Annotated in this window: 167 protein-coding genes, 7 tRNA genes and 2 pseudogenes; 53 read left to right on the top strand and 123 right to left on the bottom strand. The window is 58.0% G+C overall.

All coding sequences use genetic code 11. From position 1 onward, the window contains the following. Positions 1-333 precede the first annotated feature (333 nt). The 32 genes from ACWKV9_RS03650 to ACWKV9_RS03495 form a co-directional block, all read right to left on the bottom strand. Positions 334-1,209 (bottom strand): DUF2242 domain-containing protein, encoded by an 876-nt coding sequence (locus tag ACWKV9_RS03650; RefSeq protein WP_483834702.1) that lies wholly within the window; start codon positions 1,207-1,209, stop codon positions 334-336. Between the two features lie 170 nt (positions 1,210-1,379). Continuing rightward, entirely contained in the window at positions 1,380-2,645 is a 1,266-nt protein-coding gene (locus ACWKV9_RS03645) for a 3-phosphoshikimate 1-carboxyvinyltransferase (RefSeq protein WP_483834701.1), read from the bottom strand. 211 nt (positions 2,646-2,856) lie between these two features. Further along, a tRNA-Asp gene (locus ACWKV9_RS03640) sits at positions 2,857-2,933 on the bottom strand. 123 nt (positions 2,934-3,056) lie between these two features. After that, positions 3,057-3,133 (bottom strand) — tRNA-Asp (locus ACWKV9_RS03635). A gap of 59 nt (positions 3,134-3,192) precedes the next feature. Beyond that, a tRNA-Val gene (locus ACWKV9_RS03630) sits at positions 3,193-3,268 on the bottom strand. Positions 3,269-3,460: 192 nt separating this feature from the next. Beyond that, on the bottom strand, positions 3,461-4,222 hold the full coding sequence (locus ACWKV9_RS03625) for an SDR family oxidoreductase (protein WP_483834700.1): 762 nt from the start codon (positions 4,220-4,222) through the stop codon (positions 3,461-3,463). Between the two features lie 37 nt (positions 4,223-4,259). After that, a complete protein-coding gene (locus tag ACWKV9_RS03620; protein ID WP_483834699.1) occupies positions 4,260-5,471 on the bottom strand; it encodes an O-succinylhomoserine sulfhydrylase in 1,212 nt (403 codons plus the stop codon). A 21-nt stretch (positions 5,472-5,492) separates the two neighbouring features. Next, a complete protein-coding gene (gene purF / locus ACWKV9_RS03615; RefSeq protein ID WP_483834698.1) occupies positions 5,493-7,001 on the bottom strand; it encodes an amidophosphoribosyltransferase in 1,509 nt (502 codons plus the stop codon). A 12-nt stretch (positions 7,002-7,013) separates the two neighbouring features. After that, positions 7,014-7,601: a CvpA family protein gene (locus ACWKV9_RS03610; protein WP_483834697.1), complete on the bottom strand. Its 588-nt coding sequence runs from the start codon at positions 7,599-7,601 to the stop codon at positions 7,014-7,016. Between the two features lie 225 nt (positions 7,602-7,826). Beyond that, a complete protein-coding gene (locus ACWKV9_RS03605; RefSeq protein WP_483834696.1) occupies positions 7,827-8,492 on the bottom strand; it encodes an SPOR domain-containing protein in 666 nt (221 codons plus the stop codon). Then, positions 8,476-9,783: a bifunctional tetrahydrofolate synthase/dihydrofolate synthase gene (folC, locus tag ACWKV9_RS03600; protein WP_483834695.1), complete on the bottom strand. Its 1,308-nt coding sequence runs from the start codon at positions 9,781-9,783 to the stop codon at positions 8,476-8,478. Before folC ends, ACWKV9_RS03605 begins: the two co-directional genes overlap by 17 nt. Further along, positions 9,780-10,700 carry an acetyl-CoA carboxylase, carboxyltransferase subunit beta gene (gene accD / locus ACWKV9_RS03595; RefSeq protein WP_483834694.1) on the bottom strand — a complete coding sequence of 307 codons (921 nt, stop codon included), beginning with the start codon at positions 10,698-10,700 and terminating at the stop codon, positions 9,780-9,782. The genes folC and accD overlap by 4 nt, the downstream gene beginning before the upstream one ends. 291 nt (positions 10,701-10,991) lie before the next feature. Next, positions 10,992-11,612: a phosphoribosylanthranilate isomerase gene (locus tag ACWKV9_RS03590; RefSeq protein WP_483834693.1), complete on the bottom strand. Its 621-nt coding sequence runs from the start codon at positions 11,610-11,612 to the stop codon at positions 10,992-10,994. Positions 11,613-11,672: 60 nt separating this feature from the next. After that, positions 11,673-12,497, bottom strand: a complete 825-nt coding sequence (gene truA / locus ACWKV9_RS03585) for a tRNA pseudouridine(38-40) synthase TruA (protein WP_483834735.1) — start codon at positions 12,495-12,497, stop codon at positions 11,673-11,675. Positions 12,498-12,665: 168 nt separating this feature from the next. Beyond that, positions 12,666-15,473, bottom strand: coding sequence for a motility hub landmark protein FimV (locus ACWKV9_RS03580; protein ID WP_483834692.1), 2,808 nt, complete (start codon positions 15,471-15,473; stop codon positions 12,666-12,668). Between the two features lie 116 nt (positions 15,474-15,589). After that, on the bottom strand, positions 15,590-16,600 hold the full coding sequence (locus tag ACWKV9_RS03575) for an aspartate-semialdehyde dehydrogenase (RefSeq protein WP_483834691.1): 1,011 nt from the start codon (positions 16,598-16,600) through the stop codon (positions 15,590-15,592). Positions 16,601-16,703: 103 nt separating this feature from the next. Then, positions 16,704-17,267 (bottom strand): DUF1285 domain-containing protein, encoded by a 564-nt coding sequence (locus ACWKV9_RS03570; RefSeq protein WP_483834690.1) that lies wholly within the window; start codon positions 17,265-17,267, stop codon positions 16,704-16,706. Positions 17,268-17,276: 9 nt separating this feature from the next. After that, the gene (locus tag ACWKV9_RS03565) at positions 17,277-17,882 is read right to left on the bottom strand and encodes a DUF4823 domain-containing protein (RefSeq protein WP_483834689.1); all 606 of its coding nucleotides are present in this window, start codon (positions 17,880-17,882) and stop codon (positions 17,277-17,279) included. Positions 17,883-17,952: 70 nt separating this feature from the next. Beyond that, positions 17,953-18,615 carry a TetR/AcrR family transcriptional regulator gene (locus ACWKV9_RS03560; RefSeq protein WP_483834688.1) on the bottom strand — a complete coding sequence of 221 codons (663 nt, stop codon included), beginning with the start codon at positions 18,613-18,615 and terminating at the stop codon, positions 17,953-17,955. Between the two features lie 484 nt (positions 18,616-19,099). Next, positions 19,100-19,885: a TatD family hydrolase gene (locus tag ACWKV9_RS03555; RefSeq protein ID WP_483834687.1), complete on the bottom strand. Its 786-nt coding sequence runs from the start codon at positions 19,883-19,885 to the stop codon at positions 19,100-19,102. A gap of 14 nt (positions 19,886-19,899) precedes the next feature. Next, on the bottom strand, positions 19,900-20,256 hold the full coding sequence (locus ACWKV9_RS03550; protein ID WP_268797228.1) for a PilZ domain-containing protein: 357 nt from the start codon (positions 20,254-20,256) through the stop codon (positions 19,900-19,902). A 50-nt stretch (positions 20,257-20,306) separates the two neighbouring features. Then, the gene (locus tag ACWKV9_RS03545) at positions 20,307-21,293 is read right to left on the bottom strand and encodes a DNA polymerase III subunit delta' (protein WP_483834686.1); all 987 of its coding nucleotides are present in this window, start codon (positions 21,291-21,293) and stop codon (positions 20,307-20,309) included. Continuing rightward, complete coding sequence (gene tmk / locus ACWKV9_RS03540; protein WP_483834685.1) at positions 21,286-21,930, bottom strand: dTMP kinase; 645 nt, start codon at positions 21,928-21,930, stop codon at positions 21,286-21,288. The genes ACWKV9_RS03545 and tmk overlap by 8 nt, the downstream gene beginning before the upstream one ends. 19 nt (positions 21,931-21,949) lie before the next feature. Then, on the bottom strand, positions 21,950-23,155 hold the full coding sequence (gene mltG, locus ACWKV9_RS03535; RefSeq protein WP_483834684.1) for an endolytic transglycosylase MltG: 1,206 nt from the start codon (positions 23,153-23,155) through the stop codon (positions 21,950-21,952). Positions 23,156-23,158: 3 nt separating this feature from the next. Continuing rightward, the gene (gene pabC, locus ACWKV9_RS03530) at positions 23,159-23,977 is read right to left on the bottom strand and encodes an aminodeoxychorismate lyase (RefSeq protein ID WP_483834683.1); all 819 of its coding nucleotides are present in this window, start codon (positions 23,975-23,977) and stop codon (positions 23,159-23,161) included. Then, on the bottom strand, positions 23,974-25,218 hold the full coding sequence (fabF, locus tag ACWKV9_RS03525) for a beta-ketoacyl-ACP synthase II (RefSeq protein WP_483834682.1): 1,245 nt from the start codon (positions 25,216-25,218) through the stop codon (positions 23,974-23,976). The genes pabC and fabF (ACWKV9_RS03525) overlap by 4 nt, the downstream gene beginning before the upstream one ends. Before the next feature lie 111 nt (positions 25,219-25,329). Next, the gene (gene acpP / locus ACWKV9_RS03520) at positions 25,330-25,566 is read right to left on the bottom strand and encodes an acyl carrier protein (RefSeq protein ID WP_314579172.1); all 237 of its coding nucleotides are present in this window, start codon (positions 25,564-25,566) and stop codon (positions 25,330-25,332) included. 185 nt (positions 25,567-25,751) lie between these two features. After that, entirely contained in the window at positions 25,752-26,492 is a 741-nt protein-coding gene (fabG, locus tag ACWKV9_RS03515; protein WP_483834681.1) for a 3-oxoacyl-ACP reductase FabG, read from the bottom strand. A gap of 15 nt (positions 26,493-26,507) precedes the next feature. Continuing rightward, positions 26,508-27,446, bottom strand: coding sequence for an ACP S-malonyltransferase (gene fabD, locus ACWKV9_RS03510; protein WP_483834680.1), 939 nt, complete (start codon positions 27,444-27,446; stop codon positions 26,508-26,510). A gap of 153 nt (positions 27,447-27,599) precedes the next feature. Continuing rightward, positions 27,600-28,607 (bottom strand): phosphate acyltransferase PlsX, encoded by a 1,008-nt coding sequence (gene plsX / locus ACWKV9_RS03505; RefSeq protein WP_483834679.1) that lies wholly within the window; start codon positions 28,605-28,607, stop codon positions 27,600-27,602. A gap of 4 nt (positions 28,608-28,611) precedes the next feature. Further along, the gene (gene rpmF / locus ACWKV9_RS03500; RefSeq protein ID WP_003179396.1) at positions 28,612-28,794 is read right to left on the bottom strand and encodes a 50S ribosomal protein L32; all 183 of its coding nucleotides are present in this window, start codon (positions 28,792-28,794) and stop codon (positions 28,612-28,614) included. A gap of 13 nt (positions 28,795-28,807) precedes the next feature. Next, positions 28,808-29,335 (bottom strand): YceD family protein, encoded by a 528-nt coding sequence (locus tag ACWKV9_RS03495; RefSeq protein WP_483834678.1) that lies wholly within the window; start codon positions 29,333-29,335, stop codon positions 28,808-28,810. Between the two features lie 106 nt (positions 29,336-29,441). Here ACWKV9_RS03495 and ACWKV9_RS03490 point away from each other — a divergent pair, with 106 nt between their 5' ends. Next, positions 29,442-30,020 (top strand): Maf family protein, encoded by a 579-nt coding sequence (locus ACWKV9_RS03490; protein WP_483834677.1) that lies wholly within the window; start codon positions 29,442-29,444, stop codon positions 30,018-30,020. Positions 30,021-30,074: 54 nt separating this feature from the next. On the opposite strand, the gene sppA is transcribed toward ACWKV9_RS03490, so the two are convergent. Genes sppA through rluC form a run of 3 tightly spaced genes read right to left on the bottom strand, consistent with a single transcriptional unit; the run spans position 30,075 to position 32,713 of the window. Beyond that, on the bottom strand, positions 30,075-31,079 hold the full coding sequence (gene sppA / locus ACWKV9_RS03485) for a signal peptide peptidase SppA (protein WP_483834676.1): 1,005 nt from the start codon (positions 31,077-31,079) through the stop codon (positions 30,075-30,077). Positions 31,080-31,086: 7 nt separating this feature from the next. After that, on the bottom strand, positions 31,087-31,767 hold the full coding sequence (locus tag ACWKV9_RS03480) for an HAD-IA family hydrolase (RefSeq protein WP_483834675.1): 681 nt from the start codon (positions 31,765-31,767) through the stop codon (positions 31,087-31,089). Beyond that, on the bottom strand, positions 31,757-32,713 hold the full coding sequence (gene rluC / locus ACWKV9_RS03475) for a 23S rRNA pseudouridine(955/2504/2580) synthase RluC (protein WP_483834674.1): 957 nt from the start codon (positions 32,711-32,713) through the stop codon (positions 31,757-31,759). The genes ACWKV9_RS03480 and rluC overlap by 11 nt, the downstream gene beginning before the upstream one ends. A 715-nt stretch (positions 32,714-33,428) precedes the next feature. Between rluC and rne the strand changes: the two genes are divergently transcribed. Next, on the top strand, positions 33,429-36,749 hold the full coding sequence (rne, locus tag ACWKV9_RS03470) for a ribonuclease E (RefSeq protein WP_483834673.1): 3,321 nt from the start codon (positions 33,429-33,431) through the stop codon (positions 36,747-36,749). Positions 36,750-36,816: 67 nt separating this feature from the next. Here rne and ACWKV9_RS03465 read toward each other — a convergent pair whose 3' ends face one another. The 8 genes from ACWKV9_RS03465 to ACWKV9_RS03430 form a co-directional block, all read right to left on the bottom strand. Beyond that, entirely contained in the window at positions 36,817-37,413 is a 597-nt protein-coding gene (locus tag ACWKV9_RS03465) for a nucleotidyltransferase family protein (RefSeq protein ID WP_483834672.1), read from the bottom strand. 89 nt (positions 37,414-37,502) lie between these two features. After that, positions 37,503-38,522 carry a UDP-N-acetylmuramate dehydrogenase gene (gene murB, locus ACWKV9_RS03460; protein WP_483834671.1) on the bottom strand — a complete coding sequence of 340 codons (1,020 nt, stop codon included), beginning with the start codon at positions 38,520-38,522 and terminating at the stop codon, positions 37,503-37,505. A gap of 46 nt (positions 38,523-38,568) precedes the next feature. Next, positions 38,569-39,333, bottom strand: a complete 765-nt coding sequence (gene kdsB / locus ACWKV9_RS03455; protein ID WP_483834670.1) for a 3-deoxy-manno-octulosonate cytidylyltransferase — start codon at positions 39,331-39,333, stop codon at positions 38,569-38,571. After that, positions 39,330-39,515, bottom strand: a complete 186-nt coding sequence (locus ACWKV9_RS03450) for a Trm112 family protein (RefSeq protein WP_007931663.1) — start codon at positions 39,513-39,515, stop codon at positions 39,330-39,332. The genes kdsB and ACWKV9_RS03450 overlap by 4 nt, the downstream gene beginning before the upstream one ends. Positions 39,516-39,532: 17 nt before the next feature. Next, positions 39,533-40,528, bottom strand: coding sequence for a tetraacyldisaccharide 4'-kinase (gene lpxK, locus ACWKV9_RS03445; RefSeq protein WP_483834669.1), 996 nt, complete (start codon positions 40,526-40,528; stop codon positions 39,533-39,535). Next, positions 40,528-40,959 carry an ExbD/TolR family protein gene (locus tag ACWKV9_RS03440; protein WP_483834668.1) on the bottom strand — a complete coding sequence of 144 codons (432 nt, stop codon included), beginning with the start codon at positions 40,957-40,959 and terminating at the stop codon, positions 40,528-40,530. The genes lpxK and ACWKV9_RS03440 overlap by 1 nt, the downstream gene beginning before the upstream one ends. Beyond that, positions 40,956-41,630 (bottom strand): MotA/TolQ/ExbB proton channel family protein, encoded by a 675-nt coding sequence (locus ACWKV9_RS03435; RefSeq protein ID WP_483834667.1) that lies wholly within the window; start codon positions 41,628-41,630, stop codon positions 40,956-40,958. The genes ACWKV9_RS03440 and ACWKV9_RS03435 overlap by 4 nt, the downstream gene beginning before the upstream one ends. A gap of 84 nt (positions 41,631-41,714) precedes the next feature. Continuing rightward, positions 41,715-43,931, bottom strand: coding sequence for a DNA internalization-related competence protein ComEC/Rec2 (locus ACWKV9_RS03430; protein ID WP_483834666.1), 2,217 nt, complete (start codon positions 43,929-43,931; stop codon positions 41,715-41,717). A 152-nt stretch (positions 43,932-44,083) separates the two neighbouring features. Between ACWKV9_RS03430 and ACWKV9_RS03425 the strand changes: the two genes are divergently transcribed. After that, positions 44,084-44,608 (top strand): DUF2062 domain-containing protein, encoded by a 525-nt coding sequence (locus tag ACWKV9_RS03425; RefSeq protein ID WP_483834665.1) that lies wholly within the window; start codon positions 44,084-44,086, stop codon positions 44,606-44,608. A 126-nt stretch (positions 44,609-44,734) separates the two neighbouring features. Here the strand turns inward: ACWKV9_RS03425 and ACWKV9_RS03420 are convergent, their stop codons facing one another. The 3 genes from ACWKV9_RS03420 to ACWKV9_RS03410 form a co-directional block, all read right to left on the bottom strand. Further along, positions 44,735-45,514: an ABC transporter permease gene (locus ACWKV9_RS03420; protein WP_483834664.1), complete on the bottom strand. Its 780-nt coding sequence runs from the start codon at positions 45,512-45,514 to the stop codon at positions 44,735-44,737. After that, entirely contained in the window at positions 45,511-46,443 is a 933-nt protein-coding gene (locus ACWKV9_RS03415) for an ABC transporter ATP-binding protein (protein ID WP_483834663.1), read from the bottom strand. The genes ACWKV9_RS03420 and ACWKV9_RS03415 overlap by 4 nt, the downstream gene beginning before the upstream one ends. A 193-nt stretch (positions 46,444-46,636) precedes the next feature. Next, entirely contained in the window at positions 46,637-47,260 is a 624-nt protein-coding gene (locus ACWKV9_RS03410) for a glutathione S-transferase family protein (RefSeq protein WP_483834662.1), read from the bottom strand. 256 nt (positions 47,261-47,516) lie between these two features. Between ACWKV9_RS03410 and ACWKV9_RS03405 the strand changes: the two genes are divergently transcribed. The 3 genes from ACWKV9_RS03405 to ACWKV9_RS03395 all read left to right on the top strand — a co-directional run bounded on the left by ACWKV9_RS03405 (position 47,517) and on the right by ACWKV9_RS03395 (position 52,053). Further along, the gene (locus ACWKV9_RS03405; protein WP_483834661.1) at positions 47,517-49,964 is read left to right on the top strand and encodes an acyl-CoA dehydrogenase; all 2,448 of its coding nucleotides are present in this window, start codon (positions 47,517-47,519) and stop codon (positions 49,962-49,964) included. Positions 49,965-50,169: 205 nt separating this feature from the next. Then, complete coding sequence (locus tag ACWKV9_RS03400) at positions 50,170-50,580, top strand: PA2817 family protein (protein WP_483834660.1); 411 nt, start codon at positions 50,170-50,172, stop codon at positions 50,578-50,580. 384 nt (positions 50,581-50,964) lie between these two features. Then, positions 50,965-52,053, top strand: coding sequence for an LLM class flavin-dependent oxidoreductase (locus ACWKV9_RS03395; protein ID WP_483834659.1), 1,089 nt, complete (start codon positions 50,965-50,967; stop codon positions 52,051-52,053). A gap of 161 nt (positions 52,054-52,214) precedes the next feature. On the opposite strand, the gene ACWKV9_RS03390 is transcribed toward ACWKV9_RS03395, so the two are convergent. After that, positions 52,215-53,120 (bottom strand): LysR family transcriptional regulator, encoded by a 906-nt coding sequence (locus ACWKV9_RS03390; protein WP_483834658.1) that lies wholly within the window; start codon positions 53,118-53,120, stop codon positions 52,215-52,217. 299 nt (positions 53,121-53,419) lie between these two features. On the opposite strand from ACWKV9_RS03390, the gene ACWKV9_RS03385 reads away from it, so the two are divergent. The 3 genes from ACWKV9_RS03385 to ACWKV9_RS03375 all read left to right on the top strand — a co-directional run bounded on the left by ACWKV9_RS03385 (position 53,420) and on the right by ACWKV9_RS03375 (position 56,725). Then, the gene (locus ACWKV9_RS03385; RefSeq protein ID WP_483834657.1) at positions 53,420-54,028 is read left to right on the top strand and encodes a cysteine dioxygenase family protein; all 609 of its coding nucleotides are present in this window, start codon (positions 53,420-53,422) and stop codon (positions 54,026-54,028) included. Then, positions 54,025-55,623 (top strand): rhodanese-related sulfurtransferase, encoded by a 1,599-nt coding sequence (locus ACWKV9_RS03380; RefSeq protein ID WP_483834656.1) that lies wholly within the window; start codon positions 54,025-54,027, stop codon positions 55,621-55,623. Before ACWKV9_RS03385 ends, ACWKV9_RS03380 begins: the two co-directional genes overlap by 4 nt. 148 nt (positions 55,624-55,771) lie before the next feature. Further along, on the top strand, positions 55,772-56,725 hold the full coding sequence (locus tag ACWKV9_RS03375) for an ABC transporter substrate-binding protein (protein ID WP_483834734.1): 954 nt from the start codon (positions 55,772-55,774) through the stop codon (positions 56,723-56,725). A 283-nt stretch (positions 56,726-57,008) separates the two neighbouring features. Here the strand turns inward: ACWKV9_RS03375 and tssE are convergent, their stop codons facing one another. From tssE to tssB, 10 genes and pseudogenes are all read right to left on the bottom strand, one after another. After that, positions 57,009-57,434: a type VI secretion system baseplate subunit TssE gene (gene tssE / locus ACWKV9_RS03370; RefSeq protein ID WP_483834655.1), complete on the bottom strand. Its 426-nt coding sequence runs from the start codon at positions 57,432-57,434 to the stop codon at positions 57,009-57,011. Positions 57,435-57,436: 2 nt separating this feature from the next. After that, the gene (tssJ, locus tag ACWKV9_RS03365; RefSeq protein WP_483834654.1) at positions 57,437-57,973 is read right to left on the bottom strand and encodes a type VI secretion system lipoprotein TssJ; all 537 of its coding nucleotides are present in this window, start codon (positions 57,971-57,973) and stop codon (positions 57,437-57,439) included. Beyond that, positions 57,954-59,051, bottom strand: coding sequence for a type VI secretion system baseplate subunit TssG (gene tssG, locus ACWKV9_RS03360; RefSeq protein ID WP_483834653.1), 1,098 nt, complete (start codon positions 59,049-59,051; stop codon positions 57,954-57,956). Before tssG ends, tssJ begins: the two co-directional genes overlap by 20 nt. Continuing rightward, positions 59,015-60,784: a type VI secretion system baseplate subunit TssF gene (gene tssF, locus ACWKV9_RS03355; RefSeq protein WP_483834652.1), complete on the bottom strand. Its 1,770-nt coding sequence runs from the start codon at positions 60,782-60,784 to the stop codon at positions 59,015-59,017. Before tssF ends, tssG begins: the two co-directional genes overlap by 37 nt. 18 nt (positions 60,785-60,802) lie before the next feature. Then, complete coding sequence (gene tssA / locus ACWKV9_RS03350; RefSeq protein ID WP_483834651.1) at positions 60,803-62,389, bottom strand: type VI secretion system protein TssA; 1,587 nt, start codon at positions 62,387-62,389, stop codon at positions 60,803-60,805. Continuing rightward, positions 62,386-63,075: pseudogene (locus tag ACWKV9_RS03345) on the bottom strand (type VI secretion IcmF C-terminal domain-containing protein); the annotation flags it as partial. The gene tssA and the pseudogene ACWKV9_RS03345, both read right to left, overlap by 4 nt. 544 nt (positions 63,076-63,619) lie before the next feature. Beyond that, on the bottom strand, positions 63,620-64,303 hold the full coding sequence (gene tssL / locus ACWKV9_RS03340; protein WP_483834650.1) for a type VI secretion system protein TssL, short form: 684 nt from the start codon (positions 64,301-64,303) through the stop codon (positions 63,620-63,622). After that, positions 64,300-65,655 (bottom strand): type VI secretion system baseplate subunit TssK, encoded by a 1,356-nt coding sequence (tssK, locus tag ACWKV9_RS03335; protein WP_483834649.1) that lies wholly within the window; start codon positions 65,653-65,655, stop codon positions 64,300-64,302. Before tssK ends, tssL begins: the two co-directional genes overlap by 4 nt. Positions 65,656-65,678: 23 nt before the next feature. Then, on the bottom strand, positions 65,679-67,217 hold the full coding sequence (gene tssC / locus ACWKV9_RS03330; RefSeq protein ID WP_483834648.1) for a type VI secretion system contractile sheath large subunit: 1,539 nt from the start codon (positions 67,215-67,217) through the stop codon (positions 65,679-65,681). A gap of 31 nt (positions 67,218-67,248) precedes the next feature. Then, positions 67,249-67,752 (bottom strand): type VI secretion system contractile sheath small subunit, encoded by a 504-nt coding sequence (tssB, locus tag ACWKV9_RS03325; protein WP_483834647.1) that lies wholly within the window; start codon positions 67,750-67,752, stop codon positions 67,249-67,251. Positions 67,753-68,289: 537 nt separating this feature from the next. On the opposite strand from tssB, the pseudogene ACWKV9_RS03320 reads away from it, so the two are divergent. Continuing rightward, a pseudogene (locus ACWKV9_RS03320) lies at positions 68,290-68,511 on the top strand (SNF2-related protein); the annotation flags it as partial. A 117-nt stretch (positions 68,512-68,628) separates the two neighbouring features. Here the strand turns inward: ACWKV9_RS03320 and ACWKV9_RS03315 are convergent. From ACWKV9_RS03315 to ACWKV9_RS03300, 4 genes are all read right to left on the bottom strand, one after another. Then, positions 68,629-68,704 (bottom strand) — tRNA-Gly (locus tag ACWKV9_RS03315). A 2-nt stretch (positions 68,705-68,706) separates the two neighbouring features. After that, a tRNA-Glu gene (locus tag ACWKV9_RS03310) sits at positions 68,707-68,782 on the bottom strand. Positions 68,783-68,883: 101 nt separating this feature from the next. Next, positions 68,884-68,959: transfer RNA gene (locus ACWKV9_RS03305), tRNA-Gly, on the bottom strand. Between the two features lie 2 nt (positions 68,960-68,961). Continuing rightward, a tRNA-Glu gene (locus tag ACWKV9_RS03300) sits at positions 68,962-69,037 on the bottom strand. Between the two features lie 267 nt (positions 69,038-69,304). On the opposite strand from ACWKV9_RS03300, the gene ACWKV9_RS03295 reads away from it, so the two are divergent. Then, positions 69,305-70,078 (top strand): hypothetical protein, encoded by a 774-nt coding sequence (locus tag ACWKV9_RS03295; protein ID WP_483834646.1) that lies wholly within the window; start codon positions 69,305-69,307, stop codon positions 70,076-70,078. A gap of 97 nt (positions 70,079-70,175) precedes the next feature. On the opposite strand, the gene ACWKV9_RS03290 is transcribed toward ACWKV9_RS03295, so the two are convergent. Both ACWKV9_RS03290 and ACWKV9_RS03285 read right to left on the bottom strand, forming a co-directional pair. After that, positions 70,176-70,658, bottom strand: coding sequence for a GAF domain-containing protein (locus ACWKV9_RS03290; protein WP_483834645.1), 483 nt, complete (start codon positions 70,656-70,658; stop codon positions 70,176-70,178). Beyond that, positions 70,655-71,548, bottom strand: coding sequence for an ATP-binding protein (locus ACWKV9_RS03285; protein ID WP_483834644.1), 894 nt, complete (start codon positions 71,546-71,548; stop codon positions 70,655-70,657). Before ACWKV9_RS03285 ends, ACWKV9_RS03290 begins: the two co-directional genes overlap by 4 nt. An 86-nt stretch (positions 71,549-71,634) precedes the next feature. On the opposite strand from ACWKV9_RS03285, the gene ACWKV9_RS03280 reads away from it, so the two are divergent. Then, positions 71,635-73,956, top strand: coding sequence for a hybrid sensor histidine kinase/response regulator (locus ACWKV9_RS03280; protein WP_483834643.1), 2,322 nt, complete (start codon positions 71,635-71,637; stop codon positions 73,954-73,956). 103 nt (positions 73,957-74,059) lie between these two features. Here ACWKV9_RS03280 and ACWKV9_RS03275 read toward each other — a convergent pair whose 3' ends face one another. Both ACWKV9_RS03275 and msrB read right to left on the bottom strand, forming a co-directional pair. Continuing rightward, positions 74,060-74,545: a glutathione peroxidase gene (locus tag ACWKV9_RS03275; protein WP_483834642.1), complete on the bottom strand. Its 486-nt coding sequence runs from the start codon at positions 74,543-74,545 to the stop codon at positions 74,060-74,062. Between the two features lie 112 nt (positions 74,546-74,657). Beyond that, on the bottom strand, positions 74,658-75,053 hold the full coding sequence (gene msrB / locus ACWKV9_RS03270; RefSeq protein ID WP_483834641.1) for a peptide-methionine (R)-S-oxide reductase MsrB: 396 nt from the start codon (positions 75,051-75,053) through the stop codon (positions 74,658-74,660). A 193-nt stretch (positions 75,054-75,246) separates the two neighbouring features. Between msrB and ACWKV9_RS03265 the strand changes: the two genes are divergently transcribed. Next, positions 75,247-76,458: a pyridoxal phosphate-dependent aminotransferase gene (locus ACWKV9_RS03265; protein ID WP_483834640.1), complete on the top strand. Its 1,212-nt coding sequence runs from the start codon at positions 75,247-75,249 to the stop codon at positions 76,456-76,458. 232 nt (positions 76,459-76,690) lie between these two features. Beyond that, entirely contained in the window at positions 76,691-77,578 is an 888-nt protein-coding gene (gene htpX / locus ACWKV9_RS03260; RefSeq protein WP_483834639.1) for a protease HtpX, read from the top strand. A gap of 66 nt (positions 77,579-77,644) precedes the next feature. Here htpX and ACWKV9_RS03255 read toward each other — a convergent pair whose 3' ends face one another. Then, positions 77,645-78,301 (bottom strand): thiopurine S-methyltransferase, encoded by a 657-nt coding sequence (locus tag ACWKV9_RS03255; RefSeq protein ID WP_483834638.1) that lies wholly within the window; start codon positions 78,299-78,301, stop codon positions 77,645-77,647. 103 nt (positions 78,302-78,404) lie between these two features. Here ACWKV9_RS03255 and ACWKV9_RS03250 point away from each other — a divergent pair, with 103 nt between their 5' ends. After that, positions 78,405-79,172 carry a DODA-type extradiol aromatic ring-opening family dioxygenase gene (locus tag ACWKV9_RS03250; protein ID WP_483834637.1) on the top strand — a complete coding sequence of 256 codons (768 nt, stop codon included), beginning with the start codon at positions 78,405-78,407 and terminating at the stop codon, positions 79,170-79,172. A gap of 172 nt (positions 79,173-79,344) precedes the next feature. Here ACWKV9_RS03250 and ACWKV9_RS03245 read toward each other — a convergent pair whose 3' ends face one another. Continuing rightward, positions 79,345-81,033 (bottom strand): DEAD/DEAH box helicase, encoded by a 1,689-nt coding sequence (locus tag ACWKV9_RS03245; protein WP_483834636.1) that lies wholly within the window; start codon positions 81,031-81,033, stop codon positions 79,345-79,347. A 416-nt stretch (positions 81,034-81,449) separates the two neighbouring features. Here ACWKV9_RS03245 and ACWKV9_RS03240 point away from each other — a divergent pair, with 416 nt between their 5' ends. Next, positions 81,450-82,241 (top strand): crotonase/enoyl-CoA hydratase family protein, encoded by a 792-nt coding sequence (locus tag ACWKV9_RS03240; RefSeq protein ID WP_483834635.1) that lies wholly within the window; start codon positions 81,450-81,452, stop codon positions 82,239-82,241. On the opposite strand, the gene ACWKV9_RS03235 is transcribed toward ACWKV9_RS03240, so the two are convergent. Then, positions 82,238-82,993 (bottom strand): spermidine synthase, encoded by a 756-nt coding sequence (locus ACWKV9_RS03235; protein WP_483834634.1) that lies wholly within the window; start codon positions 82,991-82,993, stop codon positions 82,238-82,240. The genes ACWKV9_RS03240 and ACWKV9_RS03235 overlap by 4 nt on opposite strands. 257 nt (positions 82,994-83,250) lie before the next feature. On the opposite strand from ACWKV9_RS03235, the gene ACWKV9_RS03230 reads away from it, so the two are divergent. Further along, positions 83,251-84,597 (top strand): class II 3-deoxy-7-phosphoheptulonate synthase, encoded by a 1,347-nt coding sequence (locus ACWKV9_RS03230; RefSeq protein WP_483834633.1) that lies wholly within the window; start codon positions 83,251-83,253, stop codon positions 84,595-84,597. Positions 84,598-84,687: 90 nt separating this feature from the next. On the opposite strand, the gene ACWKV9_RS03225 is transcribed toward ACWKV9_RS03230, so the two are convergent. Both ACWKV9_RS03225 and ACWKV9_RS03220 read right to left on the bottom strand, forming a co-directional pair. After that, the gene (locus ACWKV9_RS03225; RefSeq protein WP_483834632.1) at positions 84,688-85,932 is read right to left on the bottom strand and encodes a winged helix-turn-helix domain-containing protein; all 1,245 of its coding nucleotides are present in this window, start codon (positions 85,930-85,932) and stop codon (positions 84,688-84,690) included. A 50-nt stretch (positions 85,933-85,982) separates the two neighbouring features. After that, entirely contained in the window at positions 85,983-86,216 is a 234-nt protein-coding gene (locus tag ACWKV9_RS03220) for a DUF1127 domain-containing protein (protein ID WP_483834631.1), read from the bottom strand. A 97-nt stretch (positions 86,217-86,313) separates the two neighbouring features. On the opposite strand from ACWKV9_RS03220, the gene ACWKV9_RS03215 reads away from it, so the two are divergent. After that, positions 86,314-87,168, top strand: a complete 855-nt coding sequence (locus tag ACWKV9_RS03215) for a LysR substrate-binding domain-containing protein (RefSeq protein WP_483834630.1) — start codon at positions 86,314-86,316, stop codon at positions 87,166-87,168. 3 nt (positions 87,169-87,171) lie between these two features. Here the strand turns inward: ACWKV9_RS03215 and ACWKV9_RS03210 are convergent, their stop codons facing one another. After that, positions 87,172-87,918, bottom strand: coding sequence for a sulfite exporter TauE/SafE family protein (locus ACWKV9_RS03210; RefSeq protein ID WP_483834629.1), 747 nt, complete (start codon positions 87,916-87,918; stop codon positions 87,172-87,174). Positions 87,919-88,145: 227 nt separating this feature from the next. Between ACWKV9_RS03210 and ACWKV9_RS03205 the strand changes: the two genes are divergently transcribed. Next, on the top strand, positions 88,146-88,619 hold the full coding sequence (locus ACWKV9_RS03205) for a MarR family winged helix-turn-helix transcriptional regulator (RefSeq protein WP_483834628.1): 474 nt from the start codon (positions 88,146-88,148) through the stop codon (positions 88,617-88,619). A 259-nt stretch (positions 88,620-88,878) separates the two neighbouring features. Then, complete coding sequence (locus ACWKV9_RS03200) at positions 88,879-89,298, top strand: organic hydroperoxide resistance protein (protein ID WP_483834627.1); 420 nt, start codon at positions 88,879-88,881, stop codon at positions 89,296-89,298. Positions 89,299-89,487: 189 nt separating this feature from the next. Here ACWKV9_RS03200 and ACWKV9_RS03195 read toward each other — a convergent pair whose 3' ends face one another. Further along, complete coding sequence (locus ACWKV9_RS03195; protein WP_349798338.1) at positions 89,488-90,057, bottom strand: elongation factor P; 570 nt, start codon at positions 90,055-90,057, stop codon at positions 89,488-89,490. Positions 90,058-90,144: 87 nt separating this feature from the next. Next, positions 90,145-91,278: an elongation factor P maturation arginine rhamnosyltransferase EarP gene (earP, locus tag ACWKV9_RS03190; RefSeq protein WP_483834626.1), complete on the bottom strand. Its 1,134-nt coding sequence runs from the start codon at positions 91,276-91,278 to the stop codon at positions 90,145-90,147. Between the two features lie 127 nt (positions 91,279-91,405). Here earP and ACWKV9_RS03185 point away from each other — a divergent pair, with 127 nt between their 5' ends. The 3 genes from ACWKV9_RS03185 to ACWKV9_RS03175 all read left to right on the top strand — a co-directional run bounded on the left by ACWKV9_RS03185 (position 91,406) and on the right by ACWKV9_RS03175 (position 92,659). Next, positions 91,406-91,807: a hypothetical protein gene (locus tag ACWKV9_RS03185; protein ID WP_483834625.1), complete on the top strand. Its 402-nt coding sequence runs from the start codon at positions 91,406-91,408 to the stop codon at positions 91,805-91,807. A 39-nt stretch (positions 91,808-91,846) separates the two neighbouring features. Beyond that, positions 91,847-92,329: a GreA/GreB family elongation factor gene (locus ACWKV9_RS03180; protein ID WP_483834624.1), complete on the top strand. Its 483-nt coding sequence runs from the start codon at positions 91,847-91,849 to the stop codon at positions 92,327-92,329. A 123-nt stretch (positions 92,330-92,452) separates the two neighbouring features. Continuing rightward, positions 92,453-92,659, top strand: coding sequence for a hypothetical protein (locus tag ACWKV9_RS03175; protein WP_483834623.1), 207 nt, complete (start codon positions 92,453-92,455; stop codon positions 92,657-92,659). 141 nt (positions 92,660-92,800) lie between these two features. Here ACWKV9_RS03175 and ACWKV9_RS03170 read toward each other — a convergent pair whose 3' ends face one another. Next, complete coding sequence (locus ACWKV9_RS03170; RefSeq protein WP_483834622.1) at positions 92,801-94,330, bottom strand: cryptochrome/photolyase family protein; 1,530 nt, start codon at positions 94,328-94,330, stop codon at positions 92,801-92,803. Between the two features lie 191 nt (positions 94,331-94,521). On the opposite strand from ACWKV9_RS03170, the gene ACWKV9_RS03165 reads away from it, so the two are divergent. From ACWKV9_RS03165 to ACWKV9_RS03120, 10 genes are all read left to right on the top strand, one after another. Then, complete coding sequence (locus ACWKV9_RS03165) at positions 94,522-95,091, top strand: DUF1003 domain-containing protein (RefSeq protein WP_483834621.1); 570 nt, start codon at positions 94,522-94,524, stop codon at positions 95,089-95,091. 207 nt (positions 95,092-95,298) lie between these two features. Next, positions 95,299-95,838: a PaaI family thioesterase gene (locus ACWKV9_RS03160; protein WP_483834620.1), complete on the top strand. Its 540-nt coding sequence runs from the start codon at positions 95,299-95,301 to the stop codon at positions 95,836-95,838. A 226-nt stretch (positions 95,839-96,064) separates the two neighbouring features. Continuing rightward, positions 96,065-96,868 carry a 2,5-didehydrogluconate reductase DkgB gene (dkgB, locus tag ACWKV9_RS03155; RefSeq protein ID WP_483834619.1) on the top strand — a complete coding sequence of 268 codons (804 nt, stop codon included), beginning with the start codon at positions 96,065-96,067 and terminating at the stop codon, positions 96,866-96,868. A 610-nt stretch (positions 96,869-97,478) separates the two neighbouring features. Further along, complete coding sequence (locus tag ACWKV9_RS03150) at positions 97,479-98,216, top strand: FadR/GntR family transcriptional regulator (protein WP_483834618.1); 738 nt, start codon at positions 97,479-97,481, stop codon at positions 98,214-98,216. Beyond that, complete coding sequence (locus ACWKV9_RS03145) at positions 98,213-99,220, top strand: ABC transporter ATP-binding protein (RefSeq protein WP_483834617.1); 1,008 nt, start codon at positions 98,213-98,215, stop codon at positions 99,218-99,220. The genes ACWKV9_RS03150 and ACWKV9_RS03145 overlap by 4 nt, the downstream gene beginning before the upstream one ends. Then, entirely contained in the window at positions 99,217-100,338 is a 1,122-nt protein-coding gene (locus ACWKV9_RS03140; RefSeq protein ID WP_483834616.1) for an ABC transporter ATP-binding protein, read from the top strand. The genes ACWKV9_RS03145 and ACWKV9_RS03140 overlap by 4 nt, the downstream gene beginning before the upstream one ends. After that, positions 100,335-101,834 (top strand): ABC transporter substrate-binding protein, encoded by a 1,500-nt coding sequence (locus ACWKV9_RS03135; RefSeq protein WP_483834615.1) that lies wholly within the window; start codon positions 100,335-100,337, stop codon positions 101,832-101,834. Before ACWKV9_RS03140 ends, ACWKV9_RS03135 begins: the two co-directional genes overlap by 4 nt. Before the next feature lie 43 nt (positions 101,835-101,877). Further along, positions 101,878-102,822: an ABC transporter permease gene (locus ACWKV9_RS03130; protein WP_483834614.1), complete on the top strand. Its 945-nt coding sequence runs from the start codon at positions 101,878-101,880 to the stop codon at positions 102,820-102,822. Continuing rightward, the gene (locus tag ACWKV9_RS03125; RefSeq protein WP_483834613.1) at positions 102,822-103,706 is read left to right on the top strand and encodes an ABC transporter permease; all 885 of its coding nucleotides are present in this window, start codon (positions 102,822-102,824) and stop codon (positions 103,704-103,706) included. The genes ACWKV9_RS03130 and ACWKV9_RS03125 overlap by 1 nt, the downstream gene beginning before the upstream one ends. A gap of 172 nt (positions 103,707-103,878) precedes the next feature. Beyond that, positions 103,879-105,474, top strand: a complete 1,596-nt coding sequence (locus tag ACWKV9_RS03120) for a gamma-glutamyltransferase family protein (RefSeq protein WP_483834612.1) — start codon at positions 103,879-103,881, stop codon at positions 105,472-105,474. 102 nt (positions 105,475-105,576) lie between these two features. Here ACWKV9_RS03120 and ACWKV9_RS03115 read toward each other — a convergent pair whose 3' ends face one another. Further along, a complete protein-coding gene (locus ACWKV9_RS03115; RefSeq protein WP_483834611.1) occupies positions 105,577-106,782 on the bottom strand; it encodes an NAD(P)/FAD-dependent oxidoreductase in 1,206 nt (401 codons plus the stop codon). 347 nt (positions 106,783-107,129) lie between these two features. Here ACWKV9_RS03115 and ACWKV9_RS03110 point away from each other — a divergent pair, with 347 nt between their 5' ends. Both ACWKV9_RS03110 and ACWKV9_RS03105 read left to right on the top strand, forming a co-directional pair. After that, positions 107,130-107,672, top strand: coding sequence for an RrF2 family transcriptional regulator (locus ACWKV9_RS03110; RefSeq protein ID WP_483834610.1), 543 nt, complete (start codon positions 107,130-107,132; stop codon positions 107,670-107,672). A gap of 170 nt (positions 107,673-107,842) precedes the next feature. Beyond that, a complete protein-coding gene (locus ACWKV9_RS03105; RefSeq protein WP_483834609.1) occupies positions 107,843-108,664 on the top strand; it encodes an oxidoreductase in 822 nt (273 codons plus the stop codon). A gap of 113 nt (positions 108,665-108,777) precedes the next feature. Here ACWKV9_RS03105 and ACWKV9_RS03100 read toward each other — a convergent pair whose 3' ends face one another. The 3 genes from ACWKV9_RS03100 to ACWKV9_RS03090 form a co-directional block, all read right to left on the bottom strand. Continuing rightward, positions 108,778-109,125, bottom strand: coding sequence for a DUF202 domain-containing protein (locus ACWKV9_RS03100; RefSeq protein WP_483834608.1), 348 nt, complete (start codon positions 109,123-109,125; stop codon positions 108,778-108,780). Then, the gene (locus ACWKV9_RS03095; protein WP_483834607.1) at positions 109,122-109,526 is read right to left on the bottom strand and encodes a YidH family protein; all 405 of its coding nucleotides are present in this window, start codon (positions 109,524-109,526) and stop codon (positions 109,122-109,124) included. The genes ACWKV9_RS03100 and ACWKV9_RS03095 overlap by 4 nt, the downstream gene beginning before the upstream one ends. A 230-nt stretch (positions 109,527-109,756) precedes the next feature. Continuing rightward, complete coding sequence (locus ACWKV9_RS03090; RefSeq protein WP_483834606.1) at positions 109,757-111,073, bottom strand: L-fuconate dehydratase; 1,317 nt, start codon at positions 111,071-111,073, stop codon at positions 109,757-109,759. 220 nt (positions 111,074-111,293) lie between these two features. On the opposite strand from ACWKV9_RS03090, the gene ACWKV9_RS03085 reads away from it, so the two are divergent. From ACWKV9_RS03085 to ACWKV9_RS03065, 5 genes are all read left to right on the top strand, one after another. Beyond that, positions 111,294-112,247 carry a LysR substrate-binding domain-containing protein gene (locus ACWKV9_RS03085; RefSeq protein WP_483834605.1) on the top strand — a complete coding sequence of 318 codons (954 nt, stop codon included), beginning with the start codon at positions 111,294-111,296 and terminating at the stop codon, positions 112,245-112,247. A 211-nt stretch (positions 112,248-112,458) separates the two neighbouring features. Beyond that, positions 112,459-114,012: a UxaA family hydrolase gene (locus tag ACWKV9_RS03080; protein WP_483834604.1), complete on the top strand. Its 1,554-nt coding sequence runs from the start codon at positions 112,459-112,461 to the stop codon at positions 114,010-114,012. A 94-nt stretch (positions 114,013-114,106) separates the two neighbouring features. Beyond that, positions 114,107-115,432 carry an MFS transporter gene (locus ACWKV9_RS03075; protein ID WP_483834603.1) on the top strand — a complete coding sequence of 442 codons (1,326 nt, stop codon included), beginning with the start codon at positions 114,107-114,109 and terminating at the stop codon, positions 115,430-115,432. 296 nt (positions 115,433-115,728) lie between these two features. Further along, entirely contained in the window at positions 115,729-117,261 is a 1,533-nt protein-coding gene (locus ACWKV9_RS03070; RefSeq protein WP_483834602.1) for a sensor domain-containing diguanylate cyclase, read from the top strand. 80 nt (positions 117,262-117,341) lie between these two features. Continuing rightward, the gene (locus ACWKV9_RS03065; RefSeq protein WP_483834601.1) at positions 117,342-117,686 is read left to right on the top strand and encodes a hypothetical protein; all 345 of its coding nucleotides are present in this window, start codon (positions 117,342-117,344) and stop codon (positions 117,684-117,686) included. Positions 117,687-117,870: 184 nt separating this feature from the next. On the opposite strand, the gene ACWKV9_RS03060 is transcribed toward ACWKV9_RS03065, so the two are convergent. Beyond that, a complete protein-coding gene (locus ACWKV9_RS03060) occupies positions 117,871-118,797 on the bottom strand; it encodes a Gfo/Idh/MocA family protein (RefSeq protein ID WP_483834600.1) in 927 nt (308 codons plus the stop codon). A gap of 767 nt (positions 118,798-119,564) precedes the next feature. Here ACWKV9_RS03060 and ACWKV9_RS03055 point away from each other — a divergent pair. Next, positions 119,565-120,359 carry an SDR family NAD(P)-dependent oxidoreductase gene (locus ACWKV9_RS03055; RefSeq protein WP_483834599.1) on the top strand — a complete coding sequence of 265 codons (795 nt, stop codon included), beginning with the start codon at positions 119,565-119,567 and terminating at the stop codon, positions 120,357-120,359. 42 nt (positions 120,360-120,401) lie between these two features. Here ACWKV9_RS03055 and ACWKV9_RS03050 read toward each other — a convergent pair whose 3' ends face one another. From ACWKV9_RS03050 to ACWKV9_RS03035, 4 genes are all read right to left on the bottom strand, one after another. Then, entirely contained in the window at positions 120,402-121,337 is a 936-nt protein-coding gene (locus ACWKV9_RS03050) for a LysR family transcriptional regulator (RefSeq protein ID WP_483834598.1), read from the bottom strand. Between the two features lie 315 nt (positions 121,338-121,652). Next, positions 121,653-122,324, bottom strand: coding sequence for an ATPase (locus ACWKV9_RS03045; protein ID WP_483834597.1), 672 nt, complete (start codon positions 122,322-122,324; stop codon positions 121,653-121,655). A gap of 325 nt (positions 122,325-122,649) precedes the next feature. Further along, the gene (locus ACWKV9_RS03040) at positions 122,650-123,591 is read right to left on the bottom strand and encodes a diguanylate cyclase domain-containing protein (RefSeq protein ID WP_483834596.1); all 942 of its coding nucleotides are present in this window, start codon (positions 123,589-123,591) and stop codon (positions 122,650-122,652) included. A gap of 198 nt (positions 123,592-123,789) precedes the next feature. Next, entirely contained in the window at positions 123,790-125,067 is a 1,278-nt protein-coding gene (locus ACWKV9_RS03035) for a serine/threonine transporter (protein ID WP_483834595.1), read from the bottom strand. Positions 125,068-125,428: 361 nt separating this feature from the next. Here ACWKV9_RS03035 and ACWKV9_RS03030 point away from each other — a divergent pair, with 361 nt between their 5' ends. Together ACWKV9_RS03030 and ACWKV9_RS03025 are read left to right on the top strand one after the other, a co-directional pair. Beyond that, on the top strand, positions 125,429-126,577 hold the full coding sequence (locus ACWKV9_RS03030) for an efflux RND transporter periplasmic adaptor subunit (protein ID WP_483834594.1): 1,149 nt from the start codon (positions 125,429-125,431) through the stop codon (positions 126,575-126,577). Positions 126,578-126,585: 8 nt separating this feature from the next. Further along, entirely contained in the window at positions 126,586-129,714 is a 3,129-nt protein-coding gene (locus tag ACWKV9_RS03025) for a multidrug efflux RND transporter permease subunit (RefSeq protein WP_483834593.1), read from the top strand. A gap of 12 nt (positions 129,715-129,726) precedes the next feature. On the opposite strand, the gene ACWKV9_RS03020 is transcribed toward ACWKV9_RS03025, so the two are convergent. After that, on the bottom strand, positions 129,727-131,058 hold the full coding sequence (locus ACWKV9_RS03020) for an ATP-binding protein (protein WP_483834733.1): 1,332 nt from the start codon (positions 131,056-131,058) through the stop codon (positions 129,727-129,729). 2 nt (positions 131,059-131,060) lie between these two features. Then, on the bottom strand, positions 131,061-131,744 hold the full coding sequence (locus ACWKV9_RS03015) for a response regulator (RefSeq protein ID WP_483834592.1): 684 nt from the start codon (positions 131,742-131,744) through the stop codon (positions 131,061-131,063). Between the two features lie 211 nt (positions 131,745-131,955). On the opposite strand from ACWKV9_RS03015, the gene dsbG reads away from it, so the two are divergent. Both dsbG and ACWKV9_RS03005 read left to right on the top strand, forming a co-directional pair. Further along, complete coding sequence (gene dsbG, locus ACWKV9_RS03010; RefSeq protein ID WP_483834732.1) at positions 131,956-132,681, top strand: thiol:disulfide interchange protein DsbG; 726 nt, start codon at positions 131,956-131,958, stop codon at positions 132,679-132,681. A 149-nt stretch (positions 132,682-132,830) separates the two neighbouring features. Continuing rightward, a complete protein-coding gene (locus tag ACWKV9_RS03005; RefSeq protein WP_483834591.1) occupies positions 132,831-133,394 on the top strand; it encodes a TetR/AcrR family transcriptional regulator in 564 nt (187 codons plus the stop codon). A 43-nt stretch (positions 133,395-133,437) separates the two neighbouring features. Here ACWKV9_RS03005 and fabF (ACWKV9_RS03000) read toward each other — a convergent pair whose 3' ends face one another. The 29 genes from fabF (ACWKV9_RS03000) to mtnA form a co-directional block, all read right to left on the bottom strand. Next, the gene (gene fabF / locus ACWKV9_RS03000; protein WP_483834590.1) at positions 133,438-134,712 is read right to left on the bottom strand and encodes a beta-ketoacyl-ACP synthase II; all 1,275 of its coding nucleotides are present in this window, start codon (positions 134,710-134,712) and stop codon (positions 133,438-133,440) included. A gap of 39 nt (positions 134,713-134,751) precedes the next feature. Then, positions 134,752-135,549: an SDR family NAD(P)-dependent oxidoreductase gene (locus ACWKV9_RS02995; RefSeq protein ID WP_483834589.1), complete on the bottom strand. Its 798-nt coding sequence runs from the start codon at positions 135,547-135,549 to the stop codon at positions 134,752-134,754. Positions 135,550-135,734: 185 nt separating this feature from the next. Then, positions 135,735-136,070, bottom strand: coding sequence for a ComEA family DNA-binding protein (locus ACWKV9_RS02990; protein ID WP_483834588.1), 336 nt, complete (start codon positions 136,068-136,070; stop codon positions 135,735-135,737). Positions 136,071-136,258: 188 nt separating this feature from the next. Further along, complete coding sequence (locus ACWKV9_RS02985; RefSeq protein ID WP_483834587.1) at positions 136,259-138,253, bottom strand: polysaccharide biosynthesis protein; 1,995 nt, start codon at positions 138,251-138,253, stop codon at positions 136,259-136,261. A gap of 73 nt (positions 138,254-138,326) precedes the next feature. Next, complete coding sequence (locus tag ACWKV9_RS02980) at positions 138,327-139,346, bottom strand: MraY family glycosyltransferase (protein WP_483834586.1); 1,020 nt, start codon at positions 139,344-139,346, stop codon at positions 138,327-138,329. Further along, positions 139,343-140,311, bottom strand: coding sequence for a UDP-glucose 4-epimerase family protein (locus ACWKV9_RS02975; RefSeq protein WP_483834585.1), 969 nt, complete (start codon positions 140,309-140,311; stop codon positions 139,343-139,345). The genes ACWKV9_RS02980 and ACWKV9_RS02975 overlap by 4 nt, the downstream gene beginning before the upstream one ends. Next, positions 140,308-141,219, bottom strand: a complete 912-nt coding sequence (locus tag ACWKV9_RS02970) for a glycosyltransferase (RefSeq protein ID WP_483834584.1) — start codon at positions 141,217-141,219, stop codon at positions 140,308-140,310. Before ACWKV9_RS02970 ends, ACWKV9_RS02975 begins: the two co-directional genes overlap by 4 nt. A gap of 52 nt (positions 141,220-141,271) precedes the next feature. After that, positions 141,272-142,177 carry a glycosyltransferase family 2 protein gene (locus tag ACWKV9_RS02965; protein ID WP_483834583.1) on the bottom strand — a complete coding sequence of 302 codons (906 nt, stop codon included), beginning with the start codon at positions 142,175-142,177 and terminating at the stop codon, positions 141,272-141,274. 20 nt (positions 142,178-142,197) lie between these two features. Then, a complete protein-coding gene (locus ACWKV9_RS02960; RefSeq protein ID WP_483834582.1) occupies positions 142,198-143,229 on the bottom strand; it encodes an EpsG family protein in 1,032 nt (343 codons plus the stop codon). After that, positions 143,226-144,140: a glycosyltransferase family A protein gene (locus tag ACWKV9_RS02955; RefSeq protein ID WP_483834581.1), complete on the bottom strand. Its 915-nt coding sequence runs from the start codon at positions 144,138-144,140 to the stop codon at positions 143,226-143,228. Before ACWKV9_RS02955 ends, ACWKV9_RS02960 begins: the two co-directional genes overlap by 4 nt. Positions 144,141-144,149: 9 nt before the next feature. Then, positions 144,150-145,427, bottom strand: coding sequence for an O-antigen translocase (locus ACWKV9_RS02950; RefSeq protein WP_483834580.1), 1,278 nt, complete (start codon positions 145,425-145,427; stop codon positions 144,150-144,152). Beyond that, positions 145,424-146,551, bottom strand: coding sequence for a DegT/DnrJ/EryC1/StrS family aminotransferase (locus ACWKV9_RS02945; RefSeq protein ID WP_483834579.1), 1,128 nt, complete (start codon positions 146,549-146,551; stop codon positions 145,424-145,426). Before ACWKV9_RS02945 ends, ACWKV9_RS02950 begins: the two co-directional genes overlap by 4 nt. Beyond that, entirely contained in the window at positions 146,548-147,012 is a 465-nt protein-coding gene (locus ACWKV9_RS02940; protein WP_483834578.1) for an acyltransferase, read from the bottom strand. The genes ACWKV9_RS02945 and ACWKV9_RS02940 overlap by 4 nt, the downstream gene beginning before the upstream one ends. Further along, positions 147,005-147,409 carry a sugar 3,4-ketoisomerase gene (locus ACWKV9_RS02935; RefSeq protein ID WP_483834577.1) on the bottom strand — a complete coding sequence of 135 codons (405 nt, stop codon included), beginning with the start codon at positions 147,407-147,409 and terminating at the stop codon, positions 147,005-147,007. Before ACWKV9_RS02935 ends, ACWKV9_RS02940 begins: the two co-directional genes overlap by 8 nt. Continuing rightward, positions 147,406-147,972 carry a dTDP-4-dehydrorhamnose 3,5-epimerase gene (gene rfbC / locus ACWKV9_RS02930; protein WP_483834576.1) on the bottom strand — a complete coding sequence of 189 codons (567 nt, stop codon included), beginning with the start codon at positions 147,970-147,972 and terminating at the stop codon, positions 147,406-147,408. The genes ACWKV9_RS02935 and rfbC overlap by 4 nt, the downstream gene beginning before the upstream one ends. After that, entirely contained in the window at positions 147,969-148,862 is an 894-nt protein-coding gene (gene rfbA, locus ACWKV9_RS02925) for a glucose-1-phosphate thymidylyltransferase RfbA (protein ID WP_483834575.1), read from the bottom strand. The genes rfbC and rfbA overlap by 4 nt, the downstream gene beginning before the upstream one ends. Beyond that, positions 148,859-149,752, bottom strand: coding sequence for a dTDP-4-dehydrorhamnose reductase (gene rfbD, locus ACWKV9_RS02920; protein ID WP_483834574.1), 894 nt, complete (start codon positions 149,750-149,752; stop codon positions 148,859-148,861). Before rfbD ends, rfbA begins: the two co-directional genes overlap by 4 nt. Before the next feature lies 1 nt (position 149,753). Continuing rightward, positions 149,754-150,824: a dTDP-glucose 4,6-dehydratase gene (gene rfbB, locus ACWKV9_RS02915; RefSeq protein ID WP_483834573.1), complete on the bottom strand. Its 1,071-nt coding sequence runs from the start codon at positions 150,822-150,824 to the stop codon at positions 149,754-149,756. Between the two features lie 717 nt (positions 150,825-151,541). After that, entirely contained in the window at positions 151,542-152,603 is a 1,062-nt protein-coding gene (locus tag ACWKV9_RS02910; RefSeq protein WP_483834572.1) for an LPS O-antigen chain length determinant protein WzzB, read from the bottom strand. Positions 152,604-152,772: 169 nt separating this feature from the next. Further along, positions 152,773-153,003 carry a lipopolysaccharide assembly protein LapA domain-containing protein gene (locus tag ACWKV9_RS02905; protein WP_483834571.1) on the bottom strand — a complete coding sequence of 77 codons (231 nt, stop codon included), beginning with the start codon at positions 153,001-153,003 and terminating at the stop codon, positions 152,773-152,775. Positions 153,004-153,022: 19 nt separating this feature from the next. Beyond that, positions 153,023-153,322 carry an integration host factor subunit beta gene (gene ihfB, locus ACWKV9_RS02900; RefSeq protein ID WP_268797327.1) on the bottom strand — a complete coding sequence of 100 codons (300 nt, stop codon included), beginning with the start codon at positions 153,320-153,322 and terminating at the stop codon, positions 153,023-153,025. A gap of 194 nt (positions 153,323-153,516) precedes the next feature. Then, entirely contained in the window at positions 153,517-155,208 is a 1,692-nt protein-coding gene (gene rpsA / locus ACWKV9_RS02895; protein WP_483834570.1) for a 30S ribosomal protein S1, read from the bottom strand. A 121-nt stretch (positions 155,209-155,329) separates the two neighbouring features. Then, complete coding sequence (cmk, locus tag ACWKV9_RS02890) at positions 155,330-156,019, bottom strand: (d)CMP kinase (RefSeq protein ID WP_483834569.1); 690 nt, start codon at positions 156,017-156,019, stop codon at positions 155,330-155,332. Continuing rightward, complete coding sequence (locus ACWKV9_RS02885; protein ID WP_483834568.1) at positions 156,016-157,623, bottom strand: prephenate dehydrogenase/arogenate dehydrogenase family protein; 1,608 nt, start codon at positions 157,621-157,623, stop codon at positions 156,016-156,018. The genes cmk and ACWKV9_RS02885 overlap by 4 nt, the downstream gene beginning before the upstream one ends. After that, positions 157,616-158,728 (bottom strand): histidinol-phosphate transaminase, encoded by a 1,113-nt coding sequence (gene hisC / locus ACWKV9_RS02880; RefSeq protein WP_483834567.1) that lies wholly within the window; start codon positions 158,726-158,728, stop codon positions 157,616-157,618. Before hisC ends, ACWKV9_RS02885 begins: the two co-directional genes overlap by 8 nt. 15 nt (positions 158,729-158,743) lie before the next feature. Beyond that, positions 158,744-159,838 carry a prephenate dehydratase gene (gene pheA, locus ACWKV9_RS02875; RefSeq protein ID WP_483834566.1) on the bottom strand — a complete coding sequence of 365 codons (1,095 nt, stop codon included), beginning with the start codon at positions 159,836-159,838 and terminating at the stop codon, positions 158,744-158,746. Then, positions 159,838-160,923 (bottom strand): 3-phosphoserine/phosphohydroxythreonine transaminase, encoded by a 1,086-nt coding sequence (gene serC, locus ACWKV9_RS02870; RefSeq protein ID WP_483834565.1) that lies wholly within the window; start codon positions 160,921-160,923, stop codon positions 159,838-159,840. Before serC ends, pheA begins: the two co-directional genes overlap by 1 nt. Positions 160,924-161,069: 146 nt before the next feature. Next, positions 161,070-163,883, bottom strand: coding sequence for a DNA gyrase subunit A (gyrA, locus tag ACWKV9_RS02865; protein WP_483834564.1), 2,814 nt, complete (start codon positions 163,881-163,883; stop codon positions 161,070-161,072). 303 nt (positions 163,884-164,186) lie between these two features. Then, a complete protein-coding gene (mtnA, locus tag ACWKV9_RS02860; RefSeq protein WP_483834563.1) occupies positions 164,187-165,263 on the bottom strand; it encodes an S-methyl-5-thioribose-1-phosphate isomerase in 1,077 nt (358 codons plus the stop codon). Positions 165,264-165,448: 185 nt separating this feature from the next. Here mtnA and ACWKV9_RS02855 point away from each other — a divergent pair, with 185 nt between their 5' ends. From ACWKV9_RS02855 to ACWKV9_RS02835, 5 genes are all read left to right on the top strand, one after another. Next, positions 165,449-166,786 (top strand): TRZ/ATZ family hydrolase, encoded by a 1,338-nt coding sequence (locus ACWKV9_RS02855; protein ID WP_483834562.1) that lies wholly within the window; start codon positions 165,449-165,451, stop codon positions 166,784-166,786. Between the two features lie 63 nt (positions 166,787-166,849). After that, positions 166,850-167,548 carry a bifunctional 2-polyprenyl-6-hydroxyphenol methylase/3-demethylubiquinol 3-O-methyltransferase UbiG gene (gene ubiG / locus ACWKV9_RS02850; protein ID WP_483834561.1) on the top strand — a complete coding sequence of 233 codons (699 nt, stop codon included), beginning with the start codon at positions 166,850-166,852 and terminating at the stop codon, positions 167,546-167,548. Positions 167,549-167,551: 3 nt separating this feature from the next. Further along, positions 167,552-168,223 carry an N-acetylmuramic acid 6-phosphate phosphatase MupP gene (gene mupP / locus ACWKV9_RS02845; RefSeq protein ID WP_483834560.1) on the top strand — a complete coding sequence of 224 codons (672 nt, stop codon included), beginning with the start codon at positions 167,552-167,554 and terminating at the stop codon, positions 168,221-168,223. Between the two features lie 123 nt (positions 168,224-168,346). Further along, a complete protein-coding gene (locus tag ACWKV9_RS02840; RefSeq protein ID WP_483834559.1) occupies positions 168,347-169,090 on the top strand; it encodes a YciK family oxidoreductase in 744 nt (247 codons plus the stop codon). Between the two features lie 186 nt (positions 169,091-169,276). Beyond that, complete coding sequence (locus ACWKV9_RS02835; RefSeq protein WP_483834558.1) at positions 169,277-170,203, top strand: GGDEF domain-containing protein; 927 nt, start codon at positions 169,277-169,279, stop codon at positions 170,201-170,203. 3 nt (positions 170,204-170,206) lie between these two features. Here the strand turns inward: ACWKV9_RS02835 and ACWKV9_RS02830 are convergent, their stop codons facing one another. The 7 genes from ACWKV9_RS02830 to ACWKV9_RS02800 form a co-directional block, all read right to left on the bottom strand. Further along, positions 170,207-171,007, bottom strand: coding sequence for an iron-containing redox enzyme family protein (locus ACWKV9_RS02830; protein ID WP_483834557.1), 801 nt, complete (start codon positions 171,005-171,007; stop codon positions 170,207-170,209). A 38-nt stretch (positions 171,008-171,045) separates the two neighbouring features. After that, complete coding sequence (locus tag ACWKV9_RS02825) at positions 171,046-173,511, bottom strand: EAL domain-containing protein (RefSeq protein ID WP_483834556.1); 2,466 nt, start codon at positions 173,509-173,511, stop codon at positions 171,046-171,048. Between the two features lie 271 nt (positions 173,512-173,782). After that, positions 173,783-175,672 (bottom strand): ABC transporter ATP-binding protein, encoded by a 1,890-nt coding sequence (locus tag ACWKV9_RS02820; RefSeq protein WP_483834555.1) that lies wholly within the window; start codon positions 175,670-175,672, stop codon positions 173,783-173,785. Continuing rightward, positions 175,602-176,237, bottom strand: a complete 636-nt coding sequence (locus ACWKV9_RS02815) for a DsbA family protein (protein ID WP_483834554.1) — start codon at positions 176,235-176,237, stop codon at positions 175,602-175,604. Before ACWKV9_RS02815 ends, ACWKV9_RS02820 begins: the two co-directional genes overlap by 71 nt. A 3-nt stretch (positions 176,238-176,240) precedes the next feature. After that, complete coding sequence (gene trhO, locus ACWKV9_RS02810; protein ID WP_483834553.1) at positions 176,241-177,215, bottom strand: oxygen-dependent tRNA uridine(34) hydroxylase TrhO; 975 nt, start codon at positions 177,213-177,215, stop codon at positions 176,241-176,243. A 247-nt stretch (positions 177,216-177,462) separates the two neighbouring features. After that, complete coding sequence (locus ACWKV9_RS02805) at positions 177,463-177,759, bottom strand: BolA family protein (protein WP_483834552.1); 297 nt, start codon at positions 177,757-177,759, stop codon at positions 177,463-177,465. A 16-nt stretch (positions 177,760-177,775) separates the two neighbouring features. Next, entirely contained in the window at positions 177,776-178,309 is a 534-nt protein-coding gene (locus ACWKV9_RS02800; protein WP_268797344.1) for a DUF2059 domain-containing protein, read from the bottom strand. Positions 178,310-178,557: 248 nt separating this feature from the next. Between ACWKV9_RS02800 and ACWKV9_RS02795 the strand changes: the two genes are divergently transcribed. The 3 genes from ACWKV9_RS02795 to ACWKV9_RS02785 are packed head-to-tail and all read left to right on the top strand — an operon-like array spanning position 178,558 to position 180,814. Next, a complete protein-coding gene (locus ACWKV9_RS02795) occupies positions 178,558-179,952 on the top strand; it encodes a class II fumarate hydratase (RefSeq protein ID WP_483834551.1) in 1,395 nt (464 codons plus the stop codon). Beyond that, positions 179,945-180,559: an NAD(P)H-dependent oxidoreductase gene (locus ACWKV9_RS02790; RefSeq protein ID WP_483834550.1), complete on the top strand. Its 615-nt coding sequence runs from the start codon at positions 179,945-179,947 to the stop codon at positions 180,557-180,559. Before ACWKV9_RS02795 ends, ACWKV9_RS02790 begins: the two co-directional genes overlap by 8 nt. Positions 180,560-180,601: 42 nt before the next feature. Further along, entirely contained in the window at positions 180,602-180,814 is a 213-nt protein-coding gene (locus tag ACWKV9_RS02785) for a DUF6316 family protein (protein WP_483834549.1), read from the top strand. A 30-nt stretch (positions 180,815-180,844) separates the two neighbouring features. On the opposite strand, the gene ACWKV9_RS02780 is transcribed toward ACWKV9_RS02785, so the two are convergent. Both ACWKV9_RS02780 and ACWKV9_RS02775 read right to left on the bottom strand, forming a co-directional pair. Further along, complete coding sequence (locus tag ACWKV9_RS02780) at positions 180,845-181,435, bottom strand: tRNA-uridine aminocarboxypropyltransferase (protein ID WP_483834548.1); 591 nt, start codon at positions 181,433-181,435, stop codon at positions 180,845-180,847. Between the two features lie 23 nt (positions 181,436-181,458). After that, positions 181,459-182,352, bottom strand: coding sequence for a LysR family transcriptional regulator (locus ACWKV9_RS02775; RefSeq protein ID WP_483834547.1), 894 nt, complete (start codon positions 182,350-182,352; stop codon positions 181,459-181,461). Positions 182,353-182,442 lie beyond the last annotated feature (90 nt).

Below are 182,442 nucleotides of genomic sequence, written 5' to 3'. Positions count from 1 at the left end.
CGTACAAGCTCTTTCTCGGCTAGCACGAAACCTGTAGGAGCCAACTTGTTGGCGAGGCGACGGTGCGACGTATCAGGCGGGCCGTCTCGCGAACCAGTTCGCTCCTACAGGAAAATCAGTGTTCCGCGCTCCCCTGTGGGAGCCAACTTGTTGGCGAGGCGACGGTACGACGTATCAGGTGGGCCGTCTCGCGAACAAGTTCGCTCCTACAGGAGAATCGATGTTCCGCCCTCCCCTGTGGGAGCCAACTTGTTGGCGAGGCGACGGTGCGGCGTGTCAGGTGGGCCGTCTCGCGAACAAGTTCACTCCTACAGGAGAATCAGTGTTCCGCGATTACTGAACAGGCGCCGTTTCCGTTGACGGCGCTGTGCTTGGCGCCGGTTCGACCGCCGGCGAGGTTTCCGGCGTTGCGGCCTCAGGCGTAAACGCGTCTGGCTCGCTCGGTGCTGGCATCGGTTCGCTGCCCTGCCCCGCCGCGGGTGCGGGCTCGGTCGCCGGGGTTGCCAATGGCGCCGGGGTGACCGCAGGCGTAGCAGCGGCTGGAGTGGTGGCAGCAGGCGCGGTTGGGGCCGCAGGAGCTGGTGTTTGTTCAATCAATGCTGCTGGCTTGGGCGCCTGGGCTGGAACTTCCGGCATACCCAGATCGGTCTTGGGCTTCTCTTCGATGTGCGCGGTTTTCTTCACTTCCGCAGGAAGGAAATTTTCCACCAGCGCGAAGAAACGGTCGTAAAACTTAGGCGATGCAACCGTTTCACTTCCAACTTTGACCATTGAGTCGTCGGTAGAGCCGATCGGCATCGATACCGAACCCAGCACACCCACACCCAGACTCGCCGAATTGTTCACCTTCTTCAGGGCGTAACGATCTTGCAGGGCGTTGGCGAAGATTGTGGCGCTGTTCTCAGTACCATCTGCTGCACACACCACATTGAAGCTGATCTCCATGTGGGTTTCGCCGGTCTGCTGAAAGCTCTTGTGACCGCTGATGATTTTCGGGTCACTGCTGGTGATGATGTAGCCCTGGCTCAACAATGCGCGACGCGCCGCCTCGCACGTGGCCGAATCAGCTACTGGGTACTTGCGCGAGAATGTCCCGGCGTCGTCAAAATTTTCATGCTCGTAGACAGTCTGCTTCTTGGACGAGCAGCCTGCGACGGCCAGCAGGGCGATCGCCCAGCATGCGGTACGAAAGCTCAGTAATTTAGACATCGAACATCCTGGAGGAAAACGGCCGGCAGAACTGCCGAGCAGAGAAAGCGTCGGTAAGTCTGCAACATCGATGGCGCAGGATCAACGCACAGTTTGCAACCATCCGGATACAACAGGACAGGCGGGTCAGCATCAGCGCTGGCCCGCTCTGTCCACAGAAGCCATACAAATCAAACGCTACCGTGCTCCAGTCGCACGCCGAGAAACTCCAACGCGCGCCAGTAGCCTGGGTAGGTCTTGCCGACGCACTCCGGGTCCTGAATGCGCACGCCCGAGACTTTCAGCCCCGCCAGCGCAAAACACATGGCGATTCGATGGTCGGAGTGCGTGTCGATCAGCGCGTGGCTGTTAGTGCCGGCAAGGCCGGGATCGGACGCGACGAGAAGATCATCGCCTTCCACGCTCGCCAGGCCTGCACGTACCTGATTAAGCCCATCGTGCAGCGCCTGCACACGGTCACACTCTTTTACCCGCAGGTTTGCCAGATCGACGAAGCGCACCGGCGTTTCGTTGAAGGCAGCGAGTACCGCCAGTGTAGGAATCGCGTCCTGCATCTGTGAGCCGTTGATGACCGCAGGCATGTTCGGGAACTGCGCGATGACGTCCATCGCTTTGGCGTCAGGCTGGGTAAAGGCTTGGGCCGCGACGCCCAGATCGATCTTGCCGCTTGTCAGCGCTTCGGCGGCCCACAGGTAGGTGGCGGCGGACGCATCGGGTTCGATCTGGTAATCGCACGCGGTGTAACCGGTCGGCAACACGCGCCACAGCCCTTCGTTTACAGCCTCGACCTCTGCGCCGAAAGCACGCATACAAGCCAACGTCAGATCGATGTAGCCACGGGCGCCGATTTCATTTCCGGTCAGCGCGACGTCGATGGGCGCATCGCCACAAGCGGCCACCATCAACAGTGCAGAAACGTATTGGCTGGACAGGCCGCCATCGATTTCGAACCGTGTGGCCGTAACCGAGCCAGTGCCCTGAATGACCACAGGTGGGCAGCCGGTCGCGCTTTGAGCGTCAAGGCCGCCTTTGCGCAGCGCTTCGAGCAGCGGGCCAATCGGGCGTTTTTGCATGTAGTGATCGCCGTCCAGCGTCACGCTGCCGTCGACGGTGCATACAGCAGCCGTCAGAAAGCGCACGGCAGTCCCGGCATTGCCGAGAAACAGAGGACCGTTCGGAACTTGTAGCTGGCCGGTGCCAGTGACCACAAAGCTAGTGTCGTCCGGCTCATCAATGGTCACGCCCATCTGCCGCAACGCCTCGGACATGTGCCGGGTGTCGTCGCTTTTCAGCGCACCGCGCAGATGGCTGGTGCCTTTGGCCAAGGCCGCCAGCAGCAAGGCGCGGTTAGTGATCGACTTCGATCCCGGAGGCGATACATGGCCGGTCAACGGTACGCCTGGCGGAATCACAGTGATGGTTTGGTTCATGCCCATTGTCCAGCTCTCCAGAAAACGAAAATCAGGCAGCGTGCCGAGCCGCTAATAACAAGCCGGCAATAGTGTCACTTCTCGATGAAATCTGCAGCACTGCATCGCACTGACATCAGGCTTCGGTAAGACACACCGGAAAGACAGGCACAAAAAAAGCGACCCTAAGGTCGCTCTCTCTGTGGCTTCAAGGAGTGCAAGGCCTTGAAGCGATGTATGGCGCAGCGGACGGGACTCGAACCCGCGACCCCCGGCGTGACAGGCCGGTATTCTAACCGACTGAACTACCGCTGCGTATCGCTCGGACTTGCGTCCGTTTGAATCTTTGAAACCGGCTTCAAGTGCCTGTTTCGTGTAACCCTGATTGAGAGCCTTAAGCTTTCAATCGAAGACCGGGAAAACCCGATCTTGACAATATGGCGCAGCGGACGGGACTCGAACCCGCGACCCCCGGCGTGACAGGCCGGTATTCTAACCGACTGAACTACCGCTGCGCGTCGGTGGACTTTCGTCCTGCTGAAACTTGAAAGTTTCAACCTGTAGCTCTCAACGATGGTGGGTGATGACGGGATCGAACCGCCGACCCGCTGCTTGTAAGGCAGCTGCTCTCCCAGCTGAGCTAATCACCCTTTGCTTCGTTGAGGCCGCGAAATTTACGCAGGTGACGAAGCTAAGTCAATAGCCTGCTTGAAGTTTTTTTAACATCAGCAGAAATACAGCTTCAAGCTGCAAGCTGAAAGCTTCAAGCCGCAGAGCAAAAAAAAAGAGCCACGGGGGCTCGCTTTTACTTGCAGCTTGAAGCTGACAGCTTGTAGCTGCTTCTACGCATAGACCATCTTGCGACTCATGCCGCCGTCCACCACGAACTCCTGCCCTGTCACGAAACCGGCATTGCGTGACAGCAGCCAGGCTACCAACGAGGCGACATCTTCCACCGTCCCCACCCTGCCCGCCGGATGCTGGGCGTGATCGCTGTCCGACAACGGCTCGGCGCGGCGCGCCGAAGGATCACGTGCATCGATCCAGCCGGGGCTTACGGCGTTGACCCGCACTTCTGGCCCCAGACTGATGGCCAACGCGTGGGTCAAGGCAAGCACCCCGCCTTTGCTGGCGGCGTAGGCTTCGGTGTCTGCCTCGGACTGATGGGCGCGAGTGGAGCTCAGATTGACTATGCTGCCGCAATGAGCGCGCAGGTACGGCGCGCAATGCTTGGCGAGCAACATGGGGCCACTGAGGTTTACCGCCAGCACCCGATTCCAGTGGGCCAGATCCAGGCTTTCCAGAACGGTATTGTGCGGATCGGCCACCGCTGCGTTGCACACCAACGCGTCTAGACGGCCAAACATGCCGAGCACATGAGCAACGCCAGCGGCGATTTGCTCCTCGCTGGCGACGTCCATGACCACGAACGAGGCGTTCTCACCGAGCACGTCAGCCACCAGCGGACCGCGTTTGCGGTCAACGTCGGCCAGCACCACTTGCCAGCCTTCAGTGATCAGCCAGGCCGCAATGCCTAGACCGATGCCGCGCGCCGCCCCAGTGACCAGTGCAACCCGGCCATTGTGAACAGCGGCGGCCTCCATCGCGTACTCACTCACAATCAGTACCCACGATCAGCAATCAGAGCGCAGCCAGACCACGGGCCAGATCGGCTTTGAGGTCAGCGACATCTTCCAGCCCCACAGCAACCCGAATCAGGCTGTCGCGTATACCAGCGGCTTCACGTTCCTGCGGCGAAAGGCGGCCATGGGACGTGGTGCTCGGATGCGTGATCGTGGTCTTGGTGTCACCCAGGTTGGCGGTGATCGAGATAAGACGCGTGGCATCGATGAAGCGCCAGGCGCCATCTTTGCCGCCTTTGACTTCAAAGCTGACCACCGCACCGAACGCCTTTTGCTGACGCTTGGCCAGTTCGTGCTGTGGATGGCTTTCAAGACCTGCGTAATGCACTTTCTCGATGCCATCCTGCTGCTCAAGCCACTGCGCCAGCTCAAGCGCGCTCTGGCAATGGGCGCGCATGCGGATGTTCAGGGTTTCGAGACCCTTGAGGAACAACCAGGCGTTGAAGGGGCTCAGGCTCGGCCCTGCGGTGCGCAGGAAACCGACCACTTCTTTCATCAGCTCGGCACGCCCCACCACCACGCCCCCCATCGCCCGGCCCTGGCCATCGATGAACTTGGTCGCGGAATGTGTCACCACATCTGCGCCCATCAGCAAAGGACGCTGAAGCGCCGGGGTGCAGAAGCAGTTGTCCACCACCAGCAGCGCGCCTTTGGCGTGAGCGATTTCAGCCAGCGCAGCAATATCGACCAGTTCAGCCAACGGGTTGGACGGCGATTCGACGAACAGCATTTTAGTGTTCGGCTTGATCGCCGCGTCCCAGCCCGACAATTCGGCAAGCGGTACGTAGTCAACTTCCACGCCGAAGCGCTTGAAGTATTTCTCGAACAGGCTGATGGTCGATCCGAACACGCTTTTGGAGACCAGGACGTGATCGCCAGCACTGCACAACGCCATGACGGTGGCGAGAATGGCTGACATGCCAGTCGAAGTCCCGACGGCTTGCTCACCACCCTCCAGCGCGGCAATACGCTCTTCGAACGAATGCACGGTCGGATTGGTGTAGCGCGAATAGACGTTGCCCGGCTTGTCACCGGCAAAGGTGGCTGCCGCATCTGCCGCCGTGCGGAACACGTAGCTGGAGGTGAAGAACAACGGATCGCTGTGCTCGCCTTCCGGCGTACGGTGCTGACCAGCGCGAACAGCGAGGGTATCGAAACCCACGCCTTCAAGGTCGCTGTCCAGTCGACCGGCATCCCATTCCTGAGTCATGCGGTCTACTCCTTGTCTGAATTAGTTGTTGTACAGATCGATGATCGCGCTCACCGCCTGAGTCTTGACCTTGGAGGCGTCGTTACGCGCCTGCTCGATCTTGTTCAGGTAATGCTCGTCGATATCACCGGTCACGTACTTGCCGTCGAAGACCGAGCAATCGAAGTTGTCGATCTTGATCTTCTTGCTGCCGCTAACCGCTTCGATCAGGTCATTCAAGTCCTGATAGATCAACCAGTCGGCACCGATGAGGTCGGCCACGTCCTGGGTTGAACGGTTGTGAGCGATCAGCTCGTGAGCACTCGGCATGTCGATGCCGTAGACGTTAGGGAAACGCACGGCCGGGGCCGCTGAACAGAAATACACGTTCTTGGCGCCAGCTTCGCGAGCCATCTGAATGATCTGCTTGCAGGTGGTGCCGCGCACGATGGAATCGTCCACCAGCATCACGTTCTTGCCGCGGAACTCAAGCTCGATGGCGTTGAGCTTTTGGCGTACGGATTTTTTCCGTGCAGCCTGACCCGGCATGATGAACGTACGGCCGATGTAGCGGTTCTTCACAAAGCCTTCGCGGAACTTCACGCCCAGATGGTTAGCCAGCTCGAGAGCGGCAGTACGGCTGGTGTCGGGAATCGGGATGACCACGTCGATGTCGTGATCCGGGCGCTCGCGCAGGATCTTGTCGCCGAGTTTCTCGCCCATGCGCAGACGCGCCTTGTACACCGAGATGCCGTCGATGATCGAGTCCGGACGCGCCAGATAGACGTGTTCGAAAATGCACGGGGCGTATTTCGGATTGGTGGCGCACTGACGAGTGTGCAACTTGCCGTCTTCGGTGATGTACACCGCTTCGCCAGGCGCAAGGTCACGGATCAGGGTGAAGCCGAGCACGTCGAGGGCGACGCTTTCGGAGGCGATCATGTACTCGACGCCTTCGTCGGTGTGACGCTGACCGAAGACGATCGGGCGAATGGCATCCGGGTCGCGGAACCCGACAATGCCGTAGCCGGTGATCATCGCGACCACGGCGTAACCGCCACGGCAGCGGTTATGCACGTCGGTCACGGCGGCGAAGATGTCTTCTTCGGTCGGTTGCAGCTTGCCGCGAACGGCCAGCTCGTGAGCGAAGACGTTGAGCAACACCTCGGAATCTGAGTTGGTGTTGACGTGGCGCAGATCAGACTCGTAAATCTCCTTGGCCAGCTGCTCGACGTTGGTCAAGTTGCCGTTGTGGGCCAGGGTGATGCCATAAGGCGAGTTGACGTAGAACGGTTGAGCTTCGGCCGAAGTCGAGCTGCCCGCCGTTGGGTAACGCACGTGACCAATACCCATGTGCCCGACCAGACGCTGCATATGGCGCTGATGGAACACATCACGAACCAGACCGTTGTCCTTACGCAGGAACAAGCGGCCGTCGTGGCTGGTCACGATACCGGCAGCGTCCTGGCCGCGGTGCTGGAGGACGGTGAGCGCGTCATACAGCGCCTGATTGACGTTCGACTTGCCGACGATACCGACGATGCCACACATGCGACACAACCCCTACTTAGTGGAACTGGATTTACCGAGCACTTCCTGCGGCGTTATAGGCGGCAGGAGGTGATCCTTGAACGGAATATCAACAGGTACGCTGATTCCGCTGGCTAGCCACTTGCTGGACATCCCGAGAATCAGGTTTTTCGACCAGTCAGCGACCATGACAAATTGCGGTAACAGCTTCGATTGCTGCCACCATTGATCCTGTTGTACCGGCCCCAGGCTCAACAGCCCGACCGCCACTACAACCAGCAGGCCTCCGCGCGCCGCGCCGAAGACCATACCCAGAAAACGATCGGTCCCGGACAGCCCGGTGACGCGTATCAGTTCTCCAATCAGAAAGTTGACCATGGCGCCGACCAGCAGGGTGGCGACAAAAAGAATGGTGCAGCCCGCAATCACGCGTGCCGAAGGTGTTTCGATGTAATTGACCAGATACTGCGACAGTGACCCGCCGAACATCCAGGCAACCACTCCGGCGATGATCCAGGTCAGCAAGGACAGTGCTTCTTTTACGAAGCCACGCTTGAGACTGATCAAGGCAGAGATGGCGACAATCGCAAGGATCGCCCAGTCAACCGGAGTAAATGGCACGTTCACGCCTACAGACGGATAAGGCGGCGCATTTTAGCAGAGCGCTGCCCTGCCGGTAAGCGGGGATTTCAGTGGGGTTTGATTAACTTAATCAATGAATAGCCGTCTCCAGCAATTGCATGGGAGCGGACCTGTCCGCGAAAGGTGCATTCCCGTCACCGAATATCTGTCGGCTGGACCGGCCTCTTCGCGGACAGGTCCGCTCCCACGGGCGTAATGCCGGACCTACCGGCGCTCAGGCTGGAAGCGCACGACGATACCCTTGAGCTTCTGCTGTTTGTCGAGCTGATCACGCAGACGATCCGCCTCAGCGCGCTCGATCAGCGGACCGACAAACACCCGGTTCACCCCGTCCGAAGTGCGGATGTAGGCGTTGTAGCCTTGGGTGCGCAGGGTTTTCTGCAGGTTGTCGGCGTTGGCCCGATTGGACAGACTTGCCAACTGAACCGACCAGCTGACCGACAGGCCGTTGGCATCGACTTTACTGTCTGTGGCAGACGCAGCGGGTGCGGCTGGCACTGGGGCCGGTGCCGGAGCAGGTTTCACGGCGGCGGGCGCGGGCGTTGGCGCGGCCTTGGCTGTCGCCGCTGGCTGGGAAACCGCCTTGTTCGGCGCAGGTGCGATCGGCATGGAAGGCGGCTGATTACTCGGCGACAAATCTTCGTCCGTCGGCACCGGTTCCTGAGGCAGAGGCTGTTGTTCAGGCACGCTCACAGGATCGACTTTGACCTGAGACGCAACGGGCGCTTGCGGGGCGGCAGGCGCATCGACTTGCACATGACGTGCTTCGTCCTGACGCGAGAACAGCATGGGCAGGAAAATCACTGCCACCGCGACCAGCACCAGGGCGCCGACCATTCGCTGCTTGTAAGCCTTATCCAGCAAAGCCATTTGCCACTTCCTCCGTGACGTGCCGATTCAACCATTCCAGGCCATCGGCTACGCAATAAAAAGACCCGAACAGCACGATCTCATCGTCGGCCGTCGCGTGTGCGCATTGCGCTTCAAGTGCCAGCGCGATACTCGGGTAGGACGTCACTTGGGCGCCAAGGTTCTGCAAGGCATGGGCAATCTCCTCGGCAGACAGGCTTCGAGGGGTCGGCAGCGGCGCCACCGCCCAGCTTTGCATGCTGTCCGCCAACGCAGTCACCACGCCGACCAGATCCTTATCGCTCAGCAGACCAAACACCGCCAGACGTTTGCCGGCAACAGGCCGTTGCGAGAGGCGCTCGGCGAGAAAATACGCAGCGTGAGGGTTGTGGCCGACATCCAGCAGCAGATTGAGTGACTTGCCCTGCCACTGAAACGATCGACGATCCAGGCGGCCCGTGACGCGGGTGGAAAGCAGAGCGGTCCGGATGGCATCCTCTTGCCAGGGCATGTTCAGCAACAGATAGGCCTGAAGTGCCAGAGCGGCGTTCTGCATCGGCAGATCGAGCAGCGGCAGATTCGACAGCTCAACGCGCTGGCCCTGAATGTCGGTGCCGGACCAGTCCCAAGCGTCGCCGTGGAGCGTCAGATCGAAATCGCGGCCCCGCAATGAGAGCGGGCAGCTCAACGCCTGGGCGCGTTCAAGTAGTGGCGCAGGCGGATCGAGATCGCCGCACAAGGCAGGCTTGCCTTCCCGGAAGATTCCGGCCTTCTCGAAAGCCACGGATTCGCGTGTGTTGCCCAGCCACTCAGCGTGATCGACGCCAATGCTGGTGACCAACGCCAGGTCGGCATCGATCAGGTTCACCGCGTCCAGACGCCCCCCTAGCCCGACTTCCAGCACCACAGCGTCCAGCGCCGCCTGCTCGAACAGCCAGAACGCTGCGAGGGTGCCCATTTCGAAGTAGGTCAGGGAAATGTCGCCGCGCGCCTGTTCAATCACGGCGAACGCGTCGCACAGCTGCGCATCGGTCGCTTCGACGCCCTGCACTTGCACGCGCTCGTTATAGCGCAGCAGATGCGGCGAGCTGTAAACGCCGACTTTCAGCCCTTGAGCTTGAAGCAGCTGGGCGACGAAGGCGCAGGTGGAGCCTTTGCCGTTGGTGCCGGTGACTGTGATCACTCGTGGCGCGGGCCGGGTAAGCCCGAGCTTGAGCGCCACTTGTTGAGAACGGTCCAGCCCCATGTCAATGGCCGAAGGATGCAGTTGCTCGAGGTACGCGAGCCATTCGGCCAGAGAGCGTTGGGTCATATGTTGGCCGGAACAGGCGGAACGACGATAGGTTCGATTTTTGGTGCGATGAACTTCGGCGTCGGCAAGCCCATCATCTGAGCCAGGACATTGCCCAGGCGCTGACGCAGTTCCTGACGATGAATGATCATGTCGATCGCACCGTGCTCCAGCAGGAACTCGCTGCGCTGGAAGCCTTCTGGCAGTTTTTCACGGACCGTCTGCTCGATAACGCGCGGACCGGCGAAACCAATGAGCGCCTTTGGCTCGGCAACGATCACGTCGCCCAGCATCGCCAGACTGGCGGAAACACCGCCGTAAACCGGGTCAGTCAGTACCGAGATGAACGGCAGACCCTCTTCACGCAAGCGCGCGAGCACAGCGGAAGTCTTGGCCATCTGCATCAGGGAGATCAGGGCTTCCTGCATCCGCGCACCACCGGAAGCTGCGAAGCAGACCATCGGGCAGCGCTTTTCCAGAGCGTAATTGGCGGCCTGAACGAAGCGCTCACCGACGATGGCGCCCATGGAACCGCCCATGAAGGAGAACTCGAAGGCAACGGCGACGACCGGCATGCCCAGCAAGGTGCCGCTCATGGAAATCAACGCGTCTTTTTCGCCGGTCTGCTTCTGGGCGGCGGTCAGACGGTCCTTGTATTTTTTGCTGTCACGAAACTTCAGGCGGTCGACCGGCTCAAGATCGGCGCCGATTTCGTCGCGACCTTCGGTGTCCAGAAAGATATTCAGGCGCGAACGTGCATTGATGCGCATGTGGTGGTTGCACTTGGGGCACACGTCCAGGGTCTTTTCCAGCTCTGGTCGATACAGCACCGCCTCGCACGAAGGGCATTTGTGCCAAAGGCCTTCAGGTACCGAGCTCTTCTTGACCTCGGAACGCATGATCGAAGGGATCAGCTTATCTACCAACCAGTTGCTCATGCTTTCTTTCTCCAATACCGGTGGCTCGAACGCTGTGGCGGTAAATGCCACGCGCATGCCCTTGAGCTAAATTCATGTGCAGCGTTCATTGGTTCGTTGCAGCGATCGGCTCGAAGCCTGACCTGCCGCACTTGCACCTTTAACCGCCGCCCTCAACCTTGTTGCCACGAGACGCAGAACGTCTTCGCTCATTCAATCGGACCTGCCCGCAAACTGCGGCAGCAGGCTAGTGGACGGCAACTGCGTGCCGACCGTCACATCGCGATCCCAACCTGGGGCCCGGGCCTGGCTTCAGGCGCCGTGGACCGCACTCATGAACGCGCGAATCTTGTCGTGATCTTTGATGCCTTTGCTCTTTTCGACGCCGCCGCTGACATCGACTGCGTAGGGCTGCACCTGCGCGATAGCCTGGGAAACGTTAGCTGAGGTCAAACCTCCAGCCAGAATAATGGGTTTGCTCAGCCCTTTAGGGATCAGCGCCCAGTCGAAGGTTTCGCCGGTCCCGCCCGGCACGCCTTCGACGTAGGTGTCCAGCAGGATACCGCTGGCTTTGGAGTACAGCTTGCAGGCTGCGGCGATGTCGTCACCGGCCTTGACCCGCAGCGCTTTGATGAAGGGACGATGATAGCCCTCACATTGCTCTGGCGTTTCGTCGCCATGAAACTGAAGCAAGTCCAGCGGGACTGCATCCAGTGTCTCGTTCAGCTCGCAGGCGCTGGCGTTGACGAACAAGCCAACGGTAGAGATGAACGGCGGCAATGCCGCGATGATTGCCTTGGCCTGCTTTGCAGTGACTGCACGCGGACTCTTTGGATAAAACACGAAACCGATGGCATCGGCTCCGGCTTCAACGGCTGCCAACGCATCTTCTATGCAGGTAATCCCGCAGATCTTGCTGCGAACGGCTGACATGTCGTGAAACCTCAGGTCTTTTCGTAAAGTGCCGGATGTTAGCAAATGCTTTTCCGGGCGTCAGCCGTCAAGTTCAGCGAAGCCTGTCAGAAAGTGCGGCCCGACGTAGCGCTCAGGCAACGGAAATTCGTCGCGGTACTCGACCTGAACCAGATACAGGCCGAAAGGATGGGCCGTCACGCCACCGGTACGACGCACCCGACTTTCCAAAACCTCACTCGCCCATTCAACAGGCCGCTCCCCTGCCCCGATGGTCATCAACACACCGGCAATGTTACGCACCATGTGATGCAGAAACGCGTTGGCGCGGATGTCGATCACGATCATCTTGCCGTGACGGGTAACCCGCAGGTGATGCAATTGCTTGATAGGGGATTTGGCCTGGCACTGCCCTGCACGAAATGCGCTGAAATCGTGGGTGCCGACCAGATACTCGGCCGCCAGCGCCATACGCTCGACGTCCAGCGGGCGATGATTCCAGGTGATCTCCTGATTCAGGTGCGCCGGGCGGATCTGGTCGTTGTAGATCACGTAGCGGTAACGTCGGGCAATGGCTTTGAACCGCGCATGAAAATCTGCCGGCATCACCTTCGCCCAGGTGACGCTGATGTCATGGGGCAGATTGATGTTGGCACCCATGGTCCAGGCTTTCATCGTGCGCACGGCCTGGGTGTCAAAATGCACCACTTGGCCACAGGCATGAACACCAGCGTCGGTGCGACCAGCGCACATCAGGCTGACCGGGGAATCGGCTACTTTGGACAAAGCGTTTTCAAGGGTTTCCTGCACAGTCGTCACTCCGGACGCCTGTCGCTGCCAGCCGCTGTAGCGTGAACCTTTGTATTCAACGCCCAATGCGATTCGGAAAAAACCTTCAGCCGCCATTTCGGCGGCTGCCGTTTGTGGCTCGGTGTCTGTAGTTGCCAAGAACTTAAAGCCTGTCGGTGTGCGCGAAGGGCGGCCATTATACGGCGACAAAAAAAAGACGCCACGCGCTTGGTCTACAAATGCAAACGACCGCCGAAGCGGTCGTTTACGTCACACAGTTGAAGATCAGACCAGTCGCGACAACATTTCGCGCGCTTCGGTGATCTGCCCATCATCCCCTTCTGCCACGACCTCGTCGAGAATGTCGCGAGCGCCATCGGCATCACCCATTTCGATGTAGGCCCGAGCCAGATCAAGCTTGGTTGCCGCCTCATCGGTACCTGAAAGGAAATCGAATTCAGGCTCGTCTTCGTCCAACAGCGCATCGTCCTCAGTGAAGGTCGGAGCGTCGTCGAACGGCTTGGGGATCGGTGGCTGCTCCAGACTTTGCGAGAGGCGCTCAAGCTCGGCATTGACGTCATCGATCTCCGAAGCAAAAGCAGCCGACGCCTGCTCGGTTTCGATCTCGTCAGCCAGGGACAAGTCGAAGTCCGCTGGCAGTTCCAGGTCGTCATCAGCCAGCGAAGCGGGTTGCGCGCCGCCCAACTCCAAGCCTGCGTCGGACGCGGGCAACTCGCGCAGCTCATCTTCCATGCCCAGCAGGTAATCGTCCTCGGCCTTTAATGAAGGCTGATCCTCGGACAGATTGAGGTCGAAATCGGACAGGTCGTCGGGCTTGGTTTCGGCGGCCTCGGTTTGCTCACGCAGGATCGCGTCGAAATCCAGCTCCTGAGGCGTTGAAACGGCCAATGGCGCATCCAGCTCAAGATCATCGAGATGCAACTCAGTAGAGCGATCCTCGACATGGGTCGGCGACGCAGCTTCCAGTTCGTCCAGGCTCAGGTCGAATGCCGTGTCGAAATCGTCAGGCTCTTCGACCGGCGCTTGAGCTGCTGCTGGTGGCACGATCGACGCAGGCTCAGCTTCGGTCGGCTCGTCCTTCAGCAAGTCCTGCACATACTGCTCGTCACGCTGGGAAGCCAAGACAGCAGCGGCGGCGCCTGCTGCGGCGATAGCTGCTGCGGAGGCCATGGATGGATAACGGCTTTTGAGTTCTTCGACTTCGGCGTGATTCTGACCTGTGGCGATGAGCTTGCGTTCGTGGGCTACGAACTCGGCCTGATTATCCTGTTCGGCGTGCAACTCCATCAGCTTCAGACGCAGGTCGCTGCGCTGTGGCTCTTCGTGGATGGCTTCTTCGAGCAGCTCGACTGCCTGATTGATGCGGCCGTAAGCAAGGTGGATTTCAGCCTGAACGAGCGCGTCAGCCGGATGTTCGCGGACCGGCGCGGTGACTACGGTCGGCGCCGGCGAAGGCTTTGGGCCAGAGGGGGGTACCTCAAGGCCTTCGAAACTGTTTTCCTGCAAATCCAGATCGGACCCGAACTCATTCTCTTCAGCCAACGCCCGGGCCATTTGTCGATGCTTTTCGGCTTCGGCCATCGCATTGCGACGACGTGCCAACAGCAGCAGGAGCAACAACAGAATCAACAGCGCCCCGCCACCCACCAATCCCAGGAGCAATGGATTAGCCAGTAGCTGGTTGAACGGGTTGTTGGAATCGGCGGTTTCAACCGGGGCCACAGGCGTAACGGCCAATGGCTGATCAGGCGTGGCACCGGTGACGGTGGCGCCATCGACTGGCAGCGCATCCTCCGGGGCAATTTCGTTAGGTGGCTTGCCAGACGCATCGGGGGCGGGAGCTGCGGGAACAATCGCCGCCGGCATTGCCGAGTTGGCTGGCGCCGCAGGATTGGCAGCGTTATTGGGATTGGTGACACTGTTGGGGCTGACGGTGCTATTGGGGTCAATCGCAGGAGCTGGCACTGCTGCGCCGGCTGCCTGCATTTTTGCCAATTGATCGTTCTTCAGCTGGATCAGGCGCTGCAGCTTGTCGACCTGACTTTGCAGGTCGCCCATTCGGCTTTTCAGTTCATCGTTGTCGCGGCGCGTTGTGTCCAGGCTTTCCTGAGTCGTCGCCAGCTTGCTTGCAAGCTCTGCGTTGTCACCGGCTTTGCCCTTGGCGGCGGCCTTGTTATCGGCGGAAACCAGGCTGAGATTATCGGCGGCGTCGATCTGGGTCGGCGCTGCGCTTGGGCGGTCACGGCGGGTAGCATCGACCTGACGGCTGCCACTTGGCAGACGACGCCCCTGGCGCCAGGCCTGATTCTGTTCAGCAACTTCGGCAATCGCCCGGGGCTGCGGCATGGCCGTTGATTCGGCAGGACTTGGCAGGCGCAGCACCTGACCCTTCTTCAGGCGGTTGATGTTGCCGGCGATGAACGCATCCGGATTCAGCGCCTGGATCGCCAGCATGGTCTGTTGGACGGTGCCACCGTTACGCACGCGCTCGGCGATTTCCCACAGCGTGTCGTTGTTGAGCGTTGTGTATTGAACCAGCTTCGGCTCAGTCGGCGCGGCAGGCTCGGCCACAGGCGGCGCGGGAGTCGGAGTAGCAGGCTGAGTTTGCGCTGGCGCCGCTGCTGGCGCAGTCGATGGAAGCTGGGCAGCAGCCGCTGCGGCTTCCGGCGAGAATTTCGGCGGATCAAGCAACAGGCTGTACTCACGCAGCGCACGGCCATTGGGCCAGAGCACTTGCACGAGGAATTTTACGTAGGGGTCACGAACCGGTTTGGTCGAGGTGATGCGCAGTACGCTTTTGCCGCCAGCGTTGATCACCGGGGTGAACGTCAGGTCATCAAGGATAGCCGTGCGCCCTACACCGGCCTGAGCAAATTCCGCTGAGGTGGCCAGACTGGGCACTACCTGCGCAGCGTTCAGGTCCTGCACTTGTGTCAGCTCGATCTCGGCAAGCAGCGGTTGATTGAGCGTCGACTTGACGGTCAGACCACCGAGCCCGAGCGCGTTTGCCATGCCAGATGACAGCGCCGAAGCCGTAGCGATTGCTAATACCAGTTTACGAACCTGAACCATAGCCCATCCCTTGTTTAAAAATTCCCCGGCAACCGAGAAGATAAAGCCTGCTAGGGCGTAGGGCGTGTCATCACGCCGCAGCTAGAATGATTCTTCGAATTGTCGGCAAGTATCTTTTACACAACGTCTTTTATCAACAATTGCGCGACCTGCACAGCGTTCAGCGCCGCGCCCTTGCGCACATTATCAGACGTGATCCAGAAATTAAGTTCAGACGCATCGTCGATCCCCTGGCGTAAACGTCCTACATAGACGGCGTCCTGTCCTACGGCATCGCCAACCGCCGTCGGGTAATCACCGGCATCTACCAGTTCGATGCCATCTGCAGCGTCAAGCAACGCACTGACCGCTGCTACGTCTACCGGGCCTGCGGTCTGCAACGAAACGCTGAAACTGTCGCCGAAGAACACTGGCACCTGGATGCAGGTCGCCGAAACCTTGAGTAAAGGCAGCGCAAGCAACTCGCGCAACTCGGCGACCAAACGTTTTTCCAGCGCAACATGGCCGTCTGCGTCCGGTGTACCTACTTGAGCGAGCACATTGAACGCCATCTGCCGGTCAAAAACCTTCGGCTCCAGCGGACGGATATTCAGCAGCTCGGTGGTTTGTCGCGCCAGCTCGGTCACGCCTTCGCGGCCCTGGCTCGACACTGCCAGGCAAGCAGTCACGCTCACTCGCTGTATATCCAGAACCGCCCGCAACGGCGCAATGATCAGCGCAAGGGCCGCAGCGCTCGGGCTTGGGCAGGCCACCTGATACGGCTTGACCAAGCCAGCCAAGAGCGCGGCGTTGATTTCTGGAATGATATTGGGCGCTTGCTCGACCGAGAGGCCCGCAGACAGATCGATCACCGCACAGCCAGCGGCAGTGGCTCGGGGGGAATAGCTGCGCGTAATGGCGGGACCTGCGGCGAAAAACGCCAGCTGTACTTTGCCAAAATCGAACTCATCGACTTCACGCACGCGTACGTTCTTGCCGCGAAACGGCACCGAGTGACCCGCAGATTCGGCACTGGCGAGTAAATTCAGCGCCCCTACCGGAAACTCGAGTTCTTCTAGAATCTGGACGATGGTTTCGCCGACAGTACCGGTGGCGCCAACAACGGCGATATCAAAGGACTGACTCATGCAAAAACCTCAGGAAAATCGGGGAGCGGCACTTTAACCGCCGAGTACCCGCCAGGCAATTGAACTGGCGAAGCAATGCAGGCGCCCTGCGTAGGATGTTGAGTCAGGGCTCCAGCCCAATTTTGAAAAATTCGCCGCCACTCCAGACCCCAAGCCATCGTTGGCCGTCGATCTCGCGCGTGACCGCAAGATCCACCAGTTGGTAGAAAACGTTACGGTGGACCAGCGCTTCAAGATTAGTGCGAACATGAAGATAAGGCGCTGGCTCTTGGCTGTCCGAATCGATGCTGACCCGCAGCCCGTGCTCGGGGCCGGCTTCGACAACGTCATCGACGTTGGTGGTAAAGCGCAGCACTTGCGTTTCACCCTCCCCCTGTACGTCCAGCAGCACCGCCACAAAGGGCGCGTCATCGACCGTGATGCCTACCTTCTCAACCGGCGTAATTAAAAAGTACGTGTCGCCGTCGCGGCGAATGATGGTCGAGAACAACCGCACCATAGGTTTGCGGCCAATGGGCGTGCCCAGGTAATACCACGTTCCGTCACGGGCGATACGCATGTCGATATCGCCACAAAAATCCGGATTCCACAGATGCACAGGCGGTAAGCCTTTGCCAGAGCTGGGGATCTGCGCCAATAAATCATTGGCTTTGCCCGGGCCACTCATAGTTGCTCCTTAGCGACGCTCTACACCGATGAGGCTACGAGCGTAGTCTTCCATAGGCGGACCAAGCAAATCTTCGGGCTTGGTGTCGTACAGCGTGAGCAATCCGCCGCGACTGTGGATGCGCGCCGAGTCGATCAGATAACGAGTGTTGGTTTCGATCAGCATTAGCTGAATTACGCCGCTGTCGATGCCCAGGCGATCCAGGGCTTCCTGGTCGGACCATTCATCAAAGTTACCGATACGGTCGTCTGCGCGTGCAAATCGGGTGTACAGCAGATAGTGGGCGCCTGCGCTGCGTGCCTCATTCATCGCTTCATCGAGTCCTTCAGGGCCTCGCGCCTTGCGGACCATCGGGAAATATTCGACGAAGCCTTTGAAAGCTTCTTCAGCAACGACGTTAGGCCGGGGGTAAGCGCCGCCCGGCGGCACGAAGGCGCCTTGAGCGATATAAATGAAGGAGTCGGGCTGCAATCGCCAATTGCTAATGCGGCGAGTTGAACTGTGATCCAGCAGCCCCGCATCACTGAGTTCGTCGTGGGCGCCTTGCGCCAGATCACTGACGTGCATGCACCCACCCAAAGCCAACAGCGCTACTACTAACAGCAGGCTACGCATTAATCTCTCCAAGGGCCGGCGACGGAAAACCGGCGAATGGTCGTCTAATGCAGCTTTTGCGCCACTTCGGTCAGGTACTAGAGATTTCGGGCTTGGGGTCGTGGCCGGGGTCGATATCGCGTTTACGCTTGTTGCCCATGCGCACACCGATATCCATCAGGAACTGGAAAAACCCTTCCTGATCTTCGAGCACGTTGCTCCAGAACGGAGAGTGGTACAGCGCAACAGCGCCATGCACCAGCGCCCAGGCGGCGCAGTAGTGGAAATACGGCGGCACGTCCTCAAGCTTGCCCTCGGAAATCCGACCTTTGATCAGCAGCGTGAGGTGCTCGAAGTTGGAGGCGCGAATCTTGTGCAGCTCCTCGACCATCTCCGGCACTTGATTGCCTTTGACGACTTTCTCTTCCAGGCGATCGAACAACCGGTAGCGCTGCGGATCGCGCATCCGGAACTCAAAGTAAGCGCGAGAGAGTGCTTCTTTGTCTTTATCGACGTCGGCCGAATGCAGCAGCTCGTTCAGATCGCGCTCGTAGTCGAGCATCAAGCGCAGATAGATCTCGGCTTTGGATTTGAAATGCTTATAGATAGTCCCTTTGCCGATACCTACCGCGTCAGCGATCATTTCGACGGTGACACTGTCTTCGCCCTGTTCGAGGAACAGCTTGAGCGCGATGTCGAGAATTTCTTGCTCACGGCGCCGAAACTCACGGACTTTACGAGGTTCTTTCTGCATAGGAAGAGGCTGTGGGTTCAAAATCGAAGCCGCACATTATGCCTATCTTGCGCCAAATTGCACGGATCATCCGACCATCTTCACGTTACGTCCACAATGCTTGGTGCATGAAACGCGGTTATTCCGAAGGACGCTGCCCTGCCCTCCTCGAAAAATTGTCGGAACGTCCAGACATAGGCATTTTCGCCACTTTTATTGAGCTTTTCGAAGATGTTGAGCGCGCCTAGATGGAGGATCGCAGCCGACCCTGCGTATTGGGCTATGAATACCCGTCCAGGTATTCCAAAACTGTTTAAAAAATGTACAAGGGACACTGGACGCTGGCTGAATCTGACCAATACTTAAAGTCGCTGACGTGGCATCTCCCCCAAATGGCGCGTCAGTAAAGACACCAATGGATAGCGTGTCTTTGTTTTACTCCTAATGGTCTTAACCCGGATTCACCCCCCAGAACCCGGGTTTTTTTTGCCTGCGATTTGAGCAGTCAGGAAGCCACGTGTGCCAGCGGGAACAAGCGCCGGAAATTTTCGGTGGTCTGCTCGGCTAGGCGCTCGTAGGTCTCGCCGCGCAGCATGGCCAGAAACTCAGCCACTTCACGAACGTACTGTGGCAGGTTCGGCTTGCCGCGATAGGGGATCGGCGCGAGATACGGCGAATCGGTTTCGACCAACAATCGATCTGCCGGGACCTTGCTGGCCACATCACGCAGGGCCTCGGCGTTGCGGAAGGTGACAATGCCAGACAGCGAAATATAGAACCCCATATCCAGCGCGGCCTTGGCCATGTCCCAGTCTTCGGTGAAACAGTGCAACACGCCGCCCTGAGGTAATGCCGCTTCACGCAGCAGGGTCAAGGTGTCGGCGCGGGCGCCACGGGTATGAACGATCACCGGTTTGCCGGTGATGTTGGCAGCCTGCAGGTGCAAACGAAACGAGGCCTGCTGCAACTCGGCGGCCTCGGGCTCGTAGTGGTAATCCAGACCAGTTTCGCCGATGGCTACCACGCGCGGGTGATCCAGCTCTTCGAGCAACCACGCCAGCGCAGGCGCCTCGCCAGGCTTGAGGTCCAACGGATGAATGCCTACCGAACAATCCACATCCTCGTAGCGCTCGGCCAAGGCCTTAACAGCGCCAGCGTTTTCGGCACTGACGCCGATGCACAGGAAATGCCCGACACCCCTGCTCCGCGCCGCATCAAGGGCAGCATCGAGGGAACCAGCGTGTTGGGTGAGATCGAGACGATCAAGGTGGCAATGGGAATCTACAAGCATGGGGACACGGCAACTTACATCGTATGGGTAGGACGGTCGGACTTGAGGGCGCCCGCCAGGTAATTTTCAATCATGTTTCGCGCGGTATTATCGCCGTCGTTGAACTGCACGCCCACGCCAGCAGCGCGGTTGCCCTGAGCCCCTTTCGGCGTGATCCAGGTGACTTTGCCGGCGACCGGGATTTTTTCGGGCTCATCCATCAGGTTCAGCAACATGAACACCTCATCGCCCAGCTTGTAGCTTTTGCTGGTCGGGATGAACAAACCGCCATTCTTGATGAAGGGCATATAGGCGGCGTAGAGAACCGACTTGTCCTTGATGGTCAGGGACAGAATGCCGTTACGTGGACCTGGACTCAGTGGCAAACTCATCGTGACTCCCCGGGGGATAATCTGTGTTTTCTTGCGCAGCGCTGGCCAGTCTACCCTCGACCGGTCAGCTCTGCCCACTGCACCAATAGGGCTTCGAGCAACAAGACGCGGTTCAAGTTCGCCTTGGACATGACTTTCTGTCGCTGGGCGAGCACCCAGTCCTGCATCGACAGCACTTTGCCTTGTGCCGATTTCTGCGCCAGGTACTGGACCACCTTGCGCATGTCAGTCAGTCCCAGGCCCTCTTCATCCTGCGTCAATTGATAGCGCAGGATCAGGTGCGACCAATCGCAAAACCAGTCGAACAGCAATAACAAGGGAATCTCTTTCCAGCCTTCAGCCAACTGCGTCGGCGAGGCTTGCTGTTTGAGCAGCTTCTTCACGCCGTCGACGACCAGCGCACGCTGCTCGCGGATACCTTGCCCCTGCAGTCTCACAGCGGCTAAGGGTGAGCCAGCGGCCAGGCTCAGTAATTCGATACGCTCGTCTTCGCTTGAGCCAGGCAGCGCCTCGGCCAGCCAGGCCAGACTCATGGCCTCACTGGGCAACGGACAGGCTTGTTGCACGCAACGGCTTTTCACCGTTGGCAGCAAACGGCTGGGCTGATGCGTGACCAACAGCAGCACGGTATTGCCGGACGGCTCTTCGAGACTTTTGAGCAAGGCATTGGCGGCGTTGATGTTCATCGACTCGACCGGCTCGATCAGCACCACTTTACGGCCGCCCATCTGAGCGGTCTGGACCACGAAGCTGACCAGCTCGCGCACCTGATCGACCTTGATCGCCTTGTCGGCCTCTTCGGGCTCCAGCACATAATTGTCCGGATGACTTCCGGCGGCCAGCAACAGGCAGGATTTGCACTCACCGCAAGCGTCAAGCCCCACAGGGCGCTGACACAGCAAGCGGTACATCAGGCGCTCGGCCAGCGCGCGCTTACCGATGCCGATCGGGCCGTGCAATAGATAGGCGTGGGCATGCTGTTCGCGCCCGGCCATCTGCTGCCACAAACTGTCTTGCCAAGGATAGGCCTCAGGCATGTCGGGGTTCCGCGAGCAACTTCAGTAATTCGGGCAACAACGAATCCAGCGACGCTTGCACTTCAGCCAACGACAACGCAGCGTTAACCAGACGATAGCGCTCTGGAGCGGCAGCGGCGCGGTTCAGATAAGTACTGCGCACGGCATCGAAAAATGCCCGCCCCTCCTGCTCGAAGCGATCCAGCCGACCGCGTGCCGTGGCACGGGCCAGACCAATCTCCACAGGCAGGTCGAACACCAGCGTCAGGTCTGGACGCAAGGCGCCCTGAACAAAGTTCTCCAGGGTGGCGATCCGCTCGATGGACAAGCCCCGGCCGCCACCCTGATACGCATAAGTTGCATCGGTAAAACGGTCACACAGCACTACTGCGCCACGGGCCAAAGCCGGGCGAATCACTTGCGCCAGATGCTGCGCCCGGGCTGCAAACACCAGAAGCAACTCGGTGTCGGCGTTCATGGCTTCGTCGCTGGGGGCCAGCAATAATTCACGGATGCGCTCCGCAAGAGGCGTGCCGCCAGGCTCGCGGGTCAGCACAACGTCGATGCCGTGTCTACGCAGGCACTCGGCGAGGTAATCGCGATTGGTGCTTTTGCCCGCGCCTTCCGGACCTTCCAGGGTAATAAACAAGCCAGTCACAGGCGGTCCTTAATCAGATTCATTGCGGCGATTTTCCGCTTTCGTCGTGTTTGTCAGGGCTGTCACCCGGCGCCGCCGACTTCTCTGCCGGCTGATCGGACGCAGGAGAAGCCGGCTTGTCGGTGTCGGGCGTGGCGGTCTGCGCAGGGGTAACAGGCAGCGCCGGTTCAGCCTCGGGGACAGGAACGGTCATCGGCACCGGGCTGGATCGATAGTCGGAGCGACGCTTGAGCTGGAACTCCTTGACCGCCGCATTATGCGCATCCAGGTCGTTGGAGAACACATGACTGCCGTCGCCACGGGCAACAAAATAAAGACTGCTGCCTGCCACGGGGTTCATGGCCGCATGGATAGCCTCGCGGCCAACCATTGAAATCGGCGTCGGCGGCAAACCAGAAATCACGTAGGTGTTGTAGGGCGTGGCCTCCTTGAGAAAGGCGCGGGTCAGTTTGCCGGTGTAGCGTTCACCCAGGCCGTATATCACGGTCGGATCGGTCTGCAGCAGCATGCCCTTTTCCAGCCGTCGCACGAATACGCCAGCGATCTGCCCGCGCTCCTGTGGCACGCCGGTTTCTTTCTCGACCAGCGAGGCCATGATCAGCGCTTGGTAAGGATTGCTGTACGGCACTTCGGAAGCGCGCTTGTCCCACTCCTCTTTGAGCACCTCATCCAGCCGGTTGTAGGCTTGTCTGAGCAGTTCCACATCGGTCATTCCGCGCACATAGCGGTAGGTGTCGGGAAAGAAACGGCCTTCGGGAAATACGTCGGGATGACCCAGCTTTGCCATCAACTCGCTGTCGCTGAGATTAGCCAGGGTCTGCTCAAGCTTCGCCTGCTTGCCGAGTGCCGCACGCACCTGACGGAAATTCCAGCCTTCGACCAGCGTCAGGCTGTACTGCACAACATCGCCTTTTTGCCATAACGTCAGCAGGGATTTGGCGTCCATCCCCGGCGTCATGCGGTATTCGCCGCTGTGCAGCGATTGCTCGGAAAGGTTGAAGCGCCAGTAGAGACGCAGCCAGAAGGCGTCCTTTATCACGCCTTCGGTTTGCAGGCGATTGAGCACGCCGGTTGGCGAAGAGCCCGCCGGGACGTCCAGCAGTTGCTCCTGAGTCAGATTAAGCGGTTGATGCAACGCGGTGTTTTGCTGCCAATAAGCCAGCCCCAACAACAAACCCGCCAGAACAACACCCGTCTCCAGCAAGACCAATAATTTTCGGATCACGAATCAGATATCCAGAAGCCTGCGGGCAAGATTTTGCAGTTTACGGGTGAGCGAACCAACCGGCCAGTTCCGCTGCTCGAAAGCGCACACCGGCCAGACCCCATAGACACTGTTGCAGACGAACACCTCGTCCGCCTGGGCAAGATCGGTCATCTGCAGATCGGCGACTTCCACAGCGATGCCCGAAGCAAGCGCTTGATCCAGCAGCTCCGCGCGCATGACTCCAGCGACACCGCAACGGCTTAGGTCGGCAGTGCGCAAGACATTGTCCGCGACCAGAAACAGGTTGCTGTAGACCGCTTCGATAATGCGACCGGATGTGTCACGCATCAGACCTTCGGCATGTTCAGCATCCTGCCATTCGCCGCGGGCAATCACTTGTTCCAGGCGGTTGAGATGCTTGAGGCCTGCCAGCAAAGGTTGCTCGGCGAGTCGGGTTTGACAGGGAAAAAGACGAATGCCGTGCTCGGCGTTTTTCTCGGGATAGGCTGGCAGCAGGCTGCTTTGGAGAATCCGACGGGGTTGCGCGTCAGGTGCTGGAGCGTAGCCGCGCTGACCATCTGCACGCGTGACGATGAGTTTCATCACCCCTTCGCCCATTTGCGTGGCGAAGGCCAGACATTCGCGCTGGATCAACGGCAGATCCAGCGCCAGCGCCAATCGTGAGCCGCCAGACTGAAGACGCTCCAAGTGACGTGCGAACAGCACAGGCTGACCTGACTTGACCAGAATGGTCTCGAACAGGCCGTCACCATAGGCCAACCCGCGATCCTTGACGGACAGGGTGTCGGCCTGGGTGCCATCGATCCAGCACAAGGTCATTCGGCGAACCGGCGGAACACCAGAGAGCCGTTGGTACCACCGAAGCCGAACGAGTTGGATATCACCACGTCGATTGGCATGTTGCGCGCTTCATGGGGCACGAAGTCCAGATCGCAGCCTTCGTCCGGCTCATCGAGGTTGATGGTCGGCGGCGCGACCTGACCGTTGATTGCCAGGATGCTGAAGATCGCTTCCACTGCGCCCGCAGCGCCCAGCAAATGCCCGGTCATGGATTTGGTCGAGCTGACCGCCAGTTGCCTGGCATGCTCGCCGAACACCGACTTGATGGCGTTCGCTTCGGCCAAATCGCCCGCCGGGGTCGAGGTGCCGTGAGCGTTGATGTATTGCACCTGGTCAATGTTGACCTTCGCGTCACGTAACGCATTGGTGATGCAGCGAGCAGCACCTGCGCCATCATCAGGTGGCGAGGTCATGTGAAAGGCATCGCCGCTCATGCCGAAACCAATCAGCTCGGCGTAAATGGTCGCGCCCCGCGCCTTGGCGTGCTCAAGCTCTTCGAGCACCAGCGCACCCGCACCGTCGGCCAGCACGAAGCCATCGCGGCCTTTGTCCCACGGACGGCTGGCGCGCGCCGGGTCGTCATTGCGAGTCGAGAGCGCTCGGGAGGCACCAAAGCCACCCATGCCAAGACCACAGGCCGCCATTTCAGCGCCACCTGCGATCATCACGTCGGCTTCGTCGTAGGCGATATTACGCGCCGCCATGCCGATGCAATGCGTACCAGTGGTACACGCTGTGGCGATGGCGTAGTTAGGTCCCTGTGCACCCAGGTGAATGGACAGGAATCCGGAAATCATGTTGATGATCGAGCCGGGCACGAAAAACGGCGAAATCCGCCGAGGGCCCGACTGGTGAAGGATACGACTGGTGTCTTCGATGTTGGTTAGGCCACCGATGCCTGAACCCATCGCCACGCCAATGCGATCACGATTGGTATCGTTGACTTCAAGTCCGGCGTTGCGAACCGCCTGAAATCCCGCCGCCAACCCGTATTGAATGAACAGGTCGAGCTTGCGAGCCTCCTTGAGCGAGAGGTATTGCTCGACATCGAAGCCTTTGACAGATCCACCGAAGCGAGTGCTGTAGGCCGAAAGGTCCGTGTGTTCGATAAGGCCAATGCCACTGCGGCCAGCCAGAATGCCTTGCCAAGTACTCGGCACATCGGTGCCCAATGGCGTCAGCATACCCATACCGGTGACCACGACGCGTCTACGCGACACAGGACTCTCCTTTTTTCTAATGACGACACGCTGCAGCGTTTCTTAAAGAAAAAACCGCACGCCGGGGGGCAGTGCGGTTTTTCCACGACAGCAAGCGACGATTACAAACTGTTATGCCTGGTGGGCAGTAACGTAATCGATAGCAGCTTGAACAGTGGTGATCTTCTCAGCTTCTTCGTCAGGGATTTCAGTCTCGAATTCCTCTTCCAGAGCCATCACCAGCTCAACGGTGTCAAGGGAGTCGGCACCCAGGTCTTCAACGAAGGAAGCACTGTTGGTCACTTCCTCTGCCTTGACGCCAAGTTGTTCAGCAACGATTTTCTTGACGCGCTCTTCGATGGTGCTCATACCGTGTTTTAACTCCTAGTGGACAAATTCAGGCAGCTGGCCGATGGGTAAGTGTATAGAAGAGGTTTTGCGTATTTCAAGCTTAACGCAATTCCCGTTACGCCCAACGTCTTCTGCCCGTTAAAAGATTTCAGCTTTATAACGGATTTTAGACAGCCCGTATTACATTTTTTTGAAGCGGCCCATCACATGTACATGCCGCCGTTCACGGGGATTGTAGCCCCGGTAACGTAGCCTGCACCTTCCGAAGCAAGAAAAGCGACCACGTGCGCGATCTCTTCTGCCTGCCCCAGTCGACCCAGAGGAATCTGAGTCGTCAGGGAATCACGTTGCGCCTGTGGCAGCTCACGGGTCATATCTGTATCGATAAACCCTGGAGTTACCGAGTTGACGGTCACTGACCGCGAACCCACTTCACGCGCCAGGGCGCGACTGAAACCTTCGAGCCCCGCTTTGGCGGCGGCATAGTTTACTTGGCCTGCGTTGCCCATGGCACCCACAACCGAGCCAATGCTGATAATTCGCCCCCAACGCGCTTTGGTCATTCCGCGCAAAACGCCCTTGGACAGGCGATAAAGGCTGGTCAGATTGGTATCGATTACATCATGCCATTCGTCATCTTTCATGCGCATCATCAGGTTATCGCGGGTGATACCGGCATTATTGACCAGGATCAGCGGCGCACCGACACGCTCTTGAATCAATGCCAGGGTCGCATTGACCGACTCATTACTGCAGACATCCAGCGCCAGACCGAAACCTTCGATCCCGTGCTCCTTGAAGGTTGCGGTAATGCGCTCGGCACCCGTTTCCGACGTCGCAGTACCAACAACGGTCGCGCCATTACGGCCCAACTCAAGCGCAATGGCTTGGCCAATTCCGCGACTGGCGCCGGTGACCAGCGCAACTTTACCTTGCAGGCTCATGCAAGCATCTCCTTATCAAGCCAACGCCGCGTGAGTCGCGGCAAAAGCATCTGGGGTGTTGAGGTTGTAAGTCGTTACGCCTTCTGCGCAACGCTTGTTCAAGCCGGCCAGCACTTTGCCTGGCCCGCATTCGACCAACTGCACTGCGCCACTGGCAGCCAGTGTCTGGATTGACTCGACCCAGCGCACAGGCTTGTAGAGTTGTTGCAGCAGATCGGTCTTGAGCGTATCCAGATCCGATACCACACCGGCGCTGACGTTTTGCACCAGAGGAATCTGCGGGGCCTGCCAATCGATGGCAGCAACCGATTCGGCGAAGCGCTGGGCCGCAGGACGCATCAGCTCGCAATGCGACGGAACACTGACTGGCAACGGCAAGGCCCGCTTGGCGCCTTTAGCCTTGCACAGCTCGATAGCGCGCTCGACTGCAGCTTTTGCCCCTGCAATAACCACCTGGCCCGGCGAATTGAAATTCACTGCACTGACGACTTCGCCTTGAGCGGCCTCAGCGCACGCTGCGATGACATCAGCATCTTCCAGGCCGAGAATCGCTGCCATACCGCCCTGCCCGGCAGGCACGGCTTCCTGCATCAACTGCCCGCGACGCTCGACCAGTTTGACGGCATCGGCCAAAGACAGGCTACCGGCAGCTACCAACGCACTGTATTCACCCAGGCTATGACCTGCGACGAAAGCAGGCCGCGCGCCGCCTTCAGCCAGCCAGACACGCCACAGCGCGATGGAAGCGGTGAGGATCGCGGGTTGAGTCTTGTCTGTTTGATTGAGCAGTGCTTCAGGGCCTTCCTGAGTCAACGCCCAGAGATCGTAGCCCAATGCATCGGAGGCTTCTTTGAACGTCTCCAGAACCACTGGGTACTGAGCCCCAAGTTCGGCAAGCATGCCGAGCGATTGCGAGCCTTGACCCGGAAAGACGAATGCGAGGGATGCGGACATTAAACAAGCCCCTGGTTATTGTCGTAGACATAAACGCCCGGCCTTGGCCGCGCGCGAGAAATTCTATGCGAAACAGTTGGTCATTTGGATGACCGGCCAGTCACTGGCGTCACATTTTAGCGCAGACCACGATTTGCAGACTGCCAATGCTTTCTACAGCAACGTCTCCAGGCGCTCACTAAGACGTGCAGGAAGATTTACCTGAATCTCTATGATCGCGCGGGATATTGCGCTCTGAAAGCCTTGCACGCCTGCCGAACCGTGACTCTTGATCACTATTCCATGCAAGCCGAGAAAGCTCGCTCCGTTGTGTCGCGCTGGTGCAAGGTCGTCCTTCAAGCGATTGAGCATAGGCATTGCCAGTGCCCCAACGACTTTGGCCAGCATGTTTCGCCTGAACAGGCTATCGATGCGCTCGCCAATCATGGTCGCCAGACCTTCGCTGGACTTGAGCAGGATATTGCCAACAAAGCCGTCGCATACCACCACGTCAGCTTCGCCCCGATAAAGACCATCACCCTCGATAAAGCCGATGTAATTAAGCCCCGGTGCAGCCTGCAGCAAACTGGCGGCAAGCTTGACCTGCTGATTGCCCTTGATGTCCTCAATGCCGACGTTGAGCAATGCAACCTTCGGACTGGACACCCCAAGCGCTTCGGCCGCTACCGAACCCATTACTGCAAACTGATGGAGGCTTTGCGCACTGCAATCGACGTTAGCGCCTAAATCAAGCAGCTGGCAGTAGCCATGGCGCGTGGGAACGGCTGCAACCATAGCCGGACGATCAATGCCAGGAAGCGTCTTGAGTACGAACCGCGAGAGCGCCATCAGAGCGCCAGTGTTCCCGGCACTTACACACGCCTGCGCCTGACCGTTGGCCACCAACTGCAATGCTATGCGCATGGACGAATCACGCTTGTTACGCAATGCCGCTGCAGGACGATCATCCATGGTGATGACGTCATTGGCATGAATAACGAGCAAGCGCGAGCGATCCACACCAGAGTGGCGGGCAATCAGTTCTTCAAGAAGGGGAGCTTGACCCACGAGGGTCAGATGAAGCGAGGGCGTAGCGAGAAGGCAGGCAATGCTGGCCTGAACAATGCTGCGGGGACCGAAGTCCCCGCCCATTGCGTCGATCGCGATGACCGGAGCGGACAAGAAATTACTCGTCAGCGCCCTTGTCGATCACTTTACGGCCACGGTATACGCCTTCTGGCGATACGTGGTGACGCAGGTGAACTTCACCAGTGGTCTTTTCCACAGACAGGGTGCTTGCCTCAAGAGCGTCGTGCGAACGACGCATGTCACGGGCAGAGCGGGATTTTTTGTTCTGCTGAACAGCCATAATTGATTAACTCCTAAACGTTTGGGTCACGCTTTAACTGCGCCAATACACTGAACGGGTTGGACCGCGTTACCTCGTCCTCGCTCGGCTCGGGCTCATCGAGGCCCGCCGGCGGCTGGCATTCTTTCGGATCATGCAACGGCACAATGGGCAAGGCGAGCAGAAGCTCCTCCTCGATCAGTGCCAGCAGATCCAATGGATCTTCGCCGAGTTCCAGCACGTCATAGCCTTTCGGCAACGACTGGGTGTTTGCACCCTCCTTCACCACGATGTAACTGCATTCGCTGTGGATCGGCAGGGTGACCAGCTCAAGACAACGCTGGCAAACCATTTTGACTTCGACGTCGATGGCGCTGTGTATAACCACAGTCCGACGCTCGTCTCGTTCAAAAACGAATTTCGCCTGCACTGTACCGAGATTGTCAGCAAGCGGGTCGCAGAGTCTCTCCAAATCAGCCAGCAGCATTTCTCCCTGAAGAGTAGTGCCACGATCAGCTAATTTGCGCGGGTCAACGTGAGGTGGAATCGGGTCATTCAACATAGGCGCAGCATTCTAGGGACGAGCCTTGTAAGTGTCAAAGGAAATTCCTGTCTGTTCGTAGCGCGAGCCACTGATTACACTCGACTTTCATGTTACGGAGAACCACATGCTGCCTTTGCTCCTTGCCTCCAGCTCGCCCTACCGCCGGGAATTGCTTGATCGCCTGCGCCTGCCGTTCGTCTGTGCGTCGCCAGACATAGACGAAACCCGCTTGCCTGACGAGCCCGCTGTCGCGCTGGTAAAGCGGCTTGCAGAACAAAAAGCCCAGGCGCTTGCACCACGTTTTCCCGGACACTTGATCATAGGCTCCGATCAAGTGGCGGTTCTGGACGAGCAGATCCTGGGCAAACCCTACACTTTTGAGCGAGCGCAGGAACAACTGTCAGCCAGCAGCGGCAAAAGCGTGTCTTTCCTGACGGGCCTTGCGTTGCTCAATAGCGACACGGGCGAGTGCCAGGTCGATTGCGTGCGGTTCACGGTGCATATGCGCGAGCTGGATCAAACGCGCATTGCCCGCTATCTGCACGCCGAGCAACCGTATGATTGCGCTGGCAGCTTCAAAGCCGAAGGACTGGGCGTCAGCCTGTTTCGCGCCACCGAAGGCCCGGATGCCACCAGCCTTATCGGCCTGCCTTTAATAAGGCTGGTGGACATGCTGATGAACGAGGGCCTCACTCTCCCCTGACCCATAACAGACAAACCCGACCAGCGGCCGGGTTTGCAGCAGCCGAAACCGGGATCAGCGCAGACTAGGTCCGTTAAACCCTGCCCACATCGCAATTTGCTCGGCCATGCTGGCACCAAGCTTTTTGGAGAAACGATCAAACGGCGATTCTTGTACGGTGTAATCGACAATATCTTTCTCACCGATCACATCGCGGGCCACGGAGCTAGAGCTGCCCAACCCGTCAACCAGTCCCAGCGCAACTGCCTGCTCGCCAGTCCATACCAGCCCGGAGAATAATTCGGGATGCTCTTTATCCTTCAAGCGATCACCACGACCGGCTTTGACGCTGGCGATGAACTGCTTATGGGTGGTGTCGAGCACGCCCTGCCAGAACGCAGTCTCGTCAGGCTTTGGCGGCTGGAATGGATCAAGGAACGCCTTGTGCTCACCCGAGGTGTAGGTCCGACGATCAACGCCCAGCTTCTCCATAGTGCCGACGAAGCCAAAACCGGCGGCTGTCACACCAATAGAACCGACGAGACTGGCCTTGTCGGCGTAAATCTGATCGGCAGCACTGGCGATGTAATAAGCACCCGAGGCCCCGAGGTCGCTGATCACGGCATACACCTTGATATCAGGCTTGAGCGCGCGCAGGCGGCGGATCTCGTCGTAGATATAGCCCGACTGCACCGGACTCCCGCCAGGGCTGTTAATGCGCAAGATGACACCCTTGGTCTTCTCATCGTCGAAGGCAGCACGCAGAGCGGTAACGATATTGTCAGCGCTGGCAGCTTCCTTGTCGGCGATCATGCCCTGAATATCTATTAATGCTGTATGACTCGACTTGCGCGAAGCGCCTTTTTCAAAATCCATCAGCGGCGAGAACATAAACAGCGCCGCCAAGAGGTAAAGAAAGGTCAAAGATTTGAAGAAGATGCCCCAGCGACGCGAACGGCGCTGCTCCTGAACACTGGCGAGCAATGTCTTTTCGAGCAGCTTCCAGCTTTTTGCGTCAGCCTTGCTATCAACCACATCGTCTTTGTCCTGCGACGTCGTTGCTTTCCATTCGTCCGACATAAATCAATCACCCCAACAACGAAGATTCAGCACTGCGCGTACCCAGCCAGGCACGCAATTCAGAAAAATGATCAATGGCCAGCCGCGGCTCATAGGCCAGCAACGAATCCAGCGCCTGCGCGCCATAACCCACTGCGACCGAATCCATGCCGGCGTTGCGCGCCATTTGCAGATCAAACGAGGAGTCACCGATCATCAAAGCCTTTTCAGGCCTGACTCCACAGTGCTCGAGAATTTCGTGCAGCATCAATGGATCCGGCTTGCTGGCTGTTTCGTCAGCAGCGCGGGTGATGTCGAAATAATCCGTCCAGCCGTGAGCCTTAAGCACTCGATCCAGACCCCGGCGAGCCTTGCCCGTGGCAACGGCGAGCCGGTAGCCCTGAGCGCGAAAATGTTCAAGCGAATTCAGAACGTCGTCAAAAAGCTTCGACGGCTCGACATCCATCGCCATGTAGCAGTCCGCGTAGCGCTGACGGAAATCGATCAGGTCGTTGCCCGAAATGTCCGGGTAGAGGGTGCGAATCGCCTCGGGCAGCCCAAGACCGATGATGCCCTTGATGGCCGGATCATCGCGTACCGGCATGTCCGAGAGGACGGCGGCCTCGCGCATGGCCTCGACGATGCGGCCGATCGAGTCGGCGAGCGTGCCATCCCAATCGAAAATCAGCAGCTCATAATCAGGTTGCACTCAATCGCTCCACGGTCTTGGCCCACATCTCATCCACGGGCGCTTCTACCCTCAATGCGGTACCGTCCTGCATAGGCACGGTCAGCGCGTAGGCGTGCAAGAACAAACGCTTGCCGCCCAAGTCCCGAATCTCTTTGCTGAAGCCTTCGTCGCCGTATTTAGGGTCGCCCGCAATTTCATGACCTGCATGCAACGCATGGACGCGGATCTGATGGGTGCGACCGGTAATCGGCCGAGCCTCGACGATCGTCGCAAAATCACCGAAGCGACGCAGCACCTTGAACAGGGTCAATGCCTCTTTGCCCTCTTCATTGACCTCAACCATCCGCTCACCGGAGCGCAGATTGCTTTTCATCAATGGCGCGCGAACTTGTTTGACGGCGGTCGCCCAGCTACCGCGGACCAGCGCCATGTAGCGCTTATCGACACCATCCCCGCGCAATTGCTCGTGCAGGTGGCGCAACATGCTGCGCTTTTTGGCGATCATCAATAGGCCGGACGTATCGCGATCGAGCCGGTGAACCAGTTCCAGCTCCTTGGCGTCGGGGCGCAACTGACGAAAGGCTTCGATCACGCCAAAGCTAAGCCCGCTGCCGCCGTGAACCGCGATGCCAGCAGGCTTGTTGAGCACTATCAGCGCTTTGTCTTCATAAACGATCGCAGCTTCCAGGCGTTGAAGCAGACCTTGGGCCACTGGCACTGGTTCGTCACGCTCAGGCACTCGCACGGGCGGGACGCGCACAATGTCGCCAGCCTGGAGCTTGTACTCAGGCTTGATCCGGCCTTTATTTACTCGCACTTCGCCCTTGCGCAATATGCGGTAAATCAAGGTCTTGGGAACGCCCTTGAGGTACGTGATCAGGAAATTATCGATGCGTTGACCGGCAAGTTCCGGCGCAACCTCAACCAGCTGGACGCTGGGGGTTGGAGGGGTCGTAGTCGTCATGGCGCAAATCATAGCAATTTTTTATGGATTTGAAGCACTTAATGATTGCTGCTATAGTCGCGAACGCCGCCAAAAGCGGCCTGGACATCGGATCAACGGTATGACAACCGGCCGTGACCAACGCAATTCACGAGGGCGCGAGGCCGTCCTACGAGGCTTTCGGTGACAACGGAAGCTTGTAAACGTAACAAGCGCAGGTGACATGAGGCCTGAAACAAGCCCGATCGCAGAGTGAATCACTCGCCATCGAGGCCCATGTTCAAGGCCAGTTCACAAAGTGCAGTCGTTTGCAGGCACCTCCGGGCGAATACTTCGGAAACCATGCCTTATTTGAGCCATGACGCGCGAACTTCCCATCGAAGGATCGCGGTAAATGCAAACCCGCTGCGGATTCAGCGCGCGGCAGCACCCGAATTATCAGGGATACGTGTGGGGTGGAGACGCACAACCGTTGGACTGCGTAGCAAGGCTTTATCCAAGACGCTTCATATCGTCCGCAGCCATAGGTTGATTCCTCCTCCTGACAAAGCTTTTGCTGACAGGGTGTCATTTGTCACCACAGCAAGCAGGAAACGTCGTCGCGAGCCAGGCCCCTTTGGCCCAATCTCGCTAGACACTGGAGTGTCCAACCACTCTTGACGTGCCCTGACACCGACCGTGAGAAGTCGTGTGTGCCGAACGCCGTTTCCGGCAGCCCGGAAACCGACGGTACTACATGAAAAGAATGCTGATTAACGCAACTCAACCCGAAGAGTTGCGTGTTGCGCTGGTAGACGGCCAGCGCCTATACGACCTGGACATCGAGTCCGGGGCCCGCGAGCAGAAGAAGGCCAATATCTACAAAGGCCGGATCACTCGTATCGAGCCGAGCCTGGAAGCCGCTTTTGTCGACTTCGGGTCTGAGCGCCATGGCTTCCTGCCGCTGAAAGAAATCTCCCGCGAATACTTCAAGAAAGCCCCCGAAGGCCGCGTCAACATTAAAGACGTTCTGACCGAAGGCCAGGAAGTCATCGTTCAGGTCGAGAAAGAAGAACGCGGCAACAAGGGCGCAGCCCTGACCACCTTCATCAGCCTGGCCGGTCGCTATCTGGTGCTGATGCCGAATAACCCCCGTGCCGGTGGCATTTCCCGCCGCATCGAAGGTGAAGAGCGCAACGAACTGCGCGAAGCACTGAACGGCTTGATCGCTCCGGCAGACATGGGTCTGATCGTGCGCACTGCCGGCCTCGGCCGCAGCAGCGAAGAAATGCAGTGGGACCTGGACTACCTCCTGCAACTCTGGACCGCCATTAAAGAAGCATCGCTGGATCGCTCCGCGCCATTCCTGATTTATCAGGAAAGCAACGTCATCATCCGCGCCATCCGCGACTATCTGCGCCAGGACATCGGCGAAGTGCTGATCGACAGCGTCGAAGCTCAGGAAGAAGCACTGACCTTCATCCGCCAGGTGATGCCGCAGTACGCCAGCAAAATCAAGCTCTATGAAGACAGCGTTCCGCTGTTCAACCGTTTCCAGATCGAAAGCCAGATCGAGACCGCCTTCCAGCGCGTCGTCGAACTGCCGTCGGGCGGTTCCATCGTTATCGATCCGACCGAAGCCCTGGTGTCCATCGACATCAACTCGGCGCGCGCCACCAAAGGCAGCGACATCGAAGAAACCGCACTGCAGACCAACCTTGAAGCGGCTGAAGAAATCGCCCGTCAATTGCGTCTGCGTGACATTGGCGGCTTGATCGTCATCGACTTTATCGACATGACGCCGGCCAAAAACCAGCGCGCCGTGGAAGAGAAAGTCCGCGAAAGCCTCGAAGCCGACCGCGCCCGCGTTCAAGTGGGTCGCATCTCGCGCTTCGGTCTGCTGGAAATGTCCCGCCAGCGCCTGCGCCCTTCCCTGGGTGAAAGCAGCGGCATCGTTTGCCCACGCTGCAACGGCACCGGCATCATCCGTGACGTCGAGTCGTTGTCCCTGGCGATCCTGCGCCTGATCGAAGAAGAAGCCCTGAAAGACCGCACTGCCGAAGTGCGAGCACAGGTGCCAATCCCGGTCGCTGCGTTCCTGCTCAACGAAAAACGCAACTCGATCACCAAGATCGAACTGCGCACCCGTGCCCGCATCGTGATCCTGCCGAACGACCATCTCGAAACACCGCACTTCGAAGTGCAGCGTCTGCGCGATGACAGCCCGGAAGCCCATACACTGCAAACCAGCTACGAAATCGCTGCGGCGGCTGCCGAAGTCGAAGAAGTCGCTCCGCCAGCCGCCGCCACGCGCACTCTGGTTCGCCAGGAAGCCGCTGTCAAAACTGCACCAGCTCGCGCCAATGCTCCGGTCCCGGCCGAAGTCGCAACGCCAGCACCGGTTGCCGCGCCTGCTGCTCATGAGCCAAGCCTGTTCAAAGGTCTGGTGAAATCCCTGGTAAGCCTGTTCGCTACCAAGGAAGAGCCTGTCGCCCCGGCCGTAGTTGAAAAACCTGCTGCCGCCACCGAGCGTCCTGCACGCAACGAAGAACGCCGCAACGGTCGTCAGCAGAGCCGCAGCCGTAATGGCCGCCGTGATGAAGAGCGCAAGCCGCGCGAAGAACGTGCCCCACGTGAAGCCCGTGAAGATCGCGCACCTCGCGAAGAACGTGCGCCGCGAGAGGAACGTGCTCCGCGTGAAGAGCGTCCGGCCCGCGAACCTCGTGAAGCCCGCGAAGAAACCACCGCACCACGCGAAGAGCGTCAGACTCGCGCTCCACGTGAGGAACGTGCACCGCGCGCTCCACGCGAAGACCGCAAGTCCCGCGAAGATCGCCCGGTCCGCGAACTGCGCGAGCCACTGGATGCAGCACCGGCTACTGCCGCTGCTACTGCCGCTGCCGTCAATGTTCCACGTGAAGAGCGGCCGGAACGCGCACCTCGCGAAGAACGTCAGCCGCGCGCTCCGCGTGAAGAACGTCAACCTCGCACCGAACAGCCTGTGGCTGCCGAGTCCGAAGAAGAAGTGCTGCTGAACGAAGAGCATCAGGACGACAACCAGGAACACGCCGAAGGCGATCGTCCTCGTCGTCGCTCACGTGGTCAGCGTCGTCGCAGCAACCGTCGCGAACGTCAACGTGATGCCAACGGTGATGTGATCGAAGGTTCTGAAGGCACCGAGGAAAACGAAGAAGCTGAAACTTCCGATGTTGCCGCCGGCCTCGCCGTTACTGCAGCCGTCGCCACCAGCGTGATCAGTGCGCCTGCTGAAGCCCAAGCTCATCGCCAGGCAGAACTCGCTACCGCCAACGTTGAAACCCCGGCTGAATCGCCAGCTGCCGAGAGCGACAAGGTAGAAGTACCAGCGATCGAAGCACCGGTCGCTCAGTCCACTGCCCGCCCTGCGTTGGCACCAGAAGTTGAAGTCGCGCCTTTCGACGCTACTCTGGCTCCGTTCGAACGTCAGGTAAAAGCTGCTGCACAGGCTGAGCTGTTCGAGACACCGGCTGCCGTTGAGGCTCCATTGGTTGCCGAAGCACCGAAGCCTGTTCAAGCACCAGTGGTTGAAGCGCCTGCGGTCGAAACTCAACAGCAACTGGCTTATGAGCCAGCAGCCGTTGAACCTGCCGCTGCTGAGCCTGCCCCGGTTGAGCCCACCGTTGAACACGCAATTGTTCAGCCGGCCGCCAGCGAGCCTGCGGTATTCGAAGCGCCAGCGTCATTGGCCGCTCCGGAAATCGTCGCCACTCCAGCACCAGTCATTGCCGAACCGGCAGCGATTGAACCGGCAATCGTCGAGCCAGCCCCTGCGTTGCCAGTGAGCAGCAGCGGTCGCGCGCCAAATGACCCACGTGAAGTGCGTCGCCGTCGTCTTGAAGCCGAGCGCCTGCAGAAAGAGGCTGACTCAGCCCCAACTGCTGCCGTCACCGCTCCAAAGGCTGAGGAAGCAGCGCCTGCACAGCCAACTGAAGCCGCACCGGCTCCGTCTGTTGACGCGAACGTGCAATCGGCCGAAGAAGTAGTGCATCATCACGCCACAGAGCAGGAAGAAAGCAAAGAGCCAAAACCTCACGCTTGATCCCCGCTGAATGAAAAAACCCCACCTGTGCAAGCAGGTGGGGTTTTTTTATGTCTGATTGCTGGAGTTACGTGGGGGCGAATTCGAGTGCGGCGGGGACATCGATATCCCATAACACGCCGGGATCATCAACCGAGACTTCCTTTACCGCTGCCCCTTTGAATAAGCGCTTTGCGCCCTTCTCACCCGCGAGCAGCACCAACGCCTGACCAAAATCGCGGCCAAATCCTACTGGGTGTCCAAATTTGCCATCGTGCACCGGGACGCTGATGGCGTTGTCCTCCAATGATCCGATGACTTGCTTAAGGGTGTCGGGGTGAATAAAAGGCATATCGCCCAGTACCACCAGCCAGCCGCGATGGTCGGGCTCAGCCGCGACGGCGGCCGCAATGCTGTCACCCATGCCCGGCGAGTCCAGGATTACGACTTCACAACCGTGCTGCAAGCCCAGCTCAGCCACCCCAGGGTACTCAGGACGCGTGATAACCACGCATTTATCGACAAGGGGCCGAACGCTGAACAGAACATGCTCCAGGACGGACCGCTCGGCGCCGTCGCGTCCTGAACATTGCGCCAGCAATTTGTTGCGATGAGCGCCAGCGACTTGTCGATAACGACTGCCTTGGCCTGCCGCAAGGACGATGGCGCACAGGGTTTCGTGCATGCTTGAGCTCTCCATCGATCTGTATTCAACATTCGAAAGTGAGGACCAGGTCGACGATTACACCAGACTGTTCAGTCGTCGACGATAGCTCAGTAGAGGTTTGGCTCCATTTCAAGCTCGACCCCGAAACGCTCAGCGATGTCGGTTTGAATCCTGCGGGCCAGCTTTAGCAAATCAGCGCCGCTTGCCGAACCGTAGTTGACCAGCACCAATGACTGCAAGCGATGGACGCCTGCATCGCCATCCCGAAAGCCTTTCCATCCAGCCTGCTCGATAAGCCAGCCTGCAGCGAGTTTCGCGCGGCCGTCCGCCTGTGGATAACTGACCAGACCCGGATGTGCCTGCTTGAGCTGCAAGGCCAAATCGGCTGACACCAGCGGATTTTTGAAAAAGCTGCCGGCATTGCCCAAGGTTGCCGGGTCCGGAAGCTTTTCGCTGCGAATGGCACAGATAGCGCGACTGACGTCCATCGGTGTCGGCTGCTTGATCCCGAGCTCGTCCAGACGCTGACGCACCGGCCCATAGTCCAGATGCAGATCGGCACTGTAGCTCAGGCGAAACCGCACACGCAGGATCAACCAGCGCCCGGTCTGATGTTTGAACACGCTGTCCCGGTAACCGAAGGCGCATTCATCAAGAGCGAACTCGCGCAGCTCGCCGGTTTGTCTGTCCATTGCCGTAAGACTGTGAAAGACATCCTTGATCTCGACACCGTACGCACCGATGTTTTGCATCGGCGCTGCACCCACTGTCCCCGGAATCAGACTCAGGTTCTCAAGACCGGCCAGGCCACGTGCGAGCATGTCCTGCACGAAGGGGTGCCACGGCTCCCCCGCTTCAGCCTCGACCACCGCGTTGCCGCAGTCCTCGTGGACGATCCGGATGCCGCGACTTGCCATGCGCAACACCAGCGCATCGATATCTCCGGTCAACAGCAGGTTGCTGCCGCCACCGAAGATCAGCAGCGGTACGCTGTGCTGTTGCGAGTACGCCAGCGCCTGACGAACGTCGTCATCGCCATGGGCCTGGGCAAACAAGCGCGCACGGACATCCACACCAAAGGTGTTGAACGGCTTGAGTGAAACGTCGGTTTGAACCTGCAGGGTCATGGGCGGACCTGCATCAGCCACGCCAGACTGTTAAAACGAACACCCATCAAACCTCCAGCAAACGCCGAACGCGTTCCAGATCTTCCGCTGTATCGACGCCGGGAGGTGGCGCTTCCAGGGCATCAGCGACATGGATACGCACCCCATGCCACAGGGCTCGGAGTTGCTCGAGGTTTTCGGTGTTCTCCAGCCAGCACGGTCCCCAACTGACGAAATCATGCAGAAAACCGGCGCGGTAGGCGTAAATACCTATGTGGCGGCGAAACGGCACGCCTTCGGGCAATTGGTCCCGGTCTTTGGCCAATGCATCCCGTGCCCATGGCAAAGGTGCCCGGCTGAACGTCAGGGCCAGGCCATTGATGTCGGAGGCGACTTTGACCACGTTGGGATTGAACAGCGCCGCCACGTCATCAATCGGCTCGGCGAGCGTTGACATGCGCGCTTCGGGATGTGCTGCCAGATTGTCAGCCACCTGATCGATCACCGAAGGCGGGATCATCGGCTCATCGCCCTGCACGTTTACCACGATGGCATCATTGGCCAGACCCAGTTGCGCAGCCACTTCGGCCAGGCGATCGGTACCCGAATTATGATCATCGCGGGTCATCAGCACATCGGCGCCGAACGCGCGACAGGCTTCGAAGATGCGCGCATCGTCGGTCGCAACCACTACGCGCTCGGCGCTACTTTTGCGCGCCTGCTCCCAGACATGCTGGATCATCGGTTTGCCGGCGATGGTTTTCAGGGGCTTGCCAGGAAATCGGCTGGAGCCGTAACGCGCCGGGATGACAACGGTGAAGGCTGCGGTCATTTATCCAGACGCTCGTCGGTAGACAGGGTGCGGGCTTCGCTCTCGAGCATCACCGGGATGCCGTCTCGAATCGGGTAAGCCAGGCCTGCGCCTTTGCTGATCAGCTCGGTTTTGTCGGCGCTGAGCTTGAGCGGACCTTTGCAGATCGGGCAAGCGAGGATGTCGAGCAATTTGGTGTCCATAAGTAATCCTGAGCGAGTCATGGCAAAAGACGGTGTAACTGCGAATCGAACCACTGGATAAAGGCGGCGGAAGGCTGGGCCTCTACCGTCAGATACCACCAGTCTGCACCCGCGAAGGCGCGACATTTGACGGCATCCTTTTCGGTCATGACCAACGGCAAAGACGGCTCGAAAGTCAGAGCCTCTGCACTGTAAACGGCATGATCGGCGAACGGGTGTGGCACAGGCCGCCAGTGTAGTCCTTCGAGGGTATTGAAGAAACGTTGTGGATTGCCAATACCGGCCACTGCGTGCAGGGCTTGCCCCGGCGGAAAATGATCGACCGGTAGACGTTCGCCAGCCAGAAGGTTTATCAGCGCCGAGGGCTGGAGTTCAAAGCCGTAGCCATCTTCCCGGTCAGCAATGGCGCCGTTGTAAAGCAGCGCATCGACGGTTTGCAGTCGCTCCACCGGCTCGCGCAAGGGGCCAGCAGGCAGACAGCGGTGATTACCCAGTCCGCGCGCGGCGTCGATCAAGACCAGTTCCAGATCACGGGCAAGGCGGTAATGCTGCAGGCCATCATCGGAAAGGATCAGGTCGAGCTGTTCTTCGGCCAACAGAGCACGAACAGCCTGAGCCCGGTCAGGATCGATCATTAACGGCACGCCGGTACGTCGCACAATCAACAATGGCTCGTCGCCGGCCTCGTTGGCAGGCTGTTCAGGGCGAACGCGCCACGGCAGACTGGGCGGCTTGGCGCCATAACCGCGACTGACCACACCGACCTTCAAGCCCCGACTGCGGCAGTGCTCGATCATCCAGAGGATGAGCGGCGTCTTGCCAGTGCCGCCAACGGTGATATTCCCCACCACGATGACCGGCACGGGGGACTTATAGATGTCACCCTCACCTGCGACGAATCGCGCACGCTTTTTATCGACAACACGCCGATACAAGCATTCGAGCGGACGAAGCAGTGCAAGAGCGGGATGGCCGGTGTACCAGGCGTTGAGCAGTCGGTCGGTAAGGGCCATCAGTTAGCCGATGCGGCCTCGACGGTTGTCATGCGCAAATGGGCAAAACCGAGTTTTCCGGCAGCATCCATGGCGGTGATCACTGCCTGATGCGGCGTCTTGCCGTCAGCACTGATGGATAGCGGCAGGCTGGTGTCGCCTGCCGATTCCTTTTGCAGGGCATCGATCAGCGTTTGCAAATGGCTGTCGGGCAGCAGCGTGTTGTTCACCGAATACACGCCATCAGCGTTGATGGTGATGTCGACGTGTTTTTTATCGACATCATCGGCCGACGCGCCGGTCACTGCCTGGGGCAGCTCGACGCGCATCTGGGTTTCCCGGGTGAAGGTAGTGGTGACGACGAAGAACAGCAGCAAAATGAACACCACGTCGATCAGCGACACCAGATTGATATCGATGGTCTCCCGGGGCTTGCGGCGACGAAATTTCACTTCTTCTTGCCCTCGGCCTTGCCGGCAGGCTTGTCTGGCACGCTGACTTCGACCAGATCGACGTCACGGTCGCCCTGCACCACTTCAACCAGTTTGATCGCTTCCTGTTCCATGCCGACCACCAGCTCGTCGACTCGGCTTTGCAGATAGCGATGGAAGAAGATTGCCGGAATCGCGACAGTCAGGCCCGACGCGGTACAGATCAGCGCCTTGGCGATACCGCCCGCGAGCATCCCGGCATTGCCGGTCATGCCTGAACTGGTGAAGGAGCTGAAGATGTCGATCATGCCCAGCACCGTGCCGAGCAGACCCAGAAGCGGCGCCATGGCAGCGATAGTGCCCAAGGTCGCAAGATAGCGTTCCATGTCATGGATGACGCGAGCGGCCGCCTCTTCGATGCACTCTTTCATGATCTCGCGACCATGACGGGAGTTGGCGAGGCCTGCAGCGAGGATTTCTCCCAGCGGCGAATCAGCGCGCAGCTCTTTGAGCTTTTCGCTGTTGAGCTGTTTGTCCTTGATCCAGCGCCACACCTGACCCAGCAGATGCGGGGGCGTGATGCGGCTGGCGCGCAAGGTCCACAGGCGTTCGATGATGATCCCGACGGCGGCGATGGAACTCAGAATGATCGGTAGCATCATCCAGCCACCAGATTTGACCAGTTCCCACACAGCGAACACCCCCTGAAAAAAAGTGGCGCCACTCTAACATAGGGTCGTTGGCTCGCCGAAGCGCGCGATGAATAACCAGCCGTTTCACTCACGCCAGAACCGTCGCGTCCTACGTTCGGCCCGGGGTTCTGCGAAGGCGCCCAATTGCAAGGTGATGGCCCCAAGCGTTGCGCTGTCGTAAGCAGCGATGCCCATCCATTGATAGCGCGACATCACCAGCGGGTGCGGATGGCCGAAGCTGTTGTTGCGACCACGAGAAATCAGCACTCCGCGTGGCGCCACCTCCCGCAGGAAAGGCTTGGACGACGAGCTGCGGCTGCCGTGGTGCGGTGATTGCAGCCAGTCGGCGCGCACGTCGAAACCGTCGTCCAGCATTGCACGCTCAGCCTTGACGTCGATATCCCCGGTCAGCAGCAGGCGCTCGTCATTGGCCTCGACGCTGAGCACGCAGGACGCCTGATTACCCTCGGCGGCACCTTCCCAGATCCAGGTGGAAAACTTCACCTCGTTCCAGCTCCAGATTTCGCCGTTACGACAGGACTCGGCCTGCAACAGCTCAGGCAATCTTCCGACATCGCCCCCCAGCACGCGCTGCACCGGCATCCCCTGAACGATGGCCGGAGCCCCACCGGCGTGATCGGCGTCGGCATGGCTGAGCAACATCACGTCCAGCGATTGCAGCCCGGTTTTGCGAATTGCCGGCAGCACAACGCGCTGCCCGGTATCGAATTCGCCAAAGCGCGGGCCAGCGTCATACAGCAAACTGTGGTCCCGGGTGCGCAGCAAAATCGCAAGTCCCTGGCCGACGTCCAGTTGCAACACCTCGACCTGCCCTTGCGGCACGGATTTTAGAGGCGGGAAGACACACAGCACTACCATCGGCCAACCCAAAAGCCGCATCGGCACGCCGCTGGGCAACAGCAGAAGCACCCCGCCAATCACGCTGATGCACCACGCCCACAATGGTACCGACGGGCCAGTCCAGGCGGGCACCCATCCGGCGGCCAACGTCAGCAAACGGAACAGCCACTCCATCGAACCGCCTGCCAGCCACAGCACCCCCTCGCCCAGCGGCGGGATGGCCAGCGCCAGTGTTCCGAGCAGCGCCATGGGCAACGTCACCAGACTGATCCAGGGAACCGCGATCAGGTTGACGGCTGGCCCACTGACGCTGACCGGTAAATTGAGCGCCAGCAGAATCGGCAGCAAACCGACAGCAATAAGCCATTGGGCGCGGGTCCAGCTTTGCAGCCAACGCCAGGCGCCAAGACGGCCACTGAAAATCAGAATAAGAATGCCCACTGCAGCAAACGACAGCCAAAACCCAGGTTTGAGGCTCACCAAGGGTTCGAAGAGGAGCACCAGATTAAGCGACAGCAACACTGGCCAGGTCACGCCCAACTGGCGAAAGCGCAGACGCCACAGCAGCACCATGCCAATCATCACGCAGGCGCGTCGCACTGGCACTTCGAAACCGGCAAGAAAGCCGTACCCCAGCGCGCCGGCAAACGCGAGCATGCAGGCCGCTGGCAGCCACGGAATGAATCTCGGCCAGGCCCCCAAACGCGCAAGCCCGGCGATCAGGCCGTAAATCATTCCGCTGAGCAGGCCAATGTGAGTGCCGGAGATCACCAGCAAATGCACGGTGCCGGTGTCTTGCAGCGCTTGCCAATCGGCGGGACTGAGCCCGGAATCGTCCCCCAGCACCAATGCGGCGAGCCCGCCTTCACGGCCTTGAGCGTCTACTTGCAGCAAGCGCTGGCGAATTGCGTCGCGCCACGATGGCGCGGTCGATGCCAGCAATTGGCCGTCCAATACCGTGCCAGTTGCGCCGATGCGCTGGGCCAGCAGCCAGGCTTCGTAATCGAACGCGTCAGCGTTGACCAATCCGCCGGGAGCTTTGAGTTTGACCGCCAGGCGCCACTGCTCGCCGCTGCGAACCTGAGGGCCGTCGTACCAGGCCACGCGAATCATCTCGGGCAGATTCGCGCGCCGAGACCGGGCGCCTTTGAGCTGAAATCGCACGACGCCGTCAGCACTTTGCGGCAGACCCACGACCTGGCCTTGCAGCCACAGCGTTTGCCCATCAAGCCGGGCATGCAGTCGATCGTTGAGCGCCGACTGTGCCGAAACACAGGCCCAGGTCAGACCCAACAGAAAGAATGCCAGCGGATAAGTGCGAAATGGCAACAACATCAACGCCACCAAGGGCATCAACAGCAGCAACCAGACGGGCGGCAAGGCCGGTAAAAATCGCAGGGCCAACAGCCCCAATGCTAGCGCCAGCATCCCTGTGCGCATGGTCTCTTCCCTGATAACTGCAAAATCCTCCCCACGGCTTAGCGCACCCTGAGGGTGACAGTTTTATTAATTGTCACAAAGTCTGAATTTCCAGCGATCAGTATGTGTGCATACTTTGCCCCGACTTGCCTGCCCATCGACCGGATGACCGTATGCCACGCCATTTGATCAAGCGTTACATGCCCGATCCGAACACCATCCGGGAACACAAATCCTTACGGTTTTTTGGCCGACTGCTGCACGATCCCAACCTCTGGCACCTCAATCGGCGGTCGGTTGCACGAGCCATGGGCGTAGGACTGTTCGCTGCGCTGATGCCGATTCCGCTGCAGATGTTACTGGCGGCGCTGCTGGTGATCTGGGTGCGTGGCAATCTGCCGATTGGCGTGAGTCTGGTCTGGCTGACTAATCCGCTGACGATGCCACCGGTGTTCTATTGCACCTACAAGATCGGCGCATTGCTGATGGGGTTGCCGCCCAGGCATTTTCCGGACGAGTTGAGCTGGGAATGGATCAGCGGGCAACTGACCACGTTGTGGCAGCCGTTCTTGCTGGGATCATTGGTGGCAGGCGTGGTGCTGGGGGTGATGGGGTATTTTCTGACGATGGGATACTGGCGATGGTGGGTCGGGCGGCAGTGGCGGTTGCGGCGGGAAAAGCGCAACAATCAGGTTTGAAACCTGTAGGAGCCAACTTGTTGGCGAGACGCCGGTACGGTCGATACAGATGTCTCGAGCCCGGTGACGCATTCGCGGACAGGTCCGCTCCCACAGGTGTTTCAGTCAATCAATAAAGCGTCCCGACTACTGGCGCATCCCTCTCCCACTCACCAGCAACCGCGCGCAGCCGAGGTACAAAACGATGGTCGCAACGACCATGAACGCCAGCGCAATGCTGATCTTGATGTCCGACACCCCGAGAATGCCGTAGCGGAAGGCGTTGACCATGTGCAGCACCGGGTTGGCCAGCGAGACGGTCTGCCAGAACGGTGGCAGCAGGTTGATCGAGTAAAACACCCCACCCAAATAGGTCAACGGCGTCAGCACAAAGGTCGGGATGATCGAGATATCGTCGAAGTTGCGCGCAAACACCGCGTTGATGAAGCCCAGCAGCGAGAAGATCGTCGCCGTCAGCACCACGACCACAACGGTCACGCCCAGGTGATGAACCTGCAAATCGGTGAAAAACATCGACAGAATCGTCACGATCACCCCAACCATCAAGCCGCGCAGGACGCCGCCAAGGGTGTAGCCGATCAGAATCGTGTGGGGCGACACCGGCGAAACCATCAACTCTTCCACCGAACGCTGAAACTTCGCGCCGAAGAAGCTCGATACCACGTTGCCGTAGGAGTTAGTGATCACCGACATCATGATCAGACCCGGCACGATGTACTGCATGTACGTGAAGCCACCCATGTCACCGATTTGACGGCCGATCAGGTTGCCGAAGATCACGAAGTACAAAACCATGGTGATTGCAGGGGGCAGCAGCGTCTGCGGCCAGATCCGCGTAAAGCGGCGAATCTCGCGGTAAACAATAGTGTTCAGTGCGATAAGGTTGGGACGCAGCTCGGAACTCATACCGCCACCTTCGACAGATTTTTTTCCACCAGCGACACGAACAGCTCCTCGAGGCGATTGGTTTTATTGCGCAGGCTAAGCACCTGAATGTTCATCGACGCCAACTGCGCGAACAGCTCGGTAATGCCTACGTTCTTGTCTACCTGTACCTCAAGGGTATGGCTGTCCACCAGTCGCGATGGGTAGCCTGTCAGGTTCGGCGGCGTCGTCATTGAATCTCGTAGATCAAGCAAAAAGGTCTCAACCGTCATGGTGTTGAGCAACTGCTTCATGCCGGTATTTTCGACGATAACGCCGTGGTCGATGATGCCGATGTTGCGGCACAGCTGTTCTGCCTCTTCCAGGTAGTGCGTGGTGAGGATGATGGTGATGCCCTTCTCGTTCAGCTCGGTGAGGAAGGTCCACATCGAACGACGCAACTCGATATCCACACCCGCCGTTGGCTCGTCGAGGATCAACAGGCGCGGTTCGTGAATCAATGCGCGAGCGATCATCAACCGGCGCTTCATGCCGCCCGACAACGAGCGCGATGGCGTGTCGCGTTTGTCCCATAACCCCAACTGCGTCAGGTACTGCTCGGCACGTTCTTTGGCGATCTTCGGCGGGATGCCGTAATACCCGGCTTGGGTCACGACGATGTCGAAGGTCTTTTCGAACTGGTTGAAATTGAATTCCTGGGGCACTACACCGATCGAGCGCTTGAGCTGCGCCGGGTTGCGGTCCAGGTCGTGACCGAAGATGTTCACAGTCCCGGAGGTCTTGTTGACCAGCGTGGAGATGATCCCGATGGTAGTGGATTTGCCAGCACCGTTGGGGCCGAGCAAGGCGAAGAAATCACCCTCGGCGACGTCCAGATCGATGCCCTTGAGGGCCTGGAAACCGTTGCCGTAGGTCTTGGTTAGCTGCCGGATGGACAAAGCAGAACTCATGACTTTAAAAGCACCAAATAAAGGAAAAAGGGAATAACGAACGGGGAAACCTGGCGAAGCACCGCCGGACTGCAAGGCGGCGTGGCGTTAAATTAGCCGATACCAGCACAATAAGCGGCAATGTTGCTGGCCCACGCCGCTCAAGTACAGCGACATATATTGATAGTACTTATCGACTCAACGCTGCGCACCTTCAGGTTAGCGGCGTCATCACTGCCTTCTGGAAGGCCGGACGTTGTTTCAAGCGTTCATACCAGGCTTGGAGGTGTGGCATCGCTGCGCGTTCAATCGGCATTTCAAACCAGCCATACGCGAAACATCCAAGGGGAATATCACCCATCCCGAATTCATCGCCCGAAAGGTACGGTTGCGAGGCCAGTGCATGGTCGACAATGACTAACAGTTGCTCGACGGTTTTGATCGCTGCGTTGATCTGCACCCAATCTTGCTTCTCGGCTGGCGTTCGCACCACGCCCCAAAACACCGGACGAAACGGACCGGCCAAGGTTGACGTGGTCCAATCCATCCATTTGTCCGCCAATGCCCGCGTCTGAGGGTCTGGGTGATACAGGTTGGTAGCGCCGCCATACTGCGCTGCCAGGTAGCGAACGATGGCATTGGACTCCCACAGCACGAAATCGCCGTCTTCGATCATGGGCACAACGCCGTTGGGGTTCTTGGCCAGATATTCGGGCTGGTCGTTGATTCCAAACGCCCCTCCTGCATTCAACGACTCGTACGGCAGACCCAGCTCCTCAGCGATCCACAGCGCCTTGCGCACGTTGGACGAATTGATGCGGCCCCAGATTTTCAGCATCGCAGCTCTCCTTTTTTATAAGCACAGGTTTTTACAGGCAAAGATTGGATTCACGGATCGACAGTCTAGTGTCCAGGTGTACCAGCGCGCGACAGTCTACGCCGCGAAGGCAGCGTTCGAGCCACAACTTCGCGTGCATCGGCCACCCTACGAACTCCCATGGCGGCCAGAGGTCACTATCGATGCGCGGGCCAGAGCCTTTGGCTTTGCCCTTGAGGGTGATCCGTTATCACCGTCATCACGGAGGACGTCTTTTATGTTGTGGTTGTGGATTCCGATTTTGCTGACCGGCGTGGCCTGGCTGGCCCATCGTCGCGTTGCACCCTTGCCCGCGCTGGGTGTGGTGGCGGTTTATCTGTTGGCGATGGGGGTGTTCAGTCATGCCCATGCCTGGCTGATGACGATTTTCTGGCTGCTGTGGCTGGCCGTGATGCTGCCGCTGGCTTTGCCTGATCTGCGTCGCCAGTACTTCAGCGCGCCGATGTTCGCCTGGTTCAAGAAAGTCCTGCCGCCGATGTCGCAAACCGAGCGCGACGCCATCGATGCCGGGACGGTCTGGTGGGATGGCGAACTGTTCAGCGGACGCCCCAACTGGAACACGCTGCTGGCCTATCCAAAGAGTCAGCTCAGCGCAGAAGAACAAGCTTTCATCGACGGCCCGACTGAAGAGCTGTGCGCCATGGTCACGGATTGGGAAATCGGTCAGGCCATGGACCTGCCGCCTCACGCCTGGGCGCACATCAAGGAGCATGGCTTTTTCGCGCTGATCATTCCCAGAGAGTACGGCGGCAAAGGCTTTTCGGCCTACGCCCACTCCCAAGTGGCGATGAAGCTGGCGACTCGCAGCGGCGATCTGGCCTCCACAGTCATGGTCCCCAACTCCCTCGGCCCTGCCGAACTGCTGCTGCATTACGGCACCGAGGAGCAACGCAATCACTACCTGCCACGCCTGGCGCGTGGCGACGACATCCCCTGCTTTGCGCTGACGGGTCCTCTGGCCGGCTCCGACGCAGGGGCGATGCCTGACACTGGCATCATCTGCAAAGGCCAGTGGGAAGGTGAAGAAGTCATCGGTCTGCGCCTGAATTGGGAAAAGCGCTACATCACCCTAGGACCGATCGCCACCCTCCTCGGCCTGGCGTTCAAGGCCTACGACCCGGAACACCTGCTGGGCGATGAAGAAGATTTGGGCATCAGCCTGGCGTTGATCCCCACTGACACAGCAGGCGTGGAAATCGGCCGTCGTCACCTGCCGCTGGGTGCAGCGTTCATGAATGGACCAAACTCCGGCAAAGACGTGTTCATCCCGCTGGAATACCTGATCGGCGGCCAGGACATGCTCGGCAAAGGCTGGATGATGCTGATGAATTGTCTGTCGGTGGGTCGTTCGATTTCGCTGCCGGCTGTCGGCACCGGTGCGGCCAAGTTCACCAGTCTGGTGACCGGCCAATACGCGCAAATCCGCGAGCAATTCAATGTGCCTTTGTCTGCGTTCGAAGGGATTCAGGAATCGCTGGCGCGCATCGGCGGCAACGCCTGGCTGATGGACAGCGCACGTATATTGACTGCCAATGCAGTGGATCTGGGGGAAAAGCCATCGGTGCTGTCGGCGATTCTCAAGTACCACCTGACCGAACGTGGCCGTGAGTGCATCACCCACGCCATGGATGTACACGGCGGCAAGGGCATCATCATGGGGCCCAACAATTACTTGGGCCGTAACTGGCAAGGCGCGCCGATTTTCATCACCGTGGAAGGCGCGAATATTCTGTCGCGCAACCTGATGATCTTCGGTCAGGGGGCCATTCGTTGCCATCCGTTCGTGCTCAAGGAAATGGCCTTGGTCGGGCGCGAAGATCAGGACCGCGCCGTCGCAGAGTTCGACACACTGCTGCTGCAACACATCGGTTTTGCGGTGGGCAACGCGGCGAGTACGTTCATTCTCAACCTGGGTTTCGGTCACTTCGAATCGATGCCGGGTGATCGACTGAGTCAGGGCTATTACCGCGCGTTGAATCGTCAGGCCGCTGCGTTCGCCATGCTTGCTGACCTGAGCATGATGCTGCTGGGCGGGGAACTGAAACGCCGCGAGCGTCTGTCGGCGCGGTTAGGCGATGTGCTCAGTCACCTGTATCTGGCGTCAGCGGCGCTCAAGCGTTATCACGATCTGGATTATCCGGAGCATCTGAGTTCGTTGTTCCGCTGGTCTATGGAAGAGGCGTTGGGCGAGTCTGAACGTGCGCTGGATGAGCTGCTGACTAATTTCCCGAATCGGGTGCTCGGTGCTTTGCTGCGCGTGGTGGTGTTCCCGTTTGGTCGTCGCCATAAAGGCCCGTCTGACCGGCTCGATGCCGAAGTGGCGCAAATATTGGGTCGTGCCAAAGGTGATCCGGCTCTGGAATCGCTGCTCGCTGGCTGCTATCGCCCTACCTCGCCGGACGATGCAGTCGGCGCGCTGCAACATGCCAGCGACCTGCTGACAGCCAGTCGCCCGTTGCACAGCAAATTGCACCACGGGGTAAAAGGTGGTCAGGTCAATCCGAAGGCGGGTGAACCGCTGATCGATGCAGCTTTGAATGCCGGGGTGCTGCAGGCAGTTGAAGCGCAAAAACTGCGTGATGCCGAAGCGGCGCGACGCAAGGTGATTGATGTGGATGATTTCGACAAAGAAGAGTTGAAGCAGGCAGAAGGCAAAGTTCGTTAAATTTGTAGGAGCGCGCTTGCCCGCGATTGCATTGGGTCTGTTAACAGTACAATCGCGGGCAAGCGCGCTCCTACAGGCTGACTAAGCTGCAAGCTTAAGGCTTGAAGCTTGAAGCTCCAGATTGCCCTCAGTCATGGTCGGGGTATCGGTGGCTGGGTGAGGGCCTTATACTCTCGCGCCTGTTTTTGTCTCTGAGGACTTCATCATGGCCGACGCCAATCTCGACCACACTCTCAACCTGCTGACGCACCTGCGCGGCATCCTGGTCGCGCTGGGTGAAGCCGAACAGGTCCCCGAAGAAAGTCATGAGCTGTTCATCGAGCGCTATGACGAATTGATGACCCTACTCCCCCAAGAACCCATTGAAAGCCAATACCTGGGCCAGGACCTGTTGTGTCAGGTCATCCAGCGCTATCCGCAAATCGCCCATCTGGTGCCCCGCGACCTGCTCTGGTATTTCGGCGGCGACTGCTTGCACTTCATGCCCGATGAAGAAATCGACTTGTACACCGCCCTGGAAGAACGCCGATACGAGGCCCAACAGAACGACGAGCCGTTCGACTGGAATCAGGAAAAACAATTTCTGACCATGGCCAAGGATGCGCAGAAGCACTGATTTATCGATGAACGCCTACAGTCCGGATGCCTGCCTGACGCACATGCCGCGCCGGACCCGAAACCTGTAGGAGCGCGCTTGCCCGCGATTGGGTTTCTCCAGCCAATATCTTTTCACCTCCCCCACCGCAATCGCGGGCAAGCGCGCTCCTACCGTTCGGGTGCCTGAACCGCGCATTCGTGTGAAACCGCTGGATGCTCTTTGGCAAAAGCGATTTTTAAACACTCTTATTTTAAAGCGCCGATTAAATAAATAATTTTCATAATTAGCTTAGCGCCAAATCGAATTTCACAGCGACGCCTCCTACCCCTATGTTGCTTGTTCGCACAGATGCGATGCGGATATCGCACGCCTGAGGAATGCCAAGCCGGGAAGGAGTTATTCATGAGCGTTGAATTCATCGGTTACATCGCCACCCAGCCAGGGTCGGAAATTCATCCCCGCAGCGGGCCTGCAATCCAGCCAGAATACGTTGAAAAAGTAGCGAAAGCCCACGAAGACGCTGGCTTTGACCGCGCGCTGGTGGCTTTTCATTCCAACAGCCCGGACAGCGCATTTGTCGCGGCGCACGCAGCCAGCGTTACCAGCAAACTTCAATTTCTGGTGGCCCATCGACCGGGGTTCATTTCGCCGACACTGGCGGCTCGGCAGTTTGCAACGCTGGACGTTTTCAACGGCGGGCGCACGGCGGTTCACATCATTACCGGCGGTGACGATCAGGAACTGCGCGCCGATGGCAGTTTTATCGGCAAGGACGAGCGTTACGCCCGGACCGACGAGTATTTGAGCGTGGTACGTCAGGAATGGACCAGCGACACGCCGTTTGATCATCACGGCACGTATTACCAATTTGAAGGTGCGCATTCGGCAGTGAAATCACCGCAACTGCCGCATATACCTTTGTATTTCGGCGGCGCGTCGCCAGCCGCGATTCAAGTGGCTGGTAAGCACGCCGATGTTTACGCCCTGTGGGGCGAGACCTATGAGCAGGTGCGGGACATCGTCAAACAGGTGCGCGCCGAGGCAGCGAAGCATGGACGCACAATACGTTTCAGCTTATCGCTACGTCCGATTCTGGCCGAAACCGAAGAGAAGGCCTGGGCCCGGGCCGACCTCATTTTGGAAAAGGCCAAAGCGCTGGCGCAGGCCAGTGGGTTTGAGCGCAAGGAGCCGCCAAACGAGGGCTCGCGTCGTTTGCTGGCGGCAGCAGCGCAAGGTGCCAGGCTGGACAAACGACTGTGGACCGGGATTGCCGGATTACTGGGCGCCAAAGGCAATTCAACATCCTTGGTGGGCACCCCCGAACAAGTTGCCGAAGCGCTGCTTGATTATTACGACCTGGGGATTACCACCTTTTTGATTCGCGGTTTCGATCCGCTGGAAGATGCCATTGATTACGGCAAGAAACTCATACCCCTGACGCGGGAGTTGGTTGCCAAGCGTGAGCTGGAACGGCGTGAGAAGGTGGCGTGAAACCAAACGCTACCGCTCTTTGTAGGAGCAAACGAGCAGCGCGAGGCTGCGATGCGGTACATCTGACACAACGCAATCGCAGCCTCGCGCTGCTGGTCAACGCCTATAGGACTGCGCGAGACAAGGGAAACGGGGACAGAATTAAATGCCCCGCCATCTGCTTAGGCCGCGTCTCGCGCCTGCTTCAACGACTCGGCCACGAAGGCGCCAAAGGACAGCACTGGCGCCTGAAGATTGCCTAGGAAGCGAGGATAGATCAGCCACAAATCCATGACTGGCTTGAAATCCTTGAGCGGCACGACGACCAGATGATCTCGATGAGCGCTGCGCTCAAGTAGCGGACGAGGCACCAGCCCCAAGCCCATTCCGTCTGCCACCAGACCCAATTGCAGTTCGGTGCCGAAGGTTTCCAGATTGACCTTAAGGCTCAACCCTTGATCGACCAAAGTCCGTTGCAGCCCCGCACGAAACCCACACCCGTCCGGGTTGAGTACCCAACCGCGGTCGTAGCAGTCGGCCAGTTTGATCGGCTTTTTCGGCAGGCTGGCCCTGTCACACACCACTACCAGCTCCATCTTGCCGATGGATTGGCCGACTATATTTTCCGGAAAAATCTTGCCTGCGGGGAATAACGCGGCTGCGGCATCCAGCTCGCCGTTTTCGATCTTGCCGATCAGGTGACTCCCCCAACCGGTCACAACCTGTGCCCGCAATTCAGGGAATTGTCCGCGCAGATGCTTGAGGGCATCGAGCAGCACCACATCGCCAATGGTTTGCGGCACGCCCAGACGCAGCAACCCGCTGGGCGGGGTATCGCTGGCGACCAACTCGCGTAACGAGTCCATCTCCCGCAGGATCGCCAGGCATTTCGAATACACCTGAAGCCCCATCGGCGTTGGCTTGAGTGGCTTGGTGTTGCGGTCGAACAACTCGACGCCCAGCGCCAGTTCGAAGTTCTGCACCCGACGCGTGATCGCCGGTTGCGTCAGCTCCAGGGATTCGGCGGCGAGGCTGATCGACTGGCTGCGAATGACCGCCACGAAGGCGTCAATATCATCAATTTTCATTCGGATCGCACATAGAAAATGGGGGGCAAGATAGGGAAAAAGCATAATTGCGAATTAACAATCTGGATAGCACAAGATGATGCAGAACGCGTGGGAGGGAGCTTGCTCGCGAGAGGCCATTACATTCGACACACACGTTTGTGGCTCTGACGCCTCGCGAGCAAGCTCCCTCCCACGGATCGGTATCCCAGTCGATATTAAAACCACTTTGGTTATAACCTAATCATTAAAAAGTAGCATATTAGCCCGCTACATTATGTTTATATTCGTCCACGCCTCAATCAAGCGCTGGGATAGACATGACGCACACCCGACACCCTGAACGCCTGCGTGAATTCATCGGCGCGCTCGCCGAGCTAATCGACGGCGAACCTCGCGATGGCGATCTGCTGCACCGTGGCGGCAAGCTGCTGGGGCAATTGGTCAGCTACGACGACTGGCTCCCCGATGAGTTCGCTGTACCGGACCCGACCCACTATCAGCAATTTCTGCTGCACGCCGATTCCCGGCAGCGTTTCTCGATCGTCAGTTTCGTCTGGGGGCCGGGTCAGACCACGCCGATTCACGATCATCGCGTGTGGGGCCTGATTGGCATGCTGCGTGGCGCCGAATACTCTCAGGGCTATGCTCGCAACGCCGATGGCCGTCTGGAAGAAGAAGGCCCCGCGATTCATCTGCTGCCCGGCCAGGTTGAAACCCTCTCGCCACGCAGCAACGACATCCATCAGGTGAGCAACGCGTTCGACGATCAGGTGTCGATCAGCATCCATGTCTACGGCGCCAACATCGGCGCAGTCCGCCGCGCGGTGTATCAACCTGACGGCACCGAAAAACTGTTTATCTCCGGCTACTCCAACGCCTATCTCCCGAATATCTGGGACCTGTCCAAAGAGAACCAAGCCCAATGACCGACACTGCCCAACACCACGCTGCGACCCGATCCTTCGCTGACATTCGCCGGGCGCTGCTCGCCAAAGAAGAAGTCGCGTTAATCGATGTGCGCGAAGAAGCGCCGTTCGCCGAAGCTCACCCCCTATTCGCTGCCAACATCCCGCTGTCGAAGCTGGAGCTGGAAGTGCTGTCGCGTATTCCCCGTCGGGACACGGCAATTACTCTGTACGACAACGGCGAAGGGTTAGCGCAGATTGCACAGCGACGGTTGCAGGACTTGGGATACAGCGATGTAGGATTGCTGGAAGACGGTCTGCAGGGCTGGCGCGATGCCGGCGGTGAGCTGTTCATCGATGTCAACGTACCGAGCAAGTCTTTTGGCGAGCTGGTGGAGCACCATCGTCATACGCCGTCGCTGGCCGCTGAAGAAGTGCTGCAACTGATCGAATCCAAAGCCGACGTGGTGGTGCTCGACGCCCGCCGCTACGACGAGTACCAGACCATGAGCATCCCCACCGGAATCAGCGTGCCGGGTGCCGAACTGGTGCTGCGTGCTCGCGAACTGGCGCCGGACCCGAAAACCCGAATCATCGTCAATTGCGCCGGTCGCACCCGCAGCATCATCGGCACGCAGTCGTTGGTGAATGCTGGCCTGCCTAACCCGATTTCTGCACTGCGCAACGGCACCATTGGCTGGCTGCTGGCTGGGCAAACGCTGGAACACGGTCAGGCACGACGCTTCGCTGAAGTCAGCGACGATACCCGCAATTTCGCCACCGCCGATGCGCGTAACGTCGCCGACAAAGCCCGCGTGCAGCGCGGGACCCGAGCCGACCTGCAACACTGGCAAGCGGACACGACACGCACTACGTACCTGTTCGACGTGCGGACCCCGGAAGAATTTTTCGCCGGCCACGTGCCCGGCGCGCGCTCTACGCCCGGCGGTCAACTGATTCAGGAAACCGATCACTACGCCAGCGTGCGCGGCGCGCGCATTGCCCTGGTAGATGACGACGGCGTACGCGCCAATATGTCGGCTTCCTGGCTAGCGCAACTTGGCTGGGACGTGTTCGTGATCGATGACTTGCAGGCTGAGGACTTCAGCGAAAAAGGCGACTGGGACGCGCCGATTCCGACGCCGCCGCAGTTCGAAGAAATCGACGCCGAAACACTGGCCCAATGGCGCAAACACGATGACGTCGCGGTGCTGGATTTCACTACTAGCGCCAACTATGTCAAAGCCCACATCCCCGGCGCCTGGTGGGTATTGCGCGCGCAACTGAAGGAGGCGCTGGCAAAAGTCCCGGCCGCAGAGCGTTATGTGTTGACCTGTGGCAGCAGCCGTCTGGCGCGCCTTGCGGCCAGGGACGTGGAAGCGCTCACCGGTAAACCTGTGTTTGTGTTGAAAAACGGAACGCCGAGCTGGTTCGCCGCCGGTCACGAGCCTGAAACCGGAGAAACCCATCTTGCCTCGCCGCGCATCGATCGCTATCGCCGCCCCTATGAGGGCACCGACGCGCCGCGCGAAGCGATGCAAGCCTATCTGGACTGGGAATTTGGCCTGGTCGAACAGCTTGGCCGCGACGGCACCCACGGTTTTTATGTGATCTGACCCACTGGAGCGTGGTGCGGGTCGTCACGCTCTGCCCATCATTATCCGACCCCTTTTCCAGGCGGAGGTTAATCACCCGATACTGCTGAGCTGGAGCTTTACTTCTATGTATTCACCTATTGATCTCCGCGCGCACGCCCGGCACCTGATGCTGGCTGCTGTGCTGCTGTTGAACCTGCCCTTCACCGCTCAGGCAGCCGAGCTGCAACCGCTGCTGGTGGCCAATCAGAAATCTGCGCTCAAGGTGCTGCTGCAAGTGTCTGGCGAGCTGGAGAACGTTCCATACGAAATCCGCTTCTCTGAGTTCCCTTCCGCCGCACCGCTGGGCGAAGCACTGAACGTTGGCGCTGTGGACATCGGCGCACTGGGCGACGCGCCCTATGTATTTGCACTGGGGGCGGGGGCGCCACTGAAAGTAGTCAGCATCACCCACGTCGAAGGCCGCTACACAACTGCGCTGATCGTGCGCAACGACTCACCGATCAAGTCGGTGGCCGACCTCAAGGGCAAACGCATCGTGACCGGGCGTGGCTCGATCGGCCATTACCTGGCAATTCGCGCGCTTAATGAAGCGGGCCTGAGCACCGCCGACGTGAAATTCCTTTACCTGCTGCCCAGCGAATCGCGCCTGGTTCTGGATAACGGCGACGCCGACGCCTGGGCAACATGGGCGCCGTACACCACGGTTGCTACTCAACATGACGCACGCATCTTGCCTACCGGCGGCAACCTGCTGACCAATCACTCCTACCTTGCCGCTACAAGCAAAGCCATCGCCGAGAAGCGCGAGCAGTTGGACGACTTCGTCGCACGGGTCGACCGCGCGTATCGCTGGACCAATGCGCACCCGGCCGAGTATGCCGCCGCGCAAGCCAAAGTCACCGGCCTGCCGCTTGAGGTGCATCTGGCGACCGCAAAAGAAACGCACATGGAACCCGTGGATATTAATGACAGCGTGATCAGCGGCCTGCAAAGCACGGCCGATATCTATGAGCGCGAGGGCATTTTGAGCCGCCACGTCGATGTCTCCCAGGGTTATGACAAAACCTTCAACGCCGTGCGCAAGGCGGCGTCTGCTGCGGCTCAACAAGCAGCCCGATAAACGTTACAAACCGGAGACATCCTTTACGTTTTCAACCTGACACACCGCGTCACCAGCTTCGCGGGCAAGCCTCGCTCCAACGGTACCCGTGTCGCAATACCGTGGGAACAGACTGTCCGCGAATGGGCCGGGACGTCCGGCATATTTATAGCGTTTGACGGATAGCCTTCGCGGACGGGTCCGCTCCCACAGTGAATTCGTGGCGCCGCTGATAGCTGGGTTCAACACAAATACCGTGGGAGCGGACCTGTCCGCGAAGGGGCCGGGACATTCGATATTTTTTTTAACTCTGTCGCTTGAGATGGCGCATCAATACCTTGCCTTCGGGCGCCACAGTCGTGCCGAAGGTGGCGCGTTTGCCCCCTTTGAGTTGCACTTCCAGCGCGTATTCCAGATGACCCGGTTGCGTTTGCGGCAGCAGCCGAATGTTCACCACTGCCAAGCGTGGTTCGTACTTGAGCAAGGTGTCGACCATGATGCTCATCAGCGCGTGAGCCGTGGCGGGCAGGCCTTGTAAAACGACACCCATGTCAGGCAAACCGTAGTCGGGCAGATGACTGAGCGTACCGGCGCGGCTGTTGAGAATTCGCTGCAGATTGTCCAGCACAGACAAGGTGTACTGGTCCGCTTCATCAACGCGATGCAGGTCCAGTTCGCCGTGGAAATTCTGCAGGAGCATTTCGTAGAGCGAAGGATTGAGCTCGCTCATTGTCATTGCCTGGTCTGCGTACGAAGGGTCAGCTGGTTGTCTCCCAGCTCGATCAATCGCGGTCGATCCGGATGCAGGTCGTCACGGGTCAACATCAGCCGCCAGCTATCGGTGCCGTCGTCTGGCGTGCGGACCAGCGCCACCGCCGCGACAAATTGCGCCTCCTTGTGCAGAGGCACACTCAGCTGCACCCCTTCCCCCGGCTTGACCACTTGGGAGTGTTCGGCGAGCAAGTCGGAGCCCAGTACCTTGTCGCCTTCACTGAGGATCTGGTCGTAGGTCGCCTTGTTCAGCAATTTGCTATCCCGGAGCTGATAAACCCTCACCAGCGTCGGCACCGACAACGCGCGCATGTCAGTCGGGTCGGTGTTCAACGCCGTTCGAGCGCCGATGTCCAGGTGCAGGGTTTTCACCTGCTTATAGAAAATCGCTTCGGTGGTGGATGTGGTGGCATCAGTCACACTCTGGACCAGTCCGCAGCCGCCGAGCAACGTGACGAGTGCGATAGGCATCACTGCATTACATACGATACGCGACATGGTGTATTTCCCTGTTCCGTGGGTTGCTGCGCAGGCCCAGGTAGCGGCCCAGGTTGATGGTGATAGTGGTGCGATTTTCGACTGCCAGGGCCTCATCCTTCAGCCCCAGAACACAGGTCATGCCCAACAAGGCGGGCGAGCACCCGAGCAATGGCAGCGGCAGGCTGCGAACGGGCAACGACAGCTGCAATCTCGCTGTGCAACGCCAGCCCAGGTAAACCTGCAACAAGACCATCAGGTCTTTGTGCAATTGACCATCAGGCAACCAGCCCGACGCCTCTTTGCTGTCTTCGGTGAATAACGCCAGCTGCAGCTGACTGTTGGCGTCGTGCCCGACACCGCCCAACGGCGTGCCCTGAGCAAGGCTCACTGGCCGCTCGCGAGACAGGCTGGCGGGGTGCGCCAAGGTGATTTTCTGCGGCCAGTGCGGGGTTACGTTTGCCAGCGTATTGGGGGCCAACAGCGCGACCAGCGCGACAATGCCTTCGGCGTTGCGAGTAGGCAGGCGCATGATCCCGAGCAATGCGAGAAAGCGCGACATCGGCGTGGCGATCTGCCTGGCCGTACCAGGAATGCCCAGCCCGATCAGCCCCAACAGGCACTGAGATGTCGCATCTGTCCCGCCCGCCTCGAACGAAGCGGGGTACGAATACTTGCGCCAGATCCGGTAGAACTGGGTAAAAATCCGGTGATTGAAAACATCGAGAAAAGCTTCCAGCGCCTCGTGCCCTTCACGACGCTGAGCTATGTCATCCAGAAACGCAGTGGGCAACGGCGAATCGACACCGTACAGACCCAGCAGCCGGGTACGGACAGTGGCCGGGCGCAGCGGGTGTTCATCGCACGTCTCAATGGCCTTGAGCTCGCTCGCCGGAAACCCCATGCCGGGATCGGGACGAAAGCGCACCGGGTCATTCGCCACATGCTCCGTGCTGCCGAGCGGTGGATGATCGGGCATGGCCTGTTCCAGCAACTGACAGAAGCGGTACAAATTGGCCTCGGCCATTCGGCCCTTCAGCGCGTCCAACAAACCGTCGGCTTTCAACCGGGAATGCGCTGATTGTGGTTCTCGTTCCATCGCAGGCACTTCCCGGTGGGTTGGAGGATCAGCGTGAGCTGGTTGTAGAGGTGGATATCGGCATACAGCGCGAAGAACCGGTTGAGCATTTCGCCGAATAGACTGATGTCGCCCTCCCCCGCGAAACCGCTGGCATCGAGCGTGACTTCGATATCTACGCCGCGTAATAGAAAGCCCTTTTCGAAACGCTGGATCAGGTGATGGCGGACCTCGACGATGGCGGCCAGCCGACGCCCGTTGAGTTCGCTGCCGGTCCAGTCGTAAAGTGCCAGCGTGCCGCGCAGCACCTCAGCGCTGTCGAGCATGGGCAAGAAGTTCGAACCCAGATGACTGAGCAATCGCCAGTGAAAGCGGTCTCGATTGGGCGGATAACAGGGCAAGGTCGGCGCACACAGATTGCGTACCCGCAGGCCGAACTGACTGGACTGCACCAGTGTGTCGAGCAAAGTGCTTTGCAAGGCCTTGCGCGGCAATTGGCCGTTGGTGCCGGTCAGGCGTAGTGACAGGCTCTCATGGGTCCGCAATTGATCTTCGTCGAAGCCTTCGCCGCCCAGGATCAACCAGGTTTCATGGAGCCCGTTGGCACCCCGCTTCAAGCGCGTGTGGAAATAGCGCTCAGGGGCCTCGTCACGCAGCATGCCGCCTTTGTGACGAAAGCTGGTGAACGGCACAAAGTCATGCCGCTCCGCATTCTTCGAACCGGTAACCCGATCCACTGAATAGATTTCGGTATGGCCATCCTGCAGGCGCATGGGCCTCAGCAGATAGTCGGTCTGCAACGGATCGAGAATCAGCGGATCAGCCTCCAGCGCAAACAGGTTGATCACCGGAACGGCATGCAGACGAAGGTGCTCGCTGTTCAAATCAAACGCGTGAGGCCAAGGCTCGCTCAGCACCGCGTCCAGCTCGAACCACGGCGTGCCCGGCGCAAGGGTCAGTTGCTCCAGGCCATGCAGCGTGACGAACATGAATTTCTCGCGAAAGCTGAAATACTCCAGCAGCAGTTGATAGCCACTGAACGCACTGTCGCCCTTGGGCCAAAGGCGATCTTCTTCAGCAAAACCCTTGGGCGCGAAATGCCCATCCAAGGGCTGGCGATCAGCGTCCCCCGGCCTTCGCACGTAGAGCGCCTGAGTATTGAGCGTAAGCGCCTGGTGCAGCGCATTCGCCGTCGCGGCATCAGCATTCAAAAACATCGGGATAGAGCGCAGGTCGATCTGGCTCCAGTCGGTCAGAGGGCAGCAGGCGAAACGCAGGCGCAGCACTGAACGACCGTCGGCTTCCTGGGCAATTCGCAAGCCTTCCACCGCAAGAGGGCGCAGCGTCAGGTCTTGGGTGGTGGTGTAGCGGCAGCGAGTGCGTTGGGGTCCGATGGGCTGCGACAACACTTCGAAGCCTTGGCTGATGACCTGACCTTCTTTTACCAGTGCCAGCTCAGGTGCCAGTTCGACAATCGAGAGCGAAGGAATGGTGCGCAGGTAATGGGGCCACAGCAAACTGACCAGCCCTTCGGTCAGCTCCGGCAGATCATCATCGAGCTTCTCGCGCAGGCGTCCCATCAGAAACGCGAAGCCTTCGAACAGTCGCTCGACGTAAGGGTCGTGGGTGCCGGGCTTGTCCAGATTCAACTGGGCGGCGCGATCCGGAAACGCCTGGGCAAACTCCTTGCCTGCTTCGCGTAGATAGCGCATTTCGGCGTCGAAATAGCGCAGCGTCAAATTGTCCATGCTCAATATCCTTTTGAGTGAAGTTCAGTTGCAGAGCCGTGCGGCGCGCACCGGATCGATGGCGACCAGCGCCCCCAACAGCAGCTCCATGCGCTGTGCCAGAACGGGTTTGTCTGAATCGTTGCGCTGGGATTTCAGGCGCAGCAGTTTGAGCAGGCGTGCCTTGATTTCGAAATGCAGATCAGGCTCCCATTTAGACAGTCGCTGCCGCCGCGCCGAGGCATCCAGTTCGCCCAATATGTGCAACGCCAGATCGTTTTTGCCGTGGTGTTCAGCCACGCGCGCCATCAACAGGCGCAGCAACCATTGCTGCCGTCCGGTGCGCACGCCAGGCTGTCCCGCCAGCCAGGCCAGCGCCTGTTCGACGCCGTCACTGTCGGCCCAGGCCAACGCCTCTCCTTCCAGCGAAAGGATTTCGGTATCGGCCAGCGGTACGGCAGCGCCTGACTCTGGCAACCCCGTCGCAAATCGATTGCCGCTGAGGTGCCGAGCGATCCACTCGCGAGTGGTTTCGTCCGCGAACGGCGTGCCGTCGTTCCAGCACAGCTCTTCCAGACCCGGTAAACGCTCCAGGAAAATCCCCAGATCGTGCATCACGACATTGGCCCAGCTGTCCTGCGGGGCCGGTTGTTTGCTCAATGCCTGGAACAGATACCACTGCAGGTCCAGCCAGAAATGGTTCACCCCTTCGGCAAACATCCGCTCGACCTGATCGAGCAGTTCGCTCCAGCTCTGTTGCCGGTACAGCCGCTTGAGCTGCGCACGATAGTCACCACGCGGAGGTGCCAAACGGGTATTGCCGCCAGCTTCCTGGGGTGGGGTTTGATGCACGGTGTCCCATCGCATGCTCATCATGAGTCGATGAGCCGCCAGCCAACCCTGCGGTTGCTCGCGCAAATAACTCGCCAGCGCGCGGCCGCTGTCCAACAGGTCCCGCGCTGATTTAATCGCGGCCAGCGATGGCGCCGTCAGTTGGCCGCTTGATTCTGGATGGGCGCCGGACGGCGCGGTCTGCGGATCAACCGCGTAGCACTGCGTCAGCCGGGCGGACAAAGCGGTGTACAACGTTCCAAACGCCGGGCGTTGTTCTGTCGGCCAGGTACCGAGCCCATGCTCCAGCCACGCCAGCGCTGCGACGATCCGTTCGGCGTCGTGTTTGACCACCTCAGGGAACATCGAAAGACTGTCCAGCACCTTGCTGCCAGCTAGCCACTCCAGCGCCATCCTGCGGCTGTTCGCTCGGGCCGGCAGTACGTCGCTGGCGTAGCGCTCAATCATTGCAGCCAATAGAACCAGACCATCGGCCAGCCCCGCTTCGCCGTCTTTGTGCAAGCGCGCCCACAAGTAGTAGGTACACACGCGCAAATCCTTGCAGCTGTGCTTGAGCAGTTTTTCCGCCGTCTGGATCACAAGGTCCGCATCGGCTCCGGACAGCTTGTTGACCTCCCCACGCATGCGCTGGAAATCATCGTCGTAACCTGGGTCGTGACCCACTGGGGAATCGGCGCTGACAGGCAGCAACCAGGCGTCCCATTTGGAGGACTGCTGTCGTGCAAGGGTCACCGCGTCGCGTTCACCCAGACAGGTGGCGACCAGGGTTTGCAGGCTCATTGGTAGGCCTCATTCTGCGCAACGGCGTTAGCAGTGCCGCGTGTACTCAAGAAAATCTGTTGCGGCAGTTTGAAGTCCCGCAGCGTCAGTAATGCCATGGGCCCAGTGCCCAGTTGGGTGCGCAGGTACCAGGTCAGGCCGAGGCCATCGGGCGCGGTGAGGACCATCCGGTAGCGGCTATCGCCGTCATCGAGAGCGGTGATTTTTGCGTTCTCCAAGAGACGAATCAGGCCCCAGGTGCCTTGGTAATCCCCGAATAATCGCTCGCCGGCGCTAACACTGGTCCAGGTCAGACTCGCCCCCGGATGATCGCTGGTCCCGGGCCAACCGAAGCGCTGCCAGCTTTCTTTCTGGTTGAAATAGTGGTGCCGCTCGCCGTTGAGGATGAAGCTGGTTTGCACCACGTCGCGCACTGCTTTGCCGCGCAGCTCGAAGCTCAGGCCCATGCCGCCGTCGGTGTAAAGCACGTCGGCCAGATAGCTGAGCTGGTTGATCGCAGTCAGGAACTGCGGATTAATCCGCAGGCCCTGGCTGTTGCGGGTGTCGGCTACCCAGCGGCTGCCGTCCTTGCGCAACACACCGCCCAGTTCCCGCTGCAAGAACTGCTCGATGCGGCCGGAGTCCGCGCGGATCATTTGCCCAAGCATCGGCAGTGAGGCATCGCTGCCGGTGGTGGCAAACGGGTAAGTGACCAGTAGCAGCGGCAGCGCCATCCCCCGCTTGCGCAACAATGCCAACTGGTAGCTAAACGCCCGTATCTGCCCGGTCAACTCCCCGTGATCGGTGTGCTCACCGGGATTGACGACGAGCATGACTGAGAGCTGCCCGCCCCAATCCGGACGCAGCATTTCGATGCCAGCGGTTATCGTCGCCAGTTGCTCAAGGCCCGGCACACGGATGTAGCAACCCTGCGCTGTAGTGCGCACGCACAGTTGCTCATTGGGCGTCGAACCAAACAGCCCCGTCAGACCGTCGCCACAAACCAAAACTACCGGGCGGCGATACGTAGCTGACGGCAGCCCCGTACAGCCATCGACATTAAATGCCTGCGCTAAATGCGGTGCTCGGCGATCGGCGCGAATCCAGGCCAGTGCCACCAGGCAAAGAGTGGTCACTGCCGCCAGGGCGAGCGTTATAGCGGAAAGCGGCATGATGAACAGCAGCGCCAGCATCAACGCGCCCGCCCATAACCAGAGGCCTCGTCTGAGCTTGAGTGTCATCGCCTAGCCCTCATGTCGCACCCGGCAACAGCATGGCGACCAGCCCGGCCAACAGCCGATCCAGTCCCCACCAAGCACAACCCAGCGTCAGGCTGACCGCCACGCAATGGACCAATGGTGACCGCAGCCATTGCTGATAACTCAGGCGGCGGCCGAGTTGGACGTGAGTCGCGACGTCCTGACCCAGCTCAAGCGGTGCGACCTGCGCATTCAGTGCGGCGAGCAGTTGCTTACGCTCAGGGTGGTTGAGATCGGCGTAACGACCCTGGAAACCCAGCATCAACACGCGCTGGAATACCGTCAGGACATGCACGTCAGGCGCTGGCTCGCGCAGCACTTCGTGCATTTCTTCATAGACAAAATCACCCGCCTGATGGCGGCCGAAGAATTTGGCCTGCAGGGACTCGCCTGCCCAATTGGTATGCGCATCACCTTTCGCGCACCCCAGCACGGTTTCATCGAGCAGGGCGCAATGGGCGTGGCTGATGTAATCAATGTTGCGCTGACTGAGCCCGGCACTCTTGAGCTGCTGACGCACCTGCTCGATTTGTCTGGAGCACAGGGTGCGGACCGCGTCTGCATCCTCAACCGATGCGCCCTGTCGCAGCTCCACCACCAACAAATAGCTGTCCTGCAACAGCGCATCGATCTGCACTGGCACTGCGGTCCGTTTTTTCGACGATGCCGGGCTCATGACCGCAATACCGCAAACAGTTCCAGCTTGACGTCGATCAGGGTGCTCGGCACGTAGAACGCGCAGACGCCCTCGCGGAGCACGGCCAGACCTTTCGCGTGACTGAAATCGAGGGCGAAGTATTGGTTTTCCAGACGCAACGGAATGGCCGCCGGGACATGGCTCAGCGGACGCAACGGCACCCCGTCCAGGGCGGCGTTGATCAGGTGATTGACGTCGTCCGGCGTGCCCGCTTTGCATAACCGGGGGAACTGGCTTTGCAGCTGCGCAGCTGGCAAGCGGCAACGTACCGACAAGTAAAAGTCGGCGCTGTCAGGCTCGCGCAAGCGCGGATCGTTGAGGGTGACTTTCCAGCGATTGGCACCGGTCGCCTCCATATCCAGAGCAATGACCCTGGACGGCAGACTGGCCTCCAGCAAGGTGGAGATCGTCAGCATTAGCGGCGGGAACACGTTTTCCAGTTGCTCATGCCTGTAGGCCGGGATCTTGTCGATGTCGTGTTCCAGCGAGAAGGTCAGCAACCCGCCCGCCAGCTTCACCAACTCCAGATAGATCTGCTCAGGGTGCCGCGCCGGACTGGCCATCAAATCGGCGAGCACAGGTTGATAGGTATTGAGCGCATTGAGCAGCCAGAACAACGACACGTCGGCCACGGCGAAATCCGCCATGCGCTGGTTGCTTTCGCGACGCATGCCCATCAGTCGTTGACGCTTGGCTGAGAGCTGGGTCAACAGGTTGTCCAGCTGTGCCAGTAAACCCGGATGCCCATCAAAGCTGAGCAGCGGCGGGACGTAAGCGCGATCAAGGCTCCACGCACCCTGTCCATCTCGTACAAGACGCGCGATGGGACAGGTCAGATAATCGCCATTCTCGTCAGTGTCCAGACGCAAACTCAGCGTGTGCTCCAGCACGGCGATGGACTGCTCCTCGGCCCCGTACAGATCCTGCACCTGACGCCAATCGCGGCGATAACGCATGGGGCGCTCGGCCTGAGTATTTTCCAATAGACAGTTGTTGCCATTGGCGTGCTCGATCGCCAAGGCAAGCAATACCACTGCGCTCTGACTGCTCTCGGTCAGCACTTGGCTCAACTCCAGCGCGGGCGGCAGACGATCAACGTGATCGGTGTCGATCAACGTGCCTTCCGGCATGCGCAGGCGCAGCCGGGTTGCCTTGAGTTTGCCGAGCCGCAAGGCCTCCCCATCAAATGAAGCGGCCTTTATGCCCCACGGATGGATCAGCGACAGATGCGCCAGGCATTCGTTGTTCCAGGCTTCCCAGCGCGCTTGCTGCTGGAATTGCTGCGGCGACAGCAACGTCCCGGCAGCCCACAGAGGGCGATCAATTTTCATGACGGTGTTTACCTACGCAAGGATCAGGCTTTGGCCTTGGGCATTTGCGAAACCAGCGACAAGTTGACGTCCATGCCCTCCACTTGAAAATGCGGCACGGCGTATAGCTTCACGCGGAAGAAACCGGGGTTGTCTTCGATGTCTTCGACGGTGACTTTGGCGTCGCGCAATGGGTGGGAGGCTTGAAGATCGTCACCGGGGTCGGTCATTTCGGTCACTAGGCCGCCGACCCACTTGTTCAGCTCCAACTCCAGAATCCGGCGATCCTTGGTGGTGCCGATGTTTTCGCGCTGGATCAGCTTCAGATAGTGGGCAATGCGCGAAAGCAGAAAGATGTAGGGCAGCCGCGCGTTTATCCTGCTGTTAGCAGTGGCATCAGCGGTGTCGTACAGGGCCGGTTTCTGCGACGAGTTTGCCGAGAAAAAACAGGCGTAATCACGGTTTTTGTAATACGAAAGCGGGATGAAACCGAGGTTGGCGAATTCGAATTCCCGGGTTTCCGGAATCATGACTTCCGACGGAATCTTTACCTGATTGCCAGTACCCAGATCGTAAAGGTGGATTGGGAGATCAGTGACGGCGCCGCCGGACTGCGGGCCGCGAATCTGCACACACCAGCCATTGGTAATGAAGCTTTTCACCATGTTGGCGGCAAAGGCGAACGAGGCGTTGGTCCACAGGTATTTGCCGTGGTCAGGGCCTTTGACGCTCTCGACGTAGTTGAAGCTGCGGACCGGAATCGTATCGGGTCCGTATGGCAGACGTCCTAGCACACGCGGCATGGTCAGGCCGATGTAGCGTGAATCGTCACTGTCGCGGAAGGACTTCCACTTGATGTACTCAGCGCGGTCAAAGTAGTTGCCAATGTCCTTGATCGCGGCGACCTCCTCCATCGACTCCTTGCCAAAAAACGCCGGGCCGACCGAGCCTATGAACGGCATGTGCGCTGCCGCCGAGACCTTTGAGATACTGCGCAAAAGCGCAATGTCCTGCGGACTGCGATCAAACTCGTAATTGGAAATAGCGGCCGCTATCGGTTCGCCACCCGGTGTGTCGTACTCCTGCGTGTAGGCGTGGACATATAAACCGCTTTGAGCGATTTCCGGTGCATCCTCAAAGTCCTGAACCAAGTGGTCCTTGCTGATATCCAACAACTCGATTCGAACGTTCTGGCGAAAATCTGTTTGATCTATCAACGACTTGACGCCGCGCCATGTCGATTCAACACGTTGAAATTCAGGATGATGCATTACCGCATCAAGTTGTGAACTGATGTGTGCATCCAGCGATGCAATGTGTTCATCCAGTAAAGTTTTGTCCAGACGCTCAACTTTCTGGGAGGATTGCTTAAGCAATTCAAGAAATACACTGACCGCAGCGGTGACTCGTTCATCAACAGAGACATCGGACAGGGCTTCATTACTTTGAAAAACTTCTATATCACTGAGCGCGGTGACTGGACTTAGATTTATCTTTGCAAAGAGTGTGCTATATACATTCTGACTTTCTTCAGACAATGTCGTAGCGCCGTGTGAATGCACGGAAGACTGTTCTGTGGACATGATGGCAACTTCCTTGTGGAACCCGGGCGGATTAACGGTTTTCTTGGGGAGCCAGAGCGGCCAGTTCGGCACGCAGTTCGTTGCTCAACCCTTCATCCTTGAGAATACGTTCAAGCTCGTAGCGAAACGTCGCGTTGTCCAGCAGGTTTGACTTGAGATCGCGCAGCAGATTTCGCATGGCCAGGAGCGCACGGAGCTGTGGTATCTGGCGCGCCACCTGCTCGGGCTCGAAGTCGCGCATGCTCTGAAAATTCAATTCCACCGAGGTGTCGGAGGCGTCGGCTGTCAGGGTGTTTTCAACCGCAAGCTTGAGACTCGGAGAAAACTCGGCCAATACGTTATCGAAATTGTTTTTGTTAATGTCGACTTTGTCTCGTTCTGACAAGGCCCGCTGCTCCTTACCGTTGCTGTAGTCGCCCATTACCATGAGTTTTAGCGGCAACTCGACTTTTTTCTGCGCTCCGCCGGTATGCAAATCGAGCTTGATATTGACCCGAGCCTTGGGCACTTCGTTTTGGAAGCTGTTTGACGCCATAAATCCTCCAGCCCTGCATAACATAAGGTATGCCTGCCAACATTAATACACCGGTGGCGTTCACTTGAGTCTGTCACGCACCATTCGTGACTTGTGACGCCAATCAACATGTTTATAAAAATTTAAACATATATTCATTTCACGTTTATTTTTTAAACATGCGAACTACAGAAGTATTGAATCTCGACCTGCAGAGCAATAGTGGTTTATCACCGAAAAATATTCTATACCCTGAACGACGTTTCGGAAGTTTCCCACTTGCTTTCGGAAACATCCCACTTATTAAAATTGACAGAATAAAGAAATATAATACTGGAAATATAAGCCGACAATATTCCACAACTGCTCTAGATAGAGGGTTGCAGCTGCATGGCGGCTATCATTGCGCGCAGGCCATCAGGTCAGGGGAGACCGGCATCGCATTGGGTTCAGAGGCCGACAAGCCAGGCCCGCTGATGACAAATACGGCCGTCCTCGCGAGCTCAGTCACTTTAAAGCGCCTCCACCGGTCACACCGGGACACGGTGTCAGACCTGCCTATGTTTCCAGAGGTCCAGAATGCTGGTCGCCACTGGTACTCCGCTGGAAAACCATTTTGGCGAGCTGTGCAATTTGTTCGGCTTTATTAACCCAGGCCTTTTGGGTAGCCAGGAAAGCTTCGCCAGCCGCAAGCGCGATTTGGCGGACAGTCTGTTGGAAGGTGGGGAAATGAGCGCCAAACTGGATGCCGACGCGTTGTTGAAGTTGCTAAAAGGCTAAAGACAGCATCAAACCGATCACTTCCGACGGTTGCCCCACTGCGACCGAGGGCGTGCGCACCTTACAAAAAGCGGACAAACAAAAACGCCGCTCTGATGAGCGGCGTTTTTGTGAATTTGGAGCGGGAAACGAGACTCGAACTCGCGACCCCGACCTTGGCAAGGTCGTGCTCTACCAACTGAGCTATTCCCGCAATGGCGTCCCCTAGGGGACTCGAACCCCTGTTACCGCCGTGAAAGGGCGGTGTCCTAGGCCACTAGACGAAGGGGACGCTGCCCGGAACATATGGTGTATGTCCCAGTGTCCAAAGCATCATCCGAAGATTCTGCCTGGTTTCACTCAACCCTGCCCTGGAGCAAAGCTGCTTAAAAATGGAGCGGGAAACGAGACTCGAACTCGCGACCCCGACCTTGGCAAGGTCGTGCTCTACCAACTGAGCTATTCCCGCAATGGCGTCCCCTAGGGGACTCGAACCCCTGTTACCGCCGTGAAAGGGCGGTGTCCTAGGCCACTAGACGAAGGGGACACACGTACAACATTCACTACTTACTGCGCTGCGCTGTGTGCTTTACGCTGTAAGTGGCGCGCATTCTATGGATGGTTTGGTAGGTCGTCAACCCCCATGTGAAAATTTATTCAAATCAATGACTTCGCCCTCTATTTAGTCAGTTAACTGCCGATACACATCTGTAAGGGCAGCCAACTAATAGGAAGGCAGCGCGACCACCGCACCTTCCCGCAATAGTGCATAGCCACTACACTCGGCGCACATTACTTGATCGAGGCTTCAACGGTGACACCACTCATTATCACGCTGATGGTTGTAGCGGGCATCGTACTCTTGATAGCCATCGGCTACCTGAATCACGTTAACGAGAACAAAAAGGTAGAGCGTGCTCGCGCCTTGGTGGAGCTCAATGATCGCCTGCGTCGCTGCAGTGAGTTGTCTGAGACCTTTCCTGGTCAACTGATGACACCCGCATTGAAGCTACTGTTGGTCCGCCTTGAATTCAACGTGGTCCAGCGTCTGACCCAGCTGGAAAGGCGCAGTAATCCTGGCCTTCAAGAACGCGAAACAGAACTGCAAGCCCTGATCGCACAAGGGGACAACCTGACGGTCAGCAATCCCCCCGCTCCTATTCAGACCGAAGCCAAGGCCAAAGACGTGCGCTTTCTGCTTGAAGCCATGCACGGGCAGGTGACACGCGCAGCCCACGATGGCTTTTTGCAAACTACCGAGGCCAAGCACTGGATTCGCGAAATCCGCAATCTGCTGGTACTCCTGCACATCGAGTTCTTCAACAATCTTGGCCAGCAAGCCATGGCAGCCGCCCAGCCAGGCCAGGCCAGGCTTGCATTTGAGCGTGGCGTGCAATATCTGCGCAATCAGGCGGAGCCCGCACCGTGGAAATCCCATTTGGCCGCGATGGAGAGACAACTAGCACGCGCCAATGCAATGGTGCTGGACACCATTGCTCCGACCGAAGACGACAACAACGAGCTGACAGAAGGCCTGAAGGTCGTTGAAGCCGACGCTGAATGGAAGAAAAAGGCGATCTACGATTAGCTACAAGCGGCAAGCTTCAAGCTGCAAGCCTTGATGGCGCAAGCGCCTGCGTCGCGTCCCGCTTGCAGCTTGTAGCTTGTAGCTAAAGCGCTACCCCTCAAACATCCGTCGCTTTCAGAAATATCGCCACCAACTGCTCGATCCCGGCCTGATCTTCCTCGCTGAATCGCCCGATACTCGGGCTGTCCAGATCCAGCACGCCAATCAACTTCCCGTCCTTGACCAGCGGAACGACCAACTCGCTGTTCGATGCGCTGTCGCAGGCGATATGGCCGGGAAACGCGTGTACGTCCTCGACGCGCTGGGTTTCACGGCTTTGCGCTGCGGTGCCACAAACACCCTTGCCAAACGGGATACGCACGCAGGCGATTTGCCCTTGAAACGGCCCAAGCACCAGCTCTTCATGACGATTCAGGTAAAAGCCAGCCCAGTTCAGGTCGTCCAGCTGCGTGTATAAAAACGCCGAAAACTGCGCCGCGTTGGCAATAAAGTCGCGCTCGTCCGCCAGCAGGGACTCCAACTGCGCCGTCAACAAGCGGTAACCGTCCAGGCCCTTGCCTGCTGCATTCAAATCAATCATGGCTGTTGCTCCAGCATTTTCAGACCTACCCAATACCTTGCGAACTGATACGCACAGCGACCATTTCGATTGCCGCGCCCGGTAGCCCAGCGCACCGCGAGAATTTCCAGCTCTTCATTTCGCTTCCACACCAGGCCCGACTTGCTTGCCAGCTCGCCTATCCAGTGCTCGACCACATTCAGGAAATGCTCTTGGGTGAATGGGTAAAACGACAACCACAGGCCAAAACGGTCGGACAAGGCGATCTTGTCTTCCACCGCTTCGCTTGGGTGCAGTTCGCCGTCTTCGCCGCGCTTCCAGTGCTCGTTGTCGCTCTCCTTCTCCGGCACCAGATGGCGACGGTTGGAAGTGGCATACAGCAAGACGTTATCTGGCGCTTGCTCAAGCGATCCGTCGAGCACGCTTTTCAAGACGCGGTAGTCGCCTTCGCCCGATTCAAATGACAGGTCATCGCAAAACAGTACGAAACGCTGCGGCAGCTTTTGCAGCAGCTCGACGACCCGAGGTAAATCCCCAAGATTGTCACGTTCGATTTCGATCAGACGCAATCCGGATTTAGCGTGTTCAGCCAGCAGCGCACGGACCAGCGATGATTTACCGGTCCCGCGCGAACCCCAGAGCAACGCGTGATTGGCAGGCAGGCCATCAATGAATTGTTGAGTATTGCGCCCTAACTGCTCGCGCTGGCGATCCACGCCGATCAGGTCCGACAGGCGCATGTCGAGGGTCACCTCCAGCGGCATGAGGTACCCGCCTCGTCCCTCGTGGACCCAGCGCGCGGCCAGGGATTTGTTCCAGTCCATCGGCTCACGGACCGCAGGCAATAAAGGCTCGAGCCGCGCGAGTACTGATTCGGCGCGTTCCAGAAATGCGTTCAACCGAGAATCCACAATGTCTCCTTGATTTAACTGAATAAAGGCTGTGTCCGATCGGCTATGCTTGCCCAGCGATCGGACACAAGAAGTGGCAATGCCTTATGGATATAGCAATTACCAACAGACTGTCGTTCAAGCAGGCACGTTTAATTGTGCTGATTGGTTTCGTATTGGGATCACTGCTTAGCCTGTTACAAATTGCAATCGATTATGCCAGCGAAGACGCCTCGATCGATCGTGAAATTCGCTCCTTGCTACAAATCAGCCACAACCCCGCCTCGCGAATCGCCTACAACATCGATTCCGAACTGGCCCAGGAACTGACACTGGGGCTGCTGCACTCCCCCGCCGTTGTTGCGGCCCGGCTCACTGACAATAACAATATCTTGCTGGCTGCCGTGTCCCGGCCCATTGCGCAAAGCCGGTATCGGATGTTCAGTGACTTTCTGTTCGGCAAAAGCCGTGAGTTCGAGGACAAACTGTTTCTCGACCACTTGCCCAACGACCCCATCGGCACGCTGCACCTCAATGTCGACACGTTCGCGTTTGGCAGCCACTTTTTACAGCGAGCTGAAATCACCCTGCTTAACGGGTTTGTCCGCAGCCTTTTGTTTGCGGGCATCCTCATGGCGTTGTTCTACTTCACGCTGACCAAACCGCTGACCAAAGTCATCAGGGCACTGACCGCCAACGATCCGCGCAGTCCTACGCAAACGCCGCTGCCCTGCCCGCCGGGCCATGAGAAAGATGAAATCGGTGTACTGGTCAAAGTTGCCAATCGACAGTTTGAAAGCGTCGCCATCGAGTTTGCCCGACGTCGCGATGCCGAAAACCGTCTGACCGACCACCTCAATGAGCTGGAGAACATCGTCACTGCGCGCACGCTGGAGCTCAACAACAGCAACATCCGCCTGAGCCAGTCCAACGAAGAGCTGCAGATCGCGCGCAGCACGGCGCTGGATATGGCCCATGCGCGCTCGGCGTTTCTGGCGCACATGAGTCACGAAATCCGCACCCCGCTTAATGGTTTGCTGGGCATGATGGCATTGTCTATGGACGGGCCACTGAGCGCCGAACAGCGTCAGCAACTGTTGATCGCCCATGACTCGGGCAAGGTGCTGGTGGAATTGCTCAACGACATTCTCGATCTGTCGAAATTCGACGCCGGACAACTTGAACTCGAACGTATTCCGTTCGATCTCGGCACCCTGATCGAAGACACCGCCAATCTGCTGTCGCAAAATGCTGCGCCGAGTGTCGAGTTGACGTGCCTGATTGATCCAGAATTTCCGGCGTTGGTGCTGGGGGATCCGACCCGCGTGCGACAGATCGTCAGCAACCTGCTCTCCAATGCGCTCAAGTTCACGCGCGTCGGGCGTGTCGATGTGCGCCTGAGTTGGCATGCAGAAAGGGTGCGCATCGAAGTGTGCGACACCGGCATTGGTATCGCGCAGGATGCGCAGGCGAAAATCTTCGAACCGTTCACCCAGGCCGAGGCCGCGATTACCCGGCAGTTCGGCGGCACCGGACTGGGCCTGACGCTCACCCACAATCTTTGCGAAGCCATGAACGGTGAGCTGAACATCGAATCGCGCAGCGGCGTCGGCAGCAGGTTCTGCGTCGACCTGCCGTTGCCGCCTCACTCGCCGGCTCCAACATGGCACTTATTGAGCGGACGCGTCGTCCTGGTGAGCTCAGCCGACAGTGGACTGGGCGAACTGCTGGGCCAGTGGCTACCCACATGGGGGATCGAATATCAGCACTTTACCGCCTGTGATAACCGGTATGACCCGCATGCGGACCTGTTGATTACCGACAGTCCAGACTGCCTGACCAGCGTGAGGCCTGGGACGTCGATCCCGATTCTGCTGGTGACGGCCTACGGCAATTTTATGGCCAGTGATCAAGTCAATGCGCTCGCTCCGCTGCACCAGCAAGCGCGGCCGCTGGGAAGGCTAAGCCTACATCAAACCTTGGGCCGGATTCTGCGCACCGAGGGCCAACTGGACAATGACCGCCTGCTGCGCGAACAGCCTCTGATTCATCGCGCACGCATTCTGCTGGTGGAAGACAATCCGGTGAACCAGCTGGTTGCCAAGGGCATGCTGAGCAAGTTGGGCTGCGAAGTGGTGGTCAGCAGTCATGGCGGCGAGGCACTGGATGCGTTGGCCCATGACGACTTCGATCTGGTGCTGATGGATTGCAACATGCCAGTGATGGACGGCTACGAGGCTACTCGACTGATCCGCCAGCACCCTCAATGGCTCGATTTGCCGATCATCGCCCTGACCGCGAACGCGATGCCCGAGGAGCGCGAGCATTGCAAGGTGGCAGGCATGAGCGACTATCTCGCCAAGCCGTTTCACCGAGAAGAATTGATCAGTCTGCTGGATCAGTGGATTCCAGCAGTTCAGCCGCATTAAGCGAATTATTCTGTAGGAGCGAATTCATTCGCGAGGCGGCGCGCCAGATACACTCAATTTCCGCTTCGCTAACAAGTTGGGTTCTACAGAAACATCTGGGGAGTCAGCCAAGCAACGCTTCGATATCCGACTTCAGCTCTTCCGGCTTGGTCAGCGGTGCGTAGCGTTTGACCAGCTTGCCGTCCTTGCCGATGAGGAATTTGGTGAAATTCCATTTGATTCGCTCAGAACCCAGCAGGCCGGGCGCTTGCTTCTTCAGTTGCACGAACAATGGATGGGCATTGTCACCGTTGACGTCGATTTTCTTGAACAGCGGAAAGCTCACACCGTAGTTCAACTCACAAAAATCTGAAATCGCACCCTCGTTGCCGGGCTCTTGCTTGCCGAACTGATTGCACGGAAATCCCAGCACCACCAGCCCCCGGCCCTTGTAGCTCTGCCACAACTGTTCAAGCCCTTTGTACTGCGGCGTGAACCCGCACTTGCTTGCGGTGTTGACCACCAGAACGGCTTTGCCAGCGTAATCGGAAAGGGTCTTTTGCTCACCCTTGATCGTCTGCACGGGAATGCTTAGCAAGTTGTCGCTCATGGCAGCGCCTCGAAAAAAGAATTAACCAACTTAGCGCGCCCGTGGCGGGCGCGCTATTGGATTGTCGTCCGTGATACTGATTCATAGGCCTGACAACGAAAGCCGCATGTCCCTACGCCCGCGGCACCAGATCCAGACAGACCGAATTGATGCAATAGCGCAAGCCAGTCGGCGGCGGTCCATCAGGAAATACATGCCCCAGATGCGCATCGCACTTGGAACAGACCACTTCGGTGCGGATCATGCCGTGGCTGACGTCGCGCACTTCCACGACGGCGCTTCCTTCGAGCGGTGCATAGAAGCTCGGCCAGCCGCAGCCGGAATCGAACTTAGTGGTTGAGTCAAACAGAGGCTCGTTGCAGCAAATGCAGTGATAAACGCCATCGGTCTTGGTGCTGTTGTACTTGCCGCTGAAAGGGCGTTCGGTGCCCTTCAGGCGACAGACGTTGTACTGCTCCGGGTCGAGCATCTGTTTCCACTCTTCCAGGCTTTTTGAAAGCTTGTCCACGGGTACACCTCCACAACTGAAAAAGCCCGATCTGTGCCTTTTCCACGGATCGGGTGGCACGTATGATTGCGCCTCGTCAGAACGCCAGTCTGTCACCCGCGTTTCACGCATACAAACCCATTTTGATGGCGTTATGCTCAGCGGTCCGCGCGCAACACCTGCGACGGGCTGCCCATTTTCGGGATCTACCACCATGCAGTTCAGCAAATCCAACAAGCTCGCCAACGTCTGTTACGACATTCGCGGGCCCGTGCTCAAGCACGCCAAGCGCCTGGAAGAGGAAGGCCATCGCATCCTCAAGCTGAACATCGGCAACCCGGCCCCCTTCGGTTTCGAAGCCCCCGAAGAAATCCTTCAGGACGTGATTCGCAACCTGCCTACCTCCCAAGGCTACAGTGACTCCAAAGGCCTGTTCAGCGCGCGCAAGGCGGTGATGCAGTATTACCAACAGAAGCAGGTGGAAGGCGTCGGCATTGAAGACATCTACCTGGGCAACGGCGTCTCCGAGCTAATCGTGATGTCGATGCAGGCCCTGCTCAACAACGGCGACGAAGTGTTGATCCCGGCGCCTGATTACCCGCTGTGGACCGCTGCGGTGAGCCTGTCCGGTGGCAATCCGGTGCATTACCTGTGCGACGAGCAGGCCAACTGGTGGCCGGATCTGGCAGACATGAAAGCCAAGATCACTCCCAATACCAAGGCCATGGTAATCATCAACCCGAACAACCCGACCGGCGCGGTCTATTCCAGAGAAGTGCTGCTGGGCATGCTTGAACTGGCGCGCCAGCACAACCTCGTCGTGTTCTCCGATGAAATCTACGACAAGATTCTTTATGACGACGCCGTGCACATCTGCACCGCTTCGCTGGCTCCTGATCTGTTGTGCCTGACCTTCAACGGCTTGTCGAAGTCCTATCGCGTTGCCGGTTTCCGTTCTGGCTGGATCGCGATCTCCGGCCCCAAACACAATGCCCAAAGCTACATCGAAGGCATCGACATCCTGGCCAACATGCGCCTGTGCGCTAACGTGCCGAGCCAGCATGCCATTCAGACGGCACTGGGCGGCTATCAGAGCATCAACGACCTGCTGCTGCCCCCGGGCCGCTTGCTGGAGCAGCGCAACCGCACGTGGGAATTACTGAACGATATTCCCGGCGTCAGCTGCGTGAAGCCAATGGGGGCGTTGTATGCCTTCCCGCGCATCGACCCGAAGATCTGCCCTATCCACAACGACGAGAAGTTCGCCCTGGACCTCCTGTTGTCGGAAAAGCTGCTGATCGTTCAGGGCACAGCCTTCAACTGGCCTTGGCCCGATCACTTCCGCGTGGTGACGCTGCCACGGGTGGACGATCTGGAACAGGCAATCGGACGCATCGGCAATTTCCTCAAGACATACCGCCAGTAACGCTGCCTCTGCAGGAGTGAGCTTGCCCCTGATAGTTTTCTCTTCAGTTACCTCTTTGGTGGCTGATTGATCGCTTTCGCGGGCAAGCGCGCTCCTACAAGTGTTGATCCATAATCCTCTAACGATGCAGGGCGACACAGTTTGAAATAGTCGCCGGGTTGAATAGCCGCGGACATCACCTTATATACCCCGCAACCCGCTACATATTCTTCACGAGGAGAACGTCTCAACCATGATGCGCATTTTGCTGTTCTTGGCCACTAACCTTGCGGTCGTGCTGATTGCCAGCATCACCCTGAGCCTTTTTGGCTTCAATGGGTTTATGGCGGCCAACGGGGTTGATCTGAACCTCAATCAGCTGCTGATCTTCTGCGCCGTATTTGGTTTTGCAGGTTCCCTGTTCTCACTGTTCATCTCCAAGTGGATGGCGAAAATGAGCACGGGCACCCAAATCATTACCCAACCCCGTACGCGCCATGAGCAATGGCTGGTGCAGACGGTGGAGCAGCTGTCCCGCGAGGCTGGCATCAAGATGCCGGAAGTGGGTATTTTCCCTGCTTATGAAGCAAACGCCTTTGCCACAGGCTGGAACAAGAACGACGCACTGGTCGCGGTCAGCCAAGGCCTGCTGGAACGTTTTTCGCCAGATGAAGTGAAAGCAGTCCTGGCCCACGAAATCGGCCACGTTGCCAATGGCGACATGGTGACGCTGGCACTGGTGCAGGGCGTGGTGAACACCTTCGTCATGTTCTTTGCGCGGATCATCGGTAACTTCGTCGATAAAGTGATCTTCAAGAACGAACAAGGCCAGGGAATCGCCTATTACATCGCGACCATCTTCGCCGAAATCGTTCTAGGCTTCCTCGCCAGCGCCATCGTCATGTGGTTCTCGCGCAAACGCGAATACCGCGCAGATGATGCCGGTGCCCGACTAGCGGGTACTGGCGCAATGATCAGCGCCTTGCAGCGTCTGCGTTCGGAACAAGGCGTTCCGGTGCAAATGCCTGACAGCCTGACCGCCTTCGGCATCAATGGCGGGTTGAAGCACGGTCTGGCCGGTTTGTTCATGAGCCACCCGGCGCTGGAAGACCGCATCGAGGCATTGCGCCGTCGCGGTTGATCCACTCGCTGCATTACTTGAAAGGGCGACCTCGGTCGCCCTTTTCTTTTGCCTGGTGATTTGCGGTTAACGTCTGAACAGGCTGTAGACCTGTTCAATCAAACGCGTTGCGCCAGCGTCCGCGAATTTACGACTTTGCTCCAGCACGTTCTCTTCGGCGATCACCTTAAGCCGCCACTCCAGCGAAAGCAGTTGAATTACCTCTTCCTCGGCAACGCTGAACGGCGGCCCGGCAACCTCTGACTGTTCGTAATCCAGCGTGATCAATAGCCCACGGCAATCGGCGGGCAGGATTTTGTTCAAGTGCTGGACATAGCGCCAACGCATTTCCGGCGGCAAGGCAATCAAAGCAGCGCGGTCATAGAGTACTGAGCAATTGCCGATGTCCTTGGCGTTCAATTTGAAAAAATCACCACACCAGATCTCGCAACGGTCATGGCTGAACACCTTGAAGGCACCGCGCTGCTCCAGGATGGGCTGCAAGTTGCGCTCGCTAAAATAATCCTCGACCGCTTTCTCGGATAATTCGACGCCTATTACCCAGAGGCCCTGTTGCAAGAGCCATGTCATGTCGACACTCTTCCCGCACAACGGGACAAACACCCGTTCGCCTTTTTTGACACCCAGCTCAGACCAGAACCGTTGCAAGTAGGGGTTAACCTGGGGTTGATTAAAGCCAATCTGATCCAGGGCCCAGCGTTGATGCCAAAACTCGGGCTGCATATGTAACTCCTGATATATCGATCAAACCGCATCAAAACTTATATTAGATTTAGATCAATGTTCTGCCTGATGATGGCGCATCTTACCCTTCAGGATGGCCGATATGTTTCCTAGCCTCTTCATCTCTCACGGCTCGCCCATGCTCGCTCTGGAGCCCGGTGACAGCGGTCCCGCGCTCGCTCGCCTTGCCGCCGAAATGCCGCGCCCTCGTGCCATCGTGATTGTATCGGCACATTGGGAAAGCGCTGAACTGTTGGTCAACGGCAACCCTCAGCCTGAAACCTGGCACGATTTCGGGGGCTTCCCGCCAGCGCTCTTCGCTGTCCAGTACCCAGCCAAGGGCATGCCCGAGATGGCGCAGCATGTGGTGGACTTGCTCGCAGCCAGCGGGCTTCCCGCACGAATCGATCAGGAGCGTCCGCTGGACCACGGCGTCTGGGTGCCGCTTTCGCTGATGTACCCACAGGCCGACATTCCGGTGGTGCAGGTTTCATTACCTTCGCGCATGGGCCCGGCCATGCAAACCCGCGTCGGCAAGGCCTTGGCCAGCTTGCGCGAAGAGGAAGTGCTGGTGATCGGCTCCGGCAGCATTACTCACAACCTGCGTGAACTGGATTGGCATGCCGGCCCCGAAAGCGTGGAGCCTTGGGCCAAAGCGTTCCGCGACTGGATGATTGAGAAGCTGGCAGCCGATGATGACGATGCGCTGCACGATTATCGGCATCTGGCACCAAATGCGGTAAGAAACCATCCCAGCGACGAACATTTGTTGCCGCTGTATTTTGCCCGTGGCGCCGGTGGCGAGTTCAGCATCGCCCACCAAGGATTCACCATGGGCGCGTTGGGGATGGATATCTATAGGTTTGGGTGAGCGAACCACCCCCTGTAGGAGCGAATTTATTCGCGAGGCGCCGTGCACGTGAAGCCAGCTGAATGCTCGCCAACAAGTTGGCTCCTACAGAGGGAGCAACCCCAAATCCAAAACAAAAAAATCCCCGAACCAGTCGGGGATTTTTTATTTCAGACGATCAGCTCAACGCAGATCAGTCTTCGCGATAGCGACGCAGCTTCAACTGCTTACCGGCAACGCGGGTGTCTTTCAGCTTGGCCAGCAGACGCTCGAGGCCATCTTCTGGCAGTTCGACGAGGCTGAAGCTGTCACGCACCTGGATGCGACCGATTGCTTCGCGGGCCAGACCGCCTTCGTTGAGAATTGCACCCAACAGGTTTTTGGCTGCGATGCCATCACGTGCGCCCAGCGCAGTACGGCAGCGAGCACGGCCTTCGGCCAATGGGACTGGAGCACGACGCTCACGATCACCACGATCCGGACGGTCGCCCGATGGACGATCGGAACCCGAACGGTCGGAGCGTTCACGCGGAGCACTGTTCGGCACCAGTGGACGTTCTTTCTCGATAGCGCCCAGAGTCAGAGCCTGACCATTGGTAGCCTTGCGCAGCAGAGCAGCGGCCAGAGCACGCGGGCTGCAACCGATATCGGCAGTCAGACGATCCAGCAATTCGCCGTGGGTCGATTCTGCATCAGCGACCAGCGGCGACAGGCTGTTGGTCAACTTCTTGATGCGGGCATCGAGAACAGCCTGACCATCTGGAAGACGGACTTCGGCGATTTTCTGACCGGTCATGCGCTCGATCACTTGCAGCATGCGACGCTCGCGCGGCGTTACCAGCAACAGTGCGCGACCTTCGCGACCTGCACGGCCAGTACGGCCGATACGGTGAACGTAGGCTTCCGGATCGTAAGGCATGTCCACGTTGAACACGTGGGTGATACGCGGAACGTCGAGACCACGTGCAGCAACGTCGGTCGCTACAACAATGTCCAGACGGCCATCCTTGAGGGAGTCGATGACGCGCTCACGCTGGTTCTGGGCGATGTCGCCGTTCAGCGCAGCAGCCTTGTAGCCTTTGGCTTCAAGGGCACTTGCCAGATCCAGAGTCGCTTGCTTGGTCCGCACGAACATGATCAGTGCGTCGAAGTCTTCGACTTCCAGCAGGCTCAGTACGGCAGAGGTCTTCTGGTCAGCGTGAACCAACAGGTGAGCCTGTTCGATCGCGGTAACGGTCTGGGTCTTGCTTTGAATCTTGACGTGTTTCGGATCACGCAGGTGACGCTCGGCGATCGCACGGATCGACTGCGGCAAGGTGGCCGAGAACAGAACGGTCTGGCGGGTTTCCGGCATGGCCTTGAAGATGACTTCGAGGTCGTCCATGAAACCGAGTTTCAGCATTTCGTCCGCTTCGTCGAGAACCAGGTGGTTCACGGTCGCCAGGACTTTTTCGTCACGACGCAGGTGGTCACACAGACGACCTGGAGTAGCGACAACGATTTGCGCGCCGTTACGGATGGCTTTCAGCTGTGGGCCCATCGGCGCACCGCCGTAGACAGCCACAACAGTGACGCCCGGCATTTGCTTGGCGTAGGTTTCGAACGCGGTGGCGACTTGCAGTGCCAGTTCGCGAGTCGGCGCGAGGATCAGCGCTTGCGGCTCACGTTTGGTCGGATCGATGCGGTGCAGGATCGGCAGAGCAAAGGCAGCGGTTTTACCGGTACCGGTCTGCGCCTGACCAATCATGTCGTGACCGGCAAGAATGATAGGGATCGATTGCTGCTGAATAGCCGATGGCTCTTCGTAGCCGGTAGCAACAACGGCTGCAACAATGTTCGGGTGAAGTTCAAGAGCGGCGAAGCCGCCGGATTCCTGGGTCATGGGTCTGCCTCTGAGTGCATCCGCAAAGACCCATGCTCCAAAGCTGCGCGTGCCGTGTAAGACCCTAGAGTCGCCCTGGCTGCTTTGTCGGCGGGGATTTGCGAAAACGTATTGATGAATGGATCGACAAGGATAGTTCGCAAGCGAACGAGCATCCGAAGATGGCTTCGGAGACCAATACCGTGGCGAGGGCCCTGTTAAAGGCCGGCGCGCACTATACCGGAATTGCGCAAAAATGTGAGGGTTTTTTTCAGAAGAAATAATGCCCTGCGTCCAACTGTCACAGGCTTTGCGCAAACTCCCGCCGTTGTCTACTTTTCTAAAAGCCCGGTATCACTGGTCAAGAGCTTAATCGTTTCACCAGTTCAGGCAGGCAGCTTTCCTCCGATCCTACTCAGCGCGCAGGAATATAAGACATGACCTCCCCCATCAAAGGCCACGTCAGCCGTGAGCGGCGTGGCGCGATCATGCTTATCGGCCTTGATCGCGCTCCCAAGCGCAATGCGTTCGACATGGAAATGCTCAACCAGCTCAGCCTCGCCTATGGAGAATTCGAGCGCGATGATCAGGCGCGGGTCGCGGTGTTGTTTGCACACGGCGAGCATTTCACGGCGGGCCTTGATTTGGCCGAAGCGGGACCGACCCTCAGCGAAGGCTGGAAAGTGCCGAAGGGTGGTTACGACCCATGGGGGTTAGGCGTAGGACCCAGGGTCAGCAAGCCGGTGATCGTTGCCGCCCAAGGCTATTGCCTGACGCTGGGCATCGAACTGATGCTCGCCTCGGACATCAATCTTTGCGCCAGCAATACGCGCTTTTCCCATCTGGAAGTGCAACGAGGGATTTTCGCCTTTGGCGGTGCCACCCTGCGCCTGCATCAGATCGCCGGATGGGGCAATGCCATGCGTTGGTTGCTGACAGGCGATGAGTTCGATGCCCACGAAGCCTGTCGAATGGGTCTGGTTCAGGAGGTCATGGCCAGCGAAGATTTGCTGCCGTCGGCGCTGCGCCTTGCCCAACACATCGCAGATAGAGCACCGCTGGGCATTAAAGCCACGCTCGAATCAGCGCGGCAGGCGGTGCTTGAGGGCGAAGCGATCGCCGCGAAGGCATTACCGGCGCTGGTCAAGCAGGTGATCAGCAGTGCAGACGCCAGCGAAGGCCTCAAAGCGCTGCTGGAAAACCGCTCGCCGCATTTCACCGGCAACTAGCTGGCCGGGCGCAAGACCTTGATCAATGACGCCAGCGAATACCCTAACTGCGGCGCCAGGACTGCGGCGCGCTCATTGAGCGCGTCGAGGTCCAGGATCTGCTCCAGATCCGCCGGCACGATGAGAATGACATTGCCCTCTTTGACCGGCAGTTCCCAGTAGTGCCGATGATAGAGCCCGCGCAGCAGCGCAGCCCCCAAGGGCTTGCCATCGTCCGAAGCCCACTGATTGATCACCAGCCAGCCGCCGGGATTGAGCCGTTGCTGGCAGTTTTCGAGAAAATTCCACGCCAGGTGTCCGACTCCTGGCCCGGTGTCGGTGTACAAGTCGACGAAGATAAGGTCGGCGGATTCGGCGCTGGCCAGCAGTTCCAGTGCATCGCCAATGCGGATGTAAAGCCTGGGATCGTCCGCCAGCCCCATGTATTCCATGGCCAGACGCGGCACGTCCGGGCGCAGCTCGATGGCTTCGACGTCTTCCAGCGGCAGAAATTTCATGCAAGCCTGAGTCAGCGTTCCGGCCCCGAGCCCCATGAACAGCGCACTCTCCGGCGCTTCATGGCACAACGCGCCAATCAGCATGGCGCGGGTGTAGTCGTATTCCAGCCAGGCGGGGTCCGCGGTGAAGGTGCAGCTCTGCTCGATGGCGTCGCCGAATTCGAGGAAGCGGTATTCGTCCACTTCCAGCACACGAATCATGCCGAAGTCATCATGCACTTCAGCCAGCACGCGCTCTACGCGCTCATCAGTCATTGCCGCTCCTACAGCCTGGCGCGCGCCGGGACCCGAGCGCGAAAGCGCGGATTGTCGTCTGTGCCGCCCACCCAGGCAAGCGCGCCCAATGCAAATCGCCTGTAGGAGCGAATTCATTCGCGAATCGATTTTGCGGACGACACAAGTGCATCGGATGTTCCGGCCTCTCGCGAATGAATTCGCGCCTACAGATTTCCTGCCCGCCATATTCCGGGCTGCTACCATAGCCGTCCGATCGCACTGACTTCGAGTTCACGATGAGCCAACCCTGGAGCCCGGAAAGCTGGCGGGCCTTGCCAATCCAGCAGCAACCTCAATACCCCGATGCCGCGCACGTATTGCGTGTCGAGCAAACATTGGCGAGCTATCCCCCGCTGGTATTCGCCGGCGAAGCCCGAGAGCTGCGCCGACAGTTTGCCGAGGTGACCGAGGGTCGCGCATTCCTGCTCCAGGGCGGCGATTGCGCCGAAAGCTTTTTCGAGTTCTCGGCTGCGAAAATCCGTGACACCTTCAAAGTGCTGCTGCAGATGGCGATCGTCATGACCTTCGCCGCTGGCTGCCCGGTGGTCAAAGTCGGGCGCATGGCGGGTCAGTTCGCCAAACCGCGCTCTTCCAACGATGAAACCATTGACGGCGTCACGCTCCCGGCCTATCGAGGAGACATTGTCAACGGCATCGGTTTCGACGAAAAAAGCCGAGTACCGGACCCGGATCGTCTGCTTCAGGCCTATCACCAGTCCACCGCGACCCTGAACCTGTTGCGCGCCTTCGCTCAGGGCGGTTTCGCCGATCTGCATCAGGTACACCAGTGGAATCTGGACTTCATTGCCGGTTCAGCGCTTTCGGACAAATACAGCCAGCTTGCCAATCGCATCGACGAAACCCTGGCCTTCATGCGTGCCTGCGGCATGGACACGTCCCCGCAACTGCGCGAAACCAGCTTCTTTACCGCCCACGAAGCGCTGTTGCTCAACTATGAAGAAGCCTTCGTACGCCGCGACAGCCTGACCAACGATTTCTATGATTGCTCGGCGCATATGCTGTGGATAGGTGATCGCACGCGCCAGCTCGATGGCGCTCATGTGGAGTTTTTGCGCGGCGTGAAGAACCCGATTGGCGTCAAGGTCGGGCCCAGCATGAACACCGACGATCTGATTCGCTTGATCGACATCCTCAACCCGGACAACGATCCTGGTCGCCTGAACCTGATTGCGCGCATGGGTGCCAACAAGGTCGGCGATCATTTGCCGGGTTTGATTCGTGCCGTGGAGCGTGAGGGCAAGAAGGTGCTGTGGAGTTCGGACCCGATGCACGGCAATACGATCAAAGCCAGCAGCGGCTATAAAACCCGGGATTTCGCGCAGATCCTTGGCGAAGTGAAGCAGTTCTTCCAGGTGCATCAGGCTGAGGGAACGTACGCCGGCGGGATTCACATTGAGATGACCGGGCAGAACGTCACCGAATGCATCGGTGGTGCTCGTCCGATCACCGAAGATGGTTTGTCGGACCGCTACCACACTCACTGTGATCCAAGAATGAATGCCGATCAGTCGCTGGAACTGGCATTTTTGATTGCCGAGACGTTGAAGCAGGTGCGGCGATAACGCCCCTTGTAGGAGCGAGTTCATTCGCGAGGATCGTTCAAACGATGAAGATGCATCGAATGTACCTGCCTCTCGCGAATAAATTCGCTCCTACAGAAAGTCGTGCTCCAGCGCGATGAACGCCGCCCTCAACCGCGCCGCACTGGCCCGCTGGCAATTGATCTGGATGTCACGCAAGCCCAGCCAGTCAGCGAGTTGCCGCAGGTTTCGCGCCAGGGCGTGCATGCCCTCCTCGTCCAGTCCCTTCTCTTGCTCATGCACCGCATGCACCGCCAGCCTTCCAACGGCACGTTCGGCACGCAGGTCGATGCGCGCGGCGATGTGTTCGTTGTACAGAAACGGCAGCACGTAATAGCCATAAATGCGCTTGGCCTGGGGGGTGTAAATTTCCAGCCGATAGCGGAAATCGAACAGGCGCTCGGTGCGTGCGCGTTCCCAAACCAGCGAATCGAACGGCGACAGCAACGCACTGGCCTGGACCTTGCGCGGGACTTTCAGGTCGGGCAAGGCGTACGCCGGCTGTTTCCAGCCCTGAACCATGACCGACTCAATGGCCCCGGCTTCCAGCAACTCGGCAATCCCGACTCTGGCCGGCAATGGGTCCTGACGAAAGTAGTCGCGAATGTCTTTCTCGGTACCCACGCCCAACGCCGTCACCGCGTGTAACAGCAGGCCGCGCTGCGCGTCAGATTCAGTCAGTTCAGGGTGATTGAGCACCGCCGAAGGCAGCACCCGCTCGGGCAAATCGTACAACCGCTCGAAGCCACGGCGCCCGGCGACCGTCACCTCCCCTGCCGCAAATAACCACTCCAGCGCCTGCTTTTCCGCGCTCCAGTCCCACCATGGTCCGGCGCGTTCCTGGCGGGTGCTGATGCTGCCCGCACCCAATGCCCCGCGCTCGCGAACCATCTGCAAAACCTGCGCAATGACGGTCTGCTGTTCGCGACCGAATTTTGCCATTTGCTGATAGATGCCCTCGCCTTGCGAGGCCCGCTGCATGCGCCAGCGCAGCAGCGGATACAGCGTGACCGGCAGCAACGAAGCCTCGTGCCCCCAGTATTCGAAAAGTTTGCGCTGCCGACCCTGGCTCCACGCCGCTTGATCCAACAGGGTGGGTGAGTAGTTGCCGAGACGGGAATAGAGCGGAAGGTAGTGCGAGCGCACCAACGCGTTGACCGAATCGATCTGCAACACGCCCAGGCGTTCGATCAATTGCGTGACATGACTGGCTTTGATCACCGCTGGCGGCTGCCGCCCATGAAAGCCTTGGGCGGCCAGCGCCACACGACGTGCCTGCTTGAGTGAAAGCGCTTGAGAGGGAAGTTGCGCGGCCATTCAGAGCCTCCTGATTGATGCGCAAACCTAACCCATCGACCGCGCCCGTGTCAGTGTTTCATCGGATCGTCCCAGAACGGACGCTCGGACTCCTGCTGGATATCGGCACGGCTCAGCCCCATATCCTTCAGCGCATCGTCGCTCAGACCTGCCAGCGTCTGACGTTCACGGTGCAACTGAACCCAGCGTGAAACATGAGCCTTGAGCGAGGTCATCGAACGTTCGACGAACGAGTCCCGCGACAGGGTTTTAAGTACCAGCACATAACCTTTTTGACCTTTCATCTTGTTGCCCTCCAAGTGGGGATGGCCAGATTCTCGCGCCGGGACTAAGATCAATCCAACGAATGTTTATGATGCACTGCATCTGGGAGATTGATGTATGGCGACCTATCCGAGCATCGATAGCGAACTGCTGCGCACCTTTGTCGCCATCGCCGATCAAGGCGGCTTTACCCGGGCGGGTGAAGTGGTCAATCGCACGCAGTCGGCGGTGAGCATGCAGATGAAACGCCTGGAAGATGACGTCGTGCAGCGACCGCTTTTCCAGAAGGACGGACGCACGCTCAACCTGACCGCCGAGGGCCAGGTGCTGCTCGGTTACGCGCGGCGCATCCTCAAACTGCACAGTGAAGTGTTCAACACGCTGCGCGAGCCACACATGATAGGGACGGTCAAGATCGGCACGCCGGACGACTACGTGATGCGCTTTTTGCCGGGGATTTTGTCGCGCTTTGCCCAGGCCTATCCGCTGGTGCAGGTGGAAGTGCACTGCGAATCATCGACGCAGTTGTTGCAGCGTCAAGATCTGGATTTGAGCATCGTGACCCGGGAGCCGGGCAAGGAAATCGGCCAGATTCTGCGTCAGGAACGGTTCGTCTGGGCCGAGGCCGTGGGATTTTGCCCACACGAACAAACGCCCTTGCCGCTGGCGATGTTCAATTCCGATTGTTTTTGCAGGTCTTGGGCGGTGAATGCGCTGGACGCCATGCAGCGCGAGTATCGCATCGCTTACACCAGCGCGAGTCTGTCGGCGATCATGGCGGTGGTCAGTGCCGGGCTGGCAGTGACTGCGCAGCTGCAGAGCCTGATCACGCCGGATCTGCGGATTCTGGGGGACCAGGAAAATCTGCCGCAGTTGCCATCGGCGAGCATTGTCCTGCTGCGTAATCCGAATAATCCGTCACCGATCACCGAATGCCTGGCCGATCACATCGCTGAGGGCTTCAAGCTGTAAGCGTCAGAGGCGAAACAGCAACATGATCGCGCAGAGCACCAGAAACACGCAGAACAACGACCGCAGCATGCGCTCGGGCAAGCTGTGAGCCAGCGCCACGCCCCAGCTGATACTGGCCAGACCGCCAATGGCCAAGGGAATGCCCATCGCCCAATCGACGTGACCGTGCATCGCGTAGGTGGTCATGGTGATGATGGTGCTCGGCGCAGCAAGCGCCAGCGCCAGGCCTTGGGCCGCAACTTGCGTGGCGCCGAAAATCCCGGTCAGGATCGGCGTTGCGATCACCCCGCCGCCAACACCGAACAGCCCGGCCGTGACGCCGGACCCCAGACCCAACACCCACAGCCATTTGCTATGGCGCAGCTCTGCTCCGGCATTGCCCTTGCGCCAGTACATTTGAATCAGGTTGAACAGGGTCAGTACCACCAGAAACCCGACGAAACCGATGCGCATGCTCTGCGGATCGACGCGCACCGCCCACAGCGACGTCAGCCAGGACAGCATGAAGCTCGGCACGATCAGCAGCATCGCGTAGCGAAGGGATATGCGATTGCGCTGGTTGTAGCGCCATAAGGCGAGCAACACATTGGGCAAGACCATCAGCAACGCGGTGCCTTGGGCCAGTTGTTGATCCAGACCGAACAGCACGCCGAGGGCCGGAATCGCCACCAGGCCACCGCCGATGCCGAACAAGCCGCCCAAAGTCCCCATCGCAGCCCCGAGCAGCAGATACATCAACAGCTCAATCACGCCCTAATCCCCACCCAAATACTGGACGCATCCTACGCAGTCGCTGGTCTGATGGAAATCCTGATACCGCGCTTAACCGCCACGAAACGTGGGAGGTTGATCAACGTAATGTAAACAATCTGCTGTCATGAGAGGACGACGCCCGACCACAGATTGCAGAATTTATCTGGTGCATTAAAGATCACGGCACTAAATTAGCGTTCACATTCAATTTCGAGGACCCACTGATGAATGCAGACGATAGCTCCACAGCCGCCGCTTCAGACAGCTGCGATGCATTGCTGCTGCACAATCAGCTGTGTTTTGCCTTGTATTCAACCTCGCTGATGATGACCAAAGTCTACAAACCGATGCTGCAAGCGCTCGGGCTGACCTATCCCCAGTACTTGGCGATGATGGTGTTGTGGGAACGCGATGGAATCACGGTAGGTGATATCAGCACGCGCTTGCTGACCGATCCGGGGTCATTGACGCCATTGCTCAAACGCCTCGAAGCCGACGGCCTGCTCAACCGCACGCGCAGCAAGGAAGATGAACGTGTGGTGCAGTTGTATCTGACCGAGCAAGGCAAGGCACTGCAACAGAAGGCCCTGAATATACCGCCATGCATCCTGTCGGCGAGCGGCGTCAGCATCGAGCAGCTGCAAACGATCCAGCAGGACCTGATCGAACTGCGTGGGAATTTGCAGGGCAGTCTTTAGCTGATTGCGCCGCATTGGTGGGAGCTTCTGTAGGAGCCAACTTGTTGGCGAGGCGGCTTGCACGACATGACTCTTGTCACGCCTCGCGAACAAGTTCGCTCCTACAGGGTGCGGGAAATCTTCGATATTTCGACAATCTCCCAAAATTTATCTTGCGTACAAACTAATTGCGCACTACATTCATTTCCACTTGCTTGGCTCGCAAACATAGCGCCAAGCAAAACCGATCATTCCTGCATCAGCTAACGAGGAACACACCATGGAAACTCTCTACACCGCAGTTGCAACCGCCACTGGTGGCCGTGATGGCCGTGCTGTCTCCAGTGATAACGTTCTTGACGTCAAACTGAGCACCCCAAAAGAACTGGGCGGCGCTGGCGGCGATGGCACTAACCCTGAGCAACTGTTCGCGTCGGGCTACTCAGCCTGCTTCATTGGCGCACTGAAATTCGTCGCAGGCCAAAGCAAGCGCAGCCTGCCAACGGATACCTCGATCACTGCCCACGTCGGCATCGGTCAGATCCCTGGTGGTTTCGGTCTGGACATCGACCTGAACATCAACCTGCCGGGTCTTGAACAAGCCGACGCACAAGCGTTGGTCGATGCAGCCCACCAGGTATGCCCGTACTCCAACGCCACTCGCGGCAACGTTGATGTCCGGTTGCATGTAACGGTCTAAGGCGAATCGTTCAGCGCGTTGACGGGCCCAATCGCGGGCAAGTGCGCTCCTGCAAAAGCCAGCGAACATCTGTAGGAGCGCGATTGCCCGCGAAGACACTGGCCGCCACGCTGCAAAACGCGCAGACAAAAAAAGCCCCGACTCTCGCGAGCCGGGGCTTTTTGCGTTACAGCGTTACAAAAGCAGTGCTTATTTAGCACGGCCTTTGTAGGAACCGCCGTCACGGGTGTCGATTTCGATGCGGTCACCGATTTCAACGAAGTCAGCAACCTGCAGCTCGGTGCCGTTGCTCAGCTTGGCTGGCTTCATCACTTTGCCGGAGGTGTCACCGCGAGCGGAACCTTCGGTGTAGTCGACGACGCGAACGATGGTGGTCGGCAGTTCAACCGAAACCAGACGGTCTTCGAAGAAGATTGCTTCGCAGACGTCGGTCATGCCTTCTTCAACGAAAGGCAGAACGGCTTCGATGTCTTCAGCGTTCAGCTCGTACATGGTGTAGTCAGTGGTGTCCATGAACGTGTAGGTGTCGCCGCTGATGAAGGACAGGGTCGCTTCTTTGCGGTCGAGGATTACATCTTCCAGCTTGTCATCGGCGCTATAGACGATTTCAGTCTTGTAGCCGGTCAGCAGGTTTTTCAGCTTGGTCTTCATGATCGCGCTGTTACGGCCCGACTTGGTGAATTCAGCTTTCTGAACCAGCCAAGGGTCGTTCTCAAGCTTGATCACGGTACCGGGTTTGAGTTCTTTACCAGTTTTCATTACGAGTATCCGAATTTGGATGAAAGTACTTTCTAAGCCCTGTACGAAAAGCCACTTTTCGTACAGGGCTTAATACAAGGCCGCGTATCATAGCGAATTTCGATAAAAGCTTACTAGAGCAGTCGTCAGATCGTCCTGCGAAGCCTGTTCCAGACACCAGCGCTCGGCGTGGGCCGTCACTTCTGGCCAGTGTTCGAGCAAAACGTTCCAGCTCTGGCCCATATCCTGCCCGGCATTCCAGTGGTGCCAGACCTGCGCCAACGCCTGTGCCGCAGGCTCAGACAACCCCACCCGATACAAATCCAGAAAAGCCCCAAGCTTGGCCCAGTGCGCGTCGTCGTCCTGCTCGTAGATGTGCCAGATCAACGGCCTGCCCGCCCACTGCGCGCGGATGAACGAGTCTTCGCCGCGCACAACATTGAATTCACAGCACCACAGCAAACGGTCGTAATCCTCCTGGCGGACAAAGGGCAGCACCTGAATCGTCAACGCGTTGCGCTGGTTCAAGTCACCGGCGTTGAGCTGATCAACCCCAAGCCAGCGCTGCACGTCGCCGATCACTCGCCCTTCTGGCACCAGCAGATGGGTCTTGCGCTCATCGAAGGCCAAAGCATCGAGCCAACTGCCCAAACCTGCGTGCTCGTAGGCGAATAGTGAAATCAGCCGCGCATCGGGATCCGGGACGATGTTCAGGCCCTGCAAAAATGATTGCTGCGCTACGGGATCGGCCTGAAACCCTTGGCGCCGCTCGATGAGCCCGGCCTCGCGCAACAGCCCGCCGGTCTTTTCGGTAAAGCCCGGAAAGAAGAAATACTTGCGCAGCCCTGATGACTGAACCGATGGCAGACCGTGACAGCCCGCTACCCAGTCTTCGGCGCTGAGGTATTCCAGGTTGAACCACAGGGGGCGTTTTTCGCTGGCCAGCATCGAGTCGATGTATGGCGTTGGTAAGCGACAGGCAAACGCTTCGATGACTACATCCGGCAAGCTGACAGGACGCCAGTCCTTGGCCCAATGGCAGATGCTGACGCCGTCGCACACTTGCTGATCGGATGTAGCATCCGCTCCGGGGTGCAAACGGGCGAATGCGGACAGATCGTCGATCCACAACCGCACTTCAAAACCGTGTTCGGCCACCAGTTGCCGCGCCAGACGAAAGGTCACGCCGACGTCGCCAAAGTTATCCACAACCGTGCAGAAAATATCCCAAGAGGCTTTCATCCCGGCTCCTTGTGGATGTTCAAAATGCGGATTGTCCTTCATAACGGCGCACGATCACCAGCCCCGGACGTGCGACAATCGCCGGCACTCATCTGCCCCTCGTCTCATGCCAAGTCCGGAGTCTGTCATGCCAACCTCGATACGCCGCCGTGAGTTGTCGGTCACGCTTCATCCGCTCAAACTGATGCTTTGTATTGCGTTGGGGATATGGCTGGGCTTCATCGCCATCGTCCTGACCGGACTGCTGATGTTCAAGCTGTTGCCCGCCGAGCAGGCGCAAGCGCTGAGCAACGCCGCGACTCAGCTGACCGCACCTCCTGCGGCCAAAGCCCCGGCGCAGAGCGAGAACCCGATGTTCGATCAATACAAACAGATCCTGCGCGACAGCGAGCAGCGTCAAGCCCAGGACGACGAGCAGGCCGAGCGGCAAAGGTCCTTCAACGGTCCGAAATGCCAGTTCTGGATGCAGCAGAACCAAACTGCCCCCAGTGAGAAGAGCCGCGCCAGTGTTTATCAATTCTGCGGCTGAGCCGATGCAAACCAGCATGCCCATCAAGAATCCACGCCCATGAACAAGCAACAGGTTTTGCTGCAGATCATCGACACGCTGAAAGTCGATCTCGATGTCGCCACCCGGGCCGCGCAAACGGCGTATGAAACCGCTACTCACGAAGAGAATATCGCCGAGAACAAGTACGACACCTTGGGCCTGGAAGCCTCATATCTGGCGGCGGGCCAAGCGCGTCGGGTGGAGGAAATTCGCCAGTCGCTGTTGCGATTCCAGACGTTGACCCTTGAGCCCCACGATGCAGAGCGCGGCATTCAGGCGGGCGATCTGATCACTCTGGAGTCCGACAATGGCCAGCGTCAGCACCTGTTTCTCGGTCCCGACGCCGCCGGGCTGAAAGTGCGGCACGAGCAAATGCTGGTGACAGTCATCACCGCCAAGGCGCCGCTGGGCCAGAACCTGCTGGGCAAGTTCGACGGCGATGAGGTGGATATCAACGTCAATGGCGCCCGACAATCGTTCGAGATCATGCAAATCCTGTGATCCGTTGATCATTTGCAGGGTTGAAGCGTCGGACTTTTTGTGGGTAAGGTGCGTTGTCGCACGACAAACGGTTAACCCGGAAGATGGAGCCGGGAAACAGGACCCATTAAAAGGAGATATTTCATGACGAACGTCATTGCTTTCCCTGACGCCCATGAACGTGATCACCTCAAGTCCAGTGACCACCAAGGGTTGAGATACCTGAACAAGAAAGAGCGACTACTGATCGACAGACTGCGCCAGACCAGCCATGCGGGGCGCCAGTACGTATTCGACTATGCAACCATCATGCAGCAGACCAAGCCGTTGCACCCTGAACCGGTGGATTAACGCGGCCAGATCGCTCTCCACTCGCGGGACGAATGATGATCACTGTAGGAGCGCTTGCCCGCGAATGCGTCGGTACATCCGATGCACCTCGATTGCCCGTAATTATTTTCGCGGGCAAGCGCGCTCCTACAAATAAGGCGTTTAAAGCGCATTCAGATCCCCACGCCACGTGGCGGCCTGCTCCTGCAAAGCAACAACATCCCCCTCCCCCATTTTTTCAAGCGTGCGATACACCATCCCCAATCGGTGATTGCCTTCCAGTTGCTGCTTGTTGCGCCGGAAGAAATCCCAATACAACGCGTTATACGGACAGGCCCGCTCGCCGATTCGCAGCTTCTTGTCGTAATGACAGCCCTTGCAGTAATCGCTCATGCGGTCGATGTAGGCCGCGCTCGACACGTAAGGTTTGGTCGCGAGCATGCCGCCATCGGCAAACTGGCTCATGCCCAAAGTGTTGGGCAACTCTACCCATTCAAACGCATCGATGTAGACACCCAGATACCACTGATGCACCTGCGCCGGATCAAGCCCGGCCAACAGCGCAAAGTTGCCGATCACCATCAGCCGCTGAATGTGATGGGCATGCGCGTGCTCCAGCGAACTGCCCAGCGCATGAGACATGCAACGCATCTTGGTTTTGCCGTCCCAGAAATACGACGGCAGCGGCGCGTCATGGCCGAAGGCATTAAGCAAATCGTAGCCGGGCATTTGCGCCCAGTACACGCCGCGCACGTATTCGCGCCAGCCAAGAATCTGCCGGATAAAGCCCTCGACCGCTGCCAGTGGAGCTGAACTGGAACGGTAAGCCGCTTCTGCCCGGTCGACGACTTCCCGCGGGTTGAGCATCTTGGTGTTCATCGCAAACGACAGCTGCGAGTGAAACAAACGCCAGGCGTGGGTGCTCATGGCGTCCTGAAAATCCCCGAAGTGCGGCAAGGCCAATTCGATGAAATCGTGCAGTTGCTGCAGTGCTTCATCGCGATTGAGCGGCCAGGCGAATTGATCGGCATTGGGTTGACCAAAACTGCCGACACCCGCGTCAACGATGTTCTGCCACAGGGCTGAATGATCGTGATGCGGGCGCAAGTCTTCCGGTTCAAACGGCGTGCCCGGCCAGCGCTTGCGGTTGTCATGATCGTAATTCCAGTGCCCGCCCGAAGGACGTTTATTGGCGTCCATCAACACGCCGTGAGTGGTGCGCATGTGACGGTAGAAATTTTCCATAAGCCATTGCTTGCGCCCGCTGAACTGCCGCGCGGCTGCATCGCGGGCGCTGTAGAAATGCTCGCTGTCGACCATGGCGCATTCGATGGATTGCTGCGCGCAGTATTCGGCCAGTTGCTGGTCGAGCCGGTATTCGTCCGGCGCCTGATATTCAAATCCCGTGGCCTGATAGTGCTCGATCAGGGCGTCGAGATTGCCGGGCAGCGACTGGCGATTGTGCGTGTCGTCGATGTGCAGGTAGCGCACCCGATGACCCTGCTCTTTAAGCTGGCGCGCCAGCTCGCGCATACCGGCGAAGATCGCGATGATCTTCTGCGCGTGATGCAGCACGTAATCGGTTTCCTGACGGATTTCCATCAACAGATAAACGACATCGCCACGCTGCTCCTGAAACCAGCTGTGGCAGGGGTTGAGCTGATCGCCGAGGATCAGGCGCAGGATTGTCATGGGGTGTTCGACCTGTGACCAAATAGCATTTACTGGCGGAGCGCGAGCATAGCCGGGCACTCTGGAAAACGTTAGAGCCAACGCAAATGTCGGGCGTTCAGCGCCAGTTCAGACAATGACGCAACAACTCGATACAACCGAGCAAATCGGACGCCTATAGTGGGCAATGTTCTTGTAAGCAGGAAACCGCCATGTCTAGCACAACACCCGAATCCACTACCCCCGCCCACGCCGCTGCGCCTAAGGCAAAGGTCGATCATCTGCGTTTTCACAAGGCTCATGCTCATCTGGCACCCACCTTCGGCAACGACACGTTCGCCCTCAAGGCCGAAGCGTTTGCGCGGTTCTTCGGTACGCCAACGTTTTTGGGGGCGCAAACCTTCATCGTGGTGCTGTGGGTGGTTGCCAACATGACCGGGCTGGTGAAGTTCGACGTCTACCCCTTCATCCTGCTGAACCTGGCGTTCAGCCTGCAATCGGCCTACGCCGCGCCACTGATTCTGCTGGCGCAGACGCGGCAGGCTGCACGTGACAAGGCCAACGCAGACGCTGACGCCCAACACCGCGAAGCCCTCGCCGTCGCCGCTGAGGATCGCCTGGCTCGTGCCGCCCAGAACACCGCACAGATGCTCGAACTGCTGGAGCAAAACACCAAGCTCACGCAGTTGACCAAAGAGCTGAGCGAGCGCATCGAAACGCTGACGACCGACATGCATCAGCATTTTGTGAAGAAGGAAAATCGTCCGGCGCCGGGCATGTAACTCGCACAAGTGTTACGCGCTTTTCTGTAGGAGCGAACTTGTTCGCGAGAAAGTCAGCCGTCGCCAGAGACCGCTTCGCGAGCAAGTTCGCTTCTACAGGAAGATGCATTTCGATTTTGGTTTTGTATTCGTCGGCCCGCTCAGATTATGATCGTAATTCAAAATATTCCGATCACCGTCCGATTGCCGAACTGGAGTTCAAACCCCATGAACAGCACCTCTCGCGAAGACACGATTGCCCTCTGGCTGGCTCAGGAACAGGAAGTACGCGCTCGCCTGGGCAAGGCCGGCAGCATGAATCTGGCGGATGTTGCGCAATTGACGCCCCAGGAGTTTTTCGACGGAATCGGCAATGGCGTCTATCCCCATCCCCCCATCGGTGAACTGATGGATTTTGTGCCGCTGGACTGGTCCGAGGACCGCTTTGTGTTCCAGGGCACCCCCGGCCCGCAGCATTACAACCCGCTGGGCAGCGTGCACGGCGGTTACGCGGCGACGCTGCTGGATTCGTGCATGGGTTGCGCAATCCACACCCGGCTAAAGAAGGGCCAAGGTTACACAACGCTGGATTTGCGCATCAGCTATGTGCGGGCACTGAGCAACAAGATCGGGCCGATACGTGCGGAAGGGAAAGTGGTGCACATCGGCCGCTCGACGGCGTTGGCCGAAGGCCGGATCTACGATGTGGATGGCCGGTTGTATGCCACCGGGACGACCACTTGCATGATTCTCGATATGAATCGTTGAGGGTAAAAGTGCTCTGTAGGAGCCAACTTGTTGGCGAGTCAGTCACCGCGGTGTGTCAGGCATAGCGCTTCACGAACAAGTTCGCTCCTACAGGGTTTTGTGCGCCAATCGGATGCATTCATGCCCTGAAATCAAAACTGTGTTGCCCGCCCCCCGGTGTTTCCCGACCGAACGAACCGGGATACTGGGCCTCTGATTTCACACATTCCCTCTGATGGAGCATTCAATGACTGTCCCTGCATTTGGCCTCGGCACCTTCCGCCTGAAAGATCAGGTGGTCATCGATTCGGTCACCGACGCCCTTGAAGTCGGCTATCGCGTGATCGACACCGCGCAGATCTACGGCAACGAAGCCGAAGTCGGCAAAGCCATCGCCGACAGTGGCGTGCCGCGCAAAGACCTGTACATCACCACCAAAATCTGGACCGACAACTTCGCCGCCGACAAGCTGATCCCCAGCCTCAAGGAAAGCCTGGCGAAACTGCAAACCGACGCGGTGGACCTGACGCTGGCCCACTGGCCGTCGCCAAAAGGCGCAGTCCCGGTGGCCGAGTTCCTGGGCGCCTTGCTGGATGCGAAGCAGCAGGGGCTGACCAAAGAGATCGGCGTGTCCAACTTCACCATTGCGTTGCTCAAAGAGGCCATCGCTGCAGTGGGTGCCGAGAACATCGCCACCAACCAGATCGAAGTGCACCCGTACTTGCAGAACCGCAAGCTGATCGAGTTCGCTCAACAGCAAGGCATTCACATCACCTCGTACATGACTCTGGCTTATGGTGAAGTGCTGAAAGATCCAGTGATCGAGCAGATCGCCAAACGCCACGGCGCAACCACTGCTCAGGTGACACTGGCGTGGGCTATTCAACAGGGTTATTCGGTCATACCGTCGTCGACCAAACGCGCCAATCTTGAGAGCAACCTCAAGGCCGTGAGCCTGAAACTGACCGACGAAGACATGGCGCAGATCGCCACACTGGATCGCGGTCATCGTCTGGCGAGCCCAGCGAGCCTGGCGCCGCAGTGGGATTGATTACGTTGTGGTGTCTGATCTGACGTCGTCGCGAGCAAGCTCCCTCCCACAATGGAAGGGGTGGACGCCAGATCCACGGTCAGGCGCAAGACATGTGGGAGCGGACCCGTCCGCGAATGCGAGCAAGCTCCATCCCACAGGTGAATGAGCTGACATTAGATCCCGAGGTCAGGCGCAGGAGATGTGGGAGGGAGCTTGCTCGCGATAGCTGAATGTCAGGCGCTGTATATGCGTCGGATGTAAAGGCCTCTTCGCGGACAGGTCCGCTCCCACGGGCTCCCGTCAGTCAAAAAGACCAGTCCACCCCACAAGGTTACTTCAGCGCACGCTAAAGAGGCGTTTGTACCCAAAACGCCCACACAAAACGCCCCCGTACAAAATTGGTTCGGATCATGCCGAACCAATCCTCCATTCCCCGCGAACCATATTCCCGAACCATTGGACTATTGGCCCAGCGTCCTCCTTGGCTGAGAGCCAATATTTCGTCAAACCACGATCCGCCTCAGCGAACCAATTAAAATTGGCATCACCCTTGCAATCTTCTTTGCATCGCAACGTCGTGTCTGATCGGCGCTTGCACTCCTTTTTCAGCTTGTCACGAGAAACCCTCATGGAAAGACTCGAGACTGACGCCGCTCACGACAATGCTTCAAAACTGGCCCTCGACGCCCTGCGCCAGATAGTGGCCCAGCACGCGGCGTTTCCCCAACGCGCGCTGCCTACCGAGCGAGAACTGGCAGTAGATTTCGGCCTCAGCCGTCGGGCGATTCGTCGCGCGCTGGCCGTACTGGAAGCCGAAGGCCAGATCTGGCGCCGTCAGGGCAAAGGCACCTTTGTCGGCCCTACCCCGCCCAGCGCGTCCATGAGTTTTGCCAAATTATCGAGCCGAACCAATTTCAGTGAGGTCATGGAAGCCCGTTTGCATCTGGAACCGGCACTAGCGTCATTGGCCGCAGTCCGGGCAAGCGGCGAGCAAATGGCAATTATCAGACGCCTCGCCGAACGCACCACTCGCCAGCAGACAGCCGATGAAACCGACGCTGAAGGCATCGAGCTGTGGGACAGCGCGCTGCATCGCGGTATCGCTGAAGCAGCAGGCAACCGGCTGATGCTGGACATCTTCGAAATGCTCGACGCGATACGGCTTGACCCGGCTTGGCGCGACCTGCGCCAACGGGCACGCAACACCGACCGCCTCAGCACCTACAGCCACGACCACGACGACATCGTCACCGCCATTGAAAGCCGCGACCCGATCAAGGCCGCGACCGCCATGCGCGGGCATTTGCGCGCGCTGCAACAGGCGCTGGACAACGTCATTCATCAGGATCTTGAGGCGAGCTTATGAGCCAGCAACTTCCCGCCAACGCGCGTCCGGTCTTGAGCGTCACTGACCTGACCGTGCGCTTCAAAGGCGCACCGGCCAATGTGGTCGATGGCGTGTCTTTCAAGGTGCAGCCGGGCAAAACACTGGCCATCGTCGGCGAATCAGGCTGCGGTAAAAGCGTGACTTCCATGGCGCTGATGGGCCTGCTGCCCGACACCGCGACAGTCAGCGCCAGCGCTTCAAGTCTGCTAGACGAAACCTTGCTGGGCATGTCCGACGAGCGATTAATGGACGTGCGCGGCAATCGCATGGCGATGATTTTTCAAGAGCCGATGACCTCGCTCAACCCGGTGTTCACCATAGGCGAGCAGATCGCCGAAAGCGTGATCCGCCACCAAGGCCTCTCCAGCAAAGAAGCCCGTCAACGCGCGTTGCAGATGCTGGAAAAAGTCCGCGTGCCCGACGCCGCCCAGCGTCTGGACGCTTATCCCCATGAGCTTTCCGGCGGCATGCGCCAGCGCGCGATGATCGCTATGGCGTTGGCAAACGACCCCGCGCTGATCATCGCCGATGAACCCACCACTGCGCTGGACGTGACGATTCAGGCGCAGATTCTTTCGCTGATCGGCAACCTGCAAGCCGAGACCGGCACCTCGATGATCCTCATCACCCACGACCTGGGCGTGGTCGCTGAAGTGGCCGATGAAGTGATGGTGATGTACGCGGGACAGGTCGTTGAAAGCGGCTCGGTGAAAACACTTTTCGATGACCCGCAGCACCCCTACACCATCGGCCTGATGGGTTCGATGCCATCCATTGGTCCGCGAGAAGGACGTCTGGCGACCATCAACGGCCGCGTGCCGACCCCGGCTGAAATGCCCAGCGGTTGCCGCTTCGCCGGGCGTTGCCCATTCGTCATCGCCGCCTGCCGCGAAGCACGTCCGCCGCTGCTGGAAGTATCGCCCGACCATTTCGCCGCGTGCATCCGCGTGCCGCTGGAACAGCACCTGGGAGTCAGCGCATGAGCGCAGCAGAACGCGACATCAGTCCAGCACCCGATACGCAAACCCCGATCCTGGAAAGCATCGGCGTCAGCAAACACTTCTTCAGCGAAACCGGTTTGTTCCAGCGCAAGAAGCCACCGGTGCAGGCGGTCAATGAAGTCTCGCTGGCAGTGCGCCGGGGCGAAACCCTGGCGCTGGTGGGCGAGTCCGGCTCAGGTAAATCGACCCTTGGCCGGGTGCTGCTGAACCTGCTCAAACCCACTGCTGGCGACGTAATTTACGAAGGCCGCAATCTGGCTAATCTTGCGCCCGAGAAGCTGCGTCAGGTGCGCCGTGATCTGCAGATCATCTTTCAGGACCCCTTCGCCTCGCTCAACCCGCGCATGAGTGTAGAAGCCATTGTCGGCGAACCGATCTGGCTGCACCGCGATGACAGCCGCAGTGCGCGTCAGGACAAGGTCGCTGAACTGCTGCGCACGGTAGGTCTGGCGCCGGAGCATGGCAGCCGTTTTCCTCATGAATTCTCCGGCGGCCAGCGCCAGCGCATCGGCATCGCCCGCGCCCTGGCCTCTGAGCCGCGCCTGATTCTGGGCGACGAGCCGGTGTCGGCGCTGGATGTTTCGGTGCAGGCGCAGGTGGTCAATCTGCTTGAAGACCTCAAGCATCAGTTTGGTCTGACGCTGGTGATCGTTGCTCACGGCCTGGCGGTGATTCGTCACATGAGCGACCGAGTGGCGGTGATGTACCTGGGCGAAATCGTCGAACTGGCGCCGGTCAACGCGCTGTTCGAAACGCCCTTCCACCCTTATACCCAGGCGCTGATGGCCGCCGTGCCCGTGAGCCATCCTGACTTGCGCCACCCGCGGCCGGTGCTCGGCGGAGACATGCCGAGCCCGAGCAAGCCACCGTCCGGCTGCCGCTTTCACACCCGCTGCCCCCACGCCAAACCCTTGTGCCGTGACGTCAAACCGGTCTTTGAAACCGTTGAAGCCGAGCGTCAGGTTGCCTGCCACTACTGGCGCGAAATCGCCAATGCCGGGGCCGGTTCGCTGGTAGTGCCCACGCCAAGCGCGGCCTACAGCCAGCGCCTGAATCTGTTCAAAAGCCATCAAGCCTTATCTCTGGAGAGTCAGCCATGAAGTTCGCCCACCTGATGACGGGAACGCTGTTACTGCTCGCTGCCAATGCTGCTTTTGCCGAATCCACCCTGCGCATCGGCATTCAGGACGATCCGGACGTGCTGGACCCCCATCGCTCGCGCACCTACTCGGGCCGTCTGGTCTACACCGCGCTTTGCGACAAGTTGGTGGACATCAGCCCGCAGCTCAAATACGTGCCGCAACTGGCCACTGCCTGGAGCTGGAGCGAGGACGGCAAGATGCTGACCATGACCCTGCGCGACGGCGTGACCTTTCACGATGGCGAAGTGTTCGACGCCGCCGCCGTGAAGTTCAACCTGGACCGCGCCCGCACCCTGCCCGACTCGCTGCGCAAGAGCGAATTGTCGTCGGTGGAAAGCGTGGACGTGATCGACGCCAAAACCGTGGCGATCAAAGTCAAGCAGCCGGACGCCACGCTGATCTCCCAGCTGTCGGACCGCGCCGGGATGATGCTCGCGCCCAAGGCCTCGGCCACCGAAGTCGGCTCCAAACCGATCTGCTCCGGGCCCTATAAATTCGTGCAGCGGGTACAGCAGGATCGCATCGTGCTGGAGCGTTTCGACAACTACTGGAACAAGCAGGCGTACCACTTCGACAAAGTGATTTTCCTGCCAATTCCGGACACTTCAGTGCGCTTGGCTAACCTGCGCTCGGGCGATCTGGACATCATCGAACGCGTGGCGCCCACCGACGTGAAAACTGCCAAGGCCGACAGCAAATTGCAGGTCTTCAACACGCCGGGTCTGGGTTACATGCAGCTGATGTACAACACCAACAACGGCGAACGGGCCAAGACGCCGATGGGTCAGGACAAGCGCGTGCGCAAGGCATTTGAGCTGGCTATCGACCGTGACGCGATCAATCAGGTGGTGTTCGAAGGTCTGTTTGCGCCGAGCGCGCAGCCGTTCCCGACCAGCAGCCCGTACTACGACAAAAGCCTGCCGATCCCGGCGCGCGATGTTGAGCAGAGCAAGAAACTGCTGACCGAAGCGGGCGTGAAGATGCCGCTGGAAGTCGAGCTGAAAGTGGCGAACAACCCTATCGCTCAGCAAGTCGGGCAGATCGTCCAGGCCATGGCCGAAGAAGCCGGCTTCAAGGTGAATCTGGTTGCCACCGAATACGCCACGCTGCTTAGCGAACAGCAGTCGGGCAACTTCCAGATCGGCATGACGGCCTGGTCCGGGCGCCCTGATCCGGACGGCAATATTCACCAGTTCGTGACCTGCAAGGGCGGCCAGAACGACGGCCACTTCTGCGACCCGAAACTGGACGAACTGCTGAACAAGGCGCGCACCACCAACGATGAAGCCGCCCGCCAGGCGTTGTACTTCGAGGCGCTGCGTCTGCTGGCCGTGGATGTGCCGGGCAGCTACCTGTATTTCGATCCACGCATCATCGCCATGCGCAGCAATATCACCGGGTTCGTGCCAAGCCCGGACGGCTTGATTCGCCTGACGGATGTTGCTTTCAAATGATCACCCCGCCCGCGGCTAACCGGTTCGGCTTCGAGGATTGCGCATGCTGACATTCATCTTCAGACGCTTGCTCAGCGCCATCCCGACGCTGATTCTGGTGTCGCTGTTCGTGTTCACCCTGCAGAAACTGCTGCCGGGTGATCCGGTGCTGGCGATGGCAGGCGAAGAACGCGACCCCGCGGTGATGGAATATCTGCGCGATAAATACCGGCTCAATGATCCGGTGCCGCTGCAGTACATCCATTGGGTCGGCAACGTGCTGCAAGGGGACTTCGGCACGTCGCTACGCACCGAACAACCGGTCACCGCGCTGCTGGCTTCCAAGCTGCCGGTGACCATTGAACTGGCGGTGCTGGCGTTGATCATCGCGCTGCTGATCGGCATTCCCACCGGGGTGATTTCCGCCGTGCGCAAAGGCACGGCGGTGGATTACGGGGCCAACATCTTTGCCTTGTCGGGGATCTCCATTCCGCACTTCTGGCTGGGGATTCTGTTGATCATGATCTTCGCCGTGAAGCTGCAATGGCTCCCCGCCTCAGGCTTCGTGCCGCTGGGCGAAGACGTCGGGCAAAACCTGAAAACCCTGATCTTGCCGGCCTTCGTCCTCGGTGCCGGGCTGTCTGGCGTGCTGATGCGCCACACCCGCAGCGCCATGCTCGAAGTGCTGCGTGCCGATTACGTGCGCACGGCGCGGGCCAAAGGGTTATTCCCGCGCACGGTGATTTTGAAACACGCCCTGCGCAACGCACTGATGCCCATCGTCACCCTGACCACGTTGCTGTTTGGCGAGTTGCTGGGCGGCGCGGTGCTGACCGAGCAAGTGTTCAGCATTCCGGGCTTCGGCAAGATGATTGTCGACGCTGTGTTCAACCGCGATTACGCCGTGGTGCAAGGCGTGGTGCTGTGCGTCGCCATCGGTTTTCTGCTGCTCAATCTGTTGGCGGATGTGTTGTACCGCATGATCAACCCGCGCCTGAGGACTGCCTGATGACCGCGATAGCCCCGCAAGCCTTCCGCGCCAACGACATCGCGCTCAAGCCGCGCACCCGCTCGCCTTTCGTGCGTAAATTTTTGGCGAACAAAGGCGCGGTGATTGGTTCGGTGGTGTTGCTGGTGTTCATCCTCGCCGCGCTGCTGGCGCCGTGGATTGCGCCGTACGATCCCCTGAAAGCCAACTTCCTGGCCGTACGTAAAGCGCCGTCGATGATGTACTGGCTGGGCACCGATGAACTGGGCCGCGATCTGTTTTCCCGCCTGCTGTGGGGCGCACGCAGCTCCTTGCTCGCCGGGGGTGTTTCGGTGGCGATTGCCATGGTCATCGGCGTGCCGCTGGGGCTCATTGCTGGCTACTTCGGCGGCAAGCTCGATGCGGTGATCTCGCGAATCATGGAAGCGCTGCTGTCCTGTCCGTTTCTGGTGTTGGCGATTGCCCTGGGTGCGTTTCTCGGCCCGAGCCTGACCAACGCGATGATCGCTATCGGCCTGTCAGCGATGCCGATCTTTTCCCGCCTGACGCGGGGTCAGGTACTGGCGATTCGTCACGAGGATTATCTGGAAGGCGCCCGCGCCATCGGTCTGCCGGATCGCTGGATCATCCTGCGCTACGTGCTGCCAAACGTGATGTCGCCGCTGGTGGTGCAAGCCACGCTGACCATCGCTTCGGCCATTCTTGCCGAAGCCAGTTTGTCGTTCCTCGGGCTGGGGCAGCAACCGCCCTCACCGTCCTGGGGCTCGATGCTCAACACCGCGAAAAATTTCATGGAACAGGCGCCGTGGATGTCGATTGCCCCCGGTGTGGCGATCTACATCACGGTGCTGTGTTTCAACCTGCTGGGCGATGGGTTGCGTGACGCCCTGGACCCAAAAAACTAATACTCAGGCTTTGTGAAAACGTCACGAGCGATGGCAAGACAAGGCAAAAGCAGGCCGGAAAGCGGAGTCTAGGTGTTCTAAATGAGCATTTCCGGCCTGCTTTTAACGCCGTATTGCCGAGCGCAGTAGTTTTCACAGAGTCTGAAATTTTCACTGCCAAGAGAGTCTACTCATGTTCGATGATCTGGATTACAGCCAACCTTACGCGTCCGCCCGCTCGCCGGTGATGGGCAACAACATGGTCGCCTGCTCCCAGCCGCTGGCAGCCCAAGCGGGGCTGGACATGCTGCGCAAAGGCGGCAACGCGGTCGATGCGGCCATCGCGGCGGCCATGGTGCTGACCGTGGTCGAGCCCACCGGTTGCGGCATCGGCAGCGATGCGTTCGCCATTGTCTGGGACGGCGAGAAGTTGCAGGGCCTCAATGCCTCGGGACGCTCGCCGAAGGCCTGGACCCCGGAGTATTTCGAAGGCCAGAAAGAGATGCCGCAGCGCGGTTGGGGCGCGGTCACCGTGCCGGGCGCCGTGTCGGCCTGGGTGGCCTTGTCCGACCGCTACGGCAAATTGCCGTTCGCGACCCTGGCAGAACCTGCCATCGGTTATGCGCGGGATGGCTATCAGGTCACGCCGATCATTGCCGAGTTGTGGCGTCGCGGTGCCGGGCTATTGAAAGATCAGCCGGGCTTTGCCGAATGCTTCCTGCAGGGCGGTAAAGCGCCGAAAGCAGGCGAGAAAGTTCGCTTGAAAGACCACGCGAAAACCCTGCAATCGATTGCCGATACCAAGGGCGAGTCGTTCTATCGCGGTGAGTTGGCGCAGGCGATCATCGCTCACGCCCACACCAACGGCAGCGTCATGAGCCTGGATGATCTGGCGACCCACAGCGTGGATTGGATCGAGACTTTGTCGGTGCCCTATGCCGGAGCGGTAGTCCACGAATTGCCGCCCAACGGCCAGGGCATCGCCACGCTTTCCGGCCTGACCATGCTCGAAGCCTTGGGCGTTGGCGAGCATCCGGTGGACAGCGCCGAGACGGTGCATCCGGTGCTCGAAGCGATGAAGCTGGCGTTGGCCGATCTCGACGAGCACGTGGCCGACAACGATCACATGCGTGTGCGCTCCGAGCATTTGCTGGACCCGACGTACCTGATGGAACGCGCCGCACTGGTCAACGAGCAGGCGGCCAATCCGGGTCACGGCTCGCCCAAGGCTGGCGGCACGGTGTACCTGTCGGCAGCGGACGAGAGCGGCATGATGGTCTCGTTTATTCAGTCCAACTACATGGGCTTTGGTTCGGGTGTCGTGGTGCCTGGCACCGGCATCAGCCTGCAGAATCGTGGCGCGGGCTTCACTCTCGATCCCGGTCACGTCAACACCGTCGCACCGGGCAAGCGCCCTTTCCACACCATCATTCCAGGCTTTGTGATGAACGCCGACGGCACGCCGTTGATGTCTTTCGGCTTGATGGGCGGACCGATGCAGGCGCAAGGTCACTTGCAGATGATGATGCGCATCCTGCGCTACAAACAGAACCCGCAGGCGGCGGCGGATGCACCGCGCTGGAGACTGGAAGCGGGCTTGAAAGTCGCCGTCGAGCGCTCGTTCGATCGATTGGTGGTGGCAGAACTACGCGCCAAAGGCCACGACATCGACGTCGAAGAGCCCAGTGGTGTGTTCGCGTTTGGCGGCGCGCAGATCATCCAGCGCACCGAGCATGGCTATGTCGGTGGCACCGATCCACGTAAAGACGGGTTGGTTGCGGCGTATTGATTTGTAGGAGCGCGCTTGCCCGCGATGTCGGTATGCCGGTGGACACATTTGTCACAGGCACATTGCAATCGCGGGCAAGCGCGCTCCTACAGTCGGTGTTCTTTAAGCCACCACTGGAATCAACGGATCAGCCGCCGCCAGTGCCGACACCCGATCCGCCGCCGGTGGGTAGATCCACACCGAGTTGATGGTGGTTTTCAGTTTTTTGGCTTCGGCCTTGATCAGTTTCACCTGACGATCCCAGCCTTCGGTGTACACCGCGCCCCACTCGCCCAGATCCAGGCAGGTAACGTATTTGACCTGGCTGTAGGGCGTCGGCGCTTCACCCAGGAGATCAGCAGCGACGTTATTGCCCGCCGAGCGACCCAAAGCGATGGCGTGCTGACAGGTCATCATCGCGAAGTTGCCCTCATCGTCCGTCGCGGCATAGGCGGTATCGCCAGTGGCGTAGATGTCTTGCTGACCGATGACTTTCAGATTGCGATCAACGTGCAGGCGGCCGTAGCTGTCACGCTCGCCCGGCACTTGTTCGGTCAGTGAGCTGGCACGCACACCGACTGTCCAGACCACGGTTTTAGCGTCGATGCGCTGGCCGTCCGCCAAGGTCACGCCGTGTTCGTCCACCGACACCACCGAGGCATTAAGCTTCCACTCGACACCCAGCGACTCGCTGGCTTCGACGATGGAGGGGCTGATGTTTTCACCCAGTGACGCGCCGATTTTGCTACCACGGTCGACGATGATCACATTCACCTTGGCATCGGCGCCCAGCACGGCGCGCAACCGGGCGGGCATTTCAGTGGCGGTTTCGATACCGGTGAAGCCACCGCCCGCCACGACGACCGTGTTGCGAGCCGCAGACTCAGGCTGCTGGGCCAGTGCGTGAATATGGGTTTCAAGGCGGCTCGCTTCGGCGATCAGGTCGACGTCGAACGCATGCTCCACCCCTTTTACCGCAGTCGGACGAACAACCCGGCTGCCGGCTGCCAGCACCAATTTGTCGTAGCTGATCGCGGACGAGATACCGTTGGCATCGGTGAACTCAACCCGTTTGCCGGCGACATCGATCTTGCTGGCAACACCGCGCACGAACTTCACACCCACCGCGTCGAACAGCGGACCGAGCGGCAATTTCATCTGATGCACTTGCTGCTCGTAGAAACGAGGGCGTACCGCCAGTTCGGCTTGCGGGGCCAGCACGGTGATTTCCACGTCATCACGCTCATGCATGTCCAGCAAACGCGCTGCGCTCAAGGCACTCCACATGCCGCCAAAACCTGCGCCGACGATCAGAATCTGCTTTTTCATTGTGTGCTCCGGATAGATAACAAGTCGTTTTCGGTTTGAGTAAGCGCTGGCGATAGCATCGATGACGCGGGCCGGTGCTGGTTGATACGGTCGGAGTTAGCGACCATCTCAGAACAACTACGACTCTATTGATCGGAGTTATTTTCGGCAAGTGGTTTTTTGTCTTGTTTGTGGGCCTCAGCCAGCCTGACCGCCTAAAATGGCTCTGGATCAGCTATCTGCTGCGGGTATGGAGTGAACAAAAAAAATGGAACCGGCCGCCCGCTGGTCGCGGACCCTAACGATTCCTTGCTGCACACCCGTGTAAATTGGTAGCTTTATGCCGATCAATCTAGTCGGAGATACACATGTCCCTTTACAGTGCCGGCGTCGAATACGGCATCCACTGTCTGCTGCTGTTGATGGACGAGCGTGGCGAGAGCCGCGAAGCCAGTGTGCGAGACCTCGCGGAGCTGCAGGGCGTGCCGCTGGAGTATCTGGCGAAGGTGTTTACCAAGCTGGCCAAGGCCAAACTGGTGGTTGCCACCGAAGGCGTGCGTGGCGGTTTCAAACTGGGCAGACCGTCAGATGAGATCAGCCTGCTGGACATCGTCAACGCCATTGACGGGCACAAGCTGATTTTCGATTGCAGGGAGATTCGCGGCCGTTGCGCGGTGTTCGACGGCTCGCCGCCAGACTGGGCGGTAGAGGGCATGTGCGGCATTCATGCCGCGATGATGACCGCACAAAAACGCATGGAAGAGGCGCTGGCTCAGCAAACCATTCTTGATCTTGGACGACGTACCGCGCGCAAAGCGCCTGCGGAGTTCGGCGCTCAGGTGAACGACTGGCTCAATGAGCGAAAAGAGAATAAAGCGGCCGGGATTGCTGTGGTGGATGTGACTGATTAAGGCTCCTGGGAGGAATCCTTATTCTGTAGGAGCGAATTGATTCGCGAGACAACCCTCGCGAGACGACCCTCGCAATACATCCCGTCGCACGCCTCGCCAACACGTCGGCGCCTGCAGAGCGATGGAATGTCGCGAGCATTACAGAGCAAATGTCCGAAGTGATGGGAACGGTGCCCCGTTTATCCGTCTTGGGAAATCCAATTTACTGGCCTCAAGCGCCTGAATCGCGATTCGCCACAGTCGGTCCGTCCGAAGTGCTGCACGGCGGGGTTGCTTACACCACCGAAGGCTGGGTGCCGAACACGCCGAACCGCGCGCTGACCGTCGATGAAATTCAGTCGCTCGTCGAAAGCTTCCGTACGGCCGCCCAGCGCGGCGTCACCGCAGGCTTTGACGGTGTTGAGCTGCACGGCGCCAACGGTTATCTGGTCGACCAGTTTCTTCAGGACAACAGCAACAAACGCACCGACCGCTATGGCGGTTCGATTGAAAACCGCGCACGGTTTCTGCTGGAAGTGACCAACGCGCTGGTTTCAGTCTGGGGCAGTGATCGCGTCGCCGTGCGTGTTGGCCCGAGCGGGACCTGGGGCGACATGGGCGATAGCGATCCTGAGGCACTGTTCACCTATGTAGCGCAGCAGTTGGCGCCGCTGAATCTGGGGTACATTCACCTGATCGAGCCACGCATTCTGGGCAATATCGAGGATGAAAACGCCGATCCCGCCCCCGTGGCCACGCAGCTGATTCGCAAGCACTACAAGGGCGTGATCATGGCTGCCGGTGGTTTTAACGGTGAGTCCGCAGAGGCCATTTTGCAGGCCGGCGATGCGGATCTGGTGGCGTTTGGTCGGGATTTCATCGCAAACCCGGACCTGCCAGAGCGGCTGCGCCACAACCTGCCGCTGAACCCGTACGATCGCCCGACCTTCTTTGGCGGGACAGAGGTGGGATACACCGATTACGCGTTTTATCAGGAGCCAGCGACGGCGTAACTGAGCAATACGCCCGGTCTGTAGGAGCGAACTTGTTCGCGAGGCGGCACAACTGCTAAACCTCATCGCCCGCCTCGCCAACAAGTTGGCTCCTACAGGTTTTGGTCAAACTGTCAGGGAAACACCACCGCATACACCGCGATCAGACTCAGCCCGATAACGGTCAATCCCAGCACCACCACTTCACGCAACGGCGCGGGAACGCGCTCCACGCACATGCCTTTGGTGCTTTTGCGATAGCGGGCGTTCAGCCCGATTTGCACCAGCAGACATGCCATCAGCGCAACGATTGTCGGCGTTAATGCCCACAGGCCAAAGTGCGGAATCCAGCGCAGGAACAGGATGCAGCAGACCATCAGCGTCAGCAGCGTGCGCCGCCATGCAAGCAGCGTCCGCTCAGGCTGCAGCCCAGGATCATCGTGCCCAATGACAGCCAGGTTTCGACCCGCGCTGCCGGTCACGACGCGCCGACACTCAAAAACACAATCAGCCCCGCGGCCACCAGTGCCCCGCCCAGGGACAGGATTGGCACCAACACCGGCAATGGCAGCGGTTTGCGTTGGCGCATAGCGCGCTCGACGTTCAACCAGCGCACGCAGGCACTGCCGCTGACCAGCATCGCCAACACCAACAGCGTCAGCGCCACACCCCTGCGCAAGTCAGGACCGAACACTTCGCCGGTGAAAGCTTCCACGGCAATGCCGCCAGCCAGAAAGGCCAACGCCGTACGAATCCAGGCAAGAAAGGTACGTTCGTTGGCCAGAGTAAATCGGGGATCAGGTTCACAGCCAGCACCTAATAAAGAGGCGCTGAGCCGATCACGTTCAGGCGCAGCAGGTTTGGCGGGGTCCGGAGAGGTCATGTCACACCGTGGTCGGGTAGAGTGCGCAAATCATACCGCCCACCGGATCGAAAGGCCCGCGCCGGATACGCGACGCCGATTAGCCTGTCGCGCCACGCTATATAGATGTCGCCCAATTGCGTACGCACATAGCTGTAGGAGCGCGCTTGCCCGCGAAAACGATAGCCCTGTGGATGGATTCGTCACAGGAAAACCTTTCGCGGGCAAGCGCGCTCCTACAACTGAAGAGGCTACTTCTCTGCCAAATCCACCCACACCGCTCCATTCGGAAACTGATAACGATCCAGCGTCTCCGGGTGCATTTCGATGCTGTAGCCCGCACGTTGAGGTGGCATGTAACGGCCACGACGGATGACTACTGGATCAAGAAAGTGCTCGTGTAGGTGATCGACATATTCCAGCACGCGGTTTTCCAGCGAGCCGGACACAGCGATGTAATCGAACAGCGAGATGTTCTGCACGTACTCGCATAACCCGACGCCACCGCCGTGCGGACACACCGGCACATCGAACTTCACTGCCATCAACAGCACCACCAGCACCTCGTTCAAACCACCCAATCTCGCGGCGTCCACTTGGCAGAAATCCAGCGCGCCAGCCTGAAACATCTGCTTGAACATCACCCGGTTGTGGCAGTGCTCGCCGGTGGCCACGCCAATCGGCTTGATCTTCTGGCGGATCGTGGCGTGGCCAAGAATGTCGTCGGGACTGGTCGGTTCTTCAATCCACCACGGCTCGTACGCCGCCAGCCGACGCATGTTGTGGATCGACTCCTCCACGCTCCAGACCTGATTGGCGTCCATCATCAGCGTGCGCTCCCAACCCAGTTCGTCTCGCAGAATCGCGGCGCGACGCAGATCTTCTTCGATGTCCGCACCGATCTTCTGCTTGATATGGGTCCAGCCCTCGGCCACGGCTTCACGGGCAAGATGGCGCATTTTCTCTTCCGAATAACCCAACCAGCCGGGCGCAGTGGTGTAGCCGGGATAACCCTCTTCGAGCATCTGCGCCTCACGCCTGGCCTTGCCCGGCACCTGACGGCGCAACAGAGCGATCGCTTCTTCCGGGGTAATCGCGTCAGTGACGTAGCTGAAATCCAGGCATTTGACGAGCTGCTCGGGCGTCATGTCGGCCAACAGTTTCCACACCGGTTTGCCCTCGGTCTTGGCCCACAAGTCCCAGACGGCATTGACCAGCGCAGCGGTGGCCAGATGGATGACGCCTTTTTCCGGGCCCAACCAGCGCAACTGGCTGTCGCCTGCGGTGATGTGGTGCCAGAACGCGCCCATGTCGGCGGTGATGTCCTCCAGGGTCTTGCCGACGATCATCGGCGCCAGCGATTCAATCGCAGCGACACAAATTTCGTTGCCACGACCGATGGTGAAGGTCAGACCGTGGCCTTCCAGTTTGTCGGACGAATCGGTGTGCAGCACCACGTAGGACGCCGAATAATCCGGCGCGCTGTTCATGGCATCCGAGCCGTCCAGCGACAGGGAGGTGGGGAAGCGGATGTCGCGGGTGGTGATGGAGGTGATGGTGATTGGCATGGGGGGTCTCTTATTGTTTTCGGAGTGTTTGGTCCGCTAGAGCGCGCTTGTTCTGGGCCGCATCCGGATGATTGCGATGCGCCTGTTATGCATCCGTTGAATGACGGGACGCATTCGCGGGCAAGCGCGCTCCTACAAACGAATGCGCGTGAAATGACTGTAGGCCCAATCGCCATACGCGCATAATCGCCAAATCCTAATCATCGATATTAGATTCGATATGACTGAGCACAACGCTGATCTCCCCTCCTTCACCAGCCTAAAAATTTCCAGCCGGCAGATCGCTTTGCTCAACGCCCTTGGTGAACTGGGCAATCTGGGTAAGGCCGCCGGTGCGATTCACACCTCGCAACCTGCGGCCAGCCTGTTGCTCCAGCAATTGGAGGAGCGGCTGGGCGTTCAGCTGTTCGAGCGCTTGCCCCGAGGCATGCAGCCCACGTTGTACGGCGAAGTGATGATTCGCTACGCCCAGGGTGCGCTGCATGAGTTTGAAAACGCCGAAGCGCAGATCGCCGAACTGGCGCGCGGTGCCTCGGGGCGTGTGCGCATCGGCGCCGTGATGGGGCCGGTGCCGACCTTGTTGACCCGCGGCGTGCTCGCATTCAAGGCGCAATACCCGAACGTGCGCCTCTCGATTGAAGTGGGCACCAGCGACACCCTGCTGCCCGCGCTGATTCGCGGCGATTTCGATGTGGTGCTCGGGCGCTTGCCGGATCAGATCGACAGCCATGGCATCGATATTCAGCTGTTCGAACAAGGCGAGCAGATGCGCATCATCGCTCGTCCCGACCACCCGCTGGCGGGCAAAGCCAGACCGACGCTGGCCGATCTCGCGCAGCAGACGTGGATTCTGCACCCGATCGGCAGCCCAATGCGTCGTCAGGTCGAACACGCGCTACAGGCCGCGCAACTGGTGCATCCGCTGGATATCGTCGAAACCGCCTCGATCCTGGCGACCACCTCAATGATCGAGTCCTCGGACATGATTGCGGTGGTGCCCAACGATGTCGCCGAGCACTACCAGCGTTACGCCATGATCGCCGTATTGCCCGTGGAACTACCGCTGGCGATGGCTAATCTGGGTTTGCTGACGTCCAGATCCAGGCCAATGTCGGCGGCGGTCGAGCAGTTCATGGGCTGCCTTAAAGCGCAAAATCCTGTGGCGTCGGGTTGATAACCGCCGGTTATCAATCAATCGAAACCTTTCATTGGGAAATTATCAAACGGCTTCATAGAGTGATCGGCAACTGATGCGGGCGCCCCAAAGCCCGTGCATAACAAGAATCTGACTGCCTGCTCCGGCGCTGTCCCTGGTGATGTTCCCAGCCCCGGGAGCCGTTGCGTTCTGAACGCAGATGCAGGCGGCGACCGTCCTGAGAGGCTTCATGGAACTCATTGCCAAAACGCCTGCCTTCGACAGCAGCGCCGTGGTCATCCGGCTAAACCCCCTCGATAACGTGCTGATCGCTCGCCAGCCGCTGAGCGAAGGCATGCGCCTGGCCGATGAAGGCATCACGGTGCTGGAGGCGATCCCTTCCGGGCACAAGGTCGCGACTGTCCGTGTCGAAAAAGGCCAGCCATTGCGCCGCTATGGGCAGATCATCGGTTTCGCCTCGCAGCCCATTGAAGCCGGGCAACACGTGCACGTGCAGAACGTGGAGATGTCGGACTTTTCCCGCGATTACGCATTCGGTGTCGATGCCCACGAGACGCCAAAAGCCGAGGCGTTTTTCCAGGGCATCGTCCGGGCTGACGGCCGAGTGGCAACGCGCAATTACATTGGAATCCTGACCTCGGTGAACTGCTCAGCGACGGTGGCCCGGGCGATAGCCGACCGCTTCCGGCGTGACATCTTTCCGGAAGCGTTGGCGGCGTATCCCAATGTTGATGGCGTGGTGGCGCTCACCCACGGCTCCGGTTGCGCCATCGATTCCAAGGGCGAAGCCATCGACCTGTTGCGGCGAACCTTGGCTGGCTACGCAGTGCATCCGAATTTCGCCGCCGTTTTGGTGGTCGGGCTGGGCTGTGAAACCAATCAGATTCAAGACTTGCTCGACAGTCAGGGGCTGACCGCCAGCAACCAGCTGCGCGCGTTCACCATTCAGGGCACAGGCGGCACCTCGAAAACCATCGCCAGCGGCATCGAGCAGGTCAAATCGCTGCTGGACGAAGCCAATCAGATCAAACGCGAAACCGTCAGCGCCCGGCATCTGCTAGTCGGTCTGCAATGCGGCGGTTCTGATGGTTATTCAGGGATCACCGCCAACCCGGCGCTGGGCAACGCAGTGGACAGACTGGTGGCGGCAGGCGGCACGGCCATTCTTTCTGAGACTCCGGAAATTTACGGCGCCGAGCACCTGCTCACACGCCGCGCTGTAAGCCGGGCCGTTGGTGAAAAACTGATCGAGCGGATTCACTGGTGGGAAGACTACTGCCAACGCATGAACGCTGAGCTGAACAACAATCCGTCAGCGGGGAACAAGGCCGGCGGGCTGACGACGATTCTGGAAAAGTCCCTCGGTGCGGTCGCCAAGGCCGGTTCGACCAATCTGATGGGCGTGTACGAATACGCTGAAAAAGTCACTGCGCAGGGCTTGGTATTCATGGACACGCCGGGGTACGACCCAGTGTCCGCCACCGGCCAAGTGGCTGGCGGCGCGAACCTGATCGCCTTCACCACCGGGCGCGGTTCGGCCTACGGGTGTGCGCCTACGCCGTCGATCAAGCTGGCGACCAACAACCTGATGTTCGCCCATCAGGAAGAGGACATGGACGTGAACTGCGGCGGCATTGCCGATGGCAGCACCACGATTGAGGAGCGCGGCGCTTACATCTTCCAGATGATGCTCGACATTGCGTCCGGCCAGCGCAGCAAAAGCGAGCAGCACGGTTACGGCCAGAATGAATTCGTGCCGTGGCAGATCGGGGCGGTGACCTGACCCCATATCGAAACCCGAGGTAGAACACTCTGCCGCTTCGCCCGTGCCGTTGACGAGGCGGCAAGCAACCTTAACAACAATAAAAAAGGTGCCTATGAAAAGCCTCAAGACCTACCAGACCATCACCATCGTCTTTTTGATGTGCTTCGGCATCGTCAACTATCTGGACCGCAGCGCGCTGTCCATCGCCAACACCACTATTCAGAAGGACATGCTGATCAGCCCGTCAGAGATGGGCATTTTGCTGTCCGCCTTCTCGCTGGCCTATGCCTTCGCGCAGTTGCCGATGGGCATGATGATCGACCGGCTGGGCAGCAAAATCGCCTTGGGCGGCGCGTTGATGGTCTGGTCGATTGCGCAGACCGCCTCGGGCTTTATCAACAGCTTCAGCAGTTTCTTCGCCCTGCGTGTCTTGCTGGGGATCGGCGAGGCACCGATGTTTCCTTCGGCTGCCAAAACACTCAACGAGTGGTTCGAACCCCATGAGCGCGGCACGCCTACAGGCATCGTCTGGTCCTCGACGTGCATCGGGCCGTGCCTGGCGCCGCCGGTGCTGACGCTGTTCATGGTCAACTTTGGCTGGCGCGGGATGTTCATCATCACCGGCGTGATCGGCATCATTCTGGCGCTGTGCTGGCTGATGTTTTACAAAAGCCGCGCGCAGTATCTGGCGCAGCTGGCGGCGAGCGGCGAACAGCCCGTGGTGGCGGTCCCGGTCGCGGCCATCGACAGCACGCCGAAACCTTCTTTCTTCGCCGGGTGGCTGGACCTGTTCAAGCACCGCAGCACCTGGGGCACGTTTCTTGGGTTCATGGGCGTGATTTACATGCTCTGGCTGCACCTGACCTGGCTGCCGGGATATTTCCAGCGCGAGCATGGCCTTGACCCGTACCAGACGGCCTGGCTGGTGTCGTTCGCTTATGTGTTCGGTGCTGTGGGGACCATCGTCGCCGGGCGGATCTGTGACCGTTTGGTCAAACGCGGCGTGGGCGTGCTCAACAGCCGTAAATACACGGTGATCGGCGGGCTAGTGATTGCAGCGCTGTTTACCTTGCCGCTGACGTTTGTCACGGGCCTGACCGGCTGCACGATCTTGCTGTGCGGCGCGCTGTTCGGCATCAACCTGTCCAGTGCCACGGCGTGGATGGTGGTGAACACGGTCGTGGACACCAAGCGCGTTGCCTCGCTCGGTTCGATCCAGAACTTCGGCGGCTATATTGCGGGTTCGGTCGCCCCCATCGTCACTGGTTTCAGCGTGCAGTATTCAGGGCACTTCGCCAGCGCTTTTCTCATCAGCGCCATTGTTGCCATGCTCTCGGCAGTGGCGTATTTCGTCCTGCTCAAGGCGCCCATCCCGGAGCACAGCACCCCATTGAAGCAAGCTGATACCCATGGCAATGCGGGGGTTGAAGTGCGCTAGCCTGCGCAGGCACTCGTCGCCCGCACATGATCCGAGCGGCTGTACATTCTGAATTTGACCCAAATCCGTGGGAGCGGACCTGCCAGCGAAGAGGCATGTAAAGGCTGCAGATTTCTAGCGCCTATCGATAGCCTTCGCGGACAGGTCCGCTCCCACATTTGATCTAAGGCGCAGTGAGCGTAACGGTTCAGCACAAATCCCGTGGGAGCCAACCGCTGGCTCCGCGCTTTTTTTCTTACCCTCCCCCCACAACTTGCCCTACTCTCTGTGCAGCAGTAGCTCTCAAGGAGTGGGGTTTGAAACGCAACGACGGGCTGTACTTCAACCCAAGAAACCGACGATTGAAGCGCATGCCCGTCCTGTGGCTGGCAGGGGTATTCACCATTTTGGTGTGCGTCTCGATTACCAGTATCACGCTGTGGCAACTGCGCGGAGCGCGCAACCACGAACTGGCGATGGCCAATACTTTCGCCTCCAACTTGTCGCGCTCAATGGCCCAGCAGGCCGATGACGCTTTCGATGAAGCCTCCATTCCCGTTGCCGGCATCATTGAGCGGCTTACCTACGATGGCTTCGAGTCTGCACTGAGCCCGCGCATGCATGATTTCCTGCGCGCAACCGCTGCCAGCGTCGAGCAAATCCAGGGGCTGTTTATCTACGACAAGGATGGCAACTGGGCTGCCACCTCAATGGGGCACACGCCCGCCAATGCCAACAACGCCGACCGCGAATACTTTCAGTTTCACAAATCCATCGACAGCACGCTGCCGCACATTGGCAGTGCCATTCGCAGTCGAACCACGGGCGATTGGGTCATTCCGCTGTCGCGGCGTATCAACGATGCGCAAGGCAACTTTGCCGGGGTGGTGCTGGCGACCATCGAACTGGTGTACTTCGACCGTTTCTTCGACCGCTTCGATATCGGGGAAAAAGGTGTGATCACCCTGGCGCTGGCCGATGGCATGGTATTGGCGCGCCGTCCGTCGACAACGACTTCTACGGGGATCTCGATCGCGCAAGGCGAGTTGTTCAGCAAATATCTCAACGAGCATTACGAGGGCACCGCGACGGTGATTTCCATGCTCGATAACATCAAGCGCATTTACGGCTACAAACGCCTGGATCGCTACCCTTTGGTCGTGCTGGCGGGTTTATCTGAGTCCGAGGTGCTCGACAGCTGGCGGCAGAATGCGTGGCGGTCGATGTTGGTGATCGTCTGCGTGCTGATCGCCAATTTGCTGTTCGGCCTTTTGCTGTTCCAGCAGATTCGCTTCGGGTTGAGAGCTGAAACGCAACTGCGCATTGCCAGCCACTCGCTGGAAAAACTTGCGCTGCAGGACAGCCTGACGGGCCTTGCCAACCGTCGGCATTTTCAGGAGCTGCTGAGCCTTGAGTTTGCCGACATCAACCCGCACCCGTTGAGCCTGATCATGATCGATATCGACCTGTTCAAAAGCTACAACGATGCGTATGGCCATGTCGCCGGGGACAAATGCATTGTTGCGGTGGCGCAGTGCATCCGCGACAGCCTCAACCGCACGGGCGACCTGGCCGTGCGCTACGGCGGCGAAGAGATGGCGATTTTCCTGCCTTACAACGACTCGGCAGGTGCCTACGCTCTCGCCGAAAAAATCCGCCTGACGGTTGTCGCGCGCAATCTTGAACACGCAGGTAACCCGTTGGGGTTTGTCAGCATCAGCCTGGGCGTTTACAGCTGCCTGCCACACGAATGCCCGAACATGGAGATCTTCGTCGAGCGCGCCGACACCGCGCTGTATGCCGCAAAACACAAAGGACGCAACCGTACCGAGGTATATGCGGGCGCTTAGCGATCATGGGACTGCCGTCGCCCTTCAGGAATTATCGCTAAGCTCATGTCCATTCTTATGTGATGAAGAGGCGGGTACCCATGCGAACCCTCTGGCGAAAATATCTGGACGCACTGGACAAAGACCTCAGCACCCAAGTGTTCGACAACATCAAGAACCTGCTGGTCTGCGCCCTGCTTTTCGCCGCGGGTACACAAGCACTGCCCAGCGATGACCCGTTTTTCTTCGGCGTTTTCGCCGCCAATGTTGCCGGTTGGGGGCTGATTGTCTTCTCGGCGGTGCTGATGTTTCTGAGTATCAGCGATGGACTGCGAAGGCTGGCGAAGCTGCGCTACCACGTTATATTCCAGATAATCCTGTGTTTGATTTATCTGGTGGTGGCGTTGCGAGTTGTGGAAATCGTCTGGCGATTCAGGGCGGGATAAGGTTCCAGGGATTAGGACCTTGCAACATTTTCTAAGGGGATCGGCCTGATATAACAAAATCTGCGAGCCCTCATCAGGGCTGAAAATCTGTGCGACAGGTGTCGATCCGCATTCACCTGATCCTCGCCTCGCTTGGATCCGCCGATGAATGCGGTGTTTGTATAACGTTGACGGTGGCTGGCGATCAATCGTAGAACGGCTCAACTGAAGTCCGACTGCCGACAAAAAAGCTGTCAGCGACCAATCTCAGCGGTTGCAGGTCCAGATCACTGGCCTTGTCGCCAATCAGTTGCTGGAAATGCCGATACACCGCCGCGTACTCACCCTCCTCCGACACCGCCTGACGTACGCCATCGATACTCAGCAAGGCCCCGCCGTTGTCCAGACGCAGCGTGCCTTCGGTGCAGCGGATTTCGATGCTCCACAGCTCATCGTGCCCGTGGTCAAAATCGAATTCGGCGCGGATATTCAGGTGGCGTGCGTCGGACATTTTGATGGACGCGGCGATGGGCGACTGGCAGTTGCTGGGCACGTGCAGTTCGGCTGACTCGACGAAGATTGGCAAGGGCAGCAGATGGGTCGCAATCGACAAAGCGTTGATGCCAGGATCAAACACGCCCAAACCGCCAGGTTGCCAGATCCACGCCTGACCCGGGTGCCATTTGCGCACGTCTTCTTTCCAGTCGATCTGCACGCTTTGCAGGGTGCGGGTTGCCAGCCAGTCACGGGCGGCAGCGATGCCCGGCGCGTATCGCGAGTGCCAGGCGAATAGACCGCTGACGCCTTGTTCCCGCGCCAGATCCACCAGGGCCATGGCTTCACCGAGCGTGGCGCAGGGCGGCTTTTCTACCAACACATGCTTGCCGGCGGCCAGCGCCTCACGCACAAGGGCAAAACGTCCTTGGGGCGGTGTGCAAAACGCGACGGCATCGACCTGTGGCCCCTTCTCCAGCAGCTCACTCAAGGACAGAAAGTTTTCCACCCCGGCGCAGGGCTGCCCTTGGGTAGCGACTGCGACCAGCTCAAACGCAGGGTTGGCATGAATTGCGGGGACGTGTTGATCCTGGGCAATTTTGCCGTAGCCCACCAGACCGAGACGAATCGGTTGCATCGATGACTCCTGAATTTTTGTACTTATGTTGGGGCAGCAAACTAGACGTAAATCGCGCGGTAGACAACGGGATAATGGGTGTTTGCGACATTTTGATTCTGACGGGAGGCCCTCCGGGAATGGGCCTGCTCGCGAAGCTTTTGATTCTGCCCGGAGGGCGTAGGAGCGTCGCTTGCCCACGATCTGCCGGGTACCGGCAGTAAACCTATGCATGCGGTGTGTCAGGTTCGATAGAAGGTGCTGAACGTGGGGCCGCTTCGCAGCCCATCGCCTGCAAGCATGGCTCCTACGCCTCCGGCAGAAGCAGGCATGCGGCGCGCATGAATTTTATGCCTTCGGCGGAAGCAAGATTGCGGCGCGTAAGAATGTTACGCCTTCGGCAGAAGCGGGACTGTTGCGCGCAACGCATCGCTTTTGATTCTGCACGCAGGGCGTAGGAGCGTCGCTTGCCCGCGATCTGCCGGGTACCGGCAGTAAACCTGTGCATGCGGTGTGTCAGGTTCGATAGAAGGTGCTGAACGTGGGGCCGCTTCGCAGCCCATCGCCTGCAAGCATGGCTCCTACGCCTCCGGCAGAAGCAGGCATGCGGCGCGCAAGAATTTTATGCCTTCGGCAGAAGCAAGATTGCGGCGCGCAAGAATTTTATGCCTGCGGCAGAAGCGGGACTGTGGCGGGGCTGAAATCTCACCGCACTCACCATCGCACCTTGCGGTCTATCCTCATTCATCCCTACAGCACGATCTTTCACCATCAAGGAGCATTCCGACATGAACATTGATCTGACCGGCAAAACCGCATTGGTCACAGGCTCGACGCTGGGCATTGGTTACGCCATCGCCAAAGGCCTTGCGGGCACGGGGGCGGAGGTGATCGTCAACGGGCGCAAGCAAGAAGCGGTCGACGCTGCCGTTGCCAACATCCAGAAAGAAGTACACAACGCCAAGGTGCGCGGTGTCGCCACCGACGTGGGCAGCGCCAGCGGTTGTGATGAGTTGGTAGCCGCTGTACCCAACGTCGACATCTTGATCAACAACGTCGGCATCTATGGCCCGCAGGACTTCTTCGAAACACCGGACGATGTCTGGCAGCGGTTCTTCGACGTCAACGTCATGTCCGGCATTCGCCTGTCCCGCGCCTATGCACAAGCCATGGCCCAGCGCGGTTGGGGCCGGATCGTGTTCATCTCTTCTGAGTCAGGGCTGAACATTCCGGCCGACATGATCCACTACGGTTTCACCAAGACCTCCAACCTGTCGGTGTCTCGTGGTCTGGCCAAACGCATGGCCGGAACCGGCGTGACGGTCAACGCGGTGCTGCCAGGGCCGACGCTGTCCGAGGGCGTTGCCGACATGCTCAAGGATGAAGTCGCCAAAACCGGGAAGTCCCTGGAAGACGCCGCTGCCGATTTCGTCATGGCCCATCGGCCAAGCTCGATCATTCAACGTGCTGCGAGCATCGAGGAAGTGGCCAACATGGTGGTGTACGTCTCGTCCAAACAGGCATCGGCCACCACCGGCGCGGCGTTGCGCGTGGACGGAGGCGTGGTCGATACCATCGCCTGAACACCGTTGACCGGCGAGGCGCTGAACATCAGCGCCTTGTGTTCAGGCGGCCACAATGGACATCGGGCGGCTGTTGTCACTCAGGCACTCACTGAACCGCGAGCGTAACCAGCGTTCGCCCGGATCACTGTGGCTGACGCCACGCCAGACCATCGACAACTCAAAGCCGGGCAACTCGATGGGCGCAAATTCAGCATTCAGGCCCCCGCTGCCTGCCATGGCTTTGGCCACGTAATCGGGGACCACCGCCAGCAAGTCACTCTGCGCCAGCAACATCGGAATCGCGCTGAACTGTGGCACGGCGAGCATCACCTGACGCTGACGTTTGAGGCGTTTGAGCGCGTTGTCAGTGTCATCGGCAAGATTGACCATGGACGATACTGTCGCATGGGGGCGCTGGCAGAACTCATCCAGGGTCAGCGCTGATTTGCTCGAATCGGCACGCAGCACCATCGGGTAAATCATGCGCAGGAATTTGCGTTTCGCATTGGCCGGCAAATCGACGGTGTAGCTGATGCCTACGGAAATTTCACCGTTAGCCAACAAGGTCGGCATGCGGCTGCAATCAGCGCGATGGATGACCAGCTTGATGCCTGGCGCCTCTCGACGAAGACGGTGCAGCAAAGGTGGCAGCAGCGCGTACTCGACGTCGTCGGACAAGCCGATGTGAAACGTCGCGTTACTGGTGGCCGGGTTGAATTCACAGGTCTGGCTCAGGGCGATGGCAATGGTGTCGAGAGCGGGCGTGAGAATCTGGAACAGCTCTTCCGCCCGCGCCGTGGGCTCCATCGAGCGGCCGTTACGGATGAACAACGGGTCATCGAACATCGTGCGCAGACGCCCCAGTGCGTTGCTGACGGTGGGCTGACCGAGAAACAATTTCTCGCCGACACGGCTGACATTGCGTTCATGCATCATGGCTTCGAAGACCACCAGAAGGTTGATGTCAGCGCGGCGCAGATCGTTTCTGTTCAGCATTTCAGCCACCTGGGCAGACGCCCCGTTAGTGAGATGGATAGCCGACTGACTGCATGACAAAGGAAGACTGACAGGCTCTGGCAGAGCCTTTGCGTGCGGCATGTCAGTACTGTAATGGCGGGGGCTGAGACTGTCGCTCATGCACAAGTTGATATAGCTAGCGTCTTCGTTTTAGCGATTCATACCTGTGTATATCAACGCACCCGAAACTACTGATTAATGACTGCTGTGGCCGGTATAGGTCGTTGTCAGCCCATAAAAAACCGACGCAGAGGGCGTCGGTTCATGGGACGAATACGCAGGAGGTGCGTGTACTCAGTTTTTAGCAACCTGGGCCACTTGACCCGAGGTCACCAGCGCTTTGAGGGAGGCATCGAACTGCTTCAACGCATTGACCTGCAGATCACGCTGTTGGTCGATTTGCGCGGCAATTTCAGGCGCGGCTTTGTCATGCACCCAGACCGCGGACAGCTCCTTGCCACCGTAACCTTCAGCCTTGCCGATGTATTGCAGATTAGCGTCGTAGAACTTCGCTTCAAAACGCGCCTCGACCTGGGTATTACGCTGGGTCACAAGGCGGTTGTAAGTGTCGAGCATGACCACCACGTCCGGGCGTGCCTGCATCACGGCGTCCAGATTGTCATAGATGGTCACCGAGGCGAACTGCTTCTCCAGCGACGCTTTGAGCCAATCGATGGCCAGTTTTGGGTCGGAGCTATTGACGAAGGCTTGGCGGATGCGTGAATCCAGGGCGCTGTTCTTCACGCCCTTGAGGGCCATGGAATGGTAACGCTCGAGATATTCGATATTACTGACGGTGTTTTCGCTGTAGATCACCCCTACCGACTGGTTCGATTGCAGCGCCATGCTGCTGTCGGCGACCGGGGTAAGGTGACACGCTTGTTCGTCGGCGGCGTAGGCCGGAACAGTGGCGGCGGCGCCACCGGTCAACACGGCGACAAGAGCCAGCAGGACAGAAATTCTCATCGCGTATCTCCCAGGTAAAGCCAGTTCGGTATGGGGCTATCCTCCTCTTTTGCCGGAAAAACAGAACTCGCGTTTTTTGATGGTAACTATCAACTAAACGAATAGTCACCCACGGCTCTAAGTCAGGCTTGATGAGGGATCAGGCATACCTCTTGTCGCACAACGACCAGTGGAGAGGGATTGAGTAACGATGCAGTGGTGGACGAAGTCAGCCCCTACCTTTAAGTGGAGCACCGTGGACCCGATAAGTGCCGACAACGTTGCGCTTAAGTGCGCGTGCGGTAATGCCACTTTGGGAGTTAGGGACAGAATCTTTCGCTGCGATTCAGAACTCGCCGTATTCGGCGCGCATGCGGCCATTACGTTTGACCTGGTAAAGCAAGCCGTCGACCTTCTCTACAAAGGGCAATGGGGCAGCGTGCTCGTTCGGCGTGACGGTGCCTACGCCCAGACTCAGGGTGAGCAACGGGGACACGTCAGATTTCTCATGCAAAATGTGTTGCTGACGTACCAGTTGCATGCACTTTTCCGCCACTTGACGAGCTTTGTCCTGGGTCGTTTCCGGTAGCAGCCAGACAAACTCCTCGCCGCCGATTCGGGCGATGAAATCCCGTGGATTGTTGGCGGCAGGCAGCAAGGTCTTGGCGACGAGGCGCAAGGCTTCATCGCCTTTGATATGGCCGTAGTGGTCGTTGTATTGCTTGAAAAAATCGATGTCCATGATGATCAGCGACAGCGGCAATTGTGTGCTTTGCGCGTGGGCCCACTCGCGCTCCAGCACGGTGTCGAACATGCGTCGGTTGGCGATGCCGGTCAGGCCATCCTGGAACGAGTATTCCTCCAGTTGTTTTTGCAGACGAATCAGATGCTCTTCGGTCTTCTTTCGCTCGCTGATATCGAACATGAAACCCACCAGTGCCTCGACTTCGCCGTCCTTGCGCACGACGTGGACCACGTCGCGAATCCACACGTAATCACCGTCCTTGGTTAGGGCGCGATAGTCGGCTTCGTGATCAACCCCGGCCTTGGATTGCGACACGCAGAAATTGACCACGTAATCCTGGTCGTCCGGGTGCATGCGCGACACCCAATCGTCGATACCGACCCAGCTTTCGGGCGTCCAGCCCAGCAAGGCTTCTATCTGTGGGCCAATGTAGCTGAAGGTCAGGGTTTTCCAGTCGATTCGCCATGGGATGGCTTTAGTGGATTCCAGCAGTGTTTTGTAGACATCGCTCTCAGTGCCAGGCGTAAGTCGTTCGTCGCTCATGATCGACCAGATTCAGTGAGGAATGGACCGATAGCATGTTGCCGCCATGGTTTAGGCGCAAGGGGCACGGATGAATATGCGTCGGCTGTACCGGCCCCTTCGCGAACAGGTCCGCTCCCGCGGGATGGCGTCAGATCCAGAGGTCGGCAGCGCCGCAGATCCATGTGGGAGCGAACCCGTCCGCGAAAGCGATGAGCATCACTGCATCAGCGAATACACCAACGCCGAAATCGCCACCAGCCCGATCACCACCACAAACACGTTGGAAAACTTGCCAGCGTATTGGCGCATGGCCGGGACTTTGTGGATGGCGTACATCGGCATCAAGAACAGCAGCGCCGCGATCACCGGTCCGCCCAAGGTTTCGATCATGCCCAGGATGCTCGGATTGAGCGTCGCCACCAGCCAGCAGACTACCAACATGAAACCTGCGGTCAGACGATCCAGCGTACGCGGCGACGGGCGACGCCCGGTCTTCACCACGAGGCCTTTGAGCCCTTCACTGGCACCGATGTAGTGACCCAGAAACGACTTGGTGATGGCCACAAACGCAATCAACGGCGCGGCGAACGCAATGGTTGGATTACTGAAGTGATTCGCCAGATACGACAGGATCGACAGGTTCTGTGATTTGGCTTCGGCCAGTTGTTCAGGCGACAGGGTCAGTACGCAGCTGAACACGAAGAACAGCACCATCACCACCATCAAACCGTGAGCGCGAGCAAGGATTTGCGAACTACGTTGGTCGGCATTTACGCCGTACTGGCGCTTCTGATCGACGGCAAACGCCGAGATGATCGGCGAGTGATTGAACGAGAACACCATGACAGGGATCGCCAGCCACAAGGTGTGCAGCAGCGCCGATGGTGCAGGCAATGAAGTGGCGGTGGACAGAATCCCACCGGTCCAGTGCGGCACCAGAAACACGGCCAGAAACAGCAGCGCGACGATGAAGGGATAGACCATCAGGCTCATGGCCTTGACGATGATCCGCTCACCGCAACGCACCACCGCCAGCAGCCCGAGGATCAGCACGAAGGCGAGGATGGCGCGCGGTGGCGGTTGAACGTGCAGCTGATGTTCCAGAAAGCTCGCCACGGTATTGGTCAGCGCGACGCTGTAAATCAGCAGGATCGGGAACACCGCGAAGAAGTACAACAGCGTGATCAACGCCCCCGCCGTTTTGCCGAAATGCTGTTCGACCACCTCGGTGATGTCAGCGCCTTCACGACCCGACAGCACAAAGCGGGTCAGGCCGCGATGTGCGTAGAACGTCATGGGAAATGCGAGCAGCGCAAGGATGACCAACGGCCAAAAGCCGCCAATACCGGCGTTGATGGGCAGAAACAGCGTGCCTGCTCCGATCGCAGTGCCGAACAGCCCGAGCATCCAGGTCGTGTCGTGGCGGTTCCAGGAAGTCGCGCTGGCGGGCGCGGTGTCGAAGCGTTCTTCGACGCTGTTGGCCTGATCATTCATCCGGTCGATGTCTCCGTTGCCGGTGATAGCTACATGGTCAAAAGCGCGTCGAATTACATGGCAGTCGGCGCCCCTGACCGGTTCTGTACAGGAAAGGGGCGCGATTGTCCGGGATTAGGCCAGAGAATCAAAGGGTTGTCTGACAGATGCGCATTCAGGGAAGCATCCGACGCAACTGTAGGACCTTGGTGCGCGATGCGTTGGGCCGAGCAGGAGTAGAATTGGCCCGCGCGGTTGAGCAGCTTCTTAACTTGGCTCGACATTTGCTCTCATCGCACGCTTGGCCGATACATATATATTCCAGTTGTTGTCGCAAGGACGTGTACGATTGAGAACATTTCTTGTTTATCCGAGTTTGCGAATGCCCGCTTTCAGGTTTTTGCGCATCACCTTCGTCTGTCTGATTGCCCTCGGCACCCTGCTGAGCGGTTGTGAAAAGGCCCCGACCACCCCGCTCGCCGAGAAAAAGACGCTGGTCGATGTAGTCATTGCCGTGCGTTCCAATCAACCACCGACGACGGTATTGACCGGTCGCCTGGAGGCCTACCGCACGGCAGAAATCCGCGCCCGCGTGGCTGGCATCGTGGAAAAGCGCACGTATATCGAGGGCTCAGAGGTCAAAGCCGGAGCGTTACTCTTTCTGATTGATCCCGCGCCAATGAAGGCTAGCCTCGCCGCTGCCGAGGCAGAGCTGGCGCAGGCGGGGGCAACCGCCGATGCCGCAACCGATGTCGCCCAGCGCTCTAAACAATTGCGTGACTATGACTCGATCAGTATTCAGCAGTACCGCAAGGATTTGTTCCTGGAGAAACAGCTGCGCGCCGCCGAGCAACTGGCGGCCGCAAAGGTGCGCAGTGCGCGGTTGCAGCTTGATTACGCCAGCGTCACTTCGCCCATTGCCGGGCGTGCACGGCGGGCAATGATCACTGAAGGCGCAATGGTCGGCCAGGACGAAGGCACAAAGCTGACAACGGTCGAGCAGATTGACCCGATTTACGTGAACTTCTCACAGCCGGCCAATGAGTTTCTGGCTCTTCGCAAGGCCACCGCAGCCCTGGAAAAAAGCAACGCACCGATGCCGGTGAATGTGCGCCTTGGCGACGGCTCGCTGTACGGCACGCCGGGCAAGCTGTTGTTTTCCGACACCGCAGTGGACCCGCTGACTGACACCGTTGCTATGCGTGCGCTATTCAGCAACCCCGATCATCTGTTGCTTCCTGGCATGTACGTACAGGTTGAATTCGAACATCCCGAAGCGCAGGCGGCGGTGCTGATCCCTCAACATGCGTTGACCCGTACTCGCACCGGTGCATTCGTCATGCTGGACGATAACGGCCATGCGCGGCAGGTCCCCATCACTGCGGACACCCTGGAGGGCAAGCAATGGCGGGTCACTTCAGGCCTGTCCGGTGGTGAACGCGTGATCCTGGATGGCGGGGCCTTGAGCAATGGGCAAGCAGTGGAAGCGAAGCCTTTGACCAGCAACAGCAGTGTGGCCCAGCGCCAATAGGGAAGTTCATGTCCACGTTCTTCATTGATCGCCCGGTGATGGCCTGGGTGATCGCGATATTCATCGTGCTGGCTGGTGGCTTTGCTGCGTCCAGATTGTCTGTCGAGCAATACCCCAACGTAGCACCGCCCAGGGTCACCATCAGCGCCAGCTACCCGGGTGCATCGCCGGAAGTGGCTGAACGCACGGTGACCTCGGTAATCGAGCGCGAGCTGAACGGGATTCCCGGACTTCTTTATTTCAACTCGACCAGTTCCGAAGGGCTGGTGGAGCTAAGCCTGTACTTCGAGACTGGCACCAATACCAAACTGGCGGCAGTCGAGGTGCAGAACCGCATTCGTCGGGTCGAAGAGCGATTGCCTGAAAGCGTGCGGCGCCAAGGCATTGAGGTGGAACAAAGCGGCGAAAACCAGCTGTTGTTCGTGACCCTGACCGCCGACAACCCCAGCGTCGATGACGTCCAGCTAGGGGACTTCGCCACCAGCATCGTGCGCCCAGCATTGCTGCGAGTGCCAGGGGTCGGGCAGGTTGAGGTCTATAGCCCTGAATACGCCATGCGTATCTGGCCCGATGTGCACAAGCTCACTGCCACTGGTATCACGACAACCGAATTGATCGATGCCATCAGTCTGCAGAATCAGCGGATTACGCTCGGGGCCATCGGCGCGTCGCCCTCCCCTGCGAACACCGCCATCACCGCGCCGCTGACCGTTCAGGAAGACCTGGACACGCCATACGCCTTCGGCGCCATCGCGTTGCGCGTGAACAACGACGGCTCGGCGCTGCGCGTCGCGGATGTCGCACGGGTCGAACTCGGCGGCAACAATTATGACTACCCGGCGTTCGTCAACGGCCGATATGCCGGGGCCATCTCGATCAAGCTCGCTTCCGGCGCCAACGCACTTAGCACCACTGAGGCGGTGAAAAAAACCATGGATGCGCTGGCCGTGCAGTTCCCGCCGGGCATGCACTACCAGACCGCATTTGATACGTCGGTGTTCGTCAAACTGTCCATCGTGAAAGTCGGCTACACGCTGATCGAAGCGATGGTACTGGTGTTCCTGGTGATGTGGTTGTTCCTCGGCAGTTGGCGGGCGACGTTGATTCCGGGCCTGGTGGTGCCCATTGCGCTGGCAGGCACGTGCGGTGTGATGTGGATGCTGGGCTTTTCGCTGAATGTGCTGACGATGTTTGGCATGGTCCTGGCGATCGGCATTCTTGTGGACGACGCCATTGTGGTGGTGGAGAACGTCGAGCGCATCATGCGCGAAGAAGGCTTACCGGCAAGGCAGGCCACGCTCAAAGCCATGGGCCAGATCAGCGGCGCGATCATCGCTATCACCCTGGTGCTGACTGCGGTATTTATCCCCATGGCGCTGTTTCAAGGCGCGGTGGGGCAGATCTACCGGCAGTTTTCCGTAGCGCTGGCGGTGCCGATGGTGTTGTCGGCGTTTCTCGCCCTCACCTTTACCCCGGCGCTGTGTGCGACGCTGCTCAAACCGGTGGGGCACAAAAACGCCGAAGGACGACTGGCACGACTCAGCCCGGCACTCGCGCGCTTCTACTCCCACAGCCTGACGGGTTTCCTGCGCCGTCCCGTGCGTTTTTTGTTGTTGTATCTGGCGCTGTTCGCGGTCATGGCGTTGCTCATGGTCCGTCTGCCGGGCGCCTTTTTACCCAGCGAAGACAAAGGCGGGTTCGCCACCGTGATCCTGCTGCCTACCGGCTCTACTCAAGCCGACACCCGGGAGGTGCTGGACGAAGTGCAGGCGTTCATGAAAACCGATCCGAACATCGCCAGCCTGTTTGCGATGCAGGGTTTCAGCTATTTCGGGGACGGACAGAACGCCGGCATGATCTGGCCGACATTAGTCGACTGGGGCCTGCGTAAACAGCCAGATCAGCAACTGGACGCCATCCTGGGCCGGGTAAATGAGCATTTCGAGCATGGCACCGCGCGCCATCCGAAGGCTCAGATCAAGGCGATCAATACCCCGCCGCTGCCGTCGATGGGTCGCATCGAAGGCGTCGACCTGCGCCTGCAGGATCGCAGCGGGCTGGGCCATGACGCTCTCATCGACGCGAAAAACCAGTTACTGGCACTCGCTGCCAAAGATCCGGCGCTGGTCAATATGTCGTTCTCGGGCCAGGACGATGCACCGCAGTTGCGGGTCTCGATCGACCGGCTCAAGGCCCAGAGCATGGGTGTGTCCCTGAGCGAGATTAACCAGACCATGGCCACCCTGTATGGATCGGACTATCTGGGGGACTTTATCTACAACAACCAGGTGCGTCGGATCATCGTTCAGGCCGAGGGCAAGGACCGACAGCAACCGGAAAGCCTGTTGCAGGCGCGAGTGCGCAACAAAGCGGGTGACATGGTGCCGCTGAGTGCTTTCGTCAGTATGCGCTGGACCGTCGATGCGCTTGAGATCGAGCATTTCAACGGCTTCGAAGCGCTGCAAATCAGCGGCGCGCCGGCCAAGGGTTACAGCACTCGTCAGGCCATGGACGCCTTGACCCGGATAGTGGATGAACTGCCCGGCGGTTTTGGCCTGGAATGGTCGGGGCAGTCTTATCAGGAGCGGGTGTCGAGCAACCAGATGCCGCTGTTGTTCGGATTGTCGATCCTGGTGATTTTCTTTTGTCTGGCGGCACTGTATGAAAGCTGGTCGATCCCGCTGGCGGTGATTCTGGCGATTCCTCTGGGCGCTATCGGTGCGCTACTGGCGACCACACTGCGCGGCATGCCGGATGACCTGTACTTCAAGGTCGGGCTGATCACGGTCATCGGGCTATCGGCGAAGAATGCAATCCTCATCATCGAAGTCGCTGAGACCCTGCACCGGCAAGGCGCTTCTGTATTGCACGCAGCGCTTGAGGCCGCGCGCATGCGCTTGCGTCCGATCGTCATGACTTCGCTGGCGTTCATCTTTGGCGTGTTGCCGCTCATGCTTGCAACTGGCCCAGGTTCAGCCAGCCAGCGGGCGATTGGCACCAGTGTGTTCGGCGGCATGCTCAGCGCCACGGTGCTGACGCTGTTTTTCGTACCACTGTTGTACGGTCTGGTGATGCGTTTTCGTCGGCACAAAGCCGTGGTCGAGCCAGTGCCCGAACTGAAGGCCGCTAAGTTGTAGCGGCAACTTTGATCAAGCAGTGCTGGGGCCGCCGCTTTTCTGCAACGGCATCTGCAATTCGACCCGCAAGCCATCGGACTGGCTGTCAAAACGCAACGAACAGGCGCAGCGCAAAACAATCGCCTGCACGATGGCCAGGCCAAGCCCCGCGCCGGGGCTTTTGCCATTGCGCCAGAACCGTTGGGTGAGCTTGTCCATATCCGGTTCAGGGATACCGGCTCCATGGTCGCGCACCAGGAAATGGGCCTGTCCTGCAACTGTCTGCAAGGTCAGCTGGACCCGGGTATTCGCCGCGGTATGGCGCAAGGCGTTGTCCAGCAGATTGCGCAGAGCAGCGATGGCCAATACGGCAGGCATCTCGACCGGGGCCGTCGACACCTGGTCACCAATGATCAGCTCAATGCTTTGCTCATTGCCATGGGCCGCATCATGAATTGCCAACCGCGCGACCTTCTCGGCGTCGCATAGCACCCCGTCGTCGAACGAAAGGCTGCCTTCGACCCTTGCCAGCAGCAGCAACTGCTCAAGGGTGCGGTGCATGCGGTCTGCCCCTTCTTCAGCGTGGGCGAGTGCCGTGTCACGCGTCGTGCCTTGAGTCATTTGCGCCACTTGCAGGTGCGTCTTGATGGCGGTCAACGGGCTGCGCAACTCATGGGCGGCATCGCCTGTCAGGCGGCGCTCTCGCTCCAGGGTGCGGGCAATGCGCTGGAACAGTTGATTCTGGGTTTTGAGCAGCGGCTGTAATTCGTTGGGTAACCCCGGCACGTCGATCGGCTCAAGGGAATCGGCGTTGCGGCGTTTCAGGGCGTCGCGCATGCGATTGAGCGGCGCCAGGCCTTGTCCGATAACGAACCAAAGCACTGCCAGACTGCCCAGCAGCGCCACCAGCACCGGCACGGAGGCTGCGAGCAACACGGAACGGCCCAGCACATCGCGCTCTTGCTGGCGGTCAGCGGTGGTGATGCGCACATCGCCGTGGGTCAGGGTAAAGCTGCGCCAGCTTTCGCCATTGATGACCTGATCCCGGTAACCGCTTTCGTCGGCGGTCAGCGGGGATTGCGGCGTGTTGTGGCTGCGGGCGAGGATTTCACCGCGCAACGAACTGACCTCACAGGCCATAGGGCTGGACACGGCCAGACGCTCGGCATTGACGCCGCCTTGCTGCTCCGGCATTTCCATCTGATCCATCAAGCCGGCGACCATTCGCGCCGATGCGGCAAGGCGCTGGTCGAGCGAGTCCATCATTTGCATCCGCAAATCCAGTAGCATCCAGGCTGCAGCGAGAATCCAGATCAATATGAAAGCGCCTCCTAGAGTCAGGCTCAGGCGCAGTCTCAGACTCATCATCAGGAGGTTTGCTCCGCGTCGTGGCCAGCTGGCCCGAGGCGATACCCCAAGCCGCGCACGGTTTCGATAATACCGCCGCCGAGTTTGCGCCTGAGATGATGAATGTGAACGTTGAGGGCATTGCTTTCCACCTCGTCGCCGAAGCCGTACACGCAATCTTTCAGTTGTTCGCTGGACATGACACGCCCGTGGTTGTGCAAGAGGGCGTGGAGCAGTGCCTGCTCACGGCGTGACAGATCAACTGGTTGGTCGGAAAGACGCGCTTCGCGACTACTGGGATCGTAGGTCAGACAACCGTGCTCGATGACATTAACGCTGCGCCCTGCCATGCGTCGAATCAAGGTGTGCAATCGGGCGCTGAGTTCGCGCAGGTCAAAGGGCTTGAGCAGATAATCATCGGCCCCTGCCTGCAAGCCATCGACACGGTCAGTTACCGTGTCGCGGGCAGTGAGAATCAGCACCGGCAATTGCGTGCCTTGCTGTCTCAACTGACGAAGCAACTTGAGCCCGTCCTCGTCTGGCAGACCGAGGTCCAGCACCATCACATCGAAATGCGCTGCCGCCAGCATCGCTCGCGCCGCTGACGCCGTGGCCACGCGATCCACAGTGAGCCCCTGTGCATTGAGGCCTGCGACAATGCCGCTGGCAATCAGATCATCATCTTCGCAGAGCAATACGTGCATGGCGGGGCTCGAAAAAAGGGCTATTGAAGCGTGTAGTGATTAAGGCGCGATTATGTCATTTGATCAACGCCTGCAGGATTGCGGCGCATCTGTGGAAACAACCCCTCGTTAATACCGTCTTAATCACAGCATTACACCCTGCTCTTCATATTTCCCGAAGGAGTGCTCAATGAGCCTGATCCGTTATTCGTTAGTGGTCGCTGTCGGCTTGATGGGCGCGCAGACTCTACTGGCGCAGGCCGATGAATTACCGCAAGCGATTAAAGCGCTGGAAGCCAAGGGCGCCATCATCAAGGGCGGTTTCGATGCTCCCGGCGGGCTTAAAGGGTATGCAGCTCAGTACCAGAATCAGGGCATGGCCCTTTACCTGACAGCCGATGGCAAGCATGTGTTGGCGGGCAATCTGTTCGATGAGAAGGGTGAAGACCTCAGTCAGGCACCACTGCAAAAACTGGTCTATGAACCCATGACCAAAGCGATGTGGAGCCAGATGGAAAGCAGTACCTGGATTGCTGATGGTGCGAAAACCGCCCCGAAAGTGATCTACCTGTTCAGCGACGCCAATTGCCCTTACTGCAACCTGTTCTGGGAACAGGCGCGGCCCTGGGTGAAATCCGGCAAAGTGCAGCTGCGCCACATTATGGTCGGCATTATCCGCGAAGACAGCGCCGCTAAAGCCGCTGCCTTGCTGACAGATAAGAACCCGGAACTGGCACTGGAAAAACATGAAGCCGCTGGAAAAGCTAGTTCGCTCAAAGCCCTGAGCAATATTCCCAAGGACATCCAGAGCAAACTCGACGCCAACATGAAACTGATGGAAGAAATGGCGCTGTCAGCGACCCCTTCGATTTTCTACAAAGACGAAGACGGCAATGTCCAACAGCAGCAGGGTGCGCCACGACCTGATGCGTTGGCGAAGATAATGGGCCCCAAATAGGGCATTCACCGTCACACGAATATCGATAAATGCGCTGCGACCAACTGACCAGTGGCTACCTGGCCCGAAAAGTGGATACTGCATCCGCTTGTCATCCATGTGAGAATGTCAACCAACATTCCAAGAGCCATAGTCAGGAGGCTCGCTCAATGCGTTACGCCGAAGATCATAAAGCCCAAACTCATCAACGCATCCTGCACGAGGCGTCCGCGCGCTTTCGCAAAGACGGCATTGGTGCAACTGGCCTGCAGCCATTGATGAAGGCACTGGGGCTGACCCACGGGGGCTTTTATGCCCACTTCAAATCCAAGGATGATCTGGTCGAGAAAGCCTTGCGCTGTGCGGTCGACAAGCTGGTGGAATCCAATACGGAAAAGCTGGGCGCGGATAACTCTGCGGCGGCTTTCATTGATCTTTATCTTTCCAGCGCTCACCGTGATGCGCCAGAAAACGGCTGCCCCCTGCCGACCATGGCCGCCGAGCTTGGCCAACGCGGACAACCCAGCGAAATCACCGACGAACTGATTCAGCGCATGCTCGTTACCCTCGAGTCGCGACTCTCCGGTGAGGACAGCAGCGATCAAAGCATAATGATGATGTCGACCCTGGTCGGTGCATTGGTGCTTTCTCGCAGTGCCAAGGACCCCGCGCTAGCTGATCGCATCCTCGACACAACGCGCGAGCAACTCAAGCAGCACGCCAGCAAAATCTGAGCAGACGTTCCCCTCTGGACATCAGGGGAACGCTGTCAGCGTCTCAAGGGTGCCAGCGACGGAACAGCACGCTGGCATTGACCCCGCCAAAACCGAAACCGTTGGATAAAGCGTACTCAATCGCCATTGGCCGCGCTTCACCATGGACGATGTCTATGCCCAGCGCCGCTTCATCGGGGGTCTCAAAGTTGAGGGTCTTCGGCGCGATCTGATCGCGGATTGCCAATGCAGTGAAGACGGCCTCGATGCCACCCGCCGCACCCAGCAAGTGACCGGTCGCCGATTTGGTCGAGGTTACTGCGACACCATTCTGATCACCGAACACCGACTTGATTGCCGCCATTTCGCCCTTGTCACCCACAGGAGTAGATGTCGCGTGGGCGTTAAGGTGCTGAATGTCGGCGGCCTGGATTCCCGCCTGACGGATAGCGGCCTGCATGGCGCGCCGGGCGCCACTGCCGTCTTCCGGTCCTGCGGTCAGGTGATAAGCGTCAGCGCTGGTGCCATAGCCGACCAGCTCAACGATCGGCGTGGCGCCACGGGCCAAAGCGTGCTCCAGGGTTTCGATGACCATAATCCCGGCTCCCTCGCCCATCACGAAGCCGTCGCGGTCTTTATCAAAGGGACGCGAAGCGCGCTCCGGCGTGTCATTGAATCCGCTGGAGAGCGCACGTGCGGCAGCGAATCCACCCAATGCCACGCGGTCCATGGAGGCTTCAGCGCCACCACAGATGGCGATGTCGGCCTCACCGCAGCGAATCATCCTGGCAGCATCGCCAATGGCTTGAACACCTGCTGCACAAGCGGTAACGGGCGCACCCAGTGGTCCTTTGAAACCATGTTGAATAGAGACGTGGCCCGCCGCGAGGTTGACCAGAAAGGACGGAATAGTGAACGGCGACAGACGACGCGGACCCCGGGTATCTGTGGTGCGGACTGCATCGGCGATGGACGCGAAGCCACCAACCCCGGAACCGATGATCGTCGCCGTTCGCTCACGCTTCTCCTCGGTGTCAGCGACCCACCCCGATTGCGCAACTGCCTGCCTGGCGGCGCCCAATGCAAAAAGAATGAAGCGGTCCATCTTCTTCTGCTCTTTGGGAGGTGCGGCGGCATCCGCATCGAAACCGGCTTCTGCGTCGTCAGCCAGCAGCGCCACCGGCCCGCCCACCTTGCCCGGCAAGTCGGCCACCACGTCATCGGGTAACTGAACGATCCCGGAACGCCCTTCCAGCAGACGCCGCCATACAGGCTCGACACCACTGCCCAATGGCGTCACCAAGCCCATTCCGGTTACTACGATTCGACGTTCGCTCATGCAATCACCTTTTTACTAATGAACAGGGTCACTGGCGCTTTAGGCGCTGGTGGTCTTGTAACGCGCCGCCGGGTGTTGCAGCGACAAATTCGGTCCAAGCGCTAATCGCGCGTTGACCATGGCATCCCAATCCGCTGCATTGGACAGCGAGGGAATAGTGATGAGCTCTCGCTGATCGAATCCGGCCAGCGCCGCATCTACCATGTCATCAACGCTCATCACCATCTCAGCCGGGAACGCATTGAGGTCCATGCCCGCACGCTCCCAGATTTCGGTGCGGGTGGCACCGGGCAAAATGGCCTGGACCTGCACGCCCTTCTCGCCCACTTCAGCATGAAGCGATTGAGTGAGGCTTAGAACATACGCCTTGCTCGCGGTATAGATAGCGTTGAATCGCTCCGGCAGCAGTGCAACCACCGACGCGACATTCAGAATTGCCCCACGCCCGTTGTTCAAAAATCCGCTAGCCGCCGCCGACGCCAAGTGAGTCAGTGCCACGATGTTGAGCTGGATCAAGCGGTCGGCCTCATCAAGGTCCGCTTCGGCCAGTGTGCTGTTGGAAGCCACACCTGCGTTGTTTAACAGTAGGGTAATGGACGCGTCATGACGCAGACGCTCCGCGACTTGCGTGATATCAGCCTTGTCAGTCAGATCGGCCTTCAGCACCTCAACCTCGACACCGGTGGAGTCGCGCAACTGCATCGCAAGCTTTTCCAGCCGGTCCTTGTCACGCGCGACCAACAGTAAGTCGTACCCGCGTCTGGCGAGGCGGTCTGCGTATGTCGCGCCAATGCCCGAAGATGCGCCGGTGATGAGTGCTGTGCCCAGTGTGCTCATTGGATAGCTCCAAAATGTAAGGAATCTAGCTGATATTACATATGTAATCTGACGATTATATGGCGGGCGACATTCTCGATGTCAAGACGTCGATGCAGGGTGCGTTTGCGGGAAAGAGATCGGGCATGCTTACCAGGCGGGCATAAAAAAGCCGATCAGTGATCGGCTCTCTTGAAGATGTTGGCTTATTCGATGGCGAGCTTGTCGCGGTTTTTGTCGAGGATGGCTTTACCAATCCCCTTTACTTCAATCAGCTCATCTACCGAGGTAAAAGAGCCATTCTCCTCGCGGTAGGCGACGATGGCACTCGCCTTGCCGGCGCCTATGCCGGACAACTCTTTCTGCAGGGTTTCTGCGTTGGCGGTATTGAGATTGACCTTGGCGCCTTGCTCGGTTTCTTCGGCTTTTTGGACAACTGCCGCTGGCGCGGCCGGGGTTGTAGCGACCGGGACGGCGGTTGCCGCAACCGAGAACGTGGTCAACAAGGCGAAGGCAAGGGATGAGAGAAGGGAAGTACGCATAAATAACGCTCCATGACATCGTTTAGGTTTAAGCAGCGTTCCTGAGCTGCTGTTTACAACCTAGTTCAAACTGCCGGAGCGTCAAAACAAGCGTTGTCACGGAGTGTTGCGGTGACATCCTGTGTTGAAGACTGAAGTTTTCTGGCACACCTGCCCACCTTGTTTAAGTGGCAGGCATGGCCTAGGGGTTAAGGCTCAAGCCGACGCTGCTGATACATCCAGTCAACTATTTCACCATCCGGCGAGTAGCCGCTGACTGTTTCCCGCAACAGCAGACGCACTCGGGTGTAGTCGTCTTCATTGACCGCAGCAACAAGCTCGACCAGCTTTTGCTTGAGCACTTCCCACTGAAGATAATCTTCATGCGCACTCATGATCATCGGGTGTCCGGTCGCTGCGACGTTGTCACCGATCAGCAGTTCTTCGTATAACTTCTCCCCCGGACGAAGGCCTGTGAACTCAACGGCGATATCCCCGTGAGGGTTCTTCTCGGATCTAATACTCAAGCCTGAAAGATGGACCATCTTTTCTGCCAATTCGACGATTTTCACAGGTTCGCCCATGTCCAGCACAAACACATCCCCACCCATTCCCATAGAGCCAGCCTGAATAACCAACTGGGCAGCTTCAGGAATCGTCATGAAGTAACGGGTGATATTCGGGTGCGTGACTGTGATCGGACCGCCGGATTTGATCTGCTTGTGAAACAACGGAATAACGGAGCCCGAGGAGCCAAGAACGTTACCGAAGCGGACCATCGTGAAACGGGTTTTGTTGACGCGAGAAATATTGCTCTTGTCGCCAAACAAGAGAGGAGCGGTTTCACGACTGAGAGCTTGCAAGGTGAGCTCGGCAAGACGCTTGGTACTGCCCATGACATTGGTAGGTCGAACTGCCTTGTCGGTGGAGATCAACACAAAGTTGGCAACACCGGTTTTCAAAGCGGCCTGAGCGGTATTGAGCGTACCAATGACGTTGTTTAAAACCCCCTCAGCAATATTGTGCTCAACCATCGGCACGTGCTTATAAGCGGCGGCGTGGTAAACGGTATCTACGCTCCAGGCTTTCATGACATCCATTAACTTGGACTCATTGCGCACTGAACCCAGAATCGGCAAAACCCTCACTGGTAAGGACTCGCGGGCTACTCGTTGTTCCAGCTCCGACAGGATGGTGTACAGATTGAATTCGCTGTGTTCAAAAAGCAGCAGCGTGGTCGGCTTGAGCATCAGAATCTGACGGCACAACTCCGAACCAATAGACCCACCGGCACCGGTTACGAGGACGGACTGGCCAGAAATGCATCGCTCAAGCAATTCGCCCTGAGCCGGGACCGAGTCGCGACCGAGCAAGTCAGCAATATCAACTTCCTGGATGTCGTCAACTTTGACCCGGCCACTGGCCAAATCCATGAATCCTGGGACGCTTCGGACATGCAGCGGAAATTTCTCGAGAAACCCCAGGATCTCTCGGCGTCGCGTGCGACTGGAGGAAGGAATCGCCAGCAGCACTTCTTGGGCGCCCGTTGTTTCAATCATTCGCTGGATGTGTCGCGCTTTGTAGACGTGCAGTCCAGAGATCACCCTGTCGGCAATGCTCGGGTCATCGTCAATGAATGCAACTGGGCGCATGACTCGTCCCATCCGCAGCGCGGCAACTAGCTGATTACCGGCCGCACCCGCCCCATATATAGCCACTCTGGGCAAGCCGTTATCACGGCTGGTGAAAGGAACGTGTTGCGCCGCGGCGAACCAATCACCAAGGAAATACTGCCTCATTCCCAGACGCAGACCGCCAATCATGATCAAACTCAACCACCAATAGTTGAAAATGATGGAGCGCGGAATAACGTTCTCGTGGTTGCTGTACCAATAAACGACAACGCCAAGAATCAGCGATGAAAGGCTCACCGCTTTGACGATGGCAATCAGAGCATCATTACCGAAGTAGCGCATCACCGCCCGATACATGCCAAAGCGGACGAACAGAGGGATGGCAATGAGAGGAGCTGCGAGAAATAGCCACAAGTGGTGCCCAATCGGATTGACCATCTCGTCAAAACCCAAACGAACCACAAATGCTAACCACATCGCGCTCCAGACCAGAAACAGGTCTGCTACCACTTGCAACAAGCGCTTCTGATGACGTGGCAACGCCAGCAAATACGCTCGAATCCGGTTCATAAAGCCATCCATCGTACGATTCCATTCCGCTAACAGGCTCGCGCCGCGAACCTTGTATTAAATGAACTACTGATCAAGCCTGCGTTTCAAGCTGCCCCGCCTTGTACTTAAAGGCGAGCAGAACAAGAGGAACATAGGCCAGCAACAAGCCCGCGGCCCCATCCAAGTAGCGCAAGCCTACGCTTATCGCGATCGGAAGTAACCAAACTACGTTTATAGCAATGACTGCAAATGTCACCGGTTTGTGACTACCGACGGCTCTGGACGCAAATTGATAAGCGTGACTGCGATGAGCCTCGTAAACCTTATCACCCCTCACCAGGCGACGAATCAACGTGAACGTTGCGTCAACGATAAACACTCCAAGCATGATCAGCCACGCGAAGAAATATTCGGAGCCTGCCCACCCGGCCTGAATCGCCAGGCAGCCAATAATTATGCCCAAAAAGCCGCTCCCTGCATCGCCCATGAAGATCTTCGCTGGCGGGAAGTTCCACACTAAAAAACCAGCGACCGCCATTGAGAGCAGTAACGGGGCCCAGATGAGTTGGGCATCCCCTCCCAATACGTAAATCAAAGATAAAACAAGACAACTGCTGATAGCCTCGACACTCGCAATGCCGTCGATACCATCCATGAAGTTGTAGAGATTCAACATCCAGACCAGGTAAAAGACAGCCAAAATACTGCCGATCCATCCAAGATTGATGCTCATCCCCATCACGCTCAAAGGAGCGAACCCGCCTAGCCAAAACAGTGCCCATACCGCGGCAAGGAAGTGGCCTAGCAAACGCCACCTGGCCGCAATGTGGCCATGGTCGTCCATAAAACCTATAACGGCGATTAAAGTTCCAGCGCCTAGATAGGCGGTGAGTACCGGCCATGACTCAACGCCGGTGAAGCCGAGGATCAAGAGCGCTAACAGGAACGCTACCACGATAGCGACTCCCCCTCCCCGAGGTGTCGGCACGGAGTGCGAGCTTCGTGCATTAGGGATGTCGATGATGCTGCGATGAAGCGCATAACGCCTGAGCGCCGCCGTCAACAGTAAGGAAAGAACCGCAATGACAGGCAACACAAACCAAAGACTCATTTCACTTGCTCGTTTAAAAAATAATCGGCGGTCTTTTTCAAGCCTTCATTTACAGTGACAACGGGCTGCCAGGCTAATAACGAACGAGCCTTGCTGATATCTACCTGCAGTGAGCCACATAGGCGCTGAGACAGAGATTTTTGCCCGAGCAAAATGGCTGCCTGCGAAAGGAGCCAGGCGGGAACAGGTAATAGCCGGGCACGTCGATGTAGCGCATCACCTAACTTCTGAAGCAGCTCAGTGGTGGACATATCATCGCCGTCACTGATCAAAAACGTCTGGTTGGCCGCCGCGGGGTGTTCCGCGCACACTTTTATAAACTCCACCAGATTATCAAGCGCCACCAGGCTGCGCTTATTGCTCAGGGAACCGAAAGGTAGGGGCACACCTTTGCGCAGCCATCTCATCATACTTTCGAAGTTAGCCTTCACCCCAGGTCCATAGACCAAAACCGGACGCACAATAACAACCTCCATGCCCGTTTGTGCGGCAAGGACCTTTAGCCCTTCCTCGGCTTCCATCTTTGAAATGCCGTACGGATCGACCGGCGCCGGTGGATCGGACTCTCGATAGGCCTGGCCTGCGGTAGTGCCCTCGCCGTTGACTTTCACTGAACTGACAAACACAAAGCGCTTCACCCCGGCAGCGGCGGCACTGCGCGCGAGTTGCAGCGTATGCCCTACATTGACCCGCCGAAAAGCTTCGAGCGGATCGGGATCGCTGTCATTCATGATGTGAACGCGCGACGCCAAATGCACCACCACCTGAACGTTGTTTAACGCCGGATGCTGTGCATCAATCGCACTGAAATCGGGCAAAACGGCGTAATCGTCCTGCGGGTGCGGTAATTTCGGTATGCCACGCACCAGCAGCCGAATGTCCGTGGTTGGATCTTCACGCAGAACGGAAACAAGTTGCCTACCAACGAAGCCAGTACTGCCCGTGATCAATAATTTATTTTTCATTTCTTGTGTTTCACCAGTGCGAGAACAAGGCAAAGCCCAGCGAATATAAACTTGTCGCGGGGTCGCCTGCGGCATCGCGCACTGTTCAAAGCGAGTCGAATTAACTGAGCACGACCCAAGCTGATCCAGCCCCTGACGAATGGCTGATCTGCCATGCCTACCAAAGGAGCAATAAGTGCCGCCTGATTGAAGTACCAGCCGTCATAGACTTGGGACAATCTAGCCTTGAACGCTTTTACACCTCGGTTGACGCCAACCTGATTGTTTGCATGTTGGCGATACTGCATGCCTGGGACGCTGTCGATGTGCCAGCGGAAACCATTCGCCCGACTGAACGCATAGAAGTACCAATCGTGCAGGGTTACTGTCTGGATTTGGGCGAAACGGGCGGACAGATGCTTTTGTAGCTCTACAAACAGTGGTCGAGTGAAAACGTAAGTGCAGCCAGGACCCGCCGCTTCGAATAAAAAGTCATAGGAGACTTGCGGTTGGGACTTGACGATAAGCTTCTCTTTGCCGTCTGGCCAAAACGCCTTTACGTTGCCGGAATAGCCATCAACCCGCTGAGCATTAACGACGTCGACGGCACGGCTGAGTTTATCCGGGTTCCATACGTCATCCTGATCAGCGAGAGCAAAGTAATCAAAATCGGAAAGCGGAGCATCTTTGACCAGTCGAAAAAAATTACGAGCTGCGCCCCCGAACTTCTCTCCATAGGGTAAAGCGCTCACTCTTGGATCACGGGCGGCGAGCGCAGTGACCCATTCATCGGTCCCGTCAGTGGAAATGTCGACGCTGATCAGCAAAGTAACGGATACGCCCCGCTGAGAAAGGATCGAGTCGACCTGCTCTGCTATCCATTTCATGCCGTTGTAAGCGGCCAGCAGCACCAAAAAACGCGGTTGCATAAATCTACCTTCAATATCCTGACGACCTCGCGGCCCAAAGTGGGAGCGATGATTAATGAACGGGGCCCAGACTGGCCTTGAGGCCGTGATGGACGCCACGGAGCATCATGCGTAGCGACTTGACGCGATCGGTATCAATAACAATATTGACGACGAAGCGAAGCATGAGCGCCATGATCATCCTGCGTTTCCAGAGTGCAGGAGTGTGTTTCATGCGGCAAACGGCAACCGTATTGCGAAAGAAAAAATAACGACGAACCGGCGAGTACCGAAAAAAACTCAGCCCGAATATCTTTACGGGTGGTGCGTCTGACAGCGCATGTCCCATTTGGACGTTCAGACAGCCGAACAGGGTGAAGCCCTTCTCCCGAACCCGAAAACACCATTCGGTATCGGTAAAATCAACGAACATACCTTCATCGTATTTAATGCCTGCCTTCCATGCGCGCGTATCAACGAACATACCTGAAGTGATCAATGCATCGGCTTTGACAAGCCCGTTTCCGGAATCCGAACTATAAACAGCTTTAATTTCACCACCCACCGTTTGATAGAAGGGGAAATTGATATTCTTTCCGTCGCGCCTGTCGAAGAATGCAGGACTTACTGCCACCACTGTCGAGTCAAGGGACTTACACTTCTCCATTGCTTCTGAAAGAAGGGTAATCAAATTATCTTCAGCGTGACTGTCCTGATCGAACGTAACTACATACTCAGCCCCAGACCGGATGGCAATCTCAAAACCTACATTTAATGCAGCACCGAGCCCTTTGTTGCCGCCCATATCGTGATAGACAATACGCGCCCTTTCAGATTTTGAGTCATGAAGAATTTCAGCGCCGCCGCCGTTATCCACAAATATCAGCAAATCCACTTGAAAAACAAGTGAACGCAATAGATTATTTAGCACCCCTATCTCTGGCAAATAACCCACCACCACCGCAGCAACTTTAACCACAGAAACCTCTCATTCGAGAACTAAAAAGACGGAAAAGAAATAACGGTAAGGTCTACCAGCTTAGTGGCACCAAAGTAACTTATCGACGTAAACATATATCCAAGTGCTAGTAATGTCGCTGATTTGTATATCCAACCCATGGAGCCTCGCGTAATGGACAGCGAGAGCACGGTAAAAAACAATGAAATATCGGCAACCCGGACAGCAGCGGCCGGCATTTTCCCCATAGCAAAATAAAATAGAAGAAGCCCTAAAGCGTAATAGGAAAATATTTTTGCCTGAGGTGCTTTGGATATTTGCACATATCCAAAAGTAATGATTATAAATAACACCTTGAGCGAAAACGGGTTGAATTTTTCGGCATATATATCAGCCGCATACGAATCGTAGTAAGGCATATATTTTAGCAGCAAGCTGACGACGATAACTACCGCACTGATTATCGCGTACTTAAACCTATTGAAATAACGCTTAACCAGCCACAACGCCAAAATCATGAAACTGACGTTATGCAGTAAGATAGCCATCAGAAAATAAAAAAGCGCTTTCGATTTCTTTTCTTCCAGCAATGCTAAACAGCAGATAACAACAGCAGCCGCGTTTCTGATTTGGGTGAGTTCCCACAAAGGAAAAAACGTCAGAAAATATAGCACACCAAAATATAGCCACTCTTGCTTCGTCGCCTGAGGAAGCCTTCGTAACAACACACACTTTCCGTATATGGCTATAAAGGCGAATATAAACAGCACACCAACAAAGTCGGTACCTATAACAGCGTTAAACCAAACCAGAATCTTATAGCCAAGCTCGACGTTTACCGATGCGCCCTGGATGATCGAATTATAATATTCGAGGTAGTTTTGATAATCTTTATCCAGACCTAGAGGACGCAAGGCAATCAATAGCGAAATGGCAATGCAGATCAAAAAAACTGCAGCGCGACGATTCGTTGTGACGTGCCACCGACGTTTGGGCCTACCCAAATTATCATTAATAGACGCACCCTCCTCCAGGACGATACGCTCAGCGGAGTCAGTATCTGATCTAATCATTTCCGAAGTCTTGCCAGTAAAAATCTAAATATGAAGAATGCCAGATAGAAACTGAAATTCAGATACACACACAAGCTATGATTTTTTAGGAGCTTAAACCCTTTGGAAGTCTGACCTGAGCGGACTGCGCCCAAAAAATGTAGCGCCAAGACCTTTCCCATTGCGCGTGGGTAAAGCTCTATCGGCGCAAGCTTAGTTAACATCTGCTTGACTATTCCGAACTGACGCTCGACATTTTTGTAACTATTAGATCCGTGCTGCCTGTACTTGACGACCAACACATCAGGCAGAAAAATAAAATCCTTGTTAATCGTTGGGAATCTTGAAAACATCTTTATGAACGTTGGATAGTCGTCCAGAAGTATCTCACGGTCCCACCCCCCGATTTCCTTAAGCGCATCAACCCGGAATATGGTGGACTGCAGGAGTATCGGTTGGGGATAGTCTAAAAATAGAGCCTCGCCACGTTCTTTCTCTGGCAATTGAAAGAAGTGGTCGTGAGCCTCACCGTAAACTGAAGATGTAAACGCCGGTTGATCTTCGAAATAGTTCTCGCCGCCGCCCACGCAAAACTTAAGTTCCGGAGAACATTCCATGCGTTCCAGGCAATGGATAATACCCGCTGGAATTGGAACATCGTCTGAAGCGACAATATAAATATAAGGAGTGTCAACGAGTTCTAGCCCCCAAACTAGGGAGGAGACCAAGCCACCATTGGGCTTACTCAAGACCTTGACGTTATCCGCAGGACACTCAACCAAATAGTCTTTCACCACTTGAAGCGTTCCATCGGTAGAGCCGTCGTCTATAACGATGATTTGTGCATCCGGAACATTCACCTCTCGGGCGGCAACAAGACTCTCGAGAACATATCTCTCATGATTGTAGGCAGGAATAATAATTGTTAGCATATCTAATTCCTATACAGCCGCCGGCGAAGAAACGAGGCAGACCTTCTTAAAATAATAAATAGTGCAACCCACCATAACGGCCCAATACAGCGCATAATTCACGGCATATGCAACCGCTACGCCTTGCAAACCGTAGACACTTACGAAGTACAAACTCAGCAACACGAACGAAACCGCCGCAAAGATCTCCGTGACAATAAATGTCTTATACATCGCCTTACCTAGAATTAGATACGCAAGTATCCAGCTGCCAATCTTTAATGTATCGCCAACCATCTGCCAACCAAACAGGTCGCGCATCGGTGCGAAATCACGAGTGAACAAAAGCTCGATTATAAAATCTTTCAAAAAATAAATAAGTAGCCCAGCAAAGATAGTAAGGGGAATAATAAGCTTATATCCTTTTAATATTTCGCTGGTTAGCTCACCTGGACCTTTCAGCTCGGACAGTCGCGGCAGGTAATAAACGCTGAGGGTGGTGGTGACCAAGAGGAGATATGCAGAACTTAAGCGCCACATCGCTTCCCAATATCCAGCTGCCTCCCATCCCAGCGCGTCGCCGAGATTACCTCTAATCAGCATATTTGTAACAGGCATACACACCGCAGAAGTCAAAGCCATCGCAGTGAACTTACCAAGATTCAACAGTGTCTGTTTGTCGAGAGTGCCAAAGAAATAAACAGGTGCAAACCAATGTGCCCGCCGGCAAAGCAAAAACGTAACAAAAAAACTAAGAGACTGATAGATGGCGAATGCCGCCAAGGCTCCATACAATCCAAAATAAATAGCCATTATAGAAGTTACAATTAAAGAAAAAATGCTCCCGCCTATATTAGCTATCACATAAAGGAGAATTTCTTTTTTCCCGTTTAAAACAGCAAGCATTAGCGTATTTAAATTGAAAAAAATCAATGTGCTTGCGAAAATCACAAACACACCTGAAAAATCTTCGCGACCAAATGCCCAAGTCGATAGTTGGCCACTGAATATTACGATCGGCACCGCAGCTATGATCGAACCTATTATGACGATCGTTCCTGCGGTTCGCCAAAGAGTGTGAAGACGGTCGGGATCTTCTCCTATCTCGGCCGTGTACTTGGTCACACCCGTATTTATGGCACCGCTGGCAAACATAGTGAGCATTTGAACGGCATTTTGAAACTGCCCCACCGCAGCATAACCAGTGGGGCCTACATACACGGCCAGGACCTTGTTGAGTCCCAGTAACGTCAGCATTTTTATGGCAACAGCTATTCCATTCAGCAGACTGGTTTTAATCAGGTTCATAGCATTCCTGACTGGAAGCTATTACACGCCTGAACGACGGCCTTCGCGTCTTCAACTGAAAGCGTCGGCCCCATCGGCAAACTGAGAATCTGGCTGTGGACCTCTTCAGAAACCGGAAATGAAGACGCCGCCCACTCAGCGTAAGCCGCTTGATGATGGGGCGGAATCGGGTAGTGAATCAGTGTCTGAATACCGAGGTCCGCAAGATGCTTTTGCAAAGCGTCCCTTTCATTGCTCAGTACGGTGTACACATGCCACACATGACCTTCGTTGGAGGCGGCATTAAAGGCAGGCTCTACGGGCAGCCGCATAAATGCATTGGTGATACCTTGGGTGTACAAATCGGCGATCTGACGACGATGCTGGGTTTGTTCGTCCAGATACTTCAATTTCACCGAAAGGCAGGCAGCTTGCATTTCATCAAGACGGCTGTTAACACCCCGATAGAGGTTTTCATACTTCTTGTGAGAGCCATAGTTTCGTAGAGCCCTCAGCGTGTCCGCTAATGCATTGTCATTGGTGGTAATAGCCCCAGCGTCGCCCAGCGCGCCCAGGTTTTTACCGGGATAGAAGCTGAACCCTGATGCGTGACCCCAGTTTCCGGATCTTTTGCCGTCGAGGCTTGCGCCGTGTGACTGCGCTGAGTCCTCAAGCACAAGCAGATTATGCCGCTCGGCCAGCGCCATAATCGCGGGCATATCTGCAAGGCGGCCATAAAGATGCACAGGCAGTATCGCTTTCGTCTTTGCGGTGATCGCAGCTTGAGCGTTGATTGGGCAAATGTTAAACGTGGACGGATCTGGCTCCACCAGAACGGGTACAAGGCCGTTTTCGGAGATAGCCAGAATACTTGCGATATAAGTATTGGACGGTACGAGTACTTCGTCACCGGCCTTCAGCAGTCCCAGTTCCTTCCACGCGCGGATCACCAATACCAGCGCGTCAAGGCCGTTAGCAACTCCGATGCAGTGACGAGTTCCGCAATATTCCGCGAAGCTACTTTCGAAAGCTTGGAGTTCAGTTCCGCCGATATACCAGCCGGAATCAATGACGCGAGTGCAAGCCGCGACCAACTCGTCGCGGCAGCTTTTATTCACATCTTTCAAATCCAAAAAACTGATCATTTAGTTACGTACCTGATGATTCTTGCAGGATTACCCACGACGACTGCATTCTCCGGGACATCAGCGACAACGACTGCCCCCGCACCTACCATCGCATTCGGCCCAATTACTATGCCGGGCAATATAGTTGCGTTAGCCCCAATACTCGCACCTCGGCGGACAGTTATACCGCTGAAACTTTCAGGATAAACTTTAGATCTCGGAAGCAGATCGTTAGTAAAAGTGGCGTTAGGACCTATAAAAACATTGTCTTCTATTACAGTGCCATCCCAGAGGTAAACGCCAGACTTTACAGTGACGTTGTCACCTATCACTACGTCTCCCTCAACTAAGGTATGGGCACAAATATTACAGTTCTTTCCGATGCGGGCATTTTTGAAAATAACCGCGAACTGCCAGACCCGAGTCCCCGCGCCTACATTCTCAGACTTCACATCTGCCAAATGATGAATATCAGGCATTTTCTACAAGCCTCATGAAGTCTTGGTAGTTACGAATGTAATCTTTCTCATCAAAATGCTCACTCGCCATTACCAGAAGAATGCAGTCCTCACTGAAGTTATGCATCTCCCGCCACAGTAGACCTTCGATTAAAAGTCCCTTTTCCGGAGAGTCCATATGGACTTCTTCGCGAGTCTTTCCGTTATCAAGCACCATGATGCAAGAGCCGCTAAGGCAGACCGCCAATTGCTTCAGGTCCAAGTGGGCATGAAATCCTCGACTGACATCCTTCTTCGTACCGTATATGTAATAGATCCGCTTTATGTCGAAAGGAACATTAATCCCTAGCTCAAGCGCAACCAGGCTTCCTCGTGTGTCGCCTAGTACCTGAAAATCAAACCATTTAGCGAGGCTCATGAGTTAGCCACCAGCAGACTATCAACTGTTGGCGCATCATTGTCTTTTTCGCTGATGGTCAGATCACCAGCCATAGGCCATTTAATACCCAGCTTTGGGTCATTCCACAGGAGTGCGCCTTCTGAGGCCTTATCGTAGTAGTCGGTCGTTTTGTACAAAAAGTGCGTATTGTCTTCCAGGGCTATAAAACCATGGGCAAAACCTTCTGGAATCCACAGCATCCGGTTATTGGCTTCAGTCAACTCAATCCCAACCCACTGCAAGAAGGTAGGCGACCCAGGCCGAATATCGACGGCGACATCATAAGCCGCACCGCGCACCACGCGAACGAGTTTGCCCTGCGCGTGAGGGGCCCTCTGGAAGTGAAGTCCCCGTAAAACTCCCTTCGCCGAACAGGAGTGATTGTCCTGAATGAACGCACGAGGTACAGGGAGCCCCGCCGCCTTAAGCGCGTCATGGAATTTCGCCTCATTGAAGCTTTCCATAAACCAACCACGGTCGTCACTGAATACTGCAGGCTCGATGACGACAACGTCAGGCAGCAGGGTCTGGATAAGCTTCATGCGCTTTCAGCCTCAGCCAACAGTTTAAGCAGGTATTGGCCATATCCTGTCTTTTTCAGCTTTTCTCCCTGTTCCTTGAGCTGAGCCGGCGTGATCCACCCCTGAGCGAACGCAATCTCCTCAAGGCAGGCAACTTTCAAACCCTGACGGTGCTCAATGGTGTGAACGAACTGGCTCGCTTCCAGCAAAGACTCATGCGTACCCGTGTCCAACCAGGCAAAACCGCGACCCAGCATCTCAACTGTCAACGATTTATCGTCTAGGTATGCTCGGTTTACGTCGGTGATTTCAAGCTCACCGCGATCCGATGGCTTGATGTTTTTGGCGATTTCCACGACCCGGTTATCGTAAAAATACAGGCCTGTGACAGCGTAATTCGATTTTGGAGCGGAAGGCTTTTCTTCGATGCTCAACGCACGTCCGCTGCTATCAAACTCAACCACACCAAAGCGTTCTGGATCAGAGACATGGTAACCAAACACCGTGGCGCCTGAGGTTTGAGACATGGCGGCACTCAGATTCTCTGAGAAGTGATGCCCGTAGAAAATGTTGTCCCCCAGTATCAGGCAGCAAGGATCATCGCCGATGAACTCTTCGCCGATCAGGAACGCCTGAGCCAGGCCATCCGGACTAGGCTGCACAGCATAGGTCAACTCGATGCCGTACTGAGTGCCGTCGCCTAATAGCTTCTGGAAGCTAGGCAAATCCTCGGGCGTGGAGATGATGAGTACTTCGCGCATACCAGCGAGCATCAGTACGGAAAGCGGATAGAAAATCATCGGTTTGTCGAAGATTGGAAGCATCTGCTTCGAAACGCCAAGCGTTAGAGGATGCAAGCGAGTGCCTGAACCGCCAGCGAGAATGATTCCTTTGCGTTTGATGACCGTCATCTGACTAACACTTCCTTCAACATCCGGGTTACTCCACTCTGCCAATCGGGCAGGTGAATAGAAAAAGTCCTGCACAGCTTGTCTGTATTGAGCCGTGAGTTCAGCGGCCGACGCGCCGGCGTCGGGTATTGCTCGGTCGGGATCGGGGTAATTTGTTCCACCGCCAACGCTTCTCCGCAGTCACGGCCGAAGTCGATGACCAGCGACGCGTAGTCACACCAAGAGGTGAAACCCGAGGCTGCTAAATGATAGATGCCAGACACCTTGGCGTCACCATATGCGTGCCTGATCGCTATCGCTGTCACGTCAGCGATCAAATCTGCGCCTGTTGGCGCACCAATCTGATCAGCGATGACGTTTAATTGCGTACGATCTTTCCCGAGTTTCAACATTGTCTTCGCGAAATTGTTGCCACGCGCTGCATAAACCCAACTAGTGCGGAAGATCAAGTGCTTGCAGCCGGATCGCAGTATGGCTTGTTCGCCAGCGAGCTTGGTCAAACCATAGGCATTAACGGCTGCGACCTGATCAGACTCTTGCCAAGGTTCGTCACCAGCCCCGTCAAAAACATAATCAGTCGAGTAATGCACCAACAAACAGTCAAGCATGGTGGCCTCGTTTGCCAAGAGCTCCACGGCTTGCGCATTGATCAGCCGTGCCATGTCCAGATCTGACTCAGCCTTGTCGACAGCGGTATAAGCGGCCGCATTGACGATGACGTCTGGCGCAACTTGCCTAACGGTCTCACGGAGTTGGTCAAGATTTGCAAGATCGCCGAACAGCCCATTCTCTCCATGTCGGTCTAGCGAAACGAGGTCACCCAACGTTGCCAAAGAGCGCTGTAACTCCCAGCCCACCTGACCGTTCTTTCCCAGCAATAATATTTTCATATCAGTGCGAACGCTTGGCGTAATTCTGATCAATCCAGTTCTGGTAGCTGCCGCTTTTTACGTGCGCCACCCAGGATTCATTGCTCAAATACCATTCAACCGTCTTGCGTATGCCGGAATCAAAGGTCTCTGAAGGAACCCATCCCAATTCACGTTGAATCTTGCTTGCGTCGATCGCGTATCGCTGGTCATGGCCAGGACGGTCCTGAACATAAGTGATCAGTTGAGCGTGTGGCACGAAGCGCGAGTCCGGCCTCAGCTCGTCCAGCAACTCACAAAGCTTCAGTACAACATCGAGATTTTTCTTTTCGTTGTGGCCGCCGATATTGTAGGTCTCGTCTACAACACCTTCTGTCACCACACGGTACAAAGCCCGTGCATGGTCTTCGACATACAGCCAGTCACGCACCTGATCACCTTTGCCGTAGATAGGTAAAGGCTTACCTTCGAGAGCGTTGAGGATTACCAGAGGAATGAGTTTTTCCGGAAAATGGAACGGACCGTAATTATTCGAGCAATTGGTCACAACCGTGGGCAGTCCATATGTCCGGCTCCAGGCACGCACAAGATGATCTGAACTGGCTTTGCTGGCTGAATAGGGCGAACTAGGTTGATACGGTGTCTGTTCCGTGAACAGTTCTTCAGGCCCTTCAAGGTCGCCGTAGACTTCATCCGTGGAAATATGGTGAAAGCGGAAAGCGTGCTTCTGCGCTTCTTCCAGCCCATTCCAGTAAGCGCGACTTGCCTCCAGCATGGTGTAGGTGCCGATGATGTTAGTCTGGATAAAATCGGAAGGGCCACTGATGGAACGATCTACATGGGACTCGGCCGCCAGATGCATTACGGCATCAGGACGATGCTCGTTAAACACCCGGTTGAGTTGTTCACGATCACATATATCAACTCGTTCGAAGACATACCGCTCATTTGCTGCCACGTCGAGCAACGACTCGAGATTACCTGCGTAGGTCAGCTTGTCCACATTGACAACCGAGTCGCCAGTGTTAGCGATGATGTGACGCACCACTGCCGAACCAATGAAACCTGCACCGCCAGTTACTAAAATCTTCAAAACGCTCTTCCTGATAGCGATGACGGAGCTTGCTTCATCCGTCGTTATTTTTCTGCACGACTCGTTACGTAGACACGAGTGGCGGTAATACCTGCAGCATTCTCCCTACCCGAGCACACGAGCCTAGAACTCGGCATCAATGCTTTTTTCGACCAATAGAAGCCGATTACTAGCTCGTTCGCTGTCCTTTCGTGCAGCCAATGGTCGTAAAGGGAGACATTATGCCTGATGCCGAATGTCGCGGGCGATGGCTTTCACATAGAGGAGATTCAGTCTTCACATAGAGGAGATTCAGTCTTGAAGCGAGCGCTAGCAATGATGGTGCGGCAGATCGGAATGGTAAAAAACTCACTCTTACGGCTATGAAGTCCTGCCTCAAACTGCATTTCTGTAGCGTTGTCGATAACAAGTGCGCACTGATTGGAGCGACATGATCGCTTATACCAAACATAGGCAAAGGAAAAAGCGCCTCGCTATGTCCAGCTGTATTTCCAGATCGAGATCAGCGAGGTTGCATCGGGCTAAGCCTTAACCGAGGCAACCTCTTTGCGATGAAAGCCTTTAAGAAACGGAAACGCTCGCTCTTATGTTTCCGATGGAGCTAAGCAGCTGCCAGCCCCACCGATTACTTAAGAAAACGCTAGCTAACCCAGCATGCGCCGAAGCTTAACTGCGCAGCACTACAGGGGTAAAAATCAAAGCACGCGTTAACCACAATTACGATGCGCTAACAATCTTGCGCCTCTTGGAAACGAAAAAACGAATCAGGCATACGAGTACACCCAAGATCCCTCCACCTACAAACCCTCCAATGATGATCATTGCTTTCTTCGGCTTTAGTGGGCGATCGGGGACCTCGATAGGTCCGTCCCGGCGATAAACTGACACATTTTCTGGATTAACCTGCAACGCTTGAAAGAGGCTACGCTTAATCTGGAGAGCACGAAGATTGCCAATAAATGGATCGTCTGTCTTCCTTTCTTGAAGATTCTTGATTTCAGCGATCAGCGCTTTGCTACCCCGCATATAAGTTAGCTGGCCATCCATCGTGGCAGAAACCTCAGCTGCGACATTTCCAGAGATGATCGGCGGGTTTTCCAGGCCAATCGCTTGAGCGACGCTCAACGCCTCTTTCAAACGGGTGATGGAGTCAGTTCGAACCTTGCCTTCTGTTTCCTGAAGAATGCTGATTTGCTGAGAAAGGTTGCGAGCACGCACTTCTGCCTCACGTGTAACGTTGGTGATCATCTCTTTTTCAGAAGCTGCACCAGCCCGCGCCACGAAGTCTTTAATCCAGTCAGTAGCCTCAACAGGATCATCGCTTTGAACAGCCACCGAGTACCGATCAGGCTGTTCTTTGGTCGGTGTACCAATAGTCAGTGTGTTCAGATAATTGGTATACAGTAAGTCCCGCGACCCTGATTTTTCTGACTCAGGTAAGGACGGGAGATAGACTTCGTTAAAGAACGCACGCCGCAAGGACTCACCTTGGAGGTTTCGAGTAAAGACACTATAGACCTCCCCGATAGAGTACGGATTCAGCTCAGCGTCCCTGGTCCGACCATAATTGAAGTCAGCGATTCCGTTTAATGTAGGCGGCTGTAGGAACACCCTTGCTTCATAAACAGGTTTACTGAGAAAAGCGAACGCGGCAGCACATACCGTTACAGCTAACGCAATGCTAACTATTATTAGTTTCTGCGCCCAAAGTGCAGCGACAAGCTCGAACAAATCTATTTCATCAGGTTCTAGCATCGTCGTTGGGTGGGGAGTTGCCATTCAGGTGAGACCTTCAAATATTTTATGGGCGCTTTAGACTATGACGTCTAAAGCATCAGCTTTTTTAGCAGGGGGATTTGCTGAGCAGCCAGAAAATGCAGTAGCTCTAGGCGGCCTGCAATTGTTATAGATCACCTACCGAACTGCTATCTGAAACGAAACGAGTCGCTCAGACAGTTTTGGACCTACGGCGCAGATGAGCTATCCAGGACAATACCGGTCCAATCATCATACCAACCAATAGCGCCAGAATCACCGGCACCGCGACAGAAACTTGTGGTGCAGCCCAGCCAAAAAGCACCAATGAGACGTGCTGTTGGTTTTCGAGCATGAAAACTACCGTCGCCACTACGATGAGCAGGACAACGACAAAGAATATCAGGCGTTTAATGTTTCGCATTTACCCCTCCCTTGACAGGCTATTGGAGGCCTTCCTCTTCTTCTTCGTTCACCCGATCCCGCAATTCTTTTCCTGGCTTGAAATGGGGTACGAACTTTCCGTCGAGGCTTACAGATTGCCCGGTCTTAGGATTACGGCCAACGCGGGGTGCACGGTAATGCAATGAAAAGCTGCCGAAGCCCCGTATTTCAATACGATCGCCAGTCGCCAGACACTGAGACATTTGCTCGAGCATAGTCTTGATGGCCAGCTCAACATCCTTGGATGAGAGAAGCCCTTGATGGGTGACAATCCGTTCTATCAACTCCGACTTCGTCATATTTTTCCCTTCTTTTTCAAGCAGCTAGGAAAAGCGGTCCGAAGGTTTTAGCATGACCGGATCGATTTGAACAGCCCACGTTTGGAGTTATGTTCGACATCCAATCAGGCATTGAGCCATTAGATGGCGCGTACAAATCTCAGGCACAAAAAAGGGCGACCGAAGTCGCCCTTTTTAAAATGGCTAAGCTGAACTTAGTTCTGCTTTTCCATCTGTGCGCGCAACAGGTCACCAAGAGTGGTTGGGCCTGTGTTTTCAGCGGTTTCAGGCTTGCTACGCAGGCTCTGAATCGCTTCTTTCTCGTCTTCAACGTCTTTCGACTTGATCGACAAGCTGATTACGCGGCTTTTACGGTCAACGCTGATGATCTTCGCTTCGATCTCTTCGCCTTCTTTCAGAACGTTACGCGCGTCTTCTACGCGGTCACGGCTGATTTCGGACGCTTTGAGGGTAGCTTCGATGTCTTCGGCCAGAGTGATGATGGCACCTTTAGCGTCAACTTCTTTAACGATACCGCGGACGATTGCGCCTTTGTCATTGACAGTGACGTACTCGGAGAACGGATCGCTTTCCAGCTGCTTGATGCCGAGCGAAATGCGTTCGCGCTCTGGATCAACCGACAGGATGACGGTATCAAGCTCGTCGCCCTTCTTGAAGCGACGTACGGCTTCTTCGCCGACTTCGTTCCAGGAGATGTCGGACAGGTGAACCAGGCCGTCGATGCCGCCGTCCAGACCAATGAAGATACCGAAATCGGTGATCGACTTGATGGTGCCGGAGATTTTATCGCCCTTGTTGAACTGGCCAGAGAAATCTTCCCATGGGTTAGATTTGCACTGCTTGATGCCGAGGGAGATACGACGACGCTCTTCGTCGATGTCCAGAACCATAACTTCCACTTCGTCGCCAACCTGAACGACTTTCGAAGGGTGGATGTTTTTGTTGGTCCAGTCCATTTCGGAAACGTGTACCAGGCCTTCCACGCCTTCTTCCAGCTCTGCGAAGCAGCCGTAGTCGGTCAGGTTGGTAACACGCGCGGTCACGCGAGTGCCTTCTGGGTAACGTGCCTTGATAGCAACCCATGGGTCTTCGCCCAGTTGCTTGAGGCCCAGGGAAACACGATTGCGTTCGCGATCGTACTTCAGAACCTTGACATCGATCTCATCGCCAACATTGACGATTTCCGATGGATGCTTGATACGCTTCCAGGCCATGTCGGTAATGTGCAGCAGGCCATCGACGCCACCCAGATCGACGAATGCGCCGTAATCGGTGAGGTTTTTGACGATACCTTTGACCTGTTGGCCTTCCTGCAAGGATTCCAGCAGAGCTTCGCGCTCAGCACTGTTCTCGGCTTCCAGGACGCTACGACGGGAAACGACAACGTTGTTGCGCTTCTGGTCGAGTTTGATGACCTTGAACTCGAGCTCTTTGCCTTCCAGGTGAGTCGTGTCACGCACAGGGCGCACGTCAACCAAAGAACCAGGCAGGAACGCACGGATGCCGTTAACGTCGACAGTGAAGCCGCCTTTAACCTTACCGTTGATAACGCCCTTGACCACTTCTTCAGCAGCGAAAGCCGCTTCCAGAACGATCCAGCACTCAGCACGCTTGGCTTTTTCGCGGGACAGTTTGGTCTCGCCAAAGCCGTCTTCGACCGCGTCAAGAGCAACATGAACTTCGTCGCCGATCTTGATGGTCAGCTCGCCAGCGTCGTTGTGGAACTGCTCCAGCGGGATGAGGCCTTCAGATTTCAGACCGGCGTGAACCGTAACCCAACCAGCCTGGTAGTCGATATCAACGATGATAGCGGTGATGATCGAACCGGCCTGGAGGTTAAGGGTCTTTAGGCTTTCTTCGAAAAGTTCAGCAAAGCTTTCGCTCATTTTAATTCCTGTTGATAAGGGCGAAGAATACGCCCATCTGCCACATCCCAGTCGACGTGGGTTTCGTTCATATGAAAGAAAGCCTGCGGGACTATAACTGGTCTCCCGCATGGCTCTCTGGTCATCCGGCAAGATCGCGTAGCGCGACTTCACTCAAGATGCGTTCCAACACCTGCTCGATAGATAATTCAGTGGAATCCAGCTGTATAGCGTCATGCGCTGGCTTGAGCGGTGCTACCGCTCGCTGGGTGTCACGCTCATCGCGCGCACATATCTCATCTAGCAGACTCGACAGACTAACATCATCACCTTTGGCCTTCAACTGCAAGTAACGGCGTCGGGCACGCTCCTCGGCGCTGGCCGTCAGAAAAACCTTCAAGGGCGCGGCCGGGAACACTACGGTGCCCATGTCCCGTCCGTCGGCGATCAAACCCGGAAACTCTTGAAACGCCCGTTGACGCTGCAGCAGCGACTCGCGCACCGCTGGCAGCGAGGCCACCTGCGATGCACCGCTGCCAACCTGTTCATTACGAATCGCCAGGGTCACATCCTCACCTTCGAGAATGATCCGCTGTCCGTGATCATCGGTCGCGGCTTCGAATTGAACATCCAGATGCGCCGCCAGCAGCTTTAGCGCTTCTTCGTTGGTCAGGTCAACGCCATGATTCCGGGCCGCGAATGCCAGCAAACGATAGAGCGCGCCGGAGTCGAGCAGACACCATCCCAGACGTTTGGCCAGCAGCCCTGCCACTGTGCCCTTCCCTGAACCACTTGGTCCGTCGATCGTAATGACCGGAGCTTGAGCTTTCACGATTGCCCCTCTTGCGCTACACGAATACCCACCTGCGCGCACAGCGCCAGGAAACCGGGGAAAGAAGTTGCGACATTGGCACAGTCATGGATAAGAACCGGTGCCGTTGCTTGCAACGATGCAATGCATAAGGCCATGGCGATACCATGATCGCCATGCGCCTGGACCTCACCACCACGGACCGAACCGCCTTCGATGATGATGCTGTCTGAAGTAATCTCGACTTTCACGCCTAATGCCGACAAGCCGTCGACCATCGCCTGAATCCGCTCCAATTCCTGAATGCGAAGATCCTCGGCATATCGCCATACAGTACGCCCTCGAGCGCAGACCGCAGCGACAAAAAGCACGGGAAACTGATCGATCGCTTGCGAAGCCAGCGCCTCAGGAATGTCCACCCCCGTCAACACCGCGTGCCGCACGCGCAGATCCGCACCGGGTTTGCCGTCCCCCTCAGGTGGAGGTTCGAGCGTGATATCCGCCCCCATCAAATGTAAAATCTTGATGACACTAGACAGCCTAGGGTTCAGCGCTGCGTGATCAAGCCATAAGTCCGAACCTTCACTGATGGAAGCGCCCACCAGCAAAATGGCCAAGGCCTCACTGTCAGTCCCGACGTCTACGCGCCCACTGACAGCGCCGCCCGGACCAGCCACCAGATTCGGCTTACCGGAAACAACGCCCCGCCCCGCCTGACCACGACGGGCAAGAATTTCACCAAAATGCTCCCGAGCCTTACGCGCGCGAGTGAAGACACCCATCAATTGCGCGCCATCACCGACACTGACCGCTTCGCGCAGCGCATCCAGATCAGTGCGAAATGTATCCAGGGTGCGTAAAACCGCCTCGCGGTTGGCGAGAAAAATGTCGTGCCACATCACCGGATCACTCCCTGCAATGCGGGTGAAATCGCGGAAACCGCCCGCAGCGTAGCGGAAGATCTCCAGATTCTCGTTACGCTTGGCCAACGAATCGACCAGCCCGAACGCCAGCAGATGCGGCAAATGACTGGTGGCGGCCAAAACTTCGTCGTGGCGCTCAACCTGCATGTGCTCTACATCCGCACCAAGTGCCGACCAGAGCCGATCAACCAGTGCCAGCGCAGAGGGATCGGTGTTTGCCAATGGCGTAAGAATAACTTTGTGATGGCGAAACAGCTGGGCATTGGAAGCTTCCACTCCGCTCTGCTCGGATCCGGCAATCGGGTGCCCGGGGACAAAGCGCGCTGGCATCGTGCCAAACGCCTCATTGGCTGCACGCACTACATTGCCTTTGGCGCTGCCAACATCTGTCAGCACCGCATCGCCCAAATCAAGCTTCGCCAGAACGCCCAGCAATTTCTCCATGGACAGGATCGGAACGGCGAGCTGAATCACATCCGCCCCAACGCACGCCGCAGCCAGGTTATCGTCGCAGCGATCCACCACGCCCAGTTCAACAGCGCGCTTGCGCGATTGTGGATCAAGATCTACACCTACGACCTCACGGCACAGCCCGCTCTCACGCACGCCTTTGGCAAACGATCCACCGATCAGCCCCAGACCGACCACTACCAGGCGACCGATCATAGGCTGCGCGGATTGCGCAGAGATGACATCAACCACGCGCCAGAACCTTGCTCAACGCTTCGAGAAAACGGCTATTCTCGGCAGGCAGCCCGATGCTCACCCGCAGGTGATTGGGCATGCCGTAGCCGCCGACTGGGCGCACGATAACGCCTTCGCGCAGCAGCCCTTCATAAACAGATGCAGCTTCACGACCCAGATCGACGGCCAGGAAGTTGCCTTTGGATGGAACCCAGCTCAAGCCCATTGCACGCAAGCCGTCCTGCATTTGCTGCATGCCGATTTCGTTCAGGCGACGGCTCAAGGCCACGTACTCAACATCATCCAGTGCCGCAGTCGCTGCGGCCAGGGCAAAGCTGTTGACGTTGAATGGCTGACGCACGCGATTTAGTACATCCGCCACCACCGAAGTGGACAGCCCGTAGCCCACGCGCAGAGATGCCAAACCGTACGCTTTTGAGAACGTGCGCGAGACCAACAAATTAGGGTGATCGGCGAGGAAATTAAGGCCGTCGGGCAAGTCGCCCCCCTCTGCGTACTCAATGTAGGCCTCGTCCAGCACCACCAACACGTCTTTGGGCACGTCAGCGAGGAAGTCCGCCAGCGCCTGCGGACCGAACCAGGTGCCGGTTGGGTTATTAGGATTCGCGATGAAGACCACGCGGGTATTGCTGTCGATGGCCGCCAGCATTGCCGGCAAGTCATGCCCCCAATCCTTGGCGGGAGCCACGCGAGCATCGGCACCGACGGCCTGGGTCACGATCGGATAGATAGCAAACGCATGCTGACTGAATACCGCATTCAAGCCCGGCGCCAGATAAGCACGGGCGACGATTTCCAGAATGTCGTTAGAGCCATTGCCAAGCGTGACCTGATTGGCCAGCACACCGCAGCGCTCGGCCAGACGTGCTTTCAGGTCAAACCCATTGCCGTCAGGATAGCGGGTCAATTCGGCCAACTGATCCTCGATAGCTGCCAGCGCCTTGGGGCTCGCACCCGCGGGATTTTCGTTGCTGGCCAGCTTAATGATATGTGCGGGATCGATGCCCAATTCGCGCGCCAGTTCGTCCACCGGTTTACCGGGAACGTACGGCGATAGTTTTTGCACGCCGGATTGCGCCAGCGCGAGGAAGTCGCCATTCATGAATCACTTACCTCGTCAGAGAACCGCTTTCGGGTAGGAGCCCAGCACTTTGAGTGCTACCGCTTCCTGGCTGATCCGCTCAAGCACCGCTTTGATCAATGGATCGCGGTGGTGACCGACGAAATCGATAAAGAACACGTAGGTCCATTTACCGCTGCGCGAAGGTCTTGTCTCGATACGGGTCAGATCGATTCCGTTCTCATGGAAAGGCACCAGCAATTCATGCAACGCGCCGGGCTTGTTGCTCATCGAAACGATGATTGACGTCTTGTCGTCGCCGGTCGGCGGGACTTCCTGGCTACCGATCATCAAGAAGCGCGTCGAGTTATCCGGGCGGTCTTCGATTTTTTCAGCAATCCGCGTCAAGCCATACAGGCCTGCGGCCATGTCGCCAGCGATGGCAGCGGAGTTCCACTCGCCTTTGACGCGCTTGGCGGCTTCGGCGTTGCTGGAAACAGCGACGCGCTCCACATTCGGGTAATGCGCGTCTAGCCACTTGCGACACTGTGCCAGCGACTGGGCATGGGAATAGATGCGGCTGATGCTGTCAGTCTTGGTATTTTCGCCCACCAGCAAATGGTGGTGAATACGCAATTCGACTTCGCCACAGATGACCATGTCGTGCTCAAGGAAACTGTCGAGGGTGTGGTTGACCGCACCTTCGGTGGAGTTTTCTACCGGCACGACGCCGAAATTGACCGCACCGGCGGCCACCTCGCGGAACACTTCGTCAATTGCCGCCATGGGCAGGCTGATGACGGCATGTCCGAAGTGCTTCATCGCAGCGGCTTGGGTGAAGGTACCCTCTGGGCCGAGATACGCCACTTTCAACGGCTGCTCAAGGGCCAGGCAAGAGGACATGATTTCACGGAACAAGCGCGCCATGTCTTCGTTGCTCAACGGACCGCGATTGCGCTCCATGACCCGCTTGAGGACCTGAGCCTCACGCTCTGGACGATAGAACACCGGCACTTCGCCTTCGGCCAGGGTCGACATCTTCACCCGTGCCACTTCCTGTGCGCAGCGCGCACGTTCGCTGATCAGCTCCAGAACCTTCTCGTCCAGACTGTCGATGCGCAGGCGCAGTGCCTTGAGTTCTTGTTCAGACATTAACCGTGTTCCTTCTCGAACTCTGCCATGTACGCGATCAGCGCGTTAACCGCGTTGAGGTCGATGGCGTTGTAGATGGAGGCGCGCATGCCGCCTACCGAGCGGTGGCCCTTGAGATTGAGCAGGCCGCGCTGGTCGGCGCCCGCCAGGAAAGGCTTATCCAGGCGGTCGTCGGCCAGACGGAACGGCACGTTCATCCACGAGCGGTCGGATTTATTGATCGGATTGCTGTAAAGCCCGCTGGCATCGATGAAGTCATACAGCGTGCGCTGTTTGATTTCATTGCGCTTGGCGATCTCTTCAACGCCGCCCTGCTCCTTGAGCCATTCGAACACCAGACCGGACAAGTACCAGGCCAGCGTCGGCGGGGTGTTGTACATGGAGCCGTTGTCCGCTGCGACCTTGTAATTAAGCATGGTTGGGCACACCGAACGCGCGCGACCCAGCAAGTCCTCACGAATGATGGCAACGACGATCCCGCTTGGGCCGATATTTTTCTGCGCACCCGCGAAGATCATGCCGAACCGCGATACATCGACCGGGCGCGACAGGATGTCCGAAGACATGTCGGCGACCAGCGGAACGTCGCCAGTTTCAGGGATCCAGTTGAATTCCAGGCCGCCAATGGTTTCGTTGGGCACGTAATGCACGTAGGAAGCGTCTTTGGTCAGCTTCCACTCGTTCTGGCCGGGGATGGCGAAATAGTCGTAGGGCTTGGCGCTGGCGGCGACGTTGATATGGCCGTAGCGCGATGCTTCTTCGATGGACTTCTGCGACCAGATGCCAGTGTCGATGTAATCGGCAGTGCCGTCCTCAGGCAGCAGGTTCAGGGGAACCTGAGCGAACTGCTGGCTTGCGCCGCCCTGCAGAAACAGTACTTTGTAGTTGGAAGGAATGGACAGCAGATCGCGAAGATCCTGCTCGGCCTTGGTGGCGATGGAGACGAACTCATCGCTGCGGTGACTCATTTCCATGACCGACAGGCCTTTGCCGTGCCAATCGAGGAGTTCCGCCTGGGCGCGCAGCAGAACAGCTTCAGGAAGCGCGGCTGGGCCGGCGCAGAAGTTAAAGGCTCGCTTGCTCATATCCACTCTCGTCATGCAATTCGTTGAATTCTAAACCGGTGAAGCATTGTAGGAGCTGCCGAAGGCTGCGAACGCGAGATGTCAGGCAGATCGCAACGCAGTCTTCGGCAGCTCCTACGAAGGGGCTGGGCGCCCCCTATTCAGCGTCAGTCCTTGGACTCTTCTTCGTCGGAAGCAGCGTCGGCTTGCAGATCGGCGCCAGACTCGTCAGCGTCATCGCCGCCGAACACTTCGCCTTCCACGATTTCGCCATCAACTTCTTCGCCTTCGAAGCCTTCGCCTTCCAGCTCTTCGCCTTCAACTTCCGAAGGCTCCTGAACACGCTCCAGACCAACGAGCTTCTCGTCCTTGGCCAGCTTGATCAGTGTCACGCCCTGGGTGTTACGCCCCAGACTCGACACTTCGTCAACACGGGTACGCACCAGTGTGCCCTGGTCCGAAATCAGCATGATTTCCTCGCCGTTCTGCACTTGAACCGCGCCGACCAGTCGGCCATTACGGTCGTTGCTGACCATGGCGATAACGCCCTGACCGCCACGCTTGTACTCAGGGAACTCAGAAATTGCCGTGCGCTTGCCGAAGCCGCGCTCGGATGCCGTGAGGATTTCACTGCCTTCTTCCGGGATCAGCATGGAGATCAGCTTCTGACCTTCCTGCAGTCGCATGCCGCGAACACCGCGAGCGGTACGGCCCATGGCACGAACGTCGGATTCCTTGAAGCGCGTCACTTTTCCGCCGTCGGAGAACAGCATGATTTCCTGCTCGCCGTCAGTGATGGCAGCCGAAATCAGGATGTCGCCTTCGTCCAGCTCCAGCGCGATGAGGCCGACGCTGCGCTGACGGCTGAAGGCCACCAGCGGAGTCTTCTTCACAGTACCGTTGGCTGTGGACATGAAGATGAACGGTGCCTTCTTCTTGTCTGCAGCCTTGATACGCGCTTTGCGCTCTTCTTCGGTCTCGCTACTGTTCTCGTCGTCGACTTCGACTTCGCTTTCGATGACGTCGGTGTCTTCCTCGTCAGCCTGCTTGCGCATGGCTTCAAGGTCCACCGGCAACATGGTGGTGATGTACTCGCCTTCGCTCAATGGCAACAGGTTGACCAGCGGACGACCACGGGCAGCGCGGGAGGCTTCCGGGATCTCGTAGGTCTTGAGCCAGTACACCTTGCCTTTGCTCGAGAACATCAGCAGCGTGGTGTGGCTGTTGGCAACCAGCAGGTGAGCGATGTAGTCCTCATCCTTGATGCCGGTAGCTGATTTACCTTTACCGCCACGGCGCTGCGCCTGATAGACCGCCAATGGCTGGGTCTTGGCATAACCGCTGTGGGAAATGGTGACGACACGTTCTTCTTCGGTGATCAGGTCGCCGAGGGTCAGGTCCAGGCGCGCATCGAGAATTTCGGTGCGGCGCACATCGCCGTATTCAGCGCGGATCAGCTCCAGCTCTTCGCGGATGATTTCCATCAAACGCACAGCGCTGTTGAGGATGCGCAGCAGCTCGCCGATCTGAATCAGGATTTCCTGATACTCGGTGAGCAGTTTTTCGTGTTCCAGGCCAGTCAGACGGTGCAGACGCAATTCAAGAATCGCCTGTGCCTGTTCTGGCGACAGGAAGTACTTGCCGTCGCGCAAGCCGTACTGTGGATCGAGGTTGTCCGGACGGGACGATTCGGCGCCAGCGCGCTCGACCATGTCCATCACAGCGCTCGATTCCCAGCCAGTGGTGATCAGGCCTTCTTTGGCTTCTGCCGGGGTGGGCGATGCCTTGATCAGGGCGATAACCGGGTCGATGTTCGACAGGGCAACGGCTTGACCTTCAAGAATGTGACCACGTTCGCGGGCCTTGCGCAGCTCGAAAACAGTGCGACGGGTGACGACTTCGCGACGGTGACGAATGAACGCTTCGAGCAGATCCTTGAGGTTCAGGATGCGAGGGCGGCCATCGATCAGGGCAACGATGTTGATCCCGAAGACGCTTTGCAATTGGGTCTGGGCGTAGAGGTTGTTCAGCACGACCTCAGGCACTTCACCACGGCGCAGCTCAATCACGACGCGCATACCGTCCTTGTCGGACTCGTCGCGCAGTTCGGTAATGCCTTCTAGCTTCTTCTCTTTAACCAGCTCAGCGATCTTTTCGATCAGGCGAGCCTTGTTGAGCTGGTAAGGCAGTTCGCTGATGACAATCTGCTGGCGACCACCGACCTTGTCGATGTCTTCGACGAAGGAGCGCGCGCGCATGTAAATGCGGCCACGGCCGGTGCGGTAGGCTTCGACGATACCGGCGCGACCGTTGATGATCGCGGCTGTCGGGAAGTCCGGGCCGGGGATGTACTGCATCAACTCGTCGATGGAAAGCTCGGGGTTATCGATGAGCGCCAGGCAGCCGTCGATGACTTCGCCCAGGTTGTGCGGCGGAATGTTGGTGGCCATGCCGACCGCAATACCGCTGGAACCGTTGACCAGCAGCGTCGGGATGCGTGTTGGCATCACCGCCGGGATCATCTCGGTGCCGTCGTAGTTCGGCACCCAGTCCACGGTTTCCTTGTGCAGGTCAGCCAGCAGCTCGTGGGCCAGCTTGGTCATGCGCACTTCGGTGTATCGCATGGCCGCAGCGTTGTCGCCGTCGACCGAACCGAAGTTGCCCTGGCCGTCGACCAGCAGATAACGCATCGAGAAAGGTTGCGCCATACGAACGATGGTGTCGTAGACCGCGGTGTCGCCGTGGGGGTGATACTTACCGATCACGTCACCAACCACACGGGCGGATTTCTTGTACGGCTTGTTCCAGTCATTGTTCAGCTCGCTCATCGCGAACAGTACACGCCGATGCACGGGCTTCAAGCCATCGCGCGCATCCGGCAGAGCTCGTCCAACGATGACGCTCATCGCGTAGTCAAGGTAGGACTGCTTGAGCTCGTCTTCGATATTGACCGGGAGGATTTCTTTGGCCAGTTCGCCCATGAAGCCTGATTCCTTTTTCTGGTGAAACTCCGTCACATCCATGCGGGACGAACGAAGCTTGTCGCAGCCGGCTTTTGCCTGACGACGACTTACGACAAATCAGCTGTTTATGCCTGGGATTTGCGCAGTAAAGAGAGCTGCATTGAGCCCTCCTGGAAACCGCCGGATGTTACCACAATCGCCGTCAGGCACGAAGACTTTGAAAGCGCTGAATATGGGCCATTTCGCCACCAGACGCCTGAGAAGCGCTTACAGGGCCCAATAGAGGGTTGAGTAACCCGAATCGAGTCTCCCGATCGCCGATCAATGCAAGCGCTTTCTGCACATTAACTGAGTCATTTTTGCGGTATCGGGACGCTCGACGATTCCCTTCTCGGTCACGATGACATCGATCAGATCGGCAGGCGTCACATCGAACACAGGATTGAACACGTCGACATCGGCGCTGATCCGCTGCCCGCCAATTTCCAGCAGTTCTCGACCGTCCCGCTCCTCAATCGGGATGTCATCGCCACTGGCAAGCGCCATATCGATGGTGGAACTGGGAGCGACGACCATGAAGCGCACCCCGTGATGCATGGCGGCGACGGCCAGTTGATAGGTGCCGATCTTGTTCGCCACATCGCCATTGGCAGAGATGCGGTCAGCGCCGACGATGACCCAGGTTACGCCTTTGGTCTTCATCAGATGCGCGGCAGCGGAGTCGGCGTTAACCGTGACCGGGATGCCCTCATTGACCAACTCCCACGCCGTCAGCCGCGAGCCCTGCAGCCATGGACGGGTTTCGTCGACGTACACGCGCTCGATCATGCCTTCTATATGAGCGGCGCGAATGACACCCAGAGCAGTGCCGAAACCTCCAGTAGCCAGGGCACCGGTGTTGCAGTGGGTCAGGACGATTTGCAGATTACCCTGATGCTTGCGGATCAAGTCGGCGCCCAACTGCGCCATGGTCAGGTTGGCTTCGCGATCACTGAGATGAATGCCGACGGCCTCGGCTTCCATGGCAGCCCGCGGATCATCGTGATGCTTGAGCCGCTGCAAGCGTTCGCGCATGCAGTTCAGCGCCCAGAACAGATTCACCGCAGTGGGCCGCGAATGGGCCAATAAGGTGAAATCTTGCTCAAGCGCTGCGCGCCAGTCGCCGCCCGCAGCAAAACGGTCATTCACCGCGAGCGCAATACCATAGGCAGCGGCGATACCAATGGCGGGCGCGCCACGAACCACCATCGAACGGATGGCCTCGGCCACGTCTTCGGCGGTCGTGCAAGCAATCCAGGTTTCTTCGCGCGGCAGAACCCGCTGATCGAGCAGATGCAACGTACTGTCCCGCCAATCGATGGCCTTCGCCTTTTCCGCAGCCATTAGCCGATCGCGCATTGCACACCCCACATGATGATGATTCGAAAACACTACGCCAGACGCGACATACCGCAAGACGCTAACCGCCAAAGCCCGGAAGCAAATAGCCACCAGCCAAAAAAGCGGCCGATTATAGCGAGCCGACCGCGAAGACGCTCGGGTATACTTCGCCCTCCCCGTACCATGCCAATGGATGCCCCGCCATGCCGGATTCCGCCGCGCCGCTCGACCTCTTGCTCCTGCCCACATGGCTGGTACCGGTCGAACCTGCAGGCGTCGTGCTTCAAGACCATGCGTTGGGCATCCGCGAAGGCGTCATCGTTTACATCGGCCCTGCCGCGCAAGCCCTACGACTCAACGCCACAGAAATCCGCGAGCTGCCCGGCATGCTCCTCAGCCCCGGCCTGATCAACGCCCACGGTCACGCGGCCATGACGCTGTTTCGTGGTCTGGCGGACGATTTACCGCTGATGAGCTGGCTAGAAAACCACATCTGGCCCGCCGAGGCGAAATGGGTGAACGAGGCCTTCGTCAGTGACGGCACCGACCTGGCTATCGCCGAGCAACTCAAGGGCGGCATCACCTGCTTCTCTGACATGTACTTTTTCCCGAAGATCGCCTGCGACCGCGTCCACAACAGCGGCATCCGCGCGCAGATCACCGTGCCGGTGCTGGATTTCCCGATACCTGGTGCGCGTAACGCCGACGAATCCCTGCACATCGGTGTCGAGCTGTTCAACGACCTCGCCCACCACCCCCGCATCAAAATTGCCATTGGTCCTCACGCACCGTACACCGTCAGTGACGAGAACCTGGTGAAGATTCGGGTCATCGCCGACGAGCTCGATGCGATGATTCACATGCACGTGCATGAAACGGCTTTTGAAGTGCATCAAGCCGTCGAGCAAACCGGGGAGCGGCCTCTGGCGCGGCTCAATCGTCTCGGGCTGCTTGGACCACGGTTCCAGGCGGTGCACATGACACAGATCAACGATGACGACATGGCGCTGCTGGTGGAAAGCAACTCCAGCGTGATCCACTGCCCCGAATCGAACCTGAAACTGGCCAGCGGCTTTTGCCCGGTGGAGCGCCTGTGGCAGGCCGGGGTCAATGTCGCCATTGGCACAGACGGCGCGGCGAGTAACAACGATCTGGATCTGCTGGGCGAGACCCGAACCGCCGCGCTGCTGGCCAAGGCCGTCGCCGGCTCAGCCACGGCACTGGATGCCCATCGCGCGCTGCGCATGGCGACATTGAACGGTGCGCGGTCAATGGGGATCGAAGCACAGACCGGCTCGCTGGAACTGGGCAAGGCTGCGGACATGGTGGCCTTCGATCTGTCCGGACTGGCTCAGCAACCGATCTACGATCCGGTGTCACAGCTTATATATGCCACTGGCCGCGATTGCGTGAGCCACGTGTGGGTCGCAGGCAAGCAACTGCTTGAAGACAAGCGCCTGACCCGGATGGACGAACACGCGCTGACCGAGAACGCCAAGGCCTGGGGCCGACGCATATCCGGACAGCCGGAATTGACTTAGTGCCGTTTGGGCCTCGGGGCCGAAACAGGACAATCGCTTTTCAAGATTTTAGAGGGAACACACATGAGTAACGTCGACCACGCGGAAATTGCCAAATTCGAAGCCCTGGCCCATCGCTGGTGGGATCGCAACAGCGAATTCAAACCGCTGCACGATATCAATCCTTTGCGCGTCAACTGGATTGATGAGCGAGTTAATCTTGCCGGCAAAAAGGTTCTGGACGTCGGTTGTGGTGGCGGGATTCTGAGCGAGGCCATGGCCCTGCGCGGCGCCACCGTCATGGGTATCGACATGGGCGAGGCGCCACTGGCGGTAGCGCAGCTGCATCAGCTGGAGTCCGGAGTGACGGTCGAATATCGGCAGATTACCGCCGAGGCACTGGCCGAAGAAATGCCCGAGCAGTTCGATGTGGTGACCTGCCTGGAGATGCTTGAGCACGTACCGGACCCTTCCTCGGTGATCCGGGCCTGCTACAAGATGGTCAAGCCGGGCGGCCAGGTGTTCTTTTCCACCATCAATCGCAACCCGAAGGCGTATCTGTTCGCGATCATCGGCGCCGAATACATCATGAACCTGCTGCCCCGCGGCACTCATGATTTCAACAAATTCATCCGCCCTTCCGAATTGGGTGCCTGGAGCCGCAGCGCAGGCCTCAACGTCAAGGACATCATTGGCCTGACGTACAACCCGCTCACCAAGCACTACAAACTGGCGTCCGACGTCGACGTCAACTACATGATCCAGACCCTGCGGGAGGCCTGATTCATGCGCCTGAGAGCTGTTCTTTTCGATATGGACGGCACCCTGCTCGACACTGCGCCGGATTTCATCGCGATCTGTCAGGCGATGCTCGCCGAGCGCGGTTTTGCGCCCGTGGCGGACAAGTTGATTCGCGACGAGATTTCCGGCGGCGCCAAAGCCATGGTGTCGGCGGCGTTTGCCATGTCCCCCACCGCGCCGGAATTTGAAGCGCTGCGCCTGGAATTTCTCGAGCGCTACCAGCAGGACTGCGCAGTACACAGCAAGCTGTTCGACGGCATGGCCGAACTGTTGGCCGACATAGAAAGCGCGAAGCTGATCTGGGGCGTGGTGACTAACAAACCGTTGCGCTTTGCGCAGCCGATCATGGAGCAGTTGGGGTTATCCGAGCGCTCGGCGGTATTGATCTGCCCGGACCACGTGACCAAAAGCAAGCCTGATCCAGAGCCGCTGATCCTGGCCTGCAAGATGCTCGATCTGGACCCTGCCAGCGTGCTGTTCGTCGGTGATGACCTGCGCGATATCGAGTCGGGCCGCGACGCTGGCACCAAGACGGCGGCTGTGCGTTACGGTTATATCCATCCCCACGACAACCCTGATCACTGGGGTGCCGACGTGGTAGTGGATCACCCTTCCGAACTGCGCAAGGTTCTGGATAACGCTTTGTGCGGGTGTTGATTGGCGCTAAGCGCCTGTAGGAGCGCGCTTGCCCGCGAAGACGTCGGCAGGCTCGTTATCTATTTCCACTGACACACCCTAATCGCGGGCAAGCGCGCTCCTACAGATTCAGGAGGTACCTCGATGTTCAATTACTCTGCACCGCCGCATCTTCTAAAAAACCGAATCATCCTGGTCACCGGTGCAGGCCGTGGCATCGGTGCCGCAGCTGCTAAAACCTATGCAGCCCACGGTGCGACGGTCCTGCTGCTGGGCAAAACCGAAGCCAATCTGACCCAGGTTTACGACGAGATCGACGCTGCGGGTCACCCGCAGCCGGTGGTGATTCCATTCAATCTGGAAACCGCCCTGCCCCCTCAGTACGACGAACTTGCCGCCATGATCGAAAGCGAGTTTGGCCGTCTGGACGGCGTGCTGCACAACGCATCGATCATTGGACCGCGTACACCCATCGAGCAGTTGTCCGGCGAGCATTTCATGCGGGTGATGCACATCAACGTCAACGCGATGTTCATGCTGACCTCGACATTGTTGCCACTGCTCAAACTGTCCAACGACGCCTCAGTGGTGTTCACTTCCAGCAGTGTCGGGCGCAAGGGGCGGGCGTATTGGGGGGCTTATGGCGTCTCCAAGTTCGCCACAGAGGGCCTGATGCAAACCTTGGCCGATGAACTGGACAACGTCGCACCGGTTCGCGCCAACAGCATCAATCCGGGTGCGACCCGCACCAGCATGCGAGCCCAGGCGTATCCGGCAGAAAACCCGCTGAACAATCCGACACCTGAAGAAATCATGCCCGTCTATCTGTATCTGATGGGTCCGGACAGCACCGGCATCAATGGTCAGGCGTTCGATGCACAGAAGTGACTGTCGCCCCGTGAATGCGGGGTAACTTCCCGCATTTCTACAAAACAAATAGCACTTACTCCTACCGCCTGTCAGCCGACCGCTCTAACTCAATCCTCTTAATATCGATGGACGGTGTGAACGCGATGACCCGAATTCGCTCAAAGACTGCCAAGCCCCAGCAGCGATGCATAGAGGAACGAAAACTTGAGTTTTTCTACCCGCACCAACGCAATTGACTTTGACAGCGCCAAGCTGCAGCGACTCGGCTTCGCTCCGCCGACACACGCCGCACACGAGCCGGTCGATCTTGAAATATTGCGTCAGCAACTTGGGCTGCAGCTTCAAACCAGCCTCGAAGCCGAGAAAATACTCGGCTTGTTTTTCCGTTGTGTGCAGCGCCTGGTTCCGCTCAAAGGCCTTCAGTTCATGCACAAAGGCACCGATCTGCGACTGGAACTGGGCTCACGCGCCCGCCAGCACGCCAGTTTCGACATGAGCCTTAAAGGCGAGCACATGGGCGAGGTCGTGTTCCAGCGGGACCTGCGTTTCAATGATGAAGAGCTCATGCAGCTCGAATCGCTATTGGCCTGCCTGCTGCACCCGATGCGCAACGCTTTGTTGTACCGCGCGGCCATGCTCAGCGCTCTGCGTGATCCACTGACTGGCGCGGGAAATCGCGTGGCAATGGAACAAACCCTCGCACGGGAAACGGAAATCGCACGGCGTCAACAGCTTCCGCTCTCGGTGCTGATGCTCGATATCGATCACTTCAAAAGCATCAACGACACCCATGGCCATGCCACGGGCGATCAGGTGCTCAAAGCAGTGGCGCAAGGAATCAAAGACCGCATGCGCAACATCGATCAGGTGTTCCGGTTTGGCGGGGAAGAATTCTTGATCGTGCTGTCCAACACCGGTCGTGAGCCAGCCGCGTTAGTCGGCGAACGCCTGCGTAACGCGGCACTGCAGCTCACTTATCCTGTTGATGGACGCCCTGTGGAACTGACCGTCAGCATCGGCTGTTCGACGCTGCTGCCGGGGGAAACCGCCGACAGCCTGGTGCGTCGTGCCGATACCGCGCTTTATTCGGCCAAGCGCCAGGGGCGCAACCGCCTGGAAATGGCGGGCTAAGCCTTACTGCATCAGCGCAACCCGGCGTTCGCGCAGAGGAGTAATGACTTCCCGTTGCGGTCGCTCCAGGGTCATGCAACTTTCGAGAAACAGATGCATGTACTCGTAGCTTTTGCAGATTGCCATTCGCAGTTCGGCCTGCAATTGCGCACTGGGGTTGTTACCCGCCAGCGTGCAAATGATCTCCAGCGCCTCCCACGGATGAGCATCGTCGTACTGCGCGTGCATCTTGAGCCACTTCATCGCACGCTTTCGCAGGTCCGGCGGGAATGAATCCGCGTAAGTGTCCTGAGAACAGACTACCGCTGACCACTCACCCGTCGCCCCTTCAATGGCGTAGTTGGTCGCGGCAATCGCCACCACCAACGAATCCGACGAGCACGCGTGCCAGCACCAGTGACTCAATGCATGAAGTTCGGAAGGGACACGTTGCGCTTGCAGGTCTTCAAGATTGACCCCGTGTGCCGCACTCCAGTTTACCCAGTAGTCGGCGTGATTGAGTTCGACCCGAATATTGCGCATCAACCAGCGACGCGCCATGTCTTCACCCGGATGTCGGGCGAAACGGGTTTTGGTCAAGTTATGGGCCATATAGACCGCAAACTGTTCCACCACAGGCCAGCCGCCAATCAAGTAATGGCGCATGGTTTTGGAGCTCAGTGTTCCATCTCGCATACGTTGATAAAGTTCATGCCCTACCACCTTGGCCTTGGCGCCACTGCAATTTTCAATCAATTGCTGCGCCCAGGAGGGGTAACTGCTGGCATCCATCAGCGGACCGGTTCTAATGAACATATCGATCACTGTGTAGCTCCTTATTGAGTGTTTCGCATCGGTGTCATTCAGCGGAAAGTCCCGGGGGCGCTGAACAACATGGGGGTCTGCCTCGCGGGCCGTGCGTGCAGACGTTCACAGGTGAATAATTGCGGTCGCTCGATTACATACCCCTGAGCGTAGTCCACACCGATTTCCAATAACGCCTGCTCTATCTGAGGGCTTTCGACGAACTCAGCGATCGTCTTTTTGCCCATCACATGTCCGATATGGTTGATCACTTCTACCATCGCCCGATTGATCGGATCGTCGAGCATGTCTTTTACAAAACTGCCATCAATCTTAAGGAAATCCACAGGCAAATGTTTCAAGTAAGCGAATGACGACATGCCTGCACAGAAGTCATCCAGGGAAAACCTGCAACCCAGACTTTTAAGTTCGTTGATAAACCGAATAGCGCTGCCTAAATTGGAGATCGCACTGGTTTCGGTAATCTCGAAACAAATAAGTTCGGGCGGTATTGCGTAAATTTCGAACTGCTGCCGCAGATATTCGAGAAAAGCGTCATCACCAATACTGGTGCCTGACAAATTGATCGCGCAAACCGCCAACGGCCCCTGCCTGTGTTCGTCACTCAGGCAGCCGGAGATGATCTTGAAGACGTTCTGCACCACCCAGCGGTCGAGTGTGGTCATCATCCCGTAGCGCTCGGCGGCAGGGATGAAACTGTCCGGAAGGATCATCCGCCCGGACTCGTCACGCAGGCGCAGCAGGATTTCTACATGTCCGTTACTGTGATCCGCAGTCCGCCCCAACGCAGCGATTTCCTGTGAGTACAGGCAGAACCGGTTGTCCTCCAGAGCCATATGCAGACGCTGAATCCAGGCCATTTCACCAAAGCGGGTCGACAATTCCGAATCGTCATCGTGGTAGACCTGAACCCTGTTGCGACCTTTCTCCTTAGCCATGTAACAAGCCATATCAGCTGCCCGCAAGGAGGTTTCCAGGCTGGCCGGGGCATTGGACACATTCACCAGTCCGATGCTGATGGTGGTCATGAAGGGACGGCCCTTCCAGACAAAATGCAGGCTTTCAACCGTCTGACGCAGCCCCTCGGCGATCCGTTCTGCGGCAGCGGCCGAACAATGCTCCAGCAAGATCCCGAACTCGTCGCCCCCCAACCGCGCCAGGGTGTCCCCGTCGCGAATGCCCTGTTGCAGCAACACGCAAATGTGGCGCAGCAATTCGTCTCCGGCTGCATGGCCACTGGTGTCGTTGACCAGCTTGAATTGATCCAGATCCAGAAACATCAGTGCGTGATTGCCAGGCTGAGTTGCCAGGCTCCCCAATGCCTGCTCAAGGCGGTATTCAAACTCACGTCGGTTGGCCAATCCGGTCAGCGCATCGTGGGTCGCCTGCCAGGAAAGATTGGCGATGTACTGCCGCTCCCGCGTCATGTCACGCAGCACCAGCACAGCACCGCTGACCTGGTTTTCGGTCTGGATGGGCGAGCCGGTAAGCGCCACCGAAACCGTACTGCCATCAAGCCGCTGGATCAGCTTGGAATGCTCGCTGCCGCCGATGAGTTTCCCGCTGAGGATGTGTTCGATCAGCGTCGAGCTGTCTTTTTGCTCGTTCTCGTCAATCAAGCTGAACAGCGCGGCCAGCGGTAGACCGGCGGCCTGATCGTTTTTCCAGTGGGTCAATTGCTCGGCGGCGGGGTTCATGTAAGCGATCGAGCCTTCGACATCGGTGGTAATGACCCCGTCGCCGATCGACTCAAGAGTAATCTGCGCCCGCTCCCTCTCCACCTGCAACGCGGTTGCAAAAGCGTGCCGCTGCACGAGCAATTTGTCAGTGCGCAGCAAAGCCAGAATGATGAGGCATAGCGCAGTGGCGAGGTTGGTGACCAGCAGGATGCGCAGGATGACCCGCGAGCCTTCGCCCAGTGCATCGCTGAACGCCTTGGCTGCTGGCGTCACGCCCTCATTGATGGCGCTGATCTGCGCCCGCCATGTCAGCACATCGCCATTGGTAGCGGTGCCATCGACGACCCGCCGATGAATTTCGCGGGCCACTTCATCGAGCTGCAGCAGATAATCGTCGCCGACCTTCCACAGATCGATAGCCCTTTCCAGATAGCTGAAATGACGGAAATTGAGGTACAGCCAAATGATGCTGGCGGCATCGTCAGGATCGTTACCACCCTGCAAGATGCCTGCGTTGGCGCGTGCGATATCGGGAACGGGTTGGTCAAGGGCGACCCGAAGATCATGCCCGCCCTGGGGAACGGCGATGGCTTGCTGATATTTCAGGTAATTGATCTCATCACGGCTGTTCGCGTAGAGATTGAGGTAATAAATAGCGTCCTTCTGGCCTTTGGACCAGAGGCTTTCGCCGCCCACGTAACTGCGTACCGCAGACATCATGTAAAGGCTTACGCATCCCAACAGTGCCTGCAACAGCACCACTGCGATAAATGGCCACACGATACCCAGCAGACGGGGCTTCTCAAGAATCCGCTTTTGCTTCATGGCGTCCCTTTCATCAGCACTGCCAGATACTTGCTCCCGGTTCCGGCTCTCCATTTTGAGCCCGAGGGGAATCGGCTAATTTCCACGATGCAGCGAACGGTTCTCACAAATGTTGCACATACAGACCCGCTAATACTGTGTAGCGGGGACCTAAATGGGGCGTTGTAGAGGCTCGGCTTGCAGCTGAGACCCAAGCATAGTTGAAGAAATGACGTGTTCCACTGGCGATACGCCATTTCGTGAACTTGAGCTCATTAACCGATAGACAGCACTAAACTTGCTGCAAATGACCATAAAGTCGAGCGTAAAGCCCTCCATCTGCAATCAATTGCAAGTGGTCGCCATCTTCGGCAACGCTGCCGCCGTCAAACACCAGTACGCGATCAGCCTGTTTCACCGCCGATAGTCGATGAGCAATGATCAAAGTGGTACGTCCGCTGAGAAACAGCGCGAGTGCCTGATGCAGGCTGTATTCGGTGGCAGCGTCCAACGCAGAAGTGGCCTCGTCGAGTATCACTACTTTTGGATCGGACAAAACCATGCGCGCAATCGCCAGGCGCTGACGCTGGCCGCCGGACAATCGCACGCCCGAGCGCCCGACGATGCTGTCCAGCCCTTGCGGCAGCGCGCGGATGGTGGCATCCAGTTGGGCGATTTCCAATGCCTGCCAGCACGTCTGATCGCTGCGCTCGCGACCCATTGTCAGGTTGGCGCGCACGGTATCGTTGAACAGCGCCGGGTGCTGCAAGACCACTGCGACATTGTCGCGCACGGTTTCCAGGCCGATCTCCTGTAAAGTGGCGCCGCCGTAGCAAATGCTGCCCGCCTCTGCGGTGTACAAACCCAGCAGCAGTTGCACCAGCGTGCTTTTACCGCCGCCGCTGGCACCGACGATAGCGACCTTTTCACCCGGCGCGATCGACAGGTTCAATTGATCCAGAACCGGCTCATCTCCGTAACTGAAACGCAGTCCGCGGACTTCGATACCCACGGTCTGCTGCCCCACGAATGGATCAGCACCGCCCGAATACTGCGGCTCGTCAGCGCGCGACAGCAGCTCATTGATACGGGTCAGTGCCCCACCCGCCGCATAAAACGCGTACTGCAGATTAAGCAGCTGCTCCACCGGACCGATCATGAACCACAGGTAACTGAACACCGCCAGCATGTGCCCGATGGACAGGTCGGAGAACAGAACCGTAAGCATGGCTGCCGCACGAAAAATATCGATGCCGAACTGAAACAACAGCCCGCTGGCGCGATTGGACGCATCGCTCTTCCATTGAGACGCCACGGCGAAATCGCGAACCTCCTGCGCCCGCAGGCCAAGGCGTCCAAGGAAATAACCTTGTCGGTTACCGGCGCGCACTTCCTGGATGGCGTCCAGGGTTTCGGTCAGCGCTTGAGTGAAGCGTGAGGTGCTGTCGTTTTCCAGTTTCTTGAGGGTTTTGACGCGCTTGCCCAACTGCACCGTCGCGAAAATCACCAACGGATTGAACAGCAGAATCAACAGCGCCAGTTGCCAATGCATCCACAGCAAAATCGCCGATGTGCCGGCCAGCGTCAGCACCGCAACCAAAAACTTGCTCAGGGTTTCGCCGACGAATTTGTCCACCGTGTCCAGATCGGTCACCAGATGCGCGGTCACCGTACCGCTGCCCAGGCTCTCGTATTCGCCCAGAGATATGCGCTTGAGCCGCTCGATCAAACGAATGCGGATGCGATAGACGATGTCTTTGGCGAGCCGTGCGAAGAGTCGGGCCTGAACCACGTTGAAGACCAGCGCACCCAGGCGCAGGCTCAACGTCACCAGCAGCATCAAACCGATGTAGCCAACGGCTTTTTGCAGGCTGTCAGGCAGCAGGTGATTCATGAACTTCAGTGCGCTGTCGCCGTGGCCCAACAGCACTTCGTCCACCAGCAAGGGCAGCAACAAGGGGATCGGCACCGAGCACAGCACCGCGAAGGCGGCAACGGCATTGGCGATCCACAGAGACTTTTTATGATGCAGGGCCAGGCGACGGATTTCTGCCCAGCTCAGTCGATCCACACGCACGGACGGATCATTGGTCAGAGACGGTTTATGAGGGTCAGGCACTGGCGGCGCGCTCCAGCCAGCGGCTGAGCAATGGCGCCAATTCGTCCAGCGACTGATAGCCATTAGTCAAAAGCGCCAACTGGCCTTTGCGTTCAGCAAACAAAGTCGGAAACCCGGCGATGCCCAAGTCCTGAACCCAGCTGAAATCAGAAGCAGTGGCCGCCAGTTGCTCAGCACTGTCAAAAGCTTCGGCAAACTCGATTTTCGGCAAACCCGCTTTTTCGGCCAGTTCGGTCAGCACCGAGGCCTGGGTGACATCGCGGCCTTCCAGATAGAACGCCTGTTGAATCTCTTTGACCAATCGCCAAGCGATGTCCGGAGCCAGGCTGCGCGCTGCGACCACGGCCCGGCACGCAGGCTCGGTGTCGTAGACGAAGCCATCAGGCAGCGCGCCTTCGAAACGAAATGACTGGCCGGTGGTGTCTTTGACCGCCTGCCAGTGCTCAAGAATGTAACGCTTGGTGGTCGGTTCCAATGCCGCGCCGCTGCCAGTGCGCAAACCGCCCACTACCAGATGCAGCGGCAGTCCGGCCGCCCTCGCCTGCTCGACCAGCGCCTCGGCAACCGGCGCAAAACCCCAACACCAGGAACACATCGGGTCCATCACGTAGAGCAGGCGGGCTTGCATGGGTCAGGCCTCGTTGGAGTGGCTTTCTTTTTTGGACTCAGCGTCGAGCGCACGGTAGTTGCGACCAATAGGATGAGGCTGGTTGCGCGCTTTCGCCAGTTCGATCTGCTTTTGCCGGTCGATGGCGCTGCGGCGGGTCTTCTCGCTCAGCTTGTCCCAGCAATGCGGGCAACTGACGCCAGGCGTGTAGTGCTCGCTGGCGCGGTCTTCTGCGCTGATCGGCGTGCGGCACGCGTGGCATTGGTCGTAGTCGCCTTCGGTCAGGTCATGACGCACAGTGACGCGGTTGTCGAACACGAAGCAGTCGCCGCGCCACTGGGTTTGTTCCTGGGGCACTTCTTCCAGGTATTTCAGGATGCCGCCCTTGAGGTGATAAACCTCCTCGAACCCTTCGCCGAGCATGTAGCTGGACGCTTTTTCGCAGCGAATGCCGCCGGTGCAGAACATCGCCACTTTCTTGTGTCTGGACGGATCGAAGTGGGCTTTTATGTACTCCGGAAACTCACGAAAGCTAGTGGTCTTGGGGTCGATGGCGCCTTCGAAGGTGCCGATGGACACTTCGTAATCGTTGCGCGTGTCGATCAGCAGAACTTCAGGGTCGGCGATCAGGGCGTTCCAGTCCTTGGGATCAACGTAGGTGCCGACCTTTTTATTCGGGTCTACGCCTTCAACACCCAGGGTCACGATCTCTTTCTTGAGCTTGACCTTGGTGCGGTAGAACGGCTGATCGTCGCAGTACGATTCTTTGTGATCGATATCGACCATGCGCGGGTCTTTTTTCAGCCAGGCCATCAGACCGTCGATGCCTTCACGGCTGCCGGATACCGTGCCGTTGATGCCTTCGTCGGCGATGAGCAAGGTGCCTTTGATGCCGTTGTCGACCATGGCCTGCAGCAGCGGCTCGCGCAACTGGACGTAATCGGACAGGGTGACGAATTTGTACAACGCCGCGACGACGATAGGGGCGGTTTGGGTCATGTTGCGTCTCCAGGTGGCGACCCTCGCAAAGGGCCTACCGGATGAAAATTCAGGTAATAGCGTGCCGACCGGGCAACGCGGCGCGGATTCTAGCAAAAACGAGGGGGGTTCAGACAGGACGGGTGATCAGCGGAACGGACACTGCAGGAGCGCGCTTGCCCGCGATGGCGTCGGTACAGCCGACACATCTTCATCGGCAGATCCGGCCCGTTCGCGGGCAAGCGCGCTCCTACACAATCACCGCGAGCTACGCATGCCCACCCGCGCAAGTCGGTGAAGCCGGTACAAGACCGAGCTTGGACCATTCTTCCGGGGTATAGGTGTGCAACGCCAAGGCGTGGAACTCGCCCATCAGGCCGCCCAAAAGGCCGTAGACCTTCTGGTGCCGCTTGACCGCATTGAGCCCCGCAAACTGATCACTGACCAGAATCGCCTTGTAGTGAGTTTCCTCACCGCGACTGTGCATGTGGCTTTCGTTCAGCACCTCAAGATGCTGAGGTTGAAAGACCGACAGCGCGGATTCTATTCGCTGTTGCATGCTCATTGGAGGGCTTCGCTGCTTATGGCTTTTTGGCAGGTGCTGGAACCGCGGCAGGCTTGCCGGCCGGTGCCAGTTCAGTGGTCATGTCAGCCAACAGCTTGTTGACGACAGGCACTGCGCTTTCCAGTTTGCTCTGGGTCAACTGAGCAGATTGCTGAGTCAGTTCAGGCATTTTGGTCAGTACTTTCTTGCCCAGTGGCGACTCGTAGAAGGCCACCAGATCTTTCAGCTCTTTCTCGGTGAAGTTGGAGGTGTAGAGCTTGACCATGTCCGGCTGCAGCTTGTTCCAGCCAATGGCCTGGTCCAGTGCGGCGTTGGCCTTGGCCTGATAAGTTTCAAGCGTGGCTTGCTTGGAGGCAGGCGCCTTGGTTTCGGCGAAGCGCTGAGCGAACATTTGCTGCACTTGCATGTAAACCGGCGTGCCCAACTTGTCGGCGTGAGCCAGTTTGAGGAACGTCATAGCGCTGGCTTCGTGGCTGGCGGTATCGGCGAGAACCTGGCCGCTGGCACATACCAGAGCAACCGCAGCACAGATGGCACGAATACGGGTCATCGAGTTTCCTTTCTAGCTTACGAGGCAGAACCCCAAGACCGAGCATTCTGCGCCCCTTTTTGCGTTGCGCTCAACCCCCGACCCTACGAGCGGTTAAATCGGCTGCCGATCAGGGCACGTTTTGACAGGACCTGAGTAGCTGTTTTGACGCACTATGTCGGCTCGCGTTCTTTTCATGCAGTCAGGCGTGGAACCCGACCGGGTTCTCAGGGCCTAAACTGCGCAATCGACCTTGAGGAGAGAGTCCAGTGAGCCGTACCGAAACCGACAGCATAGGTCCGATCGAAGTCCCCGAAGACGCTTACTGGGGAGCCCAGACTCAACGTTCGTTGATCAATTTCGCCATTGGTCAGGAACACATGCCGCTGCCAGTGCTGCACGCATTGGCCCTGATCAAGAAAGCCGCAGCGCGGGTCAATGATCGCAACGGCGACCTGCCAGCAGACATCGCCCGCCTCATCGAGCAGTCCGCTGACGAAGTGCTCAGTGGCAAACTCGACGACCAGTTCCCGTTGGTCGTATGGCAGACCGGCAGCGGCACCCAGAGCAACATGAATGCAAACGAAGTGATCGCCGGACGCGCCAACGAGCTGGCTGGTAAAGGCCGTGGCGGCAAGAGCCCGGTGCATCCGAACGACCACGTCAATCGCTCACAAAGCTCCAACGATTGCTTCCCTACCGCCATGCACATCGCGGCGGCGCAAGCCGTGAAGGAACAGCTACTGCCAGCCATTACCGAGCTGTCGGCCGGGATTTCCGAGCAATCTTCGCGCTACATGAAACTGGTGAAAACCGGCCGCACGCATATGATGGACGCGACGCCGATCACCTTCGGCCAGGAGCTGTCGGCCTACGTGGCGCAGCTCGATTACGCCGAAAAAGCTATTCGCGCCACTCTGCCCGCCGTCTTTGAACTGGCACAAGGTGGCACTGCCGTTGGCACCGGCTTGAACTCCCCTCACGGCTTTGCCGAAGCAATTGCCGCTGAACTGGCCGCTCTGTCGGGCTTGCCTTTCGTGACCGCGCCCAACAAGTTCGCGGCGCTGGCAGGACATGAGCCGCTGACCGCACTGTCCGGCGCCTTGAAGACACTGGCCGTGACCCTGATGAAAATTGCCAACGACTTGCGCCTGCTGGGTTCCGGCCCCCGCGCAGGTCTGGCTGAGGTCAAGCTTCCGGCTAACGAGCCGGGCAGTTCGATCATGCCGGGCAAGGTCAACCCGACCCAATGCGAAGCGCTTTCGATGCTGGCGTGTCAGGTCATGGGCAACGATGTGACCATTGGTTTCGCTGCAAGCCAGGGTCATCTGCAACTGAACGTCTACAAACCGGTGATCATCCACAACATCCTGCAATCGATCCGCTTGCTGGGCGATGGCTGCCGCAATTTCAACGAGCACTGCATCGCGGGCATGGAGCCGGACGCCGAGAAGATGGCAGAGCACCTGGAACGCGGCTTGATGCTGGTGACGGCGCTCAACCCGCACATCGGTTATGACAAATCGGCGCAGATCGCCAAGAAGGCCTACAGCGAAGGGCTGACCTTGCGTGAAGCGGCGTTGGCGCTGGGCTTCCTCACCGATGAAGAGTTCGACAACTGGGTACGTCCCGAGAAGATGCTAGAGGCAGGAAGCAATGGTTGAGGCCATCAGCGGCGCCACCCCACTGGAAGGGTACGGCAAGCGCATCTTGATGATTTTCGGCACGCCGAAAAGCATCAGCCTCTGCCACGCTCTCGGCGAAGCCTATGCCCAGGGCGCACGCAGCGAAGGCCATGTGGTGCGCATGCTCAAACTTGAGGAGATGGAATTCGATCCGGTGCTGCATGGCGGATACGACTCAAGCCAGACGTTGGAGCACGATTTGCTTGAGGCCCAGCGCGAGATTCACTGGGCCGAGCATCTGGTGTTTGTGTACCCGGTCTGGTGGGGCGGCCTGCCTGGCTTGCTCAGCGGCTTTTTTGATCGAGTGTTTACGCCGGGCTTTGCCTTCAAAGCCCACGGGCGCAAGCATCCTTCCAATGAACTGCTGCGTGGCCGTACTGCCGAACTGTTAGTGACCATGGACACGCCGTCGCGGTATTTCCGCTGGATCTACGGCGCTCCGGCACACAAGCAAATGACTCGCACGATTCTGGAGTTCTGCGGGATCAAGACCAAACGCCTGACGCAATTCGCGCCGGTGCGCACTTCCACCGAAGAACAGCGCCAGCAGTGGATTCGCCAGGCTGAAGGTTTGGGCAAGAAGTAATACGATGGATCAACCTCAACGCTTCAATCCTCGGAGAAGGTTATGTTAGGCAAACGCGAACAAGATCCAGACGCCAGAGTGCAGTTCCGCAGTGATCGTGTGTCTCTGGTCAACGGCATGTATTTCTTCAGCACCCGTGAAAACACTCTGGAAGGTCCATTCCCCAGCCGTGACGAAGCCGTGAAAGAGACCGAGGCCTACATCAAGCGCATGCAAGGCCGTAACTCCGGTCAATCTTCGGAATTGAACGGCTGATTGAAGCTCAGCCATACCGGCATCTGCCACTTACAGGTGATTACGTTGGTAGGTCTGTTCGCCCATTGCTGCAATCTGGCCTTCGATCAACGCGTCGAACGGCCTGAGCAATGCCTCGAACGAGGTCTGCGGCTCCAAGGTGTGCAACGCATGGACGATAGCTTCCAGCGTAGATAACGCATCCGGCCCCGGCGCCTTGCGCAGACGGTAGCGCGAAATCGGCGCATCGTTCAGCGTGACCCTCGGTAATGCCGCCAGCAACGGATTGAGGTGCAGCAACTTTCGCGCCTTGCGCCATGTGCCATCGGGCACAACCAGCAGGGTCGGCAGCGGCGCCTTGGCTGAGGCGATCAAAGGTTGCGCATCGTCTCCCGGAAACAACAGTCGCGGCTGATAACCCGGCAGGTCGAGCAATTGCTGCAAATCCTCGAACACCTCACCCACCACCAACTGCGCATTGTTCAGGCCCAAGACCGCCAGCCGCGCGGTGTTCAGCGCGTGATTGACCTCGCTGGGGTGCTGCAAGATCAACACTCGTGTGCGGCTGTCGAGCGCCGGAATCAGCGCACACAAGCAGTGGTTTTCAGGTCGCAGGCAGCGTTCGCATCGGGCGCGGGCCATGGGTTATTCCTTGTAAAGCGGTATCACAGCGGGTTGAGCTGAGCCTTCAGCAGATCGCGGAAGGTCTGGATCAGAGGCTCGCGACTGCGGCCCCGTCGCAGGATCATCGAGAACGGCGCCTGATAGCCGAAAGTGGCTGGCAACAAAACCCGCAGCTGACCGGAGTCGACCCAGGATTGCGCGTAGTGCTCTGGCAAATAACCGATGTAGGCGCCAGATAGCACCAGAATCAGCTGCGCTTCCATACTTTCTACCGTTGCCGCGCTGTGCTTAAAGCCGTGGCGCGCAAGCTCCGCCTGGCTCCAGTAACCCCGCCCGACCATGCGCTGCTGAGTGATCACCGGCTCAGGAATTCGTCGCTCGTTGAACAACGGATGGCGGCTGCTGCAATACAGCCAATGCTGCTCGCGGTACAGCGGCTGATAGAGCAAACCGTTCATGCGCGTTGAAAATGAACCGATTGCCAGATCCAGCCGGTTATCCAGCACGCCAAGTTGCAGTTCATAGGGACTCATGACCGAGAGGTGCAAATGCACCGCCGGATGCTCCTCACTGTAGGCACCGATCACTTCGGCAAACGGCAGCGCGCGGTCGCTGACGGTCGAGTCAAGCACGCCCAGGTTCAGCGTGCCACGCAGTTCGCCCTTGAGCGCGGCGGCGTACAGTTCGAAGCCTTCCAGCTCGCCCAGCAGGCGCAGGGTTTCCTGATGGAACAATTCGCCCTTGCTGGTCAGACTGAAACCGCCCCGCCCCCGATGGCACAGCACGATGCCCAGCGCAGATTCCAGCTGGCTCATGTAGGTGCTGATCGCCGAGGTCGACAGGTTGAGTTCTTGCTGCGCGCTGGCAAAGCCCTGATGGCGGACCACGCAGACGAAGATACGCAGCAGTTTCAGGTCGGGTAGTGCGTTGGCCATGACTATTCCGGTTTTCAGGTCGCCAGATGACTTGTGGGAGCGGACCTGTCCGCGAAGACGCCGGAACGGTTGAAAATCTTAGTCGGCCTG

The organism is Pseudomonas corni, assembly GCF_057128765.1.
The sequence above is the reverse complement of the archived record's forward strand: the minus strand, read 5'-3'. Positions and strand labels throughout refer to the sequence as shown.

What these genes read in the sequence shown, in the direction of transcription:
- ACWKV9_RS03180 (WP_483834624.1), top strand. Translation starts at nt 91,847, where the DNA reads ATGAACAAGCAACAGGTTTTGCTGCAGATCATCGACACGCTGAAAGTC.
- rpmF (WP_003179396.1), bottom strand. Translation starts at nt 28,794, where the DNA reads ATGGCTGTTCAGCAGAACAAAAAATCCCGCTCTGCCCGTGACATGCGT.
- ACWKV9_RS02970 (WP_483834584.1), bottom strand. Translation starts at nt 141,219, where the DNA reads ATGCAACCGCGTTTTTTGGTGCTGCTGGCCGCTTACAACGGCATGAAA.
- ACWKV9_RS03205 (WP_483834628.1), top strand. Translation starts at nt 88,146, where the DNA reads ATGAATGCAGACGATAGCTCCACAGCCGCCGCTTCAGACAGCTGCGAT.
- accD (WP_483834694.1), bottom strand. Translation starts at nt 10,700, where the DNA reads ATGAGCAACTGGTTGGTAGATAAGCTGATCCCTTCGATCATGCGTTCC.
- ACWKV9_RS02905 (WP_483834571.1), bottom strand. Translation starts at nt 153,003, where the DNA reads ATGCGAAACATTAAACGCCTGATATTCTTTGTCGTTGTCCTGCTCATC.
- ACWKV9_RS02945 (WP_483834579.1), bottom strand. Translation starts at nt 146,551, where the DNA reads ATGATCAGTTTTTTGGATTTGAAAGATGTGAATAAAAGCTGCCGCGAC.
- ACWKV9_RS03085 (WP_483834605.1), top strand. Translation starts at nt 111,294, where the DNA reads ATGACTGAGCACAACGCTGATCTCCCCTCCTTCACCAGCCTAAAAATT.
- ACWKV9_RS03545 (WP_483834686.1), bottom strand. Translation starts at nt 21,293, where the DNA reads ATGCCTGAGGCCTATCCTTGGCAAGACAGTTTGTGGCAGCAGATGGCC.
- ACWKV9_RS03060 (WP_483834600.1), bottom strand. Translation starts at nt 118,797, where the DNA reads ATGCAACCGATTCGTCTCGGTCTGGTGGGCTACGGCAAAATTGCCCAG.
- dsbG (WP_483834732.1), top strand. Translation starts at nt 131,956, where the DNA reads ATGGGCGCGCAGACTCTACTGGCGCAGGCCGATGAATTACCGCAAGCG.
- ACWKV9_RS03165 (WP_483834621.1), top strand. Translation starts at nt 94,522, where the DNA reads ATGTCTAGCACAACACCCGAATCCACTACCCCCGCCCACGCCGCTGCG.
- ACWKV9_RS03110 (WP_483834610.1), top strand. Translation starts at nt 107,130, where the DNA reads ATGTCCCTTTACAGTGCCGGCGTCGAATACGGCATCCACTGTCTGCTG.
- ACWKV9_RS03265 (WP_483834640.1), top strand. Translation starts at nt 75,247, where the DNA reads ATGCAGTTCAGCAAATCCAACAAGCTCGCCAACGTCTGTTACGACATT.
- mtnA (WP_483834563.1), bottom strand. Translation starts at nt 165,263, where the DNA reads ATGCGCGATCGGCTAATGGCTGCGGAAAAGGCGAAGGCCATCGATTGG.
- ACWKV9_RS02815 (WP_483834554.1), bottom strand. Translation starts at nt 176,237, where the DNA reads ATGCAAGCCCGCCTGCTCTACGTGATGGACCCGATGTGTTCCTGGTGT.
- ACWKV9_RS02785 (WP_483834549.1), top strand. Translation starts at nt 180,602, where the DNA reads ATGTTAGGCAAACGCGAACAAGATCCAGACGCCAGAGTGCAGTTCCGC.
- tssL (WP_483834650.1), bottom strand. Translation starts at nt 64,303, where the DNA reads ATGAGCCCGGCATCGTCGAAAAAACGGACCGCAGTGCCAGTGCAGATC.
- ACWKV9_RS03410 (WP_483834662.1), bottom strand. Translation starts at nt 47,260, where the DNA reads ATGCTGAAAATCTGGGGCCGCATCAATTCGTCCAACGTGCGCAAGGCG.
- earP (WP_483834626.1), bottom strand. Translation starts at nt 91,278, where the DNA reads ATGAAAGCCTCTTGGGATATTTTCTGCACGGTTGTGGATAACTTTGGC.
- ACWKV9_RS02780 (WP_483834548.1), bottom strand. Translation starts at nt 181,435, where the DNA reads ATGGCCCGCGCCCGATGCGAACGCTGCCTGCGACCTGAAAACCACTGC.
- ACWKV9_RS02820 (WP_483834555.1), bottom strand. Translation starts at nt 175,672, where the DNA reads ATGGCTATCAGTCGCTGGACGAATTGGCGCCATTGCTCAGCCGCTGGC.
- kdsB (WP_483834670.1), bottom strand. Translation starts at nt 39,333, where the DNA reads ATGACCGCAGCCTTCACCGTTGTCATCCCGGCGCGTTACGGCTCCAGC.
- ACWKV9_RS03560 (WP_483834688.1), bottom strand. Translation starts at nt 18,615, where the DNA reads ATGCAGAAAGAACCTCGTAAAGTCCGTGAGTTTCGGCGCCGTGAGCAA.
- ACWKV9_RS03150 (WP_483834618.1), top strand. Translation starts at nt 97,479, where the DNA reads ATGGAAAGACTCGAGACTGACGCCGCTCACGACAATGCTTCAAAACTG.
- ACWKV9_RS03405 (WP_483834661.1), top strand. Translation starts at nt 47,517, where the DNA reads ATGTTGTGGTTGTGGATTCCGATTTTGCTGACCGGCGTGGCCTGGCTG.
- ACWKV9_RS03125 (WP_483834613.1), top strand. Translation starts at nt 102,822, where the DNA reads ATGACCGCGATAGCCCCGCAAGCCTTCCGCGCCAACGACATCGCGCTC.
- ACWKV9_RS02840 (WP_483834559.1), top strand. Translation starts at nt 168,347, where the DNA reads ATGTTCAATTACTCTGCACCGCCGCATCTTCTAAAAAACCGAATCATC.
- ACWKV9_RS03035 (WP_483834595.1), bottom strand. Translation starts at nt 125,067, where the DNA reads ATGAATGATCAGGCCAACAGCGTCGAAGAACGCTTCGACACCGCGCCC.
- ACWKV9_RS02940 (WP_483834578.1), bottom strand. Translation starts at nt 147,012, where the DNA reads ATGCCTGATATTCATCATTTGGCAGATGTGAAGTCTGAGAATGTAGGC.
- ACWKV9_RS03290 (WP_483834645.1), bottom strand. Translation starts at nt 70,658, where the DNA reads ATGATTGATTTGAATGCAGCAGGCAAGGGCCTGGACGGTTACCGCTTG.
- ACWKV9_RS03225 (WP_483834632.1), bottom strand. Translation starts at nt 85,932, where the DNA reads ATGGCCGCGCAACTTCCCTCTCAAGCGCTTTCACTCAAGCAGGCACGT.
- tssC (WP_483834648.1), bottom strand. Translation starts at nt 67,217, where the DNA reads ATGTCCACAGAACAGTCTTCCGTGCATTCACACGGCGCTACGACATTG.
- ACWKV9_RS02950 (WP_483834580.1), bottom strand. Translation starts at nt 145,427, where the DNA reads ATGAACCTGATTAAAACCAGTCTGCTGAATGGAATAGCTGTTGCCATA.
- folC (WP_483834695.1), bottom strand. Translation starts at nt 9,783, where the DNA reads ATGACCCAACGCTCTCTGGCCGAATGGCTCGCGTACCTCGAGCAACTG.
- ACWKV9_RS03465 (WP_483834672.1), bottom strand. Translation starts at nt 37,413, where the DNA reads ATGCACGAAACCCTGTGCGCCATCGTCCTTGCGGCAGGCCAAGGCAGT.
- ACWKV9_RS03400 (WP_483834660.1), top strand. Translation starts at nt 50,170, where the DNA reads ATGGCCGACGCCAATCTCGACCACACTCTCAACCTGCTGACGCACCTG.
- ACWKV9_RS03570 (WP_483834690.1), bottom strand. Translation starts at nt 17,267, where the DNA reads ATGAGTGGCCCGGGCAAAGCCAATGATTTATTGGCGCAGATCCCCAGC.
- ACWKV9_RS03420 (WP_483834664.1), bottom strand. Translation starts at nt 45,514, where the DNA reads ATGAGTTCCGAGCTGCGTCCCAACCTTATCGCACTGAACACTATTGTT.
- rpsA (WP_483834570.1), bottom strand. Translation starts at nt 155,208, where the DNA reads ATGAGCGAAAGCTTTGCTGAACTTTTCGAAGAAAGCCTAAAGACCCTT.
- pheA (WP_483834566.1), bottom strand. Translation starts at nt 159,838, where the DNA reads ATGTCTGAACAAGAACTCAAGGCACTGCGCCTGCGCATCGACAGTCTG.
- ACWKV9_RS02825 (WP_483834556.1), bottom strand. Translation starts at nt 173,511, where the DNA reads ATGAAGCAAAAGCGGATTCTTGAGAAGCCCCGTCTGCTGGGTATCGTG.
- tssB (WP_483834647.1), bottom strand. Translation starts at nt 67,752, where the DNA reads ATGGCGTCAAACAGCTTCCAAAACGAAGTGCCCAAGGCTCGGGTCAAT.
- acpP (WP_314579172.1), bottom strand. Translation starts at nt 25,566, where the DNA reads ATGAGCACCATCGAAGAGCGCGTCAAGAAAATCGTTGCTGAACAACTT.
- ACWKV9_RS02995 (WP_483834589.1), bottom strand. Translation starts at nt 135,549, where the DNA reads ATGAGCACACTGGGCACAGCACTCATCACCGGCGCATCTTCGGGCATT.
- ACWKV9_RS03235 (WP_483834634.1), bottom strand. Translation starts at nt 82,993, where the DNA reads ATGACTGATGAGCGCGTAGAGCGCGTGCTGGCTGAAGTGCATGATGAC.
- ACWKV9_RS03175 (WP_483834623.1), top strand. Translation starts at nt 92,453, where the DNA reads ATGACGAACGTCATTGCTTTCCCTGACGCCCATGAACGTGATCACCTC.
- ACWKV9_RS03195 (WP_349798338.1), bottom strand. Translation starts at nt 90,057, where the DNA reads ATGAAAACTGGTAAAGAACTCAAACCCGGTACCGTGATCAAGCTTGAG.
- ACWKV9_RS03645 (WP_483834701.1), bottom strand. Translation starts at nt 2,645, where the DNA reads ATGGGCATGAACCAAACCATCACTGTGATTCCGCCAGGCGTACCGTTG.
- ACWKV9_RS03215 (WP_483834630.1), top strand. Translation starts at nt 86,314, where the DNA reads ATGGCGACCTATCCGAGCATCGATAGCGAACTGCTGCGCACCTTTGTC.
- ACWKV9_RS03170 (WP_483834622.1), bottom strand. Translation starts at nt 94,330, where the DNA reads ATGACAATCCTGCGCCTGATCCTCGGCGATCAGCTCAACCCCTGCCAC.
- ACWKV9_RS03575 (WP_483834691.1), bottom strand. Translation starts at nt 16,600, where the DNA reads ATGAGTCAGTCCTTTGATATCGCCGTTGTTGGCGCCACCGGTACTGTC.
- rfbD (WP_483834574.1), bottom strand. Translation starts at nt 149,752, where the DNA reads ATGAAAATATTATTGCTGGGAAAGAACGGTCAGGTGGGCTGGGAGTTA.
- ACWKV9_RS03075 (WP_483834603.1), top strand. Translation starts at nt 114,107, where the DNA reads ATGAAAAGCCTCAAGACCTACCAGACCATCACCATCGTCTTTTTGATG.
- murB (WP_483834671.1), bottom strand. Translation starts at nt 38,522, where the DNA reads ATGACCCTGCAGGTTCAAACCGACGTTTCACTCAAGCCGTTCAACACC.
- ACWKV9_RS03245 (WP_483834636.1), bottom strand. Translation starts at nt 81,033, where the DNA reads ATGACCCAGGAATCCGGCGGCTTCGCCGCTCTTGAACTTCACCCGAAC.
- truA (WP_483834735.1), bottom strand. Translation starts at nt 12,497, where the DNA reads ATGGCGGCTGAAGGTTTTTTCCGAATCGCATTGGGCGTTGAATACAAA.
- ACWKV9_RS03055 (WP_483834599.1), top strand. Translation starts at nt 119,565, where the DNA reads ATGAACATTGATCTGACCGGCAAAACCGCATTGGTCACAGGCTCGACG.
- ACWKV9_RS03590 (WP_483834693.1), bottom strand. Translation starts at nt 11,612, where the DNA reads ATGTCAGCCGTTCGCAGCAAGATCTGCGGGATTACCTGCATAGAAGAT.
- purF (WP_483834698.1), bottom strand. Translation starts at nt 7,001, where the DNA reads ATGTGTGGCATCGTCGGTATCGTCGGCAAGTCGAACGTCAATCAGGCG.
- ACWKV9_RS02975 (WP_483834585.1), bottom strand. Translation starts at nt 140,311, where the DNA reads ATGAAAAATAAATTATTGATCACGGGCAGTACTGGCTTCGTTGGTAGG.
- ACWKV9_RS02955 (WP_483834581.1), bottom strand. Translation starts at nt 144,140, where the DNA reads ATGCTAACAATTATTATTCCTGCCTACAATCATGAGAGATATGTTCTC.
- ACWKV9_RS03425 (WP_483834665.1), top strand. Translation starts at nt 44,084, where the DNA reads ATGCCACGCCATTTGATCAAGCGTTACATGCCCGATCCGAACACCATC.
- ACWKV9_RS03255 (WP_483834638.1), bottom strand. Translation starts at nt 78,301, where the DNA reads ATGCAGCCCGAGTTTTGGCATCAACGCTGGGCCCTGGATCAGATTGGC.
- ACWKV9_RS03020 (WP_483834733.1), bottom strand. Translation starts at nt 131,058, where the DNA reads ATGAGTCTGAGACTGCGCCTGAGCCTGACTCTAGGAGGCGCTTTCATA.
- ACWKV9_RS02935 (WP_483834577.1), bottom strand. Translation starts at nt 147,409, where the DNA reads ATGAGCCTCGCTAAATGGTTTGATTTTCAGGTACTAGGCGACACACGA.
- ACWKV9_RS03025 (WP_483834593.1), top strand. Translation starts at nt 126,586, where the DNA reads ATGTCCACGTTCTTCATTGATCGCCCGGTGATGGCCTGGGTGATCGCG.
- tssJ (WP_483834654.1), bottom strand. Translation starts at nt 57,973, where the DNA reads ATGTCGCGTATCGTATGTAATGCAGTGATGCCTATCGCACTCGTCACG.
- tssK (WP_483834649.1), bottom strand. Translation starts at nt 65,655, where the DNA reads ATGAAAATTGATCGCCCTCTGTGGGCTGCCGGGACGTTGCTGTCGCCG.
- ACWKV9_RS03050 (WP_483834598.1), bottom strand. Translation starts at nt 121,337, where the DNA reads ATGCTGAACAGAAACGATCTGCGCCGCGCTGACATCAACCTTCTGGTG.
- ACWKV9_RS03185 (WP_483834625.1), top strand. Translation starts at nt 91,406, where the DNA reads ATGCCAACCTCGATACGCCGCCGTGAGTTGTCGGTCACGCTTCATCCG.
- ACWKV9_RS03040 (WP_483834596.1), bottom strand. Translation starts at nt 123,591, where the DNA reads ATGAGCGACGAACGACTTACGCCTGGCACTGAGAGCGATGTCTACAAA.
- ACWKV9_RS03275 (WP_483834642.1), bottom strand. Translation starts at nt 74,545, where the DNA reads ATGAGCGACAACTTGCTAAGCATTCCCGTGCAGACGATCAAGGGTGAG.
- ACWKV9_RS03380 (WP_483834656.1), top strand. Translation starts at nt 54,025, where the DNA reads ATGACCGACACTGCCCAACACCACGCTGCGACCCGATCCTTCGCTGAC.
- ACWKV9_RS03605 (WP_483834696.1), bottom strand. Translation starts at nt 8,492, where the DNA reads ATGGCTTTGCTGGATAAGGCTTACAAGCAGCGAATGGTCGGCGCCCTG.
- htpX (WP_483834639.1), top strand. Translation starts at nt 76,691, where the DNA reads ATGATGCGCATTTTGCTGTTCTTGGCCACTAACCTTGCGGTCGTGCTG.
- ACWKV9_RS03130 (WP_483834614.1), top strand. Translation starts at nt 101,878, where the DNA reads ATGCTGACATTCATCTTCAGACGCTTGCTCAGCGCCATCCCGACGCTG.
- ACWKV9_RS03495 (WP_483834678.1), bottom strand. Translation starts at nt 29,335, where the DNA reads ATGTTGAATGACCCGATTCCACCTCACGTTGACCCGCGCAAATTAGCT.
- ACWKV9_RS03490 (WP_483834677.1), top strand. Translation starts at nt 29,442, where the DNA reads ATGCTGCCTTTGCTCCTTGCCTCCAGCTCGCCCTACCGCCGGGAATTG.
- ACWKV9_RS03625 (WP_483834700.1), bottom strand. Translation starts at nt 4,222, where the DNA reads ATGGAGGCCGCCGCTGTTCACAATGGCCGGGTTGCACTGGTCACTGGG.
- ACWKV9_RS03250 (WP_483834637.1), top strand. Translation starts at nt 78,405, where the DNA reads ATGTTTCCTAGCCTCTTCATCTCTCACGGCTCGCCCATGCTCGCTCTG.
- ACWKV9_RS03065 (WP_483834601.1), top strand. Translation starts at nt 117,342, where the DNA reads ATGCGAACCCTCTGGCGAAAATATCTGGACGCACTGGACAAAGACCTC.
- rfbC (WP_483834576.1), bottom strand. Translation starts at nt 147,972, where the DNA reads ATGAAGCTTATCCAGACCCTGCTGCCTGACGTTGTCGTCATCGAGCCT.
- fabD (WP_483834680.1), bottom strand. Translation starts at nt 27,446, where the DNA reads ATGTCCGCATCCCTCGCATTCGTCTTTCCGGGTCAAGGCTCGCAATCG.
- dkgB (WP_483834619.1), top strand. Translation starts at nt 96,065, where the DNA reads ATGACTGTCCCTGCATTTGGCCTCGGCACCTTCCGCCTGAAAGATCAG.
- mupP (WP_483834560.1), top strand. Translation starts at nt 167,552, where the DNA reads ATGCGCCTGAGAGCTGTTCTTTTCGATATGGACGGCACCCTGCTCGAC.
- ACWKV9_RS03160 (WP_483834620.1), top strand. Translation starts at nt 95,299, where the DNA reads ATGAACAGCACCTCTCGCGAAGACACGATTGCCCTCTGGCTGGCTCAG.
- ACWKV9_RS03415 (WP_483834663.1), bottom strand. Translation starts at nt 46,443, where the DNA reads ATGAGTTCTGCTTTGTCCATCCGGCAGCTAACCAAGACCTACGGCAAC.
- ACWKV9_RS03375 (WP_483834734.1), top strand. Translation starts at nt 55,772, where the DNA reads ATGCTGGCTGCTGTGCTGCTGTTGAACCTGCCCTTCACCGCTCAGGCA.
- ACWKV9_RS03045 (WP_483834597.1), bottom strand. Translation starts at nt 122,324, where the DNA reads ATGAGAATTTCTGTCCTGCTGGCTCTTGTCGCCGTGTTGACCGGTGGC.
- ACWKV9_RS03550 (WP_268797228.1), bottom strand. Translation starts at nt 20,256, where the DNA reads ATGAGTTTGCCACTGAGTCCAGGTCCACGTAACGGCATTCTGTCCCTG.
- ACWKV9_RS03145 (WP_483834617.1), top strand. Translation starts at nt 98,213, where the DNA reads ATGAGCCAGCAACTTCCCGCCAACGCGCGTCCGGTCTTGAGCGTCACT.
- ACWKV9_RS03080 (WP_483834604.1), top strand. Translation starts at nt 112,459, where the DNA reads ATGGAACTCATTGCCAAAACGCCTGCCTTCGACAGCAGCGCCGTGGTC.
- ACWKV9_RS03280 (WP_483834643.1), top strand. Translation starts at nt 71,635, where the DNA reads ATGGATATAGCAATTACCAACAGACTGTCGTTCAAGCAGGCACGTTTA.
- ACWKV9_RS03115 (WP_483834611.1), bottom strand. Translation starts at nt 106,782, where the DNA reads ATGAAAAAGCAGATTCTGATCGTCGGCGCAGGTTTTGGCGGCATGTGG.
- ACWKV9_RS03220 (WP_483834631.1), bottom strand. Translation starts at nt 86,216, where the DNA reads ATGAAAGGTCAAAAAGGTTATGTGCTGGTACTTAAAACCCTGTCGCGG.
- ACWKV9_RS03395 (WP_483834659.1), top strand. Translation starts at nt 50,965, where the DNA reads ATGAGCGTTGAATTCATCGGTTACATCGCCACCCAGCCAGGGTCGGAA.
- ACWKV9_RS02800 (WP_268797344.1), bottom strand. Translation starts at nt 178,309, where the DNA reads ATGACCCGTATTCGTGCCATCTGTGCTGCGGTTGCTCTGGTATGTGCC.
- tssG (WP_483834653.1), bottom strand. Translation starts at nt 59,051, where the DNA reads ATGGAACGAGAACCACAATCAGCGCATTCCCGGTTGAAAGCCGACGGT.
- ihfB (WP_268797327.1), bottom strand. Translation starts at nt 153,322, where the DNA reads ATGACGAAGTCGGAGTTGATAGAACGGATTGTCACCCATCAAGGGCTT.
- ACWKV9_RS03430 (WP_483834666.1), bottom strand. Translation starts at nt 43,931, where the DNA reads ATGCGCACAGGGATGCTGGCGCTAGCATTGGGGCTGTTGGCCCTGCGA.
- ACWKV9_RS03030 (WP_483834594.1), top strand. Translation starts at nt 125,429, where the DNA reads ATGCCCGCTTTCAGGTTTTTGCGCATCACCTTCGTCTGTCTGATTGCC.
- fabG (WP_483834681.1), bottom strand. Translation starts at nt 26,492, where the DNA reads ATGAGCCTGCAAGGTAAAGTTGCGCTGGTCACCGGCGCCAGTCGCGGA.
- ACWKV9_RS03095 (WP_483834607.1), bottom strand. Translation starts at nt 109,526, where the DNA reads ATGACCTCTCCGGACCCCGCCAAACCTGCTGCGCCTGAACGTGATCGG.
- ACWKV9_RS03565 (WP_483834689.1), bottom strand. Translation starts at nt 17,882, where the DNA reads ATGCGTAGCCTGCTGTTAGTAGTAGCGCTGTTGGCTTTGGGTGGGTGC.
- gyrA (WP_483834564.1), bottom strand. Translation starts at nt 163,883, where the DNA reads ATGGGCGAACTGGCCAAAGAAATCCTCCCGGTCAATATCGAAGACGAG.
- ACWKV9_RS03240 (WP_483834635.1), top strand. Translation starts at nt 81,450, where the DNA reads ATGACCTCCCCCATCAAAGGCCACGTCAGCCGTGAGCGGCGTGGCGCG.
- hisC (WP_483834567.1), bottom strand. Translation starts at nt 158,728, where the DNA reads ATGAATGGCGACTTCCTCGCGCTGGCGCAATCCGGCGTGCAAAAACTA.
- ACWKV9_RS03450 (WP_007931663.1), bottom strand. Translation starts at nt 39,515, where the DNA reads ATGGACACCAAATTGCTCGACATCCTCGCTTGCCCGATCTGCAAAGGT.
- fabF (WP_483834590.1), bottom strand. Translation starts at nt 134,712, where the DNA reads ATGAGCGAACGTCGAATCGTAGTAACCGGAATGGGCTTGGTGACGCCA.
- tssE (WP_483834655.1), bottom strand. Translation starts at nt 57,434, where the DNA reads ATGAGCGAGCTCAATCCTTCGCTCTACGAAATGCTCCTGCAGAATTTC.
- ACWKV9_RS02985 (WP_483834587.1), bottom strand. Translation starts at nt 138,253, where the DNA reads ATGAACCGGATTCGAGCGTATTTGCTGGCGTTGCCACGTCATCAGAAG.
- ACWKV9_RS02960 (WP_483834582.1), bottom strand. Translation starts at nt 143,229, where the DNA reads ATGATTAGATCAGATACTGACTCCGCTGAGCGTATCGTCCTGGAGGAG.
- ACWKV9_RS03650 (WP_483834702.1), bottom strand. Translation starts at nt 1,209, where the DNA reads ATGTCTAAATTACTGAGCTTTCGTACCGCATGCTGGGCGATCGCCCTG.
- ACWKV9_RS03005 (WP_483834591.1), top strand. Translation starts at nt 132,831, where the DNA reads ATGCGTTACGCCGAAGATCATAAAGCCCAAACTCATCAACGCATCCTG.
- ACWKV9_RS03390 (WP_483834658.1), bottom strand. Translation starts at nt 53,120, where the DNA reads ATGAAAATTGATGATATTGACGCCTTCGTGGCGGTCATTCGCAGCCAG.
- pabC (WP_483834683.1), bottom strand. Translation starts at nt 23,977, where the DNA reads ATGACCTTGTGCTGGATCGATGGCACCCAGGCCGACACCCTGTCCGTC.
- ACWKV9_RS03090 (WP_483834606.1), bottom strand. Translation starts at nt 111,073, where the DNA reads ATGCCAATCACCATCACCTCCATCACCACCCGCGACATCCGCTTCCCC.
- ACWKV9_RS03580 (WP_483834692.1), bottom strand. Translation starts at nt 15,473, where the DNA reads ATGGTTCAGGTTCGTAAACTGGTATTAGCAATCGCTACGGCTTCGGCG.
- ACWKV9_RS02910 (WP_483834572.1), bottom strand. Translation starts at nt 152,603, where the DNA reads ATGGCAACTCCCCACCCAACGACGATGCTAGAACCTGATGAAATAGAT.
- ACWKV9_RS03015 (WP_483834592.1), bottom strand. Translation starts at nt 131,744, where the DNA reads ATGCACGTATTGCTCTGCGAAGATGATGATCTGATTGCCAGCGGCATT.
- ACWKV9_RS03230 (WP_483834633.1), top strand. Translation starts at nt 83,251, where the DNA reads ATGAGCCAACCCTGGAGCCCGGAAAGCTGGCGGGCCTTGCCAATCCAG.
- sppA (WP_483834676.1), bottom strand. Translation starts at nt 31,079, where the DNA reads ATGTCGGACGAATGGAAAGCAACGACGTCGCAGGACAAAGACGATGTG.
- ACWKV9_RS03385 (WP_483834657.1), top strand. Translation starts at nt 53,420, where the DNA reads ATGACGCACACCCGACACCCTGAACGCCTGCGTGAATTCATCGGCGCG.
- ACWKV9_RS02980 (WP_483834586.1), bottom strand. Translation starts at nt 139,346, where the DNA reads ATGAGTCTTTGGTTTGTGTTGCCTGTCATTGCGGTTCTTTCCTTACTG.
- ACWKV9_RS02805 (WP_483834552.1), bottom strand. Translation starts at nt 177,759, where the DNA reads ATGAGCATGCAACAGCGAATAGAATCCGCGCTGTCGGTCTTTCAACCT.
- ubiG (WP_483834561.1), top strand. Translation starts at nt 166,850, where the DNA reads ATGAGTAACGTCGACCACGCGGAAATTGCCAAATTCGAAGCCCTGGCC.
- ACWKV9_RS03135 (WP_483834615.1), top strand. Translation starts at nt 100,335, where the DNA reads ATGAAGTTCGCCCACCTGATGACGGGAACGCTGTTACTGCTCGCTGCC.
- ACWKV9_RS02775 (WP_483834547.1), bottom strand. Translation starts at nt 182,352, where the DNA reads ATGGCCAACGCACTACCCGACCTGAAACTGCTGCGTATCTTCGTCTGC.
- ACWKV9_RS03120 (WP_483834612.1), top strand. Translation starts at nt 103,879, where the DNA reads ATGTTCGATGATCTGGATTACAGCCAACCTTACGCGTCCGCCCGCTCG.
- rne (WP_483834673.1), top strand. Translation starts at nt 33,429, where the DNA reads ATGAAAAGAATGCTGATTAACGCAACTCAACCCGAAGAGTTGCGTGTT.
- ACWKV9_RS03200 (WP_483834627.1), top strand. Translation starts at nt 88,879, where the DNA reads ATGGAAACTCTCTACACCGCAGTTGCAACCGCCACTGGTGGCCGTGAT.
- ACWKV9_RS03555 (WP_483834687.1), bottom strand. Translation starts at nt 19,885, where the DNA reads ATGCTTGTAGATTCCCATTGCCACCTTGATCGTCTCGATCTCACCCAA.
- serC (WP_483834565.1), bottom strand. Translation starts at nt 160,923, where the DNA reads ATGAGCAAGCGAGCCTTTAACTTCTGCGCCGGCCCAGCCGCGCTTCCT.
- tssA (WP_483834651.1), bottom strand. Translation starts at nt 62,389, where the DNA reads ATGAGCCTGCAAACCCTGGTCGCCACCTGTCTGGGTGAACGCGACGCG.
- ACWKV9_RS03620 (WP_483834699.1), bottom strand. Translation starts at nt 5,471, where the DNA reads ATGACTCAGGAATGGGATGCCGGTCGACTGGACAGCGACCTTGAAGGC.
- rfbA (WP_483834575.1), bottom strand. Translation starts at nt 148,862, where the DNA reads ATGACGGTCATCAAACGCAAAGGAATCATTCTCGCTGGCGGTTCAGGC.
- ACWKV9_RS02790 (WP_483834550.1), top strand. Translation starts at nt 179,945, where the DNA reads ATGGTTGAGGCCATCAGCGGCGCCACCCCACTGGAAGGGTACGGCAAG.
- rluC (WP_483834674.1), bottom strand. Translation starts at nt 32,713, where the DNA reads ATGACGACTACGACCCCTCCAACCCCCAGCGTCCAGCTGGTTGAGGTT.
- ACWKV9_RS02855 (WP_483834562.1), top strand. Translation starts at nt 165,449, where the DNA reads ATGCCGGATTCCGCCGCGCCGCTCGACCTCTTGCTCCTGCCCACATGG.
- trhO (WP_483834553.1), bottom strand. Translation starts at nt 177,215, where the DNA reads ATGACCCAAACCGCCCCTATCGTCGTCGCGGCGTTGTACAAATTCGTC.
- ACWKV9_RS03140 (WP_483834616.1), top strand. Translation starts at nt 99,217, where the DNA reads ATGAGCGCAGCAGAACGCGACATCAGTCCAGCACCCGATACGCAAACC.
- lpxK (WP_483834669.1), bottom strand. Translation starts at nt 40,528, where the DNA reads ATGGCCCTTACCGACCGACTGCTCAACGCCTGGTACACCGGCCATCCC.
- ACWKV9_RS02990 (WP_483834588.1), bottom strand. Translation starts at nt 136,070, where the DNA reads ATGCGTACTTCCCTTCTCTCATCCCTTGCCTTCGCCTTGTTGACCACG.